The organism is Aureimonas sp. SA4125 (genome assembly GCF_019973775.1).
Classification (GTDB): domain Bacteria; phylum Pseudomonadota; class Alphaproteobacteria; order Rhizobiales; family Rhizobiaceae; genus Plantimonas.
In genome coordinates, this window is the sequence record NZ_AP025032.1 from 961,729 (window position 1) to 1,191,647 (window position 229,919).

At 65.2% G+C, this 229,919-nt stretch carries 198 protein-coding genes, 2 tRNA genes and 5 pseudogenes (2 of these 205 only partly in view); 101 read left to right on the forward strand and 104 right to left on the reverse strand.

The window, feature by feature from the left end:
- From Sa4125_RS04430 to Sa4125_RS04480, 11 genes are all read right to left on the reverse strand, one after another.
- Positions 1-246: the start of an FCD domain-containing protein gene (locus Sa4125_RS04430; RefSeq protein WP_224004086.1), read on the reverse strand. The gene continues 516 nt to the left of window position 1, outside the view; the window shows 246 of its 762 coding nt (coding positions 1-246); it begins with the start codon at positions 244-246; its stop codon lies beyond the left edge, outside the window.
- A 127-nt stretch (positions 247-373) separates the two neighbouring features.
- Positions 374-2,092, reverse strand: a complete 1,719-nt coding sequence (locus tag Sa4125_RS04435; protein WP_224004088.1) for an iron ABC transporter permease — start codon at positions 2,090-2,092, stop codon at positions 374-376.
- Between the two features lie 21 nt (positions 2,093-2,113).
- On the reverse strand, positions 2,114-3,160 hold the full coding sequence (locus Sa4125_RS04440) for an extracellular solute-binding protein (RefSeq protein WP_224004090.1): 1,047 nt from the start codon (positions 3,158-3,160) through the stop codon (positions 2,114-2,116).
- A 15-nt stretch (positions 3,161-3,175) separates the two neighbouring features.
- Positions 3,176-4,240 carry an ABC transporter ATP-binding protein gene (locus Sa4125_RS04445; RefSeq protein ID WP_224004092.1) on the reverse strand — a complete coding sequence of 355 codons (1,065 nt, stop codon included), beginning with the start codon at positions 4,238-4,240 and terminating at the stop codon, positions 3,176-3,178.
- A gap of 114 nt (positions 4,241-4,354) precedes the next feature.
- Positions 4,355-5,452 (reverse strand): AbrB family transcriptional regulator, encoded by a 1,098-nt coding sequence (locus Sa4125_RS04450; RefSeq protein ID WP_224004094.1) that lies wholly within the window; start codon positions 5,450-5,452, stop codon positions 4,355-4,357.
- Between the two features lie 4 nt (positions 5,453-5,456).
- Positions 5,457-6,203, reverse strand: coding sequence for an SDR family oxidoreductase (locus Sa4125_RS04455; RefSeq protein ID WP_224004095.1), 747 nt, complete (start codon positions 6,201-6,203; stop codon positions 5,457-5,459).
- Positions 6,200-7,612 (reverse strand): MmgE/PrpD family protein, encoded by a 1,413-nt coding sequence (locus Sa4125_RS04460; RefSeq protein WP_224004097.1) that lies wholly within the window; start codon positions 7,610-7,612, stop codon positions 6,200-6,202. The genes Sa4125_RS04455 and Sa4125_RS04460 overlap by 4 nt, the downstream gene beginning before the upstream one ends.
- A gap of 3 nt (positions 7,613-7,615) precedes the next feature.
- Positions 7,616-9,124, reverse strand: coding sequence for a tripartite tricarboxylate transporter permease (locus Sa4125_RS04465; protein WP_224004099.1), 1,509 nt, complete (start codon positions 9,122-9,124; stop codon positions 7,616-7,618).
- A 118-nt stretch (positions 9,125-9,242) separates the two neighbouring features.
- Positions 9,243-9,725: a tripartite tricarboxylate transporter TctB family protein gene (locus Sa4125_RS04470; RefSeq protein WP_224004101.1), complete on the reverse strand. Its 483-nt coding sequence runs from the start codon at positions 9,723-9,725 to the stop codon at positions 9,243-9,245.
- 34 nt (positions 9,726-9,759) lie between these two features.
- Positions 9,760-10,725 carry a tripartite tricarboxylate transporter substrate binding protein gene (locus Sa4125_RS04475; RefSeq protein WP_224004102.1) on the reverse strand — a complete coding sequence of 322 codons (966 nt, stop codon included), beginning with the start codon at positions 10,723-10,725 and terminating at the stop codon, positions 9,760-9,762.
- A 63-nt stretch (positions 10,726-10,788) separates the two neighbouring features.
- A complete protein-coding gene (locus Sa4125_RS04480) occupies positions 10,789-11,502 on the reverse strand; it encodes an FCD domain-containing protein (protein ID WP_224004103.1) in 714 nt (237 codons plus the stop codon).
- A 236-nt stretch (positions 11,503-11,738) separates the two neighbouring features.
- Here Sa4125_RS04480 and Sa4125_RS04485 point away from each other — a divergent pair, with 236 nt between their 5' ends.
- Positions 11,739-12,566, forward strand: coding sequence for a metallophosphoesterase (locus tag Sa4125_RS04485; protein ID WP_224004105.1), 828 nt, complete (start codon positions 11,739-11,741; stop codon positions 12,564-12,566).
- A gap of 235 nt (positions 12,567-12,801) precedes the next feature.
- Here the strand turns inward: Sa4125_RS04485 and Sa4125_RS04490 are convergent, their stop codons facing one another.
- Positions 12,802-15,783 carry a family 16 glycosylhydrolase gene (locus Sa4125_RS04490; RefSeq protein ID WP_224004107.1) on the reverse strand — a complete coding sequence of 994 codons (2,982 nt, stop codon included), beginning with the start codon at positions 15,781-15,783 and terminating at the stop codon, positions 12,802-12,804.
- A gap of 28 nt (positions 15,784-15,811) precedes the next feature.
- Positions 15,812-16,123 carry a hypothetical protein gene (locus tag Sa4125_RS04495; RefSeq protein ID WP_224004109.1) on the reverse strand — a complete coding sequence of 104 codons (312 nt, stop codon included), beginning with the start codon at positions 16,121-16,123 and terminating at the stop codon, positions 15,812-15,814.
- A gap of 216 nt (positions 16,124-16,339) precedes the next feature.
- Here Sa4125_RS04495 and Sa4125_RS04500 point away from each other — a divergent pair, with 216 nt between their 5' ends.
- Entirely contained in the window at positions 16,340-19,435 is a 3,096-nt protein-coding gene (locus tag Sa4125_RS04500; protein ID WP_224004110.1) for a hypothetical protein, read from the forward strand.
- A 115-nt stretch (positions 19,436-19,550) separates the two neighbouring features.
- Here Sa4125_RS04500 and Sa4125_RS04505 read toward each other — a convergent pair whose 3' ends face one another.
- Entirely contained in the window at positions 19,551-20,168 is a 618-nt protein-coding gene (locus tag Sa4125_RS04505) for a hypothetical protein (RefSeq protein WP_224004112.1), read from the reverse strand.
- 240 nt (positions 20,169-20,408) lie between these two features.
- Between Sa4125_RS04505 and Sa4125_RS04510 the strand changes: the two are divergent.
- Positions 20,409-21,311 (forward strand): annotated as a pseudogene (locus Sa4125_RS04510) (IS1595 family transposase); the annotation flags it as partial.
- A 509-nt stretch (positions 21,312-21,820) separates the two neighbouring features.
- Here the strand turns inward: Sa4125_RS04510 and Sa4125_RS04515 are convergent.
- Entirely contained in the window at positions 21,821-22,204 is a 384-nt protein-coding gene (locus Sa4125_RS04515; RefSeq protein WP_224004114.1) for an acyltransferase, read from the reverse strand.
- A 37-nt stretch (positions 22,205-22,241) separates the two neighbouring features.
- On the reverse strand, positions 22,242-23,450 hold the full coding sequence (locus Sa4125_RS04520) for an IS256 family transposase (protein WP_223998301.1): 1,209 nt from the start codon (positions 23,448-23,450) through the stop codon (positions 22,242-22,244).
- 781 nt (positions 23,451-24,231) lie between these two features.
- Here Sa4125_RS04520 and Sa4125_RS04525 point away from each other — a divergent pair.
- From Sa4125_RS04525 to Sa4125_RS04535, 3 genes are all read left to right on the forward strand, one after another.
- On the forward strand, positions 24,232-25,923 hold the full coding sequence (locus Sa4125_RS04525; RefSeq protein ID WP_224004116.1) for a type I secretion system permease/ATPase: 1,692 nt from the start codon (positions 24,232-24,234) through the stop codon (positions 25,921-25,923).
- Between the two features lie 30 nt (positions 25,924-25,953).
- On the forward strand, positions 25,954-27,366 hold the full coding sequence (locus Sa4125_RS04530) for an HlyD family type I secretion periplasmic adaptor subunit (protein WP_224004118.1): 1,413 nt from the start codon (positions 25,954-25,956) through the stop codon (positions 27,364-27,366).
- A 312-nt stretch (positions 27,367-27,678) separates the two neighbouring features.
- Entirely contained in the window at positions 27,679-27,978 is a 300-nt protein-coding gene (locus Sa4125_RS04535; RefSeq protein WP_224004120.1) for a hypothetical protein, read from the forward strand.
- Positions 27,979-28,333: 355 nt separating this feature from the next.
- Here Sa4125_RS04535 and Sa4125_RS04540 read toward each other — a convergent pair whose 3' ends face one another.
- The 4 genes from Sa4125_RS04540 to Sa4125_RS04555 all read right to left on the reverse strand — a co-directional run bounded on the left by Sa4125_RS04540 (position 28,334) and on the right by Sa4125_RS04555 (position 33,534).
- Positions 28,334-28,867: a calcium-binding protein gene (locus Sa4125_RS04540; RefSeq protein WP_224004122.1), complete on the reverse strand. Its 534-nt coding sequence runs from the start codon at positions 28,865-28,867 to the stop codon at positions 28,334-28,336.
- Positions 28,868-29,838: 971 nt separating this feature from the next.
- Positions 29,839-30,429, reverse strand: a complete 591-nt coding sequence (locus Sa4125_RS04545) for a transglutaminase-like cysteine peptidase (RefSeq protein WP_224004124.1) — start codon at positions 30,427-30,429, stop codon at positions 29,839-29,841.
- A 712-nt stretch (positions 30,430-31,141) separates the two neighbouring features.
- Entirely contained in the window at positions 31,142-31,687 is a 546-nt protein-coding gene (locus Sa4125_RS04550) for a PilZ domain-containing protein (protein ID WP_224004126.1), read from the reverse strand.
- A 638-nt stretch (positions 31,688-32,325) separates the two neighbouring features.
- Positions 32,326-33,534, reverse strand: coding sequence for an IS256 family transposase (locus tag Sa4125_RS04555; RefSeq protein ID WP_223998301.1), 1,209 nt, complete (start codon positions 33,532-33,534; stop codon positions 32,326-32,328).
- 859 nt (positions 33,535-34,393) lie between these two features.
- On the opposite strand from Sa4125_RS04555, the gene Sa4125_RS04560 reads away from it, so the two are divergent.
- From Sa4125_RS04560 to Sa4125_RS04595, 8 genes are all read left to right on the forward strand, one after another.
- Positions 34,394-35,227, forward strand: coding sequence for an IS5 family transposase (locus Sa4125_RS04560; RefSeq protein ID WP_223999936.1), 834 nt, complete (start codon positions 34,394-34,396; stop codon positions 35,225-35,227).
- A gap of 881 nt (positions 35,228-36,108) precedes the next feature.
- Positions 36,109-37,284, forward strand: coding sequence for a polysaccharide biosynthesis/export family protein (locus Sa4125_RS04565; protein ID WP_224004128.1), 1,176 nt, complete (start codon positions 36,109-36,111; stop codon positions 37,282-37,284).
- Between the two features lie 182 nt (positions 37,285-37,466).
- Positions 37,467-38,294 carry a hypothetical protein gene (locus Sa4125_RS04570; protein WP_224004130.1) on the forward strand — a complete coding sequence of 276 codons (828 nt, stop codon included), beginning with the start codon at positions 37,467-37,469 and terminating at the stop codon, positions 38,292-38,294.
- A 216-nt stretch (positions 38,295-38,510) separates the two neighbouring features.
- Positions 38,511-40,817: a polysaccharide biosynthesis tyrosine autokinase gene (locus tag Sa4125_RS04575; RefSeq protein WP_224004132.1), complete on the forward strand. Its 2,307-nt coding sequence runs from the start codon at positions 38,511-38,513 to the stop codon at positions 40,815-40,817.
- Positions 40,818-40,923: 106 nt separating this feature from the next.
- Positions 40,924-41,607 (forward strand): hypothetical protein, encoded by a 684-nt coding sequence (locus Sa4125_RS04580; RefSeq protein WP_224004134.1) that lies wholly within the window; start codon positions 40,924-40,926, stop codon positions 41,605-41,607.
- Positions 41,608-41,819: 212 nt separating this feature from the next.
- Positions 41,820-42,254 (forward strand): transposase, encoded by a 435-nt coding sequence (locus Sa4125_RS04585; protein WP_224000735.1) that lies wholly within the window; start codon positions 41,820-41,822, stop codon positions 42,252-42,254.
- Positions 42,251-42,607, forward strand: a complete 357-nt coding sequence (gene tnpB, locus Sa4125_RS04590) for an IS66 family insertion sequence element accessory protein TnpB (protein WP_224000737.1) — start codon at positions 42,251-42,253, stop codon at positions 42,605-42,607. Before Sa4125_RS04585 ends, tnpB begins: the two co-directional genes overlap by 4 nt.
- 57 nt (positions 42,608-42,664) lie before the next feature.
- Positions 42,665-44,197 carry an IS66 family transposase gene (locus Sa4125_RS04595; RefSeq protein ID WP_224000747.1) on the forward strand — a complete coding sequence of 511 codons (1,533 nt, stop codon included), beginning with the start codon at positions 42,665-42,667 and terminating at the stop codon, positions 44,195-44,197.
- A gap of 151 nt (positions 44,198-44,348) precedes the next feature.
- On the opposite strand, the gene Sa4125_RS04600 is transcribed toward Sa4125_RS04595, so the two are convergent.
- The 4 genes from Sa4125_RS04600 to Sa4125_RS04615 form a co-directional block, all read right to left on the reverse strand.
- Positions 44,349-45,221 (reverse strand): polysaccharide pyruvyl transferase family protein, encoded by an 873-nt coding sequence (locus Sa4125_RS04600; protein WP_224004136.1) that lies wholly within the window; start codon positions 45,219-45,221, stop codon positions 44,349-44,351.
- Between the two features lie 212 nt (positions 45,222-45,433).
- Positions 45,434-46,726 (reverse strand): glycosyltransferase family 2 protein, encoded by a 1,293-nt coding sequence (locus tag Sa4125_RS04605; protein ID WP_224004138.1) that lies wholly within the window; start codon positions 46,724-46,726, stop codon positions 45,434-45,436.
- A gap of 66 nt (positions 46,727-46,792) precedes the next feature.
- Entirely contained in the window at positions 46,793-47,785 is a 993-nt protein-coding gene (locus Sa4125_RS04610; protein ID WP_224004140.1) for a glycosyltransferase, read from the reverse strand.
- 90 nt (positions 47,786-47,875) lie between these two features.
- Entirely contained in the window at positions 47,876-49,303 is a 1,428-nt protein-coding gene (locus Sa4125_RS04615; protein WP_224004142.1) for a lipopolysaccharide biosynthesis protein, read from the reverse strand.
- Between the two features lie 1,028 nt (positions 49,304-50,331).
- Here Sa4125_RS04615 and Sa4125_RS04620 point away from each other — a divergent pair.
- Both Sa4125_RS04620 and Sa4125_RS04625 read left to right on the forward strand, forming a co-directional pair.
- The gene (locus Sa4125_RS04620; protein WP_224004144.1) at positions 50,332-51,078 is read left to right on the forward strand and encodes a sugar transferase; all 747 of its coding nucleotides are present in this window, start codon (positions 50,332-50,334) and stop codon (positions 51,076-51,078) included.
- A gap of 145 nt (positions 51,079-51,223) precedes the next feature.
- Positions 51,224-51,814 (forward strand): L,D-transpeptidase, encoded by a 591-nt coding sequence (locus Sa4125_RS04625; protein WP_224004146.1) that lies wholly within the window; start codon positions 51,224-51,226, stop codon positions 51,812-51,814.
- 308 nt (positions 51,815-52,122) lie between these two features.
- Here the strand turns inward: Sa4125_RS04625 and Sa4125_RS04630 are convergent, their stop codons facing one another.
- Complete coding sequence (locus Sa4125_RS04630; protein WP_224004154.1) at positions 52,123-52,854, reverse strand: DUF6030 family protein; 732 nt, start codon at positions 52,852-52,854, stop codon at positions 52,123-52,125.
- 431 nt (positions 52,855-53,285) lie between these two features.
- Between Sa4125_RS04630 and Sa4125_RS04635 the strand changes: the two genes are divergently transcribed.
- From Sa4125_RS04635 to Sa4125_RS04665, 7 genes are all read left to right on the forward strand, one after another.
- Positions 53,286-54,722: an O-antigen ligase family protein gene (locus tag Sa4125_RS04635; RefSeq protein WP_224004156.1), complete on the forward strand. Its 1,437-nt coding sequence runs from the start codon at positions 53,286-53,288 to the stop codon at positions 54,720-54,722.
- Positions 54,723-54,968: 246 nt separating this feature from the next.
- Positions 54,969-56,138, forward strand: coding sequence for a glycosyltransferase (locus Sa4125_RS04640; RefSeq protein WP_224007528.1), 1,170 nt, complete (start codon positions 54,969-54,971; stop codon positions 56,136-56,138).
- A 5-nt stretch (positions 56,139-56,143) separates the two neighbouring features.
- Positions 56,144-57,145 carry a glycosyltransferase family 2 protein gene (locus Sa4125_RS04645; protein ID WP_224007532.1) on the forward strand — a complete coding sequence of 334 codons (1,002 nt, stop codon included), beginning with the start codon at positions 56,144-56,146 and terminating at the stop codon, positions 57,143-57,145.
- Positions 57,142-58,068: a glycosyltransferase family 2 protein gene (locus Sa4125_RS04650; protein ID WP_224004158.1), complete on the forward strand. Its 927-nt coding sequence runs from the start codon at positions 57,142-57,144 to the stop codon at positions 58,066-58,068. The genes Sa4125_RS04645 and Sa4125_RS04650 overlap by 4 nt, the downstream gene beginning before the upstream one ends.
- Before the next feature lie 462 nt (positions 58,069-58,530).
- The gene (locus Sa4125_RS04655; protein ID WP_224004161.1) at positions 58,531-59,769 is read left to right on the forward strand and encodes an O-antigen ligase family protein; all 1,239 of its coding nucleotides are present in this window, start codon (positions 58,531-58,533) and stop codon (positions 59,767-59,769) included.
- 169 nt (positions 59,770-59,938) lie between these two features.
- Positions 59,939-60,184 (forward strand): hypothetical protein, encoded by a 246-nt coding sequence (locus Sa4125_RS04660; RefSeq protein ID WP_224004163.1) that lies wholly within the window; start codon positions 59,939-59,941, stop codon positions 60,182-60,184.
- A gap of 132 nt (positions 60,185-60,316) precedes the next feature.
- Positions 60,317-61,516 (forward strand): IS256 family transposase, encoded by a 1,200-nt coding sequence (locus Sa4125_RS04665; RefSeq protein ID WP_224001988.1) that lies wholly within the window; start codon positions 60,317-60,319, stop codon positions 61,514-61,516.
- A gap of 112 nt (positions 61,517-61,628) precedes the next feature.
- Here the strand turns inward: Sa4125_RS04665 and Sa4125_RS04670 are convergent.
- A pseudogene (locus Sa4125_RS04670) lies at positions 61,629-61,736 on the reverse strand (IS5/IS1182 family transposase); the annotation flags it as partial.
- A 148-nt stretch (positions 61,737-61,884) separates the two neighbouring features.
- Between Sa4125_RS04670 and Sa4125_RS04675 the strand changes: the two are divergent.
- The 7 genes from Sa4125_RS04675 to Sa4125_RS04705 all read left to right on the forward strand — a co-directional run bounded on the left by Sa4125_RS04675 (position 61,885) and on the right by Sa4125_RS04705 (position 69,271).
- Positions 61,885-63,168 (forward strand): IS66 family transposase, encoded by a 1,284-nt coding sequence (locus tag Sa4125_RS04675; RefSeq protein ID WP_223998294.1) that lies wholly within the window; start codon positions 61,885-61,887, stop codon positions 63,166-63,168.
- A gap of 11 nt (positions 63,169-63,179) precedes the next feature.
- Positions 63,180-63,866, forward strand: a complete 687-nt coding sequence (locus Sa4125_RS04680; protein ID WP_224004165.1) for a hypothetical protein — start codon at positions 63,180-63,182, stop codon at positions 63,864-63,866.
- A gap of 47 nt (positions 63,867-63,913) precedes the next feature.
- Entirely contained in the window at positions 63,914-65,122 is a 1,209-nt protein-coding gene (locus Sa4125_RS04685) for an IS256 family transposase (protein WP_223998301.1), read from the forward strand.
- A 37-nt stretch (positions 65,123-65,159) separates the two neighbouring features.
- A complete protein-coding gene (locus Sa4125_RS04690) occupies positions 65,160-66,032 on the forward strand; it encodes a GAF domain-containing protein (protein WP_224004167.1) in 873 nt (290 codons plus the stop codon).
- 109 nt (positions 66,033-66,141) lie between these two features.
- Positions 66,142-67,350, forward strand: coding sequence for an IS256 family transposase (locus tag Sa4125_RS04695; RefSeq protein ID WP_223998301.1), 1,209 nt, complete (start codon positions 66,142-66,144; stop codon positions 67,348-67,350).
- Between the two features lie 72 nt (positions 67,351-67,422).
- Positions 67,423-67,989 carry a GGDEF domain-containing protein gene (locus tag Sa4125_RS04700; protein ID WP_224004169.1) on the forward strand — a complete coding sequence of 189 codons (567 nt, stop codon included), beginning with the start codon at positions 67,423-67,425 and terminating at the stop codon, positions 67,987-67,989.
- Between the two features lie 524 nt (positions 67,990-68,513).
- A protein-coding gene (locus tag Sa4125_RS04705; protein ID WP_267461356.1) for an IS5 family transposase occupies positions 68,514-69,271 on the forward strand; the annotation gives its coding sequence in 2 pieces (ribosomal slippage) (positions 68,514-68,835 and positions 68,835-69,271; 759 coding nt in all).
- A 32-nt stretch (positions 69,272-69,303) separates the two neighbouring features.
- Here Sa4125_RS04705 and Sa4125_RS04710 read toward each other — a convergent pair.
- Both Sa4125_RS04710 and Sa4125_RS04715 read right to left on the reverse strand, forming a co-directional pair.
- Positions 69,304-69,379: transfer RNA gene (locus tag Sa4125_RS04710), tRNA-Thr, on the reverse strand.
- A gap of 232 nt (positions 69,380-69,611) precedes the next feature.
- Positions 69,612-70,565, reverse strand: coding sequence for a nitronate monooxygenase family protein (locus Sa4125_RS04715; protein WP_224004173.1), 954 nt, complete (start codon positions 70,563-70,565; stop codon positions 69,612-69,614).
- A 241-nt stretch (positions 70,566-70,806) separates the two neighbouring features.
- Between Sa4125_RS04715 and Sa4125_RS04720 the strand changes: the two genes are divergently transcribed.
- On the forward strand, positions 70,807-72,087 hold the full coding sequence (locus tag Sa4125_RS04720) for a hypothetical protein (protein WP_224004175.1): 1,281 nt from the start codon (positions 70,807-70,809) through the stop codon (positions 72,085-72,087).
- A 103-nt stretch (positions 72,088-72,190) separates the two neighbouring features.
- The gene (locus Sa4125_RS04725) at positions 72,191-72,997 is read left to right on the forward strand and encodes an exonuclease domain-containing protein (protein WP_224004177.1); all 807 of its coding nucleotides are present in this window, start codon (positions 72,191-72,193) and stop codon (positions 72,995-72,997) included.
- A gap of 206 nt (positions 72,998-73,203) precedes the next feature.
- Here the strand turns inward: Sa4125_RS04725 and Sa4125_RS04730 are convergent, their stop codons facing one another.
- The gene (locus tag Sa4125_RS04730; protein ID WP_224004179.1) at positions 73,204-73,578 is read right to left on the reverse strand and encodes a tudor domain-containing protein; all 375 of its coding nucleotides are present in this window, start codon (positions 73,576-73,578) and stop codon (positions 73,204-73,206) included.
- A 480-nt stretch (positions 73,579-74,058) separates the two neighbouring features.
- Between Sa4125_RS04730 and Sa4125_RS04735 the strand changes: the two genes are divergently transcribed.
- Together Sa4125_RS04735 and Sa4125_RS04740 are read left to right on the forward strand one after the other, a co-directional pair.
- Positions 74,059-75,711, forward strand: coding sequence for a cisplatin damage response ATP-dependent DNA ligase (locus Sa4125_RS04735; RefSeq protein WP_224004181.1), 1,653 nt, complete (start codon positions 74,059-74,061; stop codon positions 75,709-75,711).
- Positions 75,712-75,800: 89 nt separating this feature from the next.
- Positions 75,801-76,070, forward strand: coding sequence for a DUF6460 domain-containing protein (locus Sa4125_RS04740; RefSeq protein ID WP_224004183.1), 270 nt, complete (start codon positions 75,801-75,803; stop codon positions 76,068-76,070).
- A 1-nt stretch (position 76,071) separates the two neighbouring features.
- Here the strand turns inward: Sa4125_RS04740 and Sa4125_RS04745 are convergent, their stop codons facing one another.
- Complete coding sequence (locus Sa4125_RS04745; RefSeq protein WP_224004185.1) at positions 76,072-76,815, reverse strand: hypothetical protein; 744 nt, start codon at positions 76,813-76,815, stop codon at positions 76,072-76,074.
- A gap of 121 nt (positions 76,816-76,936) precedes the next feature.
- Positions 76,937-77,839, reverse strand: coding sequence for a histone deacetylase (locus Sa4125_RS04750; protein WP_224004187.1), 903 nt, complete (start codon positions 77,837-77,839; stop codon positions 76,937-76,939).
- Positions 77,840-77,994: 155 nt separating this feature from the next.
- Between Sa4125_RS04750 and Sa4125_RS04755 the strand changes: the two genes are divergently transcribed.
- The gene (locus tag Sa4125_RS04755; protein WP_224004189.1) at positions 77,995-79,368 is read left to right on the forward strand and encodes an MATE family efflux transporter; all 1,374 of its coding nucleotides are present in this window, start codon (positions 77,995-77,997) and stop codon (positions 79,366-79,368) included.
- A gap of 2 nt (positions 79,369-79,370) precedes the next feature.
- Here Sa4125_RS04755 and Sa4125_RS04760 read toward each other — a convergent pair whose 3' ends face one another.
- Both Sa4125_RS04760 and Sa4125_RS04765 read right to left on the reverse strand, forming a co-directional pair.
- Positions 79,371-80,471 carry a quinone-dependent dihydroorotate dehydrogenase gene (locus tag Sa4125_RS04760; protein WP_224004191.1) on the reverse strand — a complete coding sequence of 367 codons (1,101 nt, stop codon included), beginning with the start codon at positions 80,469-80,471 and terminating at the stop codon, positions 79,371-79,373.
- On the reverse strand, positions 80,468-80,815 hold the full coding sequence (locus Sa4125_RS04765) for a DUF952 domain-containing protein (RefSeq protein WP_224007535.1): 348 nt from the start codon (positions 80,813-80,815) through the stop codon (positions 80,468-80,470). Before Sa4125_RS04765 ends, Sa4125_RS04760 begins: the two co-directional genes overlap by 4 nt.
- A gap of 151 nt (positions 80,816-80,966) precedes the next feature.
- Here Sa4125_RS04765 and Sa4125_RS04770 point away from each other — a divergent pair, with 151 nt between their 5' ends.
- Positions 80,967-81,395 carry a hypothetical protein gene (locus tag Sa4125_RS04770; protein WP_224004193.1) on the forward strand — a complete coding sequence of 143 codons (429 nt, stop codon included), beginning with the start codon at positions 80,967-80,969 and terminating at the stop codon, positions 81,393-81,395.
- A gap of 109 nt (positions 81,396-81,504) precedes the next feature.
- Here Sa4125_RS04770 and Sa4125_RS04775 read toward each other — a convergent pair whose 3' ends face one another.
- Positions 81,505-82,515, reverse strand: a complete 1,011-nt coding sequence (locus Sa4125_RS04775; protein ID WP_224004195.1) for an alpha/beta hydrolase — start codon at positions 82,513-82,515, stop codon at positions 81,505-81,507.
- Between the two features lie 209 nt (positions 82,516-82,724).
- On the opposite strand from Sa4125_RS04775, the gene Sa4125_RS04780 reads away from it, so the two are divergent.
- Complete coding sequence (locus Sa4125_RS04780) at positions 82,725-83,186, forward strand: secondary thiamine-phosphate synthase enzyme YjbQ (RefSeq protein ID WP_224004215.1); 462 nt, start codon at positions 82,725-82,727, stop codon at positions 83,184-83,186.
- A gap of 174 nt (positions 83,187-83,360) precedes the next feature.
- On the forward strand, positions 83,361-84,020 hold the full coding sequence (locus Sa4125_RS04785) for a response regulator transcription factor (RefSeq protein ID WP_224007538.1): 660 nt from the start codon (positions 83,361-83,363) through the stop codon (positions 84,018-84,020).
- Positions 84,021-84,037: 17 nt separating this feature from the next.
- Here the strand turns inward: Sa4125_RS04785 and Sa4125_RS04790 are convergent.
- The 3 genes and pseudogenes from Sa4125_RS04790 to Sa4125_RS04800 all read right to left on the reverse strand — a co-directional run.
- Positions 84,038-84,166 (reverse strand): annotated as a pseudogene (locus tag Sa4125_RS04790) (esterase); the annotation flags it as partial.
- A 296-nt stretch (positions 84,167-84,462) separates the two neighbouring features.
- Positions 84,463-85,224, reverse strand: coding sequence for an SDR family oxidoreductase (locus Sa4125_RS04795; protein ID WP_224004217.1), 762 nt, complete (start codon positions 85,222-85,224; stop codon positions 84,463-84,465).
- Positions 85,225-85,403: 179 nt separating this feature from the next.
- A complete protein-coding gene (locus Sa4125_RS04800; RefSeq protein ID WP_224004219.1) occupies positions 85,404-88,883 on the reverse strand; it encodes a PAS domain-containing hybrid sensor histidine kinase/response regulator in 3,480 nt (1,159 codons plus the stop codon).
- Positions 88,884-89,073: 190 nt separating this feature from the next.
- Here Sa4125_RS04800 and mscL point away from each other — a divergent pair, with 190 nt between their 5' ends.
- The 3 genes from mscL to Sa4125_RS04815 all read left to right on the forward strand — a co-directional run bounded on the left by mscL (position 89,074) and on the right by Sa4125_RS04815 (position 91,870).
- On the forward strand, positions 89,074-89,544 hold the full coding sequence (gene mscL / locus Sa4125_RS04805; protein WP_224004222.1) for a large conductance mechanosensitive channel protein MscL: 471 nt from the start codon (positions 89,074-89,076) through the stop codon (positions 89,542-89,544).
- A 104-nt stretch (positions 89,545-89,648) separates the two neighbouring features.
- A complete protein-coding gene (locus tag Sa4125_RS04810) occupies positions 89,649-90,818 on the forward strand; it encodes a pyridoxal phosphate-dependent aminotransferase (protein WP_224004224.1) in 1,170 nt (389 codons plus the stop codon).
- 14 nt (positions 90,819-90,832) lie between these two features.
- Entirely contained in the window at positions 90,833-91,870 is a 1,038-nt protein-coding gene (locus Sa4125_RS04815) for an AbrB family transcriptional regulator (RefSeq protein ID WP_224004226.1), read from the forward strand.
- 104 nt (positions 91,871-91,974) lie between these two features.
- On the opposite strand, the gene hemA is transcribed toward Sa4125_RS04815, so the two are convergent.
- The gene (hemA, locus tag Sa4125_RS04820) at positions 91,975-93,252 is read right to left on the reverse strand and encodes a 5-aminolevulinate synthase (RefSeq protein WP_224007540.1); all 1,278 of its coding nucleotides are present in this window, start codon (positions 93,250-93,252) and stop codon (positions 91,975-91,977) included.
- A gap of 162 nt (positions 93,253-93,414) precedes the next feature.
- Here hemA and galE point away from each other — a divergent pair, with 162 nt between their 5' ends.
- The gene (gene galE, locus Sa4125_RS04825) at positions 93,415-94,404 is read left to right on the forward strand and encodes a UDP-glucose 4-epimerase GalE (protein ID WP_224004229.1); all 990 of its coding nucleotides are present in this window, start codon (positions 93,415-93,417) and stop codon (positions 94,402-94,404) included.
- Here galE and Sa4125_RS04830 read toward each other — a convergent pair whose 3' ends face one another.
- Both Sa4125_RS04830 and Sa4125_RS04835 read right to left on the reverse strand, forming a co-directional pair.
- On the reverse strand, positions 94,405-94,587 hold the full coding sequence (locus Sa4125_RS04830) for a hypothetical protein (protein ID WP_224004232.1): 183 nt from the start codon (positions 94,585-94,587) through the stop codon (positions 94,405-94,407).
- Entirely contained in the window at positions 94,584-95,519 is a 936-nt protein-coding gene (locus Sa4125_RS04835; protein WP_224004235.1) for an NAD-dependent epimerase/dehydratase family protein, read from the reverse strand. The genes Sa4125_RS04830 and Sa4125_RS04835 overlap by 4 nt, the downstream gene beginning before the upstream one ends.
- Before the next feature lie 191 nt (positions 95,520-95,710).
- Here Sa4125_RS04835 and Sa4125_RS04840 point away from each other — a divergent pair, with 191 nt between their 5' ends.
- Together Sa4125_RS04840 and Sa4125_RS04845 are read left to right on the forward strand one after the other, a co-directional pair.
- Complete coding sequence (locus Sa4125_RS04840; protein WP_224004238.1) at positions 95,711-96,265, forward strand: sugar transferase; 555 nt, start codon at positions 95,711-95,713, stop codon at positions 96,263-96,265.
- Positions 96,266-96,399: 134 nt separating this feature from the next.
- Positions 96,400-97,722 carry a homoserine dehydrogenase gene (locus Sa4125_RS04845; protein WP_224004241.1) on the forward strand — a complete coding sequence of 441 codons (1,323 nt, stop codon included), beginning with the start codon at positions 96,400-96,402 and terminating at the stop codon, positions 97,720-97,722.
- Between the two features lie 116 nt (positions 97,723-97,838).
- Here Sa4125_RS04845 and Sa4125_RS04850 read toward each other — a convergent pair whose 3' ends face one another.
- The 3 genes from Sa4125_RS04850 to Sa4125_RS04860 are packed head-to-tail and all read right to left on the reverse strand — an operon-like array spanning position 97,839 to position 100,980.
- A complete protein-coding gene (locus tag Sa4125_RS04850) occupies positions 97,839-98,228 on the reverse strand; it encodes a response regulator (RefSeq protein WP_224004244.1) in 390 nt (129 codons plus the stop codon).
- Positions 98,221-100,542, reverse strand: a complete 2,322-nt coding sequence (locus Sa4125_RS04855) for an ATP-binding protein (protein WP_224004247.1) — start codon at positions 100,540-100,542, stop codon at positions 98,221-98,223. Before Sa4125_RS04855 ends, Sa4125_RS04850 begins: the two co-directional genes overlap by 8 nt.
- Positions 100,543-100,545: 3 nt before the next feature.
- Positions 100,546-100,980: a MarR family transcriptional regulator gene (locus tag Sa4125_RS04860; RefSeq protein WP_224004250.1), complete on the reverse strand. Its 435-nt coding sequence runs from the start codon at positions 100,978-100,980 to the stop codon at positions 100,546-100,548.
- Positions 100,981-101,455: 475 nt separating this feature from the next.
- Here Sa4125_RS04860 and Sa4125_RS04865 point away from each other — a divergent pair, with 475 nt between their 5' ends.
- The 9 genes from Sa4125_RS04865 to Sa4125_RS04905 all read left to right on the forward strand — a co-directional run bounded on the left by Sa4125_RS04865 (position 101,456) and on the right by Sa4125_RS04905 (position 109,201).
- Complete coding sequence (locus tag Sa4125_RS04865) at positions 101,456-102,568, forward strand: ABC transporter substrate-binding protein (protein WP_224004253.1); 1,113 nt, start codon at positions 101,456-101,458, stop codon at positions 102,566-102,568.
- A gap of 83 nt (positions 102,569-102,651) precedes the next feature.
- Positions 102,652-103,569: an ABC transporter permease subunit gene (locus Sa4125_RS04870; protein ID WP_224004256.1), complete on the forward strand. Its 918-nt coding sequence runs from the start codon at positions 102,652-102,654 to the stop codon at positions 103,567-103,569.
- Positions 103,557-104,393, forward strand: coding sequence for an ABC transporter permease subunit (locus Sa4125_RS04875; protein WP_224004260.1), 837 nt, complete (start codon positions 103,557-103,559; stop codon positions 104,391-104,393). Before Sa4125_RS04870 ends, Sa4125_RS04875 begins: the two co-directional genes overlap by 13 nt.
- Positions 104,390-105,460: an ABC transporter ATP-binding protein gene (locus Sa4125_RS04880; RefSeq protein ID WP_224004263.1), complete on the forward strand. Its 1,071-nt coding sequence runs from the start codon at positions 104,390-104,392 to the stop codon at positions 105,458-105,460. The genes Sa4125_RS04875 and Sa4125_RS04880 overlap by 4 nt, the downstream gene beginning before the upstream one ends.
- Before the next feature lie 261 nt (positions 105,461-105,721).
- The gene (locus Sa4125_RS04885) at positions 105,722-106,090 is read left to right on the forward strand and encodes a DUF6481 family protein (RefSeq protein WP_224004266.1); all 369 of its coding nucleotides are present in this window, start codon (positions 105,722-105,724) and stop codon (positions 106,088-106,090) included.
- Positions 106,091-106,307: 217 nt separating this feature from the next.
- On the forward strand, positions 106,308-108,086 hold the full coding sequence (locus Sa4125_RS04890) for a DEAD/DEAH box helicase (RefSeq protein ID WP_224004269.1): 1,779 nt from the start codon (positions 106,308-106,310) through the stop codon (positions 108,084-108,086).
- A 67-nt stretch (positions 108,087-108,153) separates the two neighbouring features.
- Positions 108,154-108,384 (forward strand): hypothetical protein, encoded by a 231-nt coding sequence (locus Sa4125_RS04895; RefSeq protein ID WP_224004272.1) that lies wholly within the window; start codon positions 108,154-108,156, stop codon positions 108,382-108,384.
- Positions 108,362-108,652, forward strand: coding sequence for a type II toxin-antitoxin system PemK/MazF family toxin (locus Sa4125_RS04900; RefSeq protein ID WP_224004275.1), 291 nt, complete (start codon positions 108,362-108,364; stop codon positions 108,650-108,652). The genes Sa4125_RS04895 and Sa4125_RS04900 overlap by 23 nt, the downstream gene beginning before the upstream one ends.
- Before the next feature lie 78 nt (positions 108,653-108,730).
- A complete protein-coding gene (locus Sa4125_RS04905; RefSeq protein WP_224004278.1) occupies positions 108,731-109,201 on the forward strand; it encodes a hypothetical protein in 471 nt (156 codons plus the stop codon).
- A gap of 69 nt (positions 109,202-109,270) precedes the next feature.
- Here the strand turns inward: Sa4125_RS04905 and Sa4125_RS04910 are convergent, their stop codons facing one another.
- Positions 109,271-110,479: an IS256 family transposase gene (locus Sa4125_RS04910; protein ID WP_223998301.1), complete on the reverse strand. Its 1,209-nt coding sequence runs from the start codon at positions 110,477-110,479 to the stop codon at positions 109,271-109,273.
- Between the two features lie 203 nt (positions 110,480-110,682).
- Here Sa4125_RS04910 and Sa4125_RS04915 point away from each other — a divergent pair, with 203 nt between their 5' ends.
- The 4 genes from Sa4125_RS04915 (at position 110,683) to Sa4125_RS04930 (ending at position 113,141) form a co-directional block, all read left to right on the forward strand.
- Complete coding sequence (locus Sa4125_RS04915; RefSeq protein ID WP_224004281.1) at positions 110,683-110,928, forward strand: hypothetical protein; 246 nt, start codon at positions 110,683-110,685, stop codon at positions 110,926-110,928.
- A gap of 301 nt (positions 110,929-111,229) precedes the next feature.
- The gene (locus Sa4125_RS04920; RefSeq protein ID WP_223998294.1) at positions 111,230-112,513 is read left to right on the forward strand and encodes an IS66 family transposase; all 1,284 of its coding nucleotides are present in this window, start codon (positions 111,230-111,232) and stop codon (positions 112,511-112,513) included.
- A 92-nt stretch (positions 112,514-112,605) separates the two neighbouring features.
- A complete protein-coding gene (locus Sa4125_RS04925) occupies positions 112,606-112,767 on the forward strand; it encodes a hypothetical protein (RefSeq protein ID WP_224004284.1) in 162 nt (53 codons plus the stop codon).
- Between the two features lie 206 nt (positions 112,768-112,973).
- The gene (locus Sa4125_RS04930) at positions 112,974-113,141 is read left to right on the forward strand and encodes a hypothetical protein (RefSeq protein ID WP_224004287.1); all 168 of its coding nucleotides are present in this window, start codon (positions 112,974-112,976) and stop codon (positions 113,139-113,141) included.
- A gap of 496 nt (positions 113,142-113,637) precedes the next feature.
- On the opposite strand, the pseudogene Sa4125_RS04935 reads toward Sa4125_RS04930, so the two are convergent.
- Positions 113,638-114,540: pseudogene (locus Sa4125_RS04935) on the reverse strand (IS1595 family transposase); the annotation flags it as partial.
- A 186-nt stretch (positions 114,541-114,726) separates the two neighbouring features.
- Here Sa4125_RS04935 and Sa4125_RS04940 point away from each other — a divergent pair.
- Positions 114,727-115,740, forward strand: a complete 1,014-nt coding sequence (locus Sa4125_RS04940) for a calcium-binding protein (protein ID WP_224004290.1) — start codon at positions 114,727-114,729, stop codon at positions 115,738-115,740.
- A 285-nt stretch (positions 115,741-116,025) separates the two neighbouring features.
- The gene (locus tag Sa4125_RS04945) at positions 116,026-117,423 is read left to right on the forward strand and encodes an IS5 family transposase (RefSeq protein WP_224004293.1); all 1,398 of its coding nucleotides are present in this window, start codon (positions 116,026-116,028) and stop codon (positions 117,421-117,423) included.
- A gap of 145 nt (positions 117,424-117,568) precedes the next feature.
- Here the strand turns inward: Sa4125_RS04945 and Sa4125_RS04950 are convergent, their stop codons facing one another.
- From Sa4125_RS04950 to Sa4125_RS04975, 6 genes are all read right to left on the reverse strand, one after another.
- Positions 117,569-117,904 (reverse strand): hypothetical protein, encoded by a 336-nt coding sequence (locus Sa4125_RS04950; protein WP_224004295.1) that lies wholly within the window; start codon positions 117,902-117,904, stop codon positions 117,569-117,571.
- A gap of 11 nt (positions 117,905-117,915) precedes the next feature.
- Positions 117,916-119,514, reverse strand: a complete 1,599-nt coding sequence (locus Sa4125_RS04955) for a peptide chain release factor 3 (protein ID WP_224007542.1) — start codon at positions 119,512-119,514, stop codon at positions 117,916-117,918.
- Between the two features lie 216 nt (positions 119,515-119,730).
- Complete coding sequence (locus Sa4125_RS04960; RefSeq protein WP_224007544.1) at positions 119,731-120,657, reverse strand: phosphatidate cytidylyltransferase; 927 nt, start codon at positions 120,655-120,657, stop codon at positions 119,731-119,733.
- Positions 120,658-120,714: 57 nt separating this feature from the next.
- On the reverse strand, positions 120,715-121,338 hold the full coding sequence (locus Sa4125_RS04965) for a lysophospholipid acyltransferase family protein (protein ID WP_224004297.1): 624 nt from the start codon (positions 121,336-121,338) through the stop codon (positions 120,715-120,717).
- Positions 121,339-121,348: 10 nt separating this feature from the next.
- Positions 121,349-122,008 (reverse strand): CDP-alcohol phosphatidyltransferase family protein, encoded by a 660-nt coding sequence (locus Sa4125_RS04970; RefSeq protein WP_224004299.1) that lies wholly within the window; start codon positions 122,006-122,008, stop codon positions 121,349-121,351.
- A 261-nt stretch (positions 122,009-122,269) separates the two neighbouring features.
- Complete coding sequence (locus tag Sa4125_RS04975; protein ID WP_224004301.1) at positions 122,270-123,652, reverse strand: cytochrome P450; 1,383 nt, start codon at positions 123,650-123,652, stop codon at positions 122,270-122,272.
- Positions 123,653-123,754: 102 nt separating this feature from the next.
- Here Sa4125_RS04975 and Sa4125_RS04980 point away from each other — a divergent pair, with 102 nt between their 5' ends.
- Positions 123,755-124,420 (forward strand): TetR/AcrR family transcriptional regulator, encoded by a 666-nt coding sequence (locus Sa4125_RS04980; RefSeq protein WP_224004304.1) that lies wholly within the window; start codon positions 123,755-123,757, stop codon positions 124,418-124,420.
- Positions 124,421-124,522: 102 nt separating this feature from the next.
- Here Sa4125_RS04980 and speB read toward each other — a convergent pair whose 3' ends face one another.
- On the reverse strand, positions 124,523-125,596 hold the full coding sequence (gene speB / locus Sa4125_RS04985) for an agmatinase (protein ID WP_224004306.1): 1,074 nt from the start codon (positions 125,594-125,596) through the stop codon (positions 124,523-124,525).
- Positions 125,597-125,610: 14 nt separating this feature from the next.
- Positions 125,611-126,813: an aminotransferase gene (locus Sa4125_RS04990; protein WP_224004309.1), complete on the reverse strand. Its 1,203-nt coding sequence runs from the start codon at positions 126,811-126,813 to the stop codon at positions 125,611-125,613.
- A gap of 410 nt (positions 126,814-127,223) precedes the next feature.
- Between Sa4125_RS04990 and Sa4125_RS04995 the strand changes: the two genes are divergently transcribed.
- A complete protein-coding gene (locus Sa4125_RS04995; protein ID WP_224004312.1) occupies positions 127,224-127,889 on the forward strand; it encodes a MarC family protein in 666 nt (221 codons plus the stop codon).
- A gap of 99 nt (positions 127,890-127,988) precedes the next feature.
- Here Sa4125_RS04995 and Sa4125_RS05000 read toward each other — a convergent pair whose 3' ends face one another.
- Entirely contained in the window at positions 127,989-129,989 is a 2,001-nt protein-coding gene (locus Sa4125_RS05000; protein WP_224004315.1) for an EAL domain-containing protein, read from the reverse strand.
- A 259-nt stretch (positions 129,990-130,248) separates the two neighbouring features.
- Between Sa4125_RS05000 and Sa4125_RS05005 the strand changes: the two genes are divergently transcribed.
- Positions 130,249-131,295, forward strand: coding sequence for a class I SAM-dependent methyltransferase (locus Sa4125_RS05005; protein ID WP_224004318.1), 1,047 nt, complete (start codon positions 130,249-130,251; stop codon positions 131,293-131,295).
- Between the two features lie 283 nt (positions 131,296-131,578).
- On the opposite strand, the gene fghA is transcribed toward Sa4125_RS05005, so the two are convergent.
- The 7 genes from fghA to Sa4125_RS05040 form a co-directional block, all read right to left on the reverse strand.
- Positions 131,579-132,412, reverse strand: coding sequence for an S-formylglutathione hydrolase (gene fghA, locus Sa4125_RS05010; protein WP_224004320.1), 834 nt, complete (start codon positions 132,410-132,412; stop codon positions 131,579-131,581).
- Entirely contained in the window at positions 132,412-133,521 is a 1,110-nt protein-coding gene (locus Sa4125_RS05015; RefSeq protein ID WP_224004324.1) for an S-(hydroxymethyl)glutathione dehydrogenase/class III alcohol dehydrogenase, read from the reverse strand. The genes fghA and Sa4125_RS05015 overlap by 1 nt, the downstream gene beginning before the upstream one ends.
- 100 nt (positions 133,522-133,621) lie before the next feature.
- Positions 133,622-135,850 (reverse strand): adenylate/guanylate cyclase domain-containing protein, encoded by a 2,229-nt coding sequence (locus tag Sa4125_RS05020; protein WP_224004327.1) that lies wholly within the window; start codon positions 135,848-135,850, stop codon positions 133,622-133,624.
- A 224-nt stretch (positions 135,851-136,074) separates the two neighbouring features.
- Positions 136,075-138,846: a FecR domain-containing protein gene (locus Sa4125_RS05025; RefSeq protein WP_224004330.1), complete on the reverse strand. Its 2,772-nt coding sequence runs from the start codon at positions 138,844-138,846 to the stop codon at positions 136,075-136,077.
- 10 nt (positions 138,847-138,856) lie between these two features.
- Entirely contained in the window at positions 138,857-140,143 is a 1,287-nt protein-coding gene (locus Sa4125_RS05030) for a surface lipoprotein assembly modifier (protein ID WP_224004333.1), read from the reverse strand.
- 1,072 nt (positions 140,144-141,215) lie between these two features.
- Positions 141,216-141,863 (reverse strand): glutathione S-transferase family protein, encoded by a 648-nt coding sequence (locus Sa4125_RS05035; RefSeq protein WP_224004336.1) that lies wholly within the window; start codon positions 141,861-141,863, stop codon positions 141,216-141,218.
- A 143-nt stretch (positions 141,864-142,006) separates the two neighbouring features.
- On the reverse strand, positions 142,007-142,447 hold the full coding sequence (locus Sa4125_RS05040) for a MarR family winged helix-turn-helix transcriptional regulator (protein WP_224004339.1): 441 nt from the start codon (positions 142,445-142,447) through the stop codon (positions 142,007-142,009).
- Positions 142,448-142,559: 112 nt separating this feature from the next.
- Between Sa4125_RS05040 and Sa4125_RS05045 the strand changes: the two genes are divergently transcribed.
- Complete coding sequence (locus Sa4125_RS05045) at positions 142,560-143,306, forward strand: VOC family protein (RefSeq protein WP_224004342.1); 747 nt, start codon at positions 142,560-142,562, stop codon at positions 143,304-143,306.
- A gap of 9 nt (positions 143,307-143,315) precedes the next feature.
- On the opposite strand, the gene iolB is transcribed toward Sa4125_RS05045, so the two are convergent.
- The 4 genes from iolB to iolC all read right to left on the reverse strand — a co-directional run bounded on the left by iolB (position 143,316) and on the right by iolC (position 149,017).
- On the reverse strand, positions 143,316-144,134 hold the full coding sequence (gene iolB, locus Sa4125_RS05050; RefSeq protein WP_224004345.1) for a 5-deoxy-glucuronate isomerase: 819 nt from the start codon (positions 144,132-144,134) through the stop codon (positions 143,316-143,318).
- Between the two features lie 37 nt (positions 144,135-144,171).
- Positions 144,172-145,062: a myo-inosose-2 dehydratase gene (gene iolE, locus Sa4125_RS05055; RefSeq protein WP_224004348.1), complete on the reverse strand. Its 891-nt coding sequence runs from the start codon at positions 145,060-145,062 to the stop codon at positions 144,172-144,174.
- A 23-nt stretch (positions 145,063-145,085) separates the two neighbouring features.
- Entirely contained in the window at positions 145,086-146,930 is a 1,845-nt protein-coding gene (gene iolD / locus Sa4125_RS05060; RefSeq protein ID WP_224004351.1) for a 3D-(3,5/4)-trihydroxycyclohexane-1,2-dione acylhydrolase (decyclizing), read from the reverse strand.
- Between the two features lie 155 nt (positions 146,931-147,085).
- Positions 147,086-149,017 carry a 5-dehydro-2-deoxygluconokinase gene (gene iolC / locus Sa4125_RS05065; protein ID WP_224004354.1) on the reverse strand — a complete coding sequence of 644 codons (1,932 nt, stop codon included), beginning with the start codon at positions 149,015-149,017 and terminating at the stop codon, positions 147,086-147,088.
- A 137-nt stretch (positions 149,018-149,154) separates the two neighbouring features.
- Here iolC and iolG point away from each other — a divergent pair, with 137 nt between their 5' ends.
- The gene (gene iolG / locus Sa4125_RS05070; protein ID WP_224004357.1) at positions 149,155-150,147 is read left to right on the forward strand and encodes an inositol 2-dehydrogenase; all 993 of its coding nucleotides are present in this window, start codon (positions 149,155-149,157) and stop codon (positions 150,145-150,147) included.
- Positions 150,148-150,249: 102 nt separating this feature from the next.
- Here the strand turns inward: iolG and Sa4125_RS05075 are convergent, their stop codons facing one another.
- Together Sa4125_RS05075 and Sa4125_RS05080 are read right to left on the reverse strand one after the other, a co-directional pair.
- Positions 150,250-151,002: an isocitrate lyase/phosphoenolpyruvate mutase family protein gene (locus Sa4125_RS05075; RefSeq protein ID WP_224004360.1), complete on the reverse strand. Its 753-nt coding sequence runs from the start codon at positions 151,000-151,002 to the stop codon at positions 150,250-150,252.
- 180 nt (positions 151,003-151,182) lie between these two features.
- Positions 151,183-152,031, reverse strand: coding sequence for a MurR/RpiR family transcriptional regulator (locus Sa4125_RS05080; protein WP_224004363.1), 849 nt, complete (start codon positions 152,029-152,031; stop codon positions 151,183-151,185).
- A gap of 138 nt (positions 152,032-152,169) precedes the next feature.
- Between Sa4125_RS05080 and Sa4125_RS05085 the strand changes: the two genes are divergently transcribed.
- Positions 152,170-153,297, forward strand: a complete 1,128-nt coding sequence (locus tag Sa4125_RS05085) for a Gfo/Idh/MocA family oxidoreductase (RefSeq protein WP_224004366.1) — start codon at positions 152,170-152,172, stop codon at positions 153,295-153,297.
- 27 nt (positions 153,298-153,324) lie between these two features.
- Here the strand turns inward: Sa4125_RS05085 and Sa4125_RS05090 are convergent, their stop codons facing one another.
- Positions 153,325-153,543, reverse strand: coding sequence for a hypothetical protein (locus Sa4125_RS05090; RefSeq protein WP_224004369.1), 219 nt, complete (start codon positions 153,541-153,543; stop codon positions 153,325-153,327).
- Positions 153,544-153,661: 118 nt separating this feature from the next.
- Entirely contained in the window at positions 153,662-154,795 is a 1,134-nt protein-coding gene (locus Sa4125_RS05095; RefSeq protein WP_224004371.1) for an aminomethyltransferase family protein, read from the reverse strand.
- Between the two features lie 415 nt (positions 154,796-155,210).
- Between Sa4125_RS05095 and Sa4125_RS05100 the strand changes: the two genes are divergently transcribed.
- Both Sa4125_RS05100 and Sa4125_RS05105 read left to right on the forward strand, forming a co-directional pair.
- Complete coding sequence (locus Sa4125_RS05100; protein WP_224004374.1) at positions 155,211-156,566, forward strand: NAD(P)/FAD-dependent oxidoreductase; 1,356 nt, start codon at positions 155,211-155,213, stop codon at positions 156,564-156,566.
- A 294-nt stretch (positions 156,567-156,860) separates the two neighbouring features.
- Positions 156,861-159,272 (forward strand): aminomethyltransferase family protein, encoded by a 2,412-nt coding sequence (locus tag Sa4125_RS05105; RefSeq protein WP_224004377.1) that lies wholly within the window; start codon positions 156,861-156,863, stop codon positions 159,270-159,272.
- A gap of 225 nt (positions 159,273-159,497) precedes the next feature.
- On the opposite strand, the gene Sa4125_RS05110 is transcribed toward Sa4125_RS05105, so the two are convergent.
- Entirely contained in the window at positions 159,498-159,872 is a 375-nt protein-coding gene (locus tag Sa4125_RS05110) for a nuclear transport factor 2 family protein (protein WP_224004380.1), read from the reverse strand.
- Positions 159,873-159,985: 113 nt separating this feature from the next.
- Here Sa4125_RS05110 and Sa4125_RS05115 point away from each other — a divergent pair, with 113 nt between their 5' ends.
- Positions 159,986-160,450: a MarR family transcriptional regulator gene (locus Sa4125_RS05115; RefSeq protein ID WP_224004383.1), complete on the forward strand. Its 465-nt coding sequence runs from the start codon at positions 159,986-159,988 to the stop codon at positions 160,448-160,450.
- Between the two features lie 21 nt (positions 160,451-160,471).
- Here Sa4125_RS05115 and Sa4125_RS05120 read toward each other — a convergent pair whose 3' ends face one another.
- The 7 genes from Sa4125_RS05120 to Sa4125_RS05150 form a co-directional block, all read right to left on the reverse strand.
- The gene (locus Sa4125_RS05120) at positions 160,472-161,512 is read right to left on the reverse strand and encodes a DUF3445 domain-containing protein (protein ID WP_224004386.1); all 1,041 of its coding nucleotides are present in this window, start codon (positions 161,510-161,512) and stop codon (positions 160,472-160,474) included.
- 16 nt (positions 161,513-161,528) lie between these two features.
- Positions 161,529-162,491, reverse strand: coding sequence for a PDR/VanB family oxidoreductase (locus Sa4125_RS05125; protein WP_224004389.1), 963 nt, complete (start codon positions 162,489-162,491; stop codon positions 161,529-161,531).
- 54 nt (positions 162,492-162,545) lie between these two features.
- Positions 162,546-163,148, reverse strand: a complete 603-nt coding sequence (locus Sa4125_RS05130; RefSeq protein WP_224004392.1) for a dimethylamine monooxygenase subunit DmmA family protein — start codon at positions 163,146-163,148, stop codon at positions 162,546-162,548.
- Positions 163,149-163,565: 417 nt separating this feature from the next.
- Positions 163,566-163,757, reverse strand: coding sequence for a helix-turn-helix transcriptional regulator (locus Sa4125_RS05135; RefSeq protein WP_224004395.1), 192 nt, complete (start codon positions 163,755-163,757; stop codon positions 163,566-163,568).
- Between the two features lie 169 nt (positions 163,758-163,926).
- Entirely contained in the window at positions 163,927-164,727 is an 801-nt protein-coding gene (locus tag Sa4125_RS05140) for a PhnD/SsuA/transferrin family substrate-binding protein (RefSeq protein WP_224004398.1), read from the reverse strand.
- Positions 164,728-164,951: 224 nt separating this feature from the next.
- Positions 164,952-165,026, reverse strand: a tRNA-Val gene (locus Sa4125_RS05145).
- Between the two features lie 99 nt (positions 165,027-165,125).
- Positions 165,126-165,491: a response regulator gene (locus Sa4125_RS05150; RefSeq protein ID WP_224004401.1), complete on the reverse strand. Its 366-nt coding sequence runs from the start codon at positions 165,489-165,491 to the stop codon at positions 165,126-165,128.
- 236 nt (positions 165,492-165,727) lie between these two features.
- Between Sa4125_RS05150 and Sa4125_RS05155 the strand changes: the two genes are divergently transcribed.
- Together Sa4125_RS05155 and hisN are read left to right on the forward strand one after the other, a co-directional pair.
- Entirely contained in the window at positions 165,728-166,558 is an 831-nt protein-coding gene (locus Sa4125_RS05155) for an N-formylglutamate amidohydrolase (RefSeq protein ID WP_224004404.1), read from the forward strand.
- Between the two features lie 249 nt (positions 166,559-166,807).
- Complete coding sequence (gene hisN, locus Sa4125_RS05160; RefSeq protein WP_224004407.1) at positions 166,808-167,587, forward strand: histidinol-phosphatase; 780 nt, start codon at positions 166,808-166,810, stop codon at positions 167,585-167,587.
- 11 nt (positions 167,588-167,598) lie between these two features.
- On the opposite strand, the gene Sa4125_RS05165 is transcribed toward hisN, so the two are convergent.
- Both Sa4125_RS05165 and Sa4125_RS05170 read right to left on the reverse strand, forming a co-directional pair.
- Complete coding sequence (locus tag Sa4125_RS05165) at positions 167,599-168,558, reverse strand: alpha/beta hydrolase (RefSeq protein WP_224004408.1); 960 nt, start codon at positions 168,556-168,558, stop codon at positions 167,599-167,601.
- Between the two features lie 289 nt (positions 168,559-168,847).
- Positions 168,848-169,282, reverse strand: a complete 435-nt coding sequence (locus Sa4125_RS05170) for an antifreeze protein (protein WP_224004409.1) — start codon at positions 169,280-169,282, stop codon at positions 168,848-168,850.
- 321 nt (positions 169,283-169,603) lie between these two features.
- Here Sa4125_RS05170 and Sa4125_RS05175 point away from each other — a divergent pair, with 321 nt between their 5' ends.
- Complete coding sequence (locus tag Sa4125_RS05175) at positions 169,604-170,068, forward strand: Hsp20 family protein (protein ID WP_224004410.1); 465 nt, start codon at positions 169,604-169,606, stop codon at positions 170,066-170,068.
- Positions 170,069-170,355: 287 nt separating this feature from the next.
- Here Sa4125_RS05175 and Sa4125_RS05180 read toward each other — a convergent pair whose 3' ends face one another.
- Positions 170,356-171,009, reverse strand: coding sequence for a glutathione S-transferase family protein (locus Sa4125_RS05180; RefSeq protein WP_224004411.1), 654 nt, complete (start codon positions 171,007-171,009; stop codon positions 170,356-170,358).
- A gap of 181 nt (positions 171,010-171,190) precedes the next feature.
- Here Sa4125_RS05180 and Sa4125_RS05185 point away from each other — a divergent pair.
- Positions 171,191-171,508, forward strand: a pseudogene (locus Sa4125_RS05185) (EamA family transporter); the annotation flags it as partial.
- Positions 171,509-171,596: 88 nt separating this feature from the next.
- Complete coding sequence (locus Sa4125_RS05190) at positions 171,597-172,028, forward strand: DMT family transporter (RefSeq protein ID WP_224004412.1); 432 nt, start codon at positions 171,597-171,599, stop codon at positions 172,026-172,028.
- Positions 172,029-172,086: 58 nt separating this feature from the next.
- Here Sa4125_RS05190 and Sa4125_RS05195 read toward each other — a convergent pair whose 3' ends face one another.
- Positions 172,087-173,136, reverse strand: a complete 1,050-nt coding sequence (locus tag Sa4125_RS05195; protein WP_224004413.1) for a low specificity L-threonine aldolase — start codon at positions 173,134-173,136, stop codon at positions 172,087-172,089.
- 491 nt (positions 173,137-173,627) lie between these two features.
- Here Sa4125_RS05195 and gltB point away from each other — a divergent pair, with 491 nt between their 5' ends.
- The 3 genes from gltB to Sa4125_RS05210 all read left to right on the forward strand — a co-directional run bounded on the left by gltB (position 173,628) and on the right by Sa4125_RS05210 (position 180,336).
- Positions 173,628-178,346, forward strand: coding sequence for a glutamate synthase large subunit (gene gltB / locus Sa4125_RS05200; protein ID WP_224004414.1), 4,719 nt, complete (start codon positions 173,628-173,630; stop codon positions 178,344-178,346).
- A gap of 77 nt (positions 178,347-178,423) precedes the next feature.
- Entirely contained in the window at positions 178,424-178,759 is a 336-nt protein-coding gene (locus Sa4125_RS05205) for a hypothetical protein (protein WP_224004416.1), read from the forward strand.
- Between the two features lie 122 nt (positions 178,760-178,881).
- Entirely contained in the window at positions 178,882-180,336 is a 1,455-nt protein-coding gene (locus Sa4125_RS05210; protein WP_224004418.1) for a glutamate synthase subunit beta, read from the forward strand.
- A 5-nt stretch (positions 180,337-180,341) separates the two neighbouring features.
- On the opposite strand, the gene Sa4125_RS05215 is transcribed toward Sa4125_RS05210, so the two are convergent.
- Together Sa4125_RS05215 and Sa4125_RS05220 are read right to left on the reverse strand one after the other, a co-directional pair.
- Positions 180,342-181,838 carry an SGNH family hydrolase gene (locus tag Sa4125_RS05215; protein ID WP_224004420.1) on the reverse strand — a complete coding sequence of 499 codons (1,497 nt, stop codon included), beginning with the start codon at positions 181,836-181,838 and terminating at the stop codon, positions 180,342-180,344.
- A 5-nt stretch (positions 181,839-181,843) separates the two neighbouring features.
- Positions 181,844-183,067, reverse strand: coding sequence for a lytic murein transglycosylase (locus tag Sa4125_RS05220; RefSeq protein ID WP_224004422.1), 1,224 nt, complete (start codon positions 183,065-183,067; stop codon positions 181,844-181,846).
- 309 nt (positions 183,068-183,376) lie between these two features.
- Between Sa4125_RS05220 and galU the strand changes: the two genes are divergently transcribed.
- Positions 183,377-184,282 carry a UTP--glucose-1-phosphate uridylyltransferase GalU gene (gene galU / locus Sa4125_RS05225; RefSeq protein WP_224004424.1) on the forward strand — a complete coding sequence of 302 codons (906 nt, stop codon included), beginning with the start codon at positions 183,377-183,379 and terminating at the stop codon, positions 184,280-184,282.
- A 21-nt stretch (positions 184,283-184,303) separates the two neighbouring features.
- Here the strand turns inward: galU and Sa4125_RS05230 are convergent, their stop codons facing one another.
- From Sa4125_RS05230 to Sa4125_RS05245, 4 genes are all read right to left on the reverse strand, one after another.
- Entirely contained in the window at positions 184,304-186,076 is a 1,773-nt protein-coding gene (locus tag Sa4125_RS05230; RefSeq protein ID WP_224004426.1) for an outer membrane beta-barrel protein, read from the reverse strand.
- Positions 186,077-186,196: 120 nt separating this feature from the next.
- Entirely contained in the window at positions 186,197-186,661 is a 465-nt protein-coding gene (locus Sa4125_RS05235; protein ID WP_224004428.1) for an NfeD family protein, read from the reverse strand.
- Positions 186,658-187,704, reverse strand: coding sequence for an SPFH domain-containing protein (locus Sa4125_RS05240; protein WP_224004431.1), 1,047 nt, complete (start codon positions 187,702-187,704; stop codon positions 186,658-186,660). The genes Sa4125_RS05235 and Sa4125_RS05240 overlap by 4 nt, the downstream gene beginning before the upstream one ends.
- 133 nt (positions 187,705-187,837) lie before the next feature.
- The gene (locus tag Sa4125_RS05245; RefSeq protein WP_224004433.1) at positions 187,838-188,749 is read right to left on the reverse strand and encodes a DMT family transporter; all 912 of its coding nucleotides are present in this window, start codon (positions 188,747-188,749) and stop codon (positions 187,838-187,840) included.
- A gap of 183 nt (positions 188,750-188,932) precedes the next feature.
- Here Sa4125_RS05245 and Sa4125_RS05250 point away from each other — a divergent pair, with 183 nt between their 5' ends.
- Together Sa4125_RS05250 and Sa4125_RS05255 are read left to right on the forward strand one after the other, a co-directional pair.
- Entirely contained in the window at positions 188,933-189,235 is a 303-nt protein-coding gene (locus Sa4125_RS05250) for a DUF1244 domain-containing protein (protein WP_224004435.1), read from the forward strand.
- Positions 189,236-189,450: 215 nt separating this feature from the next.
- Positions 189,451-189,711, forward strand: a complete 261-nt coding sequence (locus Sa4125_RS05255; protein ID WP_224004438.1) for a DUF2312 domain-containing protein — start codon at positions 189,451-189,453, stop codon at positions 189,709-189,711.
- Positions 189,712-190,073: 362 nt separating this feature from the next.
- Here Sa4125_RS05255 and Sa4125_RS05260 read toward each other — a convergent pair whose 3' ends face one another.
- Positions 190,074-190,514 (reverse strand): MucR family transcriptional regulator, encoded by a 441-nt coding sequence (locus Sa4125_RS05260; RefSeq protein WP_224007546.1) that lies wholly within the window; start codon positions 190,512-190,514, stop codon positions 190,074-190,076.
- Positions 190,515-191,324: 810 nt separating this feature from the next.
- Complete coding sequence (locus Sa4125_RS05265) at positions 191,325-193,178, reverse strand: DUF882 domain-containing protein (RefSeq protein WP_224004441.1); 1,854 nt, start codon at positions 193,176-193,178, stop codon at positions 191,325-191,327.
- Positions 193,179-193,647: 469 nt separating this feature from the next.
- Here Sa4125_RS05265 and Sa4125_RS05270 point away from each other — a divergent pair, with 469 nt between their 5' ends.
- The 7 genes from Sa4125_RS05270 (at position 193,648) to pyk (ending at position 201,496) form a co-directional block, all read left to right on the forward strand.
- Entirely contained in the window at positions 193,648-195,483 is a 1,836-nt protein-coding gene (locus tag Sa4125_RS05270) for a M3 family oligoendopeptidase (RefSeq protein WP_224004444.1), read from the forward strand.
- Between the two features lie 273 nt (positions 195,484-195,756).
- A complete protein-coding gene (locus Sa4125_RS05275) occupies positions 195,757-197,202 on the forward strand; it encodes a homospermidine synthase (protein ID WP_224004447.1) in 1,446 nt (481 codons plus the stop codon).
- 112 nt (positions 197,203-197,314) lie between these two features.
- Positions 197,315-197,773, forward strand: coding sequence for a nuclear transport factor 2 family protein (locus Sa4125_RS05280; RefSeq protein ID WP_224004450.1), 459 nt, complete (start codon positions 197,315-197,317; stop codon positions 197,771-197,773).
- A 93-nt stretch (positions 197,774-197,866) separates the two neighbouring features.
- Positions 197,867-198,247, forward strand: a complete 381-nt coding sequence (locus tag Sa4125_RS05285) for a hypothetical protein (protein WP_224004453.1) — start codon at positions 197,867-197,869, stop codon at positions 198,245-198,247.
- Between the two features lie 155 nt (positions 198,248-198,402).
- Entirely contained in the window at positions 198,403-199,461 is a 1,059-nt protein-coding gene (gene hemH / locus Sa4125_RS05290) for a ferrochelatase (protein WP_224004456.1), read from the forward strand.
- Between the two features lie 164 nt (positions 199,462-199,625).
- A complete protein-coding gene (locus Sa4125_RS05295) occupies positions 199,626-200,060 on the forward strand; it encodes a DUF1036 domain-containing protein (RefSeq protein WP_224007548.1) in 435 nt (144 codons plus the stop codon).
- On the forward strand, positions 200,057-201,496 hold the full coding sequence (pyk, locus tag Sa4125_RS05300; protein ID WP_224004459.1) for a pyruvate kinase: 1,440 nt from the start codon (positions 200,057-200,059) through the stop codon (positions 201,494-201,496). Before Sa4125_RS05295 ends, pyk begins: the two co-directional genes overlap by 4 nt.
- A gap of 116 nt (positions 201,497-201,612) precedes the next feature.
- Here the strand turns inward: pyk and Sa4125_RS05305 are convergent, their stop codons facing one another.
- The 5 genes from Sa4125_RS05305 to Sa4125_RS05325 form a co-directional block, all read right to left on the reverse strand.
- Positions 201,613-202,317: a hypothetical protein gene (locus Sa4125_RS05305; RefSeq protein WP_224004462.1), complete on the reverse strand. Its 705-nt coding sequence runs from the start codon at positions 202,315-202,317 to the stop codon at positions 201,613-201,615.
- A gap of 96 nt (positions 202,318-202,413) precedes the next feature.
- On the reverse strand, positions 202,414-202,539 hold the full coding sequence (gene ykgO, locus Sa4125_RS05310) for a type B 50S ribosomal protein L36 (protein ID WP_224004466.1): 126 nt from the start codon (positions 202,537-202,539) through the stop codon (positions 202,414-202,416).
- A gap of 160 nt (positions 202,540-202,699) precedes the next feature.
- Positions 202,700-203,785, reverse strand: coding sequence for a 5-(carboxyamino)imidazole ribonucleotide synthase (locus tag Sa4125_RS05315; protein WP_224004469.1), 1,086 nt, complete (start codon positions 203,783-203,785; stop codon positions 202,700-202,702).
- Entirely contained in the window at positions 203,785-204,249 is a 465-nt protein-coding gene (gene purE / locus Sa4125_RS05320; protein WP_224007550.1) for a 5-(carboxyamino)imidazole ribonucleotide mutase, read from the reverse strand. Before purE ends, Sa4125_RS05315 begins: the two co-directional genes overlap by 1 nt.
- Positions 204,250-204,278: 29 nt before the next feature.
- Positions 204,279-204,482, reverse strand: a complete 204-nt coding sequence (locus Sa4125_RS05325; protein ID WP_224004472.1) for a YdcH family protein — start codon at positions 204,480-204,482, stop codon at positions 204,279-204,281.
- 214 nt (positions 204,483-204,696) lie between these two features.
- Between Sa4125_RS05325 and Sa4125_RS05330 the strand changes: the two genes are divergently transcribed.
- Positions 204,697-204,864: a DUF465 domain-containing protein gene (locus Sa4125_RS05330; RefSeq protein ID WP_224004474.1), complete on the forward strand. Its 168-nt coding sequence runs from the start codon at positions 204,697-204,699 to the stop codon at positions 204,862-204,864.
- Positions 204,865-205,179: 315 nt separating this feature from the next.
- Here Sa4125_RS05330 and Sa4125_RS05335 read toward each other — a convergent pair whose 3' ends face one another.
- The gene (locus Sa4125_RS05335) at positions 205,180-205,941 is read right to left on the reverse strand and encodes a sulfite exporter TauE/SafE family protein (RefSeq protein WP_224004477.1); all 762 of its coding nucleotides are present in this window, start codon (positions 205,939-205,941) and stop codon (positions 205,180-205,182) included.
- Between the two features lie 258 nt (positions 205,942-206,199).
- Between Sa4125_RS05335 and Sa4125_RS05340 the strand changes: the two genes are divergently transcribed.
- The 6 genes from Sa4125_RS05340 to Sa4125_RS05365 all read left to right on the forward strand — a co-directional run bounded on the left by Sa4125_RS05340 (position 206,200) and on the right by Sa4125_RS05365 (position 211,698).
- Complete coding sequence (locus Sa4125_RS05340; protein ID WP_224004480.1) at positions 206,200-206,856, forward strand: thiamine phosphate synthase; 657 nt, start codon at positions 206,200-206,202, stop codon at positions 206,854-206,856.
- Complete coding sequence (locus Sa4125_RS05345; protein WP_224004483.1) at positions 206,853-207,845, forward strand: tetratricopeptide repeat protein; 993 nt, start codon at positions 206,853-206,855, stop codon at positions 207,843-207,845. The genes Sa4125_RS05340 and Sa4125_RS05345 overlap by 4 nt, the downstream gene beginning before the upstream one ends.
- Positions 207,846-207,939: 94 nt before the next feature.
- Positions 207,940-208,503, forward strand: coding sequence for an elongation factor P (gene efp, locus Sa4125_RS05350; RefSeq protein WP_224004486.1), 564 nt, complete (start codon positions 207,940-207,942; stop codon positions 208,501-208,503).
- 146 nt (positions 208,504-208,649) lie between these two features.
- Positions 208,650-209,465, forward strand: coding sequence for an inositol monophosphatase family protein (locus Sa4125_RS05355; RefSeq protein ID WP_224004489.1), 816 nt, complete (start codon positions 208,650-208,652; stop codon positions 209,463-209,465).
- A 152-nt stretch (positions 209,466-209,617) separates the two neighbouring features.
- Positions 209,618-210,664, forward strand: a complete 1,047-nt coding sequence (locus Sa4125_RS05360) for a flagellar motor protein MotA (protein ID WP_345944314.1) — start codon at positions 209,618-209,620, stop codon at positions 210,662-210,664.
- Positions 210,665-210,666: 2 nt separating this feature from the next.
- Complete coding sequence (locus Sa4125_RS05365; protein WP_224004492.1) at positions 210,667-211,698, forward strand: peptidoglycan -binding protein; 1,032 nt, start codon at positions 210,667-210,669, stop codon at positions 211,696-211,698.
- Between the two features lie 83 nt (positions 211,699-211,781).
- On the opposite strand, the gene Sa4125_RS05370 is transcribed toward Sa4125_RS05365, so the two are convergent.
- Positions 211,782-213,587: an ABC transporter transmembrane domain-containing protein gene (locus Sa4125_RS05370; protein WP_224004495.1), complete on the reverse strand. Its 1,806-nt coding sequence runs from the start codon at positions 213,585-213,587 to the stop codon at positions 211,782-211,784.
- 250 nt (positions 213,588-213,837) lie between these two features.
- Here Sa4125_RS05370 and rpmE point away from each other — a divergent pair, with 250 nt between their 5' ends.
- Positions 213,838-214,059 carry a 50S ribosomal protein L31 gene (gene rpmE / locus Sa4125_RS05375; RefSeq protein WP_224004499.1) on the forward strand — a complete coding sequence of 74 codons (222 nt, stop codon included), beginning with the start codon at positions 213,838-213,840 and terminating at the stop codon, positions 214,057-214,059.
- Between the two features lie 235 nt (positions 214,060-214,294).
- On the opposite strand, the gene Sa4125_RS05380 is transcribed toward rpmE, so the two are convergent.
- The 6 genes from Sa4125_RS05380 to Sa4125_RS05405 form a co-directional block, all read right to left on the reverse strand.
- A complete protein-coding gene (locus Sa4125_RS05380) occupies positions 214,295-216,265 on the reverse strand; it encodes a nucleoside-diphosphate sugar epimerase/dehydratase (protein WP_224004502.1) in 1,971 nt (656 codons plus the stop codon).
- Positions 216,266-216,397: 132 nt separating this feature from the next.
- Positions 216,398-218,218, reverse strand: a complete 1,821-nt coding sequence (gene edd, locus Sa4125_RS05385; RefSeq protein WP_224004505.1) for a phosphogluconate dehydratase — start codon at positions 218,216-218,218, stop codon at positions 216,398-216,400.
- Between the two features lie 65 nt (positions 218,219-218,283).
- Positions 218,284-219,009: a 6-phosphogluconolactonase gene (pgl, locus tag Sa4125_RS05390; RefSeq protein WP_224004508.1), complete on the reverse strand. Its 726-nt coding sequence runs from the start codon at positions 219,007-219,009 to the stop codon at positions 218,284-218,286.
- A gap of 85 nt (positions 219,010-219,094) precedes the next feature.
- A complete protein-coding gene (gene zwf / locus Sa4125_RS05395) occupies positions 219,095-220,573 on the reverse strand; it encodes a glucose-6-phosphate dehydrogenase (RefSeq protein ID WP_224004511.1) in 1,479 nt (492 codons plus the stop codon).
- 144 nt (positions 220,574-220,717) lie between these two features.
- Positions 220,718-221,998, reverse strand: coding sequence for an FAD-binding oxidoreductase (locus Sa4125_RS05400; protein ID WP_224004514.1), 1,281 nt, complete (start codon positions 221,996-221,998; stop codon positions 220,718-220,720).
- Positions 221,998-223,410: a glutamine synthetase family protein gene (locus tag Sa4125_RS05405; RefSeq protein WP_224004518.1), complete on the reverse strand. Its 1,413-nt coding sequence runs from the start codon at positions 223,408-223,410 to the stop codon at positions 221,998-222,000. Before Sa4125_RS05405 ends, Sa4125_RS05400 begins: the two co-directional genes overlap by 1 nt.
- A 265-nt stretch (positions 223,411-223,675) precedes the next feature.
- Here Sa4125_RS05405 and Sa4125_RS05410 point away from each other — a divergent pair, with 265 nt between their 5' ends.
- Both Sa4125_RS05410 and Sa4125_RS05415 read left to right on the forward strand, forming a co-directional pair.
- Entirely contained in the window at positions 223,676-223,948 is a 273-nt protein-coding gene (locus Sa4125_RS05410; RefSeq protein WP_224004521.1) for a BrnT family toxin, read from the forward strand.
- A gap of 19 nt (positions 223,949-223,967) precedes the next feature.
- On the forward strand, positions 223,968-224,168 hold the full coding sequence (locus Sa4125_RS05415; protein ID WP_267461357.1) for a BrnA antitoxin family protein: 201 nt from the start codon (positions 223,968-223,970) through the stop codon (positions 224,166-224,168).
- A gap of 183 nt (positions 224,169-224,351) precedes the next feature.
- On the opposite strand, the gene Sa4125_RS05420 is transcribed toward Sa4125_RS05415, so the two are convergent.
- Entirely contained in the window at positions 224,352-224,612 is a 261-nt protein-coding gene (locus Sa4125_RS05420) for a hypothetical protein (RefSeq protein WP_224004527.1), read from the reverse strand.
- A gap of 48 nt (positions 224,613-224,660) precedes the next feature.
- On the reverse strand, positions 224,661-225,962 hold the full coding sequence (gene aceA, locus Sa4125_RS05425) for an isocitrate lyase (protein WP_224004530.1): 1,302 nt from the start codon (positions 225,960-225,962) through the stop codon (positions 224,661-224,663).
- Between the two features lie 363 nt (positions 225,963-226,325).
- On the opposite strand from aceA, the gene Sa4125_RS05430 reads away from it, so the two are divergent.
- From Sa4125_RS05430 to Sa4125_RS05450, 5 genes are all read left to right on the forward strand, one after another.
- Entirely contained in the window at positions 226,326-226,469 is a 144-nt protein-coding gene (locus Sa4125_RS05430; RefSeq protein ID WP_224004533.1) for a hypothetical protein, read from the forward strand.
- 34 nt (positions 226,470-226,503) lie between these two features.
- Positions 226,504-227,925: an XRE family transcriptional regulator gene (locus Sa4125_RS05435; protein WP_224004536.1), complete on the forward strand. Its 1,422-nt coding sequence runs from the start codon at positions 226,504-226,506 to the stop codon at positions 227,923-227,925.
- Positions 227,926-228,083: 158 nt separating this feature from the next.
- The gene (locus tag Sa4125_RS05440; protein ID WP_224007552.1) at positions 228,084-228,824 is read left to right on the forward strand and encodes an aspartyl/asparaginyl beta-hydroxylase domain-containing protein; all 741 of its coding nucleotides are present in this window, start codon (positions 228,084-228,086) and stop codon (positions 228,822-228,824) included.
- 50 nt (positions 228,825-228,874) lie between these two features.
- The gene (locus Sa4125_RS05445; protein WP_224004539.1) at positions 228,875-229,387 is read left to right on the forward strand and encodes a GNAT family N-acetyltransferase; all 513 of its coding nucleotides are present in this window, start codon (positions 228,875-228,877) and stop codon (positions 229,385-229,387) included.
- A 105-nt stretch (positions 229,388-229,492) separates the two neighbouring features.
- Positions 229,493-229,919, forward strand: the beginning of a protein-coding gene (locus tag Sa4125_RS05450) for a polyamine ABC transporter substrate-binding protein (RefSeq protein WP_224007555.1). Its footprint extends 668 nt past the window's final position; 427 of the gene's 1,095 nt are visible here — the first part of the coding sequence; its start codon is at positions 229,493-229,495; its stop codon lies off the right edge, out of view.

The following is a 229,919-nucleotide window of genomic DNA, read 5'->3' on the forward strand; positions in this document are numbered from 1 at the left end:
GAAGCCGCGGTTCGGAATGATCTCGATCAGCCCCATCGCCGCCAGCGCGCTGCAGGCCTCGCGGATCGGCCCGCGGCTGACGCCGAGGCGCTGCGACAGACCGTTCTCGTTGACACGCTCGTTCGGCGTCAGTTCGCCGTCGATGATCATCCGTTCGATCTCGGCCTGCACGACATTGGCAAGCGAGCGGGTGCGCAGGAAGTCGATCGCGGAGAGATTTTGCGGCTGCGTCAGGCCGTCCGACATGCAAGGCCCATGGCTGAAATTCCGATACGAATGAAACGGCACCAGGACGGCGGGCCAGAGCTCCGCCGTCCTGAATCACGTCTACCAACAAACGGCGCCATTGGCGATGCACGCCGTCCGGCCGAGGTCATCCGCGCGCGTTCATCTGCGAGCCACCCAGCACCGGCACCCGGTTGGCGACGAAGACCACGGCGAAGGAGGCGGCAAGGAGGATAATGCCGAGGACGCAGATCGCCCCGAGATCGCCGCTCTCGTTAAGGTCGTAGATGATCACCGAGACCAGCTTGGTGTTGGCGGTGGTCAGGAGGATCGTCGCCGAGAGTTCGCGGATCGTGCCGACGAAGACGAAGCACCAGGCAGCGACGACGCTGGTGCGCAGCAGCGGCGCGGTGATGTCCCAAAGCGTGCGCAGCCGCGACGCGCCCATGATCCGCCCGGCTTCCTCGAGCTCGGGATGGACGCCCGAAAAGGCCGAGGACATCTGCTGGTAGCCGGCCGGCATCTCGATGGTCATGAAGGCGATAAGAAGGATCCACAGCGTGCCGTAGAGCTGGAAGGTCGGATTGGCATAGCTGAGGAACAGGCCGACGCCGAGAACGATGCCGGGGATCGCCACCGGAGCGGTGGCCAACACCCCGAGGAAGCCCGAGCCCGGCACCGAGCGGCGCGTCACCAGATAGGAGACGATGACCGCGATGGCGGTGACGATGGTCGCTGTCAGGAAACCGAGCAGGAACGTGTTGCGCAGCGCGAGCTGGGTCGCGGAAAACTCGAACAGGACGAAGTTCCAGTGCCGCAGCGTCAGGTTCTCGAAGGTCAGCGAATCGCCGACCGTGGTGGTGAAGGCCGTCTTGATGATCGCGGCATAGGGAAAGATGAAGGTCAGCGACAGCACGGCGAAGACGAAGGCGATCGCCGGCCATTTCCACGGCCCGAGCGCCACGATGCGCGGCGTGCCGCTCTTGCCGCCGAGGACGGTGTAGCCCTTGCGGCCGAGGATCTGCTTCTGGGTCCGCAGCAGGATCACGGTGATGATCAGCAGCGGCAGGGCGGCGGCGGCGGCAAGGCCCAGCCGCGGCGGAAACTGGAAGAGGCTCCAGATCTTGGTGGTGATGACGTGGAATCCGGCCGGCAGCGCGAGGATGGCCGGCGAGCCGAACATGGTCAGCGCCTGCAGGATGGCGATCAGGGTTCCCGCCAGCATCGCCGGCAGGACCAGCGGGATCGTCACCTTGCGCAGGGTGGTCATCGCCTTGCCGCCGAGGATCGACGAGGCGTCCTCGAGATCGGAGGGCACGCGGTCGAGCGCATTGGCGACAAGGGTGAAGACGTAGGGAAAGGTGAAGCAGGCGATGGCGAAGACGAGGCCCGTGAAGGTGTAGATGTTGACGAGGTAGGCGCCGCGCTCCAGCCCGAAGATCGAGCGGTAGATGACGTTGACGATGCCGCTGTTGGGTGCGGCGATGATCTCGTAGGCGATGGCGCCGAGGAAGGGCGGCGTGACGAAGGAGGCCGTCACCATGATGCGGATCAGGCGGCGGCCCGGAAGGTCGGTGCGCGAGACCAGCCAGGCCATCGGCGTGGCGACGACGCAGGCGAGGATGCCCACCCCGAGAGACATGCCGATGGCCAGGCCATAGGCCCTGAGAAGGGTCGGGTCGGCGACGAGGGCGACGAAGTTGTCGAAAGTGAAGCCGCCCCCGGCATCGTTGCGAAAGCTGTAATAGACGAGCCAGAACAGTGGCAGAATGACCAGGACGCCCAAGACCAGGCTCAAGAGAGCAAAGGTCGGCCAGGAGAGATCGATACCGCGGCGTAAACCGAGGGCGGGAGCGTTGCTGGTCATGACAGGTTTATCCCGATTGCCTTACGTGCCGAAATACTGCTCGTAGTTGGTCTTGATGGTCTGGATCTCAGGCTCGAGCTTGGCCGGGTCGGAATGCAGCAGCTTGATGTCGGCGATCGGGGTGCGGTTTGCCTTCTCTTTGACGTCCGGATGGAAGGAGCGCAGACCCCCGAAATCGCTGTTCAGCTGCTGGGCCTCCTGCGAGAACAGGAAGGCGTAGAACAGCTTGGCGGCGTTGGGGCTCGGCGCCTGCTTCAGCACCGCGGCATTGCCGACGGCGAGTGGCGTGCCTTCGGCGGGATAGACGATCTTGATCGGCACGCCCTCTTCCTGGAGGCGGAAGACGTTGTATTCGTTGCCGTCGACCTGCAACGAGCGTTCGCCCTGGGCGAGCTTCTTCGGGGGTTCGGTCGACGACTGCACCTGCATGACGCCCTGGCCGCCGAGCTTCTCGAAGAACTCCCAGCCGAGTAGCTCGCTGAGAACGAAGGTCGACGTCATCACCGTGCCGCTGTAGCCGGGATGGGCCTTGACCATCCTGTCCTTGTATTTCGGGTCGAGAAGGTCGGTCCAGGTCTTCGGCGCGTCGGCTTCCGGCAGCAGGTCGGAGCGATAGGCGAGGACCGAGAGATGGGCGCGGTAGGCGGCGAAGTTGCCGTCCGGATCCTTCTCGTCCGCCGGCCACTTGTCGGCGACTTCCTGCGGCACCATCGGCTCCAGCCAGCCCTCGCGCTTGAAGTACTGGAAGTGCACGGCGTCCGAGGTCTCGATCACGTCGGCACCGTAGATGCCGGACGAATATTCCTGGCCGATACGCTGGAAAACGCGCTCGGAGCCGGCCCGCTCCACCTGGACGGCGATCTCGGGATATTTCGACTTGAAGAGCTCGGCGAGCTTCTCGGCGACGGTGACGTCCGTCGCGGTGTAGAAGATCACCTTGCCCTCAGCCTTGGCCGCAGCCTCGAGTTCGGGGGTGATCTGGTAAGGCGCGGGGGCCTCGGCCATGGCGAGCGAGGAGGCCGACAGGCCTGCCGCCAGAATCGCTGCGCCGAATGTTTTCGTCCACATGCTTTCATTCCTCCCTTATTGCGCGAGCGCCCGGCAGTGTTGTGGTGGAAAGTGCAGCCAGACATCCTGGCCGACCGGGATCGCGACGTTGACCGGTGCGACGGTGCGCACCGTTTCTCCACCCTTGAGGGCGACGAGATAGTCCCGGTGCGAGCCGAGATAGATCTGCCGCGTGACCGTGCCGATGGCGCAGTTGGTTGTATCGGCGGGCTTGTTCGGGGACAGCGCGACATCGTGATGGCGCACCGAGACGGCGGCTCTCCCGGATGCCGGAACGGTGCCGCTGCTGCATCGCAGCACAAGCCCGCCCTCGCAGACGACCGTGTCGACGTCGCCGCGCGTGCCCGTCAGAATGTTGGTGCCGCCGATGAAGCGGGCGACGAACTCGGTTTCCGGCCGCTCGTAGATGTCCTCGGGCGATCCGGCCTGCTCGATCCGCCCATCGTTCATCACGACGATGATGTCGGCGGTGGTCATCGCCTCGACCTGGTCATGGGTGACGTAGACGGTGGTGTAGCGGAACTCGTCGTGCAGCCGGCGGATTTCGAAGCGCATCTCCTCGCGAAGATTGGCGTCGAGGTTGGAGAGCGGCTCGTCGAGAAGGAGGATTTCCGGCTTGATCACGAGGGCCCGCGCCAGCGAGACGCGCTGCTGCTGGCCGCCGGAGAGTTCGCCGGGATAGCGCGCCTCCAGCGCCGAGAGCTGCGTCGCGGCCAGGATCTCGCGCACCCTTGCGGCAATGTCTGCCTGCGCAAGGCGCCGCAGCTTGAGGCCATAGGCGACGTTCTCGAACACCGTCATGTGAGGCCAGAGCGCGTAGCTCTGGAAGATCATCGACATGTTGCGGCCCTCGGGCGGCACGGTTGCCGAGGCCGAGGAGACCGTCACGCCGCCGACCCGGATCTCACCGCCATTGGCCGCGACGAAGCCAGCGATCAGGCGCAGCGTCGTCGTCTTGCCGCAACCGGAAGGGCCAAGCAGACAGACCAGCTTTCCCTTCTCGACCGTCAGATTCACGCCTTTGACCACGGTCAGAGCGCCGTAGCTCTTGGTCAGGCCGTCCAGTTCGAGGAACGCCATGCCGTCTCCCAACAATGCTCCGCGCGCGGTCTCTTTATTTCGCCGCTGTTCCGCATCTCCTGGACCCTATGAACGAAATTGAAGACTGTCAACAGATTACCGTTTGGCGAAAGGTCATGCGGAAGGACGGCCCCGGACCGCCCAGCGGATGATTGGCGGCAGGCAGAGATTGGTCAGGATCGACCGGGTCAGCTGAAACCCCGCGACCGCTGCGGCCAGGAGGCCGAGCGTCGCCGCCGAGGCGATCATCTCGCCGAGCCCGCCGGGCGCGACCGCGAGGATCGCCGAGACATGGTCGAGGTCGCCGAAGCGCTCGACGACGGCCGTGAAGCCGACGAAGGCGGTGCCGATGAGGACGATGCCGCTGAGACAGCCGCCGAGCGCCAGCCGCGGCATGCGCCGCAGCCGGTCGAGCCGGAAGCGCAGGCCGAGCGAGGTGCCGATGGCGAGCTGGGCGGCAAACAGGACGAGCGGCGGAACCGGCGGCAGCGGGTGCCCGGCGCCGACGACGGCGACGCAGAGGAGCATGGGCGCGATGATGTAGGCGTTGACGATCCTCAGCCGCGTCGCTGCGGCGGCCAGCGCGGCGGCGACCGTGGCGAGCACCAGGATCTCGCCGAGGCCGGCCATGCCGAACAGCGGTTGCGGCGCCTGGCCGGTGCCGGCGACCAGCCCGAGCCAGAGCGGGATCAGTACCAGCACGAGGACCACCCTCAGCGTATGGACCAGGGCGACAGCCTGCTCGTCGGCCTCCAGCTCCTGCGCCAGCGTCGCCATTTCCGCCATGCCGGCCGGGAGCGAGCAGAGCACGGCCGTCAGCCGGTCGATGCCGGCGATCTTGGCGAGGGGAAAGGCGAGGAGGAGACCGGCAAGGTTCGACAGGACGGCGACGGCCAGCATCACCGGCATGAGTGCTCCGAGGGCGCTCAGAATGTCGGGAGACAGCACCGCCCCGACCGACGCGCCGACGAAGAGCTGGCCGCCGCGCCTGAGGGTACGGCCGCCGGGGACCGTGCCGACGACGTTGGCGACGATGGCCGCGCCGCAGAGCGAGCCGAGGATCGCGGCCAGCGGCAGGTGCAGGGCCCGGAACAGGAGAGCCCCGGCGAGGGCAGCGCCGAGGGTCAGGCTCCAGAGGCCGGCGGCCCGCAGCACACCCCGTCGCCGGGTGTGGCGGCGCTCCGGCGGGCCGGGTGGAAGCGATCCCGCCAAGCCGTCAGACCATCAGCGCGCCGCCGTTGACGTGCAACGTCTGTCCGGTGACGTAGCGCATCGACGGGCCGGCCAGGAGGCGCACTGCGGCGGCGACCTCTTGGGGTGTGCCGCGCCGGCCGAGAACATTGGTTCGGGTCGCGTGGTGCCTGGGCTCCTCGCCGTCGCGCTTGGTTTCGATCAGGCCGGGGGCGACGCAGTTGACCGTGATCGCGGCGGGACCCAGATCGTGGGCGAGCGCCTTGGTGAGCCCGGCGAGCGCCGCCTTGGCGGTGATGACGTGGACGCGCCCGGCCGCGCCGCTGTGGCCGGTCAGGCCGCCGATCGAGATGATCGCCGCCTGGTCGCTGGCCTTCAACGAGGGGAGCGCCGCCTTGGTCAGCAGGAAGACGCTGTCGAGGCAGAGCGCCATGACGGCGCGCCAGTCGGCGTAGGAGAGGTCCTCGATCGTCGCCTCGGGCCGGATCGCGGCATTGGCGACGAGGATGTCGAGCCGGCCGAAGGCGGCGAGCGCGGCCTCGACGATCTTGGCGGGCACTTCGGGATCGGCAAGGTCGCCGAGCGCCACCGCGGCGCGGCCGCCGGCCGCCTCCACGAGCCGCGCCGTCTCCGCGGCGCCAACCGCGTCGCGGTGCGCGTGGACGAGGACGGACGCGCCGTCGGTGCCGAGCGCCACGGCGATCGCCCGGCCGATATTGCGCGACGCGCCGGTGACGAGGGCGACGCGGCCGCCAAGTTCGCTGGTGGTCATGTCTGGGTCTCCAGGTCGGGGGAGGCGCTCAGCCCGGCGATGGCGGATGTCGCCTCGGGGGCGGCGAACAGCTGGCCGCAACGGGCCAGCATGGCCTCGGGATCGGCGACGCCGCCGTAGCGGGCATTGGCGAGAAACTTGGCATCGAGCTCGTCGCGGCCGAGCGGCGCGTCGACGCCGCCGCGCATGTGGTCCTGGCGCGCCTCGTGCACGCTGCCGTCGACGAGCGTGATCCGGACATGGCCGGTGAAACGGGCGGGATAGGGATCGGCGGGATCGACGACATAGCTGACGCGCTGGCTCAGCGCGAGCAGCGCGGGGTCCGTGATCGCGGCGTCCGAAAAGTCGGAGAGCCCGGCCGTGCCGCGCGCAAGGCCGAGCGCCACGCCGAAGGGAATGCTGAACTTGGCGGCATAGGCGGTGGGCGGCGTCTGCTTCATCGCCAGCGGCTCCCACAGCCGGTGGACATAGCCGTCCGAGGTGAAGCAGGTGATCGACTGGATTTTCGACAGCGGCACGCCCTCGTCCCGTAGCCGCTTGGCGCAGTCGATATAGGGCTGCACCATGGTGCCGCAGGGATAGGGCTTGAAGGTGATGGTCTCGGCGATCCAGCGGTCGCCGAGGCCGCCGAAGAGGAGGTCGAAGCGCGGCGCCAGGGAGGGCGCGAAGGCGCGGAAGAAGCCGTGCTCACCCTCCAGCACGGCGCGCGGCCCGACGAAGCCGGCGCGCCCCATCAGGGCCGCGCGCATGCCGGACTGCGCAGCCCAGCCGGCATGCATGCGCTTGGTCGAGGAGCCGTCGCCCAGATATTCGATGATGCCGGATGCGGTCGAGCCGGCGATGCCGAGCGCGTTCTTCAGCGCCTTGGCGTCGGCGCCGGTCGCCACGCCGACGGCGAAGGCCGAGGCGAGGGCGCCGAGGACGGCGGTCGGATGGAAGCCGGCCTTGTGGATCGCCTTGGGCGTGACGAGGCCGAGCCGGCAGAGCAGCTCGATCCCGGCGGCGATGCCGAGCATGGTCTGCACGCCCGAGAGGTTCTCGCGCTCGGCCGCGGCCAGCACCGCGGGCACGACGACGGCGCCCGAATGCACCGGGCCGCCCTCGAACGTGTCGTCGAAATCCTCGCCATGCGCCGCGGTGCCGTTGATCAGCGCCGCGTCCGCCGCCGAGTAGCGCCTGGCGTGGCCGATGGCGACGTGGCGACCCGGCTCGGCGGCAGTGATGATGCTCGCGACGTAGTCGGTGTGCCGGGCGGCGAGGCACAGGCCGACGACGTCGGTGAGGATCGCCTCGGCCTTGGCCGCCATCGCCGCGGGAATGCTGGCGGGCGTCAGCCCGGCGCCCCAGGCGGCCAGCTGCTCCGACAAAGTCGGCTCGGGGGCATCGTCGTGTCGGGGGGCTGCAGCCATGGGTCAGGATACCTTGTCGATGGGAGTCCCCGCCGAGCCACGCCGGGAGTGGAACTCCTGGACGAGGGAAATCGCGAGGAAGAGGAAGGAGAGGACGAGGAAGACGACGGCGATCGGATCCTCGAGGAAGATCCTGTGGTCGCCGCCGGCGATGACGAGCGAGCGGCGGTAGTTCGACTCGATCATGAAGCCGAGCACGAGGCCGAGCACGACGGGCAGCATGGGCAGGCCGAAATAGCGCATGCCGAGGCCAAGGACGCCTGCCGCCATGACGATGCCGAGGTCGAAGATGCTGCCGTTCACCGAATAGGCGCCGGCGAGGACGAGCGCGAGGATGAAGGCGCGCAGGTAGTATTTCGGCTGGTTCACCAGCCAGACGCAGCCGCCAAGGGTCAGGAAGGCGGCGGGAATGAGGGCAAAGGAAGCCACGACGAGGCCGGTGAACAGGCCGTAGAGGATGGTCGGATCGCGGTCGAACAGGACCGGGCCGGGAACGAGGCCGTGGATCAGGAAGCCGCCGAGGAGGATGGCGGTCGAGTTCGAGGCCGGGATGCCGAAGGACAGGAGCGGAATGAGGCCGACGCCGGCATCGGCATTGTTGGCCGCCTCCGGGGCGGCGACGCCTTCGGGCGAACCCTTGCCGAACTCGCCTGGCGTCCTGGAGAAGCGGCGCGCCTCGTTATAGGCCATGAAGGAGGCGACCGTGCCGCCGGCGCCCGGCATGATGCCGCAGAAGACGCCGATGCCCGAGCCGATGAGATTGGAGCGCCACAGCTTCTTCTGCATCGCCATGGCGGGCCATTTCAGCCGCGTAATGGCCCCTTTGGCGTTGCCGCTCTCGCTGCGGGTCGCCATCTGCTCGAGAACCTCGCTGACGGCGAACAGGCCGACCATCATCAGGATGATCGGCACGCCCGACAGAAGATTGGGATTGCCGTAGGTGAAGCGGGCGACGCCGCTGACCGGATCGGTGCCGATGGTCGCGATCATCAGCCCGATCAGCGCCGCCAGCACCCCCTTGGTGAGCAGCCCTTCGGAAACGGTGGCGATGACGCTGAGACCCAGCACGCCGAGGGCGAAATAGGTGGTCGGACGGAACTGCAGAGCGAGCTCGGCGAGCGGCGCCGTGAACAGGATGAGGCAGAAGATACCGGCGAAATTGCCGATCGAGGAGGCGTAGAGCGAGATGCCGAGCGCTTCGCCCGCCTTGCCCTGCTTGTTCATCTCGTAGCCGTCGATGAGGGTCGCGGCGGCGGCGTTGGTGCCGGGCGTTCGGATCAGGATGGCCGGCACCGAGCCGCCATATTCCGCCCCGACATAGGTCGCCGCCAGGAGCACGATCGCCGGGATCGGGTCCATCGTGTAGGTGAAGGGCAGCAGCAGCGCCATGGTGATCGAGGGCGAGAGCCCCGGCATGGCACCGCCGAAGATGCCGAAGATCATGCCGATGATCGCCATCGGAACGACGAGCGTCGTCGTCAGGAGGTCCAGGCTTTGCAGGATCGCGTCCATGGGGACAGACTCCGGGGTGGCGGGAAAGCGCCCGGCCGCCGCGGCGGGCCGGGCGGTCGCGGGTGCGTCCCGTCTGAAGGAATACCGGCGGGGGCGCCGAAGCCGTGTCCCCCGGGCCTTAGAACAGCCGGCCGAGGATGCCGGTGGGCAGGTTGAGGCCGAGCAGGGTGTCGAAGAGGAGAAACAGCACGACCGCGCCCAGCACCGGCACCATCAAAAGGCGGCGCGACGGGCCTACCCCCTGATAGGCCAGCATGCCGGCGAGGAAGAGGGCCGTCGACGGGATGTAGCCGAGCCAGTGCAGCGCCGCGATGTAGACCGCTGCCATCGCGACCACGCCGGCCGCGACGGCGAAGGTGCGACCGGGGGTCTCGAAGGCCTCCGAGACCTTGGCGGGCAGGAACGTGCCCGTCCGCTTCAGCCAGAGCTGGTGCAGGATGATCACGGTGGCCGTCGCCGCCATGACCCCGCCGAGGATCATCGGCACGCCGCCGGCACCGACGCTGTCGCCGAGCGCGCTGGTGCGGATCCGCGACGCCTCGATGAGGTAGATCACCGAGAAGGCGAGGGCGACGATGCCGAGCCCAAGGTCCTTGGTCATGGGGACGTTTCCTGCTGTCTCGACCGCGTTTCGGCTACTGGATGACGCCCGCTTCCGTCAGAAACGTCTTCTGCTCGGTCGCAAACGTCGCCATGAAGGGCGCGTATTCGGCGTGCGGGATGAAGGTGCCGATGAGATTCGAGGCGCCATAGGCCGCCTTGTATTCGGGGTTTTCCAGAAGGATCGGGATCGCCTTCTCCCAGACCGCGATGGCCTCGGGCGAGATGCCCTTGGGGCCGGCGAGGCCGCGGAACTTGCGCACGACGAGGTCGATGCCGGCCTCCTTGACGGTCGGAACGTCGGCAAGGATCGGCAGCCGCTCGTCGGTGGCGACGGCGAGGATGCGGATCTGCTTGGCCTCGAGCTGCGAGCGCAGTTCCTGGACCTCGCCGATGGCGATGTCGAGCGTGCCGTTGAGGACGTTGATCATCGTCTCGCCGCCGCCCTCGCTGGTGACGATGGCCGCATCAACGCCGGCTTTCTTCTTCAGGTCTTCCAGCGAAATGCGCTCGAGCGAGCCGGGATTGGCGGCACCCCAGGCGCTGCGGTTGTCCTTGGCATGGGCGATGACGTCGGTGAGCGTCTTGAACGGGGCGTCGGCGCGCGTGTAGATCACCGCGGGATCGTAGAAGACGTTGACCACAGGCTCGAGATTTTCGTAGTCGGCCGACAACTGGCTCATCAGCGACGTGAAGATATAGGTCGGCGTGGTGGCGTAGAGGACGCTGCCGTCTGTCGCTGCCTGGGCCATGTGGGCCATGGCGTTGGCGCCGCTTCCGCCGGAAACGTTCTCGACGACGAAATCGGCATCGATGATGTCGCGCAGGTAGCGCGCCATGTCGCGCAGAAAGACGTCGCTGCCGCCGCCGGGGCTGGAGTGCGTGACGAGGGTCACGACGTCGGTCGGATAGGGCAGGGGCTCGGCCGATGCCGGGTGGATCAGGAAGGTGGCGGCGGCGGCGCCGGCGAGAAGGCCGGCAAGACGTGTGACGAACGACATGTTTCTCTCCCATGGAAATGATGGCCCCCCGCTTCTGACGAGCGGATCGCGAGCCGGTTGAACTCAGGCGGACTTGGTCTCCTCGACCGAAGCAGCGGCCGAACTCTCGTCGGTGGACTGCGCGATCACGCGCTGCCGGCCCATCTCGACATGGTCGAAGCAGGCACGGTAGGCGCCCGGCCCATCGCGGGCCACGACCGCATCGACGATCGTCTGGTGCTCGCGATGGGAGACGGCCAGGGTATCGCCGGACATCAGGTTGCGGGCGCGAAACAGCCGCAACTGCTTCACCAGCGCGCGGTACTGGGCGGCGAGGACCGTGTTGCCGCTGGCGGCGACGATGAAATCGTGAAAATCGAAATTCAGCGGCAGATAGGCCTCGAAGCGATGGGCGGCGGCGGCCTCGCCCATGGCGGCATGGCGGGACAGCAGCTCGGCATGGTCATCGGCACTGCCGTCGGTTGCCAGAAGCTGGCCCGCATAGCCGAACAGCGCGGCGCGCACACCATAGACCTCGAGGGCAAAGGCCTTGTCGACGCGGCGGATGAAGATGCCGCGGTTGGGCACGGCCTCGACGAGGCCCGCCGCCTCCAGCGCCCGAAGCGCCTCGCGCACCGGGCTCCGGCTGGTGCCGAACGTCTCGGCCAGCTGCAACTCGTTGATCCGCTCCCCGACGGGCATGGCGCCTCGCAGGATCATGGCCTCGATCTCCCGCTCCAGCACGCTGGTCAGCGAGTGTTTCTGCAGGAGGACAAGCTTGGCGGCTGCGGTCATCATGGGTCAAGGATTAAGCTGTCGACAAAACATTGTCAACAATACGCAACGTCGAAACGACGAAGGTTTCCTCGATGGTGGAGGAGCATCAGCGGCCGGGCGCACCGCGGTTGCGGCAAGACCCTGGCCGAGATCGTTCGAGGATGGACCCCAGCTCGGGGGGGGGGGGGGGGGCGCTTGCCAGCGGGTGTGACACGCCGTACATCACCGCCAGGCCTTCACGCCAAACGAGGATACACTTGGGACTGCAGGTGCTCGCAAGGCTGGTGCAATCTTTCGCCAGCCGCTGGACAAGCGGCACGGGCCAAGCGACCAAGGGGGCGGCCCATCCGCCCCGTCGACGGCTGCAACTCCCCGTTGACCCCAGCGTGACCTATGCCGTCGGCGACGTTCACGGCTGCATTGATCATTTGCGAGCTCTGGAAGAAGTGCTGATCGAGGACGCACGCGACCGGGCGGGGGTGAAGCTGATCATCATGCTCGGCGACTACGTTGATCGCGGACCCAACAGCGCAGCAGTCATCGAGCACCTGCTTGCCGAACCGCCACCCGGCTTCTTTCGCGTCTGTCTCAGCGGCAATCATGAAGAAGTCATGCTGGACACCGTCCGCGGGCGAAGCAGTCTCGACCGCTGGCTGGATTTCGGCGGGGAGGCAACCCTCCTCTCCTATGGTCTCGACGTGCGCTATATGCGCGAGGAGATCGGCCTCGACAACGTCCGGATCCTCGATGAGATGCGGCGCAGCATCCCGGCTCGCCATATATCTTTCCTTGAAAGTCTAGCCTCGTCGCTGGCCACGCCGAGTTTCTTGTTTGCCCATGCCGGGGCCCGGCCGGGAGTGGCGTTGAGCGATCAGGTCGATCACGACTTGATGTGGATCCGGTCGGACTTTCTCGACTCCACGGCCATCGGATTCGACAAGACGGTGGTGCACGGCCATTCGATCACCGCCGAGCCCTTTCTCTCGCCATTGCGCATTGGAGTCGACACGGGGGCTTATCTCGGCGGAGGATTGACAGCCTCCCGCCTGGCCGACGGTCAGGTGAACTTCCTCCGGTCGTATTGACAGTCGGCATCCGGAATCCCGCCGTGCGGATGAAAGGACGACGCTCGCCGACTTGAAAGGGACGCCCCGTCGGCCTGTTCTCGGTGGGCGAGGCCCCGCAGGGGCGTCGCAACGGCGGTGCGGGTGGATCGCAGCGGCCGTTGCGACAAATAGCTGTCATCCAGCCCGATAACTGCGTTCCATCGCCTCCGTCCATCGCCTCCGCAAAAGCGCCGCGCTTTCCGGGATCCCGCTCTCACGCTGACATGAGGCCAGCGTAGACATCCTGGAGCGAGGTGTGGGTGATGGTCAGAACGTTGTTGTTGCCGAAATCCAGGATCGCATCGCCATTGGCGGCCTGGCGCGCGACAAAGCTGCCTGCATTGTCGAGGAGGATGTGATCGACGCCGACCTCGAAATCCATGATGCGGTCGAAGCCCATGCCGGGCCCCGCGACGAACACGTCGCTGCCCGTTCCGCCGGTCAGGAAATCGTTGCCGCGGCCCCCGTTGAGGGTGTCGTTTCCGGCAAACCCGAAGAGATTGTCGTTGCCATCGAGGCCCATCAGCACGTTTGCCGAGGAGTTGCCGATGATCCTGTTGTCCAGAGCATTGCCGGTGGCATTCCAGGCGCCGCCTTCCTCGAGCGACAGGTTCTCCACATTCGCGCCGAGGGTATAGGACGAGCTTGCTTTGACGGAGTCGATGCCCTCACCGGCCCGCTCGATCACCAGATCGCCGAGACCGCTCACCACATAGGTGTCGTTGCCGGTGCCACCTTCCATCCGATCGCCGCCGCCGCCGCCGATCAGCGTGTCGTTGCCCCCCAAGCCAAGCAGGACGTTGCTGCTGGAATTGCCGATAATCCTGTTGTCGGCATTGTTGCCTGTGGCGTTCCAGGCTCCTCCTTCTTCCAAGCCCAGGTTCTCGACATGGGCGGTCAGGGTGTAGGAAAGGCTGGCACGAACGGAGTCGATGCCATTGCCCGCGGTTTCGATCACCCGGTCGCCGGCGACGTCGACGTAGTAGGTATCGTTGCCGACCCCACCCTCCATCCGGTCGGCTCCCTTGCCGCCAATCAGCGTGTCGTTACCACCGAGACCGATGAGGATATTGGCGCCGTCGTTGCCAGAGATGCGGTTGTCGAGTTCGTTGCCCGTCCCGGAGACGGCCGTGCCGTCCAGGTTGAGGACTTCGACATTGGCGGAAAGCGCGTAGGATACGGTGGAACGCACAACATCGTATCCTGCTTTCACGCCCTCCGACACCACGTCACCGGCATTGTCGACGTAGTAATTGTCGTCGCCGAGCCCGCCTTCCATCCGGTCGGCCCCGGCACCCCCGTCCAGGGTATCGTTGCCGCCGAGGCCGAGCAGGGTATTGGATGCTCCATTGCCGACCAACTTGTTGGCAAGAGCGTTGCCGGTGCCGTTAATGGCCAGGAGGCCGTCCATCGTGAGATTTTCGAGATTTTCGCCGAGGACGTAGCTTGCAGTCGACTTGACGGTATCGACGCCGCCATTGACCGTCTCGACGATCTGATCGCCGCTGGTGCTGACGACGTGGGTATCGTTGCCGCGGGTACCCTGCAGCACTCTCGGGGCCGACTCGACGGCCGCCCCCTGTGACGGGCTCACCGCATACTGGTAGGCCTTGATGTAGTCGATCTGCATCTGCGCCTGAAAATCTTCACCCGGCGCCACCGATCCACCCCAGCTGCCGCCGAGGGCGAGATTGGCGACGATGTACATCGGCTTGTGCATGTCATCGGGCGTAGCGGCCTTCCCGACTTGCTGGCCGTCGATGTACCAGGTGATGTAGTCGGCTTGCCAGTCGACGGCGTAGGTATGAAAGCCGAGGGAGAGGTCGCCGACATAGGACCGGGCGCCCGCCGAGGTCTGCGTCCCCGTCTCCGCGGAGTGGACCGTCGTGTAGACCATGCTGGTATTGTTGCCCAGCACTTCCATGACGTCGAGCTCCGGCGGCCACGAGCCGTCGGTCGGCAGAAGCCAGAATGCCGGCCAGGCGCCCTGCACGGCAGGAATCTGGGCGCTCATCTCGAAATAGCCGTAGGTCTGCGAAAAAGTGAACTTCGAGGAGAGCATCCCGGACGTGTATTGATAGTTCCAGATATCATCCTGGATCTCTGTCGGGGCATTGTCGCCGGTAATCGTCAGGACGCCGTCATCGATGGAAAACGGATTGATGCCGAGGTCCTTGAACGAGGGGTCGATGTAGATCTGTTGTTCTTTGTTGTTGACCAGGGTCCGGCTGGTCCGGCTATCGGCGTCGTTCGAAAATACGGTGCGCCAAGTTCCAGTATTGCTTGTATTGTCATATAGGCTCAACGAGTTGAATTCGTCGGAAAAGGTCTCGACCAGATTGCTCTTGTCGACCTGAAGATGAAAATTGTCCTCGACGAAGGCGCCGATCGTGGTATTCTTGAAGCCGAGAATTTCCGTGTCGGAGAGCTTCAGAACGACATCGTTTCCAACCTGCGTCATGTTGGCGGTCACCTGCTGCAGCGTGGTGAAGCCATAGTTGTTAAGGCGGACGTGATCGCCGTTCGAACCGGTCTCGAAATCCGTGATCAGATCGTTGCCATTGCCTTTGCTGACCATGAAAACGTCCCGGCCGGTACCGCCCGTGAGGATGTCATTGCCGGCGCCGCCGTCGATCGACTGTGTTCCGGCGCGGCCGCTGATATTGTTGTCCAGCGCGTTGCCGATGCCGGCCATGCCCTTGCCGGAATCGCCAACGAGCATCACCAGGTTCTCGACGTTGTCAGCGAGCTTGGTGACGGTGGCGCTTGAGTGGACCGTGTCGATGCCTGCCCCTGCCTGCTCGACGATGCGGTCGTTGCTGGAGTAGACGAAATAGGTGTCATCGCCGCCAAGGCCGATCATGGTGTCGCCGCCGCCGCTGCCCCTGATGCCATCGTTGGTTTGCGTGCCCGTCATGGTTTCTGCGGCGGTCGTCCCCACGAAGCCCTGCTTGTAGCTGCCGGACAGTGGCAGGACCGCTTTGAGAAGATCGCTCGCACTAATAGAAGTCATGGTCACGGCGCTCCATTGCGTCAGATGTGCCGTAGCTTTGCGCGGGACCCCTTGTACTTTTTGGCTCGGATTTGAGACAAGTTTACGCACCCGCCGGAATTCTGCTGCAGCGGGAGCAGAAATCGCCGCCCGCGACCGAAGGCGCGGATTTTCCCTCCGAAAGAGAAGGAGCACGCGCCGCATTGCCGGCGTTTCGCCCCGCTATCTGTCTCTACGCTCGGGCTTCGTCCCGTCCGCGGGAATTTGAGGAGTGCACATGGATTTCGACGTCAGCCGCAGAGGCTTTCTCAGCCTTGCTGCCAACGGCCTGGCCTTCGGCTTGCAGCGTCCCCAGCAACTTGAACTCTCGCATACGCAGTTTCGAAAGGGATCGGCGACAGGCGACGTTCTGGCGCGCTTCAGTCCGCCGGGACAGGAGTGGGTCGGTCACTTGTTGGATGATTTCGGAGGGCGGGTCGTCGTGGACGGATTGGTTCTCCGGGCGGCCGAACCATTGTCGAGCGAGGCGGTCGGGCGAATTCATGCGCGTTTTTCCAGCCCTGGAGGACATGAAACGGTCCAAGGTCGCTTCGACGTCTCGGTAACGGCGCTCGAGGGTACCAAGGAGGTCCATCGGCCGCCTACCGCGATCGTGGTGTCCGGGATTAACGGTCAGGCCGAAGACGGCCAGTCGGTCGAAACCTGGCGAGGGCGGGAAGTCCTCCTGGCCAGCGCCGATGCACCTGGCTGCAGAATTCGGGTGACCGAGGGTCCCTATCGCGCCCAAGGAGCGCAAGGGGCGCCGCATGTGGTGACCGCCATGGGGCTGACGGTGGGCGCGATCGGAAGCACGCGCCGACTGGTGCTTACGGCGACCAACGCCGCTGGCTCGGTGTCCCGCACTTTCACGATGACGACCCGTCCCTTCGCCATGAACAAGGACCGGTACTTGGCCTTCTTCGACTATACCGATCCCGCGACGATGACCCTCGGCGAGGGTGGCCGCATCATGAAGGTGGTCGACAAGCTCCATGGACGAGCCCGCGTCGCGCCGGATGACAACGAGAGCACGCCGGTCTTCGACCGCGCGAGCAAGCGAATGACCCTCAGAAGCGATCGCCGGCAGCACTTGCGCATGGCGGAGGGCGCGACGAACGATGATTGGCGATCGCTCCTGGCCACGGAACGCCACCGGCTGACCCATATCGTTTTCTTCGAGACCGATGATTTCGAGGCTCCGCAGCCTCTTTTCAGCTATCTTGACGGCTCATCAGTGGTTCTGGCGGTGAGGATCAATTCTGACCGCGGGGTCGAGATGCGCCGTCCGGCAGGGCTTTTCTCGCAACTCCGTCCGCAGCCGCTGTTCTCGGCGGCAACGACGCCGTCCGGCCTCGTCCCCGGTGTTCCGGCCTATATCGGGGCAGTCAGCAATGGCGTGAAGCTGTGGGGTCTCACAGACAATCGCGTGACACAGCGGACGCGGAACGATGAGGGCAATGTCGCGACCGACGTGACCGGCTGCGACCTCGGCCGCGAAGGGCGCGCCTACTTCAACGGTCGCATTCTCGGCGAGATTGTCGCGTCCGATGACCTCTGTGCCTCGGAGGTGCGCGGCCTCTACGACACCATGCAGGATGCCTGGGGACTGCCGCAAAGGACCGAGCCGGAGGCCTTCGATTGGGAGCAAGTGGAAGACTCGGCCTTCTACGACACCGGCGACGAAGGGATTGGCATCAATCCGCAGATCGAAACGGACTTTACACGGCCGCTGGGCTGGATACCCCAGATCGGCGATCGCACCAACAGGATGGGCGTCGAGGCCTCGAACAGTACGGAGAAGGCGTTCCATCTGGATCCACGCTATCCCGGAAATGCAGCGGCTGAGACCACCGAGCTCACATCCGACGGCAAGCGTCACATGCGCTTTCGGCCGATCGACGGGGCCGGCCTGAAGCCGGCGGTCAAGGATTACATCGCCAGCTTGAAGACGGAGTATGGCTTCGTCGGGTCGGCCCTATCGACCCGGCGTTTTGTCGCGCCGGGCCCTTCGCACGCCTTGGAGCTGATGCTTCGCAACCCGCCGGCGATCGCCGGCAATTTCGCCTGTTTCGGCTGGACGCTCGCAGAATCCGGCGGCCATCCGCCCGAAACCGACTGGAACGAGCAATCGGGATCGGCCAACGAGATTTCGCAGGGCCTGCATATGGCGCCGCGCTGGCCTTTGATGGGGCGGCGCCTGGCCACCGGCGGCACTGGCTTTGGCATGGCGCGGTCGCATACCGACCGCGAGCAGCACTCCTACCAGTTTCTCATCGATGCAGCGACGGATACGATTAAATACTACCAGGACGGCTATCTGTTCTCGGTCCAGAAACCCCAGCGAGGGCTCCGCCTTTCGAGCGTCAAGGCATTCAAGGCAGGTCTGATTGCAGGCCAGGGCGGCGGCACCGGCATCCTGGCGGACAACGGGACACCGACGGGAACGCTGAAGGTGCTGGTGGGCGGCGGGGGGCTCAGCGACGCCAACAGCCGGCGCGGCGCACGCTTTGGCCTGAAGATCGTCGGCGGCCGGGCTGTCGACCTCTACTGGGACGCGGCGAAGGACGACAGCGGCGCGATGATGGCGTTTGTGCCCGGAAGCTACGAGGCCTCGGAGACGGTGTCGCCGCTCCGCCTGCTTTCGGCTTCCGGCTCGGCCGTGCGGGCGCGTGCGCTGCCCGACATGACGCCGCTTCAGGTCGGTATCGACGATCCTGTCGTGCCAGAGGATTTCCATACGGCGATGTACCTCATCGTCAACAACGCCGCCGGCGGCTTCACCGGCACGCCGGCGGTGGATCAAACCTCCGATGGCTTTCTTTCGCGCGTGACCTTCCACCATGTCAGGCGCGCGGCCGTCATCGCATCCGCCGACGTTGCGACGCGGGCGCGCGAACACTGCGCGGGTCTGTTCGGCGCGCTCGCCGCCCGTGGGACCATCCCGTCAGACAACGACCGAGGGCTGATCTACGACTTCATATCCATGGCGATGGCGACGGACATGATGTGGGGACGGCCGATGGATGGCGCCGACCCCGTGATGGACTATGCCCGGCATCGAACGCTGTGGGACAGCATCGGCATGCTGGGGATATTCTTCGGCCCGTATGACGGTCTCGTCGACTGGAAGGATCCGGCCAACAGCTTCATCATGAAGAAGCGCGTGAACCGCCGGCCTGACCTTGGCTTCTCCTTCACCGGTCAGCGCGGCGGCGGTCAGATCATCGATACGATGAAGCCGATGGCGGCGCTCCACCCGTTCGGTCCCTGGGCCAACGGCATGACGACACTCTTGACCGCCGCGGTCGCCAATCCTCGCCATCCGAAACGCCCGCTTCTGGGAGCCGGCCGAACCGTCGCCCTGTATCTCGCAGGCGGGGGCTCCCAGTCCAAGCGGCGGCTGGACGATGGTGCGACCCGGGGTGAGATCGCCGTTCCCGACTGCTTTGCCTATCGGCTGGGCGTCGATCTCCAGATTGCCAGCCAAAGCGCCAGCATGCCCATGGACGTCGGCATCTACACCGCGGTTCGGCGCGAGCAACGCCTAAACGTGTGGAAAAACGGCGATCGGACGGTGCCGTTTTACGCCGGATTGATCCCGACGCGGGACTACCAGACGGGGCACTCTCCGAGTGTCGTTCCAGCAACCAGCCTGAAGATTGGCAGCTTCGATGCCGTCACCCAAGGCGCCGCGGCCTCGCTCGGAGGCTTCTGCCTGCACCGCTGGTGGAACGACGAGGAACATGCCCGCTTTGTGGCATTGCTGGCACCGCTTGCGCGCAAATATGCGGTGCCACTCGGCCTCGATCGCGGGTGATCGCGAAGTCGATGAAAGGCGAAAAGCGCTTCATCAATGGGCAACGGCAGCATCATCGACTACGTCTGCGCCCCTGTGGGCCGGCAAGTCTGTGATGTTGCGGCACTGCTATCGTTTACGCAGCAGACCCGATCGGTTTATGCAAAAGGCGACTGGCAGTTTTGAGAACAATTGCCTGTGCTGGTTTTTCGATCATTCGGAATATCAATATAGATATCGCCAGCGCTATTGCCACTGATGCAAAGGCAGCAGCGGCAGTCAGCTCAATCGGAAATTTTGTGCCAAGTAATTTGATCGGAATTTGGATAATGTATGGATGCGCAAGATAGAGAGCATAGGAGGCATCTCCCAGCAAGACGCCAATCGCGACAGCACTCGTGTTCGGAAGGTTCAGCTTGAGAAAGCCTGCAACGATCAATAGCGCAGGAACGCCATGTCCAAGAAAGCGTGGAATCTCCGGCGACAACCACAGCAGGCAGCTTCCAAGCGCCACAAGAAGCGCCGAATGGACATTATTGCGCCCTTGCATCCATGAAAAACGCTGGTACGCCAGGCAAAGAAGAATGCCAAAAGTAAATTCCAATATTATTGAATTCGTAAAAAATGTCCATAATACGCCACCAGCTGGCAGCGTTGCTCCCAGAAGGGCAATAAGAGTCAAAATTATGCACGAACAGAGCGCAGCCGAAAATTTTGCAGCCAGCGAAATTGCAAATATAGCATAAAAAAACATCTCATAACATAAGGTCCAGCCAAGAAAAAGAATGGGCTGAACTTGGCCATTTTCTTTTACAAATGGAATGAAAAAGAATGACTTTATAACAGTTATTGCTTATCCCCTTCGCTCAGGCGGTAACCATACCTAGCGAAGCCGCGTGACGGCGGGGGCCCTGTCCCCTATCTCGTCTGGATGTCCGAGGCCCTGTTCCCCACGCGCTGGAAGAAAGACAAGCCGCCGTCGCTCGAGCGGTTTATGGCCACGTTCCCAGACGACTACGCTTGCGCCGACCACCTTGCCCGAAAGCGTTGGCCGAACGGGTTCCGGTGCCCGCATTGTGCCTCGCAGAAGGGATGGAAGTTGGAATCCCGCCCCTGGGTCTTCCAATGCTCAGGAAAGGGCGAGAACCCCGGCTGTCGCAAGCAGACTTCGGTAATCGCCAAGACGGTGATGCACGGCACGCACCTGCCGCTGCGCACATGGTTCATCGCGGCCTACCTCGTGGCAACCCACTCCAACTCGATCTCCGCCCTCCAGCTCCAGCCCAAGATCGGGGTCGGGTCGTACAAGACCGCCTGGCTACTGCTCCATAAGCTCCGACGCGCAATGGTCGACCCCGGTCGGTCGCCGCTCGAGGGCAAGGTCGAGATCGACGAAACGAGCTTTCCCCATCGCAAGAGGACGGAGAGCCCGGACGGCGGGCAGGGAAAAAGCACGGTCGGCAAGGTCTTCGTCATCGGTGCGGTCGAGCATCGCGATGGCAGGAAGTCCGGACGGCTGCGGCTCGCCAAGATCGCCGAGGACCGGCGCGAGTTCATGGTTCCCTTCGTGCTGGCGAACACGGCGAAGGGATGCACGATGGTCACCGACGGAAGCAGTTCCTACGTCGGCATTCCGGATCGCGGGCATATCTTGAAAAACCTGAGCAAGGACAATGCACCGCCTGGCCATATCGCCATGGAGCGCATCCACCGCGCCTTCTCCAATTTGAAACGCTGGTCGCTGGGCACGTTCCACGGCTTCCGGGAGAAGCACGTCGACGCTTACCTCAACGAGTTCGTATTCCGCTGGAACCGACGTCGCTCGTTCCAGACCACGATGGAGCGCATCCTCGGTATCGGCCAGGCGCTGCCACGCACCACCTACCGGGACATCGTGGGCGATACCTCGGAATGGCGAAGGCAGCATCAAGCCCAGATCTTCAAGATGACCTCTCCCCTTCGGATGAAGATGGCGAGGGAACTGGCACGCGAAATGCGCATCCCCATCATCGAGGCACTCGCGCAGATCCGCACCGAGACCGATAAGCGATACGAGCGTCGCCAACCGAAACGGCCAGCCCTTGCCCTGCGCCGGGAGGGTGATGCGCGCCTGTCCGGCCGTTATCGATATGTCGCCCGGCCAACAGTGGCCGCGATCGAGGCGCGCTATCCAAAAGTGGTGCCTGAGCCGAAAGTCGCGGCCCACTGACCGAGGCACGGGCTCGGGTTCCGACATCCAGCGACATGAATCCGAGCAGTTTCTGTGGACCGCAGGCCGGGAAGCGGATCTGTGCGCGACGCGCCGTCGCCGATGGTCTCTCCTACTCCAGCAGCTCGATCGATTCCCTTCCGCGGAGGCCTCCGGCCCCGCCATCGGCTAGCCTAGGCTTCAGCTATATCTGGTGGTCACCTGAGCAAAGGGGATAAGCAATTAACAGTTTCTGTAGTTATTGATGTTGAGTTGAGGAGGGATGGGGTGACGATTGCAAGGACGATAACTGCTGACGTCAAAAACCAGTAGAGTGGCACAACGCGGGCCACCCGCCGCACGATAAAATCTAACACGCCTTGGCCCGGTCTTGACGTATACGTGATAATAAAACCGCTCAGCACAAAGAAAATATCAACGCCACTGTAACCCAGGGAAAATTGATGAATGCGGGTTTGGTATTCTGCGGAGAGCCCACTTCCTACGTGGTATAGCACCACCATCATCGCGGCGATAATTCGCAGTATCTGCAACGCATGCAAGCGGGCGCCGGGCATACGGGATGAGGTCGTGTCCGTCAACGTGGTGGAAATTGAGTGTAGCTGAAGCGGCTCCGTTTCAGGCGACTTCGGTGGAAATCTGTTCGGGTTTTGCAGTGTTGCCCATGGCCATGAGGTCGGCCATGGGTTCGGTCTGCATGTAGCGGTTCTGGATCTGCCATTCGTCGTTGGCCTCGAGAAGGACGGCGCCGATGAGCCGGATGATGGATCCCTCGTTCGGGAAGATTCCGACGACGTCGGCACGCCGCTTCACCTCCTTGTTCAGGCGCTCCAGGGAATTCGTCGAATGGATCCGGGTCCGGTGCTGACTGGGAAAATCCATGTGCGCCAGCACGTCGGTCTCGCTGTTGTCGATGAAGGCCCCGAGCTTTGGACACTTTCCCCGAAGCTGGTCGGCGACGTGGCGCAGCGCCTGGCTGGCGCTAGCACGATCGGGCTGGGCGAAGGCTTGGCGCAGCGCGGCCGCCGCCATGCTCTGCTGCGCCTTCGGGACATACGACAGGGCGTTGCGCATCCAATGCACCCGGCAGCGCTGCCAGGAGGCGCTGAACACCCGGCGAATGGCGGCTTTCAGCCCTTCGTGAGCATCCGAGATCACGAGCTTCACGCCGGACAGGCCGCGGCGCACGAGGCTCTTGAGGAAGCTCGACCAAAACGTCTCCGCTTCCGAGGGGCCGATGTGAAGGCCGACGATCTCGCGCTTGCCGTCCGTGTTCACGGCCACGGCGATTATGGCGGCGACCGAAACGATGCGTCCACCCTCGCGCTGCTTCAGGTAGGTCGCATCCAGCCAGAGGTAGGGCCAGTCGCCAGTGAGAGGACGGTCGAGGAAGCCGCCGACGCGTTCGTCGATGTCTTTGCACAGCTTCGATACGGTGCTCTTGCCGATCCCCGACAGCCCCATGGCCTGTACCAGATCGTCGACCCGCCGGGTGGAAACGCCGCTGATCCAAGCTTCCTGAATGACGGCAACCAAGGCCTTCTCCGAGAGCTTTCTCGGCTCCAGGAACGGCGGGAAGTAGCTGCCCTGCCGAAGCTTGGGTATCCGAAGCTGCAACGAGCCGAGCCGCGTGTCGAGCGAGCGGTCGCGGTAGCCATTGCGATAAGTCGCCCGTTCCTGCGTCCGTTCGTGGCGCCCGGCGCCGATCATGCCTTCAACGTCGACCTCCATAAGGAGCTGCATCACGCTCTCGGCTATCGTTCTCAGGAAATCGCCGTCCCCGGCTTTCGCAAAAAGCTCGGCAAGCGGTAGTCTGTCCTCGGTCATCGGGTTCTCCGGTCAGGTTGAAGTCTCGCAACTCCACCTTAGCCGCCCTATCCGGTGACCGCCTCAGCCACACCTTTCAATGTCGGAATTTCCACCACGAGCGCGGACACTACCCGGGATGAATTCACGAATTCAGGAGTCATGCACCACCAGTGCTTCGGCAGAGATAGACGCCGGTCGTTGGCCTGCATAACAGATATACCTATCGGCCAGCAATCCCGCCCGGTCCCCTCTCTTTCGCAACTGCACTCGCGCTATTTGATCCGCTGTCGGCTGCTTTTGCCCACGCCCCGGCTATCCCGGCGGCAGCAGGAGCGGCATCGGAACGAAGACGCGGCATTCGAACCAAGACGGTGTCGCAATGCGGCGAGCTACCGCTGGGATTTCGCCCTCCTGGCCAGGCCGACAGAACGAGCAGCAAACGCCGCTACCTCCGCGGTCGGTTAGGCGTACTCTCTGACACATTCTTCGGCCGATGATCCGCAATCGTGAACGCCGGGCCTGCGTCAATATCAACGCCGTGCCCCATCCACCTTGCGCTCAGCGAGCACCATGCTATCTGTTACGACATTCGACCAGAGCCGTGGGGCGGCAGCGCGAGACTTGTCTGGTGTCCGGCCGGATCGGATCGTGGCTTTCCGAGCCAGGGAGTCAAGCCAAGCGGGGCCGCCTTGCGTCGAAGCGAGGGCCCGATCAACACTTGAGTCGCTTATTGCTGCTAAGACGTCAATCGACATGTCGAGACGACAGCTGGTGAGCTGAGCTTAGCGGAAATTGAAGCATGCAGTCAGAACTCAGCCAGTGCCTCGCAAAATGCCGCGGCGCTCTTCTATCGGTCGGCATTCTCAGCGGGGTCGCCAATATCCTCGCCTTGACGGGCTCGATATTCATGCTGGTCGTGTATGATCGCGTGATCCCCAGCGGCAGCGTGCCCACGCTGGTTTCCCTCGGACTGATCGCGCTCGCCATCTACGGCTTCCAGGCGTATGTCGATATCACCCGCTCCCGGATGCTGACCAGGATTGGTCTCGTCATCAAGGAATCGTTCAGCGCCCGAATCTACAGCATGATCGTCCGCAATGCGGCGAGCGGCCGCAGCAACTCTTCAGGTGTCGTGCGCGATCTGGACCAGATTCACAATTACTTGTCGTCCATGGGGCCGACCGCGCTGTTCGATCTGCCCTGGATCCCGATCTATCTGGGGATCTGCTTTGCATTCAACTTCTACATCGGAATCAGCGTTCTCTGCGGTGCCCTCGTGCTTGTCGGCATCACGATCATCAGCGACATTCGCACAAAGGGGCCGTCGCGCACGCTCAATGAGGCGATGAACAAACGCAGCACCATGATGCAGGCGAGCCAGAACAATGCGGAGACCCTGCAGTCCATGGGCATGACGCTGGCAATGGCGGCCTCCTGGAACAACATTGGCAGTTCCATCAGCAAGATCAGCCGCGAGATGGCCGACACCACGTCGACGCTCGGCACCCTGTCGCGCATTTCCCGCCTGGCACTGCAATCGTTCGTGCTCGGCGTCGGCGCTTATCTCGTCATCAACCAGGAGGCCACCGGCGGGATCATGATCGCCAGTTCCATCCTCGCAGCTCGGGCCTTGGCGCCGATCGAGATGACGATCGGTCACTGGAAAAACCTGGTCTCTGCCCGACAGAGTTGGAAGCGGCTGGACGAACTGTTCTCCCGGAACCCGCCCGAGACGGTTCGTTTTGCGCTCCCCGCCCCAGAGAAGACATTCTCCTGCGAGGGCATCACGCTTGCCCCACCGAACGTCCACCGGATCATCGTGCGCGACGTGTCCTTCCGCTTGCGCGCCGGAGAGGGGTTGGGGATTATCGGCGCGACCGGTTCGGGCAAGTCCACTTTAGTGCGTGCGCTCGTCGGTCTCTGGCCGGCCGTGGCTGGCGTGGTGCGACTGGATGGCGTTGCGCTGTCACAGTGGTCGTCGACCGAGCGCGGCCGGTTCATCGGCTATCTGCCGCAAAACGTCTCGCTGTTTGAAGGGACCATCGCGCAGAACATTTCCCGGTTCGATCCCAATGCCGACGCCGGAATGATCGCCAATGTCGCCCGCGAGGCGGGTGTGCACGACATGATCACGCGCCTTCCCGAAGGCTACGACACGATGATCGGGGAGAACGGCGGCGGGCTCTCCGGCGGCCAGAGCCAGCGCATCGGGCTTGCCCGCGCGCTCTATGGAGATCCGTTTCTGATCATCCTGGACGAACCCAATTCCAATCTCGACAGCGATGGCGAAGCGGCACTGGTTCAGGGCATGGAAGCGGCACGGGCCCGAGGCGCTGTCTTGGTGATTGTCGCCCATCGTCCGAGCGTGCTTTCCGCGGTCAACTACGTCATGATCATGAGCGAAGGGCGAATGCAGCGCTATGGACCCCGCGATGAAATCCTCGAACTGCTCAGTCCCAAACATCCCCCCGCAGTCGTGAACGCAGCTTAGTGAATGGCAATCTTAGGACGCGGACGAAAGATGAACCAGCAATCGGTAGCCACGGTCAGCCCGGCAGCGCTGACGCCCGCCCGAAGGCTTGACGTGGGCCGGTCGCATCCGCCGGCGCCCCTGTTGACGCTGGAAATGGTGCCGGCCGATCAGACCGAAAGCTTTCGTCATCTGCGTCGCACCATGGCGGTCGGCACGCTGGTTGTCTTCGGCACGACGCTCGCCATCGGCCTGTTCATCGCCAAGACCGTGATAGCGGGTGCGGTCGTCGGACAAGGCACGCTGGTGGTCGAAACAGGGCCCAAAAAGGTGCAGCATCAGACCGGCGGCATCGTCAAGCAGTTGCTTGTCGCCGATGGCGATCAGGTAACGGCCGGGCAGCCGCTTGTGGTTCTCGATCAGGTCGTTACGGATGCACAGTTAAATGCTGTCAGCAGCAGTCTGGTGCAACAGAGCGCACGTCTCGACCGGCTGGTCGCCGAGCGCGACGGCCTGGCAGACCTCATCTTTCCCAGCATTTCCCAGGCAGTCCTGCTGCGGAACCCCGAATATGAGAGCTTTCTCGATATCGAGCGGCGGCAGTTCGCCCTCCGGCGCGAAGGTCGCGACGGCCAGCGCCAGCAGCTTTCCGAGCGGGTACGGCAGACGGAAGAGCAGGTCCGCGGCGACGAAGCGCAGCGCGATGCGAAAATATCAGAGGCAAACGTCGTGAGAGACGAGCTGACGGGCCTGCGCAGCCTGTTCAAGAAGAAACTCGTGCCCTATGCGCGACTTTCGGAGATGGAGCGGGCGCTGTCGCAGCTCGAAGGCGACAAGGGCGCGCTGACCTCTTCCATCGCGAGCGGCAAGGGCAGAATGGCCGAGCTCGAGCTCCAGATCCTGCAGGTCGATCAGAACTTCCGGTCTGACCTGACGGACCAGATTTCGGCGACCCAGCAACAGGTTTCGGATCTTTCGGAGCGACAGATCATTGCCGAGGATGCGCGCATGCGCAGCGTCATCACGGCGCCGCAGGACGGTACGGTCAACCAGCTGGCGATCCACACGGTCGGCGGGGTGATCCAACCGGCCGAAACCTTGATGGTCGTCGTGCCGAAGAACGATCAGCTGATCGGCGAGATCAAGGTGCGGCCCAGCGACATCGACCAGATCTATCCCGGCTTGCCCTCGGAGATCCATTTCTCGGCATTCGATCGGGGAACGACACCCGCCATCAACGGGGTTGTCTCGTCGGTCTCAGCTGATCTGCTGGAGGACAAGCAAAGCGGCGCCAAGTATTACCTGGCAAAAATACGCTCTGACGACGCCGAGCTGCAAAAGCTCGATCACCTGAAGCTCGTGCCGGGCATGCCTCTGGAAGTTTTCATCCATACTAGCGACAGAACCATCGCTTCCTACTTGGTCAAGCCGTTGACTGACCAGATGAACCGGGCATTTCGCTAGAGCATGACCCCGAAAGGCGGTTCCAGCTTTCGGAAAAGATCATGCGAGGACAAGGACCTAAAGCGGATCGGCGATGCAAGGAAAAGTCATCCCGCTTTAGGGCTGGGTTGCAGCCCCGACTCGTTACCGTGAGCCCCGACGACCAAGGCATGCAGTCGGGCCCGATGGTTGACGCCGTCGTGCCGCCTGTCCGGTGAAAACGGGTGGGCTCCAGCTGCGACGTTTGGCTCGGCAAACGCTAAAGCAAGACGGGTCGATTGCTTCGGCTCAAATCGAGCCTATGTAAAAAGCCCAAGAGTTGAAGGAAATGAGATGACCGCTGAATATAGGCTGGCCGCCGTGGCCATAGTCTCCGTCTTGCTCGCGACACCAGTTTATGCGCAGACCCCGGATCGCACGGTCGATACCACTCGACGCAATCAGGCAAACTATCTCATTGAACAGCGGGGAACGCGCGAAATTCAGCCGGAGGCACGGCAGTTCGACCGTGCCCTTCGCCTTCAGCAACGGCTGGATGCGCGTCGTCCCCTGGGCCTTGAACCGAATGCCGGACAAACGTCGCGGCCCGCCAATGCGTCCGATCCGAGGAGCGATGTCGTCAAAACCCAGTGACGGGTGCGACCCGCGGGTCTGCTGATGGGGCGGGCGCGACGGGCCGGTGCTGAGAACGCCGGGTTCTACCCTTGGGCCGAGCGGAATCCGCCGAGAGCATGATCCCGAAAAGTGGCTTCCGGCTTTCGGAAAGAGATCCTGCGGAAACAAAGACCTAAGGCGGGACGGCGATTCGAAGAAAAGCCATTCCGCTTGAGAGCATGGGCTGGCGGATCGCTGGATGCGGTCCGACGGGGCGGCCGAAGCCTGTCTGTACCGCTCAAGAAAAAGAGCCGGGCCTGGTGAGGCTCGGCTCTTTATATGCGAGACTACGATTATACGCGAGACTGCGATTGGAGTCGCAGTCGCAGGCAGGTCAGCTGAACGTGTAGTCGCCTGCGCTCAGTGTCAGGCCATTGGCCGACTTGATCGCCAAGATGAAGCTGTCGCCGGCATCGTTGGTGATCTGATAGTAGTCGACATTGCCATGCGCTGGGTTTCGCGCGTGGGCGGTGTCGGTCATCAGTTCGAAAGTGGCGCCCTCGCCAAAGCCCGTAAGGCGCAGCGTGTCCGTGCCGGTGGCAGACCATGTGTTGGCGTTGCCGCCGTTGGCGCCTTCGAAGTCCCAAACATAATCCTGCGGAGCGCCGGCCGAACCGTCGAAATCGTGGATGTTGAAGGCGAAAGTGTCGTTGCCGGTTCCGCCATAGAGACGGTCGACGCCCTTGCCGCCAATGATCGTGTCGTTGCCAGCGCCGCCATCGATGTTGTCGGACCCAAGGCCGCCATACAACCGGTCGTTGCCAGAGTTTCCATAGATCGTATCATTACCCTTGCCAGAGTCGATGATATCGTTCGCCGAGTTGTTGGCGTCAGCATTGGAAAAGCCGAAGCCCGAAATTACTGCCATAGGTGCCCCTGTGAAAATCCGAGCTATGAAACGGTCTGCTCAGTGGCGATATAAATCGCTTCCTTAACATTGAGTCAACCGCAATCGTGGAGAATTTTTTAACTGTATCGATAAATTTTTACGAAATATTAATTTTAACAAGTGCCTTATTGGTGCTGGATTTGGATGTAAGAATCTAGATTTTTGGTAGATGTCATGGGCCCGGATGTCCCTGGCTATGATGTAATTTGCTAGGATTTTGCGATCGGTTTTCAAAAATAGTCGGAGAAATAGTCTGGCGCCGAGTCATGGCAAGGGCCAGCTGGCTGAAAGGCTGCCACGGGCAGCAAAGCGCCGTTGCGTCATCGCGTGATCGAATCCCATCGGCAATCAATGAGCGGCTCACGACAGACGAAAGTTGTCAGTATCCCAAAGCGTCGGCAGACGGGCTTCAGAGTTCCAGGCATCCGGACGCGGGACGGGGCAGCCACAGCGGATTGAGATCAGTCGACTGTCCGCGCGGCCGCCGCACGGTCGTCATGGCTAGAAACGCGAGAGGCAATTCGATCATTAAACCGCTCGACTGAGCGAGTATAATCCCGCTCGATCTTGGCCTGAGAAAATGATGCGGCCGAAAATCGTCGATGCCCGGCGTCTGTGATGCCGGATATCGGGGCCGCCGTGATCGTCGTCTTGGCAAGACCGCGGTGGCCGCCGGCCCAGTGAGGAGTGTGGGCGTCTAATCGTCAAGACACCGGTCAGGTTGATGGCCATGCCTGCAACGAGCCGAGCCCGACGAACAGGCACTCCTTTGCCTGGCCGCGGCCAGTGTCCCGCCGTCAAACCTTCGGCAAAGCGCCGACCGCAGGTGAGCCGATCCTGGGCGCAGGCCATCGGCCACCACGCGCCCGGCTTCGCCTCGACAGGCATCCGAAATCACACGCTGTCGAAATCGTTGGGCACCTTTCGCCCAGCGTCTTCTGTTTCAGATCTCAGAAGACGCTGTGCCAGATTCGCGGGTTTTCACGCGAGGCGATCTTTTCCCAGGTCAGATCGGTCTTGCGCCATGAGCGCAGGCTGTTGTTGCGGTTGTCGAGGACTATGTCGCCGTCATTGGTGCTGACCAGGAGAACCGCGTGGCCTTCGCCGGACGGAGTGTGAGCAACCGCCAAACGCAGGGCCGAACTCGGAACACCCTGGGCCAGGAGCTTCCGGCGCTTGGTCAAGGCGAAATCTTCGCAGTCGCCTGAGGCCGCATCGGCTTGCCAGACGTCTTTGGCTTCCCTTTTCGGACGGATGCTGCGGTTCACGCGCCGGTTTGTCTCCGCGACCATCTCCCGGTTCTCTTTCGTCCACTTGAGGACGGCCGGGGTGCTCGATCGGCAGTCGTCCGGGTTGTTGACGCAGAACTGGATGTAGGAAAACGGGGCGAGGGCGGGGCGCCCCTGTCCGATCCATTTCGTCACGGCATACGGGGCGCTCTGGTGCGCCAGACCGACGATTCCGCCAGCCTGTGCTGTGTTCATCGGCGCAGCGGCCAAAGCCAGTGCGGACAAGCGGATGCCCAGTTTCTTGATGGTCATAGCTAGACGCTCCATGATTTCTCCTGAGGCAAGGAAAACATGGATCGGCCTGCGATCCGGTTCAGTAATTTCATCAAATTTGAACGAAGTTGCAGGGAACAAGCGCTGTTTTGGCCGGACAGTTGGGCAGGGGCTTTTAGTGCGGATTGAGTTTAGTTTCGCCATGGTCTGAATTGGCGAAGTTTTTGCATTCGGCTGGTGGGACATTGACGATGATGTTTTAGATGGCTTCGCGGAGATCGTCTCGGTTGGAGCGACGTCGTCCGCTACACTACGGACGTCAGGCGGCCGGTGGGCATCAGCCATGCCTTGCGCGCCAGGACCCCTCGCGCGACGACCATCAGTCTCGGCGTCCATGTCTGCTCGAGCGGGTCACGATCAGTTCGAGACGTCCGGCCGAACATCTTCTCGAGTGGGGATTCATCTCCTTCGCCACAGGCGCGGCTTCGCCTGCCTCGTCGAGCAGAATGTGCTGGACTCTGCGCTGAGGTAATCGACATCGCCGCCCGGTGCATTCTTCGGCTCGCGGGTGTCTCGCTCAGATTGAGCGCGGGGTGAAAAAGTGGGAACCGGTTTTTCGCAGTATCCGGCGCGGCAACTTGAAAGCCAGCGTTTCGCGCGATCCCGGAAAATCACCCGAAACGCTAGGTCGGGCTTCGCCCTGGGGGCAGCCCGATCTTAGTCGAGAAGCGCCGATTGCCTCGGCCCCATATCAGCTGGATGCGTAGATCAATAGTGCGGTCCAGAAAACAGCGCAGACGCCGAGGGCGGCAGTCCGGACGAACTTGCCGGAGTTTCCGGACGTAGCGCTGAGGGCGGTCGTCTGTTCGTCGTCTGCCTGCAGGCCTCCCAGTCCTCCTGTCACTTCCGGGGCTGGGGATTGTGCGGGCACCGTGGCCAGTCCGACGGGCACTGAGGGTTGGTTCTCGAAGGGCGCCCGCAGGAAAACCGCGCTGACGGTTGCCTTCGACATCTCCTCCGCAAACTTGCATCCGAACAGGCCATCGCTGGCCCAGGCCACCTGTGCAGACCGGAGCCCTAGGTCCGGAATTTCGACATGCAACCATTCGCCGAGCGCCAAATCCGCCTTTGTTTCGACTAGAAGGCCGGACTCGGAAAGGTTGTGGATGATCGCCTGAGTTTGGCCGCTGACCTCAATCGCTGCATTGACCGGCAGATATAGCGTCCGTCGCGGCTTTCCCCGAAAATCCGACGTTTCGAAGAATGCCTCTTGAGCTAGCAGCGCCATGAAATCCATGCCTTTATTTGAGAGCGGGACGTCTTTCGATCCCGCCCCTTGTTGCAGTATCCGGCACCCCTCGGGGATAATCGGGGCCCGCCGTCGCTCGTGTCCTGTTCGGCGCCGTGCCGACAATTCGTTCAAATGACAGCCATCAGACGAGCCTGAAGACGGCGCCGAGATCGCCAATGAGTGCCAGTCGCGCGGCTGCTCCGCCACATCACAACCCTGTATCCAATTTTTGCCTGAGAATGCTTTTAGGAAACCGTTAGAATGAAACGCATTTGCACGTTTTCGACCGTGTATTGAGTGTCCTGATGCCGCTCAACTTGTTCCGATGGACGCCCTGACGGGGCGTAGCCGCATCTTGTGCGCGCTGCAGCCGCCCTTGTGCTTCCTTACGGCGATGAGGATTCATTTGGGAACGGGGTCGGGGAGGCGCGGCGCCTCGAGGATATTGATGATCGCCGAGAGATGGCGGACATGTCGGGCTGAAAGGACGCCTGCGAGACCTTTTATTTCCACGCCGCGGCCTTGATGGCAGGCAGGCGCAGGCGATCATAGAGGTGGCTCGGTCTGTCTGCACAGGCTCGCCGGCTCGCCAGGTCGTGTCCGTCAACGTGGTGGAAATTGAGTGTAGCTGAAGCGGCTCCGTTTCAGGCGACTTCGGTGGAAATCTGTTCGGGTTTTGCAGTGTTGCCCATGGCCATGAGGTCGGCCATGGGTTCGGTCTGCATGTAGCGGTTCTGGATCTGCCATTCGTCGTTGGCCTCGAGAAGGACGGCGCCGATGAGCCGGATGATGGATCCCTCGTTCGGGAAGATTCCGACGACGTCGGCACGCCGCTTCACCTCCTTGTTCAGGCGCTCCAGGGAATTCGTCGAATGGATCCGGGTCCGGTGCTGACTGGGAAAATCCATGTGCGCCAGCACGTCGGTCTCGCTGTTGTCGATGAAGGCCCCGAGCTTTGGACACTTTCCCCGAAGCTGGTCGGCGACGTGGCGCAGCGCCTGGCTGGCGCTAGCACGATCGGGCTGGGCGAAGGCTTGGCGCAGCGCGGCCGCCGCCATGCTCTGCTGCGCCTTCGGGACATACGACAGGGCGTTGCGCATCCAATGCACCCGGCAGCGCTGCCAGGAGGCGCTGAACACCCGGCGAATGGCGGCTTTCAGCCCTTCGTGAGCATCCGAGATCACGAGCTTCACGCCGGACAGGCCGCGGCGCACGAGGCTCTTGAGGAAGCTCGACCAAAACGTCTCCGCTTCCGAGGGGCCGATGTGAAGGCCGACGATCTCGCGCTTGCCGTCCGTGTTCACGGCCACGGCGATTATGGCGGCGACCGAAACGATGCGTCCACCCTCGCGCTGCTTCAGGTAGGTCGCATCCAGCCAGAGGTAGGGCCAGTCGCCAGTGAGAGGACGGTCGAGGAAGCCGCCGACGCGTTCGTCGATGTCTTTGCACAGCTTCGATACGGTGCTCTTGCCGATCCCCGACAGCCCCATGGCCTGTACCAGATCGTCGACCCGCCGGGTGGAAACGCCGCTGATCCAAGCTTCCTGAATGACGGCAACCAAGGCCTTCTCCGAGAGCTTTCTCGGCTCCAGGAACGGCGGGAAGTAGCTGCCCTGCCGAAGCTTGGGTATCCGAAGCTGCAACGAGCCGAGCCGCGTGTCGAGCGAGCGGTCGCGGTAGCCATTGCGATAAGTCGCCCGTTCCTGCGTCCGTTCGTGGCGCCCGGCGCCGATCATGCCTTCAACGTCGACCTCCATAAGGAGCTGCATCACGCTCTCGGCTATCGTTCTCAGGAAATCGCCGTCCCCGGCTTTCGCAAAAAGCTCGGCAAGCGGTAGTCTGTCCTCGGTCATCGGGTTCTCCGGTCAGGTTGAAGTCTCGCAACTCCACCTTAGCCGCCCTATCCGGTGACCGCCTCAGCCACACCTTTCAATGTCGGAATTTCCACCACGAGCGCGGACACTACCGGCTCGCCAAGTGGATTGTCTGCTGAGCCTATGCCGCCGCGGGATGCGGCAGGTTGAGGCAAGCGTGGTCAGGGGGCTTCCGGTCCAGGCTCACGTGCGGGAGTCTGCCGTTCTAGAAGGCCTCTATGACACTCGACGCGCCACCGCAGAATGGACGCAGAACATCAACACTGCGAGACCGGATAGCTGTTTCGATACCAGACCAGCCGGTCTTCGCCCAAATCCTCACCGCAACCGGATCGGACGCTTCGCTCGGTTTGGGCTTCGCGTCTCCGTCGGTTGCTCAACCCGCACCCTGCGACGTAGCAGAAACGGTCGAGGATCATTGCCGCTCAATGACAATTCAGTGCAGGTCACCGACGCACTCATCATCAATGGCCCACCGAAATATACAAGGTGTAAATCATTATCCAAATCGTCAGGCACACTAAAATGGCCACTAGTCTTATCGACGATCCACGCACGAAGAATCCTCATGCCCAACACAAATTTCAAATAGTAATATTTATATAAAGTGAAAAAAATCAAAATCAAAATCACAAATGATGTCGTTTCGGCGGGGTAGTAGTTAGTGATGAACCCAATTCGAAATACCCAAGCAATTCCAGCAGATTGTGGTTCCTTCAATGGCGGGGCAGGAAGGGGCCGACAATGCCTTGAAGCTCTTAGAGCCCGATCCGAAAGTTGTTGAGCAATACCAGTATGTTGTGATTCAGGCCGTCTTTGCGAGGAGATGGAGTGAACGATGGCATGGTCTGGTATTGCCCGGCGCGAGCATAGCCGGGAGGGGTTGCGGTATCCAAGCGATATGACGGATCGGGAGTGGATGGTGACGGCTCCGTTTATCCCAGCCGCGAAACGCGGAGGGCGGCGCCGCTCGGCGGACATGCGCGAAGTTGTGAACGCCTTGCTCTACATCGCATCGAGCGGATGTGCATGGCGGCTGTTGCCCAAATGCTTTCCGCCGGTTTCGACGGTGCGGCGCTATTTTTACGCGTGGCGCGATGCCGGTCTGTTCGATGCGATCAACATGGCGCTGGTCATGAGCCTGCGCGAAATCGAAGGACGCGAAGCCTCGCCCAGTGCCGGTGTCATCGATAGCCAGTCGGTCAAAACCACGGAAAGCGGCGGGATTTGCGGCTATGACGCCGGCAAGAAGATCAAGGGCCGCAAGCGCCATATCCTCACCGACACCTGCGGCTTCCTGGTCATGATTCTCGTGCATGCCGCCGATATTCAAGACCGGGACGGCGCCGTCGATGTGCTCAAGGCGATACGCCGGCGTTTCCCGTGGCTGCGCCATGTCTTCGCCGATGGCGGTTACGCCGGGCAGAAACTGCGCGACGCGATCGCCCGCCATGGCGACTGGACCATCGAGATCATCAAGCGATCAGATGTCGCCAAAGGCTTCGAGATCCTGCCTCGACGGTGGGTCGTCGAGCGCACTTTCGCGTGGCTCGGACGATGCCGCCGCCTCGCAAAAGACTGGGAAACTTCCGTCTCCTCTTCAACCGCATGGGCGCTGATCGCCTCCATCCGCATGCTTACCCGGCGAACCGCAAGATATTGCTACGCTTGAGAAACTTCTGAATCGGGCTCTTAGGCGTGCTGGTCTGCGCCGGCTTGTGGACGAGGTTCGAGCGTCTCAAGAAGCGTCGACCAGCCGAGCCTGTCTGCCCTCAAGGTCGACCCGGTCGCCCTACACCTAACGATCCCGACGCAGCGATTAGGCCTTCCTCGTGAAGCGTATTCAAGAGATTGCCGAGGCGCGGGTACGCTGAATTTCCCCGCTTCCGCGGATAGATAGAGGGTTGGCATTCTGCCGGGCGGCAATCGCGGCGATTTCTGGCATTCGGCCGGTGGTTCGTCGCCGAGGGCCGAATGTCTGCGTCCGAGATTGTACCAAGCCTTCGATGGAGCTGAAGACGGCCATGCGGGCGGCGGTCTGGGTGGGCGAACTTGCGGCAATCGAGCCGCTCGCAATCGCGCGACGATCCGCTCAGGAAGCTCGGCCGGATGGGGATCTCGTTCTCGGCATTTAGACACGTCCCTTCGATCGTCGGATCGTGTCCCCGAAACCGGGGGAACTCCACCCGGATCGGACCCAGTACACCGGGGGCGACATTCGCGGGCGGGCGGCGCCCCCAAGGCTCGGCATCAAAAAGACCAAATTTCGCGCCCAAGACGTTAACCATGGAGGATTGGTCAGTAGTCCCCATCATCATGAATCTAAATGAAAATTTGCTCAATGTGTTGCGCTGCAGCATCACTTATCCCGTAACGAAGCTTTTCGGCTAAGAGAGAGTGCATTTCAGCAGACAATTAAATTCAAACCCTGATACCAATCGGCCGCCAGCGAACGAGCTTCTGTTGGAATGGGTCAAATGGGCGCGATCTCGGCATCGACAAAAGGGACTGCAATTTATGGGTCATGCTGGATGGATGCTGACATCGGGAGCGATGGCTGCGTTTGTGGGCCTTTCCGGTTGCACGGCGCTGCCTCGGTCGGGGCCGGATGACACGCTCATCCGAAAGCAGGCGACACTTTATTTCGCGGCTGCGGCCGACCAGAAACCACTCCTCAACTATGCTCTCGTCGACCTGACGCCAACCGTGCTGACCTACTTTCCGACGAGCAAGGTCGAGTCGTTCAGCAGGGGATTTGGGGCCACGAAGCGCAAGCCGCCGGAACTGCCGCTCGGAAGTGGCGATGTGGTCGCGGTGACAATTTTCGAGTCGTCGGCAGGTGGCTTGTTCATTCCGGCAGAGTCGGGAACCCGCCCTGGAAACTATGTGACCTTGCCGCAGCAGCGGGTCGACACGCGGGGAATGATCAGCGTTCCCTATGCTGGCGAAGTGCCGGCCGCAGGTCGGCTTCCAGCGGCCGTCGAGGCAGACATTCGGTCCCGCCTGGCCGATCGGGCGATCGAGCCTCAGGTGGTCATCAATGTGGTGACCAGCACGTCGAGCCAGGCTGCGGTTCTGGGTGACGTCAATGGGGCGGCCCGGTTCGAGGTGACTGCTGGCGGCGAGCGCGTGCTCGACCTCATTTCGCGGGCCGGCGGCATCAGCTCTCCGAGCCGGGAAACCACGGTGACGCTGCAGCGCAACGGAACGACGGCAACGGTTCCGTTCGACCTGCTGCTGGAAAAGCCGGAAGAGAACATCTTCGTTTATCCCGGCGACACGATCTACGCCAACCGAGACCGGCGAACCTTCCTGGCGTTCGGCGCTTCCGGGCTAAACGGCCGGATCGATTTCGAGGAGTCCAATCTCACTTTGGCCGAGGCGGTCGGCAAGGCGGGTGGCCTTCTGGATGCGCGCGCCGATCCGGGTCAGGTATTCCTCTACCGCCTCGTCTCGCCGGAAGTCCTTGCCAAGATCGGGATGCCGGTCGCGGCGAAGGCGACGGGTGGATTCCCGGTGATCTTCCGCGTCGACATGCGCGATCCGTCGACGTATTTCCTTGCGCAGCAGTTTGCGATGCAGGACAAGGACATCCTCTACGTGTCCAACTCTGACTCGACCGAGGTCGTTAAGTTCCTGAGCGTAATAAACTCGGTGTCGTCAGGCGTTGCCGGGCCTGCCGTCGACATCGCTTCGGGGCGGACCGCCGTCAACATCATCCGGAATTGAGCGGGGCGCCGGTGGCGGCGCTCCCCTTTCCCCGCTACGCCTCGGAAGGTACGTCGCAGTCAGCGGGTCGCCTTTGCTAACCAAATGGTAAGTTCTGCCAACCGTCCTTTGCGCTTGTGTTGGAAGTCTGCAATATAGTTTGAGTGCGGCTGTCCGCACGAGGCACACCAGTGGAAATTAAGATGTCAAACCGCATGCAGAAAGCCCTTTGGGCAAGCGCCGCGAGTGTCGGCCTCCTGTTGTCCGGTGGCGCGACGGCGCAGAGCGTTTCGCCGGAAAACCTGCCAGTGGTCGATCCGATGGCTCAGCCATCCGCCCCGGCTCCGCAGGATGCTGCCGAACCCGTTGCCGCCGCTGGGGTCGCGCCTGCTTCGGGAGATGTCGCGTCGCTGGAAGCCCCTGTCCCGGGCTCCGTCATGCCCTCGGCTTACCTCTCCGGCTCGGCACGTGTGTCGGACGATATAATTTCCGGTTGGCTGGCCAACCCGCAGAGCATGATCGTCGCCAATCCTAATGCCGGGCTACCGATGTCGAGCTACGTTACCTCCCTGACCGGATCCGACAATCGGTCGGTCGCGGTATTGCTGACAATCGGCAGGGATGGCATCGCCAGTCCTGCGCAGCAGGCCGCAATCGGCGCTGGAATGGCCCGTGCAGTCCTGACCGCGCAGACCGTAGCGCCGGAATATGCGGCCTTTGTCCTGGACGCGGTCGCCCAAAGTGGGTCGCCGCGCGTGATTGCGGCTTTCCAGGCTGCTCTTTCGCAGACGGCCACCGCGGCTCTGGGCAATGCGGGCGCCGGTGCTGCCGGCGGCGCGGGTGCCGGCGGCGGACCCGGGTCGGTTTCTGGCGGCGGAGCCCAGGGCGCCTCGGGTGTTGCGGGTACGACAAGCACGGTTGCGACCTCGGACGGTTCATTCTCCGTCGGAGGCTCGGGTAGCCCTTCCTTTAGCACGACGACGACGCTGACCGATGGTGCCGCCACCGGGATCGCCAGCCCCGCCGGCTAGGTCGATTTCGGTGGAGTGACAGGAAGCGCCTTCCCTCCTGTCTTCATCTCCGATGGATTTCCGCACGTTGGCTTTGCCGGCGAGCTGGGGGTGATTGTCGACCCCCAGCGCTTATCGAAGGTGTCAGGCCACAAAAATCACTTATTCTGAAGATGGTGAGTGTGGTTTGTACTCAGGGTGGGGTGGCTTGGATCCTGCATCTAGATAGGCTCTTTAATGATCCATTTTTCGGAGTCGCAAGTTCCCCCCGTTGCAGCGGAATCAAGCGCTGATGGGGACGGCGGCTATTTTATTGATCTAGACCGGTTGCTGGCAGCCGTCAGGCGACAGATCTGGGTGATCATCGCAGGCGGCATCGTGGGGTTGGTGCTGGGCCTCGCCTATTTGATCACCGCGGTTCCGCTATATACGGCCTCGACCAATATTCTGATCGATCGCAGCAGATCGAAGGTGGTGACCGAACTCACGGGCCCCGCCACGACCGCCAACCAAGACGCCGACATGGACAGTCAGGTGGAATTGCTGAAGTCCAAGGAGATGGCAAAAGCCGTCGTCGTGGCGCTCAAGCTGAATGAAAATGATGATTTCCTCGCCGGTGCTCCGTCCGTTCTTGGCTCTGCCGTCGGCAGTGTCCGGTCCGTCGTCAGCTCGCTGAGCGATTTTTTGTTTCCCGCCCAGATACTTGATGACAGCGATGAAAACGTCGCCGATGCCAAGTTCGGCGCGGCGGTCGGCACACTCATGCGGGATATCGTCGTGTCGCGCGTCGGTACGACCTACGTACTCTCCGTCTCTTACACCTCGGCCATTCCCTATCTCGCCGCCAATATCGCCAATGCCTATGGTGAAGCCTATCTGGACGATCAGTTGCAGGCGAAATTCGACGCGACCAAGCGGGCGAGTGTCTGGCTTCAGGACCGTATCGCCGAGCTGAAACAGCAGTCGTTTGAGGCCGACCTGAAGGTACAGCAGTTCCGACGGGACAACGGGCTCATCACCGCGGGGGGGCAGCTCGTTTCCGAACAGCAGCTGTCGGAGATCAACACTCAGCTGGTGACGGCACAGGCGGCGACTGCGGAAAGCAAGGCACAGTTCGACCAGATCGAGAACTTGATCAAGAGCGGACGGACCGATGCGGTGGTCAACGATGCGCTCGCCAGCTCAACCATCAATTCCCTGCGTGGCAAGTATCTCGATGTTTCCAAGCGCGAGTCCGAAATCCGCGCCAAGCTTGGGCCAACCCATGTCCAGGTCATTCGCCTTCAGGCGGAGGTCCGGAAGTATGAAGCGCAGATATTCGAAGAGATGCGCCGCATAGCGGAAAGCTATTTAAGCACTTATAAAGTTGCCGCCAGTCGGGAAGAGTCTCTGCGCAATAGTTTGGCCGAGATCGTCGGCGTGAACGCAAACGAAAATACATCGCAGGTTAAGCTGCGCGAACTGGAGCGTGAGGCGGACACTTTCCGGTCACTGTACGACAACTTCCTGCAGCGGTACCAGGAAACCGTGCAGCAGCAGTCATTCCCGATCACCGAAGCGCGCGTCATCACGCAGGCAGCCGAACCGGCGCGCCCGAGTTCGCCGAAGAAGCCGCTGATCCTGGCGTTGTTCGCGGTGCTGGGCGTTGCTGCCGCCACCTGTGTCGGTGGGTTTCGAGAATATCGCGATCGCTTCTTCCGGATAGGCAATCAGATCAGGCGCGAGTTGAATGTCGAGTTTCTCGGCTACATGCCGATCGTGTCGAATGGACCGCTTCGCGACGAGCAGATCAGTGCTGCCAAGATGGAAGCGGGCGGGGACATCTGGCGGCCGGAGTCGATGGCGACGCATGTGCGCTTCCACCCTATGTCGCCGTTCGCCGAAACCCTGCGCAACATCAAGGTCGCAGCCGACATGGGAATGCCGGAGCTCTCATCGAAAGTGATCGGCGTTGTCTCCTGTCTCCCCTCGGAAGGCAAATCGACGATTTCGGCCAATCTGGGAATTCTCCTGGCCATGCAGGGCGCAAAGGTGTTGCTGGTCGATGGCGACATGCGAAACCCCGGCCTGACGCGAAGCCTTCAATCCATCCCGGAGAACGGGCTGATCGAGACCATTGTCGGCGCTTCGGAGTTTGAGGAAACGCTGCGGTGGGATTCCTCCGGACGCCTTGCTGTTCTGCCCACCGTCCTCAAGCGGCGCGTATCGCATACCGCTGAGCTTCTGGCCTCACCGAGCATGGCCAAGATGCTCGACAGCAACAAGAGCAAGTTCGACTATGTCATTGTCGACTTGCCGCCGATCGGCCCCGTCGTGGATGCCAAAGCCTTTGCGCATCGCGTCGATGCCTTCGTCTTCGTCGTCGAATGGGGGGAGACATCGCGCTACATCGTTCGCAGCATGCTGAGCCATAACCCGGCTATCGCTGCAAAGACCCTTGGCGTCGTGTTGAACAAGTCGGACGCGAGCAAGATGAAGCTCTATCGCTCTTACGGCGCGGTCGAGTATTATTCGTCGCAGTACAAAGGCTATTACCATAGTTGAGCATGTCTGGCCGAAGCGGCTCGGGATCCTCCTTCGCCTTGGCTTCTGCTGTGCGTTCGTCGGTTTCGCCGGGCGGGCGTTGGTAGAGCAGGTTTCGGCGTATCGGTTGGACCAACTGGCCAGCACGCTGAAGGTCATGCGTGAGGAGCCGCTTGCCTCGCCCGAGCGACAGGACCAGATTGGCGCGCTCCTGGAGCGAAATCGCAGCTGCAGCGGCAAGATGGCCAGCAGTCGCGTGACGGCCGCCTTGTTTCTCTTGAAGCGAAGCATGCTGGATTCTGTCCCGGTCGAGCAGCGGACTGAGCGCTTCGTCGGTGCGCAGGACGCAGTCGCGTTCGCGCTCAGATGCAATCCATTGGACGGCGGACTCTGGCTCGTCGCCGCCACGCTCGATCGGCTGGCCGTGTACGAGCCCGAGCGCTTCCTGCAATTCGTGGCCATGTCCATCCGGACTGCGCCTTACGAAGAGTCGGTACTTCAGCGGCGCTGGACCCTGTTGGCGCCGCTTCTGGGCGACAAGGTGGTGCCGATCTACAATCGCGTACTGGCCGATGATCTCCACGCTGCCTTGCGACTGGGAGCAGTCGCTACCGCTGTCGCAACAACGGCCGCGCTTCGCCAGAGCGGTGCCGGCGGCATCGCTGACGAGGCGTTGGCGCGACTTTTGCCGGAGCGTCGTTTGGCGCTACAAACCGTGAGCGATGGCAAGCAAGAACGGCAGAGCCGGGCTGCGCGGTTCCGTGTTTTCGATCTGGCGCCTCTCGGTTTCGGACAATCGAGCAGCCGCTGAGGCCGAGCGTTGTCACGCGGCGCGTGACCATCGCCGAGGGCCTCGCCGATGTTCGTTTCTCCCAAGGAAGACGGCTGCTTTGTTGCAGGGCCCGCCCCATGCCGGTCAGTTGTGAGTGTCGATCGCGGGGATTTGAGTAAGCGTCATCCCGGCTCCACCTTTCGCGCTGTGGCCTGACAGGCGAGTCTGACGATCTTGAAGAGGATCGTTCTGTGTCTGGATTTGACATTACGCTTAAGCCGATGCGCCGGGTCGAGGTGATCAACGGGGCTGGGGGACGGCGTCGCTGGTCGGCGGACGACAAGGCACGGATCCTGGAGGAGACCTTGGTGTCAGGCGCGGCGGTTTCGGAAGTGGCCCGTCGGCACGGGCTATTGCCGCAGCAGATTTTTGGGTGGCGGCGTGAGGCACGCCGTGTGTTCGATGCGGGCTCGGCGGCCTCGCCGGCTTTCGTGCCCGTCATCGTCGAACCGCCCTCGAGTGTCGTGCCGCACAATTCGCCGAAGCCGCCGCGCCGCAAGCGGGCTGCGGCTCGAAGCGGCGGCGGGATCGAACTGGAGCTCTGTGGCGTCGTTGTTCGCATTGGCCCCGACGCGAGCCCAACGACGATAGCGGCGGTGATCTCGGCGCTGAAGTGTGGTTCGTGATCGGGCCGACGGGCGCGGTCCGGGTGATGGTGGCAACCAAGCCCGTCGACTTCCGCAAGGGCGCGGAAGGACTGGCGGCGCTGGTGCGCGAGACGATGGGCGCCGATCCATTCTCGGGCACGGTCTACGTCTTCCGGGCCAAGCGGGCCGACCGGATCAAGCTGGTATTCTGGGACGGCACCGGCGTGGTGCTGGTCGCCAAGCGGCTGGAGGACGGCCAGTTCCGCTGGCCGAAGGCCCAGGACAGCGTCATGCACCTGACCGCGGCGCAGCTATCGGCGCTGCTCGAAGGCCTCGACTGGCGCCGAGTCCACGAGGTCCAGACCAGCCGCGTCCCGTCGTCATCAGGCTGACCTCTGGGGACACAAAAGCCTGTTGCCGCAGGCGTTGGGAGGTGATTCACTTCTGGCATGACACCCGCTGCCGACACGCTTCCCGACGATCCCGGCACGCTCAAGGCGATGCTGATCACCGAGCGTCTGCGGGCTGAACGTCTCGAGCAAATCATCAAGGAATTGCAGCGCCACCGCTTCGGACGCCGGGCCGAGACGCTGCCGGAAGATCAGCTTCTGCTGGGCCTCGAAGAGGTCGAGCAGGCCGCAGCCGATGACGAGGCGGCCGCAGAGGCCGCGGCTCCGGACGTTCGGACAGAGCGCGCCGCCAAGCGCCGGGCAAATCGAGGCTCGCTGCCTGCCCACCTGCCTCGGATCGAGATGGTCGTCGACATCGAGGACAAGGCCTGCCCGTGCTGCCGCCATGCCCTGCATGTCATCGGCGAGGACGTCGCCGAGCGGCTCGACATCGTGCCGGCCCAGTTCCGGGTGCTCGTCACCCGTCGGCCCCGCTATGGCTGCCGGGCCTGCGAGGGCGTTGTCGTCCAGGCGCCGGCGCCGGCACGGCTGATCGAGGGCGGCATGCCCACCGAGGCTACCGTCGCCCACGTCCTCGTCTCCAAATTTGCCGACCATCTGCCGCTCTATCGCCAGGCGCAGATTTACGCCCGCCAGGGCGTCCATCTCGACCGCTCGACGCTCGCCGACTGGGTCGGTCGAGCTGCCTTCCTGCTGCGTCCCATCCACGAGCGGCTGTTGGGCCACCTCAAGGCATCATCGAAATTATTTGCTGACGAGACCACGGCGCCGGTGCTCGATCCCGGTCGCGGCCGGACAAAGACCGGGCAGCTCTTCGCCTATGCCCGGGACGATCGGCCATGGCAGGGCGGCGACCCGCCCGCCGTTGCCTATGTCTATGCGCCCGACCGCAAGGCCGAGCGGCCCATCGCCCATCTCAAGGGGTTTGCCGGCATCCTCCAGGTCGACGGCTATGGCGGCTACAAGGTGCTGGCCGAGAAAGGGGATGTCCGGCTCGCCTTCTGTTGGGCGCATGTCCGCCGACGGTTCTACGAACTCGCCGCCGCCGGCCCCGCACCGATCGCGGCCGAGATGCTGGAGCGCATCGCTGCGCTCTACCGGATCGAGACCGAGATCCGGGGACGACCGGCCGAGGTCCGCCGTCACGCACGCCAGGAAAGAACGAGGCCCGTCCTCGACGCGATCGAGCTATTCCTGCGCGAGAAGCTCGCGCTCATCAGCCAGAAGACCAAGCTCGCCGAGGCGATCCGCTACACGCTCTCACGTTGGGAAGGCCTTTGCCTCTTTACAGGCGACGGCCGTGTGGAAATCGACAACAACACCGTCGAGCGCTCGATCCGCCCGCTGGCCCTGACCCGTAAGAACGCCCTGTTCGCAGGCTCCGACGGCGGGGCCGGCCACTGGGCCGTCATCGCTTCGCTGATCGAAACCTGCAAGCTCAACGGCGTCGATCCACAGGCCTACATGACCGCCGTCATCACGCTGATCGTAAAGGGCCATCCCAACAGCGGCATCGATGATCTCATGCCATGGCAGTTTAGGCCCACGGACGCGCTCGCCGACGTGGCTTGAGGACGACGCTTACGGATTTGAAGCACCACCTGAATCTGCGCGTGCGGCCAACAAGCCGCGGTGGCCGTGATGCGGGCCGCCAGCGGCCTGACGGCCGTTTCTCTCGACGCGGATCCGCTGGAAAACCGGTGCGGTTCAGCCGAGAGCAGGCTTACAGTTTGGGTTCGACACCCTGTGTTCGACAAAGATCCAGCAATCGGCCCAGCATGCGCTCGGTGAGCTCAGCGCGGCGTTCTGCGGTGCTGAGGCTCGGTGTCTCCGTCTTAGCGAGATCGGTCAGCTGCTGTGCTGTCATTTCCGCGCCAATCCCCATCAGGCGGGCGGTAACCTGGTTGCCGAGAACGAACTTTTTCGCCTGCTGCTTGAGCGCTGCGGCGACGCCGCCTTTGGGTGGCGGAGCGACGGCCGCGTGGCGAGGCGCGACGCGCTGGGTGATCTCGTTCGTCAACTGCGCCTGCGTGGGCTCGACGGCCTGACCCCATCGCCCGAGCGTCGGCATTCCCATGCGCAACAGGACTTCGCCGGACGGAGGCGCAATCACGCGCAGCTTCAGCGGCAACCCGACCGAGCGGGTCCAGTCCGTCCATTTGAAGACCGAGAAGCTCTTGTTGGTGGTGAAGGCAATCCATGGGATGCCGTAAGTGTCGGCGATGATCGCTCCGTGCAGCGACTCGGTGAGAACCAGCTTGGCCGAGGCGATCTTCGGAATAACGTCGCTGACCGCCCCCATGGGATCGATGAGCGTCATTCCGGCATTGCGACAGACCGAGTCCCAGTCGTTGTGAAGCAGAGTCTCCCAATGCGGGATGACGACGGTCCCGAGGGATGTTGACGGTTTGGGGTACAGTCTCGGCGACAGGATCGCTCCGTCGGTCAACGCCTTGTCGGCGTCGATCCCGAGTTGCTCGGCCGAGAGCGGCCCGCGCACGCACCACACCTGTCGGTTGCTGTCATGACGATCAACGGGGAGATAGCCGACGCCGCTGGAGAAGACGTGGAGCCGCTCGATCTCGGGAAACTGCATGCCGATGATCGTGCCGATACCGAGAAAGCCCTGACGGTTGTCGTCTTCAAAAAGTTCGGGCACGAGATGGGGCCAGAGAAAGCCGTTCAAGTCGTCCCCGAAATTCGGGATCTTGGTCTTAAAGTAAAGCAGACGCATGGACGGATCCTTTGGATTGTCGGCCGAGAAGGGGCGCTGGCGGCTCCCGTCCCGGAAGGATTGGGGCAGCAGGATTATCGGGGTAGAGGCCGCTCGCCGTGGCGTACGACCGTGGTCGTTCGGGTCTGCGGGGCATCGCTCGTTTGGTCAGACCATTTTCGGATTCCCGACTGCTCGCAGCCCTTGGCAAAGACAGCGTAGTCCTCAAGTCCGGGATCGACGCAGTCAATGGCCGTCGCCGTCCGTCCAAGAGCGACGGCGAGCGCCGCTGCCGTTGCCCGCTCGGCCAGGGAGGTTCCCACAGCAAGGTTGACGGTGCTGCCCTGCTTGACGCTCGAGGTCTTGCCGTCCGCGCTGTCCCGGATGCTCAGCGAGTAGTCGCAATCGACTTTCTCGTCGGCTGGATTTCGCTGGACGCGCCTGCGGACGGCTTCCGTCAGGGACCGGGCAAGAGGCGCCATGCTTCCTGGATGTTTCAGGATGCCCGCAGCGACGGCGCGCAAGTCGCCGGCCTTGAGGCTTGCAATGAGGTCGACGGACCGGGCGTAATTGCCGAGGCGACGACCGCGTTCCCGAACGATTTCGCTGGTCGGCGAGCCGGCCGGAAGAGCGCTGAGGATGGCGTCATTGGCTGCCAGCATCTGGCGGACCTGAGACGCGTCGATCCGGTGCGAAACCGACGTGGAGCGCCGACGGTAGAGATAGTATGGTTCCGGCACATAGACTACCTTTTCCCCGCCAAGGATGAACTGAGCGAGAAAGTCGAAGTCCTCACCAATCATCAGGTGCTCGCGGTAGTGGGCCCCGGAGCGACGGAGCGCCCGGACGTCTATGAGCGGCTTCATGTAGCCGAAGCTGCTCGCCTTGCCGGCCGTGTTCAAGCCGAACAATTCCTCCGCCGTCACGGGGATGACCGGGCCTTCGGACTGCCGGCCGATGAACAGCCAGGCGGTGCGTTTGCCGCCTGTGTCGCTAAAGGCGATCAGCTCGTCACCGACGATTGCGGCGCCCGTGTCTCTGGCCCAAAGCAACATGCGCTCGATCCGGCGCGGATGCATCACGTCGTCGGCATCACAGACCAGTAGCCAGTCGCCCCGGGCTTCGGCGATGGCCCGATTGCGAGCCGCGGCGGGGCCGCCGAATTTGCCGGAAATGCAGCGAACACGGGGGTCGACCTGGGCGTGCTGCGACACGCGCTCGACGGTTCCGTCGGTCGATCCGTCGTCAATGATCAGGACCTCGAGATTGCCGTGGGTCTGCGCCCGTGCGGAGGCGATGGCTTCGTCGATCAGATCCTCGACATTGTGTGCGGCCATCACAATGGAGACCAGCGTCCCGGTCTCCTCGAAGCGCGGATTGTCCATCATTATGGCCTCTCGGTCTGGCAAGGCGAAAGAGATCCCGCGCTGGATCCGCTCCCTCGGCTATCTGGATCAGTGCTGACGGCTGCGGGAGACAACAAATTCTGAGAATGTCGGGGTGTTGCGCCCGAGCAATCGGATGGCTGCCCCGCGCCCCGCCAGACGAAGTGTTTCGCGAAGGCCAAGGAGACGCTGGGCGCCGACCGGGATCAAGGCTTTCGACAAGACCCGCGCGCGTACCTCCGCCGACGAAGCCAGCCGCTCGTTCGTCAGGAAGGCTTTCTGCTGGGCCCGGCTCATGCCTTTCCAGACGTTGCGCTGCAGGCACTGTACCGCACGTTTTAGATCCAGCTCCCGCTTCAGGTAGGAAGCCGTACCGCCGCTGTCCCGGGTCGTCTGCTCGCCGTTCTCAGCCCAGACACCCAGGGGCTCCATGGCCACATAGATGTCCTCGGCAATTGAAAAAGTGCGCATGTATTCCTGAAGCGTGGCGTTGCAGGGATAGCCGATCTCCAGCTCCGTCTTCGCCGCGCTCGACCAGAACAGGCCGCCATTCGATACGCCGATCCCCGACAGCAGCGACGAGCGGAAGGTCGCGGCGTCGTAAAGTCCCTCCCGGAAGAGATCGTCGAGGACGCCACTCTCTCCCAGATAGGCGTCGGGCGAGCCGCTCAGATGTTCCACGACCTGATTGCGAAGAAGCAGCGCGACCCCGTAGGTTCGCATCAACTCGATGTTCTGCTCGATGAACGTCGGAAGCACGAGATTGTCGTCCTCCAACACAAAAAAGTAGCTGGCGCCGTGCGGGTTCTCCCGTGAAAAACACTGGTCTATGTTCTTGGAGGCGTAGCGTCGCGGCGCGTTCCGGTGATGGCGGATCCGAGGGTCGCCGATCTCCGAACAGACAAGTTCGCCCGCTGCATCCGGGTCATCGTCGTAGACGTCGCAGACCCAGTTCTGCCAGGTCTGATCCCGGAGTCCCTCAAGCGCTCGCCGCAGTGCCGCTGGCCGCTTGTAGGTCGGCGTGCGGATATGAACTAAGGCGCCGTCGTCTTGTGTCAGCATAATGTTTTCCACGAACTCGCCGATGAATTGCGCTTGAATTTCGCCGCCAATCCGACCTGTCGGCGGAGGAAAGGCCGTTCCAGTTCTACTTCAGGCGACGCTTAACTTCTGCCGCCGCGCCCTGACCAGAGCGACCAGCGGCTTGAGCCGGTGCCGCGAGGCTATCGCGACGATGACAAGGTAGACCAGGCCGCCCGCGAAGACCTCGATGGCCAGGCGCAGCAGCTGCTCTTCATCGCTCAAAAAGTGCCGAAGGCCAAGGACGACAGCCGCCATGGCGAGCGCGGCGCCTGCCGGAGCGAGAAACTGCTTGAGGTAGGTGGCTTGGCTGATGCCGACAAGACGGGACGCCATGCCCACGCTTGCAGGCCAGAAGAGGTAGGTCTTTACCGCGATCGCGATCACAACCGCGTCGACGCCGTACGAGTACCCGAAAGCAACGATGAGAATGGTGGCCACTTGCGAAATCAACTGATAGTAGAACCACCAGGCTTCCCTGTTCTGGCTCTTGAACAGGGAAGCCTGAATGACGCCGATGCAGCTGAGCAGTCCGATGGCGCAGAAGCCCTGCAAAGGCAGGACAGCCGGGATCCATTTGGGATCGAAGATCAGGGGAACCACATCGTCCGCCACGATTGCGAGGCCGGCAAAGGCCGGGAAGGAAATCAAGGCGGATCCGTACGTTGCCAGCAGGAACGCCTCCCGCACCTTGCGCTGGTCGTTCTGCAGCGAGGAAAGCAGCGTGTGAGACACATTCCCGAGCGCACCGGCGATCACATCGTTCAGCATGAGAAACACGCGCCGGGCAAAGTTGAAAATGCCGAGCGCGGCCGGACCCGCCAGCGAGCCGAAGGCGATCTGGTCGAGGCTCATCATCTGCATGAAACGGTTGCCGGATGCAAAAATTCCGTAGTGGGCGATCTGGCGGAGCGACTGGAGACTAAAGGCAAAGCGCGGTCTCCACTCGACACTCAGGAAAGACGCCACGCATGCAATCACCGACACGGTCACCTGCGAGACCGCCAGCGCCCAGAGACCGAAGCCAAAAAGCAGCAGTCCGATGCACAGAATGCCCGAAACGATGGCCGCGACAGTCGTGCGCAGGGCAAACAGGTTGAATCTCATCGATCGGATGATCAGCGCGTTCGGGACTGCCGCCGCCAGATCGAACAGGACTCGCGATCCCAGCACGGGTAGCAGCGCCGCCATGAGCGGCGCGCCCGTCAGACGGGCGATCGGCTCGGAAAGGGCGATGAGCAGGGCGTACAAGACCAGGGAAGAACCGAAACACAGCCAAAAGATCGTATCGAGATGGCTCCGGCTGATCTGAGAGCGCTGCACCAACGCTTCGGCGAAGGCGGCAGGCGCGATGGCACTGACGAAAGAGCCAATGCTCGCGGCAAGCGCGACCAGTCCGAAATCGACCGGTGACAGGTAGCGCGAACTGATGATGAAAACCGCGCTGCTGGTCAGCGTTGGAACGATCACGGTCACGCTGGACCAGATGACGCCACGCATGGCCGCCTTCTGCCGGCCCGTGGTCGGAGCGGCATATTCGTCAGGCAAAACGGGGATGCCGTTTGTCGGGTCGTCTCGCGATCGTCCGCTCTCGCTCAATGGCGATGGTCCTCTTCGGCCGTGCACGATTGTGTTTGGGTCCGGTTCCCAATGACGACCAAGGCATATTTCAAACGCTGTCAGTCTGCAATGGGCTATGCTCCAGGTCTGCCAGTCCGAAGCATCGATATCCTAGTCGCTCGCACGATATGGCAAGTAATATGCGGCATGAATATCTAGTGAGAGTGTCGAGACCCATCGAAGGTGAGGTTCGACTGCATGCGTACATTTGCTGACATCGAGGGTCGTCTTGCATGGCTGCTTCGATCTGGCCTCATTCCGCGCTTCCGGAGAACAACGAGGAGAGGGCGTAAAGCCCGCGGGAAACCGCATGGATCAACGATGGGCAGGGTTGCCGGAACGGGTTGGCCCGCAGATGGCGGTTTCGCCGGAGCGATCCTGGCCGACTGGCGCCGTTGCGCGGGGGGCGAGTTCGATACAGAACTGCCTCCCGACTCCCGCGTCTGAGCGCCCCAGACGCTGATTTTTCGGCTGCTAATCGGCTGCTAATTTCGCTCTCAGTTTATGACCTGTTGCTCCATACGGCAACACCCGCACTCCATGAGCGCCAAAAATTGCGTCCTCCTCGGCGCATGGCTGCCATGCAATGAGACGATGTCTCTGGTTAACAGCCCATATCGCTTGGAGTCGGCCCTGCTCATCTAGCGGTATACATCAGCAATATTGATCAAAAATATCTAGGAAAAACAGAGTCTTGAAGGGGTCTGTACGAAAAGTTGGCAATTTCTCGCCGGTCCAAAGATGGTGTCACGGCACGTCGTCTTGCCATGATTATGGCAGGACGGTCTAATTTGCATGAATTCGTTGCAAATATTCCTGTTGCACCGCAGCGAGGCATGGACTAACCCTTCCAAGGCCAGGGTAATAGACTGTTTACCTTACTGTGGTCTGAAAAAATGGATGATGCAATGAGTATAGATGACGCATCCTCGGGTCGATATCAGGTATCACGCGGATTACTGCCATCATATTGGAAATTTTCCTCTAACCGAAATCCAGTTGATGGCCAGCGCGTGCGCGGTCCTGACGAAAGTTCTTTTTATGTCCGATTTGGCTTAAAGAGAGCGCTTGACATCATCGTCGCCTCATTGGTGATTATTTTTCTGGCTCCGATCCTGCTGATCATTTCTGTTGCGGTGGCGGTGCAGGGCGGAGTGCCTATTCTGTTCCGGCATCGCCGGATCGGCGTCGGCGAAAGAACCTTCGATTGTCTCAAGTTCCGCTCGATGGTGCGTGACTCCGAGGCGCAGCTGCAGAATCTCTTGCAGACATGCCCGGCCAGCCGGAAGGAGTGGGAGGAGACGCAGAAGCTGCGTCGCGATCCGCGCGTCCATACGGTCGGCAACATTTTGCGCAAGTCGAGCCTCGATGAATTGCCGCAGCTGATCAATGTGCTGCGAGGCGAAATGAGCCTTGTCGGTCCGCGGCCGATCGTTGCTGCTGAGATCCCGCGGTACGGCGACAAGTACGAGATCTACACGTCCGTTCGTCCGGGACTGACCGGCCTGTGGCAGGTCAGTGGCCGCAGCGACGTGGGCTATGGGGAGCGCGTCGCTCTCGACGTGCAGTATACGCAGTCGATCGGCCTCTGGAGCGACCTTCGCATTCTTGCCAAGACGGCGTGGGTCGTGGTTGCCGGACGCGGCAGTTGCTGAGATAACTGCGACCTCAATCGCGCATCTTCGGCGACGATCTGACCGGCAGGTATCGAATTTGCATTTTCCATTGAGAAGCTATGAGTCCACAGGTCTCTCGCGGCGGTCGCGAGGGACCTTTTTTACTTCGAGCGACGCGATCGCGATGCTGCTTCTCGTTGCCCTGCTGGTTCTGTCAGGGTGCCAGCTCTCTTCGTCGTCCGCATCGTATGCGGCAATCAACGACGGCGGTTTTTCCGTTGCCCAGGTCCCGATCGACAGGGTGCCGGCGCGGTATCGGCGTCAGACGGTGGCCTATGCCTCGCCATACGCTCCAGGGACGATCGTCATCGATCCTTCCAAAAACTTCTTGTACCTGATCGAGCCCGGCGGGCGCGCCTTGCGCTATGGCGTCAGCACGGGTGACGGCGCCTTTTCCTGGGCAGGCTCGGCTCAAATTGGGCGGAAGGCGCATTGGCCATCATGGTCGCCGACGCCTGAAATGATTGCGCGTTCCGCGGGGACGGGCACGAAGCCGAAGGGGAGGGCGCCGGGGGCTCTCAATCCTCTGGGAGCGCGGGCATTGTATCTTTTTCAGGACGGTCGCGACACGCTCTACAGGGTACACGGCACATCCGAGTGGTGGTCCATCGGGCGGACGGCCTCGTTGGGCTGCATTCGCTTGCTCAATCAGGACGTGATCGATCTCTTCGACCGGGTGCCGCTCCATGCCACGGTGATCGTACTGCCTCGGTAGGCGCCCTTTCCTGGCGGCGCTGCGAACTTCCTCGCCGAGGGACAAGGATGGCGACGCCTTGGTATCCGATGACGAAAAGGGCCGCCGGACCCAGATCAACGCGCAGAGCCGGGCGCACCTGCCTGATGAGCCAGATCGCATGTTCGGATTTCTCGCTTGAATCAGAGAGGGACGACAGCGTTTTCGGTGCGACGACCATGCTCCTATCCCGCGACACCATCGAAATTGACGCCGCAGTCGCCCACTCCCCAGCCCCCGCAACGGATCCCCGATCAAGCCGGATGGCCAGCCTGCGACCCGCGCGACCTTCACGGGGGCGTCGGTGCATCCAGCGCGAAAGTCCGATAGCCGTTGTTGGGCCTGGGAAGGTCAATGGTGAGATTGAAGCGCCAGTCGTCGCTCACCTCTTTGGAAAAACGGATGCGGACGCCGTCCTGGGTAAGGTTGAACGGCTTGAGACGCGATATGTTCAATTTCGCTGTCTGCGGCATATCCAGATGCATGGCCGCATAGAGCTTCGCCATTCGCTCATTCAGTTCGACGGTGCCCGTTAGGGCGGCACTCGCCGTGGGCGCCACCAGCTTAAAACGCAGGAAGCCGACCCGCGTCTCGTCTTCGCCTCGCGCCATCGCGAAGATGCTGGAGGATTGTGGGTTATTGGTCGCTGCCAGCTTCCCGCTCGCCAGGCATTCCCACTCGTCGGGATACACCACGCTTTTCGACCAGTGGGCAAGGGCGTCGTCAGTCGACATCGCCTTGCACAGTGAGAGCGGCTCTATCACGATTTGACGCTGGAAAGTTAACCCGGATCGAAGGGGCGCTGGCCGCGATGCAAAAAGTCGCGGATTGATTTCGGTCAGCACAGCGTCGCCATCCGATGCGATCGGCTGCGGCGCTTCCTTTGCCGCCGGACCGTCGTGGTGAACCACGGCCGGCACACTGCGATCGCCGGTTGCGACATCCTGAACGCCCGAACGCCAATAAACCGCAACGGCGGCACAACCACAGATCGCGCCAACCAAAAGCAGCCTCATCACCATCAGGGCGATGCTGTGGTCCGACAGCGACGACGTTAAGCGGTGCCCTCTTGGACCACCCAGGTCTGTCGCTGGAAACGATGGGGGCCTGTCAGCACCGACCATACCGATCCTATTTCGAGCCTCTGCGCGGGCAAAGCCTGCCTACCCTCATCGGCGCAGATTGCAGCCGAACCGCCAGTGGACCTGCCTTCTACGATACCTTATAAGGCCGCGTAACATCAAGGCGCGACATCCAAATCACAGATCATCTCTGCATGCACACGGGCCAAATCTAGAAATCGGCATGACCCCATTATCAATTTCTCCCTTTTTCCTTCTTCCTGTTTCTGCGTTTCATGAACCAGACTTCGACGGGCCGGGATGCGCGGGAAGAAGCATGAACAGCAACTATGCCGGTTGCCTCGCTCGCGTGTCGCAAAGGTAATTCAACCGTGGAAAGTCGGAGCGTTGGGCTTCCCCTTGCCCTTGAAGGGCCCTCGCGCCTGAAACTCATCGGCCGCGGGCTCGTCTATCTCGGCCTATTGGCGGCTGTTTTGCCGAAAGGGTCGCCAAACGCGATCGCGCTCCTCGCCTGCGGCCTGCCCATCGGTCTGGCTGCTCTCCTGGCAAGCATGGTCCCCAGTCGCAATCCGGCGATCGCTGCCACTGTGCACTACAGCATGGCGCTGATCATCGGGCTGGTCATCTACATTCTGCTGCAGTCGTGGCAGTTTCCAGGCAATCCTTTTGCACATGCGATATGGACTGAGATGGGACCGTTGATCGAACCCGCCGGTGGAGCGGTTTCGGTGGAGCCCTCGGCGACACGCCTTGCCTTGTTCAATCTGGTCCCGCCCTTTCTGCTCTATGCTGCCATCCTGGCGTTATTCGACAGCGACCGGGCCGCCTTCCGCCTTATTGCCTTCTTAGCCGTGCTGGGCGGTTGCTTTGCTCTGTTCGGAGTGGTGCAGATTGTTTGGGCGCCGCACAGTCTGATGTTTTTCCCCAAGCAATTCTACATCGGCTCGCTGACAAGCGTCTTCGTCAATCCGAACACCGCCGGAACGTTTCTTGGGCTCGCCAGTCTTGTTGCTCTTTCTTGGCTCCTGCGGACGCTCGGCGACACCGGCGTCGCCGAGCCGCTCAAAAATCTCTTCAGCGATGAGACACTCAGGCCGTGGCGCGGCAGAATCTGCGCGATTTGCTTGATGTTCGGGCTGGTGCTTCTGGCGTTTTTTCTCACCAAGTCGCGGGGCGCGATGCTGGCGACGCTGGCGAGTTACATGGTCGTCATGCCTCTGCTGACGTCAGGCTCCAGATCCTCGCTGCGGCGGGGGCTTTTCAAGGGCGCACTGGCGGATTTGACCCATTCCCGGGCGGCTGGGATCGCGATCGCGCTTGGCGGGGTCGTGCTGGTGTCCGTCCTGTTCGGGACTCAGGCCCTGTATCGCCTGGAGCGTCAGGGTGTAGATGTCGCACGCTTCTGCGTCTATGCCGCGTCCTGGCATGCCTTTGCAGACAACTGGCTGCTGGGCACCGGTTTCGGCACGTTTCAGAGCATTTTCCCAAGCTATCGGCTGCCCGACTGCGATATCTCCCGTGTTTTCGAACGCGCCCACAATTTCTATCTTGAGGGCATGCTCGGTCTCGGGATCGGGTTCATTCCGATCGCAATTTTAACCTATTGGCATGTGATATCGAACCTGCTTGTCGGACTTCGAACCCGGCGGAAATACCGCTTCGTTGCAATTGCCGGGCTGGGCGGTGTGCTGCTTGTCACCCTGCATGGATTGGTCGATTTTTCGCTCCAGATTCCTGGCATGGCGGCCTACTTCGCCAGTTTTCTTGCGGCGTCGACTGTCATCGCGCTGCGACGAGCGCCAAGGTAGACGACCTTGAGTCACATCGATCCGGTGCGCGGATCGGGCGTCCGGTTGCCGCGCAAGCGTTAGTTTTCCGCGGCCACAAGTTCACGTCGGACAGAGATTCTGGCGGAGGCCAAAGCCCTGCAGCGTTGAATTTGGCGGAGCGCGGCGCATCGGTGCTCTTAGGCATAATCGCGACCTGTCGGGGCCCTCATGTTGCAGGGCACAATAATTTGGCCTATTTTCGCGCCACGAGGGCCAGGAGACGGCATGCTACACATACTGTACCTGGTGCACGACCTTGATGACCCTGCCGTCCGACGCCGTGTGATGATGCTGGTTTTCGGTGGGGCCGAGGTCACCCTAGCCGGCTTTCGACGCAGCAACCTTCCCGTGCGAGAGATTGCCGGAATTCAGCCGATCGACCTCGGCAGCACCGCCGACGGAAAGTTCGTGCAACGCCTCATGGCCATTTCCGCGGCGGGGTTGCAGCTTGGCCGTCGCCTCGCCTCGGTGCGGGCGCCGGATATCATTATCGCCCGCAATCTTGAAATGCTGGCTTTGGCCAACCGGGCCCGGAGTCTTTTCGGCGGCAGCGCGCCGATCGTCTACGAGTGTCTCGACATCCATCGTCTTCTGCTGCGCGACGACGCCGTCGGCCGCAGCATGCGGAGCGTCGAGCGGAGGCTGCTGCGCAATGCCAGCCTTCTGATAACGAGTTCCCCTGCCTTCCTGCGCGAGTATTTCGCGCAGCGACAGGAGGCCAACCTGCCGACATTTCTTTTGGAGAACAAGGTGCTCTCGCTGGGCGAGGGGGACGCGCCCGCGGGGTCGACGGCTGCAGACTTCGATGCGCCGATGCGAATCGGCTGGTTCGGCGCGCTTCGTTGCCGGAAATCGCTGGCGCTCCTGTCGGACTTCACCCGCCAGATGCGCGGGCGCTGCGAGGTGACGCTGCGCGGACGGCCGGCCCGCTCCGAATTTGCGGATTTCGAGGCGCAGGTTGCCGCAGAGCCGTATCTTGCCTTCCAGGGGCCATACCGTAATCCGGAGGATCTGGCGGCGATCTATGCCGCGGTTCATTTCGTCTGGGCGATCGATTTCTTCGAGGCCGGACTCAACTCAGACTGGCTTCTGCCCAATCGCCTGTACGAGGGATGCGGCCATGGCGTCGTACCCATCGCGATGGCCGGCACCGAGACGGCCCGCTTTCTTGCCGAGCATGAAATGGGGCTGATCCTCGATGAGGCGACTCCCGAAGCCCTGGTCCGACTCATGTCGTCAATCGATGCCGCACGCTACCACGCCGAGCGCGAGCGCGTTGCCGCCTGGCCACCGCAGCGCTGGATTGCAGACAAAGCCGACTGCCAGTCTTTGGTGGCGCGGCTGCGCGAACTGGTCGCTGCCGAGGGCAGACCTGTATGGGAGAGCGCCGCGTGACTGAACTGAGTCGGCTGGACGCTTCGCCCAGCTCTGGGCTGATCGTCATTCCCTGTCTGAACGAAGCGGCCAATATCGAGGGTCTCGTGGCCGACATGCACGCGGCAGCCGAGCGGCAGGACCTGACGCTCGTCGTCGCCGACGGTGGCAGCACCGATGGCACTTTGCAGATCCTCGACAAGATCGCCCCGCGTTTTCCGCGGCTCATCGTCGTTGCCAATCCGCGCCGGCTTCAAAGTGCGGCGCTGAATTTAGTCGCCGAGCGTTTCGGTGAATCGGCCGAGTTTCTCATTCGCGTCGATGCCCATGGCGAGTACCCCTCCAATTACTGTGACCAGTTGATTGAAGAAATGCGCGCCACGAACGCCGATTCCGTCGTCGTGGGGATGGTCACGCAGGGCGCGGCCGGCTTTCAAAGGGCGGCGGCCGCCGCGCAGAACTCCAAGCTCGGCAATGGCGGTTCGAAGCACCGGAGCGGTGCCCGCGGCCACTGGATCGACCACGGGCATCATGCCCTGATGCGGCTCGAGGCATTTCGCGCCGTTGGCGGCTACGACGAAAGCTTCAGCCACAACGAGGATGCAGAACTCGATACCCGGCTGGGAGCCGCAGGCTACCGCATCTGGATGACGGATCGGACGCACATGCGCTACTTCCCGCGCTCGACCATTTCGGGCTTGTTCAAACAGTATCTCGGCTATGGCGGCGGAAGGGCAAGGAACCTCCTGAAGCACGGCAACCGACCCAAGCCCAGGCAATCGATCCTGCTGCTGGTCGCGCCCTTCGTCGTCCTCAGTCTTCTGGGGCCGATCTGGTGGTGGGCGGCGTTGCCGGCGGCTGCCTGGGCGGTCGCTTGCCTTGGGTATGGTGCGGTGGTGGCCGCGAGAACCGGGGCGGGTCCAATGGTCGGAGTGGCTGCGATGGTGATGCACTTCGCCTGGTCGACCGGGTTCTGGCTGCATCTGTTGACCCCGCGGACCCGGCCGGCGCCGAGCTTGGCAGCATGAGCCTCTCCCGCCGACCCCTCGCCGTCGATATATGCGTCTGCACTTTCCGCCGGCCGATCTTGGGCGAGACGATCAGGTCTCTGGCTGCTCTGGAGATACCGGACGGCATCGAGATCAAGGTGATCGTCGCCGACAACGATGTGGTGCCGAGTGCCGAGGAACTTGTCGCACGCCTGGCGACGGAGATCCCGTTTCCAATCCTGTACCTTCACGCGCCGGCCTGCAACATATCGGTGGCCCGCAATGCCTGTCTCGACGCAGCAACGGGCGACTTCGCCGCCTTCATCGATGACGACGAGACCGTAACGCCTGGATGGCTGGCCGCTCTTCTCGCTGTCGTCGAGGCAGAGGCGGCCGATGTCGTGCTGGGACCCGCCCGGGCCGTCTATGCCGCAAAGGCCCCGGACTGGATGAAGGCGGGCGACTTCCACTCGACACTGCCGGTCTGGGTGAATGGCAAGATTTGCAGTGGCTACACCTGCAATGTGCTGCTTCGACGGGCGTCTCCCTTCGTCGCAGGACTGCGCTTCAAACCGGAACTCGGCCAAAGCGGGGGCGAGGACACCGACTTTTTCACCAGGCTGACGCGCGCCGGCGGCCGCATTGCCTATGCCGAGAAGGCGGTTGTCGACGATCCGGTGCCGGCGGACCGGGCAAGCTTTGCTTGGCTCGTCAAGCGTCGCTTTCGCATGGGCCAGACCCATGGCAGGGTGGTCATCGGCGAGTTGCGCAGGCGGGCGCGGGCCGGCCAGGTGGGCCTGGCGGCGGGCAAGGCAGGACTGTGTTTCATCGCCGCCGCCGCCCATTTTCCCTTCGCGGCCCGGCGAAATCGCTTCGCGCTCCGCGGGGCCATGCATGTCGGCGTCGTCAGCGCTCTTCTCGGCATGACGGAAATCCGCCCATATGGCGATATACAGCCATAACTGAAGGGCCCGTGAAGCCTCTCTTCGGCAGCCCGGTGGTGCGTCGAAACAAATCAAATGCACAAGGGGCCGCAGACGTCCGGGGCTAGGTTACAAAATGGCACGGGGGCGTTGATTTCAAATGTCCTCGGGCTGTTGCCGGTATTCGATCACCAAGCCATCCGCTCCTGGCTATGAAGCGGATCGGAAGCATGCGCCGAACTCGTCCAGGACGCAGACATCTCCGCAAGCGATTGTTATTCTGACAGATGCGATCGGATGGCCATCCGGCTTCGGCGCCGGCGAGGAAAAGTTCGTCCGACGGGCCAATATTGGATCAGTCTTGAGTTTCTGCCGTCACGAAACGCGTGATGTTTGCTTCTGCAGTCAGCAGAATCAGGGTGAGGGGTGCGAATGAGCGAAGCAATCAAAAGTGACTTGCGACCCCTCGCGCCTTCGAGGTCCAAATCGAAGCGGTTCGGCTTGTATGCCAATCTCGTTTGGTTGTCGGCGATGCTCGCGATCGCCCCCCTCTTCATCAATGACTGGATTGGGGCAGTTTCACCGCTGCTCTTTTTGTTCTTTGGCGGCGTGATTGTTTTGAACAATACGCCGAAGGCGGCGTCGATCATAATACAGAATAAATTTCTTCTCATATTTCCGCTTCTGGCTTTCGTATCAATTATTTGGTCTAATTATCCAATGCTCAGTCTGCGCCACTCGGTGCAGCTTTTGATGACATTCACCGTGGCAATAATAGTTCTTGAACGAATAGATGCACGCGGTTTCATGCGCGTGCTGTTCACGGCGGCGGCGGCGGGCGCCATCATGAGCCTGCTGTTCGGCAAAGTCCGTGGTGACGGTATCGCAATTGGCGTCTTTGGGAGCAAAAACGCGTACGCTGCGGTACTGGCCATTGGCGTTATCAGCTCATATGCCGTGACATTTGATCCCAGAAGGGGCGCGCTATGGCGCGCTTCTGGGCCCATCTTGTTTCTCATTTCCTTTAAGGGAATGCTGAGTGCGCAGTCTGCCGGCACCATCTTGACCTTGGTTCCGGCACTGGCGCTTTTTTCCGGTCTCGCCGTTGTCGGAAAGCTCTCCAGGAGTGCGCGCGGTGCCACGCTGCTCCTGGGCATTGGCGTCGTCCTGACGGCAGTCCTCTTCTACATCGGCTGGGGGGACGCGCTGCTCGGAGAGGTGCTCGCGGCAGCGGGAAAGGATGCGACGCTCACCGGACGCACTGACCTGTGGATCGTCGCCAAGCAGTTCATCGCGACCAATCCCGTCCTCGGCGTCGGATATCAGGCGTTCTGGGTGCAGGGTTTTCCTCCCGCCGAAAGAATCTGGGATTATTTCCTGATCCGGAGCCGAAGCGGGTTCAATTTCCACAACACCTACTACGAAATCAGCGTCCAGCTGGGTCTCATCGGTGGGATCCTGGCGTTCGCGACAATGACGTTCGCGCTGTGTCTGTCGCTTTTCACCGCCCTGCGCTATCCGTCCCCGCCCCAGTTCTTCATCGCATCGCTGATGGCCTTCATGTATCTCAAGAGTTTTGGCGAAGTCGGCGTCTTCTTCGAATTTCGTGGCTGGACCATCATCCTGATCGCGACCATCATCTATTCGCTTCGTCCGCTAAAAGGCGATGGTGTTAGGCCCAAGGCAATTCCTCCCTCCCGAAGGCATGACATCGAACCCTCACGGTTTCGTCCATCATAATGCCCCCCGATCATGGTTCGCCCCTGAAAAGGGGCCCTCCGGGAATGGCGCTGCGTTTTGACGGCGGAGGGCAGGCCCAGGGCGACAGATGACGTGCCACCGGGAATTCGGACCGTTTTGAGCTGGAATTTTCCAATAATGATCCCGAGATCGGGACGAGGAGAATTCCATGAGGAAGCCGACGCTCACCGAGGCGCAGATCGCGTCTGTTCTGAAGCATCGCGATGAAGGCCCGGCGGTGGTGGAGGCGTGCCGCAAGGCCGGCTTCGGACGCTACCTTCAACAACTGATGCAAGCGGGATGGCGGCATGATGCCATCGGAGGCGAAGAATCTGCGCCTGCTCGAAGAGGAGAAGGGCAAGCTGAAGCGGCCTGTCGCGGCGTTCTCCCGGTCGTGTCCCCGCCCGTGGTGTAGCTCGACGGTAGCGTCGCCGATCTCGCCCGCGCCTTTGATTGCGCTGTAGGACGGGATTGGCGACGCGGTGGTCACCAGCGGTTTCCGGTTAGGCTTGGGTTGCGAGACCTAACCGCAACCGGAGATCCCCTGATGACCGACGACATGATGAGCCTGCGCAGCCTTCTGGAGAAGACCCCGGACGCCGATCTGTTGCGCGAGATGATCGGCTTTGCCGCCGAGCGGCTGATGGAACTGGAGGTCGGCAATGCGACCGGCGCCGGCTATGGCGAGAAGAGCGCCGAGCGCCTCGCCCAGCGCAACGGCTATCGCGACAGGGACTGGCATACCCGTGCCGGCACCGTCGAGCTGCGCATTCCCAGGCTGCGCAAGGGCAGCTACTTTCCCGGCTTCCTCGAGCCGCGGCGCATGGCCGAGAAGGCCCTGACGGCCGTGATCCAGGAAGCCTATGTCCAGGGCATCTCGACCCGTTCGGTCGACGACCTGGTCAAGGCGATGGGCATGGACGGCATCTCCAAGAGCCAGGTGTCGAGGCTTTGCGAAGAGATCGACGGCAAGGTGAAGGTCTTCCTCGAACGGCCGATCGAGGGCGACTGGCCCTATCTCTGGATCGACGCGACCTACCTGAAGGTCCGCCGCGGCGGGCGCATCGTCTCGGTCGCCGTGATCATCGCCGTCGGCGTCAACGCCGATGGCCGGCGCGAGGTGCTCGGCATGGAGGTCGGCACCTCGGAAGCCGAGCCGATCTGGACCGAATTCCTGCGCAAGCTGACCCGGCGCGGCCTGCGCGGCGTGAAGCTCGTCGTGTCCGATGCGCACGAGGGCATCAAGGCGGCCGTCACCAAGGTCCTGACGGCGACATGGCAGCGATGCCGGGTGCACTTCATGCGCAACGTGCTGGCCCATGCCGGCAAGAGCGGACGCCGGGTGGTGTCGGCCTTCATCGCCACCGCCTTCGCCCAGGAGACGCCCGAGGCCGCAAGCCTGCAATGGCGCTCCGTCGCCGACCAGATCCGGCCGAAGGTGCCCAAGCTCGCCGCCATCCTCGACGGCGCCGAAGAGGATGTCTTGGCCTACATGACCTTCCCCAGGGAGCATCGCGCCAAGCTGCACAGCATCAACCCCATCGAGCGGCTGAACGGGGAGATCAAGCGGCGCACCGACGTCGTCGGCATCTTTCCGAACGACGAGGCCATCCTGCGTCTCGTCGGCGCTCTGCTGCTCGAGCAGAATGACGAGTGGGCCGTGCAGCGGGCGAGGTACATGACGCTGGAATCCGTTGCACCCTTGAGCGATGATCCTCTCGTCAGCCTGCCAGCAATGACGCGCTGATCAACCCGGCCTGGCCGGAACCGACGTGTGACGCCGTCAGCTACACCACGCTAGGGGACACGATCCGTTCTCCCTCACCAAGCGGATTTTAACCTCTGGGCCGGATCGACATTCATCTCAACCATATCATGGCGCCGGCGAGGTGTACGAAGCCTGCGAAGTGGACGGTCCGCGGGTCATAGCGTGTGGCGAAACGGCGGAAGTGCTTGAGCTTGCCCCACTAGCGGCTTACAAGACAACGGTTTAGGCTGGGGTGATGGAGTCTGTATGCCTGCACGAAGAGGACTTGGCGAAGTTGAAGGAGGGCTGTGATCAGGGTAATTACCCACCCCCTTGTCACGGGCCGAATTCCCTGAATCCATGGACGGATGGATCGCGGTGATTTGCAGCGTCTGACGAAGGAAGAGTTGATCGATCTGGTGCTGAAGATTCAGCGTCCGGAGAAGACGTCACGCACATCCTCGAAGCCTCCGTCTAGTGACCGCAAGGAGCGCCGTGAGCAGGCAAGACCTGGCGGCGCCAAGCCCGGTCACGAAGGCCACAGCCGAGCGATGGGTGAGGATTTCGATCGGCTCGTCGATCACCGTCCCGAGCAATGCTCCTGCTGCCAGGCAGCCCTGGCCGATAGCCTTCCCGCGGAGATCGGCGGCACGTACGAGACGGTCGATCTGCCGGAGATCAAGCCGTTCGTGACGCGTCATCGCCGGCTTTCGGTTTGTTGTCCTTCCTGCGGCACGCTTGTCTCAGCGGGATTGCCCGATGCGGCAAGGGGGACGCCGTTCGGGCCGCGGCTGCATGCGGTGGCGACCTATCTTAAGACCTTCCAGGCCCTGTCCTATGAACGGCTTCAGAAAGCTCTGGCCGATCTCTTCGGCTTGCAGATCAGCCAGGGCGGGCTGATGAACATGCTGCGCCGGGCGCAGGGCACCTTCGTCGCCGACCGCGATCTCGCCATTGCCGCCCTGCGCCGCTCCAAGGTGGTGGCCTCGGACGAGACCGGCGTTCGCATCGAAGGCAGCAACGCCTTCCAATGGGTGTTTCGCTGCGATGACGCAGTCGTCCATCGTGCCGCTCCGACCCGTGGTGCCATCGTGGTCAGGACCCTGATGGACGGGCACCGGCCAAAGGTCTGGTGTTCCGATCGCTACTCTGCCCAGCAGGGACATGCCGACGCCCATCAGACCTGTCTGGCTCATCTGGCCCGCGACGTCGCCTACGCCGAACAGGCGGGCGAGGATCTGCTGCCGTCGCGGCTGCGGATCTGGCTGTCCAAGGCTTTCGCTTTGGCCAGCGGCATCACGACCTTCGCCGCATCGACCATCGTCGCCAAGCGCCGTGCACTGGAGCGAAGTCTTTCCGAGATCCTCGCCGCACCGACCTCCTGCCCTTTCGCTCGAGTGGTCCAGCACAAGTTCAGGCGAGCGCGCGACCAGCTCCTGACCTTCACTCTCTGGACCGGGATGGTCGAGGCCACCAACAACGGCTGCGAGCGCGCCCTGCGACCGGCCGTGATCCAGCGCAAGGTCACCAACGGCTATCGATCCATGTGGGCCGCCGAAGGCGAAGCTGACATCCGAACCGTCGTCGATACCGCCCGGCTGCGCCAAGGGGGCAACGTCTTCAACACAATTCTCGAGACGGTAGGCGCCTGACATTCTACGGAATGCGGGGGTGGGTAATTACTGATCAGGAGCCCGTTCATATTCCCGGATCCGTACAGCCGCACGGCGTGCTGCTGGTGCTCGATCAGGACGATGAACTGGTCCTTCAGACCGCTGGAGACGTGGGATCTATCCTCGGGTTCGCCGGGCAAGTGCAGGGGCGAGCGCTCCGGGAGGTCGTTGGACATTCCCTTTCAGATTTAATTGGGAAATCGCGGGCGACGCTTCGGCACGAACCGGCGTTTATCGGTATGATTGACGGTCCGGCCGGTGCCGCCCCGCTGGCCGTGACTGCACATCTCGTCAACGGGGTAGCCGTAGTCGAGCTGGAACAGGCCGGAGAGACGAGGATGGCGTCCTCGCTGCTCGCGAGCATCAGGTCGATCACGGAGCGGATCGGAGATGCCTCCAGCTTGCTCCAAGCCGCTAACATCGCCGCGGACGAAGTACGCGTAATCACCGGCTACGACCGGGTGATGGTTTACCAGTTCCTCGCGGATGGATCAGGAACGGTGATTGCAGAAGCGAAGGCTGATGATCTGTCGCCGTTCCTGCACCACAGGTTCCCAGCTTCGGATATCCCAACCCAGGCGCGTGAACTCTATCTCCGCAGCCCCATACGGGTAGTGTCCGCGCTCGTGGTGGAAATTCCGACATTGAAAGGTGTGGCTGAGGCGGTCACCGGATAGGGCGGCTAAGGTGGAGTTGCGAGACTTCAACCTGACCGGAGAACCCGATGACCGAGGACAGACTACCGCTTGCCGAGCTTTTTGCGAAAGCCGGGGACGGCGATTTCCTGAGAACGATAGCCGAGAGCGTGATGCAGCTCCTTATGGAGGTCGACGTTGAAGGCATGATCGGCGCCGGGCGCCACGAACGGACGCAGGAACGGGCGACTTATCGCAATGGCTACCGCGACCGCTCGCTCGACACGCGGCTCGGCTCGTTGCAGCTTCGGATACCCAAGCTTCGGCAGGGCAGCTACTTCCCGCCGTTCCTGGAGCCGAGAAAGCTCTCGGAGAAGGCCTTGGTTGCCGTCATTCAGGAAGCTTGGATCAGCGGCGTTTCCACCCGGCGGGTCGACGATCTGGTACAGGCCATGGGGCTGTCGGGGATCGGCAAGAGCACCGTATCGAAGCTGTGCAAAGACATCGACGAACGCGTCGGCGGCTTCCTCGACCGTCCTCTCACTGGCGACTGGCCCTACCTCTGGCTGGATGCGACCTACCTGAAGCAGCGCGAGGGTGGACGCATCGTTTCGGTCGCCGCCATAATCGCCGTGGCCGTGAACACGGACGGCAAGCGCGAGATCGTCGGCCTTCACATCGGCCCCTCGGAAGCGGAGACGTTTTGGTCGAGCTTCCTCAAGAGCCTCGTGCGCCGCGGCCTGTCCGGCGTGAAGCTCGTGATCTCGGATGCTCACGAAGGGCTGAAAGCCGCCATTCGCCGGGTGTTCAGCGCCTCCTGGCAGCGCTGCCGGGTGCATTGGATGCGCAACGCCCTGTCGTATGTCCCGAAGGCGCAGCAGAGCATGGCGGCGGCCGCGCTGCGCCAAGCCTTCGCCCAGCCCGATCGTGCTAGCGCCAGCCAGGCGCTGCGCCACGTCGCCGACCAGCTTCGGGGAAAGTGTCCAAAGCTCGGGGCCTTCATCGACAACAGCGAGACCGACGTGCTGGCGCACATGGATTTTCCCAGTCAGCACCGGACCCGGATCCATTCGACGAATTCCCTGGAGCGCCTGAACAAGGAGGTGAAGCGGCGTGCCGACGTCGTCGGAATCTTCCCGAACGAGGGATCCATCATCCGGCTCATCGGCGCCGTCCTTCTCGAGGCCAACGACGAATGGCAGATCCAGAACCGCTACATGCAGACCGAACCCATGGCCGACCTCATGGCCATGGGCAACACTGCAAAACCCGAACAGATTTCCACCGAAGTCGCCTGAAACGGAGCCGCTTCAGCTACACTCAATTTCCACCACGTTGACGGACACGACCCCCATACGGGTGATCCCGGATGTCGGTTATGTCGCCGCGCCCCTGGTGCCCGAAACGATTCCCGGTGCCGACATCCCTCTGGACATGAGCCACTGCGCGCTGCGCAGCGTGTCGCCGGTACACATCAAGTACCTCCGCAATATGGGCGTCGGCGCGTCGATGTCGGTTTCGCTTTTGGGGCAGGGTGAGCTGTGGGGGCTGATCGCCTGTCATAATGCGACGCCGTTGCCCGTGCACTATGAGGCTCGGGAATTGTGCAAGCATGTCGCACAGATCCTTGCCCAGAAGACTAAGGCGCTGTCCGATGCTGATTTGCACCGCCTGACACGCGATCTTGGCTCTGCGGCGGATCGGTTGTTGCGGGAGCTCATGGACACGGACGATCCTGCCTCTGTCCTGCTCGCCCGATGTTCCGCCTTGGTGGAGGTGGTTCGTTCGGGTGGTGTCGCGATAGTCTGGAAAGGATCTGTGGCAACGGCCGGCCGGGTACCGCCGGAGCCCGAGGTCAGAGAGCTCGCTGATTGGCTGACACCTCGTCTACTTGGCGGCGACACGTTCGTCAGCGATCGGCTCTCGGAGCAATATTCGCAGGCGGCACGGTTTGAGCGTGAAGGGAGTGGCATTCTCTCGCTTCTCTTGCAGGGAGACGATCCGCCGCTACTGATCTGGTTTCGCGCTGAACAGGTCGAAGAGATCAACTGGGCAGGAAATCCGCACGAGCCGCTGGATCCGAACTCCCGGCATGGTGCGCTGACCCCCCGAAGATCTTTCGCGAGTTGGATGGAAACCGTCAAGGGACGCTCCGGACCATGGCGGACTGTGGAGGTCGACACTGTGCGCAGCTTCGGCCGACGGTAGTGTCCGCGCTCGTGGTGGAAATTCCGACATTGAAAGGTGTGGCTGAGGCGGTCACCGGATAGGGCGGCTAAGGTGGAGTTGCGAGACTTCAACCTGACCGGAGAACCCGATGACCGAGGACAGACTACCGCTTGCCGAGCTTTTTGCGAAAGCCGGGGACGGCGATTTCCTGAGAACGATAGCCGAGAGCGTGATGCAGCTCCTTATGGAGGTCGACGTTGAAGGCATGATCGGCGCCGGGCGCCACGAACGGACGCAGGAACGGGCGACTTATCGCAATGGCTACCGCGACCGCTCGCTCGACACGCGGCTCGGCTCGTTGCAGCTTCGGATACCCAAGCTTCGGCAGGGCAGCTACTTCCCGCCGTTCCTGGAGCCGAGAAAGCTCTCGGAGAAGGCCTTGGTTGCCGTCATTCAGGAAGCTTGGATCAGCGGCGTTTCCACCCGGCGGGTCGACGATCTGGTACAGGCCATGGGGCTGTCGGGGATCGGCAAGAGCACCGTATCGAAGCTGTGCAAAGACATCGACGAACGCGTCGGCGGCTTCCTCGACCGTCCTCTCACTGGCGACTGGCCCTACCTCTGGCTGGATGCGACCTACCTGAAGCAGCGCGAGGGTGGACGCATCGTTTCGGTCGCCGCCATAATCGCCGTGGCCGTGAACACGGACGGCAAGCGCGAGATCGTCGGCCTTCACATCGGCCCCTCGGAAGCGGAGACGTTTTGGTCGAGCTTCCTCAAGAGCCTCGTGCGCCGCGGCCTGTCCGGCGTGAAGCTCGTGATCTCGGATGCTCACGAAGGGCTGAAAGCCGCCATTCGCCGGGTGTTCAGCGCCTCCTGGCAGCGCTGCCGGGTGCATTGGATGCGCAACGCCCTGTCGTATGTCCCGAAGGCGCAGCAGAGCATGGCGGCGGCCGCGCTGCGCCAAGCCTTCGCCCAGCCCGATCGTGCTAGCGCCAGCCAGGCGCTGCGCCACGTCGCCGACCAGCTTCGGGGAAAGTGTCCAAAGCTCGGGGCCTTCATCGACAACAGCGAGACCGACGTGCTGGCGCACATGGATTTTCCCAGTCAGCACCGGACCCGGATCCATTCGACGAATTCCCTGGAGCGCCTGAACAAGGAGGTGAAGCGGCGTGCCGACGTCGTCGGAATCTTCCCGAACGAGGGATCCATCATCCGGCTCATCGGCGCCGTCCTTCTCGAGGCCAACGACGAATGGCAGATCCAGAACCGCTACATGCAGACCGAACCCATGGCCGACCTCATGGCCATGGGCAACACTGCAAAACCCGAACAGATTTCCACCGAAGTCGCCTGAAACGGAGCCGCTTCAGCTACACTCAATTTCCACCACGTTGACGGACACGACCTCGGCCGACGGCTTGCTCCAGTGTTGCAACAACAGCGGGTTCGGGAACTCAACCTACTGCTCCGCCAAGCGAATGAGCAACTGGCAGTGCTGGCGGGTACCGATGGACTGACGGGCTTGGCTAACCGCCGCACGTTCGACGAACGTCTCCAAAATGAATGGGCGCGTGCCCGGCGCCGCGGCTCACCGCTGGCACTCATCACTCTCGACCTCGACTTCTTCAAACAATTCAACGATCATTTCGGGCATCCTGAAGGAGACACCTGCCTTAGACGCGTCAGCCAAGTCATCGCAGATGAGCGCCGGTCCACGGACCTGCCAGCGCGGGTCGGGGGCGAGGAGTTCTCGATCCTGCTTCCAGAAACGGAGCTAGAGGGAGCCTTGCTTATTGCGGAGAAGATTCGCTCTCGGGTCCAGGCGCTACAGCTTGGCCATCCAAAGAGCCCGTTTGGAGTGGTAACAACGAGCTGCGGTGTGGCGGTTCAGGTTCCCGCCGCCACCTTCACGTTGGAAGACCTGGTCCGCGCCGCAGACCTAGCTCTCTACGCAGCCAAGGCCGCTGGCCGGAACCGCATTGTGAGCGCCTAAGGCCCGCGTTTCGACTTTCGGTTGAGGCCCGTACGGCAGAATCGACGTAGAGCCTGGAGTGATCGCCGCGCTCAAAACAACGTCTACTTCCCGGGCTTCGATGAACGGGACCGGGAACAAGGCGCACCGATCATCGCCGTTAACGTTCGTTCGTCCGCATGGGAGCGGCATGCGTTGTTATTTCCTAAAATCCACGTACAGTGCAGCTCAGTAAGCTTACTTTATTTTGACCGTCCGTAAACGCCATGACGATCTTTCTTATTTGAACCTTCGTAATTCAGCTTACTGCTTATCACGGCCACGGCCACGGCCACGGCAGCGCGCTGGGACCTGAACCACAGAACTGGCGCCTCAATGAGTAGCTCGACCGTTGAGGAGCGCCGACTCAGCGTCTTGAACGCCCTAAACATCATCTCCGGATCTCGGAGTCGGATCGACATCGGCTAGCCGAAATCGACATTCAGGATTCCCAACCGATGTGATCGCTGATTCGTAGGGTTCCGTGTTGAGACGCGGAGCTTTTGATGGCGGCCAAGCGGTACGAACTTAAGGCGGAGCAGTGGGCGCGGATCGCGCTGCTTTTGCCCGGCAAGGCTGGCGATCCGGGCCGGACGGCCTTTGACAACCTGTTGTTTGTTAACGGATGTCTATGGGTGCTGCGCTCGGGCGCGCACTGGTGCGATCTACCGGAGCGCTATGGCAAGTGGAAGACGGTGCATCGCCGCTTCAGCCGCTGGTGCCATGCTGGCGTCTGGGAAAGGGTGTTCGAGGCGCTTACCGCCGATCGCGACAACGAATACTTGATGATCGATAGCACCATCGTTCGAGCCCACCAGCAGGCAGCCTGCGGAAAAGGGGGGCCCAGGATCAGGCGCTGGGGCGTTCCCGAGGGGGACTGACGACCAAGATTCACATGCTCGCCGACGCGCTCGGCCGGCCGCTGCGCTTCATCATCACCGCCGGCCAGGCCGGCGACTGTCCGCAGGCGGCAGCGCTCCTCGACGGCCAGCCGGGGCAAGCCGTCCTCGCCGACAAAGCCTATGACAGCGGCGCCCTGCGCGCAGCGATTGCCGGGATGAACGCTACTGCCGTCATTCCCTCGAACCGATGCCGCAAGATCGTCATTCCTCACGACGTCGAGGCCTACAAGCATCGCAACCGGATCGAGAGGTGCTTCTCCAAGCTCAAGCACTTCCGCCGTTTCGCCACACGCTATGACCGAAGAAGGATCCACTTCACAGGCTTCGTACACTTGGCCGGTGCCATGATCTGGCTCAACTGAATGTCGATCCGCCCTAGTACTGTTGTGCAGTTTGGTGCCGCTTAGGTGACTCGAACACCTGACCCCGTCATTACGAATGACGTGCTCTACCAACTGAGCTAAAGCGGCAAATCCTGGCCGGAGGTTGGTGCTTCCGCGGACGGCGATGAGATAGCTGCAAATGGCGCCGGGTTCAAGCGCCAATCCGTGGTGCCGGCGCAGGAATTGCCGGCGCACCCGTCTGGCGCCAGTCCCACGCAAGTTCGCGCCTCATCGCGGCGCGGCGCGGCGCGAAGGCGGGGCGGTGTTGCAGGCGTGGCGACGGGGTTTCCCGGCGAGGGTGCCGCGCCGAGGCGGGGCGTCAGAGCGACAGACGGGCCCGCGCGGCGCGGTATTCGGCGTCCAGCCGGTCGACGAGAGCGGCGGTCGGCACAACCGCCTTGACCGCGCCGATGCCCTGGCCCGAGCCCCAGATGTCCTTCCAGGCCTTGGCGGCGCCCTTGGCGAAATCCATCGCCGACGGGTCGCTGTCGGGGAGGGCATCGGGATCGAGGCCGGCGGCGGCGATCGAGGCCTTCAGATAGTTGCCGTGAATGCCGGTGAAGAGATTGGTGTAGACGATGTCGGCGGCCGCGCCGGCGACGATGCCCTCCTTGTAGGCTTCGCTGGCGCGCGCCTCTTCGGTGGCGATGAAGGCGGAGCCGATATAGGCGCCGTCCGCACCGATGGCCTCGGCCGCCAGCACGGCGTCACCCGTGGCGATCGAACCGGAGAGGAACAACGGCCCGTCGAACCATTGCCGGATCTCGCCGACGAGGGCGAAGGGCGAGAGCGTGCCGGCGTGACCGCCGGCGCCGGCCGCCACCGCGATCAGCCCGTCGGCGCCCTTGCGGATGGCGCTGTGGGCATGGCGGTCGTTGATGATGTCGTGCAGCGTGGTGCCGCCATAGGAATGCACCGCCGCATTCACCTCGGGCACGGCGCCGAGCGAGGTGATCACCAGCGGCACCTTGTGCTTCACGCACATCGCCAGATCCGCCTCGAGCCGGTCGTTGGAGCGGTGGACGATCTGGTTCACGGCGAACGGCGCCGAGGGGCTCTCCGGATGCGCCGCGTCGTGGGCGGCGAGCGCTTCCCGGATCTCCGCCAGCCATTCGTCGAGCTGTGCCGCCGGCCGCGCGTTCAGCGCGGGAAAACTGCCGACGATGCCGGCCTTGCACTGGGCGATGACGAGCGCTGGATGCGAGATGATGAACAGCGGCGCCGCGATGACCGGGAGTCGCAGGCGATCCTTCAGCAGCAAGGGGAGGGTCATCGGCGGGCCTTCTCATATTGACGTAAACGTAAGACGATTAGCAGATCGGCCGGCCCGCACAACCCGTAGCGGCATCCGGAACCGTCGTTGGGCCAGCGTGGCGCCGGCTGGGCTTCAGGCCGGCCTGTCGATCCGCCTCCCACCCTGGCCCCGACCTGCCTCAATGAATCCCCTTTTTGCGAGCAGAGGTGCAAGATTGGCCGGACGGGGCCGATCCATCGACCGCCAGGAGAATAGCTGTATGCCGTCCCGATTCCGCCTGATCGCCGCCGCCGGCACCGCCTTGGCGCTGCTCGCACCGCTGCCTGCTTCCGCCGCCAGTCCCGATGCCTGGAAGGATTTCCGGCGTGACGTCGAGGCTGCCTGCCTCGTGGCCGCGCAGCCACTGTTGCGCGAGCCGCAGATCACCGTCGACCCCTTCGGATCGCCGAGCTACGGCCTGGCCTTCCTGCGCGGGCTTGCCGCCGAGGACGGGGCGGCCCGCTCGCTCGTCTGCATCTACCACAAGACCACCCGCACCGCCGAGATCGGTGGCACGATGGCGCTGGAGACGGCCGTGCCGGCTTTGGCCGCGGCGAACTTGCCTGCCTCGGCCGGTGTCGCGCCGGCCGCCGGTTCTGTCGCCGCACCCTCCGCGGTGTCGGCTGCCGGGCGCGCTGCCCCGCCGACCGTCGCCGCCGCCGGTCTGCCCGGTGCCCCGCCGGCAGCAGGCCAGGCCCCCGCGAGCCTGTCATCGAGCCCGCTCCCTTCCAGCCAGCCGGCGGCGGGACGGTCTCCGGAAATGCGGTCGCAGGCGGCGGTGGCGCTCGAGCAGCGGTTCCTGTCCTCCGCATCCCCACAGCCTTTGGCCGCTCCCGTTCAACCAATGGCCGTCGCAGCCTTTGCGCCGACGGGCGAGGGCGCGGCAAAGGCCTTTGCCGGTCAATGCGATGCTACCTGCGCGGTGACGCTGGCGGCACTGGCAGAGCCCGATCGCACGGCGCTGGTCGATCTCGCCGCGGAAGTCGACCGGACGCTCGCCGCCCATCCCGGCGCCAAGCTTGCGGCAGGACCTGAAGCTGCGCGCGCCGCCGTGGCGGCCCTGGCCGGCAGCGCCGCCGGGCAGAAGACAGGTGCCGTCGCGCGGCCCTCGGCGACGCTTGCCGGCGAGCGCTCCTGCGTCCTCTATTATTTCGGCTACGAGAACCAGGCGGCCCGCAGCGTCGCCCGCCATCGCTGCCGCGTGACGGCCGACGAGGCGGGCGGTCTCGTCGTCGACAAGACGTCGGGAGAGCGACTCCATGCCGAGCTCCGGCCGCTGACCGACGAATTTTCCGCCTTCGTCGGGCGGACCTTCGAGGCCGGACAGGATGAGACGACCTACGACCCGGCAAAACCCGTGAGCAGCGCCGACAAGGAACTCGGCAACACCGTCGGCCTTGCCGCGGCCGTCGAGGGGCGCCTTGTCCTCGTCTCCTCGCAGCGCCGGCGGTTTGCCGACCAGGGCGATTTCTTCTGGGTTTTGGCGCTCGATCCCGCCTGACGGCATTCCCGCGGCGCAAAGGCGGGGAAAAGCCCCGACATCGCCTGTTTCGCCGCGCCTTCGACTTGCATCGCGCGGCCCCAGTGACGATCTTCGGCAGACGATGCAGAACCTCTTTCCCGCCGTTCCAAGAACCCTGTCGCTGTTTGCCGAGCCCGTGCGGACCGTCGTGCGCGTCATCGACACCGAGACGGCCGGTCAGCGTTTCGAGGAGGATGCGGTGCTGGAGATCGGCTCGGTCGATCTCGACGTCGCCACCGGCGCGATCTTCAACCCGATGCAGACGCTGGTCGATCCCGCCGGCGTCGCCATCAACCCCCATGCCCGGCGAATCCACCAGATTTCCGACGAGATGCTTCTGGGCGCCCCCGGCTTTGCCGAAGCGGTCGCGCCCTTTGCCGGCGCCGCCTTCTACGCCGCGCAGCGCGCCGAGTTCGACCGCCCACGTCTGCGCCTCACCGGCCGCTGGCTCTGCACCCACAAGCTCGCTCTGCGCGCCTTCCCGAGCGTCCAGGCGCACGGGCTGCAGTCGCTGGTGAAATACGTGCCGCTCGATCTCACCGAGGTTCGCCCGCTCTTCGAGGGCCTGCACCCGCACCGCGCGCTCTACGATGCCTTATGCACCGCCGTCCTCCTGCGCAGCATCGCTGCGGCCCTGATGCCGCGCTGCCAGGACGTCGCCGATTTTCTCGATCGCGCCGAGCAGGTGTCGAACCAGCCGGCGCTCCTGGCCAAACTGCGCTTTGGCAAGCACAAGGGCGTGCCGCTCCGGGACGTGCCGCCCGACTATCTGGAATGGCTGATCCGTGAGCCCGGCATGGATGCCGACGCGATCTACTCCGCCCGCCATCACCTGGCGCGCGCGACGGTGCGCGGCGCGAGGGCCGATCGGACCGGTTCGGCGGGATAGGGAAGGGCGAAACTCGGGGCCCGGCAGAGCCGGGGGGCTGGCCGAGGCTCATGAGCGTCGACGGGTAGGTCGCGCCTTCATGTTGTCGCGATAGGGCTCGCCGATGGCTCCAATCGTGACCGTGCTCGGCTGGACCGCGCGCGCCGGCTCCCGATGGTCTCACCTCTCGAGGCCGGGGCAGGACTTTCGTCCAGCCCCGGGTCGCATCAGTTGGAGCGGCAGCGGCCGGTCTTGGTGGTTTCCTTGTCGCCGTCGTCGTAGGCAATGCCGATCTTCTCGCCGGCAAGGGACGCGATCTTGCCGGGATACCAGGTGCCCTGGCCCTTGTAGTTGCACTCGACCTTCATGCCGATCATCCAGTCATAGGCGCGGACGTCTGAGATATCGACCGTCTCGCGGTCGCCGTCGTCGTATCGGATGGTGATGTTGCCACCATCGAGCTTCTCAACGACGCCCGGGAACCAGTAACCCGCGCCCTTGTAGTTGCCGAGAACCCAATCGCCCTTGGTCTGCGCGACGGCCTGAAGGCCTCCCATCGCCAGCAGCGCGACCGTCAGGGCGGAGATCATCTTTACACGCAAAGTTGCTTCCTCTCAGAAACTTGCCTGCATGACCGGTCCACCAAGGACGACGGCTGGCAAGGCCTTGAAGGCGTATTCGCTTTCCCCAAGGACAGCAATACTTCCTTCAGTGGATTTTTTCTTGAGGCGCCGGTAAAGATCGGAATAGACGGCGGATAAGCGCCTGTTTATGTTGATGTTTTATTCGGTTAAGTAAGTATAGCATCCGCTACGTCCGGCGGGCTGTGCGCTCGTGGGCGGGATTTGCCCGTCTCCGGCGCGCGGGGTGAGCGCGCAAGGCCCGTATGCGCCAGTGAAACGGCCGCTCGGGCTGACCGTCGCCCGGGTCGTCGTCGCTTGCGAAGGCGCTGCGCGCCCGACCGCAGCATCGCCGCGACCTGTCCGCATGCGAAGTCGGCCGCGCGCTTTCCCCGAAACCGGAGTCCTCCTTTCCCGCGCCCGCCCTAAGTGCCGTCGCACCCTCCTTCTTCGCCGGGCCGCATGAAACGTTTTGCCGATCTCCTCGACCGTCTCGTCCTTACCCCCTCCCGCAACGGCAAGCTGCGGCTGATGGTGGACTTCTTCCACGAGGCGCCCGATCCCGAGCGGGGCTACGGCCTCGCGGCGATTACCGGCGGGCTGGACATTCCCGGCGTCAAGCCGGCGATGCTGCGCGCGCTGATCGCGACGCGGATGGACGAGGTGCTGTTCGGCTATTCCTACGATTATGTCGGCGATCTCGCCGAGACCATCGCGCTCGCCTGGCCGGAACCCGCGTCCGACCCGGCAGAGGGTGCCGGCGCTGCCCGGGACCAGGAAGCGGCGGAGGCGGGCGAACCCTCGCTGACCGAGATCGTCGAGACGCTGTCGCATGTCTCGCGCGCCGAGGGGCCGAAGCGGGTGGAGGCCTGGCTCGACCGGCTGGATGCATCCGGCCGCTACGCGCTGTTGAAGCTGGTCACCGGCGGCATGCGCATCGGCGTCTCGGCCCGGCTGGCCAAGCAGGCGCTGGCCGATTTCGGGACCAAGGATATCGCCGAGATCGAGGAACTCTGGCATGGCCTCGCGCCGCCCTATGTGACGCTCTTCGCCTGGCTGGAGGATCGTGCGGAAAAGCCCGTCTCGGCGGCCTTGGCGCCCTTCCGCCCGGTGATGCTGTCGCAGCCGCTGGAGGCGCAGGATTTCCCGCGCATCGTGCCGGAAGACTACGCCGCCGAGTGGAAATGGGACGGCATCCGCATCCAGGCGACGCGCGACGGCGGCGTCTGCCGGCTCTATTCGCGCACCGGCGACGACATTTCGGGTGCCTTTCCCGATCTCGTCGAGGCGATGGATTTCGACGGCACCCTGGATGGCGAGCTCCTGGTCGCGCGTCCCTCGAGAGAGCCGGGCATCGTCGTCGGCACCTTTTCCGACCTGCAGCAGCGGCTGAACCGCAAGGCGGTCTCGGCCGCGGTGATGAAGAAGCACCCGGTCTTCCTGCGCGCCTATGATCTGCTGCAGGACGGGCCGGATAACCTGCGCGGGCTCGCCTTCGCCGAGCGGCGCGAGAGGCTGGCGCGCTTTGCCAAGGCCCTCGATCCCGGCCGCTTCGACCTCTCGCCGATCGTCGAGTTCAAGGCCTTCGAGGATCTGGCCGAAAAACGCGTCAACCCGCCGCATCCGGTCATCGAGGGGTTGATGCTGAAGCGCTGGGACTCGGTCTATGTGCCGGGCCGGCCGAAGGGTCCCTGGTTCAAGTGGAAGAAGGATCCGCATCTCGTCGATGCCGTGCTGATGTATGCCCAGCGCGGCCACGGCAAGCGCTCAAGCTTCTATTCCGACTACACTTTCGGGGTTTGGACCGGGCCGGAAGACGCGCTGGAGCTCGTCCCGGTCGGCAAGGCCTATTTCGGCTTCACCGACGAGGAGCTGAAGCAGCTCGACAAATATGTCCGCGACAACACCATCGAGCGCTTCGGCCCGGTACGCTCGGTGCGGGCCGAACCCGATCATGGTCTCGTCCTCGAAGTCGCCTTCGAGGGCCTCGCTCGCTCCCCCCGCCACAAGTCGGGCGTCGCCATGCGCTTTCCCCGCGTGTCGCGTCTGCGCTGGGACAAGCCGGCCTTCGAGGCCGACCGGCTGGAAACGCTGCAGGCCATGCTGCCGGAGTGAGGGGACATCCGGTCGCCCTGCCGCGCCCGTCTTGCCCTCGCCGGTTTCTACGCTTACCTCCGGTGCAGCAGAAGCACTGGGAAACCCACATGTCCGATCGCGTCTCGAATTTTCTCGGCGGCTCGCCGCTCTCCGTGATCGTCAAGCTGGTGCTCCTGTCGATCGTCGTCGGACTGCTGCTGTCCTGGCTGGACTGGAGCCCGCGGGACATTCTCGACTGGATCACCGACTTCTTCTACTGGCTCTGGTACACGCTGTTCGGCTCGCTCGACCGCGCTCTGGACTATTTCATCCTCGGCGCCGTGATCGTCATCCCGCTGTTCCTGCTCTCGCGGCTGATGCGGACGGGGCGGCGCTGATCTAAAGCGGTTGCGCTTCGGGATCGAAGTCGAGGCCGTTTCCGACCGCCTCGACAGTCAGCCGCCGGGCCGGAAAGTCCCGGGTTGTCAACGTCATCTCGTCGCTGTCGGCCTTGCCCGTCGCGATCTCCATCCGACCCGTCGCGTAGTTGGCGCTGACCTGGCGGATCTCGCCGCTGTTGCGCATAATGCTGTTGCGGTCGAAGCCGATCAGCTCGAAGCGGTCCTTGCGCCAGCGAAACGTTGCCTTCGAGTGATGCATCTCCCAGCTTCCCGCCGAGGCGAAGAAGGAGAGCGACACGCTGAAGGCGCCGCGGGCCAAGGCCAGGCCGTCGTCAAAGGCGTCGTCGATGTTCCACTGCTCGCGGCGGGGGATCAGCGTGTGGTTGTCGAGAACCAGGCGGTAGCCGCCCTCGGGGTTTGCGAGGGCGGCGGCGAGGATGCGGGGATTGCTGTCCATCGGTTCCGACGACCACCCTGCCTCGACGATCTTGGCAGGGTCCGTCCCGTGCAGAACGAAGACGACGTCGCTGCGCCCGTCCTTGTCGAGGTCACCATGTGCCTCGGATTCGAGCCTCCAGCCGCCCGGCACGAAGCCGGCGACGGTTTGGGCGGAGCTGACGAGCTCTGGATAGTGGGCCGGCGGGACGTCGCCATCCTCCGCCATCACCGGCGGCAGCGCGGCCAGGGGCGCCAGTCCGGCAAGAGCGAAGGCGACGAGGCGCGAGGGGAGGCACGGGGTCATCGAGGGCTCCTGCCGATACTGGCGTCGCGGGCTTGCTGGATCGAGGCGAGAATTGCAGGTCGCGTCGTGGCGGTCGAGCCCGATGACCGGGGTTCGGCGCGATCGCCGTCGGCGCGACCCGTCAGACGAACTCGCTCGCCACCCGGTGGAGGATCGTGTGCCGCCGGGCAAGGCTCTCGATATCGCGCGAATAGCCACCGCCGATGACGCCGGCCAGCGGGATGCCGCGGTCGCGGAAGAAGCCGATGACGCGGCGGTCGCGCTCGGCAAGGCCGGCATCGGTCAGAGAAAGGCGGCCGAGGCGGTCGTCGCCATGCGGGTCGACGCCGGCATTGTAGAAGACGATGTCGGGACTGGCGTCGTGCAGTGCCGTTTCCAGCGCGAAGGGCAGGACGGCGAGATAGCCATCGTCCTGGGTCTTGTCCGGCAGCGAAGTATCGAGGTCCGACGGCGGCTTCACCGCGGGATAGTTGTTCTCGGCGTGGATCGACAGGGTGAAGACATTGGGCACGCCGGCGAAGATCAGCGCCGTGCCGTCGCCCTGGTGGACGTCGCAGTCGAAGACGAGAATGCGCCGGACGAGACCCTCGGCGAGAAGCACCTGGGCCGCCACCGCCACATCGTTGAACACGGAAAAGCCCGCGCCCCCGTCCGACGCCGCATGGTGGCTGCCGCCGGCCGTGTTGCAGGCGAGCCCGCGCTCCAGCGCAAGGCGGGCGGCGAGCACCGTCCCGCCCGTCGCGCAGCGCGAGCGCAGGGCGACGGCGGCGTCGACGGGAAAACCGATCGCCTTCTCCGTCGCCGCCGCCACGGTCTGCGTGAGCACGGCGTCGACATAGCCGGGCGAATGGGCCCGTCGCAGCCAGTCCGGCGCGGCGGGCTCGGGCACATGGTAGCCGCCGGGCGCGACGAGACCGTCCTCGACGAGGATTTCCGCCAGGCGCGAGAATTTCGACATGGGGAAACGGTGCCTGGGGTCGAAGCGGGCGTCGAAGGCGGGATGGTGGACGATGGCAAGGCTCATCGCGCGGCAGATAAGGCGCCGCGCCGGCGTGTCATCACCTGTCGGCCTCCGCAGCGTTCTGACCACGTCTCCCGCGTCTGGAATGCACGGCAGCTTGTAGCGGACGCGGGAAAATGGCACGCCACCGTCTCTGGCGACGGCAGGGGAATTGGGCGATGACGGCTGGCGAGAGGGCCGACGCGGTGGCGCAGGCGCGGGTATCGCGTCCTTTTGCCGTGACCCATCGCGACGTCTTGCGCATCACGCTGCCGATGACGCTCGCCTTCCTGACGACGCCGCTCCTCGGCCTGACCGACATCGCGGTCGCCGGCCGGCTCGGCGAGCCCGCCGCGCTCGCCGGTCTCGTCGTCGGCGCGCTGATCTTCGATTTCGCCTTCTCCACCTTCAATTTCATCCGCTCCGGCACCACGGGCCTGACGGCGCAGGCCTTCGGTGCGGAGGACGGCATGGAGATGCAGGCGGTGTTCTGGCGGGCGGTCATCCTGGCGCTTGGCATCGGTGCCGCGCTGATCCTGCTCGAACCGGTCATTTCGGTGCTCGGCCTTCTCGCCATCGCCCCGGATGCCGAGGTCGCCGCGGCGACGCGGACCTATCTCTTCTGGCGGATGTTCTCCGCGCCCTTCGCGCTCCTCAATTATGCGCTGCTCGGCTATGTCCTCGGGCGCGGGCAGGGATCGCTCGGCCTGGTGCTGCAACTCGTCATCAACGGCGTCAACATCGGCCTGTCCATCCTCTTCGGCTATGTCCTCGGCGGCGGCATCGCCGGCATCGCGCTCGGCACCGTTTCGGGCGAGGCGATCGGGGCGGCGATCGGGCTTGTCGTCGTGATGCGCGGCTTTCCCGCGGGCGAGCGCCCGGGCCGGCGCCGCATCCTCGACCGGGCGGGCTTTCTGAGGATGATCGCGCTGAACCGCGACATCATGATCCGCTCCTTCTGCCTCCTCGGCGGCTACATGCTGTTCACCCGCCTCGGCGCCTCGCTCGGCGCGCTGACGCTGGCCGTCAACGGTGTCCTCCTCAACCTCTTCATGATCGGCGGCTATTTCCTCGACGGCGTGGCGACGGCGTCCGAACAGCTGGTCGGCCGCGCCGTCGGCGCCTTCTGGCGGCCGGCTTTCGATCGCGCGGTGAAGCTGACGACGCTCTGGGCGCTCGGCCTGTCCGGCCTGCTGACGCTCGTCTTTCTTCTGGGCGGCAATGGTTTCGTCGACCTCCTGACGACGGATGCGGCCATCCGCGAAACGGCGCGGCCCTATGTCGGCTGGGCCGCCGTCTCGGTGCTCGCCGGCGCGCTCGCCTTCGTCATGGACGGGATCTATATCGGCGCGACGTGGTCGCGGGCGATGCGCGACATGATGATCCTCTCGGTCGTGCTCTTCGCCGTCCTCGCCTATGCCCTCGTGCCGGTTCTCGGCAATCACGGCCTGTGGCTGGCTTTCAACCTCTTCCTGTCGCTGCGCGGCGCGACGCTCCTCGCCGCCCTGCCGTCGCGGCGTCGACGCACCTTTGGGTGCTTCGGCGCCGCCTGACCTCAGTCGCCGGGGCCGGCGGCGAGCACTTCCTCGACGCAGCGATCACGCACCTCGTTGATGTGGCCGATGCCGTTGAGGTCCATGAAATGGCTCATGCCCTTCAGGATCTTCGTCGGCAGGCGAGGGCCGCCATAGACGAGGCCGGTATAGAGCTGGACGAGATCGGCACCCGCCTCGATCTTGGCGATCGCGCTCTTGGCGCTGTCGACGCCGCCGACCCCGATCAGGGCCATATCCGGGCCGAGCGCGCGGCGGAAGGCGGCGAGCACATAGGTCGAGCGCTGCCACAGCGGCCGGCCCGACAGGCCGCCGGCCTCGTTGCGATGCTCGACGGTGGTGGCGAGCCCGGGGCGGGACAAAGTGGTGTTGGAGACGATCAGGCCGTCGATGGCGTGACGCGCGGCGGCGCGGGCGATCTCGGCGATGTCCTCGCGCTGCAGGTCTGGCGCGACCTTGAGAAAGACCGGCGTGCGCGGCCTCGCCGTCAGCGCGGCAAGGCCGTTGCGCGCGGCGACGACCGAATCGAGCAGCCGGTCGAGGTCCTCGCCGGTCTGGAGCAGCCTGAGGCCCGGCGTGTTCGGCGAGGAGATGTTGACGGTGAGATAGCCCGCCACGGGCTCGAAGCGGTTGATGCCGTCGACATAGTCCTTGATCCGGTCGGGCGAATCCTTGTTGGCGCCGATGTTGACGCCGACGATGCCGGCCTTGCGCGACCGCGCCTGCAGCCGCTCGAACGTATCGGCATGGCCGTCATTGTTGAAGCCGAGACGGTTGATGACGCCGCCCGCCTTCGGCAACCGGAAGATCCGCGGCTTCTCGTTGCCGGCCTGCGGCAGGGGCGTGACGGTGCCGACCTCGACGAAGCCGAAGCCGAGCCTCAGCATCGCATCCGGCACCTCGCCATTCTTGTCATAGCCGGCGGCGAGGCCGAGCGGATTAGGGAAGGGGATCCCCGCCACCTTGACGCGCAGCCTTGCGTCCACCGGGATATCGACGCGCGGGATGACGCCGTTGCGCAGCGCCGCGATCGACAGGCCATGCGCCTTCTCGGCGTCGAGCCTGAACAAAAGCGGGCGCGTCAGCCCGTAGAGGCTTGTCATCGAATGCTGGCCGGAAAGACATGATAGCCGGCTGCATCCACCGGCAGCGCCTCGACGAAGAGCACCGCATCCATCGGCAGCGGCCCGTAGAGATGCGGGAACAGCTGGCCGCCGCGCGAGGGCTCCCACTTCAGCGCGTCGCCGAGGCGGTCCGGATCGATGCCGATCAACAACAGGTCGGTCTGGCCGCCGAAATGCCGGCTCGCGGTCTCGCGCACCTGCTTTGCCGTGGAAAAGTGGATGTAGCCGTCGGCAAGGTCGATAGGTGCGCCGTCGAACCGGCCTGCCGCCTCGGCCTCTTTCCACAGCGCCCGCGGCGCGATCTTGTAGATGGGATCTGTCATGGCTGTTTCGGTGCCCGAGCGGGATGAAAAGGTCAATCGCGGCATTGTCGCCGAAATTCCATCATAAGGGGATAGTTTCGGAGCGACAGTCACATCCCCTTGCAGTCGCCCGCCAAAGAAGCCGATCCTCGATTCCGACGGAGATAGCCCGATGAAGATCACGATGCTCGCATTCGCCGTCATGGCCTCTTCCGCCGCCTACGGCCCGGCCATGGCGCAGAGCCTGATGCCGTCGACTTCCACCGGGCGCTACGAGATGCAGCCGATCGAGGGCGGCGTCGCCCGGCTGGATACGCAGACCGGCGAGGTCAGCCTCTGCCAGGTCGAGGCCGGCACGATGCGATGCCAGCCGAGCGAGGAGGATCGCGCCCGGCTCGAGGCCCGCATCCGCGAATTGTCCGACGGCCGCGCCGACCCGGAGCGGCAGGCCGCCACCGCACCCCCGCCGTCCGCGGAGGAGGATGTCGAGGTCGACAAGGCGATCAACCAGATGAAGAAGTTCTTTCGCGCCTTCCGCGACATCACGCGCGAATTCGACGAGACGCCCCCCGGTCCGGCCCCATCGCCCGACCGGACGTGAGGCCGCCAGGCTGAAACCGCTTTCGGTCAGGCCTCACGAGACGATGGCATCCCGGTAGGTCGTTTCGGCGCCCGCTCCAAGTCTTGCGGTGCGGCGCGGCGTGATTGCTTCATCGCCGCTGGAGCGCCGGACCCTCTGCCATCTTCCGGCGCAAAAAATCCTCCATCTCGCCCGTCGAGCGGGTGCCGGTCGCCGAGGGAAATGCCTGGAACACATGGCAGCCGCCGGCGTGCAGCGAAAGCTCGGCTTCATTGCCCGCGGCGAGCCAGCGGCTGGCGAGAAACAGGGTGTCGTCGATGAGGAGATCGCGTGTGCCGCAGGTGAAGAAGGCCGGCGGCAGGCCGTGCAGCGCGGCGTGGAGCGGCGAGATTTCGGGAGAACGGGGATCGAGGCCGGGGGGAACGAAGTGGCGCACGAAGGTCGCGACGTCCTCGCTGTTCAGAACGAGCCTTTCCGCGCCGAAGGACCGGACGCTCGGCGTCATCGACAGGTCGTAGCAGCCGGCGTTGAGATTGGCGGCATGGAACGGCGTCAGGCCGTGCCGGTCGCGCAGGCGCAGCAGCGTCAGGACGGCGAGATGGGCGCCCGCCGACTCGCCGCCGATGGCGAGAAACCCTTGCGGCAGTGCGCCGTCGGCATCGACCAGCCGATCGTGGATCAGCGCCAGCGCCGCGTCCTCACCGTCGTCGGGGCCTGTCGGATAGGGATGCTCGGGCGCCAGGCGGTAGTCCACCGAGACCACCGCAAGACCCGTCCGATCGGCCAGCTGGCGCAGGAACGGGTCGCCCTCGGCGGCTTCGCCGAACACCCAGCCGCCGCCGTGAAAATGCAGGAAGGTGCCTGCCGCTTCCCGTCCTGTGGGGCGGAACACCCTCAGCGGAATGGCGTGACGATCGCGCGCCTCGATCCAGATCCGGCTCGCCAGCCGATCGGGCTGGACCGGCGGAAAGATCCCGCGGCCCTCGCGCCGCGCCTGCCTGACCGCCTCCAGGGGGAGCGACCAGGGGCTCGGCCTCGCCTTCTGCAAGGCGATGATGTCGGCATTGATCGCCACGAGTTCCGGTTCGGCATTGGCGGGATCGAAAACGGCGGAGTCGATCACGAGGGGCTTGGCGACCATGCTGAGGACATCCTATTGCGGGCCAGGACGGCCCCTCCGTGCCCTTGGACGGCAGGGCTGAAGTCGGACCATGGAAGCATGATGGGGCAGCTTTGCCCATATCCTGACCCCTATCCCGGCGCCGCACCTGCCTTGGAACGGCCACGGGGCGGGCCGAGAACCGCCACCGGCATTGCCGCCGGGTCGAGAAACGAAAGGAACGGCGCCTGATGGAGCCGATGCAGTTCATCGAGACCCTGGCCGTGCGGACCCGGCCGCGGGCGATGCACGACCTGTCGCCGACGGTCCAGGAGCGCCTGAAGAGCCTCGGCGCCGGCGACGGTCTTCTCACGGCCTTCGTCCGCCACACCTCCGCCTCGCTCACCATCCAGGAAAACGCCGATCCGGACGTGAAGGCCGATCTCCTCGACGCGCTCGACCGGCTGGCCCCTTCCGCGCCGATCTACCGACACGCCGTCGAGGGGCCGGACGACATGCCGGCGCACATCAAGACCGTTCTGACGGCGACGAGCCTTGCCGTGCCGGTCCTGCGCGGCCGGCTGATGCTCGGCACCTGGCAGGCGCTCTATCTCGTCGAGCATCGCGCCCAGCCGCATGCGCGCGAGGTCGTCCTGCATTACGCCGGAACGCGTCTGCCCGCGGAGGGGCGGGCCGCCGCGCCGCGCCGCTGATCGGCGCGTCGGACGGGCGCGCCCGGTTGCGCCCGGTGCCCACGGGACGGCCGGCATCGTCGGGGCGGCGGCGGCATGGCCCTTGATCGCAATCGCCGAACCCTGTTGATAGGGGTCATGCGGGGCGCAATCGGTGCGTGTCGTCCCGAACACCGATCCACCCTGCCGGAGCCGATCGTGAACCGCATCTTCATCGTGGCCGACGACCATCCACTGTTTCGCGGTGCGCTGAAGGAAATCCTCGGCTCGCTGCCGGGCGAGCATCGCGTCGTCGAGGCCGCCGATTTCGATGGCGCGGCGATGGCGCTCGCCGCCCATCCCGATGCCGACCTGATGCTGCTCGATCTCAACATGCCCGGCGCCGACGGGTTTGCCGGCCTTGCCGTGATGCGGGCCGAGCATGCGGGCGTGCCGATCGCCATCGTCTCGGGCAGCGCCGACGCCAAGCTGATCCGGCGGGCACTCGATCTCGGCGCCTCCGGCTATATCCCGAAATCCTCCGGCTTCGACGAAATCCGCGACGCCATATCGGCGCTTCTGGCCGGCGACGTCTATCTTCCGGCCAATGTCGATCTCGAGGTCGAGCCCGATCCGGAAGTCGCGCAGCTGATCGAACGCATGCGCAGCCTGACGCCGCAGCAGACGCGCGTCCTCACCATGCTGGGGCGCGGCCTTCTCAACAAGCAGATCGCCTACGAGCTCGGCATCTCCGAGGCGACGATCAAGGCGCATGTCTCGGCCGTCCTGCAGAAGCTCGGCGTCGACAGCCGCACCCAGGCCGTCATCCGCCTCGCCAAGCTCGATCCCGGCCGCGAGCCCGGCGGGGCGCTCTGAGGCGGGCTTGCGCGCGCTCAGACGGAGAGCGGCGCCATATCGCGCCGGGCTTTTTCCCGATGCGCCCGGCCATCCCAGACTTGCAGGTCGTGCGCCACCCCCTTGTCGCCGAGGAGGCGGTGGCGGTTGTTGTCGATGAAGGGGTCGCCGCCCCTCGGGCGCCCCCACCGCCATCAGGGCGTCGGGCGACAGGCCGTGGGAGGGATCGACGGGAAAGGAGTGGGACGCGAGAAGGGCCATGGAATCGGCCTTTCGAGCGGCCAAGCCTAGCTTGCGGAAAAGCGTTTGCAGCGTCCGTCGGTGGGACGCCATTCAGCGAATGGTTGCGGAAAGCACAAAAGCAAGCGGCGGGTTTCGATCCAAGAAAGTCATTCTGTGCATTGCCGCAATGTCTTGAGAGCAGACATTGCGGCAACTGCTGTGCAACCTGGGACGCTTGGCCTCAGGCGAGGCGCACGGAAATTCCGCCATCCGCCAGCATTGGACTTCCCGTCACGAAGGAGGATCGGTCGGACAGGAGGAACAACGCCGCTTGCGCGATTTCCCGGGCATCGGCCATTCGCTTCATCGGATGAAGGTTGGCGACGAAGTCGAGGACGGGCGCGTTGCCCTCGCCGCCGGCTGGTGTGATTGTGCCGCCGGGCAACAGGGCATTGATGCGGATGCCATCGGCGGCGTGCTCGGCAGCAAGAGCCCGCATCAGACCGATCTGCCCCGCCTTCGAAGCCGCATAGGCACTCATCCCGGCCAAGCCGCCATTGCTGTAGCCAACGAACGACGATGTGAAGACGATCGACCCGGAGCGCTGTTTCCTCATGGCAGGAATTTGAGCCTTTGCGGCGAGGAACGCGCTCGTCAGATTGACGGCGATGATCTCGTTCCAGTCGGCCAAAGGCATGTCGGCGGCAGGCACCATTTCGCCAACAATCCCAGCATTGTTGAAGGCACCGTCCAGAGTGCCGAATCGATCGAGCGCCAGGTCGACCAGCGCTTGCGCATACGCCTCGTCCTTGACGTCGCCAGGCAGAAAAATGGCTGCTCCCACTCCGTCCAGGGCAATCTTGGCCGTTAGCTCTTCCAACTCGGTGCTGCGGCGCGCTCCCAGAACCAAGTTAGCGCCTTCGGCAGCGAAGAGACGTGCCGCAGCGGCTCCAATCCCGCTGCTTGCCCCGGTCACGATGATCGTCTTGCCGTGTAGTTCCATGATGTGCCCCTACGAGCCCTATCGGCCCAAGGAACCAATTCTCCATCTCGGCCCCGGCAGCCACCCGATTTCCGAGCACCTTCCCTTCCGAAGCCTACGGCTGGGGCCGGTCTTACTTGGTCCGTCGATTTCCGCTGTGTCCCATCATTCGCCGGAAGCGGACCGGCAGCAATCCAACTCTACTCCGCCGCCTCCCGCCTTCCCCTGTGCTGCGCCATCGCCGCCCGCAGCGAGGCCGGTTTCAGCGGCTTCGTCAGGATGTCGACGCCGAGGCTGGCGGCGTGGTCGCGCACTTCCGGCGAGCGTTCGGCGGTGATGAGGATGGCGGGCAGGCCCGGATCGATGCGCCAGCGCAGGAGCGCGATGGCGTCGAGGCCGTCGCCTTCGTCGAGATGGTAGTCGACGAGGGCGATGTCGGGCACGCGGGCCGACAGCTGCGGCAGGGCTTCCTGCAGCGAGCCGGCGAGCACCACCGAGCAGCCCCAGCCGGTCAGGAGTTCCGACATGGCGCTGCGGATGGCCGCGTCGTTGTCGATGACGAGGACGCGCATGCCGTCGAGCTGCAGCGCCCGGTGCACCCGAACCGGCGGCGCCACGGTGAGCACCGGGCCGATGTCGCGGCGCACCGGCACGGTGACGCGGAAGCGCGTTCCGTGCCCGTGGACCGAGCGCACCGCGACGGGATGGTCGAGCACATGGGCGATGCGTTCGACGATCGAAAGGCCGAGGCCGAGGCCCTGCGCGGTGCGCGTGCCCTCGTCGAGCCGGGTGAATTCCTGAAAGATCGTCTTCAGCTGGTGCTCGGGAATGCCGATGCCGGAATCGATGATCTCGATGTCGATCTTGCGGCCCTTGCCATGGCGGACGCCGACGACGACCTTGCCCGCCCGCGTGTATTTCACCGCGTTGGAGACGAGGTTCTGCAGGAGCCGCCGCAGGAGGTTGCGGTCCGAGCGGACGGTGGCGGAGGTGGCAACGAAGCGCAGGCTGACGCCCTTTTCCTCGGCCAGCGGCGCCAGATCCGTGTGGATCTGCTGCAGCAGGGGCTCCAGCGCGAAATCGTCGAGCTTGGAGATCATGCCGCCGGCATCGAGCCTCGAGATGTCGAGCACGGCGCCGAGGATCGCCTCGACCGATTCCAGCGAGGAGTTGATGTTGGCGGCGAGCGCCGTGCCGGGCAGGTGGGCATGGCGCTCCTGCAGCGCCGCGGCATAGAGTTTGGCGGCATTCAGCGGCTGCAGGATGTCGTGGCCGGCGGCGGCGAGGAAGCGCGTCTTGCCGATATTGGCCGCGTCCGCGACCTGCCGCGCCTCGGCGAGCGCGGCATTGGCGGAAACGAGCTCGCTGGTGCGCCGGCGCACCCGCTCCTCCAGCGTCTCGTTCATCTCGTGGAGGGTGGCGGCGTGCTTCACCCTCTCGGTCATGTCCGACACGGTCAGCACGAGCCCGCCCTCGGGCATCGGATGCGTCCGGATCTCGACGATCCGTCCCGAGCGCTGCAGCGTGATCTGGCGCAGCGCCGGCGACTGCGTCAGGACGTCGAAGCTGCGGCTGTGCTCGTCGTCGTCGATCTCGCCCGACAGGCGCATCTGGTCGAGGACGGCCGTCAGCGGCGTGCCGACCTGGCCGACCTGCGGCGGCAGGTCGAGGAGATCACGCAGCTGCCGGTTCCAGAAGGTCAGGCAGAAATCCTGGTCGAAGACGGCAAGGCCCTGGTCGACCTGGTCGAGCGCCAGCCTCAGGATGTCGCGGTTGTACTGCAGCGCCTCGGAGGCGTCGTCGAGGAGGCGCAGCGCCGACCGGCTCGATCCCTTGTGCCGCTGCAGGAGCAGCGACAGGACGAGGCGCGACGATGCAGAGCCGATCGCCGAGCCGAGAAGCTGCTCGGAAAAGCCGATCACCCGCGCATCCGCCTCGGTCGCGTCCGCCATCGGGTGCTGCTCGCTGGCGGCAAAGCTGGCGAAGGAGCGCTCGGTGCGCTCGGACCCGAGATAGCGGGCGACCGTCGCCTTCACCTCGCCGATCGAGACGCCCGCCCGCGTCCGGCGAAAGCCGGCGGTCGCGCCGACGTCCTGGCGCACGAAGATCGAGGCCTGGATGCGCTCGCGCGCGCTCGGCTGGCGCGACAGCGAGAAGCCGACGAGGCAGGCGGTGTTGACGCCGAGACTGAGGAAGACTCCGTGCAGCAGGGGATCGAGGTCGAGGCCGAACAGCGACTGCGGCCGCAGCGCCGCGAGGTGGAACAGCCCGTCGCGGACCACCGCCGCATCGGGCAGGACGGCCGGCATCAGCAGCGTATAGGCCCAGATCAGCGTTCCCGCGATCATGCCGGCCTTGGCGCCGCGCGCGTTCGCGCCGCGCCAGGCGAGCCCGAGGAAGAAGGCGGGTGCGAACTGCGCGATCGCCGCGAAGGACAGGAGCCCGATCGAGGCGAGCGCCGTTCCCCCGCCGGCGAGGCGATAATAGACGTAGCCGCAGAGGACGATGCCGAGGATGGCCGAGCGCCGGATGGCGAGGAGCAACCGTGTCGCGTCGCGATCGCCCATGATGATGCGATCGCGCCGCTTCAGGAGGATCGGCAGGACGAGGTCGTTCGACACCATGATCGACAGAGCGACGGAGGCGACGATCAGCATGGCGGTGGCGGCCGAGAGGCTGCCGAGGAAGGCGACGACGGCGAGCGTGTCGTTGCCGTGGGCGAGCGGCAGCGAGAGCACGTAGAGGTCGCTGTCGACCCCGCCGCCGAGCCTGAGGATGCCGGCGGCCGCGATCGGCGCGACGAAGAGGTTGATGCCGAGGAGATAAAGCGGAAACAGCCAGCGCGCTCGCCGCACCTCCTCGCGCGTCCGGTTCTCGACCACCGTCATGTGGAACTGGCGCGGCAGGAGGAGGATGGCGAAGCCGCTGAGCAGGAGCGCGGCGAAGAAATTGCCGCCGACACCGTGCGAGAAGGCCTCGGTGATATCGGGGCTGGTCGTCGCGGCGCGGTAGAGCTCGGCCGGGCTGAACAGGCCGAAACAGACCCAGAGGCCGACCGCGACGAAGGCGGCGAGCTTCACGATCGATTCCATCGCGACGGCCAGCACCAGCCCGTCCTGGTGCTCCGTCGCATCGGCGTGGCGCGTGCCGAACAGGATCGCGAAGAGCCCGAGCAGGAGCGCGATGAAAAGCGCGCTGTCGGCGAAGAAGGGCGGCAGGGTCTGGCTCGGTCGGTAGTAGGAGAGGAGCGTGGCGACCGAGGTCGAGACCGCCTTCAGCTGCAGCGCGATGTAGGGCACGGCGGCGATCAGCGCGATCACCGTGGCCAGCGCCGCGACCGGCGTGCTCTTGCCGTAGCGGGCGCCGAGGAAGTCGGCGATGGTCGTGATCTTCTCCGCCTTGGCGAGCTGGATCACGCGCTCCACCAGCCGCGGCATGAAGAGGAAGACGATGACGGGCCCGATGTAGATGGCCAGGAACGAGAAGCCGTCGCGCGCTGCGACGCCGACCGAGCCGAGAAAGGTCCACGACGTGCAGTAGACGGCCAGGCTCAGGGCATAGACCCCCGGGCGGCTGCTCCGCGTCCGTCCGTCGGCCGAACGGCGGTCGCCGATATGGGCGACAGCGAACAGGACCAAGAGGTAGACGATCGCCGCGATGACGATGATCCAGCTTTGCACGCGTGACGCCCTCCCTTGCGCTCACCGTTTCTAGCGCGGACCACGCTGGAAGTGCGAGCGGATTCGCCCTTTGGTATGGCTTGGGCCAGGACGTTCCGTCCGACTCGAGAATGCCCAGCTTGGCTTGGCTGGGCGCGGTGGCTAAATGGATCGGCGGCGGTTCCGCCGGATCTGTGGGGAGTCGAAACGCGTGCTGAAGGAATTCAAGGAATTCGCCCTGAAGGGCAACATGGTGGATCTGGCCATCGGCATCATCATCGGCGCGGCCTTTTCCGGCCTGGTGCAGTCGATGGTCAAGGATCTCATCATGCCGGTGGTCGGCGTTCTCACCGGCGGCGTCGACTTCAGCAACAAGTTCTTCGCGCTCAGCGGCAGCGTGACCTCTCCGAGCCTCGAGGCGGCGCGCGAGCAGGGGGCGGTCATCGCCTATGGCAGCTTTTTCACCCTTCTCATCAATTTCACCATCGTCGCCTTCGTCCTGTTCATGATCGTCAAGGGCATGAACCGGCTGAAGCGCAAGGAGGAGGAAAAGCCCGCCGCGCTCGCCGAAGTGCCAGCCGAGCAGGCGCTGCTCGCCGAGATCCGCGACCTCCTCGCCGCCCAGCGCGCCGACGCAAGGCGTGAGCCGACGCGCTTCGGCTCCTTCGGCGACGGTCTCTGAGCCACGCCGTGCCGGCGCGGAATCGGTGCAGGCTTGACGACGGTGACGGAAAAGCCGATCGGCTGAGCACCACCGCACCCAACCGATCCTGCAAGGCCTCTTCCATGAATCCCCTCGACCGCCTGCGCCCCGCCGCGCTTGCAGCGCCCGAAAGCGGCATCGTCGCCGTGATGAACTACGGCCGCACGCTGGACGGTGTCATCCCGCTCTGGACGGGCGAGGGCGACGTGCCGACGCCTTCCTTCATCGCCGACGCCGCGGCGCGTTCGCTGGCCGCCGGCGAGACCTTCTACACCTGGCAACGCGGCATTCCCGAGCTGCGCCGGTCGATCGCGAACTATATCGGGCGGACCTACGACCGGCCGACGGACCATGAGCGCATCGTCGTCACCGGCTCGGGCATGCACGCGATCCAGACTGTCATCGCCTGCTTCGCCGGCGAGGGGGAGGAGGTCGCCTATATCGGTCCGACCTGGCCGAACTTCGCCGCTGCGGTGGGCGTTGCCGGCGGCTACGCGCGCGAGGTCGCGCTGGACTGGACCGAGACGGGCTGGACCCTCGACCTCGACAAGCTGCGCGATGCGATCGGGCCGAAGACGCGGGCGCTCTTCGTCAACACGCCGGGCAATCCGACCGGCTGGACGGCCGACCTCCCGACGCTGCAGGCGATCCTCGAGATCGTCCGCGAGACCGGCATCACGCTCATCGCCGACGAGATTTATGGGCGCTTCCACTATGCCGGCGGGCGGGCACCCTCCTTCCACGACATCATGGAGGAGGACGAACCTATCTTCTTCGTCAATTCCTTTTCCAAGAACTGGGCGATGACCGGCTGGCGCATCGGCTGGATCGAGGCGCCCGCGGCTTTTGGCACGGTCCTCGAAAACCTCATCCAGTATTCCATCTCCGGCGTCGCCGCCTTCATGCAGCGCGGTGCCGTCGCCGCCCTCGACGAGGGCGAAGCCTTCATCGACCTGCAGGTGGAACGCGCTCACAAGGCGCGCGACATCTTCACCGACGCGCTGCTCTCGACCAACCGCGTCGCGGTCGTGCGGCCGGCGGGCGCCTTCTATTCCTTCTTCAGGATCGACGGCATCGACGATACCCGCGCCGCCGCCTTCACCATTCTCGAGGAGACCCGCATCGGCCTCGCGCCGGGAACGGCCTTCGGACCCGCCGCGACGACATTCATGCGCGCCTGTTTCCACCGCCGCCTCGACGAGATCGAGACCGCCGCCGATCGTCTGCAGGACTGGATCCGACGCCAGAAGTGACGGGCGAAAAGCCCGTGACCCGGTCTCGCCGCGCTCTTGCGCTGGCGTCGACGCTGGCGCTGGCCGCCGGCGGCGGCGCCGTCTTTGCCGCGCTGGGCCTGCCGGTCGGCTGGCTGCTCGGCTCGGCGCTAGCGGTTTCGGTGGCCAGCCTTCTCGGCCACGACACGCGCCTGCCGAACTGGCTGCGTGACGCCGTCTTCATCGTCCTCGGCACGCAGGCGGGCGCCGGCGTCACGCCTGCGGTCGTCGGGCAACTGGCGCTCTGGCCGCTCTCCTTCGCCATTCAGATGGCGGGTGTCGTCGCCGTCATCGCCGTCACCTACACCTTCCTGCGAAAAGGGTTCGGCTGGGACAAGGAGACCGCGCTGTTTGCCGCTCTACCCGGCGCCATGTCCTTCGTCATCGCCGCGGCGTCGCAGACGCGGGCCGACATGACGCGGATCACCGTGGTGCAAAGCGTGCGGCTGCTGCTGCTCATCGGCGCGCTGACGCCGACCTTGGCCTGGCTCGAAGGCGGGGAGGGCATTCGAGCAGCCGATAGAGGCGATGCCGGATCGCCGGCGGAATACGCGATCCTCGTCGTCGCCTGCCTCGCCGGTGCCTTCCTCGGCCACGTCTCGCGCCTGCCCGGCGGCATCCTGCTCGGTGCGCTGGCCGCCAGTGCCGTGCTGCATGTCACCGAGATCGCGCCGGTGGCGATGCCGTCCGCGATCTCCGTCGCCGGCCTCCTTGTCCTCGGCGCGCTGATCGGCAGCCGGCTGAAGGGCGAGAACCGCAGGGCACTGGTCGAACTGCTGCCGGCCTCGCTCGGCGCCTTCGTCATCGGTCTCGCAATATCCGCGGCTGCGGGCCTTGCCGCCTTCTGGTGGCTCGGCATCGGCTTCGGCAAGATCGCGCTCGCCTATGCGCCGGGCGCGCTGGAGGCGCTGACCGTCCTCGCCTACCAGTTCGATCTGGATCCCGCCTATGTCGCCGCGCACCATGTGGTGCGCTTCGTCTGCATCGCGCTTCTGGTGCCGATCCTGGCCCGGCGGCTGCCGAAAGCCGGCTGATGGCCCGGCCACCAGCGGGCGGCCATGCTTCACTCCCGTCAGAAGCCGACCATGCCAACCCGAGTCCGGCCGCCGGCGTTGCGGCCGGCGGCCTCGCGCCTCGTTCAGCCGCCTGCCTGGCTGACCACCAGCGGGGTGATCTTGGCCGTCCGCTCGGCCTGCGCCGGGCGGTCGGCGGCGAAGGGGATGCCGAGGGCGTTCCAGGTCTCCACCAGCGCGTCGCGCAGCGTGTCGATCAGGGCGTCGTCGTGCAGCGGTGTCGGCGTGATGCGCAGCCGCTCGGTGCCGCGCGGCACCGTCGGATAGTTGATCGGCTGGATGTAGATGCCGTGCGTCTCCAGCAGCCGGTCGCTGGCGCGCTTGCAGAGGTCGGGATCGCCGACATGGAGCGGCACGATGTGCGTCGCCGAGGGCATCACCGGCAGGTTCGCCGCGGCAAACACCGCTTTGGCGCGGGCCGCCTGCCGCTGCTGGCCGTCGCGCTCGGCCTGCGATGCCTTGAGGTGGCGGATCGAGGCCGTCGCGGCGGCGGCGAGCGCCGGGGGCAGGGCGGTGGTGAAGATGAAGCCCAGCGCATAGGAGCGTACCGAATCGATCACGGCCTTCGACCCGGTGATGTAGCCGCCGAGCACGCCGAACGCCTTCGCGAGTGTCCCCTCGATCACGTCGATGCGGTGGGCGACGCCGTCGCGCTCGGAAATGCCGCCGCCGCGCGGACCGTACATGCCGACGGCGTGCACCTCGTCGATATAGGTCATGGCGTTGTAGCGCTCGGCGAGCGAGACGATGGCATCGATCGGCGCGATGTCGCCGTCCATCGAATAGACGCTCTCGAACACGATCAGCTTCGGCCGTCCCTTCTCGGCGGCCTTCAGCAGTTCCTCCAGATGCTGGACGTCGTTGTGGCGGAACACCTGCTTCTTGCAGCCCGCCTTGCGCACGCCCTCGATCATCGAGGCATGGTTCAGCTCGTCGGACAGAATCAGGCAGTCCGGCAGGAGCTTTGCGATGGTCGAGATCGACGCCTCGTTGGAGACGAAGCCCGAGGTGAAGACGAGCGCGGCCTCCTTGCCGTGGAGATCGGCGAGCTCGCGCTCGAGTTCGACCAGCGGATGGGTATTGCCCGAGATGTTGCGCGTGCCGCCGGCACCCGAACCCATGGTGGCGATGGTCGACTGCATGGCGGAGACGACGTCGGCGTGCTGTCCCATGCCGAGATAGTCGTTCGAGCACCAGACGGTGATCTCGCGCGCCTTGTCGTCATGACGCCAGATCGCGGCGGGAAATCGGCCGGCGATCCTTTCGAGGTCGGCAAAGACGCGGTAACGCTTTTCCGCGTGCAGCGCCTCGATCGCGGCGTCGAAATGGCCCTTGTAGTCGATCATCTTGAAACACCCTTTCGAGAGGGGTTCTAAGATGATGGACCGGCGAAGTCCACTTTCACCCTTGTGCCAAACCGCCGCGTCGGTGGCATTCCGTGTGACAACATGAGCGGAGAATGAAAACATGACGAAGACAGGTCACAGGCAGGCGGTCGTTCGGCAATGAGCGTCCTCGTCACCGGCGGGGCCGGCTATATCGGCAGCCACATGGTCCTCGGGCTTGCCGATCGTGGCGAGGCGGTCGTCGTCCTCGACAATCTCGTCACCGGGTTCGACTGGCTGGTATCGCCGCGGGCGACGCTGGCAGAGGGCGACATTGCCAATCAGGCCCTGGTCTGCCGGCTGATCGCCGAACATGGGATCGAGACCATCGTGCATTTCGCCGGCTCGGTCGTGGTGCCCGATTCCGTCGCCGATCCGCTCGGCTACTATCTCAACAACACGGTGAGGACGCGCGACCTCATCGCCGCCGCCGTCGCCAGCGGCGTGAAGCACTTCATCTTCTCGTCCACGGCCGCCGTCTACGGCATGGCGGGTCTGGAACCGGTGTCGGAGGACAGCCGGCTGCAGCCGCAGTCGCCCTATGGCCGCTCCAAGCTGATGAGCGAGATGATGCTGGAGGATACGGCGAGGGCCCATCCGCTGCGCTATGCGGCGCTGCGCTACTTCAACGTCGCCGGCGGCGATCCGTCCGGACGCTCGGGCCAGGCGACGAAGGGCGCGACGCACCTCATCAAGGTCGCGGTCGAGACCGCGCTCGGTCGGCGCGCGGCGATCGACATCTTCGGCGACGACTATCCGACGCCGGACGGCACGGCGGTGCGCGACTACATCCACGTCACCGATCTCATCTCGGCCCATCTCGCCGCGCTCGATCATCTGAGAGGCGGCGGCGAGAGCCTCGTCGCCAATGTGGGCTATGGTCGGGGCTATTCGGTCCGCGAGGTTTTGGATGTCGTGCGCGAGGTGCATGGCGCCGACTTCACCATCCGCCAGGGCGGCCGCCGGCCAGGGGATCCCGCCAGCATCGTCGCCAATGCCGACCGCGCGCGAACGACGCTGGGCTGGACGCCGTCCCACGATGATCTCAGGGAAATCGTCGCCCACGCCATCGCCTGGGAGAAGCACCTCATGCGCCGCAACGCCGGCTGATCAGCCGTGGCCGCCCGTGTCGGATCCGTCGCCGCCGCCCGCCGCCGCGGGCGGGGAACGGCGGGCCCGCGACTGATCCTTGCGGCGCTTGAGGTTTTCCCGAAGCATTTCCTCCTGCCGGGCGCGGCGCTTCTCCGCGGCGATCTCCGACGCCTTTTTCGGGGCTTCCGGTGCGTCCGTCATGCTTGTCTCCCATTCTCCGCCAGCCGGTCGCGCAGGGCCGCACGGCGAAAGCCCTCCTGGCTGGACAAGGGCGGATGCCAGGAGAGGCAGGCGCCGATATGGCCGATGTCGACGACGAAGGAGCCGAACAGCCGGTCGAAGGCCTTGCGTCTGCCGAAAAGCCCGGCGACGGCGCGAAGCGGCGTTTCGGGAAGCGGCAACAGCCGAGGAGGGCGGCCGAGTCCCTGGCGGATCGCGGCGATCATGGCGCCGAGCGACAGCGGCTCCCGGTCCGCCACGAGAAATGTTTCGCCGCCCGCCCGGGGATGGGTGAGGGCCGCGAGGATGGCGTCGAGGCAATTGTCGAGCGCCAGCACGCTGCGCTGCGCCGACGTCTGGGCGAGCGGAAGCGGCAGGCCGGTCCGCGCCAACTGCACGAGGCGGGCGACCATGCCGCGACCGCCCGGGCCGTAGACCGGCACCGGCCGCAGGATGCACAGATCCATGGACGAGCCGGCCGCCACCTCCCGCAAGGCCGTCTCGGCGGCGAGCTTGGAGGCGGCATAGGCGCTCTGCGGATCGAGTTCGTCCGTCTCGCGCACCGGCGTTTTTCCCTTCGGCCGATGGACGTTCGCGGTGGACAGGAAGACGAAGCGGCCGACGCCCTCGGTGGCGGCGCGTTCTCCCAGAGCGCGGCTGCCCTCGACATTGACGTGGTGAAGGGCGGGACTGTCGCGCGACGCGGGCTCGCGCCGGGACGGGTTCAGCGCGCCCAGATGCACGACGGCGTCGATGCCGGCCGGCCAGTCATTCCAGTCGCCGATGGCGGCAAGATCGGTCGGGGCCCCGTTCGGCCCGCGGATCAGCGGGACGACGTCGTGGCCATGGGCGCGCATGAGGGTAATGAGGCGGCGACCGATGAAGCCACTGGAGCCGCTGACGAGAATTCGCAATGCGCAAAGTGTCCTTGCCCGGCGGCCAGGCTGCCGCGAAGATTGACCGGGCCCGCCCGGCGCGTCATAGAAACCGCCGCAGCGGCCGGCGTAAAGGCCTCGCCGCCGCTTTGTCGGGGAATGCGCGGCATCGGCGCGTGGCGCCTGTTGCCACATACGACCGAGACCCCCGGCCGGCGACTAAGGATACCATGAAACGCCTGTTCGACGTCACCGTCAGCCTCGTCGCCCTCATCCTCCTGGGATGGGCGATCGTCGTCCTGGCCGTGCTGGTGCGGGCAAGCTCGCCGGGCCCGGGGATCTTCGCCCAGACCCGGGTCGGTCGCGGCGAAACACCCTTCCGCTGCTACAAGCTGCGCACCATGCAGCTCGGCACCGTCGAGGCCGCCTCGCACGATACGCCGGCCGCCGCGGTGACGCCGCTCGGCCAGAAGCTTCGCCGATGGAAGCTCGACGAACTGCCGCAACTGGTCAATGTCCTGAGGGGCGAGATGAGCTTCGTCGGACCACGGCCCTGTCTGCCGGTGCAGGCCGTCCTGATCGCGGAGCGCCGCCAGAAGGGCGTCTATGCGGTGCGCCCCGGTATCACCGGGCTGGCCCAGGTCCAGGGCATCGACATGTCCGACCCCGTCCGTCTCGCCGCGATCGACGCGGACTACGTCCGGAACCAGAGCTTCCCCGGCGATCTCGGGCTGATCCTGAAGACGGTCGTCGGCGGCGGCCAGGGCGATCGCGTCCGACACTGAACGCGGACCGGCATCGAACGGGAACCGAGATTGCGTCGGGCGCGGTCACGTGATGAAAGAGAGGGCAGGATTCCCGGTCGACACCGGCTCCCATCCAAGGACGTCGGGCTGAGGCCCCACTGCGAAAGCCCGTGATGACTGCCATCGACCGCATCGGCTTTGCCGCCGAACTCGACGCCTACGCCCGCGCCAACCGTCCCATCACCATCGGCCTTGCCGGCGCCGGCCAGATGGGTACCGACATCGTCGTGCAGGTGGCCCTGATGGCCGGCATCCGCGTCGGCGCCATCGCCACCCGCAGTCCGGCGCGCCCGCTTGCGGCCATCGCGCTCGCCGGTCACGAGTCCGGCCATGGCCGCGCGGCGGCGACCCCCGAAGCCATCGACCGCGTCATCGACGCCGGCGGCATCGCGCTCACCGACGATCTCGCCGCGCTCTGCGCCGCCGGACGGATCGACGTCGTCGTCGACGCCACGGGCAGCCCGGACCTCGGCACCTTCCTGGCACTGGAGGCGATCCGCAACGGCAAGCATATCGTGATGCTGAACGTCGAGGCCGACATCACCGTCGGCCGCCACCTCGCCGCCGAGGCCAAGCGCGCTGGCGTGGTCTATACCGGCTCGGCCGGCGACGAGCCGGCGGCGACGCTGGAACTCATCGCCTTCGCCCAAAGCCTCGGCATGGACGTCGTCGCTGCCGGAAAGGGCAAGAACAATCCGCTGCGCATCGACGCAGTCCCCTCCGAATACGAGGAAGAGGCCCTCGCCCGCGACATGAACGCCCGCATGCTGGTCGAATTCATCGACGGCTCGAAAACCATGGTCGAGATGACCGCCATCGCCAATTGCACCGGCCTCGTTCCGGACATCGCCGGCATGCACGGCCCCGCGGCGACCGTCGACAATCTCGCTCAGGTGCTCTGCACCACCGCCGACGGCGGCATCCTCTCGGGCCCCGGCCGTGTCGACTATACGATCGGCAAGGGCGTGGCGCCCGGCGTGTTCTGCATCGCCCGACCGCGCCACGACCGTGCGATCGAGCGGATGGCCGACCTCAAGGTCGGGCCCGGCCCCTGCTTCGCCCTCGTCCGGCCTTTCCACCTGACCAGCCTCGAGACGCCGCTGTCTGCGGCCCGTGCTGTGATGTATCGGCGCGCGGACATGGTGCCGCTGGACCGGCCGGTCGCCGAATGCGGCGCCGTCGCCAAGCGCGACCTGAAGCCGGGCGAGGTTCTCGGGCGCATCGGCGAGAGCGACTATCGCGGTTTCGCCATGACCTGGGCCGATGGCCGCGCCAGCCGCGCTTTGCCGCTCGGGCTGGCGGAGAAGGCGCGCGTGTCCCAGCCGATCAAATCCGGCGAGCGCCTGACGCACGACAACTGCACGGCCGATGACAGCCTGCTCGTCACCCGCATCCGGCGCGAGCTCGACGCCGCCGACGCCCGCTTTCTCGGCTGATCACCTCTGGGTGGGGTGAAGCCCGCGTAGGGAAAGGGGCGGTCTCCGTATCGCGCCCCGCGTCTTTCGGTCTCCGCGGACCGGCAAGAAAATGCCGGCGGCTCGGCAACCGGTCTTCACTCGGCGCGGGGCGTCATGACGGCGTCGACCAGTTCGTCGTCGTCGAAGGGCTTCAGGAACACCTTTTCCGCGCCCCATATTTCGGCGAGCGACGTCATTGCCTCGATCGTCAGGCGCGGTCCACCACCGGTGACGCCGAAGATGCGCATGGCCGGCTTGCGGCCACGGATCTCCTTGAGGAGGCGCAGACCGTCCATTTCCGGCATCCACATGTCGGTGACGAGCACGTCGAAATCGGTATCTGCCAGGCATTCCAGGGCTTCCTTGCCGTTGGCGGCGGCGGTTACCTCGAAACCGGCGCTGGCGAGCGCCATGACCAGCGACTCGCGCACGGCCATGACGTCGTCCACCACGAGCGCGCTCCGCCGCGTGTCGTCTCTACTCATTGTCGTCCTTTCGCTGCGGGAAGAAGATCGTCACCGCCGTGCCGTTGCCGGGCGACGATTCGATGCTGATGAAGCCATCATAGTCGCGAACGATCCGTTGCACGATGTAGAGGCCGACGCCCGTACCCTCGCCGTCGATCTTGGTGGAGAAAAAGGGCTGCATCGCCTTGAGGCGCACCGATTCCTCCATGCCTGCCCCATTGTCGGCGACGACGAGTTTCGCGCCGCCCTCGGCGACCGCCAGGGTGACGACCACCGTACCGGCTCCCTGCACCGCGTGAACGGCGTTCGACAGGAGGTTGCCGACGATCTGCAGGATGTCGCCGATCTTGACCGTCACGCTCTCGCAGTTCTCGACGATGCAATCGATCCGCATGCTGGAGGGCAGCGCCGGACGGATCGCCTCGACGCTGTGCTCGACGGCGAGGCTGATCGGCCGGCTCGTATCCTTCCAGCGTTCGCCGCGCGTTGACTGCAGGAGTTCCGACACGACCGTCGCGGCCTGCTTGCTGGAGATGTCGATGAGCTCCATCATCCGGCTGCTCGCCGGGTCGATGGTATCGCGCAGATGCAGACGCAACCGCTTGGTGAGGTTGATGATCGGGTGGATCAGATTGTTGATCTCGTGGGCGACGCTGCCGGCGAGCTGCCCCAGCGCAAACATCTGCTGCTCCAACTGGCGCCGATTCTCGCGCTCGACCTCCTCGGTGACGTCGCGGATGAGCCCACGATAGACCGACCGGCCGACGCCCCGGAAGACGACGCCGGGCTTCGGAGGCGGGATGGCACGTCCGCTGATGCTGATCCAGAGATCGCCGTCCCCGTCCTCGATCCGCAACCGCCGGCTGTCGCAGGGCAGGCCGCTCTCGATCAGTTCCCGGAGCGGTTTCAGCATTTCGGCCGAGGTGGTGACGGCGAGCCTGTCGAACAGCTTCTCGCCAAGCGCCAGGTGCGTCCTGCCCACCTGCCGCCCGGTGACGAAGCTGATCGCGCCGTCGCGGTCCATTTCCCAGAAGAGATCGGTGCCGATCTCGGCAAAGGCGCGAAACCGGTCGGCATTGTGCAGGATCTCGCTTCTGAGGCGCGTCTCGCGCTTCTGGATGTCGAGCGAGGCGGCCCCGGTGAAGGCGACGAGGGAGGCGACCATGGCGATCAGCAGGCCGTTTTCGATCGGACCGGCGCCCATCTGCGGCTGGATATCGGCAAGGAGGCGGAAGCCTCCGGCAACCAGCGACGGCGCCCAGGCGAGCATGAAGGTCAGCGACCTCGCGGGCTGCCGGCGCCCCGCTACCATGAGAGCGATCAGGGTGAAGACGATCACCGCAAAACCGAGATAGGGCGCGATCGATCGGGCGATGCCGACACCGAGCGACAGGTCCAGGATGGCGAGAACTGCGGCCGCAGCCAGAAACACCGTCAGCCCGTCCGCGATCCGGGAGATCCTTGGGGCGACGCGTTTCAGACCGAGGAAGCTCGTCACGAATCCGACGAAGCTGCAGAAGATAAGCAGCACGGAAATCAGGGCGACTTCCCGCGCCCGCATGGCAAGGCCTGGAAGGACGAGATTCTGCAGGAGGGCGTTGGACGACACGAAGTAGGCGAGACTGCTTGCGGTGCAGGCGGCCAGCCAGAGATTGGTCTGGTTCCTCAACGACGCGCCGAGGGCGAAAATGTAGATCAGCATCGCGCCCATGACCCCGATCAGCACCGACAGGCGCGTCGTGCTGGCGTCGTACGCGGCATAGAAGCTCTGGAAATCCGAGAACCAGACCTCGCTCTGAAGGGCAGGCAGCCGCTCCAACCGAAGGAAGAGCTTCGCGCCGGCAATTTGCTCCGGCTCGAGAATGAAGCTCGGATAGCGGAACGACTCGGTACTGTAGGGTCGCCCGTCGCGTGGATCCCAGGTCGTCTGACGGATGCCGCCCGACCCTGCGACGAAGAGATCAGCCCGTTCCAGCCGTGGTTCCCGGATCGAGATGATGAAGGGCGGTGTCCAGCCCGGACGGGTGGAGACGTCGTCCGGCAATGTCAGCGACAGCCACAGACGTTGAGGACCTCCCGCTGCAAGCCGGGGTCTGGCGGCCGCCGCGTCGCGCCGGAACTGGTCGGGCGCAAAGCCGACAATTTCTTCGATCGTGAGCGTGCCCGTCACGTCCACGAAACCCGACATGGCATCGCCGACCGAAATGGCCGGCCGAATCGACATCGGTTGGCACGAGACCAGGGCGAAGAGGGCTGCAATGGTCCAGAGAGCCGCGAACCAGCGCCAGAAGCCGGGGGCCATCAGTGTCGAGCCGCGGCTTTCGACCCGCAAGCTTCATGCCTCGTCGGTGTCGGGCATCGTTGATCGAATGGCGATTTCGAGGCCGTTGGCGAGCGATTCCCGCTCGGTTGGGCTGAGAATCTCGAGCGCCTTGGCGATGCTCTGCAACGGATCGTCTGCCAGGATCGATCGGCCGAGATCGGTGAGGTTCAGCTGTTCGGCCCGGCCCCGCCCGATGGTGCCGGCCTTCACCAGAAGTCCCTTGGTGATCAGTGTTCGCACGGTCCGCGCGACGGCACCGGAAGCCAGCCCCTGAAACCGTGCCAGGTCGATGGCGGTGCGCAGCTGCGGCGGAGCGCTGTCGAGATAGCGGAGCGCCGACCACTGCGCCGGAAAGAGGTCTGCGGCATAGCCTTGGCTATGGATGCGCCGCGCAACCTGCTCCAGCAGGCTGGCGAGGGCTGGAGCTGAAATTGCCTCTGTCGTCAATATGCGCTCCTGGGCCAGCACTTCACAATTGGATGAACACGAAATCAGTATGAAAGCGATCGAAGAATGACAACCCTTGGCGTTCGACGACGGGGCGGTCAGGTCTGGCGTCCGGGCACGAGATCCCGGCAAGCCGGTACATTCGGGCCGATGACGCGCGTCCGCCACCGGTCCGGCATCGCAACACCTGGTTAAGAAAGGGTTGCGCCTCGACCTCCATGCGCGGCCCTTCGCAGTGGGACGCCCGTGCGAGGCAGGGACGGGACTGACGAAAGATTCGGAGCCATTCGGGCCCGAGAGCAGCCCTCGACGCCCTGTCCGCACGGCGCGCCGCAGGCACTGCAATGCCTGTGATCGCAGGGCTGCCAAGCGACATCGGACTGTCATGCGCCGGTGCTATCGGAGCGCTGAACGGCAGTTTGCCGGGACTTTTGCACGGGTCCGTTGGCCCGGGCGATATTGGGGAGAGACGTCCATGAAAACTCATCTGACGCGGGCCGCGTCGGCGCTCGCCATCGTTGCCATGTCTTCCGGGCTGGCGCACGCCCAGGCGGCCGCTGCCGTGTCCATGGACGAGCTCGTCGCGGCTGCCAAGGCCGAGGGACAGCTGACCACGATCGCGCTCCCGCACGACTGGTGCGGCTATGGCGACGTCATCGCCGGGTTCAAGGCGAAGTACCCCTTCCTCACCATCAACGAGCTGAACCCCAATGCCGGTTCGGGCGACGAGATCGAGGCGATCAAGGCCAACAAGGGCAATACCGGCCCGCAGGCTCCCGACGTCATCGACGTCGGCCTGTCCTTCGGCCCCGCCGCCAAGGCCGAGGGGCTGCTGATGCCCTACAAGGTCTCGACCTGGGACTCGATCCCCGACACGGCCAAGGATGCAGACGGCTACTGGTATGGCGACTATTACGGCGTTCTCGCCCTTGCCGTGAACACCGACATCATCAAGGAATCGCCGAAGAGCTTCGCCGACCTGAAGGATCCGAAATACGCCAATTCGGTCGCCATTCCCGGTGATCCGCGCACCGGCAATTCGACGATGATGACCGTCTACGGCGCCGGTATCGCGACGGGCGCCAAGGCCGGTGCCGATGCCGCCAAGGCCGGAACGGCCTTCTTCAAGGAGCTGAAGGAGAACGGCAACTTCGTGCCGGTGAACGGCACGGCGCAGAACATGGCGCAGGGCACGACGCCGATCCTGTTCGACTGGGACTACAACGTCCTCGCGATGCGCGACAAGCTCGCCGGCAACCCGCCGATGGACGTCATCGTTCCCTCGGACGCCGTCATCGCCGGCGTCTACGTCCAGGCGATCTCGGCCTTCGCGCCGCATCCGAACGCCGCCAAGCTCTGGATGGAATACCTCTATTCGGACGAGGGGCAGCTCGGCTGGCTGAAGGGCTACTGCCATCCGATCCGCTTCAACGATCTGGCCGCCAACGACAAGATCCCCGCCGATCTTCTCGCCAAGATGCCGGCGCCGGAGAGCTACGAGAAGGCCGTGTTCCCGACCCTCGACGAGCAGTCGGCCGCCAAGGCGGTCGTCGCCGAGGATTGGGCCAAGGAAATGGGTGCGCAGTAAGTCTGCGGCCAAGCTATGATGACACCGATGCCGGCATCCGCCGGCATCGGTTCCGGTGAGGCGCGGGAGCGGATCGACAGCCCATGACGACAGCGCCGACAGCCCATGAAGCGACCGACCACTCCGCCTCTCGAAGCCTCGTTCCGGGCTTTGCCAGCGGGCTGAGGGGCAACTGGATCGGGCTCGTGCCGTTCTTCGGCTTCAGCCTCCTGTTTCTCGTCCTGCCGATCCTCTACCTCGTCACCGGCGCTTTCCAGAACGCCGAGGGCTCGTTCACCCTCGACAACTTCGCGCAGCTGGCGACGCCCAACATCATGGCGGCCTATTCGCTGTCGATCCGGCTCAGCCTGTTCTCCGCGCTGCTGGGGACCGCGACCGGCGTTCTCCTCGGCTATGCCGTCATCCTCGGCGGGCTTCCGAGCTGGGTCCGGCCCGTCTTCATGACCTTCTCGGGCGTCGCGTCGAACTTCGCCGGCATTCCGCTGGCCTTCGCCTTCATCGCCACCCTCGGCCGCATCGGCCTCGTCACCGTGGTGCTGCGCGACGTCTTCGGCTTCAACCTCTACGGCGCCGGCTTCAACCTGTTTTCATTCTGGGGCGTCGCCCTGACCTATCTCTACTTCCAGATGCCGCTGATGCTTCTGATCGTCGCGCCGGCGCTCGACGGGCTGAAGAACGAATGGCGCGAGGCGGCGGAGATCCTCGGCGCCAACCGCCGGCAGTACTGGCGGATGGTGGCCCTTCCGGTGCTGACGCCCTCGATCCTCGGCTGCTTCCTCCTGCTCTTTGCCAATGCCTTCGGCACGCTGGCCACGGTCTACGCCCTGACAGGCTCGCGCTTCGCGGTCGTGCCGATCGTCCTTTTCCAGCAGATCCAGGGCAACGTTCTCTACAATCCCAACCTCGGCTACGCTCTGGCCGTCGGCATGGTTGTGATCATGGCGGTCTCGAACACCATCTATCTCGTGCTCCGCACGCGGGCCGAACGGTGGCAGAAGTGAAGAAGACCTTTCCGATCGTCTCGACCCTCATCGTCGTTCTCACGGCGTCCTTTTTCCTGATCCCGCTCTATGCGACCTTCCAGTTCTCGCTGCAGATGGTGCGCGGAGAGTGGAGCTTTGCGTCCTACCGTTCGGTGATCCAGAGCGACGTGTTCCTGGCGACGATCCAGTTCTCGACGATCGCCTCGCTCGCGGCCATCCTCCTCGGCGCGGCGGTGGTCGTGCCGACGGCCTACTGGGTGCGGCTGAAGCTGCCGAGATTGCGACCGGTCGTCGAATTCGTCAGCCTGATGCCGCTGATCATCCCGCCCGTGGTGCTGGTCTTCGGCTATATCCGCCTCTACGGTTCGGACTCGTTCCTGCCGCTCACCATGACCAGCCAGGGCACCAACGTCCTCCTCGTCGCCGGCTATGTCGTGCTGTCGCTTCCCTATATGTACCGGTCGGTGGACAACGGCATGGCGGCGATCGACATCAAGACGCTGACCGAGGCCGCCGAGAGCCTCGGTGCCTCCCGCCTTCGCACCATCACGGGCGTGATCTTTCCGAATGTCCGCTCGGCGATCGTTTCCGGCGCCTTTCTCACCTTCTCCATCTCGTTCGGCGAGTTCGTCCTGGCGAGCCTTCTCAACCGTCCCGCCTTCGGTCCCTATCTCGTCCAGATCGGCCAGGACCGGGCCTATGAGCCGGCGGCGCTCGCCATCATGTCCTTCGCGCTCATCTGGGCCTGCATGGTGCTGATGCAGGTCTTCGCCAGCCGAAAGCCCGGACGAAAGCTCGTTCCCCGTCTCGTCCCGAAGTCTGCAAGGATCGTCACTCCATGAGCTTTCTGAGGATCGATGCCGTCAGCAAGAGCTTCGGCACCAATACGGTGGTGCAGAAGTTCGACCTGACGATCGCCAAGGGCGAATTCGTCTCGCTGCTCGGCCCCTCCGGTTGCGGCAAGACGACGGTTCTGAGGATGATCGCGGGGTTCGAGACGCCGTCGTCCGGCTCGATCGTCATCGACGGCCAGGACGTCACCAACCAGCCGCCGAACCGACGCCGGATCGGCATGGTCTTCCAGGCCTATGCGCTGTTTCCGAACATGAACGTCTTCGGCAATGTCGCTTTCGGCCTGAAGATCGCGGGCATGCCGAAGGCGCAGATCGAGTCCCGCGTGGCCGAGATGCTGAAGCTGATCGGCCTCGAGCATCTTGCCGACCGCTATCCCTACCAGATGTCGGGCGGCCAGCAGCAGCGCGTGGCGCTCGCCCGTGCCCTCGCGCCGAAACCCCAGGTGCTGTTGCTCGACGAGCCGCTCTCCGCGCTCGACGCCAAGATCCGGACCTCGCTGCGCGAGGAAATCCGCCAGATCCAGCAGCAGCTCGGGATCACCACGATCTTCGTGACGCACGACCAGGAGGAGGCGCTGTCGATCTCCGATCGCATCGTCGTCATGAACGGCGGGCGCGCCGACCAGATCGGGACGCCCTTCGAGATCTACAACCGCCCGGCTTCGCGCTTCGTCGCCTCCTTCATCGGCACGCTGAGCCTTCTCGAAGGCCATGCGATCGGCGAAGGCCAGGTCGATGTCGCGGGCCAGGGGATCGCAGTGCCCGGCCATGGCGGCGCGCCGGGAACGCCGGTGACCGTGGCCTTGCGCCCCGAGGCGCTGTCGCTCGTTCCGACGCAGGAGAGGACCAACGTCCTGCGCGGCGAGATCGACTCCGTCCAGTTTCTCGGATCCGTCGTGCGCATGCGCGTGCGGCTCGGCGACAATGTGCTGTTGCTGGACGCCTTCAACAGCCCGGCAGCGCCGCCGCCGGTCCGGGGCGAAACCGTCAGCATGCATTTTGCGCCGGGCGACGGACAGATCCTCGACCAGCCCCAGGCGATCGCGGCCGAATAGCTCTGCCTCTGTCCGCAGGCCGGGCGGACGCTGTCGGCCCAGCGAACGGCATGGGCAAAGGTTGGCCGATGCGCGTGTTCGTCGGCTGATGAGCCGTGCGCTGGGCTGCCCCGGACTCAGCTTTTCGGCGCCGCGCGCTTGACCTTCGGACGCCATCGGACTAATCGAAGCCATCAACGAGCTTGAGGGCAATTGCCCCGCACCGCTGGTCCCCGGACGACACCGCCGTCCCATCCTCTTCAAATTCGGTAAATTTCAGCATTGAGCACGCCCAAGGATAACGACTTCGCCGAGCGCCGCAGCGCTGCCCTGCTGGCCAAGCAGGCGCTTCTGGAGAAGTTCAAGGCCAAGCCCGACGAGAACGACCCGGCGGTACAGGCGAAGATCGCCGAACGCGCCGCGCGCGCCGAGGCGCGCGAATTGCGTGCCGAAGAGAAGCGCGCCGAACTCGCCCGCAAGAAGGAGGAGGAGGCTGCGCGCCTCGCCGCCATCGAAGCGGAAAATGCCGCCGAGGAACTGGCCCGCAAGGCCGTCGCCGACGAGCGCGTCAACCGGGTCGTGGCCGACGAGGCCGAGCGCAAGGCCGCGCGCGACGCGAGATACGCCGCGCGCAAGCAGCGCAAGAAATAAGGTGGCGCCCGGCAGCGGGCGCGACACGGACTGACGGAATGGCCGGGATGCGTCGAGCGGGGAGCTCCGCGTCTCGGCCGATTTCGTTTTCGCGGCGGACCCCGTCGCCTCATCTGCCCTTCCGCTCCGACGAACGGTCAGGCCCCCTTGGACCGCCTTGCGGTCCCGCCCAGCCGGATCGCCGAAGAGCGTTCCGCTCCCTCGAAGGATTGACCCCGTGCCGTTCCGCCCGACCAGCCTGCCCCTCGAACGCGCTCTCGCCGAGCACGACTACACCGAACCGACACCGGTCCAGGACGCCGTCCTCGAGCCGGAAACCGCAGGCCGCGACCTGCTCGTCTCGGCTCAGACCGGATCCGGCAAGACGGTCGCCTACGGTCTCGCCATCGCCTCGACGCTGCTCGGCGATGCCGAGCGCCTCGGCCCCGCCGACCAGCCGCTCGCCCTCGTCGTCGCCCCGACGCGCGAACTGGCGCTGCAGGTGCACCGCGAACTCGAATGGCTCTACGCCCATGCCGGTGCGACGATCGTCACCTGCGTCGGCGGCATGGACCCGCGCGCCGAGCAGAAGAAGCTGAACGCCGGTGCCCATATCGTCGTCGGCACCCCCGGCCGCCTGCGTGACCATCTGGAGCGCGGCCGCCTGCGCATCGGCAACCTCAAGGCCGTCATCCTCGACGAGGCCGACGAGATGCTCGACCTCGGCTTCCGCGAGGACCTCGAATTCATCCTCGAGGCGACCCCGAAGGAGCGCCGCACGCTCCTCTTCTCGGCGACGCTGCCGAAGGCGATCACCGCGCTCGCCAAGCGCTACCAGCGCGACGCCATGCGCATCGAGGCCTCGCGCGGCGTCACCGGTCACGTCGATATCGAATACCGGGCCGTGCGCATAGCCCCGAACGAGGTCGAGCACGCCGTCGTCAACCTTCTGCGCTCGGCCGAATCGCCCAGCGCCATCGTCTTCTGCAACACCCGCGAAGCCGTCCGGCACCTTCATTCGGGCCTGCTCGAGCGCGGATTTTCGGCCGTCGCTCTGTCGGGCGAGCTCGGCCAGAACGAGCGTAACGCCGCCATGCAGGCGCTGCGCGACGGCCGCGCCCGCGTCTGCATCGCCACCGATGTCGCCTCGCGCGGCATCGACCTGCCCAATCTCGGCCTCGTCATCCATGCCGAATTGCCGAACGACGCGGAATCGCTGCAGCACCGGAGCGGGCGCACCGGCCGCGCCGGCCGCAAGGGCGTGTCCGTCCTGCTGGTTCCGATCTCGCGCCGCCGCAAGGCCGAGCGCCTGCTCGCCGAGGCCAACATCCATCCGACCTGGGGCGGCGCGCCGACCGCCGACGAGATCCGCAAGCTCGACGAGGAGCGACTGCTCTCCGACCCGATCCTGACGCAGGAATCGACCGAGGAGGACCAGGCTGTCGCCGCCGCGCTTCTCGCCAGGCACAGCGCCGAGGACCTTGCCGCCGCGCTCGCGCGCATCTACCGCTCGCGCCTGCCGGCGCCCGAGGATGTCTACGACCCCGGCTTTGCCCGCGACACCAAGCCGGCGAAGAACTATGCCGAGACCGGCGAACGCGGCACGCGGCGCGAGCGCGATGCGGTCGTGCGCGGCGCCGGCGGCGCCACCGTCTGGTTCCACATGGACATCGGCCGGCGCAACAATGCCGATCCGAAATGGCTGCTGCCGCTGATCTGCCGCCGCGGTTCGGTGACGCGCGACGACATCGGTGCCATCCGCATCTTCGACCGCGAGACCAAGTTCGAGATCGCCGAGGCGATGGCGGCGAAATTCTCGGCGAGCGCGCAGGGGATCGATGCCGACGACATCACCATCTCGCGCATGGCCGAAGGCGCCGACACGAGGCCCGCGCCCCGCACCGACTCCCCGCGCCCCCGCAAGCCCTACGCCGGCAAGTCCGGCTCGACCGAGAGCGCCGCGCGCCCCGGCGGCGACAAGGCCTATGCCAAGCCGCGCCGGCCGAAGAAGCCGTAACGGAGCGCGTTGCCCGGCAGGCCTTTCCATTCTAGCATGCCGAAATGGCATCGAGCGGGAGCCTGCCGTGCAGACGCGCGTGACGATCAGCATCGACTCCAAAGTCTATGACGGCCTGGTTCGGACCGTCGGTCTCGAGAGGATCGGGCAGTTCCTGGAGGATTTGGCCCGTCCGTTGGTGGTCGATGAGACGCTGGAGGGTGCCTATGCCGCGATGGCGGCCGATGCAGATCGAGAGCAACAGGCGCTCGTCTTTGCCGAGGCGCTGATCGCCGATGGCATCGAAGCGCCGCGGTGAAGTCTGGTGGGTAGACTTCGAAAATTCTGTCGGCGGCGAAATCCGAAAGACACGGCCTGCGGTGATCGTCAGCAATGATGCTGCCAATGGGGCGCTGAACCGCCTTCAGGTGATTCCTCTCACAAGCAATACCGGCCGCCTCTATCCAAGCGATGCCATCGATTCGATCGAGGGGCGCCAGAGCAAGGCTATGGCCGACCAGATCGCGACCGCGTCCATTGAAGTTGTTAGTAAAGGTGCTCTTCAGCTGAAGATGCTGGGTGCGTAGAACCGCTGAAGTGTGACGGGGGCAATGGTGCGGACTCGCGAACATAGGCGTCGTGTTGAGCGCTTCTTCGAAGGAGACGTGCGCCATCAGGATGTGGCCAAACTCTTTGCCTGGCTGCGGGAACGATCATTTGGCATCTCTTCAATCCGAGATATTGGCGATTTTTACGGACACTCCGAAGAAAAAGACAAGGGGATGGTAACCGAGGATATTCGCAACTTCCTGCAAACTTTGCGTTTCTGGTGCCAATTTCAGCTCACGCAAAGGCCTACCGATTTGCAGAATGCTCCACCGGATTTTCCAAAACTAGCGATGATCGGTCTTCGGCGGGTGAGCGATGACGTGATCCGGCGCGAAACTGGAAAGAAACGCAAGGTTGCGGAGCAGATCCTGAAGGACACCATCGCACAATTTGAACAAAACCCGGACGGCCGCCTGCGTCTGAGCGGTGGGCTTTTCCAGATCAAGAGCGCGTTTTGGTTTGCGCAATATCTCACATCACAACAAAACCAATCTTTAATGACGAAACTTTACACCGCGACTTTTTAACAGTTCTTGTAAAGAACGGTCGTGTCCGTCAACGTGGTGGAAATTGAGTGTAGCTGAAGCGGCTCCGTTTCAGGCGACTTCGGTGGAAATCTGTTCGGGTTTTGCAGTGTTGCCCATGGCCATGAGGTCGGCCATGGGTTCGGTCTGCATGTAGCGGTTCTGGATCTGCCATTCGTCGTTGGCCTCGAGAAGGACGGCGCCGATGAGCCGGATGATGGATCCCTCGTTCGGGAAGATTCCGACGACGTCGGCACGCCGCTTCACCTCCTTGTTCAGGCGCTCCAGGGAATTCGTCGAATGGATCCGGGTCCGGTGCTGACTGGGAAAATCCATGTGCGCCAGCACGTCGGTCTCGCTGTTGTCGATGAAGGCCCCGAGCTTTGGACACTTTCCCCGAAGCTGGTCGGCGACGTGGCGCAGCGCCTGGCTGGCGCTAGCACGATCGGGCTGGGCGAAGGCTTGGCGCAGCGCGGCCGCCGCCATGCTCTGCTGCGCCTTCGGGACATACGACAGGGCGTTGCGCATCCAATGCACCCGGCAGCGCTGCCAGGAGGCGCTGAACACCCGGCGAATGGCGGCTTTCAGCCCTTCGTGAGCATCCGAGATCACGAGCTTCACGCCGGACAGGCCGCGGCGCACGAGGCTCTTGAGGAAGCTCGACCAAAACGTCTCCGCTTCCGAGGGGCCGATGTGAAGGCCGACGATCTCGCGCTTGCCGTCCGTGTTCACGGCCACGGCGATTATGGCGGCGACCGAAACGATGCGTCCACCCTCGCGCTGCTTCAGGTAGGTCGCATCCAGCCAGAGGTAGGGCCAGTCGCCAGTGAGAGGACGGTCGAGGAAGCCGCCGACGCGTTCGTCGATGTCTTTGCACAGCTTCGATACGGTGCTCTTGCCGATCCCCGACAGCCCCATGGCCTGTACCAGATCGTCGACCCGCCGGGTGGAAACGCCGCTGATCCAAGCTTCCTGAATGACGGCAACCAAGGCCTTCTCCGAGAGCTTTCTCGGCTCCAGGAACGGCGGGAAGTAGCTGCCCTGCCGAAGCTTGGGTATCCGAAGCTGCAACGAGCCGAGCCGCGTGTCGAGCGAGCGGTCGCGGTAGCCATTGCGATAAGTCGCCCGTTCCTGCGTCCGTTCGTGGCGCCCGGCGCCGATCATGCCTTCAACGTCGACCTCCATAAGGAGCTGCATCACGCTCTCGGCTATCGTTCTCAGGAAATCGCCGTCCCCGGCTTTCGCAAAAAGCTCGGCAAGCGGTAGTCTGTCCTCGGTCATCGGGTTCTCCGGTCAGGTTGAAGTCTCGCAACTCCACCTTAGCCGCCCTATCCGGTGACCGCCTCAGCCACACCTTTCAATGTCGGAATTTCCACCACGAGCGCGGACACTACCTAAAGAACGATCTGGCGACGCGGGAAGAATGCAAGCGGCTGACGCCTATCAGAAATGCACTCGCACTATTTGCTATCGAGTGCATGCATATGACCACGATTGCGCTTGAAGATGGATGGTCCGCTCAGTTACGAGGCGGCATAGAGCATGATGGCATGCTCACCGTCAGAGCTTCTGCGCCAGTGGTAGATACATCTTCTGGAAAATCCATAATATTTGACTACCAAATAATGACTACTGCAATGCGTGCGGAGCAGTGGGCACCTGAAATATCCTCAAGTGACTGGGATTTTCCTATCGAGTTTATTGATGGCCCCAAACTGGCCCGCCTGTAGTTGAAAGTAAAATCTCCATATGCTCGGCCGCTCTAATCGCCGCCGACGACAGGTCTTGGCTTGAGCGTGGAAGCGAGATGGATGCGACAATCGAAGAGGCACTGACGATCAGTGGCGGCGATCCTCGGGCTGCCAACAAGACCCTGCTGGTGTTGACCGAGTTCTTGGAAGCAGAAAGCTGAGGGGAAGGCATGAAGCTAACGGGCATTTGGAAATGGATGGCAGTCGTCGCTCTCCTGGCGATCTTCGGGTAATTACCCACCCCCTTGTCACGGGCCGAATTCCCTGAATCCATGGACGGATGGATCGCGGTGATTTGCAGCGTCTGACGAAGGAAGAGTTGATCGATCTGGTGCTGAAGATTCAGCGTCCGGAGAAGACGTCACGCACATCCTCGAAGCCTCCGTCTAGTGACCGCAAGGAGCGCCGTGAGCAGGCAAGACCTGGCGGCGCCAAGCCCGGTCACGAAGGCCACAGCCGAGCGATGGGTGAGGATTTCGATCGGCTCGTCGATCACCGTCCCGAGCAATGCTCCTGCTGCCAGGCAGCCCTGGCCGATAGCCTTCCCGCGGAGATCGGCGGCACGTACGAGACGGTCGATCTGCCGGAGATCAAGCCGTTCGTGACGCGTCATCGCCGGCTTTCGGTTTGTTGTCCTTCCTGCGGCACGCTTGTCTCAGCGGGATTGCCCGATGCGGCAAGGGGGACGCCGTTCGGGCCGCGGCTGCATGCGGTGGCGACCTATCTTAAGACCTTCCAGGCCCTGTCCTATGAACGGCTTCAGAAAGCTCTGGCCGATCTCTTCGGCTTGCAGATCAGCCAGGGCGGGCTGATGAACATGCTGCGCCGGGCGCAGGGCACCTTCGTCGCCGACCGCGATCTCGCCATTGCCGCCCTGCGCCGCTCCAAGGTGGTGGCCTCGGACGAGACCGGCGTTCGCATCGAAGGCAGCAACGCCTTCCAATGGGTGTTTCGCTGCGATGACGCAGTCGTCCATCGTGCCGCTCCGACCCGTGGTGCCATCGTGGTCAGGACCCTGATGGACGGGCACCGGCCAAAGGTCTGGTGTTCCGATCGCTACTCTGCCCAGCAGGGACATGCCGACGCCCATCAGACCTGTCTGGCTCATCTGGCCCGCGACGTCGCCTACGCCGAACAGGCGGGCGAGGATCTGCTGCCGTCGCGGCTGCGGATCTGGCTGTCCAAGGCTTTCGCTTTGGCCAGCGGCATCACGACCTTCGCCGCATCGACCATCGTCGCCAAGCGCCGTGCACTGGAGCGAAGTCTTTCCGAGATCCTCGCCGCACCGACCTCCTGCCCTTTCGCTCGAGTGGTCCAGCACAAGTTCAGGCGAGCGCGCGACCAGCTCCTGACCTTCACTCTCTGGACCGGGATGGTCGAGGCCACCAACAACGGCTGCGAGCGCGCCCTGCGACCGGCCGTGATCCAGCGCAAGGTCACCAACGGCTATCGATCCATGTGGGCCGCCGAAGGCGAAGCTGACATCCGAACCGTCGTCGATACCGCCCGGCTGCGCCAAGGGGGCAACGTCTTCAACACAATTCTCGAGACGGTAGGCGCCTGACATTCTACGGAATGCGGGGGTGGGTAATTACATCTTCGGCCCATACATTCTTCAGCAGTTGGACTTCAACGGCCTCGGCGGCGCGATCTGAAGTGGATCGCATCGCCCGGCAGATTATTCGCACACCGGCGAAGACCCTTGTAGGGATGCTGGTCGAGCTTCGCGTCAACACCGCAACGGCGGTGAAAGCCGATCACATGATCGACGTTCTCGCGAAGGATCTCAGGGCGATGAGACGGAGGGGTATCGCATGAGCGTTCCCCACTCCTGCCGCGGGTCGGACTGCTCCCCATCAAACCCGCCAAGGCTCGTCTGACGGTCGGGCTTCGGCGCCAAGCGCCTTGAAACGCGTTACGTTGACAAGCCTATTTGGCTGGTCCACCTTCCCTTATGTAAGGCGATCACAATTGCCGTTCAATCATCATATCAAGCAAATCAAAACCAATAAAGGAGTACAATTGTGGCATTCTACGGTAACGATGACCCCAACAATCTTTTTAATCTTGCAGATTTCACAGTCTATAGTGGAAACGGTGATGATGCAATTGGAAGAAATAATGGAAATTTAGAAGCATACGGAGGAAATGGAATTGCTTATCCCCTTTGCTCAGGTGACCACCAGATATAGCTGAAGCCTAGGCTAGCCGATGGCGGGGCCGGAGGCCTCCGCGGAAGGGAATCGATCGAGCTGCTGGAGTAGGAGAGACCATCGGCGACGGCGCGTCGCGCACAGATCCGCTTCCCGGCCTGCGGTCCACAGAAACTGCTCGGATTCATGTCGCTGGATGTCGGAACCCGAGCCCGTGCCTCGGTCAGTGGGCCGCGACTTTCGGCTCAGGCACCACTTTTGGATAGCGCGCCTCGATCGCGGCCACTGTTGGCCGGGCGACATATCGATAACGGCCGGACAGGCGCGCATCACCCTCCCGGCGCAGGGCAAGGGCTGGCCGTTTCGGTTGGCGACGCTCGTATCGCTTATCGGTCTCGGTGCGGATCTGCGCGAGTGCCTCGATGATGGGGATGCGCATTTCGCGTGCCAGTTCCCTCGCCATCTTCATCCGAAGGGGAGAGGTCATCTTGAAGATCTGGGCTTGATGCTGCCTTCGCCATTCCGAGGTATCGCCCACGATGTCCCGGTAGGTGGTGCGTGGCAGCGCCTGGCCGATACCGAGGATGCGCTCCATCGTGGTCTGGAACGAGCGACGTCGGTTCCAGCGGAATACGAACTCGTTGAGGTAAGCGTCGACGTGCTTCTCCCGGAAGCCGTGGAACGTGCCCAGCGACCAGCGTTTCAAATTGGAGAAGGCGCGGTGGATGCGCTCCATGGCGATATGGCCAGGCGGTGCATTGTCCTTGCTCAGGTTTTTCAAGATATGCCCGCGATCCGGAATGCCGACGTAGGAACTGCTTCCGTCGGTGACCATCGTGCATCCCTTCGCCGTGTTCGCCAGCACGAAGGGAACCATGAACTCGCGCCGGTCCTCGGCGATCTTGGCGAGCCGCAGCCGTCCGGACTTCCTGCCATCGCGATGCTCGACCGCACCGATGACGAAGACCTTGCCGACCGTGCTTTTTCCCTGCCCGCCGTCCGGGCTCTCCGTCCTCTTGCGATGGGGAAAGCTCGTTTCGTCGATCTCGACCTTGCCCTCGAGCGGCGACCGACCGGGGTCGACCATTGCGCGTCGGAGCTTATGGAGCAGTAGCCAGGCGGTCTTGTACGACCCGACCCCGATCTTGGGCTGGAGCTGGAGGGCGGAGATCGAGTTGGAGTGGGTTGCCACGAGGTAGGCCGCGATGAACCATGTGCGCAGCGGCAGGTGCGTGCCGTGCATCACCGTCTTGGCGATTACCGAAGTCTGCTTGCGACAGCCGGGGTTCTCGCCCTTTCCTGAGCATTGGAAGACCCAGGGGCGGGATTCCAACTTCCATCCCTTCTGCGAGGCACAATGCGGGCACCGGAACCCGTTCGGCCAACGCTTTCGGGCAAGGTGGTCGGCGCAAGCGTAGTCGTCTGGGAACGTGGCCATAAACCGCTCGAGCGACGGCGGCTTGTCTTTCTTCCAGCGCGTGGGGAACAGGGCCTCGGACATCCAGACGAGATAGGGGACAGGGCCCCCGCCGTCACGCGGCTTCGCTAGGTATGGTTACCGCCTGAGCGAAGGGGATAAGCAATAAATGGAAATGATACTCTATTTCTTTACAACAATTTTTATATGGATGCCTGGGGAGGCAATGGCAACGATTGGATTTTCGTATCAGGAAGCTCGGCTTCTAACTTTTTATATGGAGAACAAGGCAACGATGTTATTTCTGGAGGGGCCGGATCTGACTACATTGAGGGTGGGCAAGGTTCAGACTCACTAGATGGTGGCGGTGGTAATGACACCATTTACGGTGGCGATGGCAATGACACTAACAGCGTCACCATCAACGCTGGAGGTTTTTATCTTACCTCATCGACCGGCGGTCTGCGCGGTGGTGCTGGCGACGACTATCTCGATGGCGGGCGTGGCAACGACCTCTTGGACGGCGGGGCCGACAACGACGTTCTCCTTGGCGGCGAGGGCGACGACTCGATTTTTGGTGGCTCAGGAAACGATTTCGCCGATGGTGGCCGCGGCAACGACTACTTCGTCCTCGGCGCCGGCAATGATGCGGCAACGGGTGGCGAGGGCAATGACCAGATATCCGGCAACGAAGGGAACGACACCATCAAGGCTGGAGATGGCAATGACGCCGTCACGGGCGGGCTGAACAACGACGTTCTCTCCGGCGAGGAAGGCAACGACACCATCTATGGCGACGACGGCAATCCCGGCGTCGGCGGGAACGACGCGATCGACGGAGGCCATGGCGACGACGTCCTTCTCGGCAATGGTGGCGACGATGTCATGTACGGGGGTACGGGCAACGACTATCTCCAGGGTGACGACGGCAGCGATACGCTGAAGGCCGAATCCGGCTACGACTACATGATGGGCGGCGCCGGTGCCGACTCCTTCCTCTTCGACACGACCGGGTTCCAACAGGACGCCATCTACGACTTCACGAATGGCGTCGATCGCCTGGTCATCTCGCGCGGTGTCTTTGCGACCTTTGCCGATGTTCAGGCCGGGACAAGCCAGCAGGGTGCGAACACCTTCATCAATGCTGGCAACGGCGATATCATCGTGCTCGCCAACTTCAGCGCAGCCAATATCGATGCGTCCGACTTCATTCTGTTCTAGACGAAGAGCACAACTTAAGTGCATCGGGGTGAAAATAGATTTCGCACATTAAAGGCATCGGGCGAAATATATTTTCGCCCGATGCCTTGCCGCTTATAGATATGATGTATTTAGTCGTCCGTGAACGATCTCTGACTGTTTGATCCCCCCACGGTTTTTCGTATTCGGCAAGTATCCGATTTTGCAAGAAAGCTGGGGTTTGAGCCTGGATTTCTTGCGATTTCGGATTCCCTTTTTCGGCGGTTCATGGTCCGATTCTCCAGGCGATCAGCGGAGGCAGGGACGATGTCCAAACCGCGGGATGGGCGTCATCGGGACCTGTTCCTGCCGGCGCTGTGCGAGATCATCGACATGGGGCACCCGCTGGTGCGGCTTGCCCAGGAGATCGACTGGTCCTTTGTCGAGAGGCGCTTTGGCGCGGTGCATCATGCCGGCGTCGGCCAGCCGCCGCTGCCGGTCCGGCTGATGGCAGGGCTTTTGATCCTCAAGCACATGCACTCTTTGTCCGACGAGGCGCTGTGCGCGCGCTGGGTGGAAAACCCGTACTTCCAGTTCTTCTGCGGCGAGGAGACCTTCCGCCACAGGCTGAGCTTTGATCGCTCGTCGCTGACGCACTGGCGTCAGCGGCTCGGCGAGGAGCGGCTTTCGGCACTCTTGCAGGAGAGCCTGTCGGTCGCCCACCGCAGCGGGGCGATCGAGGGCAAGGATCTCGAGCGCGTCGTCGTCGACACGACCGTGCAGGAAAAGGCGATCGCCCATCCGACCGATGCCAGGCTGCTGCACCGGGCGATCGTCAAGCTGGGGGCGCTGGCCCGAAAGAACGGCCTTGCCCTGCGCCAGAGCTATGTCCGGCTTGCCAAGCGGGCGGCGATCATGGTCGGGCGCTATCGTCATGCCAAGCAGTTCAAGCGGGCCAACCGGCAGCTCAAATTCCTGCGCACACGGCTCGGCCGCCTGATGCGCGACATCCGCCGCAAAACCGCCGGAAACGCCGGCCTGGAAGAGCGCTTCGCCGGGCTCTTGTCGCTGTCGATGCGGCTCCTGCACCAGAAGCACCGCCAGCGCGGGCCGAAGGTCTATTCGCTGCATGCGCCCGAGGTCGAATGCATCGGCAAGGGCAAGGCGCACAAGCCCTACGAGTTCGGCTGCAAGGTCTCCGTCGCCACCCCGGCCACCAAGCCCAGGGGCGGCCAGTTCGTCCTCCATGCCAAGGCCCTGCACGGCAATCCGTTCGACGGCCACACCCTCGGCCCTGTCGTCGCCGAGATGGAGAGCATCACCGGCGTCGAGGTCAAGCGCATCCATGTCGACCGCGGCTATCGCGGCCACAATCACCCCAACCGCCTGCGCATCTTCGTCACCGGCCAGGTCCGCCACACCACAAGGGCGATCAAGCGCGAGATGCAGCGCCGCGCCGCCGTCGAGCCCGTCATCGGCCATCTCAAGGCCGACCATCGAATGGACCGCAACCCCCTCAAAGGCACCGAAGGCGACCGGAGCAACGCCGTCCTCGCCGCCGCCGGCTACAACTTCCACCTTCTCCTGCGCTGGTTCGCAGCCATTTGGCGTGCCTTCATCCAGACGCTCTTCATCGGCCCCGCCATACCCGCCGCGGATAAAGAAAAACCCCGATTGCGATTGCAAACGGGCATCGCCCACGATGATGCTCAGATGAATGGGTAGTCAAACTTCACGGGCGACCGCGTCCAAGCTGCGATTGAGGTCCCGGCTTGGACTCCTGACCGATACCGACATGACAGCGATCGAAACGGCGCTGAGGGTACAACTGGGGCTACGATCGTAGCGTCGAACTGATGGCAGCCGGTCGCTACCGGTTCCTGCGTCGCTGAACTCGCTCCGAAATCAGAACATAGGCCCATGCAGCCGAGGCAATCGAGATCGGCAGGATAACGAAGGCAAACAGCTCGGTCGGTGTCATGGGACCAGTCCTCAGCAACCGTCTCGCACTCCAATGTAGTGCAATCGCCGCGCCAAGCCAAATCGATGTGCCGATGACGAGCGTTGAAAGGCCGACGCTACTGTTGCCCACATTGTAGAACGTGGCTGCAACAGGCGCGATGACGCCGACGGTCAGGCACGCGGTCGACGCCCGGTCGAATGCCTGAGCCGTCAGCTTCGTCTGCTCGTTGCGAACCAGCGTCATTTACCCTCCGTTTAAGCCCGCTCCTTCGTCGTCGAGAACACCACATTCGGATAGTTCTTCTGCGCGTAGGAGAGCTCCCAGGAATTGCGCGCCAGAAACACCGGACGGTCGCCGCGGTCCTTGGCGAGGTCGCCCTGGTTGGCCTTGACGAAGCGGTCGAGCTCGGCGGGATCCTCGGCGTCGACCCAGCGGGCGGTATCGAAGGCCGACATTTCCAGCGCCACCTCGACACCGTATTCGCTCTGGAGGCGCGAGACCAGCACTTCGAGCTGCAGCGCCCCGACGACGCCGACGAGCCAGGCCGCGCCGATCACCGGCCGGAAGACCTGCACGACGCCTTCCTCGGCCAGATCGTTCAGCGCCTTGGCGAGCTGCTTGGTCTTCATCGAATCGGGCAGGCGCACGCGGCGGATGAGCTCGGGCGCAAAGCTCGGAATGCCGGTGACCGTGTAGCTGGACCCCTCCGTCAGCGTGTCGCCGACCGACAGTGTGCCGTGATTGGGGATGCCGACGATGTCGCCGGCCACCGCCTCGTCGGCGATCGCCCGGTCCCGGGCGAAGAAGAACATCGGGCTCGTCACCTTCATGTCCTTGGCGGTGCGCACGTTGCGGAGCTTCATCCCGCGCTTGAAAACGCCGGAGGTGAGACGCACGAAGGCGATGCGGTCGCGGTGGTTGGGGTCCATGTTGGCCTGGACCTTCAGCACGAAGCCGGTGACCTCCGGCATGGCCGGGGCGATCGGTGCCGGCAGCGCCGGCTGCGGCAGCGGCGAGGGGGCGAAGCGGCAGATCGCCTCCAGGAGATCGCGCACGCCGACCTCGCGCATCGCCGAGCCGAAGATGACCGGCGTCATATGGCCCTCGCGATAGGAGTCGAGGTCGAAGGCCGGCAGCGACATGCGGGCGATCTCGAGCCCCTCGATCGACGGGCCGAAGACGGGATCGGCGCGCAGGCCCGCATCGTCGATGAAGGCCTGCAGACCCGGATGCTCCGAGCGCGCCTTGGTGTTGCGCGTCAGCGTCACCGGCCCGTCCTCGTTCAGCGTGACGATGCCGCGGAAATCCGTGCCCATGCCCATCGGCCAGGTGATCGGCGCGACGTCCAGCGCCAGCGCCGACATGATCTCGTCGAGGATCTCCAGGGGGTCGCGCCCCTCGCGGTCGATCTTGTTGACGAAGGTGATGATCGGGATGTCGCGGAGACGGCAGACCTCGAACAGTTTTCGCGTCTGCGCCTCGATGCCCTTGGCCGCGTCGATCACCATGATCGCCGAATCGACCGCGGTCAGCGTGCGGTAGGTATCCTCGGAAAAGTCGGCATGGCCGGGCGTGTCGAGGAGGTTGAGGACCAGGCCGTCATATTCGAAGGTCATCACCGAGGAGGTGATGGAGATGCCGCGCTTCTGCTCGATGTCCATCCAGTCCGAACGGGTGCGCCGGCGCTCGCCGCGCTCCTTCACCTGGCCGGCGAGGCGGATCGCGCCGCTCTCGAACAGGAGCTTTTCCGTCAGCGTCGTCTTGCCGGCGTCGGGATGCGAGATGATCGCGAAGGTGCGCCGGCGGGTATGGCCGGAATCGATGTCGAACAGGCCGTCGTCGATCCGGTCCATCTCGCCGGACGGGGCTGCAGTCTCGGGGCGCGTGTCCATGGTCGTTTCCGTTTGTTCGCTGCCGGTCCGCTGGCGGCCTCCGCGAGGGGCGCTGCTGCGGGGAAGGGCGGCCGACGATCGGCAGCCCCCGCGGGCGGCCCCCTTATCGGGAACATGGCGGCGAAGCGCAACAGGCGGCAGGGTTTTCCTTGAGGGCAGCGCAAGCGGGCGACAGCCCTAGGGCGTGAAAAAATAGTTCGTCAGGTGGAAGAAGATCGGCGCGGCGTAGCTGACCGAGTCCATCCGGTCGAGCGCGCCGCCATGGCCCTCGATCATCGTGCCCCAGTCCTTGGCGCCCATCGAGCGCTTGATCGCCGAGAGGACAAGGCCGCCGCAGAAGCCGGCGACGACGATGGCCAGCGCCATGCCGCCTGCCTGCAGCGGCGAGAAGGGCGTGATCCAGAACAGCGCCGCGCCGATCAGCGTGGCCGAGAGGCCGCCGCCGACGAGGCCCTCCCAGGTCTTCGACGGGCTGACGATGGGCGCGACCTTCGTCTTCCCGAAGAGTTTTCCGAAGACGTATTGCAGGACGTCGGAGAGCTGGACCACGGTGATAAGGAAGAACAGGAGGAGAAAGTTCTGCCCCTCGAAGCCGGGGATGCGCAGCATCAGCAGCGCCGGGGCGTGGCTGATGCAGTAGACCGTCAGCATCAATGCCCACTGGATCTTCGCCGTGCGCTGCAGGAAATTCTGCGTCTCGCCGCGCAGCACGGAAAGGACCGGCAGGAGGAGGAAGGCGTAGACCGGGATCGCCATCGAGAACAGCGAGATCCAGTCGATATAGACCAGCCAGTATTGCAGCGGGATGAAGAGGTAGAAGGCGACGGCGACGGCGCGGTGGTCGGCTGGCCGCGTCGGCGTGAGGGTGACGAACTCGCGCAGGCAGTAGAAGGAGGTCAGCGCGAAGAGGACGATCGTCACCGGCTTGCCGAAGGCGAAGGCCAGCGCGAAGATCGCCACCATGCCCCACCAGGCCTTGGTGCGGGCGTTGAGATTGTCGACGGTCGCCCGCCCGCTCTCGCTTGTCACGCGCCGCTTCAGGACGGCGCCGGTGATCGAGCCGGCGAGGAGGATCGCGACGACGCCGCCGAAGAGGATCAGCATGGTCCTATCCACGGGATGCCCTCCGTCTGCCCGGCATGCGCATATCGGTCGAAACGCTCATGCGGCAGGCCCCGCGAGGGCGGCGACGGCGCCCCGCGCGCGTTCGAGAAAAACCGCCTTGTCCTCGTCCGCCTCGATCCGGATCGGCGCGCCGAAGCGCACATTGCAGCTGATCGGCGCCGGCAGATAGGCGCCCTTCGGGAAGGCGCGCGAGAGGTTGTCGAGATAGACCGGCACGAGCTCGACCTGGGGGAAGGCGAGGCCGAGATGGTAGAGTCCGGCCTTGAAGGGCCCGGGCAGCGGCTCGTCGCCGCGGGTGCCTTCGGGAAAGATGATGATCGACTGCCCCTCACTGAGGACGCCGACGACCGGCGCCAGCGGGTCGGCATCGGGAGCCGCGCGCTTGCGGTCGATGAGGACGCAGTTGAGGAGGGTCAGCGCGATGTGGCGGCGCAGCGCCGTCTTGCCCCAGTAGTCGGCGGCGGCAACGGGATGCGTCTCGGCGCGCAGGCGCGGCGGCAGGGCGGCCCAGAGCACGATCGTGTCGAGATGGCTGCCATGATTGGCGAAATAGATGCGCTGCGCCAGCGTCGGCGCGCAGCCCGTCCAGCGCGCATGGCCGCCGATGACGAAGCGGGTGAGGGCGGTGAGGCCCGCCCGGAGCAGCGAGCGCTGCATCATCGCCGCGTCCTCATGGCCGGCGCTTCATGAGGCTCGCGATCCGGCCGAGACGCCGGACGCCGGTGATCGCCGCGCCGAGCACCACGACGGCCAGCACGACTTGCAGCGAATAGAGCGTGCCGTTGACGAGGATTTCCACGAGCCCCAGCCCGCAGCCGATGGTCAGCGCCGCCATGCGCTGCGGCTTGGCCATCGGCCCGCGAAAATCCTGGGCAAACCCGTGCGAGGCGCCGACGGCGCGCACATACGCGGTGAAGACGGCGAGGATCGCCGCGGTGAAGCCGAGCCAAGGGAGCCCCGCGGCAGTGCCGAAGCCGATCAGCAGCACCGAATCCTCCAGCCGGTCCGGCACCTCGTTGTAGAGCGCCCCCGTCGCCGACCCGCGCCCACCCTCGACGGCCACGAGCCCGTCCATCAGGTTGCAGATGAGCCGCAGCTGGATGCAGAGCGCGGCGACGACGAACAGCGCCGGCCAGCGCGGGGCAGTGACGAGCGATGCAGCGCCGACGAGGGCGAAGACGATGCCGATGACGGAGATCTGGTTGGCGGTGACGGGCGTGCGCAGAAGCATCCGCAGCGTCGCAGCCGCCCAGCGCGATTGGCGCGAGGCCAAGGGCCGGCGGTCGCCTGCCGGCGCGGCAGCGTTTGCCGGCCCGTCGATGTCGATCATGGTGCCATTCCCCGCATCCCAGGGGACCTTACGGTTGGCATGGGCGATTTGTCGATATCGGAAACACGGTTGCATCAGGGCGGCACTGCTCCGAAACCTCTTGTACCTAAGAGCGGAGTTGTTGGTCCGTGATGGGTGCTGAGCCGTCAGCCGGCTTTCCGTCGGGTTGGGAAGAAGCAGACATGCCGGGAGCTCGCGTCGTTACAATACGAGATTCCCTGCCGACTGGCGCTGCCTGAAAAGGTCAGGGTCTCACCCGCCCTATCCGGGAACACGCCGTTCCTCGACCTTCATCAGAAGGCTCTGTTTCGGACGCAGCGTGACCCTCATGATCGGCTGAGGAGGAGTCGCCGATGCGGCGGCAACCCTGAACGCCGGGAGAAGCACCGCCAGCACGGCGACCGCCTCCATCACCGCGAAGGCGTTGCCGATGCAGACGCGTGGTCCGGCACCGAACGGCATGTAGGCGTAGCGGTGCCGGGCCTTGCTGGCCTCCGGTGCGAAGCGATCAGGGTCGAATGCTTCCGGGTTGTCCCATAGGGTGGAGTGGTGGTGCACCGCATGGATCGGGACATAGACAACTGTCCCCTTGGCGATCGCCTGATCACCGACGACGAACTCGCGTATCGCCGTGCGAGTGATGATGGGTGCCGGGGGATAGAGGCGCATGGCCTCGGAGAACACCTGGCGCGTGAAGGCCAGCTTGGCGATGTGGTCCGACGCGATCGGCTGGCCTTGCGTCACGGTGGCGATCTCATCAAGAACCCTCGCCTCGATGGCCGGGTGGCACGACAGGAGATGGAGGGTCCACGCCAGCCCGAGTGCCGTGGTCTCGTGTCCTGCCGTGATGAAGGTCATCAGGTTGTCGATGATCTCCCCTTCGGTCATTGTCCGGCCTGTTTCCGGATCCGCTGCCGCAAGCAGCATGGCAACAAGGTCCTGTCTCTGGCTGTCGCCGCCGCGCCGTTCGGCGATGACGGCTTGCAAGCTGGAGCGCAGGAACGTGACCGCTGCGTTTGCCTTCTGCTGACCAGGGTAGGGGATACAGTCGGGGGCGCCCATGATGCTGAGGGCGAACGTCCATCCGCTCGGCTTCAGATAATCGGTGATGCCCTGCTCGACTCTTGCCACGTCGATGCCTGCGCCACCCGACATCATGGTCTCCACAATGATGTCGAAGGTCGTGCGCATCATCTCGTGTGCGATGTCGACGGCTCCCGGACCCTGCGACCTCCAACGGGCTCCTGTCGCCTCGGCCGCCGCGATCATCGCCGGCTGAAGCGCCAGCAGCTTGTCGTGCCGGAACGCCTGCGCGACGGACTGACGCTGCCATTTCCAGTGAGCCCCGTCAGCCGTCAGCAGGCCCTTTCCGAGGGCGGGCCCGAGGGCGCGCCGCACGTCTTCGCCCTTGTCGAGGGCATCGGCGCTCTTGACCAGCGCCTCATGGACGAGGACCGGATCTGCAAGATAAATCCGCGGTTTCCCGGCAATCTGCGAGATGACGAATGGCTCACGGTAGATTTCCGGGGGAAGGGCTTCCAGCGGGTTCCGGATGATGGCCGATAGGGTGCGCACTGTTTTTGAAGCAGCCTCCAGCGGGCCGAGGAAGGGAAGGTGGCGTCGATAAAGCGCGGTCGATGACATTGTGGTCCCTGTTTGCAAGCGAGGCTCGAACATGAGACATAAGGTAGTTACCTTAATTCGGCGGAAATAAGGTCAACACCTTAGGAAGTGGAGTGATGGCGGATGACGACGGGGAAATCCGAGCCGAACGGGTCTCGACCGCGCGGCGGAACGCGCGGTCGAGTGCTCGACGCGACGCTCGAACTCTTCAACGGGCGGGGACCGGATCGGGTCACGACGGCTGAGATTGCCCGGACGGTCGGGATCAACGAGGGCAATCTCTACTATCACTTCCGCACGAAGGAGAGCCTCGTCCTTGCCCTCTTCGCCCGGTTCGAGGGCGACGCGGAGGCCTTTGCCGTCCAGGCTCTGGGTGACCGATCGAGTGAGGCAGGAAGCTACGGCGACCTCCTCAGCGACTGGTTTCGGCTGGTATGGACTTACCGCTTCCTATTCCGCGACCTTCTCGCGCTGGCCGGGACGATGCCGGCGCTGGCCGCCCCGATCAGAGAGATGAGCGCGCGTATGCGGGATGTCGTCGACTTGCTTGTGCGGCGCATGATCGCGGACGGGATTATCGTGGTTTCCGCCGACGACGTTGATCCGCTGCTCGCCAACGTCTGGATCGTCTCGACCTACTGGGCGGTCTACCTCAACCTACAGGAGGGCATCGACGAACTGGATGCCAGGCATCTGGACTGGGGACTGAACCAGGTCTCCCACCTGTTCCTGCCATACGTCAGCCCGTCTGCGCGGGACGGCCTCTTTCCCCTGTCAGCGAGACGATAGGTCCGCCTTAGTCTGCTTCCGGAACAACTCTGAAGAACGACCGCGTTGGGTCGAACCTGGCCAAAAGGCCAGTTCCCTCTGCCACGTTTCAGCCAATCGCCCTCACCGGCTCTCCGCGATCACCCCACCTCTCCCCGCAAACCGCGGCGCGAACGGCACGAGGCTCAGAATCTCGAACAGCATCTGCGCGCCGGCGTGCGCCGTGTTGGTCGTCGCGTCGTATTGCGGGGCGACTTCGACGAGGTCGCCGCCGACGATGTCGATGCCGGCAAGGCCGCGCAGGAGCGCCTGAGCTTCGCGGGTGGTGAGGCCGCCGATTTCGGGCGTGCCGGTGCCGGGGGCGAAGGCCGGGTCGAGGCTGTCGATGTCGAAGGAGACGTAGACCGGGCCGTCGCCGACGACGCGGCGGGCCTTTGCGATGACGGCGGGAAGGCCCATGGCGGGCATTTCCTCGGCGTGGATCACCGTCATGCCGGAGTCTTTCGAGAACTCCCAGAGATATTCCGAGGAGCCGCGGATGCCGATCTGGATGGTGCGCTCGGGGTCGAGCACGCCGTCGAGAACGGCCTGGCGGAACGGGCCGCCATGGTGGAATTTCGTGCCGTCGAAGGGGCCGCCGGTGTCGCAATGAGCGTCGATGTGGATCATGCCGACGGGCCGGTCGCGGCCGAGGGCGCGCAGGATCGGCAGCGAGATCGAGTGGTCGCCGCCGACGGAGAGCGGGATGACGCCGGCGGCCATGATCGCGGCGATCGTCTGCTCGATGTCCGCATGCGAGCCGGCGAGGTCGTATCGGCTGCGGAAGGGGACGTCGCCGATGTCGGCAAGGCGCAGCTCGGCGCCCGGCATGGTCTTCAGGACATGGTTGTAGGGGCCGATGCGCTCGATCGTGCGCAGGGCACGCGGGCCAAAACGGCTGCCATTGCGGTTGGAGACGGCGAGATCCATCGGCACGCCGAGAAGCGCGACGTCGAGGCCGGAAAGATCCGGCGAGGGCCACGCGACCGGCCTGTGCGGCGCGTCGAGCAGCGTCGGCATGCCGGCGAAGGGCGCGACGCGGGTGCCGCTCTCGTTGATCATCCTGCCGGCGACGGCGGCAAAATGCCGGTCGTGGATCACCGCCTCGTTGCTGCCGGAATAGCGCGCCCTGAGGGCGGCGAGCTTTGGGTCGTCCATGGCGCCTCCGCGATTCAGGCGAGAGCGGGGATCGGCGCGGGATCTTCCGCGCCCGCAAGGAAAACCTCGGCCCGAGCGAGGCGTTCGCCGAGACCGGCGATCCGCTCGGCCGAGACATTGGCGAAGGCGATGCGCAGATGGTCTTCCTGGCCGGGTCCGAAGAAGCTGCCGGGGAGCGTCACCACGCCGAACCGGCGCGCGAGGATTTCGGCGACGTCGGTGCGGCCGGGGAAGGGGTGGCGGACATAGGCGAAATAGGCGCCCATCTGCTCGATCCGCCAGTCGGGATGGGGCGCCAACGTCTCCCGGAAGATTTCCGCGCGCGAGAGGATTTCCGCGGTCATCTCGGCGCGCCATTCGGCGAGCGCGGGAATCGCCCATTCCACCGCCGCCTGCGGCGGGCGCGGCGCGCAGATCTGCACGCAGTCGAGCACCTTCTCGGCCTGTGCCAGAAAGGCCTCGCTGGCGATCATCGCCCCGAGGCGGTGCCCGGGAATGGCGTAGGATTTGGAAAAACTGTAGAGGCCGACCAGCGTCTCCTGCCAACCGGGAACGGCGAAGAGCCCGTGCGGCGCGCCGTTGCCGGGGGGCAGGAAGTCACGATAGGTCTCGTCGAGGATGAGGGCGACGCCGCGGCGCTGGCAGAGCGCGAAGACCGCGGCGAGAAGCGCCGGCGGGTAGATCGCGCCGGTCGGATTGTTCGGCGAGACGAGCGCCACGGCCTTCACCCTGTCGTCGATCAGCCGCTCGATGGCCGCGACCTCCGGCACGAAGCCGCTAGCGGCCGTCGTCTCGACCAGACGCGCCTCGATGCCCAGCATCTGCAGCGTCATCGTGTGGTTGAAATAGGCCGGCCCCGGCAGGATGACGGCGTCGCCGGTCCGAGCCAGCGTCATCAGCGCCGCGAAGAAGGCCTGGTTGCAGCCGGCGGTGATCGCGACCTCGGCCGATGCGATGCCGGCGCCGTAGAGGCTGGAGACGTGGTCGGCATAGGCGGCGCGCAGGGCCGTGTCGCCGAGCACGGGGCCATAGCGCGCGGCAGCGGCCATTCCGGCCGCCGCCGAGAGGCGCTCGGCCAGTTCCGCGGGCGGCGCATGGCCGGGAACGGCCTGGCTGAGATTGATCAGCGGGCCGTGGGCCCCGTCATAGGCCGCGGCCCAGACGGCGGCCTGCCCGATCGGCGGGGCGGCGACGCGGGAAAGAAGGGGATTGGTCATGGTCTGCTGGCCCTTATGCGACCTTGTGCGAGAGCGGCGCGCCGCCCGGCTGCTGCCCTTGGATGGAGGCAAAAGCGCCGCTCCGTCAATGGCGAAAGAGCAGGCGACCGGGAAGGCGCACGGTCCGCGGAGCACGGGACAGATGTCTCGCGCGCCTGAGCCGGCGTGTCGCTTCAACTCCGGCTCCATGTCGGCTCGCCACCCCGACCTGTTCCCCGCGCGCTATTACCGTGTCACCATCGCTTCGATCGAGCCGGGAGTCTCGCGTCGCCGGCGGAGGCCTTATCTGGCGCATCCGGACGATCGGGCGTCGTCCAGGAGGGAAAGGCCATGCGATTAGACGATCACGAACCGGTCAGCGGCGGCCAGCTGAAGTTCCGCGCCTCCCGCCCGCAGGGTGCACACTGATCATGGCCGTGCTCGATACCGTCCAGGCCTTCCTGCTCGCTTTCTCCGCCCTGTTCTCGATCGTCAATCCGATCGGCACCGCCTTCATCTTCAGCCAGGTCACGGCCGAGCGCTCGCATCAGGAACGCGCCGCGCTGGCGGGCCGGATCGGTCTCTACGCGGCGCTGGTGATGCTGGGGGCGCTATGGGGCGGCACCTACATCATGAACTTCTTCGGCGTCAGCCTCGCGGCACTGCGCATCGCCGGTGGCCTCGTCGTCGCCGCCTGGGCCTGGGAGCTCCTGTCGGCGCCCGAGGCGCGCGACGAGCGCAAGCAGCGCCAGGCCGGCGAGGCGGTGGGGTCGGCCGACGTCGCCTTCTTCCCGCTGACCATGCCGCTGACGACGGGGCCCGGCACGATCTCGGTCGCCATCGCCCTCGGCGCCAACCGTCCGCGCGGCGGTGAGTTTCTGGCCTTCTTCGTCGGCAGTTCGGCCGCGGCGGTGGCGATTGCCGTCATCGTCTGGCTCGCCTATCGCTGGGCCGACGGCATCACCGATCTCCTCGGCGAGACGCGCGTCCAGATCGTCACCCGCCTCGCCGCCTTTTTGCTTCTGTGCGTCGGTGTCCAGATCATGCTCAGCGGCATTCTGGGTGCGCTCGCGACGGCCGGGATCGGCACGCCCTGAGGGGCGGACCGCGCCTGTCTCGGTAACGCCGGTTGGGATGGCCCGACGGCGTTGGCGCTTTCTCGGGCGCCGGCGAGAACGCGTGGCCGCATCGCCGTATCAGCGGCGGCCTCGCGAGGACCGGGGGAAGTTGGCGCCCTCGGCGCCGCTGTATCGGCGCAGGCTGTCCGACGACATCGGCCGCCCCACATGATAGCCCTGAATGCAGTCGATGCCGGAACTGCGCATCAGGCCGAGCTGCCGCTCGGTCTCGACGCCCTCGACGATGATCCCGAGACCGCGATTGCCGACGAGCGTGATGATGTCCTGAAGGAGGCGCGCGCCGCGGGGGCTCGGCGTGTCGTGAAGGAAAGAACGGTCGATCTTCACCGTGTCGAACTCGACGGCGCGAAGACAGGAAAGGCCGGCAAAGCCGGTGCCGAAATCATCGAGCCAGAGTTTCAGGCCGAGCTGCTTCAGTTCGCCGATCGCGCGAAGGACATCGGGGTGGGTCTCGATCTCGCGTCCCTCGGTGATCTCGAAAGCCAGGCGCTGCGGGGAGATGCCGGTCTCCGCCAGGATGCTGGCGACGGAAATCGAAAATCCTGGCGCCTTGAGCTGCACGGCCGAGATGTTGACGCTGAGGACGGGGATCCATTCCTCTTCCTGGAGGACGCGGCAAGCGCTGCGGATCGCCCAGCGTCCGAGCTCCATGATGGCGCCGGTCCGCTCGGCCACGGGGATGAAGACCATCGGCGAGATTATCTTGCCGTCGGGCATCTTCAGGCGCATCAGCGCTTCGGCCGCCTCCATCCGCCCGGTAGCGATGTTCCGGATCGGCTGGTAGACGAGGGAGATGAGGTTTTCGGCGATTGCCACCTTGAGGACAGCGGCGATGTCTTCGCCGTTCTCGTCGCCCAGGGGCTCATTGGGATCGAACACCCAGATGCAGTTCCGACCGCTCGCCTTGGCCCGATAGAGCGCGCGATCGGCCTCGGTGATCAGGCGCTCCAGCTTTTCGCTGGTCTGGTTGCCGGAATACGAGGCGCCGACACTGACCGTAATGATGCGATCGCCATCCGGCCGCTGCTCGTGATGCAACTGCAGGTCCTCGACGGCGCGTCGGATGGCTTCGGCCAGCGGCGCGATGCTCTCCCCGTCCGGCACCTGGGCGAGGACGATGAATTCTTCGCCGCCGTATCGACCGACGCTGCCGCCATGCTGCTCGACAAGATCCGCCAGCGCCTTGGCGACGAGGATCAGGCACCGATCGCCCTCCTGATGGCCGTAATGGTCGTTGAAGTTCTTGAAGAAATCGATGTCGATCAGGAGCGCGGCAAAGCCTCGTCTTTCGGTCTGCCAATGCGTCCAGAGGTCGCGCAGCCTCTCGTCGATGGCGCGGCGGTTCTTCAGGCCGGTGAGGGCGTCGGTATTGGAAAGCCGCAGCAACGCCTCGCCGCGCTGGACCACTTCGGCCTGCCGGCTTTCCGCCTGGAGGGCGTTCAGAAAGACGTTGTAGCGCTCGGCGTTCAGCTTCCAGTTGACGTAGAGCGTGGTCGAGAAACAGGAGGTGTAGAAGGCCGTGAAGGCGATGCGATAGGCCGTGGAGGTATCCGCAGGCACGAAGGTCGATACGATACAGACGGACAGGATCGCCAGTGACGACGTCGCCGCGGTGACGAAGGAGAAATTGAAGAAGAGGTTCGATATCATCATGAACATCGCGCCGAAGATCAGATAGTACGACAGCGCGTTGGTGTCCGAACTGGCGCTCGCCGGAGCCAGCCAGCCGACATAGCAGGCGAAGATCACCGCGCCGCAGATCGCGTCGAAACGCTCGGCTGAAAGCTTTCCCGCGGTCATCATCTCGACAACGAAAATCGCTGCGACAGCCAGGAGGATGCGCGACATCGTCGTCTCCACGACGACGTCCGGGATCATCAGAAGATCCAAGCCGGCGAACATGACGTAGATCCCGGCGGCCACCCACATCATGATGCGGGTGTTCTGCTTCCTTTGCAGTTCGCGCCATGTGTCGTAACGCCGATACAGCTCGGCCGAATGCTTTTCGTACCAGCTCCTGGAAAGCTCGGACGCAACTAGTTCATTCAGATCTGGCATCGTCAACGGTCCGCCTGGATATGAAGTGTCACCACGTCGCTCAGATTGGGAACGGCAATGCCACACACGCTTGTCCGAAAATCGGACCCAGGAACAGACGTTACCCCGGCCTTAGAGAAATTTTAGTTAAGGAGGCACGCTCGATCTTAAGCTTCAAGCATTCAGTGAGTAGTAAACATTTTAACCAAATTTTCACTATTGTGCCGACACTGGCAGTCATCCCTGCTACAGTAAGGAATGCTTAACGAGGACAGCTTGAATGAGCCAGGTTTTATTTAACTTTGACGGCGAGACCCTCATTACGCCGGAGATGATTGCCGCCGAATCGGCGGCGCACCTGCGTGATGACGCGCAGGACGACGTCTTCGCCACGGCAAGGATCCAGTTGGCGCTGGCTCTGAACATTTCCCAGCAGCGCCTGGAAAAAGGCGAGGCGCCGACCACAGTCGTGGGCTTTCTCTTCGGCGCCCTTCACGACATGCGTCGCCAGCTTGATCCCGCCGTCTGGCAGGACCTGGTGCCGATCGCGCAGGCCCACCCGATCTCTGTCCTGATCCATCAGGATCCCTTCACACAACGCTCCTTCGAAAAGCCGCGCGGCTATTCGGGAGATGCTGGGCTTTTGGACTTCATCTACCGGCACCCCGATGCCGAGGCTGCAGTCGCGGCCAGCTCCGATCTCGGGCGTGCGATTTATGAGTACACGAGTGCCGCTCCGGCGGCCTCGGCCGTGCGCGAGCGACGTGATCTGCTTGCCGCCCATGTCGATGCCATTGCAGAAACGCGCGGCGAAGACTCGGAGATACTGACGATCGCGGCAGGCCATTTGCGCGAAGCGGAACGGTCCTCCGCCTTCCGTGAAGGGCGGATCAAGCGCTGGGTTGCGCTTGATCAGGATCCGATGAGCGTCGGCCTCATCTCGCGTGATTTTGCCGGAACCTGCGTCGACGCGATGGACGGTTCGGTCAAAGGACTCCTGACCAACAGCTACGATCTCGGCCGATTCGACTTCGTCTATGCCGCGGGTCTCTACGACTACCTGCCCGAAAATGCCGCCGTCCGGCTGACGCGCAAATGTCTCGACATGCTGAAGCCAAATGGCGTGTTTCTCTTCGCCAACTTCCACGACGACATCGTCGACGATGGCTACATGGAAACCCTGATGAACTGGACGCTGATCCTGCGATCGGAAGACGACATGTGGAACATCATCCGCGCGAGCGTCGACATGAATACGGTGGATACGCGTGTCGAATTCGGCGCCAACCGCAATATCATCTATGGCCTGATTACCAGGCGCGACTGAGTCTTTCGCGGCTCGGCGGTGCCCTTCTGGAGCCGGCGCGAGGTGGGATATCTCCACCTGCGACTGCAGCAATTTCTGCACGACCTTTGACACGTCGTCATCCCGGCCTTGAGCCGGGATCCATGCCAGATCGCGGGAGATAGCCGGAGACGGTGAATGTTCCGTATGTTTGAGCCGGTTTGGCTGCGTCCACCACGGCATCGATCCCGGCTCAGGGCCGGGATCGAATGACTGAGCGCCAAGCGCCCGGACCGTCACCGAGCTCCTTTTCACCCGGCCTTCGTCAGAGCCGGGCGGCGTGCCAGCGCAGATGGTCTTCCATGAAGGTCGAGATGAAGTAGTAGCTGTGGTCGTAGCCGGGCTGGCGGCGGAGCGTCAGCTGGATGCCGGCCTTGGCGCAGGCGGCGTCCAGGCGTTCGGGTTGCAGCTGCTGGGTCAGGAACTGGTCCGCCTCGCCCTGGTCGACGAGAAGCTCCGGGACAGTCGCGCCATCCTCGATCAGCGCGACGGCATCGTGCCGGCGCCAGGCGGCCCGGTCGTCGCCGAGATAGAGACCGAGCGCCTTCTGGCCCCAGGGCACGTCCGACGGCGCGACGATCGGCGCAAAGGCCGAGACCGCCTTGTAGCGGCCGGGACGGGCGAGGCCGATGGTCAGGGCGCCGTGTCCGCCCATGGAGTGGCCCATGATCGACTGGCGCGCCTGATCAGCCGGGAAGTTCGCAACGACGAACGCCGGCAGCTCCTCCGTGACGTAGCTCCACATCCGGTAATGCGCAGCGAAGGGCTCCTCGGTGGCATCGACGTAGAAGCCGGCGCCGAGGCCGAAATCATAGGCGCCGGCGGCATCGTCCGGCACGCCCTCGCCGCGCGGCGAGGTGTCGGGCGCAACGAAGATTAGGCCGAGCTCGGCGCAGAGGCGCCGGTACTCGCCCTTGTCGGTGACATTGGCATGCGTGCAGGTGAGGCCGGAGAGATACCAGACCACCGGCAGTTTCGCGCCCGGGGCATGGTCCGGGACGAAGACCGAGAACACCATGTCGGTGCCGGTTTCCTTCGAGGCGTGGCGGTAGACGCCCTGGGTGCCACCATGCGCCCTGTTGGTCGAGACGGTTTCCATCAGAACACCACGACCGAGCGGATCGACTTCCCGGCATGCATGAGGTCGAAACCCTTGTTGATCTCCTCCAGCGTCAGCGTGTGGGTGATCATCGGGTCGATCTCGATCTTGCCGTTCATGTACCAGTCGACGATCTTCGGCGTGTCGGTGCGGCCGCGCGCGCCGCCGAAGGCCGAGCCCTTCCAGACGCGGCCGGTGACGAGCTGGAACGGGCGGGTGGAGATCTCCTTGCCCGATTCCGCCACGCCGATGACCACCGAGACGCCCCAGCCGCGATGGCAGGCTTCCACGGCCTGGCGCATGACCATGGTGTTGCCGGTGCAGTCGAAGGTGTAGTCGGCGCCGCCGTCGGTGAGCGCGACGAGGTGGGCGACGATGTCGCCGTCGATCTCTTTCGGATTGACGAAGTGCGTCATGCCGAAGCGTGTCCCCCACTCCTTCTTGTCGTTGTTGATGTCGACGCCGATGATCTTGTCGGCGCCGACGAGGCGGGCGCCCTGGATGACGTTGAGGCCGATGCCGCCGAGGCCGAAGACGACGACATTGGAGCCGGGCGTGACCTTGGCGGTGTTGACCACGGCGCCGACGCCGGTGGTGACGCCGCAGCCGCAATAGCAGGCGGACTTGAACGGCGCGTCCTGGCGGATTTTCGCGACCGCGATCTCCGGCACGACGGTGAAGTTCGAGAAGGTCGAGCAGCCCATATAATGGTGGATCGCCTGGCCCTTGTAGCTGAAGCGCGTGGTGCCGTCGGGCATCAGGCCCTTGCCCTGCGTGGCGCGGATGGCGGTGCAGAGATTGGTCTTGCCGGAGAGGCAGGATTTGCACTGCCGGCATTCCGGCGTGTAGAGCGGAATGACGTGATCGCCCTCTTTGACGCTGGTGACGCCCGCGCCGACCTCACGCACGATGCCCGCGCCCTCATGGCCGAGCACGGAGGGAAACAGCCCTTCCGAATCGAAGCCGTCGAGCGTGTAGGCGTCGGTGTGGCAGATGCCGGTGGCGATGATCTCGATCAGGACCTCCCCGGCCTTCGGGCCTTCGAGGTCGAGTTCGACGATCTCGAGCGGCTTCTTGGCTTCGAATGCGACGGCGGCGCGGGTCTTCATCGGGCGTTCCTCCAGGACATGGTGGGCCGACTGCTAGCCGTTTCCGCACGGGATGCAAATCCTGCTGCCGACAATTTGCCGCCGGATGCGCTTCAAACGCTCACTTGGTGCGCGCCGTGAACACCCCCGCCCATCCCTCGGGAGCCCCCTGCACGAGGAGCACGTCGAGACGCTTGGCGTAGGCCTCGTATAGCAGCTGCAGGGACTGCGGCGCCGTTTGCTGAAGAGCCGAAAGGCGGGCCTGCGCCTCCGCGAAATCGCCGGCCCGATAGGCCGCGATCATGTCGCCATGGTCCGCGGCAAGATTGCGAAACGCCGGCTCCGCCGCATGGGCCGCGTCGCCGAGGAGGGCGAAGACCGGGAGCGGCTCGGCGCGGCCGACGACGCGCACCAGGTCGACCGCAAGGAAGGCCAGATCCTCGGCCCCGGCACGGACGTTCTCGGTCACGAGGATCGCGACGCCGTAGGCTTTCGTCAGGCCCTCGACGCGCGAGGCGACGTTGACGCCGTCGCCGATGGCCGAATAGCTGAAGCGCTGCGCCGAGCCGAGATTGCCGACGCAGCACGGCCCGGCATTCAGGCCGATGCCGACTTTCAGCGCGCCGGGTTCGCCACCGCCGACGCTGAGCGTGCGCAGCACGCGGGTCATCTCCAGCGCGGCGAGGCAGGCTCTGCGGCGATGGTCCGGCAGGTCGAGCGGGGCGTTCCAGAACGCCATGATCGCGTCGCCCATATACTTGTCGATCGTCGCTTCCGTGCGCAGCAGCACGTCGGTCATGGGGGTGAGAAACCCGTTGAGGAGCGCCGTCAGCGCCTGCGGGTCGAGCTTTTCCGACATCGAGGTGAAGCCGCGGATGTCGGAGAAGAGGACCGTGATGTCCCGCAGGTCGCCGCCGAGCCTCAATGCCGAGGGATCGTCGGCGAGCCGCTCGACGACGGTCGGCGAGAGATAGCGCGCGAAGGCCTGGCGCACGAAGCGCTTTTCCCGATTGGTGAGAAGGAGGAGCACCGGCATGGTCACGGCGAAAACCGTGCCCACCGACACGGCCGGCAGGATCGGATCGATGAGCAGGCGGAGCTGGCTGAAGGCGATCCAGGAAAGGGCGAGCGACGCCCCGATGAAGGAGACCGTTCCGACGGCACAGACGAGGGCGCCGACGCGCGGGAGGATGAGGATCAGCAACAAGCCGAAGGAGAGGGCGGCGAGCGTCTCGGCGCCCTTGGCCCAGTCCGGCCGCGACAGGTAGGTGTTGCCGAGGATCTGGTCGATGATCTCGGCATGGACGCGCATGCCCGGCATGCTGGCCGCCACCGGCGTCGCGACGAGATCGCGCAACCCGACGGCGCTCGTGCCGATGATCACGATCCGGCCGGAGATGGCGCTTTCGAGAGCGTCGCGGCGGGCGGGGTCGAGGAGGCCCGCCGCGGAGACCGTCGGCATCGAGGCGAGACCCGAGAAGTAGATCCAGAACGTTCCCTTCGGGCCGGTCGGAACCTCGAGATCGCCGACCTTCAAGGCGGTGATCGCCGGCAGGCCGGTATCGGCCTCGCCGCTGGCCCCGGTGCTGCGCAGGATGACCGATCCGGCCTCCTGTGCCACGCGCAGCGCCTCAATCGCCAACGCAGGATAGAGATGGCCGTGCGTGCTGGCGACCAGCGGGATCTCCCGAACGATTCCGTCGGGACTGGGCGGAAACGAGAAAAAGCCGAGACCGGTCGCCGAATCGCCGAGGATCTTCAGATTGCCGACGCCGCCGCGAAAGCGCTCAATGATCTCCCGCGGATCGGTCCCGCCATAGGAAAAGCCGGCCTTCGGCAGCGACAGCTGGCCGTCGGTCTCGTTGGAGATCGCCATCCCGGCGACCACCCTGTTGCCGACAAAGGCGCTGGCGAGGATCGCGTCGTTGTCGATCGCGTCGCCGGACGGGGGCAGATCGATGGTGACGCCGACGCGCCTCAGCTCGGCGGCCACCTGTCGGAGCGAGGTGCGGTCCGGCTCGGGGAAAACCATGTCGAAGGCGATGGCGGCCGCGCCGAGTTGACCGAGCGTGTTGACGAGGGTCGCAAGGGCGGTTCGCGGCCACGGCCACTGGCCGATCTCGGCAATCGATGCCTCGTCGATATCGACCAGCACCACCGGCGCCGCCGTCTCGGCCCGCGGCTGCACGCGCTGGTAGGAATCGAAGACGAGGACCGTCAGCCGGTCGAGGACCGTCTGTCCGAGGGTCGCGACGGCGAGCCCGATGATGAGCGTCGTCAGCCCGTAGAGCCGCACGATCAGCGCCTCGCGCCGCTCGCGCCGGCCAAACAGCCAGCGGGCGAGGGTCATGGCGAAACGGCAGGCGCAGTGGGCCTGGAGCGCGGGGCGAAAAAGCGGGATCCGGTTTGTCGCGATATCCGGCGCGGCAAATCAAAACCTCGCGCATCGGGCGAATTCAATAAACCGCCGCTAACGCTAGCTGGATCTCGCCGCCGAGAGCGCGCAAACCGTTCCGGCAGGACTATTCTCGTCTTCCCGCCGTCGCGGCCTGCGCTATCGACATGGCGCACCCTCTATTGTCCGGGGCTGCGCGCACCGCCGAACACTCCGCTCGCTTCCCAGAACTCTCCGCTCTGACTACGCAGGTCGAAATTGCCGATCACGCCGGCGGCCACTGCAGCGCCGTCATTGACGAAGGCGCCATGGGTGGACCCGATGACATCGCCAGCATTTTCGGACAGCGTGCCGGAAAAGAGTGCGTCACCCAGCCCGCTGCCGCCCACAGCGCCGCTGAAGTCGCGCCCGTCGAAGTCGTTGATCGAGAGCGCGCCGCTGCGCGCGCCGAAATCGTAGCTCATATTCATGCTGCCGCTGGCGACAAAGTCGGCAAGGCCGTTCTCAACCGACTTGGAGACGCTGCCGACGGCGCTGCCCTGATACGTCGCGGTGGTTCCCGCCAGCGCGGAAAGTTCGGCCTCGGTCGCGATATTGCCGCCGACCCAGGCACCCAGATGCACGGCGGACCGGATCGTTCCAGCGGATTCGCTGTCGGGACGGGATGGGTCGGCGGAGGCCCTGATCTGCGTTCCCCACCAGCCCCATTCGAGAAATTTGCAGTCGCATAGCCGGCCCTGCGGCAGCAGCGCCGTCTGGGGGTTGGCGTCTCCCGACACGAGATAGGTCCGTGCACTGACGTCGCTGATCTGTTGGTAGCGTGTCCCGTCCCGGACGAAATAGCTTCGCGCCACGTTGCCATTGTTGGCGGCAGCGAAAAGATCGTCGTCGATATAGGCCGACCGCCCCCCCGACGAGTTCTGACCGGTGCCGGTGCCGAAGGCGACACTTGTGGCGAGCGTGCCGTCCCGCGATACGATCTGGACCTCGCCGCCGAGAGTGTCCCGTTCTGCCTGGAAGTCGATGGTGAAGGCATTCGGGTCGAAGCCGCTCGTCCCCAGTTCCTGGATGTATCCGTTGTCGGCGCCGTAGCTTTCGATCAGGCCGGCGGCAAAGCCGCGGATCTGGCCGAGGCTGCGGGTGGCGCCGCGATCGGCCGAAAACTGCGCGCGCGGCACCTCCTCCTCCAGATTGAGGACATGAAAGGTGGAAAAGGTCGACGCCGGGCCGCCGAAAACCTCGACATCCCGGAAATAGTCGTTGTCTTCGCTGTCTCCCGCCAGAACGATGTTTTCACCGTTTCGGCCGAAAATCTCGCTGCCGCCGGTCGCAAGTCCAAGCGACGTGATCGTCCCCGACATATGCGAGGAGAAGCCCAGAGGGTCGCCACGAAAACTTCCCCGACGGCCGAAGTCGACATTGAGACTACCGTCGCCGGCCGTCTGGATGCTGCCTGCGCTGACGCCGACGGCGCTCCTCTGCAGTGGACCCTCGCCCGTGATGAGCAGCCAGGACTGCAGGAAAGTCGAGGATGGATTGCTGCCGGGCCTCTCCAGGAGGTAGAAATCGCTGATCGAGGCGCCGGAAAATTCGGTGCCGATGGACGCGGCGCTGAAGAAGGGCACCGGCAGTCGCTGGATGATGTCCGGGGTAAAGGAATAGGTTCGAATGTCGCCGTCCCGCAGGACGGCGGGATCGGCGAGCGGCGTGCCGGCGAGGGCATAGAAGGGCCGGCTCGGATCTCCTGCGATGGCCAGCGTGTAGGCGGCAAAGCCGTCGACGCCGGAATAGCCGATTCCTACCAGCGGAATTCCCCCGAGCGAAGCGCCGTCGGCCGGCAGGATGGGGTTTGGCCTGAATTGGGTGCTGCCGTAGACCGGCAGGATCAACGGCCCGCGGTTGGTGGAGCCGGTGCCCGTGCGCGACGACGCCGGAACGGTCAGGTCGACGCGGCGATCCTCTTCGCTGGAGCCGCCGACCAGACCGTAGGCTCCGGGATATCCGATCGTCTCGCCGCCGTTCGTGACATAGGTCGATCCCGCTGTCAGCACGCGCAGGGGGATTGTGGTCGGACCGTGATCGTCGCCATCTCCGACCTCGGTGATGACCTCCTGGCGACCGACGTCCACCTGTGCCTCTTGGATCAATCCGCCGTCGAGCACTTCCGAAGGGTTCCGGTCGGGACGCGCCAGCGGGATCGGCGGGTTGTTGACGGCCGGCGTGCGGTCGGAATTCTCGTCCGCTACGCGGCTGGCGACGACGGTCTCGTCGCTCGGACGGTTGGGCGAGCCGCCGCTGGTGCCGGGCGCGCCCGAGAGCGTCTGCTGGATGGCGCTGCTGAAGCCCGGCGGCGTCTTCTGTACCGTTTGGGTCTGCGTTCCGCCCGCACTTGTGCCGATCACGATGGAATAGCCCGGCTCGTAGATCCGGCTGGTCTGCCCGTCCGGCGCCATCAGCGTAACGTCATTGCCGAAGATCATGTCGATATGCGTCGGCTGCCCGCCGCTCTGTTCGGCAAGGCTGATGTCGACCACGGCGCCGCGGATGCCGATGGTGCCGACGGGCGTTCCGAGCGATACCCCGCCCGGCGTCTTCGACGTCTTGCCGCCGATGAAGCGGAACACGCCCTTCGTCAGCGTCGCGGCGATCTGCGCCGTGCCAGCCTGGGGGTCGTAGACGAAGCGGTCGATGGACAGCGCCGAGTTCGGGCCGACGGTGAAGGTGGTGCCGTCGGCCAGGAGGATCTGCAGGAGGCCGACCCTGTCGGTCTCGATCCGCTCGTTGTGGATGACGTCGTCGCCCAGCGCGATGGTGCGGATCGGCGCGTTGGGAAGGATGCTGCGCGCCGACTGGTTGACGGCCGCCGTGACGCCGACGGTCTGGCCGGTCGCGGGCACGACCAGGGCGGGCAGGAGGCAGAGGCCCAGGGCAAGCCGCGGTTGGATGCGCATGCCGTTCTCCTTAGAAGCGCTTCACGACGCCGACGGACGTGCTCACATTGTCGTAGTTGTGCAGATCGTAGTTCGACGTCACGTCGCGGTAGCCGACGGTGGCAAGCAGCGCCCATTCGTCGCGCAACGGCACGGTCAGCGAACTTTCGACGAAATACTCCTCGTCCTCCTGGGCGTCGGAGAGGCTGAAGATCGGGTCGGGCTCGTCATAGTGACGATCGAGATAGCCGACCGCGACACCCAGCGTCCACGGATCGCTCTGGGACGGAAGGGGCGAGCGGAAATTCAGGGTCGCGCCGACATTGATGCCGAATTCGGAAAAGCTGAGATAGTCCCTGTCGGCCTCGCGGCTCTCACCGCCGATATTGCCGAACAGGAGGACCTGGCCGTTCAGCTGGTGCTGGAGGCCGAGCTGCCCGCGCCAGCGGTCGCCGTCGCGTTGCGACGCCGTCGGGCGAAGATCGGAATCCTCGAAGGCTTCGAGCCGATATTCCCCGCGCATCGTCAGCCGCGTGGTCGGGGTCAGCAGCTTGGCCAGGGACAGGCCGATGCCGCCGGAAAGGAGATAGGGATCCTCCTTCAGCGTCACCCCGCCCAGGATTCCGTAGACCCCGAAACTGGCGTCGGAAATCTCGAAGCGCTCCAGATTGAAGGTCGGGCCGAAAGTCAGTTCGGCAAAGCCGGTGTTGATCTCGTCGTGCTCGGCATAGAGCGCGCCGTAGGTCTGGAGACTTGCCTCGAACCGGTCTCCCTGTCCGGCCATCTCCCGGGAATAACGAAAATTGCCGGCGACGAAGCCGTTGACGTCGTCGTCGCCGAGCGCGGATGGATCGAGCAGCAGCGGATCGGCGAGGAGCGTCGTGCGGACGAAGCGCGAGTCCGTCGCGGCATTGGCGTTCGACTGCCAGCGCACGCCGCTCGTCACCGTTCCCGAGAAGCGGTCGATGGCACTCCTCTCGCCGATGGCGACAAGGTAGGGCGCGACCTTCAGACGGACTTCCTCCGGCACATCCGAGCCGGACAATGCCTGGTCAAAATAGGTCTGGGCGGTCTCGTAGGCGCCGAGGCGGTAGTAGAGAACGCCGAGTTCCAGCTGCAGGCGCGCAAGGCCGGGCGCAAAGATCAGCATGCGTTCGAGGGTGGCGATGGCGGCCTCGAGATCACCGGCCCGCGACGAGAGCTCGGCATAGCGGAAGGCGATGTCGAGATTGGAGGGATCGCGCATCATCTCGGCGAAGACGCGCTCCCTTGTCGCCTCGAGCTCCGGCAGTTGCGCGGCATCGACACGGGGCGGCACGTTCGGCGCCGTCGTGACCTGCGCGCCAGCCACACCGGGCAGAAGGCTGGCTGCGAAAGCCAGGATCGCCGACAGGAGAGACGGTGACGGAAGAGGCCACGCCCGTCGCCCGTTGCAGCAGGGCGAAGAGGATCGAGCTTCGCGGATCTTCAAGCTGGATGTATCGCGCTTGTTGCGAAGACCAGCACTTCGTCTGGCAGAGAAAGCATGCACCATGCGAGGCTTTCATTGGCTGCTGGCCACAGACTGACATAGCGTCATCGCTGTGGGGTTGCATATACAGTTGTGAAATCGATGATGACGGAACTACAGGTTCACGCAAGCCTCTTCGAATTCCGAGGACTGCATTGCGATATGATGGGAGAATAACCGTCGGATCAGCGTCAACGTGTTGAAAATTATATAGCAGACTCTGATTCCGCTGCGGCAGGCGATGATATTCCGGTGCTTCCGGGCTGAAAAGAAAATCGAACGGACAGTCGATCGCGGGGGATCTGTGTCGGTTCTGCATCGGTGCTGGTCATTGGCGCCGTCTGGTCTGCAGCGACGGCAGGGGCCGCGCTTGCCGGAGGAGCCCGCCTGTCCGGGCGGCGGTCGCCCCTTGCGCGCCTGTCGCCCGGTGGCCGGGCTGGTGCGGCAAGGCGCGCTCGAAGCGGGCCTGCAGCGTCGTTGACTTAAGCGGTCCGCGGGCGTCTCACTGGCGTCAGTCCGGCCCCTGCGCCGGGTCGCGGATCGGCGCGCAATCGTACATCAGAGGGAGTGAAGGCCATGAAAGAGAGCAAGGGAAAATCCAAGAAGGAACAGCCGCCCAAGCCGAACGCCGCCCAGCCGAGCCAGAAGGGCAGCTTGGCGACGCCACCCAAGCCGAAGAAGTAGCGGACGCAGAACGGACGCCTGCGAGGCGGGTCGGGCCGTGCCCCATGGGACCGGCCCGACCCGGCGCTTCCTTGCAGGATGGGAGCGCGGTGACTTCGCCCACTGCGCCTCTCGCTCTCGTCGCTGCGGAAGATGGAGCGAGATGAAAGCGGCCCCGCAATGTCTGCGGGCCTGGCGCTCCTGCCCGGCATCCGGCTCAGGCGAGCGCCGGCTCCTCGAAGTCGGCAAGGTGCGCGGCCATGGCGCGCGCAAAGGCCGGCCGGGCCTCGCAGCGGCGGCAGTAGTCGGCAAGACCCGGATGGGCGGCGAGGCGGTCGGTGTGGCCGAGCATGCGCAGCACCGTCGTCATCAGGAGGTCCGCGGCGGTGAAGCGATCCTCGAGGTAGTCGCGCCCCTCCAGCCATCGCGAGAGCGCCGCCAGCCGGAGGTCGACTTCCTGCAGTACGGCGGGCCGCCGCGCCCGTCGCACCGCCTCGTCTTCGGTGAAGAAGTCGACTTCAGCAAGCTTTGCCACCGGCGGCTCGACCGAGTTGAGGGCGGCGAACATCCACGCCGTCATCCGCAGGCGCCCGACCTCGTCCGGCGGCATCAGCGCCTCCGATCGCGAAGCGATGTGGAGGACGATGGCGCCGGACTCGAAGAGCGCGGTGCCGTCCTCGGCAAAGGCCGGGACCTGGCCGAAAGGCTGCCAGGCCCGATAGGTTTCGGACGTCTGGTCCGCCGGACCGATCAGCTTCGAGCGATAGGGCAGGCCGGCCTCCTCCAGCGCCCAACGGACGCGGAAGTCGCGGACGTGACCGCGGGCGAAGGGCGGAACCCAGCGAAAGGCACTGACCTCGATCATTTGCTTCTCCTCCCAGATCGGCGTGATTGCCGACACATCCCGTCTTCCATTGCGGCGCGCTCATTCGATCGTCCTGCCGCCATTTCGCGCGCCGTTCGGCACGCTGCCGGTCTTCCGACGGTCCGGGCCCGCCTGCCGGTGCCTCAGCCGAGCGTGCCGAGGGCGGAGCGGAGGCTGTCGCCATCGAACGCGCCGAGCCCTGCCTCGATGGCCGCGTGTGTCTCGCGCCAGATCGGGAGAGCCTCGGCCAGAAGCGCTTGGCCTTCCGCCGTCAGCGCCAGAAGGTGGCCGCGGCGGTCGCTCGGGTCGACGCCGATCGCCACGAGTCCGCGCCGCGCCAGCGGCTTCAAAGCTGCGGTCAGCGTCGTCCGGTCCATGCCGAGAAGACGCGCCACGGCGCCTTGTGGTGCCGGCGCAGGCCGGTTCAGCGACATCAACAGCGAGAACTGCCCGTTCGTCAGCGATACCGGCCGAAACGCCTCGTCGAAGCGGCGCGCCAGAATTCGGGCGGCGCGCTGCGTGTGAAGGCAAAGGCAAGTGTCCCGGACAAGGACGGTCGTCTCGAAAGGAATCATCTTTGACATGTCCAAACTAAGTTGATATCAACTGAATTGTCAAGGCGACCGGCTTCCGCAAGGCGAGAGGGCATTCGGCCGCCAGCAAAGGGCGGTCGATCGCCGAGGGGAGGGAAGGGGCATGACGGGCAGTTTCTGTTGGTACGAACTGGTGACGAGCGACGCGGCAGCGGCCGAAGCCTTCTATGCGAAGGTGACGGGCTGGACGATGCGCGACTCCGGCCAGGCAACGCCGCGCTACACGCTGGCGAGTGCGGCCGGGTCGGATGTCGCCGGGATCATGGCGCGCCCCTGCGAGGATGTCCCGCCGATGTGGCTCGGCTACGTCGCCGTCCCCGACGTCGATGCTTCGGCAGCGTCCTTCGTGTCCGCCGGCGGGGCGATCGAAAAGCCGCCTGCCGACATCCCCGGTATCGGCCGGTTTGCCGTCGTCACCGACCCGGAGGGCGTCAGGGTGACCGTCTTCGCCACGCGGCAGGACCCACCGGCGCCCGTGGCGCCGGGAACGCCGGGTCATTTCGCCTGGCACGAACTGAATGCCCGCGACGGCACCGCTGCCTTCGACTTTTACAACCGCCAATTCGGCTGGCAGAAGAGCATGGCCATGGATATGGGCCCGATGGGCGTCTACCAGCTCGTCTCCGACGGCGAGAAGGACATCGGCGCCATGATGACGAACGCTGCAGCACCGGCGCCGTTCTGGCTCTACTACATCCAGGTCGAGAGCATCGAGGCGGCGTCCTTGCGGCTGACGGAGGCCGGCGGCACCATCGCCAACGGTCCGCACGAAGTGCCGGGCGACAACTGGATCGTCCAGGCGATCGACCCGCAGGGCGCCATGTTCGCGATGGTGGGGCCGCGGCAGTAGGATATGCCGCTACCGCTTCACGAGCCAGGCATGCGCCGGCTCGTTGTGGAACTTCCACGTCCTGGTCGGCCCGGCCATGACATTGAGGTAGTAGAGGTCGTAGCCGTGGATCGCGGCGCAGGGGTGGTAGCCGCGGGGGACGAGCGTCACGTCGCCGTCCTCGATCACCATGGCCTCGTCGATCTCGCGGCTGCCGTCGGCCCTCGCATCGGTGTAGACGCGCTGGAAACCGAAGCCCTGGGGCGGGTTCAGGCGGTGGTAGTAGGTTTCCTCGAGGGCGGACTCTTTCGGAAGGTTGTCCGTGTCGTGCTTGTGGGGCGGATAGGACGAGGTATGGCCGCCCGGCGTGATCACCTCGACGACGAGGAGCGAATCCGCGCCCGTATCGGTCTCCGGCAGGATGTTGGTGACGTGGCGCACATTCGTGCCCACCCCGCGCGTCTCCTGGCCGAGCGAGTCCGGTGCGATCAGCCGCGGCTGATGCGCGCCCGGCCGGCCGGCGGCCGAGCACACGGCAAGCTCGACCTCGGTCTCGGCGGTCACCTGCCAGCGGTCGTCGGCCGGCACGTAGACCGACCACGGCTTTCCCTCGAACGGGCTCATCCGCTCGCCGATCAGGCCGAAATCCTCTCCGTCGCTCGCTACCGCGGCACGGCCGGTGACGAGGACGAGGCAGACCTCGCGGTCGCCGGTGCGCTCGGCGACGCTCTGGCCGGGCGACAGCCGGTAGAGATCGAAGCCGACATGGGTCCAGCCGGCGCTCTCCGGCGTCACGTGGTGCACGCGGTCATGGTCGCGTTTCGGCCTGATGCGGAGGGGAGAGGTCATGGCTATGCCTTTGCTGGTCGGTGCGATGCGTCGGCGGTCAGGCTGCGCGGCGCAGGCCCGCTTCATCGAGGAAGCGGACGAGATTGGCGTAGCCGAGCGTCACATACTGCTTGGGATTGGCCTTTTCCGGATCCTGCTCGGCCTCGATGACGACCCAGCCGGCATAATCGGGGAGGGCGCGGAACACGGAGGGATAGTCGACCGCGCCGTCGCCGGGAACGGTATAGACGCCTGCCAGCACCGAATCGAGGAACGACCAGTCACCCTCGGCGGCTTGGACGGCGACGCCGGCGCGGACGTCCTTGGTGTGGACATGGCCGATGCGCCGGGCATAGCGGGCCGCAAGGTCCACCGGATCGGCGCCCGCCCAGGTGGCATGGCCGGTGTCGAGGAGAAGCTTCACCGCGTCCTCCGTGCCGGCCATGAAGCGGTCGATCTCGGCGCCGGTCTGCACCACCGTGCCCATGTGGTGGTGGTAGACGAGCTGCAGCCCGGCCTCCCGCACGAGTTCGGCAAAGCGCGTCATCCTTGGCAGGAACAGCGCCCATTCCGCCTCGGTCATGACGGGGCGCGAGGACAGCGGCGCAGACTTCGTGCCGTGCACCGTCCGCGTGCATTCGCAGACGATCAGCACCTCGGCGCCGGCGCCCTTGCGCAGCGCGATCGCCTCGCGGGCCGCCTCGAATTCCGCCTCGGCGTCGCGCTCGAGGAGGAAGGTCGAGTACCAGCCGGAGATGAAGGCGAGGCCGAATTCGGCGAGCTTTCCCTTCAGCGCCTCGGCCGTCGTCGGAAACTTATTGCCGAGTTCCATGCCCTCGATGCCGATCGCCTTGGCCTCGGCAAGGCACTGCTCCAGCGGGATATCGCCGCCGATTTCGATCATGTCGTCGTTCGACCAGCAGATGGGGTTGGCGCCGATGCGGATCATGCGTGTCTCCGGGAGATCAAGGGTCAGTCGGCGCGCTGCAGGAGGCGCTCTTTTTCGTAGGCTGCCCGCGCTTCGTTGACGGCGCGGCGCGTCGAGACTTCCGGCACGGCGACGTCCCACCAGGTGCCGCCCGCCTCGGTGACGGCATAGGCATCGGTGTCGATGACGACGACGGTGGTGCGGTCGTTGTCGCGCGCCGCGGAAAGCGCGGCTTCCAGATCCGCGATCGAGCCGACTTTCGAGGCGATGGCGCCGAGCGCGCGGGCATGGCCGGCGAAGTCGATGTCGGGGAGAGCCAGGTGATGGGCGTCGTCGAGGAGGTTGTTGAAGCCCTCCGCCCCCGTCGAGCGCTGGAGCCGGTTGATGCAGCCATAGCCGCGATTGTCGAGGACGACGATGACGAGCTTCAGCCCGAGCATCACCGAGGTCGCGATCTCGGAATTCATCATGAGATAGGACCCGTCCCCGACCATCACGACGACGTCGTCATCGGGCCGTGCCAGCTTCACGCCGAGCCCGCCGGCGATTTCGTAGCCCATGCAGGAGAAGCCGTATTCCAGGTGATAGCCGCCGGGAACGGCCGCGTTCCACAGCTTGTGCAATTCTCCCGGCAAGCCGCCGGCGGCGCAGACCACGCAAGCGGCATGGCCGAAGACGCGCTCGACCGCGCCGATGACGGCCGCGTCCGACGGCTCGGCGGCATTTGTCGGTGCCTTGGCGGCGGAGGCGGCGATGTCCCACTCCGCCTTGCCGTCCTCGGCCGATTGGCGCCAGCCCGAGGGCGCGCACCAGTCGCCGAGCGCGTCCGAGAGATCGATGAGGCCCGTCCGCGCGTCCGCGACGAGACCGTGCGTCGCATGCTTCAGCGCGTCGAAGGGCTGGATATTGAGGCCGACGATCTGGCGCGCAGGGTTCTTGAACAGTGTCCAGGAACCCGTGGTGAAGTCCTGCAGCCGTGTGCCGACGGCAAGGATCACGTCCGCCTCTTCGGCCAGCCGGTTAGAGACCGCCGTGCCGGTGACGCCGACCGCGCCCATGGCGAGCGGATCGTCATGCGGCATCGCCGACTTGCCGGCCTGCGTTTCCAGCACCGGCACGTCGTGGGCGTGGGCGAAGGCAAGAAGGTCGGCGCTCGCCTCGGAATAGAGGACACCGCCGCCGGCGATGATCACTGGCTTGTGGGCGTTGCGCAGGCAGATCGCTGCGGTCTGGATCTCCGTCTCGTCCGCCCGCGGCCTTCGTGTTGCCCAGACCCGCTCGGCAAAGAAGCTCTGGGGATAATCATAGGCCTCGGCCTGCACGTCCTGGCAGAGCCCGAGCGTGACCGGGCCGCATTCGGCCGGATCGGTGAGGACGGCCATCGCCCGGTGCAGCGCCGGCATCAGCTGTTCGGGCCGGGTGATCCGGTCGAAATAGCGCGAGACCGGGCGGAAGCAGTCATTGGCCGAGAGCGTGGCGTCACCGAAATCCTCGATCTGCTGCAGCACCGGATCCGGCCGGCGCGAGGCGAAGACGTCGCCCGGCAGCAGCAGCAGCGGCAACCGGTTGACATGCGCGACGGCGGCGGCGGTGACCATATTGGTGGCGCCGGGGCCGATCGAGGTCGTGCAGGCCATGAAGCGGCGGCGGAAGCTGGCCTTGGCGAAGGCGGTGGCGGCATGCGCCATCGCCTGCTCGTTATGGGCGCGGTAGGTCGGGAGTTCATCCCGGACGCCGTGGAGCGCCTCGCCCATGCCGGCGACATTGCCGTGGCCGAAGATCGCCCAGATGCCGGCAATGATCGGCAGCTTCTCGCCGTCCACGACCGTCATCTGCCGGGTGAGAAAGCGCGCCAGGGCCTGCGCCATGGTCAGTCGCACGGTGGTCATCGTCTCTCTCCCATCATCCCGCCGCCACCATCCTGAACAATGGGATGGTGTCCGGCCCCGGGAAGCGACACGGATATCATCACCGCATCGATCCGGGCGGTTTACACCGGCTTGTCGCCGAAATCATTTCCGTTCGGGCGATCTGCGTTGTCCGGTCAACCCGCATTCGTCGATCTGGTGCGGTCCCAGGCCCCGACCAGAGCGCTGAATCGCGCCGCCATCGCATCGACGGCGGCGGCATCGTCGATCTTGCCGCCGAGCCACTGCTGCGCCGTTTCGGAAAAGATCGTCCGGCCGACGGCAAATCCCTTCACCAGGGTTATGCCGGCGGTTGCGGCGAAGGCCGCTTCCAGCTCCTCAGCCGGCGCGTCGAGGCCGAGCAGCACGATGCCGCGGCACCAGGGGTCGTTCTTCTCGATCACCCCGGAAATGTTCGCCCAGGCCGTTGCCGATCCCTGCGGCTCGAGCTTCCACCAGTCCGGCCTGATCCCCAGAGCATAGAGCTCGGCGACGGCCCGCGCCACCGTGTCGTTGTCGAGCGATCCGTGCTTTCCGGCGATGATCTCGACCAGCAGCTCGCGCCCGACCCGCCGCGCCGCCTCGTGCAGCCGAAGCAGCGTCGCGCCCTGTTCGGCTTTCAGCCCCGGCGGATCGTCCGGGTGGTAGAAGCAGAGGCACTTGATGGTGTGGTCGACAGGCCATTCCACCAGAAGAGAGCCGATGTCTTGTCCATGCTCGAAGCGCAGCGGGCGCGAGCCCGGCCTTTCGACAGGGCGGCCGACCCAGAGTCCCGCCTTCGCGGCGGCGTCGAAGGCGGCACGGCCATAGGTCTCGTCGAGGAGCGTGCCGAAGCCGTCGCGGCCGGCGGCGACGCGTGCCGCCGCGGCAATCGCCAGCGGCTTGAAGCGCGCGATCGCGGCGCGATCGGCTCCCGCTTCCGCGGCGATCTCCTCCAGTTGCGAGCGATGGTCGATCGCCAGCGCGACGAGGCTCGGCATGTCGCGGCGCCGCGTCGTCACCCGGTGGATGTGGTTCAGCGTCTCGTCCTTGCGCAGCGCCCGCTCGGGCGAGCCGTGCTCCAGGAAATGCTGCAGCTCGGGATAAGTCGGGCTTTCCGGAGAGCAGAGGAGCCGCGACACGGCGAAGGCGCCGCAGGCATTGGCCCAGGTCGCCGCCGTCGCCAGCGTCTCGCCGCCGAGAAACCCGCGCAGGAAGCCCGACATAAAGGCGTCGCCGGCGCCCAGCACATTGTAGACCTCGATCGGAAAGCCCTTGCCGACAATGCCGGCCTCCAGATCGTCGGCGATGGCGCCGTCATAGACGATGCAGCCCATCGGCCCGCGCTTCAGGACGATCACGGCGGCCGACAGCGCGCGGATCGCCTTCAGGCTCTTGAGGACATCGCTCTCGCCCGCGGCGATCATGATCTCCTCCTCGGTGCCGACGATCAGGTCGCAATCGGCCAGCACGGGGCGCAGGCGCTGCGAGACGGCGTCGGAGGCGATGTAGCGGCTGTCGCCGGCGCCGTGGCCGGCAAGTCCCCAGAGGTTCGGCCTGTAGTCGATGTCGAAGCAGATTTTTGCCCCGTTCGCCCGGGCAAGCGCCATCGCCTTGCGCTGCGCCGCAGCGGTGTTTTCGCGCGAGAAATGCGTGCCGGTGACGACGATCGCGCGGGCCCGGGCAATGAAGGCTTCGTCCACGTCGCTTTCGCTGAGCGCCATGTCGGCGCAGTTCTCGCGGTAGAAGATGAGGGGGAAGCTGTGCTCGTTCTCGACCGAGAGGAGGACGAGGGCGGTGAGACGCTCTGCATCGGTCGCGATGCCCTCGGTCGCGACGCCCTCGCGCACCATCTGCTCGCGGATGTAGCGGCCCATCTGCTCGTCGCCGACGCGGGTGATGACGCCGCTTTTCAGGCCGAGCCGGGCCGTGCCGATGGCGATGTTGGAGGGGCAGCCGCCGACCGATTTGGCAAAGCTCGCGATGTCTTCCAGCCGCGAGCCGATCTGCTGGCCGTAGAGGTCGACCGATGAGCGTCCAATCGTGATCACGTCGAGAGCGCCAGGCGCAGCCTTCGTCGATTCCGGCATCGTCGCCTCCCCCAGCCTTTTCGACGGCCTGTTCCATTTTCCGTCAAAATGAAACGCAAATTTCGTCTCATTGTCAATGCGGATTGAATGTTCCAAAAAACTCCGTTAGCCCTGAGCCCGTCATTCGGGAGGAAGCCATGATGCGTTTTGGACTGCTCGGCGCCGGGCGGATCGGACAGATCCACGGCCGCAACATCGCCGCCAACAGCCATGCCGAACTCGTCGCCGTCGCCGATGCCTTTCCGCAGGCGGCCGCGGTGCTGGCCGAGGTGACGGGCGCCGCCTTCGTCTCGGCCGAGGCGCTCCTCGCCGATCCCTCGATCGACGCCGTGGTGATCTGCACGCCGACGACGACGCATGCCGAGTTCATCGAAAAGGCGGCAGCGGCGGGCAAGGCGATCTTCTGCGAAAAGCCGGTGGATCTGAACTCCGACCGCATCCGCGCGACGCTCGGAAAAATCGGCGACGTGCCGCTGATGATCGGTTTCAACCGCCGATTCGATCCCAATTTCGCCAGTCTCCGCCACCGCGTCAGCGAAGGCGTGATCGGCGATGTCGAGCTGGTGACGATCCTGTCGCGCGATCCGGGGCCGCCGCCGGTGTCCTACATCGCGACGTCGGGCGGCCTCTTTCGCGACATGATGATCCATGATTTCGACATGGCCCGTTTCCTCCTCGGCGAAGAGATCACGCAAGTGCACGCCTTCGGCTCCTGCCTCGTCGATCCCGGCATCGGCGAGGCAGGCGATGTCGACACCGCCGCGGTGCAGCTGAAGACGGCGACCGGCAAGATCTGCCAGATCTCCAATTCGCGCCGCGCCACCTATGGCTACGACCAGCGCATCGAGGTGCACGGCGCCAAGGGCCTCATCCGCGCCGAGAACGTGCCGACGACGACAGTCGTTCTGGCCACGGGCGACGGCGTCCTCGCCGACCCCGTGCAGAACTTCTTCCTCGAGCGCTATGCCCGCGCCTACGAGCACGAGCTCGCTTACTTCATCGACTGCATCGAACGCGGCATCGCACCCGCGCCATCGGGCCAGGATGGACTGAAGGCGGGACTGCTCGCGGATGCCGCGACGCTCAGCCACCGCGAGGGCCGCATGGTGATGATGAGCGAACTGGGATAGGTCGGCGCCGGATTCTCACCCACTCCGGCCGTTGAGGGGTGAGAAAGACGGGCAAGCGGCAGTCTTCGCGGGGGGGCCGCCTTGATCCGGACGGTCGGCCGCTCAGGGCAGCCGCCCCTCGGTCCACAGGCGTTCCACCAATCCATCGACATGGGCATAGCTCGCTTTGGCCAGCGCCCCGCCGACGCTGACCCGGCGCACGCCGATCCCGGCCATGTCGGCGACCGACAGTCCCGTGCCCGTCAGATTGGCGTTCACCGGCCTGTCCACGGAGCGGACGATCTCGGCGATGGCGCCGAGGTCCTTCAGGCCCGGCGCGTACAGGCAATCGGCGCCTGCTGCGCTGTAGGTTTGAAGCCGCGAGACGACCTCGCCGAGATCGATCGGATCCATGAAATAGGCTTCGCAGCGACCGACGAGGACCACGTCCGCGCCGGAGCGGTCGATCGCCGCGCGCGCCGCCTTAACGCGCTCGGCGGCGACCGCGACCGGGTAGAGCACGCCGCGGTGGGCGTCCTCGATGGAGAGGCCGGCGACCCCCGTGTCGATGCAGCGCGCGACATTGTCCGCGACGCCGTCGGCCGAGTCGGCAAAGCCCGCCTCGAAGTCGGCATTCACCGGAAGTTCGGTGACGGCACACAGGAAGCGGAGGTGGTCCAGCACTTCCTCCAGCGTCAACTCGCCGTCTTCCTTGCCGATCGCCCAGGCGGCACCCGCGCTCGTCGACGCCAGCGCCTTGAACCCGGCCTTGGCAAAGCGCACGGCGCTGCCACCGTCCCAGGGATTGGGAAGGGCGAAACAGCCGGCGCGATGGAGATCGCGAAAGGCCGCGCGTCGTTCCGAAGTCGTCGTCATGCACATCTCCCATGGCGCCGCCGCCGGGCCCTGCGCCTGCAAGCGGCCGAGGCGCGGCCGCGACGCCGGCCAGAATTGGCGACGGTTCCGGTGCTGTCAATCGCCGGCCACAGCGCCGCTCTCGAACGTCGGCGCCTTCGGCTGCGGCGATGGTTTTCGCTCGCGCAGGACCCGCGAATCTCAGCCGGGGGGCATGTCGCCGCGGCCAAATCGTTCCGCGGCGCTGGCAACCGCCAGCGAAGCCGCCAGCGCCATGGTCGCCGACAGCGAGCGGAAACCCTCGAAGTCGGCCTCGACGACTTCCAGCCAGGCCGAGGACAGGCTGGCGACGGGGGAGAACAGGCTGTCGCTGATGCCGACGATGGGCACGCCGTTCGCCGCAAGCGTGCGGGTCCAGGCGATGGTGTTTGCGGCATAGGGCGTGAACGAGATCGACACGGCGACGTCTCCCGGCCCCGCCAGCGCCAGGATGTCGTCCTCGGTGCCAAAACTGCCGCCGACGACGACCGACCGCATCTTCAGCCGGCCGAAGAGATAGCCGAGATAGGTGGCGGGCGCTGCCGATCGGCGCTGGCCGAGAACATAGATCGTCTCTCCCGCGGCGATCAGCGACGCCGCCAGGCCGACGCGCGCGGCGTCGAGGTCGCGCTCGGCCCGCTCGACCGATTGCGCCGCCGACCGCAGCATCCCCCGCGCGATCGGCGCGGTGCCCGGCCCATCGGCGCGCGCTTGCGACAGCCTCTCGTCATAGCTGGTGGTTTTGGCGCGCAGCCGATGCCGGAAGATCGCCTGCAGCTCGGAAAATCCCTGGTATCCCAGACTCTGGGCGAGGCGGACGAGGGTCGAGGGCTGCACCTCGGCGGCGGCGGCAATGCTGGCGGCTGTGCCGAAGGCGATCTCGTCGGGATTTTCCACCGCGAAGCGTGCGACCTGCGCCAGGCGCTTGGGCAGGGTTTCGTGCCGCGACAGGATCAAGGCGCGCAACTCGTCATAGTCCTCCGGCAAGGCGGGTGGCAGAGGCGCGGTCATTTCCAGGGCTTTCCTGCGCAAGACATCTCGTCAAGTGATGGAACAGATGTTTTACTTCTGTCCAGCCCCGGATGCTTCATTTCGTAACGACGGATCAACCGTCGGCGGATGCCCGGTGGTACTGGCGGGAGGAAGGCAATGCGCGGCATCGGCGTCGGACTGATCGGAACCGGCTATATGGGCAAGTGCCACGCGCTGGCGTGGAATGCCGTCGCCGCCACATTCGGCGATGTCGCCCGCCCGCGCCTGGTGATGCTTGCCGAGACCAGCCAGGCCTTGGCCACGGCACGCGCCGCCATCCTTGGCTTCGACCGCGGGACCGACGACTGGCGGCGACTGGTCGCCGATCCGGAGGTGGACATCGTGTCGATCGCCGCGCCCAATCCCTTCCACCGCGACATGGCGGTCACCGCCCTCGAGGCAGGCAAGCATGTCTGGTGCGAGAAGCCGATGGCGACGTCGCTGGCGGACGCCGAGGCGATGCGGGATGCGGCGCGAGCGAGCGGCAGGGTCGCCGTGCTCGGCTACAACTACATCCAGAATCCGGCCATCCGGCTGATCGGGAAGCTGATCGCCGAGGGACGCCTCGGCCGGCTGCAGCATCTGCGCGTCGAGATGGACGAGGATTTCATGGCCGATCCGGCAACACCCTTCGGCTTTCGCGACCAGAGCCTGTCCGGGATCGGCGCGCTCGACGATTTCGGCGTGCACGCCCTCTCGCTCCTGTCGGTGCTGGCGCCCCCCGTCGAACGGGTGGTCTGTGACATGAGCCGGCCGATTCCGCAGCGCGAGGGCGACGACGGGATGCGCGCGGTCGAGACGCATGACAGCGCCACGGTGCTCCTGCGCTTTGCCGGGGGGGCGACAGGCCAGCTGGCGCTCAACCGCGCGGCCTGGGGCCGTAAGGGGCGGATCGCCCTGCAGATTTTTGGCAATGCGGGCTCCGTCACCTACGATCAGGAGCGGCTCAATGAGGTTCAGTACTTCGATTCCCGCGATCCCGCCGACCGGCAGGGCTTTCGCACCCTTCTCGCCGGTCCGGCGCATCCGCCTTTCGCGAACTTCGTTCCCGCGCCGGGCCATAGCCTGGGGTTCAACGACCTGAAGGTGATCGAAGCCCGCGAGGTCCTCAATGCGGTCGCAGGCAAGCCGGCGAGACTCATCGATTTCGAGGCCGGCCTGGACATCGAGACCTGCGTCGCCGCCATGGCTCGCTCGCATGCCAATGGCGTCTGGGTCGACATCGCGGACCGCCGCCGCGCGTGACGCGGCGGCGCTGCTGCTGCAGGGGTCTCAGACGCCTGGCGTGATCCGGTCGAACGCGCGGTCCGGCAGGTCGTCCGCCGCGGGATCGGGGCGCTGCAGCGCCTCTTGCTCGAGGCGCTCGACATCGCGCTGCTCTTCGGCCTCGATATTCTCGGCCTCTTCGGGGATCGTCGCCGTCACCTCGGCGTCGTCGCCATCATGCAGCCGCGCGGGCGATGTGTCGGCATGGTCTGGTGTGTCGGACATCACGAATTCCTCCGGGTGGGACCGGAGAGAAAGCTGCAAGCCCCTGCGACGGTTCCCCGTACCGGCAGGCGCAGGACACTTCATCCGGCCACCGCCACCGGCAGGACCATGCCGCGCCTCAGCCCTTGGCGGTGCGCTTCAGCTTCTTCGGATCGTCGAACGGCAGGCTGTGTGCCGTGGCCCTGATCGGGCCGGTCGCATTGCGCACTTCCAGCGGCGTGCCGGGGACCGCGCAGTCGACGTCGAGCCGGGCGATCGCCATCGAACGCCGGGCGAGCACGGAATACATGCCGCAGGTGGCGATGCCGACCTGCCTGCCGTCCCTGAAGATCGGCGCGCCCTCGTCGGACGGCGCCTCGCCCTCCAGAAGCACGCCGAAGATCTTGAAGCGCTCCCGGCCCTTCAGCCGGTAGTGCTCCTCGGCGCCGCGAAATCCGGTTTTCCCGGGGCTGACGGTGAAGTCGAGACCGAGTTCCCACAGCGTGTCGCCCGGCCCTTCCTCGGCGAAGGGATATTTCTGCGAATTGTCGTAGGGGTAGAAGAGGAGGTAGCTCTCGACCCGGAGCATGTCGAGCGTGGTGAAGCGGCAGGGGATGATGCCGAGCCCGGCACCTTCCTCCAGGATACGATCCCAGATCGCCGGGGCATCCTGGCCGCGGCAGAAGATCTCGTAGCCGCGCTCGCCGGTATAGCCGGTGCGCGAGATCATCACCGGCAGACCGAACAGCCGCGTCTGCATGTGGTGGAAGTAGGGGAGGTCGCGGATGCCGGGAACGTGGTCGGCGAGGTAGTCGACGGCAAGCGGCCCCTGCAAGGAGAGGTCGTGCAGGTCGTCGTCGAAGCGGATCGAGACGTCGCGGCCCATCGCCGCCTTCGTCAGTTCCTCGTGTCCGGTGCCCGAGCCGTGCACCACCATCCAGGCGTTCGGACCGGTGCGGTAGAGGAGGCAGTCGTCGGTGAACTTGCCCGCCTCGTTCAGCATGCAGGCATAGGCCGACTTGCCGGGATAGATCTTGTCGACGTCCCGGGTCGTGGCGAGGTCGATGAGGTGGGAGGCATGCGGGCCGGTGACATGCACCTTCTTCAGGCCCGATACGTCCATCAGCCCGGCCTTGGTCCGGATCGCCACATATTCCGCATCGGCGTCCCCGTCATAGCTCCAGGCGGTGCCCATCCCGCTCCAGTCCTCGAGCTTCGAGCCGAGCGCGCGGTGCCGATCGGCAAGCGCGGAAAATCTCCAGGATGCGGTCATCGTTTCGGTCTCCGTCGAGGGGCGAGGGGATGCGAGAGAGGCGATGCCGCTCGCCGATAACCGGCCGTCCCTCCCAGCGACCCCTGAGGAACGCGTCGGGTGGCCAGCTTCGAGCATAACGACGATAAAAAACTTTCCTGAGAAGAGAACTTCGTAATCGATAGGAATATGCGCCGGACGCGAAACGGTCAACGCCTGGCCGCCAGATTGCGGCCTCCCGGCTGGCGTTGAGCGGCAAACTCTTCCCCGGCCTGACGTCGAGACTACCGGGCTTTCGCCGCAGGAAAGAAAATTGACAAGCAATGCGCCGTCTGGTCTGGTTTCCCCTGCGTCGGTAGGGAAGGCGCCATCGGCGCTTTCCGGGCCTCTGGCGGCTTGCTGGCCAGCGTGTTCATTCCAGTCGGGAGGCTTGCGTATGACCAAACGTGTCGCCGTCATCGGAGCCGGCCCGAGCGGTCTTGCCGCCTTGCGCGCCTTCGAAACCGCCAAGCGCGCCGGCGCCGATGTGCCGGAAGTCGTCTGCTTCGAGAAGCAGTCGAACTGGGGCGGTCTGTGGAATTACACCTGGCGCACGGGGCTCGACGAGTTCGGCGAGCCGGTTCATGGCTCCATGTACCGCTATCTCTGGTCGAACGGGCCGAAGGAGTGCCTGGAATTCGCCGACTACTCCTTCGAGGAGCATTTCGGCCGGCCGATCCCGTCCTACCCGCCGCGGGCCGTGCTGCACGACTACATCGCCGGCCGCGTCGAGAAGAGCGGCGTGCGTCCCTATATCCGCTTCTGCACGCCGGTCCGCTGGGTGTCTTTCGATGAGGCGACGAGGAAGTTCTCCGTCACCGTGAAGGATCTTTCATCCGACACGCACGAGACATCGCAGTTCGACCACGTCATCGTCGCCAACGGCCACTTCTCCGTGCCGAACGTGCCGCATTTCCAGGGCATCGACAGCTTTCCCGGCCGCGTGATGCATGCCCATGACTTCCGCGCCGCCGACGAGTTCGCCGGCAAGGACGTGCTCCTCGTCGGCGCCAGCTACTCGGCCGAGGACATCGGCATCCAGTGCTTCAAATACGGCGCGAAATCGATCACCTACAGCTACCGCACGAAGCCCATGGGCTTTGCCTGGCCCGAAGGCTTCGAGGAGCGGCCGCTTTTGCAGAAACTCGTCGGCAAGGTGGCGCATTTCAAGGACGGAACGTCGAAGGAAATCGACGCCATCGTTCTGTGCACCGGCTACCAGCACTGCTTTCCCTTCCTGCCCGATGATCTCCGGCTCAAGACCAACAACCGGCTCTATCCGCTCGGCCTCTACAAGGGCGTCGTCTGGCAGGACAACCCGCAGCTGATGTATATCGGCATGCAGGATCAGTACTATACCTTCAACATGTTCGACGCGCAGGCCTGGTTCGTGCGCGACGTCATCCTCGGCCGGATCGCGCTGCCCCCGGCCGGGGAACAGGACGCCGACATCAGGCAATGGCGGGCCCGCGAGGAGGAGCTGACGAATCCCTTCGAGGCCATCGACTTCCAGACCGACTATGTCCGCGACCTCCTGTCGGCGACCGACTATCCCTTCCTCGACGTCGACCGCGTCGCCGCGCTGTTCAAGGAATGGGAGCACCACAAGGAGGCGGGCATCCTCACCTACCGCGACCGCTCCTACCCCTCGACCCTCACCGGCACCCTCGCGCCCGTCCACCACACGCCGTGGATCGAGGCCCTGGACGATTCGCTGGCGACGTTCCTGGCGGTGAAGGAGGCGGCGGAGTAGGATTGGCTCTCAAGGCGAGCGACCTGGCAAGGAGGGTCGGGAGCCCAAATTGCCGATCTGAGGGAAGGGCACTCACGCCAAAGCTTCGTCATCCCGGACCTGATCCGGGATCCATGCCGAGACGCAGGACGCTGCCAGCTCGTTCCAGGACGGCGCCCGCGGTCCACTGTTATCGGCCTTGTTCGACGACTTGGCATGGATCCCGGCTCAGGGCCGGGATGACGAAACTGACGCGTGGGTGCCGCGAGTGAACGGCAACGCCGCAGTGGGTGCGACGACAAAGGAGCCACGCCAATGATGAACGTCTGGGTGGGGAAGGGCAGCATCGCTGGCGTGCCCGTCTCCGTGTCGCGGGCGACGTCTTCGGTGGTTCGCGGCGGCGAGGGGCGGTTGCTGCAGCTTGCGGCCGGCGACCGGATGACGGTGCTCGACGCCGAGGGGCTTCAGCCGGCGTTGCTCTACGTCCTCGGTGAAGGGCAAAACGCGCTGCGCGGGCTTCCGGATAGGCAGGCCCCCGCGCTTGCCCAGGCGCTCCTCGTCTGCGCAAACGCCAAAGCCCTCCGCGGCGCCGTGGTGCCCAGTGACCTCTCAGCGCCCGGCGTCTCGCTCTTCCCGTCCAACGCCCCAGCCGGCGCCACGCTGACCCTCGAGGCGCTGGCGCCCGTTCTCTGCCTGCTGGTCGCACCGGGCAGGGCCATGTCCCCCGAAGCGCAGGACACGCCGACCGACCTTCGCGTCTGCGTCGTCCCGGCCGAGCCGCGCGCCGGCGACGTGCCGCCGCCGCTTGCCGATGCCATGCTCCTCGACCACCGCATCACGGCCGCGACGGCTTCCGCCTATACGGTCAAGGCCGGCGACTACATCCAGATCATCGACGTCGACGGCCGCCAGTGCTCGGATTTTCTCGCCTTCGACGCGAACGCGCTGGCACGGGGCGAGGAGTACGACCTCGATCCGACGACGACCCGCACGCTGATGGGATCGAGTTTTTCCGGTCCGGGTCTCCACTCCAAATACTTCGACTCGCGCATGCAGCCTTTGGTCGAGGTGATCCAGGACACGGTCGGCCGGCATGATACCTTTCTCCTCGCCTGCACTGCGAAATACTACGAGGACATGGGCTATCCCGGCCATTCTAACTGCACCGAGAATTTCAACAGGGTGCTGGCAAAGCACGGCGTCGCCGAGCGCAAGGGCTGGCCGGCGATCAACTTCTTCTACAACACCATCGTCGGCGCCGATGACCGTATCTCGATGGACGAGCCCTGGTCGCGTCCCGGCGACTACGTGCTGCTCCGGGCGCTGACCGACCTCGTCTGCGCCTCGTCCTCCTGCGCCGACGACATCGATCCGGCCAATGCCTGGGTGCCGACCGACATCCATGTCCGCGTCTATGACGGCGCGCTTTGCCAGTTCCCGAAAGGAAGCGCCCACCGCATGACCTGGGATGCCGAACCGCGCCTCAGCCGCGAGAGCGGCTTTCACCCGCGCACCGCCGCGCTCACCCGCAAGTTCACCGACTATCGCGGCTTCTGGCTGGCCGATTGCTACGCCAATGCCGGGCCGATCGAGGAATACTGGGCCTGCCGCGAACGTGCGGTGGTCGTCGACCTCTCCGCCTTGCGCAAGTTCGAGGTCACCGGCCCCGATGCCGAGGACCTCCTGCAGCGCGCCGTCCCGCGCAACATCCGGAAGCTTGCGGAAGGGCAGGTCGTCTACACCCCCTTCTGCTACGAGCATGGCGGCATGATCGACGACGGCACGATCTTCCGGATCGCGCCGCACAACTTCCGGGTCGTCTGCGGCGACGACTATACCGGCGTCTGGCTGCGCGAGCTTGCCGCGACGCACGGGCTGAAGGCCTGGGTGAGGAATTCCAGCGACCAGCTGCACAATCTCGCCGTCCAGGGCCCGCGCTCGCGCGAGATCCTCGCCGGCATCGTCGTGACGCCGCCGGTCCTGTCGACGCTTGCCGAGCTGAAATGGTTTCGCTTCACCATCGGTCGCATCGCCGGCCTGCCCGTTGTGGTCTCGCGCACCGGCTATACCGGCGAACTCGGCTACGAGGTCTGGTGTCATCCGAACGATGCGCCCGGCGTCTGGGACGCGATCATGGCGGCCGGCGAACCGCACGGCCTGATCCCGATGGGGCTTCTCGCGCTCGACATGGTCCGGATCGAGGCCGGCCTGGTCTTTGCCGGCTACGACTTTTCCGACGACACCGATCCTTTCGAAGCCGGCATCGGCTTCACCGTGCCGAAGGAAAAGCCCGACCCCTATGTCGGCGATGCCGCGATCGCCCGGCGACGCGCCAATCCGCACCGCCAGCTTGTCGGCCTCGACATCGCCGGCAACGAGCCGATCGGCCACGGCGACGGCGTCCATGTCGGGCGGGCGCAGGTGGGCGTCGTCACCTCGGCGACGAAATCGCCGATCCTCGGCAAGACCATCGCGCTGGCCCGCCTCGACGTCTCTGCCGCGGCGGTCGGCACGCGGGTGGAGATCGGCAAGCTCGACGGCCAGCAAAAGCGCATCGCCGCCACCGTGGTGCGGTTCCCGCACTACGATCCGGACAAGACGCGGGTTCGGACGGAGGCGGCGGTGCAGGCCGGCGGCGGCGTCGCACCGGCGGGTGTGGCTCCCGCATTCGATGCTGCATCCGTCGTGGCGGACGATCCGCGGGGCGGGGCAAACCGCTCGGGCTAGGACACCGGCTGGACCAGCTGGCATCGTCGCAAGGCACGGGAACGCGCCGTTCAGCCTCGCTGAAGACCCTTGTCTCCGTCGACCTCGTGACTCCCTCTACAAGGTTGCGTGGGTTCATACGCCATGTTCACCCTTGGCCCTGATGGAGCCGGTGCCCGACGCCGCCAACGGGGGCACCCGCATCCAGTTCGGTCCCTCCATGTGCAGCCATGCCGGGCAGGCCGATCACCTTCCGTCGCCGATATCGAAGCGCGCGACCTTGCCCTTCTGGAAATGGAAGACGTGAGCGACCATTCTGTCCTTCAAGCCGTGCGTCTGGCCTTCGAGCGGATTGCCGTCGAGGTCGCGGATGGACTGAAGGACATCGACGACGATCGAGCCGTCGGTCCCCCTGGCGATCTCCTTCGGCTCGACATGCGGGCTGACCAACGCCCACTGCCGCGTCCAATATTCCCTCAGCGCCGCGTGGCCGTGGACGTGTCCGCCGTCCATGCCGTTGGACCAGGCGACGTCGTCGCAAAGCGCGGCGAGAACGCCGTCGATGTCTCGCGCGTTGAATCGCTCGTAGATGTGGCTCACGAGCGCGATGTCGCCCTCCATTTTTCGTCGTCCTTCCGCACGTTGTCTGGATTGGAGCAATGGCGTTGCCGCTGCCAGCCATCCAATATATCGTCACCTATGTATAAATATAGGTCCCTATGCAAGGATGCAAGATGGAACATGACGTGCTGTCGACGCCGGGTCATTTGATCAGTCTGGCCTCCCGCAGTTTCGCGCGGCTGAGCGAGATGAGGCTGAAGCCGCTCGGCTTCGGCGTCGGCTACCTGCCGGCGCTGATGGCGCTGAGGGACGGCTTGGCAACGTCGCAGCGGGACCTTGCCCGCGTCGTCCGGATCGAGCAGCCGTCGATGGCGCAGATGATGGTGCGAATGGAAAGGGACGGGCTGATCCGACGCGACCCCGATCCCGCAGACGGCCGCAGCAGCCGCATCGCGCTGACGCAGACGGCGCTCGCTCGACTGCCCGATGCCTGCGACGCGCTCTTTCAGGGCAACCGCGAGGCCCTGAAAGGATTCTCGGATGAGGAAGCCGAGCATTTCATCGCCATGCTGAAGCGCGTGATCGCCAATCTCGACGGATTGGGTGCGGGCGCGGCGGTGTCGCAGGAACCCCGATAGCGCCGGCAGCGCCGTCCTCCCTCAGTCCGGCCCGAATCCCGGTGAGGTCTCCGCGCCATCGTCGTGCCGGGCCAGCCAGTCGATCGTCGTCTCCCGAAAACGGGAAAGGCCCTTGTAGCCCGCGATCTCCGGCGGAAGGTCGCGCAGCACCCGGTGGAAGCGCCGGGCCCATTTCTTCTGGGTGACCAGCTCGTCCATCTTGATGAGATAGCATCGGATCGAAAAGACGATGGCGTTGGAGCGCGGCAGACGCCAGAGTGCCTGCAGCTCGACGCGCAGATGCACCTTGTCGCCGACGTTTTCGGGCGTGACACTGGCCTTGTCGACGCCCCAGAGGTGATAGTTCTCGGGGCTCGTGTCGAGCCGCGGATTGATCGTCATCGTCCAGTTGAGGCGACGGACGGGACGGCCCTGCTGCAGGTTCATGAGGAATTTCAGCGCCCGGTCGAAGACGCCGAGGTCGTGTGCCAGCGGCACCGGCCCGTGCCATTCGATGAAGTTCATGCCGAGGTCGAAGTCGAGCGACCAGTCGGCCTGGGTGGTGACGATGCCGGCATCCATCCAGAGATTGTCGTCGCGCTGGTCGAGCAGGCAGAAATCGCCCTGGCACTGGCGCGTGACGTATTCCATCGGCGGCAGCGGCAGGGTCGCCGCTTCCCCAAAGGTGAATTCCTGGTCGATCCCGAGCGGCCGGTTCACCCAATGCCAGCGGTCGCCGTCGCACGTCAGGGTGAAGTGGTCTGGATAATGCCGCGCCATCGACGTCATCAAGAGCTCGAGGAGGTCCCATTCAGCCGTGATCATGTGCGGCAGGGACTGGCAGCGCAGCGGGTCGGCCTTCAGCACCAGCGCCCGGTCTTCCATTTCCGCGACATAGTGCTCGTCGATGTCGATCGGAAACTCCGTCGTCGTCTGCACCCGGCCGGGCACGTGCTGCTCGATGTTGACCGAATACATGTAGGCGTCGCGGTCGAACGGGAACGGAAACCGCCGGATCGCCGCCGGGCTGTTGGAAAAGGTGAAATCGCCGCGAAAGGTCTCGGTCCTGAACGGGATGGTCATCGCGCTCTCCTTCGGTTCAGAGGTCGAGGACGAGTTCGCGGCCCTCGAGCCGCGACACGCAGATCATGATCTTGTCGCCCGCGGCCTTTTCGGCGTCGGAGAGGAAATGATCGTGATGCCGGAGGGAACCGTCGGCTGCCACCACGGTGGTCTCGCACTGTCCGCAGGCGCCGCCTCGGCAGAGATAGGGCGCATCGACGCCGGCCGCCTCGATCGCCTCCAGAAGGCTCTGATGCTCGCCGACGGTTGCCATGAGCCCCGAGCGCGCCAGCCTGACGGCGAAAGGCTCGCCCCCGGCCGGCGCCAGAAAACGCTCGGCGTGGAGACTGTCCTCGGGCCAGCCCGCGGCGCGGGCATCGCCGAGCACGGCCTCGATCATCCGCTCGGGGCCGCAGACATAGAGATGCGTGCCGAGCGGCTGGTGCTGCAGGATCTCGCGCACGGCAAGGCGCTCCTGCCGCCGGCTGACATAGAGCCTGAGCTTTGCGCCGTGGCGCAGCGCGAGATCGCCGGCAAAGGCGCCGAGCGCCTCGTCCCGGACGGCATAGTGCAGTTCGAATGGCGCGTTCATGGCGGAGAGTTCGGCGGCCATCGCGGCGATCGGAGTGATGCCGATGCCGCCGGCAACGAGAACGTGGCGGCGCGCCAGGTGATGCACGGGAAAGAGATTCACCGGCGTCGACAGCGTCAGCTCCGTGCCGACGCCGACGGCGGCGTGGATGAAGGCCGAGCCGCCGCGCGATGCTTCGGTCCGCAGCACCGCGATCTCGTAGGCGCCGCCGGAGAGCGTCGACCCCAGGAGCGAATAGGCGTTGCGCAGTTTCGGCCCGCCGGTCTCCAGCGTCAGCACGGTATGGGCGCCGGCAGCATAGGGTGGCAGCGCGCCGCCATCGCAGCGGAGCATGCGCAGCCGCCTGATGGTCGGCGTGACATTTTCGGCTTCCACCACTCGGACGCGAAAATCCTCGCCGCCGCTCATGCCTATGCTCTCATCATTTGGGAAAAGCTTCTCCTCATGGCCGCCAAAGCGCTGTCACGCATGAAACGCCTCGGGCGCCGGAATGTCGCCGGGCGCTTCGGCATCGATGCACACGCCCATGAAGGCGCCGAGACGGCGGGAATAATGGTCCCGCACGAGGAGCATCAGGCCGCAATGGCCGCAGGCGACGGGACTTTCGGTGACGCCGCCGGTAAACCCCTTGCAGTGCACGCACTGCACCCGGCGCGCCAGCGAGCCGCTGTGCTCGGTCGCGATGGACCGGTGACCGATGCCGTGCGCCATGCCGACGGCGACGGCCTGGCCGATGAAATTCTCGCTGCCGGTCACCGAAAGCTCCGTTCCCATGGTCGCCGTCGCAAGGAGTCCCGCCAGGCGGACCAGGAGCGTTTCGACGGAGGGGGAGACGTGAAGCGCATCGACGCCGAGCGCCTCGAGACGGCCGAGCGTATCGGGCGGCATGTCGGGCGAGGGGGTGAAGACGACCGTCGTCCGGCCCAACAGAGCTGCTTTTCCGGCGAAGGCCGCTTCGAACGCCTTGATGCCTGCACCCTCGATGGCGACGATATGGCGGGTGGCGAGCGGCGAGGGGGAAAGGCTTCCGTAGGTCGGCCGGCTCTTGATCTCGGAAAGAAGCATGATGTCCCTACCAGCCTATTCCTGCCACCACCGACCTTGCTGTCGTCGCCTTTGCCGTACCGTCGAGCGCCGCCGACGTGTCATGCACCCGCATCCGTTCGCAGATGAGATCGGACGGACAACTGCTTGATGCTCGCCATTATGCGAGGCCCGTATCCACCGGTGCGCGGCGACTGTTCTGGTCAATTCTGTCGTGGGTCAGTATTCCGGTAAGAATGGGGGCGAGAACGACACAAATTGACCCGGCAGTGCTTGTTGCCCGCGATCATGGACTGGCACCAAACGCTTGTCAAAAAAAATTCCTCGGAAGAAACACGAAATCCGGACATGCCATCAAGAGAGGCATGTCGGCAGTGTCCCCGCTTCGGACAGGCTAGGGCTTTGCTTGCCGACGTCGTACCGCGCCTGTGGCGGGCATCAGGCTTCCAGGGTGTCGACACTGACGCCGAAATGCCGGGCGAGGGCGCGCACGGCCCGGTGCGCGGAGACGATCCGGCCGCTTTCGAGGCCGGCGATCACCGTCGGCGGCAGGCGCGTCGCGGTCGCGACCTGCTCGATGGTCTGGCCATCGGTGATCCGCAACCGCGTCAGATTGTCCGCAAGGCTCACGGGCACCCTCTCCCTGTCAGTATGCCGGCACCGGCCGGACTGGCGGCACCGCTAGCGCCGTGCTGCCGCCGAAGTTCCGCCGCCGCACTGTCCCGTCACCGGAGCGGCCGCCGGAGACCGGAAAGCCGGAGACCGGCAACAAGCCGGCACGGTCACTGGCGATCGGCGCTCAGGCGAGGTCGGGATAGCCGGCATAGATGGCGTCGTTCTCCATATCGAGAATTGTCCGATAGGCCGCAAGGGGCAGAACCTCGAAGCCGGAAAGCCGCATGCCCGCGCGATGGGCTGACAGCGCGGGGTCGGCGCAGGCAGCCGAGAAGGCCCGCCGCAATCGCGCCACCGTCTGCGGCGGGGCGTCGGCGGCCGTGATCAGCGGCAGGCCCGGTGCCGACGACGAGACGCCGAGGATGCGCAGGCCGGCGGTCGAGCCGGCATCGCTCGCCAGGGCAAAGCTGACGCAGTCGATCGCGGCGAGATCGGCGACGTCGTCCCGGACGAGGTCCATCGAACGCCGGTGAGCGCCGCTCTCGATCGCTGCGGCGAAGAACGGCGTTCCTTCCGCCAGCGGCGCGACGGCGCGCCGCAGGCTGTTGTAGCCCGACTGCGAATCGCGGCTGTTGAACGCCACGCGCCGGCCGCGGCAGTCGGCCAGCGTTTCGGCCGGATCGCCCTCGCGCACGACGAAGGCGCTGGAATAAAGCGGTCCCTCGCAGCCGGGAGCGTCGTAACAGGGTGTCCCGACGATCTGCACGCGGCCTTCGAGCCCATGGGTGAGGGGATAGCCGCAGGTCTGGCTGAGCAGAAGGTTCGGCGCCGTCCAGTGCGACGGCAGATCCTCCGGCAGGGTCAGATCCGCATCGACGTCCGTCAGCCCCGCCGCGGCCAGGTGCCGTCGCAGACCCCGCCAGAAGCCGTCGATCGCGCCGGGCGCTGCGCAATACATGGGATAGGAGACGAGGGTCTTCGGCAAGGCTGAGTTTCCCGGCAAGCGCGAGATTGGCCTTTATGGACCTTTGCCGCCAGGCGCCAGAGCCGATGGCCGGGCCGAGACTCTCCTCGGCGGTGAGAAAAGTGTCACCGGAGGACCGGCCGGCGCATCACGGCGGGAAGCGGCGACGGCAGCCACCGAGACGGTGCCGCTCTGGAGTCACGAAAAAGGGCCCGGCGATCGCTCGCCGAGCCCTTTGAACTGGATGGTGGGCGTGACAGGGATTGAACCTGTGACCCCTTCGATGTCAACGAAGTGCTCTCCCACTGAGCTACACGCCCATCCGACAAGGGGGCATAGATCACAGGAGCCGCGGGGGCGTCAAGGGAGTGTTTTTGCCTCCCACGACTTTCCGCACCCGCCCCCGGATGGCCCGTGTGTCAGGCCGCATCCTCGAGCATCTTGCCGACTTCGTCGACGAGTTCGCGCAGGTGGAAGGGCTTGGACAGGATCTTCGCGTTCTTCGGCGCCTTCGAATCGGGATTGAGCGCGACGGCGGCAAAACCGGTGATGAACATCACCTTGAGGTCCGGATCGAGCTCGGTGGCGCGACGGGCGAGTTCGATGCCGTCCATCTCGGGCATCACGATGTCGGTCAGAAGCAGCGAGAACGGCTCCTCGCGCAGCCGCTCGTAGGCGCTGCTGCCGTTGTCGTAGGCCGTGACCTCGTACCCGGCCTTTTCCAGGGCCTTGGCCAGGAAACGGCGCATGTCGTTGTCATCTTCGGCAAGAAGGATCTTGACCATTCATCTCGTCCATATCCGCGGCGGAGCATCGCGCCGCACTGCCTCGTTTTTGTCTTCATCCGTCTTTTAACAGATTGCCGAAAGAATGCCCAAGTCGAATGGATGGCAATCTCGCGCCGGAGCCATATTTCTGGGTCAAGGATTAACCGGAACCGATCGCAGTGTCAGACCAGCAGCCCCCGACCCTTCAGACAGCCGCGGGGCCGTGCCCGGCCTTCGAACTTCTGAGCCCGCCGATGCAGCAGACGCCGCTGGTGTTCTGCTCCCCGCACAGCGGCCGGGTCTACCCCTCCGCCTTCATCGAGGCATCAAGGCTGTCGAGCGAGGCGATCCGGCGTTCCGAGGACCTTTTCGTCGACCAGCTCTTTGATTTCGTGCCCTCGATCGGCGCACCGCTGCTCCTCGCCCGCTTTCCGCGCGCCTTTCTCGACGTCAACCGCGAGCCCTACGAGCTCGACCCGCAGATGTTCGATGCGGCGCTGCCGAGCTTTGCCAATGCCGCGTCGATCCGGGTCGCCGGCGGCCTCGGCACGATTCCGCGGATCGTCGCCGAGCGCGAGGAGATCTACCGCGACAAGGTGTCGCTGGCCGAAGGGCTCGACCGTATCGAGACGATCTACCGCCCTTTCCACGCCAGTCTCGCCGGCGTTCTCCAGGAAACCCGCGACCGGTTCGGCAGCGCCATCCTGATCGATTGCCACTCCATGCCGTCGACGGTCCGCACCATGCCCGGCGGCCGCCAGCCGGACATCGTCGTCGGCGATCGATTCGGCACCAGCGCCTCGCACCGCATCGTCGCTCTGGTGTCGAACGGCCTGTCGGCACTCGGTTACGACGTCATGCGCAACAAGCCCTATGCGGGCGGCTTCATCACCGAGCGCTACGGCCGGCCGGGAACGGGCATCCATGCCCTGCAGATCGAGATCAACCGCGGGCTCTATGCCGACGAGCGACGCTTCGTGCCGAACGCGAATTTCGCCCGCATGCGGGCCGATCTCATCACGTTCGTCACCGAACTGGCCGCCGAGATCGACCTCGGCAGCACACAGTCCGCCGCCGCGGAATAACGATGGCGCCGGCAGGGACGGATCAAAAAAAACCGCACTGCCCGAAAGCAGCGCGGCCAAGTCTAGGGAGGAAACGCCCATTTCTGAGCCGCAGCCCGAAGGCTGCAGGTGGAAGGTAGAAATCCGTTCCAGATAAGTCAATATTATTGACCAAAACTTGTGTGTGGACCAACGACCACGTGCCCGTCTGCGCCAGCATCCATTACGGCATCCGCCGTCCGCCCCTCCTCCTCTGATCACGGATGACCGATGACCGAGCTTCCCAGCCGCGACTTCCTGTTTGCCCTGGCCGACGCCGCCGCCCGCGAAAGCCTGCCGCGGTTCCGCCGGGAGGGGGCCATCGACAACAAGCTGGTCGACGCCTTCGACCCCGTGACGGAAGCCGATCGTGCCGCCGAGCGGGCGATCCGCGCGTTGATCGAGGCGACCTATCCGGACCATGCCGTGCTCGGCGAGGAATACGGCACGAGCGGCAGCGGACGCCATCTCTGGGTCATCGATCCGATCGACGGCACGCGCGCCTTCATCTCGGGCGTGCCGGTCTGGGGCACGCTGATCGGCCTTTGCGTCGACGGCGTCGCCCGCGTCGGCATCATGCACCAGCCCTTCACGACCGAGCGGTTCTGGGCCGACGGCGAGGCCGCCTTCTACGACGGCCCTGGTGGGCCGCGCCGGCTGGCCGTCCGCGCGACGCGCGACATCGCGGCGGCGACCCTCTTCACCACCTCGCCGCGGCTTTTCACCGGCGGCAAGGCGACGGGATTCGAAGCTCTGGAAGCTGCGGCCCGGCTCACGCGGTTCGGAACGGACTGCTATGCCTTCGCCATGCTGGCCGCCGGCCATGCCGACCTCGTGGTCGAGGCAGGGCTGAAGCCCTACGACATCGTCGCGCTGATCCCGATCATCGAGCAGGCCGGGGGTGTGATCACCACCTATGAGGGCGGTCGGGCCGAGAACGGCGGTGACGTCGTCGCGGCGGCAACGCCCGAACTGCATGCGGCAGCGCTGGAAATCCTGAACCGGAACTGAGGCCTGGCTCCCTACAGCGGCAGGGCGCCGCCGATAAAACTGTCGGCGGCGGCGATGAACGGCGCGCGGTAGCGGTCGGCCTCCTGCAGCAGCTCGTGCCGGGCGCCGGGAATCGAGATGGCATGGCCCGAGCGCATGCGCCAGGCGAGGCGCTCGGCGGCCGCGCTCGAGACGACCTGGTCGGCGCCGGCCGTCACGATCAGCGTCGGCACGTGCAGCTTGGCGATGACGTCGGAATCGTCGAGCTGGCGCATCGCCGTCGAGGCGGCCGCCACCCAGGAGGCCGTGGGTCCGCCGACGAAGAGCTGCGGCGCCGCCTCGCGCAGTTCACGGTTGCGCTGGAAGCGGGCCGGGTCGCTCGTCAGCGGATTGCGCTCCGCCGTCCATTTTCGAATGTGCTCGGCGCTGCGCATCGGCAGGCGCCCGAGCCCGATCATCCGCATCGCCGTCATCGACCAGTGCAGGCTGCTGCCCTGCCCGCCGGGCAGGGCGATCATCGGCGTGCTGGCGACGATCCGCTCGACCCGGTTGACCAGCCGCGGCGCCGAGGCGATCGCGATGGCGCCGCCCATGGAATGGGCAAGGACGGCGTAGGGGCCATGACAGTCCGGCAGCACCACTTCCCGAAAAATGGTTTCGAGGTCGATCGAATAGGCCTGGAAGCCGGAGACATGTCCGGTCCGGGCGCTGCCGCGCTGGCGCTGCGAGGCGCCCTGGCCGCGCCAGTCGAAGGTCGCGACCATGTAGCCGAGACGGGTGAAGTCGCCGATCGTCTCGAAATATTTTTCGATCGTCTCGTTGCGCCCCTGCAGGAGGAGGATCGTGCCGCGGGTCTTGCCGGTGGCGCTGGGCGCGACGGCAAAGCGCAGGCGCACCCTGTCGGGTGTCGACAAGGTCCCGCAGGCGATCCCGGGCGGCAGCGGGTTGCCGGGGGTCTCGACAAGACTGGCGGGCGTTGAGACGTCCTGCATGGGGCTTCCGTTTCGCGCGTGAAGGGGCGCTGCGGCATCTAAAGCACGGGGCAGGGCGGTGAAGTCAATCGCGCACGTGGCGCGTTCAGGCAAAGACGCAAAAAGGGGCCGGAGAGCCTCCTTTCGGAGGCCCCCCGGTCCCGCACGACCACAACGGAAGGGACGGAACGTTGCAGCCGCTTCTCTGTCCGGCGAACCGGAAGCTCGAGGTTCAAGGCTCGGGCGCTTGCGCGCCCGGCAAATGCTGTCGGGGACTACTGCACTCCCGGGGCGCGGCCCCGGAACGAGGTCAGCGCCGGTAGATTCCGAGCGAGGGACCGCCGAGGTCGAACTCGATGCGATCGCGATCGCGGCCGGGGTGGCGCGGTCCGCCGTCGCGCGACCAGCCGATCCGCTCGCGTGACAGGATGTCGCCGTCATAGGCATCGACCGAGAGACGGACGAGGGCGCCGTTCGGACGAACCGCCTCGACGATGTAGCGGCCCCGGCGCAACCGGATGTCGTCGACCGACACGAAGCCCTGCCGCGACAGCATGCGGATGATCCGCCGCTCCGGGATGACATCGTCGTAGCCGCCGCGGCGCTCGTCGCGCCGGTATTCACGCCCATGGTCGCGGCCCTGAACCTCGACGAAGCCGTCCTCGGGATACCAGCGCTGCCCGGCTTCTGCAGCCGTGGCACCGAGGATGAGAAGCGCGGCAAGGGCTGCAATGGTGGTCTTCATCTTCGTCTCCGCTTGGCCCGTGTTGCGAACCGTGGGGAAAGGTATCGCACCCGTCGCCTGAACGCATACGGAAGAAGATGTTCATCACCTGTTCATTCGCGCGGCCCTGTCGGAGATGATGTTGTGCCGGCGGTTGATGGAAGGAAAGCCGGGCGGAAAGGCCGGCAAAAAATCTTGCAGGGGCGGCTTGAACGGCAAAAATCCTCGCCCCATCTCCAATCCGTGGCCGCCGCAAGGGGCCACTGGCCGGAAGGTTCGCCGCAAGGGGACCGGAGCTCCGGACCAGATCGCAAACCAGTTGCTTCCTATGGAGAACTCACCATGCGTACCATCGACTTTGCTCCCCTCTACCGCTCCACCGTCGGCTTTGATCGCCTGTTCGCCAAGCTCGACACGCTGGCACAGCCGGGGAGCGCCGAGACCTATCCTCCCTACAACATCGAGCGCACCGGCGAGAACGCCTATCGCGTGACGCTTGCCGTCGCCGGCTTCGGCGATCGCGATCTCCAGATCGAGCTGCGCGAGGGCGTGCTGACGGTGACGGGCGAAAAGGCCGAGGACCGGGATGCCGGAAGCAGCGAAGTGCTTTATCGCGGCATTGCCGGACGCTCCTTCGAGCGCCGCTTCCAGCTCGCCGACCATGTCGAGGTGCAGGGCGCGAGCCTGAAGAACGGTCTCCTCCATGTCGACCTCGTCCGCGTCATCCCCGAGGCCCTGAAGCCCCGCAAGATCGACATCGCGGTGGTCGGCAACGAAAACAAGCAGATCGAGGCCAACGCGGCCTGATCGCGGCACGGCACAATAAAGCGGGATGGCTCTTCTTCGAATCGCCGTCCCGCTCTGGCTCTTTGCTTTCGCATGATCTCCTTCCGAAAGCCGGAAGCCACCTTTCGGGATCATGCTCTAGCACAACGGCCTGGCAGCGCCCTTCGGGGCGCTGCTTTCGTTTGGGGGCATGATGGCCAGAGGCGGGGCTATGCTTTCCAATGACCGCGGGCGGAAACGAAGTGCGGGCAGGGCGGCCGGAAAAAGCCCTGCCGCTGGAAGGCTTTCCTGGCTCTGTCCGCCGCCGGTCAGTCGCGGTCCGGCGCGCCTAGCGGAAAGTAGGCGCGATAGGGGCGGCCCTCCTCGACGGCCCGCGCGAAGGAAGGCCTTTCCAGCAGGCGCGAGCGATAGGCACGCAGGCGGGGAAAGCGGGGCGCGATCGCATGCACCCAGTCGGCATAGAACAGCGACGGCGCCGCCGCGCAGTCGGCCAGGCTGAATCCGTCGCCTGCGGCAAACTCGCGGCCGGACAGCCGTTCCTCCAGCCAGGCATAGGCCGTGTCCAGCGCCCTGGCCGCTTCCGCCCTCGCTTCGTCCAGGCGATCGGCATGGGAGCGCAGGGCTTCGGCCACCGGCCTCTGCATCGGCGTCATGACGTACTGGTCGAAGAACCGGTCCATGAAGCGGACCTCCAGCGCCGCTCGGGGGTCGTCCGGTATCAGGCGGACGGGCCCGGGGTGATGCAGTCCCAGATGCTCGATGATGACGCTGGATTCCACCACGGTCCGGCCGGCATCGACCAGCGCCGGGAAACGCCCGAGCGGCCACAGCGCCGCCAGGTCGTCGGCCGCGCCCGCCGCCTCCAGATGCCGATAGTCGAAGGGGATATGATTCTCCCACAAGGCGACCAGCACCTTCTGGCAATAGGACGAGAAGGGATGAGAAAAGAGGATCAACGACATCGACAATCTCCTGTCATCGCTGACGGCAGGATGCCCTGCTTTTCGCCGAACCGCCACTAAAATGTTCTTGTTTTGTCCGAAATCCTGAGATAGTTTTGCCGCCATTGGGAACGGAGGGCGGCATCCCGTGATCGAGCTGAGTGACCGCGCCTACGGCATCGTCCTCGTCACGTTTGCCGCCGTGCTCTGGAGCACCGCCGGCCTGTTTGTCCGGCTGCTCGATCTGGATGTCTGGACAATCCTCGGCTGGCGCTCGATCTTCGGCGGTGCGGCCCTCGCGCTCATCGCCATGGCGCGGGTCTCGGCGCGGCGCCTTTCGCCGGCGCCGGGCACGCCGAGGCGCTTCGGTGGGCTGTGGCTGGCTGCAGTCTTCCTCTCGGCCCTGTCGATGCTGAGCTACATCGCGGCGCTGAAACTGACGACGGTCGCCAATGTTCTGGCGATCTACGCCACCGTGCCCTTCCTGGCAGCCGGCATTGCTCTGCTCTGGCTCGGCGAGCGGGTCGGCCCGCGCGTGCTGACGGCAAGCACCGCGGCCTTCGTCGGCGTCTTGATCGTCGCGGGCTTTGCCCCTGACGCCCGAAGACATGGCCGGCAATGCGCTGGCCTTCGTGATGACGGTCTGTTTTGCCGCGCTGGTCGTGATGTCGCGCCGCCATCCCGGCATGGGCATGGCGGAGATCAGCGCCTATGCCTCGCTCGCCTGCGTCATCGTCTGCTGGCCGCTGATGTCGCCCGTCATTCCGAGCGCCTACGAGCTCTGCGTTCTCGCCGGCTTCGGCATCACCAGCACGGCGATCGGCTACCTCCTCTTCCTCGTCGGCGGCCGCTACATCCCCTCGGGCGAGGCGGGGCTGATTGCACTTCTCGACGTGGTGCTCGGCCCGCTCTGGGTCTGGCTTGCCTTTGGCGAGGATCCCGGCCTGGCGACGCTCGTCGGCGGGGCGATGATCCTTGGGGCCGTCGGATGGTACCTCTGGAGCAGCTACCGCGACCGCTCCGCCGCCGTACCGGCGTGAAACGGCGGCGCCTTCGCGCTGCCGGCTCAGCATCCACCGTGCATGGCGACGGGCGGCCTCAGGCGATGAGGGCGGCGAACTCGGCGACGTCGGCATCCGTCGTCGACCAGCTGGTGACAAGGCGCGCCAGCATCTCGCCCTCGCCGACGAGGTCGTGCGAGGAGTGCGGCGGGTTCCAGTCGTAGAACACCGCTCCCTTGTCGCGCAGCGCTGCCGCCGTGGCCTTTTCGAAGATGGCGAAGACCTCGTTGCTGTGCGTCGGCCAGGCCTGGTGGGCGTGCGGGCTCGCTTCCAGCGCCGCGCGCAGGCCGTCGGCCATGACATTGGCCTGGGCGGCATTCTTCAGCCACAGCTCGTCCTCGAAATAGGCCATGAACTGCGCCGCGACGAAGCGCGTCTTGGAAAAGAGCTGCGCGCCGCGCTTGCGGATGTAAGGGAACTGCCTGGCCTTCTCCGGATCGAAGAAGACCACGGCCTCGGCGCACCAGCAGCCGTTCTTCGTCGCCCCGAAGGACAGGATGTCGACGCCGCGCTTCCAGGTCATCTCGGCAGGAGACAGGCCCGTCGCGACCAGCGCATTGGCAAAGCGCGCGCCGTCCATGTGCAGCGACAGATTGTGCTCGTGCGCGATGGCCGCGATCCGGTCGAGGGTCTCGGTCGGATAGATCGTGCCGGCCTCGCCGGGCTGGCTGACGGTGACGGCCATCGGCTGTCCCGCATGGACGAAGTCGGGGTTGAACCGCATCAGCTCGCGCTTGAGGTTCACCGGGTCGATCAGGCCGTCCGCCCCGTCGATCGGCGCCATGCGCGCGCCATGGGTGAAGAATTCCGGCGCGCCGCACTCGTCCTCGACGACATGCGCTTCGCGGTGGCACATGACGACGCCGCCCGGCCGGTTGACGGCAGCAAAGGCGAGCGAATTTGCCGCAGTGCCGGTGCCGACGAAGAAGACGGCGACGTCGCGCTCGAAGATCTCGTTGAAGCGCTGTTCCACCGCCTTGTCGAGCGGGCTCGAACCATAGGCGGCGGCCATTCCGGTGCCATGTTCGGCGATCGATGCGTTGATGGCCGGATGGGCCCCGGACCAGTTGTCGGAAGCGAAGATCATGATAGGCCCTGGTTTGGTTGGGTGTCGCAGAGGCTGGCGCCATGCCCGGCCTCGGCTCACAAATCCGTTTCGCGCCGGACTGCGGCGCGTTGCGGTTATCCCAAACACAGGCCGGCGGCGACGCCAAGAGCGCGGTGGCGCTTTTCGCCGCCTTCAACCCCTGCCGCGACGTCGGGCGGCACGGCAAAATGATCTCGGCCCCCATCTTGCAGCGGCGGGCGTCTTCTGGCATGTTCGGTCGGATAGGACAGTATTGCTGCCATATCTATCTCCGAGGAGATGGAGCGGTAGCCGGAAGTGTGTGCCGGACCCCCAAGGGGGAGCGGACCTATCGCTCCGAGTCTCGCCATGCCAGAAACGCGGGCGACACGGTCTAAAGACGCAGGATGCCGTTCGGCTGCGGGAGACTCCCCGCATCCCGGAGCATGAGCGAAGCGACCCCGGCCACTGCCAAGGGCGGTGAAACGAGGGTCCTGAAGGGAGAAGACGCGATGACGACAGAAACCGGGATCACGGCCGTCGGCCAGCGGATCAAAGAGCTTTCCGCGGTCACCCCTGCCGTCAAGCCGCGTACCCTGCCGGAAAAGATCGGTCTCTACGATCCCCGGAACGAGCACGATGCCTGCGGCGTCGGCTTCATCGCGCACATGAAAAACCACAAGTCCCACTCGATCGTCGAGAAGGGCCTGCAGATCCTGGCCAACCTCACCCATCGCGGCGCCGTCGGCGCCGATCCGCTGATGGGCGACGGCGCCGGCATGCTGGTGCAGATTCCGCACGTCTTCTTTGCCGCCGAGCTTGCCACCGCGGGCGTCACGCTGCCGGAGGGCGGCCATTACGGCGTCGGGCACGTCTTCATGCCGCGCGACGCCGAGCTGCGGGCGCATCTGGAAGCCATGTTCGAGGCGATCGTCGTCGAGGAGGGGCAGACCGTCCTCGGCTGGCGCGACGTCCCGGTCGACAACGCGTCGCTGTCGAAGGCGCCGGAGATCGCCGCGACCGAGCCGGTGCACCGACAGATCTTCATCGGCAGGGCCGCCGCTCTCGCCAGCGACGACGAGTTCGAGCGCAAGCTCTACATCATTCGCAAGGTCGTCTCGAATCGCGCCTATGCGGAAGGCCATGGCAAGGATGTCGGCTTCTACGTCGTCTCGCTGTCGGCGCGCACCGTCGTCTACAAGGGCATGTTCCTCGCCTACCAGCTTGGCGCCTACTACAAGGACCTCACGGACCCGCGGTTCGAGAGCGCGCTCGCGCTCGTCCACCAGCGCTTTTCGACGAACACCTTCCCGTCCTGGCGGCTCGCCCACCCCTACCGCATGGTCGCCCACAACGGCGAGATCAACACCCTGCGCGGCAACGTCAACTGGATGGCGGCGCGCCAGGCCTCGGTCGATTCCGAACTCTTCGGCAACGACATTTCCAAGCTCTGGCCGATCTCCTACGAGGGCCAGTCGGACACCGCCTGCTTCGACAACGCGCTCGAGTTCCTGACCGAGGGCGGCTATCCGCTCGCCCACGCCATGATGATGCTGATCCCCGAGGCCTGGTCCGGCAACAAGCAGATGCCGTCGGCGCAGAAGGCGTTCTACGAGTATCATGCGGCGCTGATGGAGCCCTGGGACGGGCCGGCAGCCGTCGCCTTCACGGACGGTCGCCAGATCGGCGCCACGCTCGACCGCAACGGCCTGCGCCCGGCGCGCTACGTCGTCACCGACGACGACCTGATCATCATGGCCTCGGAAGCCGGCACGCTGGAAATCCCCGAGGAGCGGATCGTCAAGAAGTGGCGGCTGCAGCCGGGCCGCATGCTTTTGATCGATCTCGAAAAGGGCCGCATCGTCTCCGACGACGAGATCAAGCGCGAAGTCGCGACCGGCCATCCCTACAAGGAGTGGCTGCGCCATACCCAGCTGATCCTCGAAGACCTGAAGCCCGTGGCGCCGCGCGCCTCGCGCGCCGACGTGTCGCTGCTCGACCGCCAGCAGACCTTCGGCTACTCGATCGAGGACACGCGAACGCTGATGGCGCCGATGGCGACCACCGGCCAGGAGGCGATCGGCTCGATGGGCACGGACACGCCGATCTCGGCGATGTCGTCGCGCTCGAAGATGCTCTACACCTACTTCAAGCAGAACTTCGCGCAGGTGACGAACCCGGCGATCGACCCGATCCGCGAGGAGCTGGTGATGAGCCTCGTCTCCTTCATCGGTCCGCGGCCCAACATCTTCGATCTGGAAGGCTCCTCGCGCCGCAAGCGGCTGGAGGTGCGCCAGCCGATCCTGACCAATGGCGATCTGGAAAAGATCCGCACCATCGGCCATACCGAGGATCGTTTCGACACCAAGACGATCGACACGACCTATCCGGCCGAACAGGGGGCTGCGGGCATGCTCGGCGCCGTCGATCGCCTGTGCGAACGGGCCGAGGCCGCCGTCGTCGGCGGCTACAACATCATCGTCCTGTCGGATCGCCAGGTCGGGCCCGACCGCATCCCCATCCCGGCGCTGCTCGCCTGCGCCGCCGTGCACCATCACCTGATCCGCAAGGGCCTGCGGACCGCGTCCGGACTCGTCATCGAGTCGGGCGAGCCGCGCGAAGTGCATCACTTCGCCTGTCTGGCCGGCTACGGCGCCGAGGCGATCAACCCCTATCTCGCCTTCGACACGCTGCTCGACATGCACCGCCGCAAGGAATTTCCGCCGGAGGTGGAGGAAGACGAACTCGTCTCGCGCTACATCAAGTCGGTCGGCAAGGGCCTGTTGAAGGTCATGTCGAAGATGGGCATTTCGACCTACCAGTCCTATTGCGGCGCGCAGATCTTCGACGCCGTCGGCCTGAAGTCGGATTTTGTCGCGCGCTACTTCACCGGCACGGCGACGACCATCGAGGGTGTCGGCCTGGAAGAGATCGCGCGCGAGACCTATGAGCGCCATTTGCTGGCCTTCTCCGACGATCCGGTGCTCGCCCGCTCGCTCGCCGTCGGCGGCGAATATGTCTACCGCATGCGCGGCGAGGCGCACATGTGGTCGCCCGATGCCGTGGCGACGCTGCAGCACGCCGTTCGCGGCAACTCCTGGGAGAAGTTCCAGGAATATTCCAAGCTCGTCGACGAAAGCGCCGTGGATGCCTCGGCGATCCGCGGTCTCTTCACCATCAGCATGGCCGAGGACGTCGGTCTTGCGCCGGTGCCGCTCGACGAGGTCGAGCCGGCAGCCGACATCGTCAAGCGCTTCTGCACGGGCGCGATGAGCTTTGGTTCGATCTCGCGCGAGGCGCATACCACTCTCGCCATCGCCATGAACCAGATCGGCGGCAAGTCGAACACCGGCGAGGGCGGCGAGGAGCCCGACCGCTTCCAGAAGCTGCCGGACGGCTCGGCCAACCCGGAACGCTCGGCGATCAAGCAGGTCGCCTCCGGTCGCTTCGGTGTGACGACGGAATATCTCGTCAATGCCGACATGCTGCAGATCAAGGTTTCGCAGGGCGCCAAGCCCGGCGAGGGCGGGCAGTTGCCCGGCCACAAGGTCGACGCGACCATCGCCAAGACCCGCTTCTCGACGCCCGGCGTCGGCCTGATCTCGCCGCCGCCGCATCACGACATCTATTCGATCGAGGATCTGGCGCAGCTCATCTACGATCTGAAGAACGTCAACCCGGAAGCCGACATCTCGGTCAAGCTGGTGTCGGAGGTCGGCGTCGGCACGGTCGCGGCGGGCGTCGCGAAGGCGCGGGCCGACCACATCATCGTCGCCGGCTATGACGGCGGCACCGGCGCCTCGCCGCTCACCTCGATCAAGCATGCCGGCTCCCCCTGGGAGATGGGTCTGGCCGAGACGCAGCAGACGCTGGTGATGAACGGCTTGCGCTCCAGAGTCTGCCTGCAGGTCGACGGCGGCCTGAAGACCGGCCGCGACGTCATCATCGGCGCACTGCTCGGCGCCGACGAGTTCGGCTTCTCGACGGCGCCGCTCATCGCGGCCGGCTGCATCATGATGCGCAAGTGCCACCTCAACACCTGCCCGGTCGGCGTCGCGACGCAGGACCCGGTCCTGCGCAAGCGCTTCAAGGGCCAGCCCGAGCACGTCATCAACTTCTTCTTCTACGTCGCGGAAGAGGTGCGCGTGCTGATGGCGGCCATGGGCGTCAGGCACCTGTCGGAGTTGATCGGTCAGTCCGACCGCCTGGACAAGCGCGGCCTCATCGACCACTGGAAGGCGAAGGGTCTCGACTTCTCCAACATCTTCCACAAGCCGGAAGGTGCGGAGGAAGAGCTGCGCTGGACCGAGCGCCAGAAGCACCCAATCGACGACGTGCTCGACCGCAAGCTCATCGCTGAGGCGATGCCGGCGCTGGAGTCGCGCCAGAAGGTCGTCATCGAGACCGGCATCACGAATGTCGATCGTTCCGCCGGCGCCATGCTGTCGGGCGAGGTCGCCAAGCGTTTCGGGCTGAAAGGCCTGCCGGACGACACGATCAGCGTGAAGCTCACCGGCACCGCCGGCCAGAGCTTTGGCGCCTTCCTGGCCCGCGGCATCTCCTTCGATCTCGTCGGCGACGGCAACGACTATGTCGGCAAGGGCCTGTCGGGCGGGCGTATCGTCGTGCGGCCGCGTGAGAACACGCGCATCGTGCCGGAGGAGTCGATCATCATCGGCAACACCGTGCTCTACGGCGCCATCTCCGGCGAGTGCTATTTCCGCGGCGTCGCTGGCGAACGCTTCGCCGTACGCAACTCCGGCGCGATCGCGGTGGTCGAGGGCGTCGGCGATCACGGCTGCGAATACATGACCGGCGGCGTCGTCGTCATTCTCGGCCATACCGGGCGGAACTTCGCGGCCGGCATGTCCGGCGGCATCGCCTATGTCTTCGACGAGGACGGCAATTTCGCCGAGCGCTGCAACATGGCCATGGTCGAGCTCGAGCCGGTGCCGGAGGAGGACGATCTCCTGGAAAAGCTGCACCATCACGGCGGCGACCTGCAGCACATGGGCCGCGTCAACGTCTCCTCCGACATGACCGGGCACGACGACGAGCGGCTCTACCAGCTGATCCTGAACCACCATCACTACACCGGTTCGGGACGGGCGAAGCGCATGCTCGACGAGTGGGAGACTTTCCGGCCGAAGTTCGTGAAAGTGATGCCGGTCGAGTATCGGCGTGCGCTGCAGGACATGGAGCGCATGCGCATGGGCATCGCGGCGGAGTAGTTTCTCAGGGTGGGGGCGGCTGCTTGTCGCCCTCGGACTCCCGGGACTATGCTGCGGCAGAAGCCGGGGAGGGTTCGGTGCAAGCCAAGGAAAGAACGGCAAAGGTTCGCACGGATGACGCCGGTCGCTCCATCCGCATTCCGGCCGACGTCGTGCTGGAAGGCGATGAGGCGATGATCAGACAGGACACGGACGGTGCCATCATTATCGAGCCGACGGCGCCGCTCGATCTGCTGGAATGGCTTCTATGGGAAACTGCGGTCGACACTGAAGTCCGAGGTCCAATTGATCGGGCCGAACGACCTGTTCATCGCAGCCCATGCTCTGGCGCCGAGGGCGACCCGGTCACCGCCAAAGTTCGTGAATTCACGCGCGTGCCGGATCTCATCGTCGAGAACTGGTTGCGGCACTAGAGCACTTCTAACAAACGCAAAAAGCCGTAGTCTGTGCTGCAACGCGGCAGGGCGGATACGAAAAAGACATGCGCGCCTGCCGGGGAGTTCCCGCGGGTCGACGAACACAGAGTGGGATGAACATGGGCAAGGTGACGGGTTTTCTCGAGATCGACCGGCAGACGCAGAAATACCAGCCGGCCTCCGACCGCATCCGGCATTTCCGCGAGTTCACGCTGCCGATGTCCGAGGAGGAGGTCGGCAAGCAGGCGGCGCGCTGCATGGACTGCGGCATCCCCTATTGCCACGGCCCGACCGGCTGTCCGGTGCACAACCAGATCCCGGACTGGAATGACCTCGTCTATTCCGGCGACTGGGAAGGAGCGATCCGCAACCTCCACTCGACGAACAATTTTCCCGAGTTCACCGGGCGCATCTGCCCCGCGCCCTGCGAGGAAGCCTGCACGCTGAACCTTGAGGACGCCCCGGTCACGATCAAGACGATCGAGCAGGCGATCGCCGACAAGGCCTACAAGCTCGGCCTCGTCCGCCCGCAGCCGGCGAGCGCGAAGTCCGGCAAGACGGTCGCGATCATCGGCTCGGGCCCCGCCGGCATGGCGGCGGCGCAGCAACTCGGCCGCGCCGGTCACGACGTGCATGTCTTCGAGCGCGAATCGCGCCCGGGCGGCCTGCTGCGCTATGGCATTCCCGACTTCAAGATGGAGAAGCACTGGATCGACAAGCGCATCGAGCAGATGAAGGGGGAGGGCGTCACCTTCCATTGCGGCGTCGACGTCGGCGCCGGCATGCCGCTGTCCGAGCTACTGGCGTCACACGACGCCGTGCTCTACTGCGGCGGTGCCGAACGGCCGCGCGATGCCGGCATTCCGCACGGCGGCCTCTCCGGCGTCTACGATGCCATGCCCTATCTCGTGCAGCAGAACCGCCGCGTCGGCGGCGAGGCGATCGACAGCGTCGGCTGGAGCTCGCAGGAGATCTGGGCCGGCGGCAAGCATGTCGTGGTCGTCGGCGGCGGCGATACGGCGTCCGATTGCGTCGGCACCGCTTTCCGCCAGGGAGCCGTGAAGGTCACGCAGCTCGACATCCGGCCGCAGCCGCCGAAGACCGAGAACAAGCTCGAGGTCTGGCCCTATTGGGCGACGAAGATGCGCACCTCCTCCAGCCAGGCCGAAGGCGCGATCCGCGAGTTCCAGGTGGCGACGCTCGAATTCACCGGCGAGGACGGGCATCTGATCGGCGTGAAATGCGCCGAGGTCGATGCCGCCCGCAAGCCCATTGCGGGCAGCGAGTTCGTGATCAAGGCCGATCTCGCCTTCATCGCCATCGGTTTTGCCGGGCCGATGGAGCGGGGTCTGATGGCGGAACTCGGGACAAGCCTTGCGACCACGAAGGACCGTCGCGGCAATGTCGCCGTCACGGCAGACGAGACGTCCTACCGCACCTCGGTGGACAAGCTCTATGCCGCAGGCGACGTGCGCCGCGGCCAGTCGCTGGTGGTCTGGGCGATCCGCGAGGGTCGGCAGGCGGCGCGGGCGATCGATCTCGACCTGATGGGCGCAACGACCCTGCCGAGCTGACGGCGCTACCGTGCCGGTCCGCCGGCCGGCGCCGCCGGCGCAGTCGGCTGGGTGATTGCCGGCGCGACCGCGCTCGCCGCGCCGGCGACGGTGGGTTCCCTGGGGCCAGCCTCCGGCACGGCATCGGGCTGCGCCGAGGGCGCGCTGTCCTTGCCCTTGGCCCAATCCTCGATGATCGCATCGGCGAGAGTCGGCATGGGCGATAGCGGCACGAGGGGCTTCGGCCCCATCACCGAACCGAGGTCGACCGAGCCGCGAAAGAGCACGGGATCGGCTGTCTTGATGGGTGCCACGGCCGGACTTTTCGGATTCCAGGCGAAATCGTCGGCTCGTCCGGGTGTCTTGGCGCCGGGCAGCCCCGCGGTCACAAGCCGGTCACGCGGCGAGGCGACGGTGGCACGGTCCGCCGTGGGAACGCCACCGAGGAGCACGTCCCCACCGTCGAGCGAGGGATCCGTCAGGGCGAGGAGGGGCGCGGACGTCGCGGTCGCCGGATTGGCGACCGCGACGGGGCGTGACGGTGCCTCGGACACGGCCGGGGCCGAACCATCGGTTCCGAGAATGCGCTGGACCGGATTCTCGGCGAAGAAGGCGAGTTTGTCGCGGCCGGCATCGGTCATGGTGATCCCGTCCTCGTTGCGCAGGCGCGCTTGCTGCCCGGCAATGTCGGGACCGGAATAGCTGAACGCGCCATCGGCATCGACGAAACCGTCCCAGATGTCGACGAACTCGCCACTGACGGACGTCGCCGCCTTGCGATAGACCTCGTTCAGAAAAGCCATGTCCGCCGTCATGTTGTTCAACCGGAAAGCCGGCATGCCGACCCAGAGCAGCGGGACCTCCTTCGAACCGACTGCCGACGCGAGCGCCAGGGCGCGCTGTTCGTAGCTCGCTGCCCATTCCGGCGACCGCACGGCCAGTGTCATGCTGCCGCTCTCGATCGGCTGGCGATCGTTGGATCCCAGCATGACCACGACCATGGCCGGCTTTTCCTTGTCGATCAGCGAGGGCAGGCTTCCCGGCCAGTCGTAGTGATCGGCGCGCACGAGCCCGGAGGAGCCCTTGCTGGCGTCGATGACCTTGAGATCCGGCCTTTTCGCCAGGGCCTTTTCGAGGCCGGCGGCCAGCGTTCCCGCCAGGAAGTCACCGACGACGAGGACGGAGCGCGCCGTCTCGCTTTTCGCGACGACCGCGGGCGCGGCGGCCGGAGCGGAAGCGGTGGTCCGCGCTTTAGTCTTGCCGGACTTGCGTGTGCTGGTGGACTTCTGCCGCCGTGGTGCGGGCTCGCGGCGGATGCGGCGGGGCGGCGGTTCCGCACGCTGGGGTTGCCGGACCGCCGGACCGCCGAACAGCATGTCGAGAATGCTGCGCGGCCGCTCCTGCGCACGAACTTCGCCGACGCCGGGCAGGCCGGTGACGATGACCGCCACGGCCAGAAGCACGATCGTGACCGACCGCGCCAAAGCGCGCAGCCAGATCGTCTCTTCGTGGCGTGGCGTCATCCCGTCTATTTCCTGCGCATGATATCGAGCAGCGCCTTCGAGGCATTGCCGTCGGCATCGACCCCGACGCTGCGCTGATACGACATGATCGCGCCCTTCGACCCGGAGCCGATCTTGCCGTCGATCTTGCCGTCATAGAGGCCATGCCGCGTCAGATGCTCCTGGAGCTCGGCACGCTCCACCATCGAGAGCGGGACATAGCCGCGCGGCCAGTCCTGTACCAGCGGACCGGTGCCGCCGATCTGGTCGCCGAGATGGCCGACGGCGAGCGCGTACTTGTCGGCGTTGTTGTAGGCCTTGAGGACGAAGAAGTTCTTGGTCATCAGGAAGGCGGGACCATTGGGCCCTGCCGGCATCATCAGATTGGCGCGTTCCGAACCGGACGGGAAATCCCTGCCATTGGCGCGGCGCACGCCGAGCTTGGCCCACTCCGCTATGGTCTTCGAACCCTTCAGGCTGGCGAGCTTGGCGGGCGCGGCGACCTCGTAACCCCAGGTCTTGCCGGTCTGCCAGCCATTCTTGCGCAAGAGGTTGGCGGCCGTGGCCAGGGCGTCCGGAACCGCTGTCCAGATGTCGGCATGGCCGTTGCCGTCCATGTCGGCGGCATAGGCGAGGTAGCTCGTCGGGATGAACTGGGTGTGGCCCATGGCGCCGGCCCAGGAGCCGGTCAGCCCCTTGATGGAAACGTCACCCTTCTGGACGATCTTCAGCGCGGCGATCAGCTGGGACCGGGCGAACTTCGCGCGTTTCTTGTCGAGATAGGCAAGCGTTGCCAACGACCGCGGCAGCGGCTTCACGACGTCCTCGCGGGAAAGGATCCTGCCGTAGTTCGTCTCCATGGACCAGATGGCGAGAAGGATGTCGCGGTCGACGCCGAAGCGCTTTTCGATCCGGTCAAGCCACGGCTTCAGCTGCACCCGCTGCGCCTGGCCCTCGGCGACGCTCTCCTCGTTGACGCGGTTGTCGAGATAGTCCCAGACCGTGTCGCGGAATTCCGGCTGGAAGCGCGCCTTGTCGATCACCACCGGGTCGGGTTCGTCGACGCCGGCGAAGGCGGCACGGTAGACCTGCCGGCTGACGCCGCTCTTGACGGCCGTCGCCTCGAACTCCTCGATCCAGCGGCGAAAGCCCGCATCGGCAGCGGCCGAGGGGATCGAGCCGAGGCCAAGCACGGCGGCCAAAGCGAGGCCGGCGAGACGGGCGAAGGGGGGCTTGGTCGCTGCGGTCATGATAAACTCCGTGATCGGGCGTGTCTGGTCGGTCGGCGCCTTCGCGCTCACCGGCGATCCGGCGCGGGCGCCTTCGGCTACCACCTCGAGCCCCGTGCCTCGGCCATCATAGAAGCAGGTCGTTAAGGGATGCTTTACCACGAAAAATACGCGCCCCGGGGAGTTTGGGTTTGTCGTTTACCTCTCTGCCGCTATTTCACGGCAAAAGCACGGCATACCCCGTGCTTGCGCGGCAAGGTTGGCCGCTGCCGCACGGATTTCCTGCGGTCAAAAGACGTCATCAACGCCGACAGGCGTAGGAGTTCTTCAATGCGCAAAATCCGCAAGGCAGTTTTTCCGGTGGCGGGTCTCGGCACCCGTTTTCTGCCGGCCACGAAGTCGATCCCCAAGGAGATGCTGACGGTCGTCGACCGGCCGGTGATCCAGTATGTCGTCGACGAGGCGCGGCAGGCCGGCATCGAGCACCTGATCTTCGTCACCGGCCGCAACAAGGGCGTCATCGAGGACTATTTCGACATCCAGGTCGAGCTCGTCGGCACGCTGACCGAGCGCGGCAAGCAGGCCGAACTGGATCTGCTGGAGTCGCTGCAGCCGCGCCCGGGCGCTTCGAGCTTCACCCGCCAGCAGGCGCCGCTCGGCCTTGGCCATGCCGTCTGGTGCGCCCGCGAACTGGTCGGATCCGAGCCTTTCGCGCTGCTTCTTCCGGATATGATCATGCAGGCCGAGCGCGGCTGCCTCGCACGGATGGTCGAGCTCTACGAGGAGACCGGCGGCAACGTCATCTCGGTCGAAGAGTGCCAGCCGTCCGAGACCAACAAGTATGGCATCGTCGGCCGTGGCCCGGACGTCGGCACCGGCTTTCGGGTCGAGGGCATGGTCGAGAAGCCGGCCCCGGCCGACGCGCCGTCGAACTTCTACATCTCGGGCCGCTACATCCTGCAGCCGGAGATCTTCGACATCCTGGCCACACAGGAGAAGGGCGCCGGCAACGAGATCCAGCTCACCGACGGCATGCTGAAGCTGGCGCAGATGCAGGACTTCTTCGGCTATCACTTCACGGGGCGGACCTTCGACTGCGGCTCGAAGGAGGGCTTCATCGAAGCCAACGTCGCCTTCGCCCTGTGGCGGTCCGATATCCGCGACAAGGTCATGGGCAATCTGCAGGAACTCCTCGACACCGTCGAGCCGGCAGGACGGCATAGGGCCGCGGAATAGCTGTCCTGTCGTCCGGATCGGTCAGCGCTGCAGGCGCAGGCCGATCCGGACGGACTGGGCCGTGTAGTCGCCGCCTGGCTGGCGACTGTCCAATTCTTCGTGGCGGACGAGGCCGGTGAAGGCGAGCGTCCGGTTCATCCAATAGGTGAACCCGGCCTCGGCCGCGTAGCTCGTCTCGACTTCGCTGTCGATCTCGCTGTCGCGGTAGGCGGCCGAGAGCGTCGACGTCAGGTCGGCGCGGTGCGTCAGACGGTGGCGCAGCGCCAGCGAACTTTCGTAGAGCGTCGAATTACCGGTGCTGTCCGTATCCGGATCGAAGCTGGTCGCCGCGGTGAGGACGACGTCCGTTCCGCGCTGCGGCGACCAGGCGAGCCTGGCGTCGAAAGTCGGCGATCCGTCGGTCGGCACGGCCTCGTCGTCGGGGACGTTCCAAGCATAGCCGGTCGCGACTTCGCCCAGGAACTTTTCTCCCAGATCGAAGGCGAGGCCGGCCCGGAGCGAAGGGATGGCGGAATTGCGCTCGCGGCCGTCGGCGGTGCGATCCTCGTCGAAGATGCGATAGCCGAGCCCGCTCTCGACGAAGGGCTTCAGCGCCGGGGAAATCTCGTAGCCCGTGCGCAGCGCCGCCGTCACCGTCGTATAGCTCTCGTCGGGTGCGGTGATGCCCTCTGCCTGCGTCTTGGTCTGCCGGATGACCGACGTGTCGATGCCGGCCGTGATCCGGCCGAACTGGCGCTCGAGGTCGGCGCCGGCCGAATAGGTGAGGATGTCCGGCCGCTCGCTGATCGAATCACCGGCATCGAGGTCGATCGGGTCTTCCTGGCGATACTCGATGGCACCGCGCAGAGTCGCCGTCGTCAGTTTGTCGATGTCCAGGCGGTAACGCCCGTCAAGCGACAGACGCGGCTCGGATTCGAGTTCGCCGGCGAAGTTGCGGCGATAGGAGGCGAGGGCATTCAGCTCGGCCTCGTTCTCGGACCAGTCCGACAGGAGCCGCGCCGAGGCGGTCGTCTCGCTGAACACGCCGCTCTCGCCGCCCGGGCTAAGCGACAGATTGGTGGAGGCACCGATGCCCTGATCCAGCGTGGAGTACAGAACGAAGGTGCCCGCGCGGATGCCGACGGGCGCAAACGGGTCGTCTTCCGCAATCGGGATGGTGCCGCGCAGCGGAGTGATGGCGAGGTTCTGCCGGCCGAGAATCGTATCGCCGCGCGACGACCGCACGGCCGTGGCCGCCTGGGCGAGGTCGGCGGCGGGAAGCCCGCCGGCACGCGCTGCCAGCAGGGGGTCGAGGGGACGCCCATCGGCGTCCCGCAGGGGCGCTGTCCGGTCGGTGCGGCCAGCCGTCGTCGATCCGGCACGGGTGTTGTCGGCCGCATTGGCCGCAGCTGGCGCGGCAGCACGGTTCAGCGGGCCGCTGGCCTGCTCGGCCGGATCGAACAGATTGAATCGCGGCCTCCGCGGTGCTGTCGTCGCCGGGTCCTCGTCGCCGGGAAGTGTCTCGTCATCGTCGGGTCGGTCGGCCCTGTCCTCCGATCCACGGCTGAAGGGCTCGTACTGCTGATCGCCGCCGCCGTCGGCGAGCGGTGCCTCGGTCGGTACTTGCCTCAGACGCAGGTCGCTTGGAGCGTCGTCGCCACCGCTCGGCCTGAGGTCTGGTCCACGCAGTGTCGGCCGCGCGTCGGTGGCCTGCGCCATGGCGGACTCAGCGCGCAGGACCGAGCAGCCGGTCAGAAGCGCGACCATTCCAAGCCGGCCTACCAGCCGCCACGCCTTGCTGTGCTCGTCGATCACTGCCCCACCGGCCGTTCGCAAATTGCAGACTTATTGCCGATTGGTAAACGCGAATGGTTAACCGAACCTTAACCGCCCTTCGCTGGCCGGGCGACGGACGGGCGTCCGTCGATGGGCGCTCTATGCTCCCGGCGGGTCCAGCGGCTCGACCATGAGCACCGCGCCGCGTGCTCCGGTGATTCTGACTCGGGCGTTCTGGGGAAGGTCTGGCCCTTCGACGATCCACCAGCCGTCCTCGATGGCGACCTTGCCGCGATGGCCGACGATCGCTTCCGACAGGGTCGCGGTCGTGCCGACCAACCTGTCGGCCCGGTTGCTCTGGCCGAGCGGCTCTGCCCGGACCGTCTTGGCGCCGTACCACCGCCGGCCGACGAGGACAGCCGCCAGCGACACGACGACGAAGGCGATGACCTGCTGCTGCCAGCCGAAACTGTCGCCGAGGAGCAGCGCATTCGTGCCGACGACGAGAGCCGCGAGGCCGGGAAACAGGAGATAGACTCCGGGAACGACGATTTCGAGGACGAGAAGCGCCATTCCGGCAATCCACCAGCCATAGGCGCCGACGTCCGCGAGCACCGCGCTCATTCGCCGGAATTCTCGCGGGGTGGCACACCCCGCGACGGCGCCATGAAGCCCGTTCCGCCGCCGGCGGCGCCTTGTGTGTTCGGAACACGCGTCCGGGAAGCCGCCGATGCTGCAGACCCCGCACCGGTCGCGTCCGGGAAGGAGGCGCGGGCGAGTTCCGCGATCCCGCCGATCGAGCCGATCAGCGAGGCCGCCTCGAGCGGCATCAGGATCACGCGCTGATTGTTGGCCGAGGCGAGCTTGCCGAGCGCCTCGGTGTATTTCTGCGCCACGAAGTAGTTCAGCGCCTGGACGCTTCCGGCAGCGATCGCCTCGGAGACGACCCGCGTTGCCGTTGCCTCCGCCTCGGCGAGGCGCTCGCGGGCCTCGGCCTCGCGGAACGCGGCTTCACGCAGGCCCTCGGCCTGGAGGATCTGCGCCTGCTTGTCGCCCTCGGCGCGCAGGATCTTGGCGTTTCGCTGGCCCTCTGCCTCCAGTACCTCGGCCCGCTTCTCGCGCTCGGCCTTCATCTGCCGGGCCATGGAGTCGACCAGATCGCGCGGCGGGTTGATGTCCTTGATCTCGATCCGGGTAATCTTGATGCCCCAGGAATTGGCTGCCTGGTCGGCGACGCGCAGGATCTTCTCCGAGATCGCGTCGCGGTTCGACAGCAGATCGTCGAGATCCATTGAACCCATGACGGAGCGCAGATTGGTCATCACGAGGTTCAGGATGGCGTTTTCGAGCCCGCTGACCTCGTAAGCGGCGGCGGCGGCGTCCAGCACCTGGTAGAAGGCGACGCCGTCGGCGGCGACCGACGCATTGTCGCGGGTGATGACTTCCTGCGTCGGAATGTCGAGCACCTGCTCCATCATGTTCAGCTTGCGACCGATGCGCTCGACGAAGGGGATGAGGATGTTGAGGCCGGGCGTCAGCGTGCGGGTGTAGCGGCCAAAACTCTCCACCGTCCAGGCGTAACCCTGCGGCACGGTCTTCACCATCGCGAGGAGAACGATGAGGCCGAAGACGAGGAGGGCGATGACGAGAATGCCGAAGCCGGTCATCGCACCGGTCCCAATCGCGAAATGATCATGCGTCTCTCCCTTTGTCGCGCCATTTGTCCATTAGGCGCACCAGCCCCGTCGCGACGCAAGATGCCGAGGAACCGATCACCCGGCGGCGTCGATCCGGTGCGCGTCACTCTTCGGGCACGGGCCGGGGCCGGGCGATCCAGACGCCGAAGAGGATGAGCAAGCCGCCGATCACCTGCAGGGGCACGAGTGCCTCGCCTGCGAAGAGCCAGCCGAACAGGGCCGCGGCGACGGCCTCGACGAAGATGACGAGCGAGGAGAAGGAGGCCGACAATACGCCGAGCGCGATGGTCAAAAGGCCCTGTCCGCCGGCATGGCTGATGACGCCGAGCGCGAGCAGGTTCGTGGCCCCGCTGGCGCTGTCGGGCGCGAACCCGCCGCCGGCGATCATCGCTGCCGCCAGGAGAATGATCGCCGTGACGAGGGTCGACAGAAAAGTCGTCGGCCCCGCGCCGAGATCCTTGCGGGCCGTGCGTATGGTCAGGAAATAAATCCCAAAGAAGAAGGAGGTGAGGACGCCATAGAGGTCGCCGAGCCATTGGCCCGAGCCGGCCGAATGCAGAATCAGGAGCGCGGCGCCGGGAACGCAGATGCACAGCCCGATTACCGTGTGCCGCGATACCGCCTCGCCGATGGTGAGACGCGACAGGAGTGCGACCCAGAGCGGCGCGAGGCAGGCCAGAAAGGTGGCATTGGCGATCGTCGTGTGCGCGATGGCGAGATGCCAGAAGATGAGGTCGCCGGAAAAGAACAGGCCGGAAAGAAGGATCGGCGGACGGCGCAGGCCCGCCCACAGCGGCTCGACGGCGGTCTTGCGTCCCGCCCGCGCCCAGACGAGGAGCAGCGGCAGGGCCAGCGCGACGCGCCAGAAGGCACTGGCGAACGAGCTGACCTCGGAGTTCCGCACGAAGACCGGCGAAATCCCCATCGCCATCGCGCCGAGAACGAGGAGAGCCAGCGCCGCGGCGACGGACAGGCCGACGGCCGCGGCAGGCGGGGCAGGGGAGCGGACGGTCATGGCAGGCTCGTCATATTCGGGGCGGCATGTGGCACGGGCCCGGATAGGCGGCGACTGTCTGCCGAAGTCAACCCGCCCGGCCTGCGACGGCACGCATCCGGCCGGAGAGCACGGACTTTGCTTGAACCGGCGGACGCTTCACATGATATGAGACCGGGAACGACGCTTGAGGAGACGCATGCCATGGCCGACAACGAACAGGCGCAGATCGAGTTCGAGGCGGCGGCCTTTCGCCGGTTGCGCGATCACCTGCGCGAGCGCAGCGACGTGCAGAACATCGACCTGATGAATCTGGCAGGCTTCTGCCGCAATTGCCTGTCGAACTGGTATGCGGAGGCTGCCGCGGCAGCCGGTGCTCCGATCGGCAAGGAAGCGGCACGAGAGATCGTCTACGGCATGCCCTACGACGCGTGGCGCGCGCGCCACCAGCGCGATGCCTCGCCGGAGGCCGCCGCCTCCTTTGCCGCCCGCACCCAGGCGGAATAGCGTCCCACAGCAAACATCGCGGTGGATGTTGCGCTGCGACGCATTCAAACCGCGGCGTCTTTCTGCTAGGTGGCGCGTTCGAGACGTCGACTCGCCTGTTCACCGGATCCGGATGCGCGCATCGACGGGGTGGCCATGGCTGCCGAACGATATCCAGCAGTCGAAGCGGTCGCGGAAACGTTCCTGCCCGCGACAAAGCTTTAGAGGAATGCGCGATGAGCGAAGCCCAACCCGCTGCCGACACGAATGTCGCCGCCGATGAACTGCGTGCCTTCATCGAGAGGATCGAGCGGCTCGAAGAGGAAAAGAAGACGATCAGCGACGATGTGAAGGACGTGTACGGCGAGGCCAAATCGCGCGGCTACGACACCAAGGTCCTGCGCAAGATCGTGTCGATCCGCAAGCAGGATCAGAACGAGCGGCAGGAGCAGGACGCGATCCTCGAACTGTACATGCAGGCGCTCGGCATGGCCTGAGCCGGGAATGCCGGTCTTGGAGCGAAGGTTCGGACACGAACTTTCGACATCGTCAGTCTGCCGGTCGGCCTGATCGACAGGCGCATGCTGGAGAAGTCGCGCCGAGGCCCGAGGGTTGACGTTGGCAGGCAGTTGATCGAGGCCACGGGCCCGCTGAGCAATGCGACCCCCGCGAAACGCCTGTCGCCCTTGCCGGCAGATCTTCGGCCGACCTCAGGGTAGTGAGGCAGCCATTTGCGGCCTGGCCCGGCCGCAAAGTTCCCGTCACGGCGCGCGACGTCTCGATGCCTGCGCTGTCACGGGCCGCCCGCCGCATGGCGAGTGGCCGGATGGCAAGCCGGCAGCGGCGTGCCATTCAGACGTCAGGCGGCGGCGCGACCGGCCGTGCGGCGACGCTTGTGACCGAGACCCATCTGTTTGGCCAGACGCGACCGGGCGGCGGCGTAGTTCGGCGCGACCATCGGATAGTCGCCCGCCAGGTCCCATTTCTCCCGATACTCTTCGGGCGAGAGGGAGTAGTGGGTCATCAGGTGGCGCTTCAGCGACTTGAACTTCTTGCCGTCCTCCAGGCAGATGATGTAGTCGTCCGTCACAGATTTCTTGATCGGAACGGCCGGTTTCGGCTTTTCGGCCTCGGGCTCCGCCAACTTGGTCTTGGTATTGCCCAATGCGCCGTACACGTCCGCGATCAGGGCAGGCAAGTCGCCTACGGGGAGAGAGTTGTTGCTGACATAGGCGGCGACGACCTCAGCCGTCATCTCCATCAGCATTTCATTGCTGTCCATCGTCTCGAATTCGTCCATAGCCTCACCCAATCGTGTGGTCGATTTGTCCATGGGGTGATGTCCCCCTATGCTTGCCGGCCGGACGGCTATGGCGAAAAACTCTGTAGTCCGTCGCAACCGTCTGACACCGACATGCCGTTGTTAGTCTTGTATTGATATTGTGTTACTTAATGTCAAGGCACAATTATGCATCGGCAAGCTGTGAACAGACGACTTCCTTCGATACAAACTGCAAGAATTCGGCGGAGCGACTGCATCAAAGGGGTTTCCGGCAAAGTGCGCAGTGATTCGACATGATTTGCTGACGAAATTTAGGATTAAACTTTGTTCAGCAAATGAACTTTACGCGCCAGGCGCGTCGCCTGATGGCCGACACTGGACTCACCTTTCGGCGGCGCATCGGTGATTCGGGCCAGCAAGAATTGCGTACTCGACCGCCATGCGGCGTAGCCGGTGGTCGAGTCGGCGCCTGAGCGTGTGAAACGAGCGACGCTTGAGGGGATTATTCGACCAGATCACGCACAGGGAGAAGCGGCACCAATGCCAATCGCCCGGCCATCCGGACTGCCGACCTTGCGCTGGCGGATGGCCGGGGCGTGGACGATTCGCAATCAGCGGCGTGAGCGATGGAGCCGGGCGGGGTCGGCGGGGAAGCGGGCGACACTCAGGAAAGGCGGGGGCCGTTCCGTGCCTGGCCTCATCGCCATACGGCCGACGGCACAACCCACTTTGTATCGATGTTCGCCACTCCGGCATTCCGCCGAGAGGACCAGCCCTACGGCTGATCCCGCCCCGCCCGGAACCGGGCGGCAGCTGCATTGTCAGGGATCAGCGAAACTTCGCCACCGGCAGGAAGTTCACGGCCGAGCCGACGAACTGTTTGTCGTCCTTTGCCAGCGGCTTGGATGTGAAGCCGGCGGTGAAGACCGACGTCGGGACGTCGCGCACGAGAACGTCGGCATTGGGCTTGCGCGTCACGGCAACCGCCGCCCGCGTCGCCGGGTCGGCGACGATGGACGCCACCTCGATGCGGGACTGGATGCTGACGGCGGCGAGCTTCGGCCGGGCGGCTGCCTCAGGCTGACTTGCGGCCCGGGCGAGGCGGGAGAAGCGACCGGTCTTTCCGGCCGGCACTTCCAGCCGGGCGATGGCCGCGGCTGCCGGCGAAGGCCTGGGGGTCTCGAAGGCCGCCAGAAGCAGGGGCGAGATCGCCTTGTCATCGGCGGCATCGGTCTTGGCCACCGGCTTCGGCTTCTGCGCCATCGCCGCACGCATGGCGGTGGACGATTCGACGATGCGCTTGACGGCATCGAGGCTGGCGACCTTGACGGGCTCCGCGGCGGCCTCGGCAGCGGGCTTGGACGATGCAACCGACAAGGGAGCGGGGGTCGCCCCCTTCAGGATGCTGTCGAAGCGGGGCCTCTCGCGGGGTGTCGGGACCGCATAGGCGAGCTGCGACGGCGCGCCGGCCACGACCCCTGGGGTAACCGGCGTGTCTTCCAACTCGGCGACAAGCGTCGAGATCTCATCGGCAGCAGAGGCTTCGGCAGGGGCGGCAGCCACAAGCGAGGTCGGCCGCTCGCGGCCCGGCGCCGAATGCGGCAGCGGGATGCGGGACATGTCGAGCGCTGCGACCTCGGTCGCCGGCGCCTCTGTGGCGGGAACGGGCGCCTTGCCGACTTCCGCCGGCGGCGTCGGGGCATTGGTGTCGAAGGTATCGCGCATCGGCAGAGGAACGCCGGCGGCGAGAAGATTCGGACGGCTGCTTGGGACCATCGCGGCGACCGCGATTTCGGCAGCTGGCGTCGGCCGGGCCGGCGGCGCGACCGCACGGGCGGGCTGCGCGGCCGGACGCTCGACCTTGCGGGTCGCCGGCGTGTTCTGCGCGACCTCGGCGTCGGCGATATCGTCTTCCTCGTCAGCCCCGCCGCCGAAGAGAGCGGCGAAAAGGGTCTTGCCTCCGCCGCTGTTCTGCGTGGATGCGCTGGCATTGGCGACCTGGATCGCGCTGGAACCCTTGCGGGCCTTGTAGGAGGCGAGGGCGGCCGCGTAGCCTGGAAGCGGCTTGCCGTCGGTCGGCACGTGCACGGTGTTGCCATTCGGGAAGACGGCGGCGAGTTCCCGGCGGCTCATGCGCGGCCAGTGGCGGGCATTGCCGACGTCGAAATGCACAAAGGGCGAACCGGAGCGCGGATAATAGCCGACGCCGCCGACCTGCATCTTCAGGCCGATCTCGCGCATCTTCTTCAGCGGCACGTCGGGGATGAAGAAATCGAGGGCGCGGCCGGCGGTGTGCTGGCTTTCCTTGGCGACGCCCGAGGAACGCGAGCGCAGCATGCTGTTCGTCGCTGGCGAGCGATAGCCACAGATGACATTGATGTAGTCGCGCGAGCCGGACTGGCGATAGGCCTCCCAGATCAGGTCGAGAAGCCGCGTGTCCATATTGGTTGGCTTGGCCTTGCGCCAGTCGCGCAGGAACCAGTTGATCTTCTTCAGTCCCTCGGCGCTGTAGCGCCCGTTGACCTTGTAGGGGATCGACGCCTTTTCCTTGGTGTGGAGATTATAGAACTTCAACGTCCGGGTTTCAGCCCGTGTCGACACCGAGCCGGCAGCGAGCATGAGCGCGCAAAGGGCGGCGGTCGAGGCTACGCGAACTGCCGCGCGGCCGACAACGTCGGTCATTCCCCACATATGAAACCCGTCCCCTCAAAAGTCGACATCGCCTGCGATCCCTCAGACCCGGTGCCTGATCGCGCAGGATAATCAGCAATCGTCTCTTCAGCCGAGACTGCGGCGTGAAGATGACGCATATCGCATTTGACTCCAATTTCAAAAGAAAAGGGTTAACGGAATGTATCGCCGGGCAAAGTATCGACTGCCTGGCGCAAGGTTCGGGCGTTGCCGAACCTTGCAGGGCCGGCATGACGCGCTGTCGCCACATTCTCGCGCTGCCGAAAGAGGCGCCCGCCGCAGCGCATCGAGCAAGACCACGGACGCCGTGTCGGCATGATTGCGGAAACTGCCATGCTTATCGGTCGATTTGGTCGACACGTGCATGTCCGACACATACATGCACGTGAACCGACGCCGCCATTCGCCATGGCCTTTTCCCGTTCAACCAGGAATTTGGCCCGTACGACCAGGAATATGGATGACCGATATCTTCGCCAATCTCCCGCGCTCCGCCATCGCTTCGGCTGCATCCGGCAGCGACAGCCTGCCCGAGTGGGATCTCGACGATCTCTACAAAGGCATGGATGCGCCGGAGATCGAAGCCGATCTCCTCAAGGGGGCCGCCATGGCAACTGCGTTTCAGGCGCGCTGGCGCGGGATCCTTGCCGAGGAGGCGAACCAGCCCGGCGGCGGGGGGATCGCCGATGCCCTGAAGGCGCTGGAGGCGCTGGAAGAGATTCTCGGCCGGCTGGTCTCCTACGCCGGGCTGATCTATTCCGGCGATACCTCCGATCCCGCGCGCGCCAAGTTCTACGGCGACATCCAGTCGGAGATCACCGACATCTCGTCGAAACTCCTGTTCTTTCCGCTGGAGATGAACCGCCTGCCGGACGACGCGCTCGACGCGGCGATGGCCGCCAATCCGGCGCTGGCGCACTACCGCCCGTGGATCGTCGACCTGCGCAAGGACAAGCCCTTCCAGCTCGAAGACAGGGTCGAGGAACTTTTCCACGACAAGTCGGTGACCGGCCACGGGGCCTGGAACCGCCTGTTCGACGAGACGATGACGGCGCTGCGATTCGACGTCGACGGCGAGGACCTGGCGCTGGAGGAGACGCTGAACCTCCTGCAGGACGAGAGCCGCGACCGCCGCAAGGCAGCGGCCCTGGCACTGGCCAAGGTGTTCGGCGAGAATCTCAGGATTTTCACCCTCATCACCAACACGCTCGCCAAGGACAAGGAGATCTCCGATCGCTGGCGCGGCTTCAAGGATGTCGCCGAGAGCCGGCATCTGGCCAACCGGGTCGAGCCGGCGGTCGTCGATGCACTGGAGAGTGCCGTCGTCGCCAGCTATCCCGCCATCTCGCATCGCTACTACGCCCTGAAGGCGAAGTGGCTCGGCCTCCCGCAGCTGGAATACTGGGACCGCAACGCGCCGCTTCCGGACGGCGCACGCCGCAACATTTCCTGGGACGAGGCTCGCGAGACGGTGCTCGCCGCCTATTCCGGCTTCTCGCCCGACATGGCCGCCATCGCCGGAAAATTCTTCGATCGGCACTGGATCGATGCGGCGACCCGGCCCGGCAAGTCACCGGGCGCCTTCGCCCATCCGACGGTCCCCTCGGTCCACCCCTATGTCCTGCTGAATTACCTCGGCAAGCCGCGCGACGTGATGACCCTGGCGCACGAGCTGGGTCACGGCGTCCATCAGGTGCTGGCCGGCCCCCAGGGAGCCCTGATGGCGCCGACGCCGCTGACGCTGGCCGAAACCGCCTCCGTCTTCGGCGAGATGCTGACCTTCCGCTCCCTCCTCGACGGAGCGAAGACGCCACTGGAGCGAAAGACACTGCTCGCCTCCAAGGTCGAGGACATGATCAACACCGTTGTGCGCCAGATCGCCTTCTATCGCTTCGAGCGCGAATTGCATCAGGAGCGGCGCAAAGGCGAGCTGACCTCGGACCGGATCGGCGAGATCTGGGTGGCGGTGCAGAAGGAGAGCCTCGGGCCGTCGATCCATCTGGATGCCGGCTACGAGACCTTCTGGACCTATGTCCCGCACTTCATCCATTCGCCGTTCTACGTCTACGCCTATGCCTTCGGCGACTGTCTCGTGAACTCGCTCTACGCGGTCTACCAGAACTCCGAGGACGGCTTTCAGGAGAAATACTTCGCCATGCTGAAAGCCGGTGGAACGAGGCATCATTCCGAGCTTCTCGCACCCTTCGGCCTCGACGCCTCCGACCCGTCCTTCTGGTCGCGCGGACTCGCCGTCATCTCCGGATTCATCGACGAGTTGGAGACGCTCGGCGGCTGAAGGGCCCGATCCCTGCGGTCTTTCTGACGGCGCACCGAGCATCGTTGCCACAAACGTCGGCCGCGATAAGCTCAACCGGGTCACCGCGCTCTCGTTGCGTGCGGCCGAAAAAACATGTCAAAGGAAACACGCCGATAGGAAAGGCCACGCCCTGCATTAAATGCTGAGGCACCGCCGCGCGTCTTTCCTTTGGCTCCGATATGCTCTAGCCGCAGGCGAGCAGACACGGTGCGACCTTGAGGGCCGCACCGCTCTTCGAAAGGATTAGCCGCCATGGCGAATGATAAGCATCCGATCCACGGCAGCATCACCGGGCCGATCGTCATGATCGGCTTCGGGTCGATCGGTCGCGGAACGCTGCCGCTGATCGAGCGCCATTTTCACCACGACACGTCGCGCTTCACCGTCATCGACCCCCGCGACGACGATCGCAAGCTGCTCGACGACCGCGGCATCGCTTTCGTCCACCGGAAGCTGACGCGCAAGAATTACGAGGAGATCCTGACGCCGCTGCTTACCAAGGGCGAGGGGCAGGGTTTCTGCGTCAACCTTTCGATCGACACCGGCTCGCTCGACATCATGAGGCTCTGCCGCGAACTCGGCGTGCTCTATATCGACACCGTCATCGAGCCGTGGCTTGGCTTCTACTTCGACGACACGATCTCCAATGCCGAACGCACCAATTATGCGCTGCGCGAGACCTTGAAGAAGGAACAGCGCAAGAGCCCTGGCGGCACCACGGCCGTCTCCTGCTGCGGCGCCAATCCGGGCATGGTCTCCTGGTTCGTCAAGCAGGCGCTCCTCGATGTCGCCGCCGAGATCGGCAGCGACATCGAGGAGCCAGCCTACAACGACCGCGAGGGCTGGGCGAAGCTCATGAAGAAGGTCGGCGTGAAGGGGATCCATATCGCCGAGCGCGACACCCAGCGTGCCAAACGGCCAAAGCCGATCAACATGTTCTGGAACACCTGGTCTGTCGAGGGACTGATCTCGGAAGGCATGCAGCCGGCGGAGCTCGGCTGGGGCACGCACGAAAAGTGGATGCCGAAGAACGCCAAGACGCACAAGAAGGGCCATGGCGCCGGAATCTTCCTGGAGCAGCCTGGCGGCAACACCCGGGTTCGCAGCTGGTGCCCAACCCCAGGGCCGCAGTATGGCTTCCTCGTCACCCACAACGAGGCGATCTCGATATCGGACTATTTCACCGTCCGCGACAAGCATGACGAGGTCACCTACCGACCGACGTGCCATTATGCCTACCACCCCTGCAACGACGCGGTGCTGTCGCTGCACGAGCTCTTCGGCGCGGCGGGCCGGATCCAGCCGGCGCAGCACATCCTCACCGAGGACGAACTCGTCGACGGCATCGACGAACTCGGCGTGCTTCTCTTCGGCCACGCCAAGAACGCCTACTGGTACGGCTCGCAGCTCTCGCTGGCCGAGGCGCGCAAGCTCGCGCCCTATCAGAACGCGACCGGGATGCAGGTCACGTCGGCGGTTCTCGCCGGCATGGTGTGGGCGCTGGAGAATCCGCAGGCCGGCATCGTCGAGGCCGACGAGATGGACTACAAGCGGTGCCTCGAAGTCCAGCGACCCTATCTCGGACCCGTGCGCGGCTACTATACCGACTGGACGCCGCTGACCGATCGCCCCGGGCTCTTCCCCGAACATCTGGACGAGAGCGATCCCTGGCAGTTCAAGAATATTCTGGTTCGCTGACTTCAGGGTAAGGCACGAAAAACAAATGGTTTCTATCAGTTGGGACATCTGGTCATTTCGGCCGCCCGCTGTAGGATGATTCTTGGCGAACGTTGTGGTTGGGGGGGCATGGATGACCGACATCCATGACGATGCGGATGTGAGACGCGAAATTGTCAAGGACGTCATGGATGCCGTGATGTCCGGCAAGGTCGCCAGCATCGCGCGCCATCTCGCGCCGAGTGCCGTCTTTTCCAGCCGCAGCAATGCGGGGATCATCGATGCGCCATGGTTCGGCCGCATGGAGGGTGAGTTCCGGCTGACGGGCGAGGAGGAGGCGAAGGCCTTTCTCGGCGAGATGCTCCGGCGCGCCAGCTATATCTCCTACGAGGAGCGCGGCATCATCGTCGAGGACGACCAGGCCGCCTGCCTCTGCGACTGGACGCGCCGCGACGAACGCAACGGCTCGCTCGTCACCGGCACGACCATGTACTGGTTCGTCTTCAACAGCAGCCTGCAGATCCGCTCGATCGAGACGATCGGTTCGATTCACTCCGTCATTCCCGCGTTCAATCCCGAGCCGGCTGTCTGACGCGATCCGCCCGTCCGCCTGCCAGACCCGCTGGCGATGACAGCCCGTCCAATGTCTTGTAAACCTCATTCCATCGTCCTCCGGAGTTCCACCATGCGCCGCGCCCCGTTGATCGCCGTCATGTCCGCCCTCGTGATGCTGGGCGCCTGCCAGTCGCAGGGCGTGCGAAATGCCAGTCTTGCCCCCGCGCCGGTCCGGCCGCAGGGGATCGAGGGCAGTTGGGCGTCGGTCGGCGGCCCGGTCGCCTACAACGCCAATTTTTCCGGCGGCAATTTCACCTCGGCCGAGGCCGGCACGGGTGCCTTGCTGGCCTCGGGAAGCTACCGGTCGATCGGCCCCGGCCAGGTGACCATCGATTACACGTCGAAGCTGCGGGGCACGCGGGTCGCGGCGAACTGCAACCAGGTCGACGTCGATCGGCTGGCCTGCGCGTCCTCGAACGGCAGCCGGTTCGAGTTTACCCGCCGCGGTTGACGGCAAGACAGGCCGGCGCAGCGGGGCAGGGCTCCAGGCGCCGGCTGCGTGCGAAGATCGGTCGCGTACCGTTTCATCGAAGGCGCCGCTAGGGTCGCGCCGAAGTCGGTCGGCCTCTGGGGCGCGACGCACTGCATGATCGGGAAATCGCACGAATGAATGCTCACACGCTTGATACTGGACGCTCCATCGGTCCGCTGCCGGTCGGCCATCCTCCCGTCATGCCGAAGAAGGTCGGGGTGCTCCTCGTCAATCTCGGCACGCCGGATGGCACGACCTATCGGCCGATGCGGCGCTACCTCAAGGAGTTCCTGTCCGACAAGCGTGTCATCGAATGGCCGCGCCTGCTCTGGTATCCGATCCTTTACGGTATCGTCCTCAACACAAGGCCGACGAAATCGGGCAAGGCCTATGCCTCGATCTGGAACGAGGAGCTGAACGAGTCGCCGCTGCGCACCTTCACGCGGGCCCAGGGCGAGAAGCTCGCCATCCGCATGGCCGGCAGCACGACCGTCGTCGTCGACTGGGCCATGCGCTACGGCCAGCCCTCGATCGCCGAGCGTACCGATGCGTTGATGGCCGAGGGCTGCGAGCGCATTCTCGTCTATCCGCTCTACCCCCAGTACTCCGCCTCGACCACGGCGACCGTCAACGACAAGTTCTTCGAGCACATGATGACCAAGCGCTGGATGCCGGCGGTGCGCACGGTTCCGGCCTATCACGACGATCCGGTCTATATCGACGCGCTCGCCCGCTCGATCGAGAAGCACCTGGCGACGCTCGACTTCGAGCCCGAACGCGTGATCACCACCTATCACGGCATCCCGCAGAGCTATTTCCGCAAGGGGGATCCGTACCACTGCCACTGCCAGAAGACCTCGCGCCTGCTGGAGCAGCGCCTCGGCTGGCCGAAGGGCCGGCTGATGACGACCTTCCAGTCGCGGTTCGGACCTGAGGAATGGCTGCAGCCCTACACCGACAAGACGGTCGAGGCGCTGGCCAAGGAAGGCATCAAGAGCATCGCCATCCTCAATCCCGGTTTCGTTTCCGACTGCCTGGAGACGCTGGAAGAGATCGCGGTGGAAGCGGGCGAGATCTTTCTCCACAATGGCGGCGAGAAATTCAGCCACATCCCCTGTCTCAACGACAGCGAGGAAGGCATGGACGTGATCGAGTCGATGGTCCGGCGGGAACTTCTCGGCTGGGTCGGGTGAGCCGGTCGGAGCCGTGGCACCAGTAAGACTTCCGGCGGTCACGTCGTTGACAGGGTCGGATGCTAGGCTGAGACTCGCGCGATGAGATCCCTTCGCCCTTCCAGCCGCTCGTCATGCAAGGATCGTTCATGTTTCGCCAAGTTTTGAAAATCTGGCGCCCGATGATGGGAACCGCCGCGCCGGCGGTCGCTTTTCTTGCCCTCTTGTCGCCGCTGGCGGCGACGGAGGCGAAGGCCGATTTCCGCGTCTGCAACGGCACGCAGGAACTCGTCGGCGTTGCCATCGGCTATCGCGCCGAGGCCGGCTGGACGACCGAGGGCTGGTGGCGCATCCCGGCCACGTCCTGCAAGGTGATCATCGAGGGCACCTTGTCGTCGCGCTACTACTACCTCTACGCCGAGGATGCCGAGGGCAAGGGACGCTGGGCCGGGTCGGTCAATCTCTGCATCGCCGAAAACGAGTTCAAGATCACCGACGTGAAGGATTGTTTCGCGCGCGGCTATCAAAAGATGGGCTTCCGAGAGTATGACACGGGCGAACAGGGGAGCTGGATGGTTCAACTGACCGAAACGCCACGCGGGGGAACAGCAACGCCATGAGACGCAATCGCCGAGTTAAGATCCTTGCGACCCTCGGGCCGGCCTCCTCCGAGGAGGCGATGATCCGCAAGCTTCACGAGGCGGGCGCCGACGTCTTCCGCATCAATATGAGCCATACCGACCACGACACCATGCGCGAGCTGGTCCGCCGTATCCGCTCGGTCGAACTTGCTGTCGGCCGTCCGATCGGCATTCTCGCCGATCTGCAGGGGCCGAAACTGCGCGTCGGCAAATTCAAGGGCGGGACCGTGACGCTGGCGCTCGGCCAGCATTTCACCCTCGACGACAATCCCGAGGAAGGCGACGAGACGCGCGTCTTCCTGCCCCATCCGGAAATCCTGGAGGCCGTGCAGGTCGGTCACCGTCTCTTGATCGACGATGGCCGGTTGCAGCTTCTGGTGCTGGAGACCGACAACAAGCACATCCGTTGCAAGGTCGTCGCCGGCGACAAGATTTCCAACCGCAAGGGCGTCAGCCTTCCCGACACCCTCCTGTCGAGCGGCGCGCTGACGGAAAAGGATCGCAAGGATCTCGACGCGGTTCTCGCCGTCGGTGACGTCGACTGGGTCGCGCTCTCCTTCATCCAGCGTCCCGAGGATCTCGCCGAGGCCCGCAAGATCTCGCGGGGCCGCGTCGCGCTCATGTCGAAGATCGAGAAGCCGCAAGCCGTCGAACGGCTCGACGAGATCATCGAACTCTCGGACGCCATCATGGTGGCGCGCGGCGATCTCGGCGTCGAGCTGCCGCTGGAAATGGTGCCGTCGATCCAGAAGCGCATCACCCGCGCCGCCCGCAAGGCAGGCAAGCCGGTGGTCGTTGCCACGCAGATGCTGGAATCAATGATCACCGCGCCGGTGCCGACCCGCGCCGAAGTGTCGGACGTCTCGGTCGCCGTCTACGAAGGCGCCGACGCCATCATGCTCTCGGCCGAATCGGCGGCGGGCAACTATCCGGTCGAGGCGGTGGCGACGATGAACCGGATCGCCGAGCAGATCGAGCAGGATCCGCTCTATTCCGGCATCATCCTGGCTCAGCGCTCCGAGCCGGAAGCAACCGGTGCCGATGCCGTGTCGCTGGCGGCGCGGCAGATGGCCGAGACGCTGCACGTCGCGGTCATCGTCACCTATACCGCGACGGGCACGACGGGACTGCGCACCGCCCGCGAGCGGCCGATGACGCCCATCCTCGCGCTCTCGCCGGTGCTCTCCACCGCCCGCCGCCTGTCGCTCTGCTGGGGCCTGCACTGCGTCGTCACCGAGGACGCCTACGAACTGGACGCGATGATCGACACGGCCTGCCGTATCGCCGTCGAGGAAGGCTATGCCCGTGCCGGCGAGCGGGTGATCATCACCGCCGGCGTGCCGCTGCGCATTCCGGGCTCCACCAACATGCTGCGCATCGCGCATATCGGGTCGGACGGCCTTTCGGCGGTCTGATCGACGCGGATCGAGAGGGAGACGGCACGCTTCATGGCACGGTGCCGGCTCCTACTGCCTGGGCTGCGGCCCGCTTCAGCCGGCTGCCTGGCTTTCGCTTGCAAGGAGCGGTGGGCTCAGATGCGCTGCCCAGCGAGTTCCTCCGAGAGCCGGCCGACGGCATCCTGGGCGCCTTTCAGCGTCGGATAGATCTCGAGCACCCTGACATAGGCCTCCAGAGCCTGAGCCTTGCGGTCGGTCGCCTCGAGAATGGCGCCAAGCCCCATCAGCGCGCCGAAATGACGGGGTTCGAGCTGCAGCGTCCGCTCGATGTCGGCCAGCGACTTGCCGTAATCGCTGGCGATGTAGTTGAGGGTGGCACGCCGGTTCCACGCCTCGGCAAAATCCGGCTTCATCAAGATGGCCTGATCGAGGAAGTCGAAGGCGGCGCCATTGCGCTTGTCCGTCACCGCTTCGCCGGCCCAGATCAGCATCAGGTCGGCGGTCGCGCTGCCGCTGGCGGCCCATTCCGCCTGGATCTTGTCGACCGTTCTGTCCGCGGTGGCGCTGGTCGACGCTCGCTTCAGATCGGCAAACAACGCGTCCAGTCGCTCGACCCGGCTTGCCGGATCCTTGTCGGGCAACGGGCTGGACGATTCGGCCGAGGGGGCGGGGGAGGGCCTGGCTGCAGGCGGTGTCGGCCGTGGCGCGGGGCCTGGCGGCGCGTCGACGCCCGGCAGTTGTGCTGCCGAAGGTGGCCTCTCCGTGATCGCCGGATCGACGCCCTGCGCGGCAGCGGCAAAGGACAGACAGATGAAGGTCAGACAATAGAAAGGGCGCATGCGGAAGAACATATCCTCGCGCAGCGCGCCGTCAATGCAAAATTTCTGCAATCGCCCGTGATCGCCGCGTCGCCCCTGGCGACCCGGCGACGAGCCTCAGCCCTGACGGGCCTTGAAGCGCGGCGCGACCTTGTTGATGATGTAGACGCGACCCTTGCGACGAACCAGGCGGTTGGCGCGGTGGCGACCCTTCAGGGACTTCAGCGAGTTCTTGATCTTCATCGTCTTACCGTCGGTCGGTGTGCGGGGAGCGACCGGGTTTCCCCTGGCGGGCGCTCAATGAAAAGCGCGCTGTTGCCAGCGCGCCGTGGTTGGTTTGGGGAGTAGCCGCGTGTCACCGGATTGTCAACGAAGGACTGGTCCCCACGGCGTCTGAGGGCGCCTAATTCCGGTGATTGAGGCTGCCGAGCGGATGGACGCGGGTCAGGTGCCCCATCTTGCGCCCCTGCCGTGCCTCGCCCTTGCCGTAGACGTGCAGGAGCAGGTTCGGCTCGGCGGCGAGCGCGAGCGCGTCGGCGATCTCGCTGCCGACGAGATTGTCCATCACCGCGTCGAAGTGGCGGGCGGTCGCCCCGAGCGGCAGTCCGGCGACGGCGCGGATGTGCTGCTCGAACTGCGAGATCAGGCAGGCCGCCTCCGTCCAGTGCCCCGAATTGTGGACGCGCGGCGCGATCTCGTTGACGACGAGATCCCCGCCGCTGACGAAGAACTCGACGCCGATGACGCCGACATAGCCGAGCCGTTCGAGGATGGTGGCGGCGATCGCCTGAGCGGCGCGCGCGGTCTCCGGCGCGATGCGGCCGGGCACGGTGGAGCGTTTGAGAATGCCGAGCGAATGGACGTTCTCGGCCGGGTCGTAGGCGGTCACGGTGCCGTCCTGGCCGCGCGCCGCGATGACCGAGAGCTCGAAGTCGAACGCCACCTTGCGCTCGAGAATCGCCGGCACGCCGCCGAGACTGGCGAAGAGGTCGCCATGCGGGCTCTTCCTTCGGACCGTCGCCTGTCCCTTGCCGTCGTAGCCGAGGCGCCGGGTTTTCAGGATGCAGTCGCCGTCGAACTCGATGAGCGCGTGGTCGAGCTCCTGAGCATCGTCGATCGCCCGCCATTCGGCCGTCGAAACCCCAATGCCGTTGAGAAAGGCCTTTTCGACGACCCTGTCCTGCGCGACCTCGAGTGCGTCGATCGGGGGGAAGACCGGCACGACGCCTGAGAGCGCCCGGATCGGCGCCACCGGGACGTTTTCGAACTCGTAGGTGGCAACGCTGCAGCGCTCGGCGAGGCGCTTGAGAGCGCTCACATCGTCATAGGCCGCGGCGATGACCTCGCTGGCGGCTTGCGCGGCGCAGCAGGCGGGATCCGGGTCGAGAACCACGGTGCGAAAGCCGAGCCGCGCCGCCGCAAGGGCCAGCATGCGGCCGAGCTGGCCGCCGCCGATGATGCCGATGGTGGCGCCGAGTTCCTCCCGCATCAGCCGATCTCCGCCGGTTCGTCGGCGACGGCGGCCGTCTGGGCCGCCCGCCATGCGTCGAGCCGTCCGGCAAGCGCCCGATCGCCGAGTGCCAGGACGCTGGCCGCCAGCAGCGCCGCGTTGATCGCGCCAGAACGGCCGATGGCAAGCGTGCCGACCGGAATGCCGGCGGGCATCTGGACGATCGACAGGAGGCTGTCCTGGCCGGACAGCGCCTTGGATTCGATCGGCACGCCGAAGACGGGCAGCGGCGTCAGCGCGGCCGTCATGCCCGGCAGATGCGCCGCTCCGCCGGCACCGGCGATGATGATCTTGAAGCCGTTGTCGCGCGCCGTCCTGGCGAACTCGAAAAGCCGTTCCGGCGTGCGGTGGGCCGAGACGATGCGGGTGGAAAAAGAAATGCCGAGCGCTTCCAGCGTGTCGGCCGCATGCTTCATCGTCGGCCAGTCCGACTGGCTGCCCATGATCACGGCGACGTCGGCGAGGGCCGCCGTCACGCGCTGATGTCCGGAATGATCTGGTCTTCGACGTCCTGCAGGCGATCCTTCACGGCGAGCTTCTTCTTCTTCATCCGCTGGATCTGCAGGCGGTCGCAGCCGAGAATTTCCATGGCATTGATGGCCGCGTCGAAGTCGGCGTGCTCCTGTCGCAGGCGCGATGCCTGCAGCCGCAATGCCGCCTGTTCCTGATCCCCCATCGAAGGTCCCTTCGGTGCCTCTGTCGGTTCCGCGCTGGCGCCCCGACATTCCACGCTGTCTCGTCGACGTTCGATTAACAGCCCTCACGCTTTTGCGAAACAGGAAGCTTGCGCTGGTTCGACACTGCGAATGTTTTATGACAGAATCGCCGCTTCGGGACGCGATCCCGCGAGGGAAACGGGCCGAGACGGAAGCGAATCGAAAGGAGCGACTATGTCATTGCACGTGCATATTGCGACGTTGGAAAACCGACATTCTGCCCTCGAAAGCGAAATCGCCGCGGCGAAGACCAAGCCTGCGATGGATGACGCACAGATTCGCGAACTCAAGCGACGTAAACTGCAGCTGAAAGACGAGTTGGAGCGCCTGCGAAACAGCTGACCGCTGCTTTGCAGCCCGGACGCGGCTCCTGCCGCGCCCGGGATCGATAGGGCCGCCGCCGCCGCGCTTGACGCGAACCTGGCCGCCGCCGTCACGCCACGCAATCCCAAGACATCGCCCGCCTTTGATCCATCCGCGACCGGGCGATGGCTGCCACCCTGCATGCCGACGGGGTCGCTCGATTTTTGCGTGATGGCCCCGACCTTCATCGCGATTCGGCAATAATTTTCATCACGCTGGCCGCACAATCGCGCGATAAGGAAAGCTGGCTATCGTCGATGCCTGCCGGACATTTCGCCGTGTCGCCGGACGGATCTACGGCGCGGCCAGAGAGATGACGGCGTCGTAGACGAGCTTCAGGCCGACCGGAATGAGCAGCGCGTAGCTGATGAGATAAAAGCGCTCGGGCTTCGTGCGGCGGACGAGCCAGACGCCTGCGAGCGTGGCCAGGGGCGCCAGGGGCAGAAGGATCGCCGAGGTCGTCAGGTTGGCGGCGGAGAACTGGCCGAGCAGGAAGTAGGGAACGAGCTTCACGGCGTTCGTCACGGCAAAGAAGATCACGGTCGTGCCGGCATACACCGCCGGGACGAGCCGGAGCGGCATGACGTAGACCTGGAACGGTGGTCCGCCGGCATGGGTGGCGAAACTGGTGAAGCCCGAGACGACGCCCCAGAAGATGCCGCTCAGCCGGCCGGGCTTGCGCGCCTGCGTAAGGTGGCGGGCAAAGACGAACCAGTTCAGGCCGAAGGCGAGGCACAAGATCCCGATGAGAAGACGGGTGCCGTCGGCGGAGACCATCGTTGCCGTAAAGAAGCCGAGACCGACGCCGACGACCGAGGCCGGCAGGATCAGCCAGAGCACCCTCCTGTCGAAGCTGCCCCGCCAGGCCATGAGCCCGACGACATCCATGACGATGAGGATTGGCAGCATGATCCCGGCCGCCGTGACCGGCGAGATCGCCAGCGCCATCATCGGTACGCCGAGCAACGAGATCGAGCCGCCGAAACCGCCCTTGGAGAGCCCGACCAGAATGACGGCCGGCACGGCCAGGAGATAGAAGACGGGATCGGAAATCATGTGATGCGCAATCGGGGAGGGCGGCAGGGGATGCCGCGTTCTGGATTTCGCGATAGCCCTTGGCGCCATCGGCAGCAAGCACCGGGAGCCCGTGCGGGGCAGATCCGGAAGGGCAGAAACCCTGAAACCGGCCGTGTCCCGATCGGGAGACGTGATGCTTTGCACCCGTGCCTGCTTCCGGCCTATGATGGGGCGCGGTGCCGCGGCCGGGAAACTGGCCGCCGTCGCCTCCCACCCCATCATCGACCGGTCATGTCCATGCGCGCAGATTTCATTCGTCCCCGTCTCGTCCTCGTGACCACGCCGCTTCCCGACGGGGAGGCCGGCGTCGAGGCCCTGCGCGCGGCGCTGGGCGCCGGCGACGTCGCCTCCGTCATCCTCGCGGCGGCGGGGCGTGGCGCCGATGCCTTCCAGGATTTCGCCGAGCCGCTGGTGCCGATGATCCAGGACTATGGCGCCGCCGCCATCATCGCCGACGATACGCGCTGCGCCGGCCGTGTCAGGGCCGATGGGCTGCATGTCTCGGGCGGCGACGTCGAGACGTTGACGGAGACCATGGCGCGCTTTTCGCCCAAGCTCATCGTCGGCGCCTCCGGCTTCACGCTGCGCCACGAGGCGCTGGAGGCCGGCGAGCGCATGCCGGACTATCTCTTCTTCGGGCGCCTCGGCGGCGACGACGTGGATCTGGCGGACGCCGACGCGCTCGAAATGGCCGAATGGTGGGCCGAGATCGTCGAGATCCCCTGTATCGTCATGGGGGGGCGCGACATCGAATCGACGCGGCAGGCCGCCGAAACCGGCGCCGAATTCGTCGCGCTGTCGGCCGCCGTGCTGCAGGATCCGGGAACCGCTGCGGCGATGGTCGTGCGCGCCAACGCCATCATCGACGCCGTCGCAGAAAGCGTCGCGGCATGACCAGGGCGCGCTTTGGCATTGCCCTTGCCGTCACCGGCTGGGCCTTCCTCGCGGCCAGCCCCGCGTCGGCCCAGACGTCGGAGGCGCCGGTTCCCACGGCGAACCCGTCGGCCGCCGCCGCTCCCGCTGCAACGCCTGACACGGCGGCGCCTACCCCGGCCGGGACCAATCTGGCCTACGGTGCCTATCAGCGCGGGCTTTACCTGACGTCGCGGCGGCTTGCCGAACCGCTTGCCAATCTCGGCGATCCCGCCGCGCAGACGCTTCTGGGCGAGATCTATTCGCGCGGCCTCGGCGTGCCGCGGGACGAGAAGGCGGCAGCGCGCTGGTACGAGGCGGCGGCCCATTCGGGCAGTGCCGAAGGGCAATTCCGCTTTGCGCTGCTGCTTCTCGACGGCAAGAGCGTGCCGCAGGACCTCGCCAAGGCCCAGGACCTGATGAAGGCCGCCGCCGATGCCGGCATTCCGCTCGCGCAGTACAATTACGGCCAGATGCTGATCCAGGCCTCGCCGACATCCGGCTTCGCCGCCGCGCGGCCCTATTTCGAGAAGTCGGCCAAGGCCGGCATTGCCGACGCGCAGTACGCCATGGCGCAGATCCACATCTATGGCCGGGGCATGGCGGCGCCGGACCTCGATACCGCCCGGTCGTGGCTGCTGGCGGCCGCGATCAACGGCCAGGACACCGCCCAGATCGAGCTCGGCATCTGGCTGATCAACGGCAAGGGCGGACCGGCCAACCCCGCCGAGGGCGCCGGCTGGCTGCGCCGCGCGGCCGCCCACGGCAATCCGATCGCCATGAACCGTCTCGCCCATCTCTACAAGGACGGGATCGGCGTGGCGGCCGACAAGGCGGAGGCGGCGAAATGGTCTGTTCTCGCCAAGCGCGCCAACAACACCGACGCCGCGCTCGACACGTTTTTCCGCAATCTCGACGAGGCGATGCAGCGCGGCGCGCTCGATGCCGCCAACCGGTTCCGGGCGAGTTGAGCGGCCCGACGGCCGGGCGCGGACTTGAACGACCCGGATTTTTATGGTCTTCAGCCGCGAAGGCCCGGCAGGCCGCCATCATTCGAGTGCAAAGATGAAGATCAACGGCAACGAAATCCGTCCCGGCGACGTGGTCGAGCATGCCGGCGGCCTCTGGGCGGCCGTCCGGACCGCGCATGTGAAGCCGGGCAAGGGCGGCGCCTTCAACCAGGTCGAGCTGAAGAACCTCATCGACGGCACGAAGCTCAACGAGCGCTTTCGGGCCGCCGAGACGGTCGAGCGCATTCGCCTGGAGATGAAGGACTTCACCTTTCTCTATGCCGAGGGCGAGTCCCTCGTCTTCATGGACATCGAGAGCTACGAGCAGCTCGAGCTGCAGAAGGATTTCGTCGGCGACCGTGCCGCCTTCCTGCAGGACGGCATGAAGGTCACGGTGAAGATGCACGAGGAGCGCGCGATCGGCATCGCGCTGCCCGACCAGGTGACGCTGCTGATCACCGAGGCCGATCCGGTGGTCAAGGGTCAGTCGGCGAGTTCTTCCTACAAGCCGGCTGTGATGGAGAACGGCATCCGCGTGATGGTCCCGCCCTTCATCGATGCCGGCGAGCGGATCGTCGTCGACACCAACGAGATCACCTACGTCCGGCGCGCCGACTGAGGCGCCGGGGCACCGCGGGTCTGCGGTTGCCAGGCCCTGACAGGTGACGCTTCGAGGTGGCCCGCTCGCTGCGGTGCCGCCTTTCGGGATTTGTCTGGGCGGTCCGCGTGACGCGGTGCCGCCCTTGAAGATTTGAAGGTACGACCATGGCCCGTTCGCCGCTTCTCAACGTGATGACGCAGACCGCGATGAAGGCGGGCCGCTCGCTGACGCGCGATTTCGGCGAGGTGCAGAACCTTCAGGTCTCGATGAAGGGCCCGGCCGACTTCGTCTCCAACGCCGACCGCAATGCCGAGGAGATCGTCTTCCAGGAACTGTCGCGCGTCCGGCCCGACTGGGGCTTCCTGATGGAGGAGCGCGGCGCCATCGAGGGCAAGGACAGCCAGCACCGCTGGATCGTCGATCCGCTCGACGGCACCACCAACTTCCTGCACGGCGTCCCGATGTTCGCCGTCTCGATCGCGCTCGAGCGCGACGGCGAGATCGTCGCCGGCGTCGTCTTCAATCCCGCGAGCGACGAGCTCTATTCGGCCGAGAAGGGCGGCGGCGCCTTCCTCAACGATCGCCGCATCCGCGTCGCGGCCCGCCAGAAGCTGCCCGAGGCGCTGATCGGCGCCGGCGCGCCCTTCCTCGGCAAGGGCGACCACGCCCGCTTCCTGTACGAGATGCGCCACATGATGGCCGAGACCGCCGGCATCCGCCGCATGGGCGCGGCCTCGCTCGACCTCGCCTATGTCGCCGCGGGGCGCTTCGACGGATTCTGGGAGCGCGGCCTGTCGCCCTGGGACGTCGCGGCCGGCGCGATCCTCATCCGCGAGGCCGGCGGCTTCGTCACCGGCATCGACGGCGCGAAGTTCGACCATGTCTCGGGCGAGGTCGCCTGCGGCAACGAATACATGCACAAAGCCTTGGTGGCGCAGCTGAAGATCGCCGACACCGCCTATCGCGGCACGCGCACCTGACATAACCTGCGCAAGACTGAGACATTCGGTCCGCTGCTGGTTCGACGCAGTCGGGCCGACGCTAAGCTGAACATGCGACGTTTCCCATTGCGGCAATGTCCGCTAGGCTGCGGCCCAGGCGCCAGAGCCCTCTCAGGATAGTCGGAAGCGGAATGCAGGTCTTCAGTTCTCCCAAGGACACCACGCCGCAGACAGAAGGGATCGGTTCGGAGAACCTCGCCAGTCCCATGGTCTTCCTGTGGTCGATGCTGGTCTTCCTGGCGCTGGTCGGCTTCGTCGCGGCGATCCTGTCGCGCCAGGTCCAGGCGGCCTTCGTCACCAATCCCGGACTGAACGGGCTGATTCTCGGCGTTCTCGCCATCGGCATCCTGCTCTCGCTGATGCAGGTGATCCGGCTGGCGCGTGAAGTTCGCTGGGTGAACGCCTATCGCGACGGCTCGAGCGAGTTCGAGACGATGCCCTCGCCGGTGCTCCTCGCGCCGATGCGGGCGATGATCGGCCGCCGCCGCCAGCTTGCCCTCACCACCCAGTCGATGACGGCGGTGCTGGATTCGGTCGCCACGCGTCTCGACGAGACGCGGGACATCGCCCGCTACCTCATCGGCCTCCTCGTCTTCCTCGGCCTCCTCGGCACCTTCTGGGGCCTCCTCGGGACCATCGGCTCGATCGGCAACACCATCCAGACGCTGGACCCGGGCGGCGGCGACGCGGCGAGCGTCCTCGATTCGCTGAAAGCGGGCCTTGCCGCCCCTCTCCAGGGCATGGGCACCGCCTTCTCGTCCTCGCTCTTCGGCCTGTCCGGCTCGCTGGTCCTCGGTTTCCTCGATCTGCAGGTCGGCCGGGCACAGAACCGTTTCTACACCGAGTTCGAGAACTGGCTGTCGTCGGTGACAGATGTCGGCGCCGACATGCTGCTGCCGCCGTCCACGGGCTCGACGCTGATCGGCACCGGCGGCGAAGAGATCCGGCTTCTTTCGGACAAGCTCAACAAGCTGGTGCAGGACCAGACGGCGAGCCCGCGCACCACCGCGGCGATGGCAAGCCTTGCGGAAAGCATCCAGGGCCTCGTCCAGCACATGCGCTCCGAGCAGCAGATGCTGCGCGACTTCGTCGAGACTCAGGCCGGTGAGCAGCGCGAACTGCGCAACGTGCTCGACCGGCTGTCGAAGGCGATCGGAACCGGACGGGACGGGAAGTAGCCATGGCACTGTCGCGGGGCCGCCGGACGCAGCGCACGGTCGATTACTGGCCGGGCTTCGTCGACGCGCTGTCGACGCTGCTTCTGGCCATCATGTTCCTGCTGTCGGTCTTCGTCCTGGCGCAGTTCCTTCTCAGCCGCGAGATCTCCGGGCGCGACACCGTTCTCGACCGGCTGAACTCGCAGATCAACGAGCTGACGCAGCTCCTCTCGCTGGAGCGCACCACGGGCCAGGATTTCCAGGACCAGATCGCGTCCCTGCAGGCTTCGCTGCAATCTTCCGAGACCGAGCGGTCGCGCTTGCAGCAGACGCTGGCCGAGGGCGGGGGCGCTGCGGCCGAGGCCAATGCGCGGGCCGGCGGCCTCGAGACGGCGCTGTCCGACCAGCGACAGATCTCGCAGCGCGCGGTGGCGCAGGTCGAACTCCTGAACCAGCAGCTGACGGCCCTGCGCCAGCAGATCGCGGCGCTCGAGACCGCGCTCGACGCGTCGGAGAATCGCGACAGGGAGAGTCAGACCCGCATCGCCGATCTCGGCAGCCGCCTCAACGTGGCGCTCGCCCAGCGCGTCCAGGAACTGTCGCGCTATCGCTCGGACTTCTTTGGACGTCTGCGGGAGATCCTGTCCGACCGTGAGAACATCCGCATCGTCGGCGACCGATTCGTCTTCCAGTCCGAGGTCCTCTTTCCGTCCGGATCGGACGTGCTGCAGGCTGCGGGCGAGACCGAGATGAAAAAGCTTGCCGAGGCCATCATCGAGCTCGCGCGCGAAATTCCCTCGGACATCAACTGGATCATTCGCGTCGACGGCCATACCGACAACATCCCGCTCAGTGGCACGGGCCGGTTTGCCGACAACTGGCAGCTCTCGACAAGTCGCGCCGCCTCGGTCGTGAAGTATCTGGTCAGCCAGGGCGCCCCCGCCAACCGCATGGCGGCCGCCGGGTTCGGCGAATTCCAGCCGATCGACGCGGAGAACACGCAGCAAGCGCGGGACCGGAACCGCCGCATCGAGCTGAAGCTGACCGAGCGCTGATCGGCTGCCGCTTTGCTGTCGCCGCCGGCGACACAAGGGGTGCCGCGCGCGGGCCGCGAGCGGGCGCGAAGAAGCTGGGCGGCCTATTCCGCCGCGCGCATCAAGTCGCTTGTCTCGAATTGCAGGCGGGCCAGCCGGGCGTAGAGGCCACCCGCGGCGATCAGTGACCGGTGCGTTCCCTCCTCGACGATCCGTCCGCCATCGATCACGAGGATTCTGTCGGCCTTGAGGACGGTCGCGAGGCGATGGGCGATGACGAGTGTCGTGCGCCCGACCATCAGCCGGTCCAGCGCCTTCTGCACCAGCCCCTCGCTTTCCGCATCGAGCGCCGAGGTCGCCTCGTCGAGCAGAAGAATCGGCGCGTCGCGCAGGATCGCCCGGGCAATGGCGATGCGCTGGCGCTGGCCGCCCGACAGGGTGACCCCGCGCTCGCCGATCTGGCTGTCGAAGCCATCGGACATCTGGCCGATGAAGTCCTCGGCGAGAGCGTCCCGGGCCGCCAGCCGGATCGCCTCGATATCGGCCGAAGCCTCGCCGAAGGAGATGTTTTCGGCGACGGAGGCGGCGAAGACGGTGACATCCTGCGGCACGAGGGCGATGCGCGAGCGCAGGGCCTCGAGATCCACCTTGGCGATGTCGACGCCGTCGACGAGGATGCGGCCCTCGGTCGGATCGTAGAATCGCTCGATCAGCCCGAAGATGGTCGACTTGCCGGCACCGGACGGCCCGACGATCGCGACCGTCTCGCCCGGCCGGATGTCGAAGGACAGATCGTGCACCGTCGAGCGCTCGCTCTGTGTCGGATAGGCAAAGGTCACCTTCTCGAAGCGGACGGCGCCTTGCGCCGGGCGCGGCAGCAGGAGCGGCGTGACGGGGGAAGCGACCGCCGACTGTTCCGCCAGGAGCTCGCCGAGACGCTCGGCCGCGCCTGCAGCCTGCGACAGCTCGCCCCAGACCTCGGACAGCGAGCCGAGGGATCCGGCGGCGAACACCGCATACAGGAGAAACTGGCCGAGCGTGCCGCCGGTCATCGTCCCGTCGATGACGCGCTGGGCGCCGACCCAGAGCACGGCGACGATGGAAGCGGTGATCAGGAAGATGGCAAGGGCCGTCAGAAAGGACCGCGCCACCACCGAGGAGCGTGCCGCGTTGAAGGCGCTGTCGACCGCCGTACCGAAGCGGCGCGTGGCCGTGTCCTCGCTGGTGAAGGCCTGGACGGTGCGTACCGCGCTGATCGCCTCGCCGGCATAGGCGCTCGCGGCCGCCAGCATATCCTGCGCGAGGCGCGACCGCCGCCGCACGGACCGCCCGAAGGCCACGAGCGGGATGACGATCAGGGGAATGGCGCCGATCACGATCGTCGACAGGCTGGGACTCGTCACCGCCATCATCGCCACGGCGCCGACGAAGAGAATGAGGTTGCGCAGCGCGACCGAGGCGGTGGCGCCGACGGTCGACTTGATCTGCGTCGTGTCGGCCGTCAGCCGCGAGACGATCTCGCCCGACTGGTTGCGATCGTAGAATCCGGGCGAAAGGCGCACGACATGACGGAAGACGTCCTTGCGCAGATCAGCCACGACGCGCTCGCCGAGGGTGATGACGAAGTAGTAGCGGCCGGCACTGGCGAGCGCGAGAACGACCGCCAGGATCATGAGCATGCCGAAATACGTATCGATGAAGCCGCTGTCGGCAGCCGTGAACCCCTTGTCGATGACGCGGCGCACGGCGACCGGCAAGGACAGGGTCGTGGCGGCGGCGAGCACCAGGAACGACAGGGCGCAGGCGATCAGCCGCTTCTGACGTGTGAGATAGGGCAGGAGCTGCACCAGCGGCTGGAGATTGCCGCGCCGTCGTGCGTCGCTCGACGGGCGTGATGGTTCAGTCGTCACATGCAACTCCTGCAGTCTGGCGGGCGCGGTGGCGAACGTCCGTCGGACGATCTCACCGAAGCGGAGGGCCGGCATCCCACGAGGGGTAAAAACCGGCGGCCCTTGTGCCGTGCTGGGGCCTGATGTATAGGCCCACCATCGAATTTGAAAGCGATCCCGCGGTTTCTGGCCGCTTTTGTCACACTGGGCGCGACGATCGCCGGGACGCACCGAAGCGCCGAAGGCGCATGGGCAACAGGACGGAAGACCGATGAGAGAGAAGATTCATCCCGAATACCACGCGATCACGGTCGTGATGACGAACGGCACCGAGTACATGACCCGCTCGACCTGGGGCAAGGAAGGCGACCGGATGAACCTCGACATCGACCCGACCAGCCACCCTGCCTGGACCGGCGGCAACCAGCAGCTGATGGACCGTGGCGGCCGTGTCTCGCGCTTCAAGAAGCGGTACGAAGGCCTCGGCATCTGATTGCCAGCGTCCTTTTCGACATGAAGAAGCCCGGCGTCTCGTCGGGCTTTTTCATGTCTGCTGCATGCGGGTAGAAACGACGCCCCTCGCCCCTTGAATGCGGTGCGCTCGACGGTCGCGAGTCCCGTGCGGCGTTGGCGCGATAGCGATGGGCGGTCCTGCAGTTCGTCATGCCGCCGGCACGCCCGACACGGGGCCGGGCGCTATCCGATCGATCTTTGGATCGAAAGTGGGGTCAGCGGTCGCCCATCTCCGGCGCCGAGATCTGCAACGGCGAGATTGGCAGCGTGTCGCGCAAGGGCCGGCTGTATTCCGGGACGATGTGGCGCAACAATTCCACCGCTCGCTCCGCGTCGCCGTTCGCCGTGGCCACCGCGATCGCATCGAGATTGCGCCGCAGGAGTGCTGGATCGCTGACACGGGTCCGGGCCACCAGCAGTCCGGCCTTGCCGGTATCTTCGACGGCCTCGCCCGAACTGAAGAGTTCCTCGTAGAGCTTCTCGCCCTTGCGCAGGCCGACATACTCGATCTTGATGTCGACATGGGGCTGCAGCCCGGCCAACTGGATCAGTCGTTCGGCAAGTTCGGTGATGCGGATAGGCTCGCCCATGTCGAGAACGAAGATCTGCCCCTCGGCGGAACGATCCGAGACGCCATGACCCGCCGCGTGCAGAATGAGGCGGGAGGCTTCGGGGATGGTCATGAAATAGCGGGTGATATTGGGATGGGTGACCGTCAGCGGGCCGCCACGCGCGATCTGTGCCTGGAACAGGGGCACGACGGACCCCGTCGATCCCAGCACATTGCCAAACCGCACGGTGAGGAACCGCGTGCCGGAACGCGACAGATCGAGCGACTGGCAGTAGGCCTCCGCGGCGCGCTTCGTCGCGCCCATGATGTTCGTCGGACTGACGGCCTTGTCCGTCGACACCATGACCATGGCGACGGCCCCGACGTGAAGGGCCGCGTCGGCGACGTTGCGCGTGCCGATGAGGTTGGTCTCGATGCCCTCGAGCGGGTTTTCCTCGACGATCGGGACGTGCTTCAGCGCCGCTGCGTGGAAGATCACGTCGGGCTGGTAGCGTTCGAAGACCCGGCGCAAGCGATCGTTCTGCCGAACGTCGACGATTCGCGAGACCGTGGTGATGGACGGGGCGCATTCGGCGATCTGGCGCGTGATCGAGTAGAGGTTGAACTCGCTGTTGTCGATGAGGACCAGCGTTCTCGGCGCGAACTGGGCGATCTGGCGGACGAGCTCGCTGCCGATCGAGCCGCCGGCGCCGGTGACGAGAACGCATCTGTCGTTGATGAGCTTGGCCACATCGCGGATGTCGAGATTGATCTCTTTTCGTCCCAGAAGGTCGGCAAGCGACAGCGGCAGCGGCTCGATGGGAGCCCCGACGTCGACGGCACCGGTCTGCGCGATGTTGGGCAGGCGCTTGACCGAGATGCGCAAGGGGGCGGCGCGCTCGACAACCATCGCCAGATCCGCCGCAGACACATCGGACGCCGTCACGATGATCTGCGTGATCGGCGTCGCCGCCAGTACCGCCCGGTCGACGATCGTACCGAGGTCCCGCAGCGCGCCGAGGACGCTCGTCCCGTGCAACTGCCGCCGACGGTTCTTCGGCCGCTCGTCGATGATTCCGATGATGCGGTTGCGCAGGTGGCCGCGACGCTGGTTGCGGATGAAGAGGTCAGCCTGGTCGTTGAAGCCAAACAGGAGCACGTTGTCATAGTGGCCGCCGGCCGATTCCTCTCGGTCGTCGATGCGGAAGGTGCCTTTTTCCTTGTAGAGCCGATAGGCAAGGCGCGGTCCGCCGAGAGCGACGATCATCACGAACCATGCAATCACCATGGTCGACCGCGGCAGATACGCACCCCGGAACAGCAGGAAATTCCCGAGCAGGAAGATCACGCAGACGACCGTGACAGCCTTGACGATCGACAGCACGTCCAGCAGCGATGCGTAGCGCCAGGCGCCGCGGTTGAGGGAGAACAGGGGGAACAGCGCGGCGCTGAGGCAGGTGAAGGCAGCCGTCATCGCCCAGAGCTGCCACATCGTCAGCAACGGCTCGATGCCCCAGGCCAGGCCCAGAGCAAGCGTGAAGGAGAGGGCAACGGCGACGACGTCGTGAACGACACCCAGGGACCGCAGCGAGGTCCTTGGCACACGCGAAAGAAGCCGCAGCATTTGAACCAGCATCGGCTACCCTTACGTCAGAATCGGGCTTGCCCCACGGGGCCGTGAGCATGAATTCATATCACCATCAGCCTTTAGACGTAAGATGCGGGCGGGTTGCCGACTTTGCTCGGCCGGGTTGCCTTGCCTGGTGTCCTAGCCAAACACGCTCGCTCCGGAATTGGCAGCACCCACGGCGAGACGGAACGGCGCGAACAGCTCGCGGCCGATGCCGAACTCGTTGCCGCTGAGGTCGACTTCGGCGGTCTGGCGCATGGCGAGCTCGGCTGGGTCGACGAGGAGCTCCAGCGTGCCGGCATCGCCATCGAGGCGGATCATGTCGCCCTCGCGGATCTTGCCGATCATCCCGCCGGCCTTGGCCTCCGGCGTCACGTGAATGGCCGCCGGGACCTTGCCGGAGGCACCCGACATGCGCCCGTCGGTGACGAGGGCCACCTTCTGGCCGCGGTCAAGGAGAATGCCGAGGAAGGGCGTCAGGTTGTGCAGTTCGGGCATGCCGTTCGACTGCGGGCCCTGGAAGCGCACCACGGCGATGAAGTCTCCGGTCAGCGTGCCGGCCTGAAAGGCCGCCGAGAGCTCGCCCTGGGTGTGGAAGATTTTTGCCGGCGCCTCGACGAGGCGACGCTCCGGCTTGACGGCGGAAACCTTGATCACGGCGTGGCCGATATTGCCCTGGAGCATGCGCAGGCCGCCATTGGCTGAGAAGGGCTTGTCGCCGGTCGTCAGGACCATGGGATCGCCGCTCTCCGGCGGTGCCGGCTGGCGAATGACGGATTGGCCGTCCGCGGCGAGCTTCGCCTCGATCGCATAGGGCCTGAGGCCCGCGCCCCAGGCCGTGCGGACGTCGTCGTGGAGGAGGCCGCGGTCGAGCAGTTCGCGGATGAGGAAACCCATGCCGCCGGCAGCGTTGAAATGGTTCACGTCCGACAGCCCGTTGGGATAGACGCGGGCGAGCAGCGGCGTCGCGTCCGAGAGGTCGGAAATGTCCTGCCAGGTCAGCTGGATGCCGGCCGCCGCCGCCATCGCGAGGAGATGCAGCGTATGGTTGGTCGAGCCGCCGGTGGCGTGCAGGCCGACGACGCCGTTCACCACGGCGCGCTCGTCGACGACGAGGCCGGCCGGCGTGTACTCGTTGCCGAGGGCCGTGATCGCCAGCGCGCGCTTCGTCGCTTCCTTGGTCAGGGCGTCGCGCAGCGGCGTGTTCGGGTTGATGAAGGAGGAGCCCGGCGTGTGCAGGCCCATGATCTCCATCAGCATCTGGTTGGAATTGGCGGTGCCGTAGAACGTACAGGTGCCCGGCCCATGATAGGATTTGGATTCCGATTCCAGGAGCTCCGGACGGCCGACCTTCCCCTCTGCATAGAGCTGGCGGATCCGCGCCTTCTCGTCGTTCGGCAGGCCCGTGGTCATCGGTCCCGCCGGCACGAAGATCGCCGGCAGGTGGCCGAAGGTGAGGGCGGCGATGACGAGACCGGGCACGATCTTGTCGCAGACGCCGAGATATACGACGGAATCGAACATGTCGTGGCTGAGGCCGACGGCCGCCGACATGGCGATGACGTCGCGCGAAAACAGGCTGAGCTCCATGCCGGCCTGTCCCTGCGTGACGCCGTCGCACATCGCCGGAACGCCGCCGGCGACCTGCGCCGTGCCGCCGACCTCGCGCGCTGCCGCGCGGATGAGTTCGGGATAGCGCTCGAAGGGCTGATGGGCCGAGAGCATGTCGTTGTAGGCGGTGATGATGCCGAGATTGGGCGTCTGGGTGCCGGACAGGCGCTCCTTGTCGGTCGGTCCGCAGGCGGCAAATCCATGCGCGAGATTGCCGCAGGACAGCGTCGAGCGCTTCGGCCCGGCCGCGCCCTTGGCGCGGATGCGGCTGAGATAGAGGTCACGGGTCGGGCGCGAGCGCTCGCGAATCCGGTCGGTGATCTCGTCGATGCGACGGTCTACGGTCATTGGGTCATCCTTTGTCGGGTGAGAGGCGGTCCTGTCGGGAGAGGACCGTCTCGTCGTTCGAAGGCTCAGTCGGTCGCGACAGGGGCCGCATCGGTCGCGAGCGGGGCCCAGAAAATCTCCAGCGGCCGTTCGCGGGGCGCGCGCAACACGGCGCGAATCGGCAGGTCGAGTTCCGATCCCGGACTTTGCGCCGCCTCGAGCACGCCGAGTTTTTCCGCTCCCTCGACATGAAGCACCAGCAGGCGGGCATCGATGAGGCGCGACAGGGTCAGCGTCACCCGCGGCTCGCCGGCGCCGGGCGCGCGCATGATGGCGATAGACTTCGGATTGGTCGGATCGATGGCGGTGGCGAGCGTATCGCCCCCGGGAAAGAAGGAGGCGGTATGCCCATCGGTCCCCATGCCGAGGACGACGACGTCGAAGGGCCGTCCCAGCCCGCCCAGCCGCGCGCAGAGGGTCTCCTCGACATCCTCCGGGGCTTCCGCGGCTTCGTAGAGCGGTTCGAAATGCGCGGCGGCGGCCGGACCCTTCAGGAAATGCCGGCGCAGAAACCCGGCATTGGAGCGCGCGTGGTCTTCGCCGACCCACCGCTCGTCGACGAGCGTGACCGTGACGGCGGACCAGTCCAGATCGATCGCCGAGAGCTTCTGGAGAAAAAGCTCAGGCGTCGATCCACCCGAAACGGCAAGGCTTGCCGAGCCGTTGATGGCGATTCCTCCGGCCAGCACCGCAGCGACGCCGGTCGCCAGGGCTTCCGCCAGCGCCTCCCTCGACCCGTAGCGATGCAGCACGGCGCTCTCCTTCCAGTGTCGGGCCCGGCATGGTGCCGGGAATCTCTCTGCCAAGCACCTCCCGCGGGAGGGACCCGCGCGGTCGCTATTCCGGCTCGTGCCAGGTCCGCCCGTCGCGCTCGATGAGGGCGATCGACGAGGAGGGGCCCCAGGTGCCGGCGGTGTAGCCCTGCGGCTTCAATCCCTTGTCGGCCCAGGCGTTGAGGATGGGGTCGACCCATTCCCACGCCGCCTCGACCTCGTCGCGGCGCATGAACAGCGTCTGGTTGCCGCGGATCACGTCCATCAGGAGGCGCTCGTAGGCGTCGGGATTGCGGGTCTGGAAGGACGCGGCGAAGCTCATGTCGAGAGGCACGTGCCGGAGACGCATGCCGCCGGGGCCCGGATCCTTGATCATCAGCCACTGCTTGACACCCTCGTCCGGCTGCAGCCGCATCACCAGCTGGTTCTGCTGCACATTGCCGGCACTGGCGTCGAAGATCGAGTGGGGGATCGGCCGGAAGGTGACGATGATCTCCGACATGCGCTGCGACAGGCGCTTGCCGGTCCTGAGGTAGAAGGGCACGCCGGCCCAGCGCCAGTTCTCGATCTCGACCTTCAGCGCGACGAAGGTCTCGGTATCGCTGTCGCCGTCGTTCAGGTCGTCGATATAGCCCTTCACCGCCGCGCCTTTGGAGGCACCGGCCTTGTACTGGCCGCGTACCGTCCGCTGCTCGACGTTGCCGGTGCCGATCGGGCGAAGCGCGCGCAGAACCTTCAGCTTCTCGTCCCGCAAGGCGTCGGCATTCATCGCCGAGGGCGGCTCCAGCGCGACGAGGCAAAGCAGCTGCAGCATATGGTTCTGCACCATGTCGCGCAGCGCGCCGGCCTTGTCGTAGTAGCTGGTCCGTCCCTCCAGTCCGACCTCCTCGGCCACCGTGATCTGAACGTGGTCGATATATCCCGACTTCCACACCGGCTCGTACAGCATGTTGGCAAAGCGCAGCGCCATCAGGTTCTGCACGGTCTCCTTGCCGAGATAGTGGTCGATGCGGAAGACCTGCTCCTCGCGGAAATGCCGGCCGATCGTGTCGTTCAGCGCCCGCGCCGATTCCAGATCGCGCCCGACCGGCTTTTCGACGACGAGGCGGGTCTTCTCGTTGGCCAGACCCTTTTCCGCGATCTTGCTGGCGAGGTCGGCAAACAATGACGGGCCGACGGCGAGATAGAACGCGCGGATGCGGTTGGTGCCGACCTCGTCGAGCAGGCCCTTGAGAGCATCCCAGCCGGTGTCGGAACGGGCATCGACCTCGCGATAATGCAGACGCGAGAGAAAGCGGTCGACTGATTCGGAGTCGCGATCCTCCGGCTTCACATAGGCCTCGATCGCGTTCCGGGCGAAGGCGCGATAGTCCTCGTCGGAGATGTAGGTTCGGGAGGCGCCGATGATCCGCGACTCCGCCGGGATCTGCCCGTCATGGTCACGGTGATAGAGCGCCGGCAGGAGCTTGCGCTCGGCGAGGTCGCCGTTTCCACCGAAGACGATGTAGTCGAAAATCTCGACCGGAATGATCTGGCTGGACATCAAGGCCTTTCCCAGCGGCTTTCGCGCTGCGATATGCTAATCGAAACCGATTAGTCTAATCGATTGAAAAACTCCAGTGGATCGAACCTTCCGGAGCGTATCTCTTATGCATGGCAAGCCTCGCGCCAAGCTCTCCTGACGCCGTCACAGCCGATCCCGCAGGGAATACCAGGTCATGGCGAGGAACAGGAGCGGGTGGCGCAAAGACCTGCCGCCCGGAAAAGCCGGGATCTTCAGCGCTTCGAAGTCGGCGAGCCGGTCGCGGTTGCCGGTGATCCGGTCGGCATAGAGCCGGCCGGTAAAGTTCGCCAGCATCACCCCATGCCCGGAAAAGCCGCCGATGGCGGTGATGCCGGGCTCGACGACCCTGACATAGGGCATGCGCACCATGGTGATGCCGACCGATCCGCCCCAGGCATGGGTGATCGGCACGTCCCTCAGATGCGGGTAGATCTCGGCGATCTGGCGGCGGATGTGGTGTGACATGTCGCCGGCGGCCGTCGTGTAGGCCTCGCGGCCCCCGAACAGGAGACGCCCATCGCGAGACTTGCGGAAATAGCGCACGACGAAGCGCGAATCGTCGACGGACTCACCGCCCGGCAGCACGCGATCCGGCTCCTCGAGCGGCGCGGTGGCGCCGATGAAGGAGCGGATCGGCATGATATGGCGCGCCGCCTCGCGGTTGAGATCGCCGCCATGGGCATTGGTGGCGATCAGCGCCCGGTCGGCGCGGATGGTGCCGCGCGCCGTCGTGGCGATGACGCCGCCAACGCCCGTGAGCGAGACGACCGGCGTCTCCTCGAAGAGTTGCGCGCCGGCCTCGGCGGCGACGCGGGCGGTGCCGACGAGAAGCTTCAGGGGATGGATGTGCCCCGTGCCGGTGTCGCGCGTGCCGCCGAAATAGGCCGACGATCCAAGCCGCTCTTGCGTCTCGGCCCGGTCCATTAGCGTGATGTGGGGGTAGCCGTAGCGGGTGGCGAGTTCCTCGGCGTTTTCGGCATAGTCCTTCACCAGCCTCTGCCGGTGCGCGACGGAGAGCTGCCCCTCGGCATAGTCGATGTCGATGGCGTGGACGCTGGAGAATTCGAGGAGATGGGCTTTCGCCTCTTCGGCGAGATCGAACAGCGCCTTCGTCCGCTCGAATCCGTAGGTCGGTTCGAGATCCCCCGTCCACAGCCGATGCCCGGTGTTGAGCTGGCCGCCATTGCGCCCGGACGCCCCGTCGCCGAAGCGATGCCCTTCGAGCACCGCGACGCTGACGCCGCGTGCGGCAAGCTGGGCCGCCGCGGAAAGGCCGGTATAGCCGCCGCCGACGACGAGGACGTCGACCTTGAGGTCGCCGTCGAGCCGAGGATAACGCGGCCTCTCGACGGAATCCTCGTACCAGGAGCGGCCCGGCGAGATCGGCGACTGGTAGTCCGCCATCAGACGCTCAACAGCAGGAATTCGCGTTCCCAGGGGCTGATCACCTGCATGAAGGTCTCGAACTCGCCCCGCTTGATGCCGGCATAGGTGCCGACGAAATCGCGCGAGAAGACGTCATGGAAGGCCGGCTCGGCCTCGAACGCCGCGACCGCTTCGAGGAGGCCGCGCGGCAGCGAGATCACGCCGTCCTCGTTCACCGTCTTGTCGGTCGGCTGATCCGGCTCCAGGCCTTCGGCCATGCCGAGATAGCCGCAGGCGAGCGATGCGGCGAGCGCAAGATAGGGATTGGCGTCGGAGGAGGGCAGGCGGTTCTCGACCCGCCGCCCGGAAGCGTCCGAGGTCGGCACGCGAAACGCCGTGGTCCGGTTGTCGTAGCCCCAGGCGTTGTTGGTCGGTGCCGACATGCCATAGGTCAGCCGCCGGTAGGAGTTCACATAGGGCGCCATCATGATCAGCGCCGCGGGCACGTAGCGCTGCATCCCGCCGATGAAGTTGTAGAACAGCTTCGAGGGCGTGCCGTCGACTTCGGAAAAGATGTTCTGGCCGCTGCGCTGGTCGATCACCGACTGGTGGATGTGCATCGCCGAGCCCGGCTGGCCCTGGATGGGCTTGGCCATGAAGGTCGCGTAGATCCCGTGCTTCAGCGCCGCCTCGCGGATGGTCCGCTTGAACATGAAGACCTGGTCGGCAAGCTCGATCGGATTGCCGTGGCGCAGGTTGATCTCGAGCTGGGCGGCGCCGTCCTCGTGGATCAGCGTGTCGATCTCGAGCCCCTGCGCCTCCGAGAAATGGTAGATGTCGTCGATCAGCTCGTCGAATTCGTTGACCCCGCCGATCGAATAGGCCTGGCCGCTCTGAATCTGCCGCCCGGAACGCCCGGTCGGCGGGGTCAGCGGATAGTCCGGATCGACGTTCTTGGAGACGAGATAGAACTCGATCTCGGGCGCCACGATCGGCTGCCAACCCCGGTTCTCGTAGAGCGCCATCACGCGTTTCAAGACGTTGCGGGGAGTGTAGCCGACGGCGGCGCCCGTCGTGTCGACGAGGTCGCAGATGATCTGCGCCGTCGGATCGCTCTCCCAGGGCACAAGCGACAAGGTCGACAGGTCAGGCACCAGCTTCAGGTCGCCGTCGTTCGGCGAATAGCGGAACTCGCCGGTCTCTTCCGGGTACTCGCCGGAAATCGTGTGCATGAACAGCGCCGAGGGCAAAGCCAGCGAGGTGTTGCCGGTAAACTTCTTCGCCGGCATCATCTTGCCGCGGGCAACGCCGGCAAGGTCGGGCGTGATGCATTCGAGGTCGTCGATGCCGCGGACCGCAAGCCACTGCGCAGCCTCGGCCATCGACTGCACGCCGCGCGTGGAGTCGAGGAAGGTCGGGCGTGGTTCCTCGTTCAGGCGGAAACGGGTCATGTCCCGCTTCGAGGGTCCCTGCATCTGGAGGGACGACGCGCTGCCGTCACTCGACCCGCGCTTGGGCTTTTCGCGTTTGATCTTCGGCCGCGCACTCAAGGGCGGTCTCACGTTTCTGGGGCGGTCTGCCATGCAATCTTTCGGGCTACTCGATTGCCGGCCAGCATAGACGCTTGGCGTGAGGCGGGAAAGACGCCCCGACAAAGTGCGCTTCCCGGCCCACGGGCCGATTGACGTCCCGGATTAAACGTAGCTACATTAAATAATGAAGATCACCTTCGATCCGGCGAAGCGTGAAAAGGCTCTGCGCGAGCGCGGGCTGGATTTTCACCGCGCGTCGGAAGTCTTCGATGGTGCGTTCACGTCTGCCCCGGACGATCGCTTCGACTATGGTGAGACCCGCATCATTTCTGCAGGATTTCTCGACGGTCGCATGGTCGTGGTCGTGTGGACGCCACGGGGAGAAACCCGGCACATCATTTCGATGAGGTATTGTCATGCCAAGGAAGAAAAGCGCTGGCGAAAGCGATTGGATTGATCCCGACGACGCTCCGGAATTGACGGACGCGTATTTTGACCGGGCGGATCTCTACCACGGCGAGGTTCTGGTCCGGCGCGGCCGCCCGCCGCTCGATGCGCCGAAGCGGCAGGTCACGCTGCGGCTGAGCCCGGAGGTGATCGACCACTTCAAGGCCGGCGGGCCCGGCTGGCAGACCCGGATCGACGACGCTCTGCGACAGGTGATCGCCGCCAAATAGGCACAGCCGGAGGCCACCAGGTAAGCGCGGCCGGAGGCCAGGTAAGCGCGGCCGGAGGCCAGACAGGCGCGGCCGGAGGCCAGACAGGCGCGGCCGGAGGGGCGCGCGATCGAAGCGACGCGCGCCCCTCCGGATTTTGGCCCTTTCAGCCTTCGCCCAGAGGCGGGGCCGGAACGAAAACGGTCAGCCGTTCGTCTTGACGATCACCGGGATCAGCAGATCCCCCCAGTTGCCGTTGCCCGAATGATGCCGCGCCGAGCGCACCAGTTCGACCGAGACGCCGGCCTCGACCGCCTTCATCACCGACTGGTTCAGCCGGTGCAGGTCGTTGGCGAGCATCCGGATCGCCGTCTGCTGCGCCTCGTCCATGGCCGAGGACTGCTCCTCGGCGCGTTCCTTGACGCGGGTGCGGGGGCGGTTCGTTTCCAGCGAAATCGCGCTCATCGTTTCTCTCCTCGATTGTCTGTTGATGCGTGGGAGCGGGCCGGGCGCCTATTCCGCGGCCTGCAGCGAGGGCGGCGAGCGGAACTGCGCGCTCTCGGTCGATTCGCCCATCGCCGTGGTCGACGAGGTGCCACCGGAGATCGCCATCGACACGGCGTCGAAATAGCCGGTGCCGACCTCGCGCTGATGCTTCGTCGCGGTATAGCCGACGGCTTCCGCGTCGAATTCGGCTTGCTGCAGCTCGGAATAGGCCGCCATCTGCCGGTCCTTGTAGCCGCGGGCGAGCTCGAACATGCCGAAGTTCAGCTGGTGGAATCCGGCCAGCGTGATGAACTGGAACTTGTAGCCCATGGCGCCGAGCTCCCGCTGGAACTTGGCGATCGTCGCGTCGTCGAGATGCTTCTTCCAGTTGAAGGATGGCGAGCAGTTGTAGGCCAGCATCTGATGCGGATGCTCGCGTTTCACCGCCTCGGCGAAACGCCTGGCCTGGTCGAGGTCGGGCTTGGACGTCTCGCACCAGATGAGGTCGGCATAGGGCGCATAGGCGATGGCGCGGGCGATGCAGGGCTCGAGGCCGTTGCGGATGCGGTAGAACCCCTCCGCCGTGCGATCGCCGTCATAGTCGACAAAGGGCCGATCGCGCTCGTCGATGTCCGAGGTCAGGAGCTTTGCCGCCTCGGCGTCGGTGCGGGCGATGACCAGCGAGGGCACGCCCATGACGTCGGCGGCGAGGCGCGCGGCGGTGAGGTTGCGGATGTGCGCCTGCGTCGGGATCAGAACCTTGCCGCCGAGATGGCCGCATTTCTTTTCCGACGCCAGCTGATCCTCGTAGTGGACGCCTGCCGCGCCCGCCTCGATGAAGGCCTTCATGATCTCGAAGGCGTTCAGCGGACCGCCGAAACCGGCCTCGGCATCGGCGACGATCGGCGCGAACCAGGTGTCGACCGAGTGCTTGCCTTCCGCCTGCTCGATCTGGTCGGCGCGCTGCAGGGTCCGGTTGATCCGCCGGCAAAGCTCCGGCGCGGCATTGGCCGGATAGAGCGACTGGTCCGGATACATCGCGCCGGCGGTGTTGGAATCGGCGGCGACCTGCCAGCCCGAGAGGTAGATCGCCTTCAGTCCCGCGCGAACCTGCTGCATCGCCTGGTTGCCGGTCATGGCGCCCAGCGAATTGACGAAATCCTCCTCGTGCAGGAGCTGCCACAGCCGGTTGGCGCCGTTTTCCGCCAGCGTATGCTGGATCTGGACCGAACCGCGCAGGCGCTCCACGTCCGCCGCCGAATAGGCGCGGGTCACGTGATCGAAGCGGCCGGCAGGCGCTGTCGGAACAAGGTTGTAAAAATCGGTCATCGCGGCTCTTCTCCATCGGTCCGTTACGCAATGTGACACGGCGGTCTGTATCGCGTTCCATCACTGGATAGGCTGGTGCCGGCGCCGCAGACAGAAGATACTGCTTGATCTCGCGTGCTTTCGGGTCGGCTTGTCGGCGTTTGTGACAGCCGCGATTGTCATTTTGTAAAAGCCTGTCAGACTTCTGCAGCGACAATGCCGCGGGGCATGCGGTGTGGCGGGGCGACCACAACGCCGCGATTTCGGCGCAAGTTGATAGTTTTGCAGCATAATCGCGGAACCGCTTCATGAATTTAAACACATTTCGGCGATGCTTGCGCTTCACCCCGGCAGATGGCCGGATGTCGCGTGGAGTGAATGGCCATGGCCGTCGCAGTGCTTCGTATCGTCAAGGCCGTGAAGGCCGTCACTTCGGCGTTTGGTTCGGGCTACCGGCCGGAAGAGCATTACATGCGCGGACCCGGTCCCGCCTTCCGCAAGCGCTTCGGCACCGACACCCGCAGCTGAGTTCAGCCGGCGCCCAGAAGCGGCCGCCACGCTGATGGCCGAGAACAAGATCTTCGCCGGCCCGCAGATCCGCCGCATCCGCACCGGCCTCGGCCTGACGCAGACGGCGATGGCAGAGGCGCTCGGCATTTCGCCGTCCTATCTGAACCTCGTCGAGCGCAACCAGCGGCCGCTGACGGTCCAGCTGATCCTGAAACTGTCGCAGACCTACGACGCCGATCTGTCGGGCCTGCGGGGTGGCGACAAGGACGGGCAGGTCGCCGACCTTCGCGCCGTTTTCGCCGATCCGCTCTTGGCGGGGGAACTGCCGGGCGAGCAGGAACTCGTCGAGATTTCAGGCACGGCGCCGAACGTCGCCGCAGGGATCGCAAAGCTCTACCGCGCCTATCGCGAGCAGCACGGCCGCCTCAGCGACCTCGCGGACCTGCTCGCCGGCGAGGGCCGCGGTATCAGTCTGGCCGGCGCCCGCATGCCGATCGACGAGGTGCGCGACGTCTTCGAGAACCGGCCGAACCATTTCTCCGCGATCGAATCGGCCGCGGAGACCTTTCACCAGTTGCTCGCACCCGGCGACGACCTGATGGGCGCGCTGAAGGGCTGGCTGCGCCGCGAGCACGAGGTCTCGGTGCGCGTCCTTCCGGTCGATACCATGCCGAACTGGCGCCGACGCTTCGACCGTCATTCCCGGCGCCTCTTCCTGTCCGAGCGCCTCGGTGCCGCCGACCGGTTGCGCGAAGTGGCGATGGAGGCGGCGCTTCTTGCCTTCGGTCCGGTGATCGAGGCGGAGAATGCGACCTTCACCTTCGCCAGCGCCGAAGCCGTGCGGCTCGCGCGCTACGAACTCGTGCGCTATGCGGCCCTCGCTCTGATGATGCCCTACGCGCCCTTCCAGGCCGCCGCTCTTCGTGCCGCCTACGATATCGACGTGCTTTCCGGGCGCTTCCAGGTGTCGTTCGAGCAGGCCGCCAACCGCCTCACCACTCTGCAGCGGCAAAGCGCGCCGGGCGTCCCCTTCTTCATGCTGGAGGTGGACCATGCCGGCAACCGCTTCCGCCGCGCCGGCGCGCGCGGCTTTCCCCAGAAGCGTTTCGGCGGCGCCTGTCCGAAGCTGTCGCTGCACGACGCCTTCTCGCAGCCCGGCCGCGTTCTCGTCGATGTCGTCGAGATGCCCGGCGGCGATCAGTACCTCACCGTGTCGCGGACGCTGGAGGGACTGAACGCGGGTTATGCCGAGCGGCCGCGCCGCACCGCGCTGATGCTCGGCTGCGACATCGCCTTCGCCGGCGAGACTGTCTACGGCCGCACGCTTGGCGAACGTCCGGCTACGCTCGGCATCGGTCCGGCCTGTCGTCTGTGCGAGCGCCAGGCGTGCCTTGCCCGGGCCGAGCCGCCGCTGACCCGCCCGCTCGGTCTCGACGAGATGGTCACCGGTCTCGGCGCCTTCGATTTCCAGTAGCGCCGTTTGCCAGTTTCGCGCCGCGCCGCTATTTGGGCGTCATTGGATGATGCGACAGGCTCCGGGGGCCTTGCGGCTTTCGGGGTCAGGCAAAGGGTACGGCGGACATGGACCAGCGCGTGGAGCAGAAGGCCAAGACACAGGGCCTCGAAGATACGATGACGCGCGAGGGCTTCGTCGCCAAGGCCGTGCAGAAGATGGTCGACGGCGCCGAGAAGTTGAACCTGAAGCACTCGGCGGTCGGCAATCCGGCGGTCTACCCGACCGACGATTTTCCCTGGGCGCGCGAGGTCGAGGCCGAATGGCGCCTGATCCGCGCCGAGCTGGACAAGATCCTGGTGCGCAAGGGTGAGCTCCCGGCCTTCCACGAGATCTCTTCCGAGGTTCGCTCGATCTCGTCCGACCAGAACTGGAAAACCTTCTTCCTCTGCGGCTACGGCATCACCTCGGAAACGGCGATCGCGCAGTGTCCGGAGACCTGGCGCATCCTGCAGAAGATTCCCGGCATGAAGTCGGCGATGTTCTCCATCTTCGAGCCCGGCAAGCACCTGCCGCCGCACCGCGGCCCCTACAACGGCGTCCTGCGCTTCCATCTCGGCCTCGTCGTGCCGGACCAGCCCGACAAGATCGGCATCCGCGTCGACAAGGAAGTCTGCCACTGGAAGGAAGGCGAGGCGCTGATCTTCGACGACGCCTACGAGCACGAGGCCTGGAACCACTCCGACAGCGTGCGCGTGGTGCTGTTCGTCGACTTCGAGAAGCCGCTGAACTTTCCGGCCAACCTCACGAACAAGGCGGTCCTGAATCTCGCCATGTTCACGCCCTTCATCCGCGAGGGCTACAAGGCGCACAAGGCCTGGGAGAAGATCTTCTACGGCGCCGGCCAGAAGCACCGCTAGGCTGCGGGATGGCGGACTTACCTGCGGTCTCTCCTGACGGTTGGCGTTCGATGACGGCGGCCGATCTCGACGGCGTGAAGGCGCTGTCCGACCGCATCCATCCCGGTCTCGTGGAGCGGCGGGAGGTCTTTGAAGATCGGCTCGCGGTCTTTCCGGCCGGTTGCCTCGTCCTCGTCGCGGCTGGGGAGATCGCCGGCTACGGCATTTCGCATCCGGCGAAACTGCGTGAGCCGCCGCATCTCGACCGGCTGCTGGGCAGGCTGCGGCCGGACGCCGACAGCTATTACATCCACGACGTCGCCCTGGCGCCCGAGCAGCGCGGGACGGGTCGGGCGGTCGAGGGAGTAGCGAGGCTGCTGGCCGTCGCGGCGGCCTATCCCGCCGCGGCGCTCGTCTCCGTCTACGGTACCGCGCCCTTCTGGGCCCGGTTCGGCTTTGACGACACAACCGCGACGATGCCGCCCGGCCGCCTCGCGCCCTATGGCGACGACGCCCGCTACATGATCCGGAAGAATTCCGATTTTGCCGGTCGATCGCGCGACTTCGCACTGCGAAGGGACTAGGCAGGCGCTGGCAGATGCTGAATAGTAAGGCTCTTCAGCGTCCGTGCCCTGCGGCCCGGACACGCCGAGCGCGCCTTCCAACGTTCAGAACGAGGTCGACCCTTGATGAAGTCCCGTCTTGCCGCGGCCACCGCCGCCGCCGTGATCATCGCAGCCACATACTCTGCCTCGGCGCAGGAAAAGGTCGTGCGGATCTACAATTGGTCAGACTATATCGACGATTCGATCCTGAAGGATTTCACCGCCGAGACCGGTATCGAAGTCGTCTACGATACCTATGACTCCAATGAAATTCTGGAGACCAAGCTGCTGGCCGGCGGCACGGGCTATGATGTCGTCGTGCCCTCGGCCGAGTTTCTGTCGCGCCAGATCTCGGCCGGCGTGTTCCAGAAGCTCGACCCGGCAAAGCTGACCAATATGGGCGAGATGTGGGACGTCGTGCAGACGCGCGTCGCCGTCTACGATCCTGAGAATGCCTACTCGGTCAACTACATGTGGGGCACCACCGGCGTCGGCATCAACGACAAGAAGG

Bases quoted from the DNA above. Each gene is read 5' to 3' on its own strand.
- Sa4125_RS05335 (WP_224004477.1), bottom strand. From the start codon at position 205,941: ATGATTTCCGATCCCGTCTTCTATCTCCTGGCCGTGCCGGCCGTCATT.
- Sa4125_RS04920 (WP_223998294.1), top strand. From the start codon at position 111,230: ATGGATCGCGGTGATTTGCAGCGTCTGACGAAGGAAGAGTTGATCGAT.
- Sa4125_RS04600 (WP_224004136.1), bottom strand. From the start codon at position 45,221: ATGCAGTTTCCCGAGATCGAGCGGCTCCACGTCTTCTCCAGCGGCGTC.
- Sa4125_RS05410 (WP_224004521.1), top strand. From the start codon at position 223,676: ATGAAGATCACCTTCGATCCGGCGAAGCGTGAAAAGGCTCTGCGCGAG.
- Sa4125_RS04640 (WP_224007528.1), top strand. From the start codon at position 54,969: ATGCTACACATACTGTACCTGGTGCACGACCTTGATGACCCTGCCGTC.
- Sa4125_RS04880 (WP_224004263.1), top strand. From the start codon at position 104,390: ATGAGCTTTCTGAGGATCGATGCCGTCAGCAAGAGCTTCGGCACCAAT.
- Sa4125_RS04490 (WP_224004107.1), bottom strand. From the start codon at position 15,783: ATGCGGCGCGTGCTCCTTCTCTTTCGGAGGGAAAATCCGCGCCTTCGG.
- iolB (WP_224004345.1), bottom strand. From the start codon at position 144,134: ATGACCTCTCCCCTCCGCATCAGGCCGAAACGCGACCATGACCGCGTG.
- Sa4125_RS04460 (WP_224004097.1), bottom strand. From the start codon at position 7,612: ATGGCTGCAGCCCCCCGACACGACGATGCCCCCGAGCCGACTTTGTCG.
- Sa4125_RS05435 (WP_224004536.1), top strand. From the start codon at position 226,504: ATGGCCGAGAACAAGATCTTCGCCGGCCCGCAGATCCGCCGCATCCGC.
- Sa4125_RS04975 (WP_224004301.1), bottom strand. From the start codon at position 123,652: ATGTCATCGACCGCGCTTTATCGACGCCACCTTCCCTTCCTCGGCCCG.
- Sa4125_RS04990 (WP_224004309.1), bottom strand. From the start codon at position 126,813: ATGACCAATCCCCTTCTTTCCCGCGTCGCCGCCCCGCCGATCGGGCAG.
- Sa4125_RS05170 (WP_224004409.1), bottom strand. From the start codon at position 169,282: ATGAAGACCACCATTGCAGCCCTTGCCGCGCTTCTCATCCTCGGTGCC.
- Sa4125_RS04540 (WP_224004122.1), bottom strand. From the start codon at position 28,867: ATGGCAGTAATTTCGGGCTTCGGCTTTTCCAATGCTGACGCCAACAAC.
- Sa4125_RS04720 (WP_224004175.1), top strand. From the start codon at position 70,807: ATGCCGTCCCGATTCCGCCTGATCGCCGCCGCCGGCACCGCCTTGGCG.
- Sa4125_RS05365 (WP_224004492.1), top strand. From the start codon at position 210,667: ATGGCACTGTCGCGGGGCCGCCGGACGCAGCGCACGGTCGATTACTGG.
- hisN (WP_224004407.1), top strand. From the start codon at position 166,808: ATGACCGAGCTTCCCAGCCGCGACTTCCTGTTTGCCCTGGCCGACGCC.
- hemH (WP_224004456.1), top strand. From the start codon at position 198,403: ATGAATGCTCACACGCTTGATACTGGACGCTCCATCGGTCCGCTGCCG.
- Sa4125_RS04795 (WP_224004217.1), bottom strand. From the start codon at position 85,224: ATGGAACTACACGGCAAGACGATCATCGTGACCGGGGCAAGCAGCGGG.
- Sa4125_RS05165 (WP_224004408.1), bottom strand. From the start codon at position 168,558: ATGCAGGACGTCTCAACGCCCGCCAGTCTTGTCGAGACCCCCGGCAAC.
- Sa4125_RS04480 (WP_224004103.1), bottom strand. From the start codon at position 11,502: ATGATGACCGCAGCCGCCAAGCTTGTCCTCCTGCAGAAACACTCGCTG.
- iolG (WP_224004357.1), top strand. From the start codon at position 149,155: ATGATGCGTTTTGGACTGCTCGGCGCCGGGCGGATCGGACAGATCCAC.
- Sa4125_RS04955 (WP_224007542.1), bottom strand. From the start codon at position 119,514: ATGGACCGGATCGACGACGGCCTGTTCGACATCGATTCCGGCCATACC.
- Sa4125_RS04530 (WP_224004118.1), top strand. From the start codon at position 25,954: ATGAACCAGCAATCGGTAGCCACGGTCAGCCCGGCAGCGCTGACGCCC.
- Sa4125_RS05040 (WP_224004339.1), bottom strand. From the start codon at position 142,447: ATGTCAAAGATGATTCCTTTCGAGACGACCGTCCTTGTCCGGGACACT.
- Sa4125_RS05245 (WP_224004433.1), bottom strand. From the start codon at position 188,749: ATGACCGTCCGCTCCCCTGCCCCGCCTGCCGCGGCCGTCGGCCTGTCC.
- Sa4125_RS05090 (WP_224004369.1), bottom strand. From the start codon at position 153,543: ATGTCCGACACACCAGACCATGCCGACACATCGCCCGCGCGGCTGCAT.
- Sa4125_RS05340 (WP_224004480.1), top strand. From the start codon at position 206,200: ATGCGCGCAGATTTCATTCGTCCCCGTCTCGTCCTCGTGACCACGCCG.
- Sa4125_RS04870 (WP_224004256.1), top strand. From the start codon at position 102,652: ATGACGACAGCGCCGACAGCCCATGAAGCGACCGACCACTCCGCCTCT.
- Sa4125_RS05295 (WP_224007548.1), top strand. From the start codon at position 199,626: ATGGGAACCGCCGCGCCGGCGGTCGCTTTTCTTGCCCTCTTGTCGCCG.
- Sa4125_RS04680 (WP_224004165.1), top strand. From the start codon at position 63,180: ATGCGGGGGTGGGTAATTACTGATCAGGAGCCCGTTCATATTCCCGGA.
- Sa4125_RS05275 (WP_224004447.1), top strand. From the start codon at position 195,757: ATGGCGAATGATAAGCATCCGATCCACGGCAGCATCACCGGGCCGATC.
- Sa4125_RS05430 (WP_224004533.1), top strand. From the start codon at position 226,326: ATGGCCGTCGCAGTGCTTCGTATCGTCAAGGCCGTGAAGGCCGTCACT.
- Sa4125_RS04725 (WP_224004177.1), top strand. From the start codon at position 72,191: ATGCAGAACCTCTTTCCCGCCGTTCCAAGAACCCTGTCGCTGTTTGCC.
- Sa4125_RS05085 (WP_224004366.1), top strand. From the start codon at position 152,170: ATGCGCGGCATCGGCGTCGGACTGATCGGAACCGGCTATATGGGCAAG.
- Sa4125_RS04615 (WP_224004142.1), bottom strand. From the start codon at position 49,303: ATGCGTGGCGTCATCTGGTCCAGCGTGACCGTGATCGTTCCAACGCTG.
- Sa4125_RS04620 (WP_224004144.1), top strand. From the start codon at position 50,332: ATGAGTATAGATGACGCATCCTCGGGTCGATATCAGGTATCACGCGGA.
- Sa4125_RS04945 (WP_224004293.1), top strand. From the start codon at position 116,026: ATGTCCAAACCGCGGGATGGGCGTCATCGGGACCTGTTCCTGCCGGCG.
- iolD (WP_224004351.1), bottom strand. From the start codon at position 146,930: ATGACCACCGTGCGACTGACCATGGCGCAGGCCCTGGCGCGCTTTCTC.
- Sa4125_RS04570 (WP_224004130.1), top strand. From the start codon at position 37,467: ATGTCAAACCGCATGCAGAAAGCCCTTTGGGCAAGCGCCGCGAGTGTC.
- Sa4125_RS04535 (WP_224004120.1), top strand. From the start codon at position 27,679: ATGACCGCTGAATATAGGCTGGCCGCCGTGGCCATAGTCTCCGTCTTG.
- speB (WP_224004306.1), bottom strand. From the start codon at position 125,596: ATGGACGACCCAAAGCTCGCCGCCCTCAGGGCGCGCTATTCCGGCAGC.
- pyk (WP_224004459.1), top strand. From the start codon at position 200,057: ATGAGACGCAATCGCCGAGTTAAGATCCTTGCGACCCTCGGGCCGGCC.
- Sa4125_RS05210 (WP_224004418.1), top strand. From the start codon at position 178,882: ATGGGCAAGGTGACGGGTTTTCTCGAGATCGACCGGCAGACGCAGAAA.
- Sa4125_RS04845 (WP_224004241.1), top strand. From the start codon at position 96,400: ATGACTGCCATCGACCGCATCGGCTTTGCCGCCGAACTCGACGCCTAC.
- Sa4125_RS04650 (WP_224004158.1), top strand. From the start codon at position 57,142: ATGAGCCTCTCCCGCCGACCCCTCGCCGTCGATATATGCGTCTGCACT.
- Sa4125_RS05215 (WP_224004420.1), bottom strand. From the start codon at position 181,838: ATGACGCCACGCCACGAAGAGACGATCTGGCTGCGCGCTTTGGCGCGG.
- Sa4125_RS05420 (WP_224004527.1), bottom strand. From the start codon at position 224,612: ATGAGCGCGATTTCGCTGGAAACGAACCGCCCCCGCACCCGCGTCAAG.
- Sa4125_RS05125 (WP_224004389.1), bottom strand. From the start codon at position 162,491: ATGAGCGGCGGCGAGGATTTTCGCGTCCGAGTGGTGGAAGCCGAAAAT.
- Sa4125_RS04735 (WP_224004181.1), top strand. From the start codon at position 74,059: ATGAAACGTTTTGCCGATCTCCTCGACCGTCTCGTCCTTACCCCCTCC.
- Sa4125_RS05035 (WP_224004336.1), bottom strand. From the start codon at position 141,863: ATGATCGAGGTCAGTGCCTTTCGCTGGGTTCCGCCCTTCGCCCGCGGT.
- Sa4125_RS05285 (WP_224004453.1), top strand. From the start codon at position 197,867: ATGCGCCGCGCCCCGTTGATCGCCGTCATGTCCGCCCTCGTGATGCTG.
- Sa4125_RS04940 (WP_224004290.1), top strand. From the start codon at position 114,727: ATGGATGCCTGGGGAGGCAATGGCAACGATTGGATTTTCGTATCAGGA.
- Sa4125_RS04980 (WP_224004304.1), top strand. From the start codon at position 123,755: ATGACGACGGGGAAATCCGAGCCGAACGGGTCTCGACCGCGCGGCGGA.
- Sa4125_RS05240 (WP_224004431.1), bottom strand. From the start codon at position 187,704: ATGACCGGCTTCGGCATTCTCGTCATCGCCCTCCTCGTCTTCGGCCTC.
- Sa4125_RS04610 (WP_224004140.1), bottom strand. From the start codon at position 47,785: ATGCTGACACAAGACGACGGCGCCTTAGTTCATATCCGCACGCCGACC.
- Sa4125_RS04830 (WP_224004232.1), bottom strand. From the start codon at position 94,587: ATGACGGACGCACCGGAAGCCCCGAAAAAGGCGTCGGAGATCGCCGCG.
- Sa4125_RS04575 (WP_224004132.1), top strand. From the start codon at position 38,511: ATGATCCATTTTTCGGAGTCGCAAGTTCCCCCCGTTGCAGCGGAATCA.
- Sa4125_RS04995 (WP_224004312.1), top strand. From the start codon at position 127,224: ATGGCCGTGCTCGATACCGTCCAGGCCTTCCTGCTCGCTTTCTCCGCC.
- Sa4125_RS04595 (WP_224000747.1), top strand. From the start codon at position 42,665: ATGACACCCGCTGCCGACACGCTTCCCGACGATCCCGGCACGCTCAAG.
- Sa4125_RS05280 (WP_224004450.1), top strand. From the start codon at position 197,315: ATGACCGACATCCATGACGATGCGGATGTGAGACGCGAAATTGTCAAG.
- Sa4125_RS04560 (WP_223999936.1), top strand. From the start codon at position 34,394: ATGGCATGGTCTGGTATTGCCCGGCGCGAGCATAGCCGGGAGGGGTTG.
- Sa4125_RS05130 (WP_224004392.1), bottom strand. From the start codon at position 163,148: ATGCTTCTTTCCGAGATCAAGAGCCGGCCGACCTACGGAAGCCTTTCC.
- Sa4125_RS05000 (WP_224004315.1), bottom strand. From the start codon at position 129,989: ATGCCAGATCTGAATGAACTAGTTGCGTCCGAGCTTTCCAGGAGCTGG.
- Sa4125_RS04915 (WP_224004281.1), top strand. From the start codon at position 110,683: ATGACCACGATTGCGCTTGAAGATGGATGGTCCGCTCAGTTACGAGGC.
- Sa4125_RS05020 (WP_224004327.1), bottom strand. From the start codon at position 135,850: ATGACCCTCGCCCGCTGGCTGTTTGGCCGGCGCGAGCGGCGCGAGGCG.
- efp (WP_224004486.1), top strand. From the start codon at position 207,940: ATGAAGATCAACGGCAACGAAATCCGTCCCGGCGACGTGGTCGAGCAT.
- gltB (WP_224004414.1), top strand. From the start codon at position 173,628: ATGACGACAGAAACCGGGATCACGGCCGTCGGCCAGCGGATCAAAGAG.
- Sa4125_RS04505 (WP_224004112.1), bottom strand. From the start codon at position 20,168: ATGTTTTTTTATGCTATATTTGCAATTTCGCTGGCTGCAAAATTTTCG.
- Sa4125_RS04760 (WP_224004191.1), bottom strand. From the start codon at position 80,471: ATGACAAGCCTCTACGGGCTGACGCGCCCGCTTTTGTTCAGGCTCGAC.
- Sa4125_RS04630 (WP_224004154.1), bottom strand. From the start codon at position 52,854: ATGGTGATGAGGCTGCTTTTGGTTGGCGCGATCTGTGGTTGTGCCGCC.
- Sa4125_RS05175 (WP_224004410.1), top strand. From the start codon at position 169,604: ATGCGTACCATCGACTTTGCTCCCCTCTACCGCTCCACCGTCGGCTTT.
- Sa4125_RS04465 (WP_224004099.1), bottom strand. From the start codon at position 9,124: ATGGACGCGATCCTGCAAAGCCTGGACCTCCTGACGACGACGCTCGTC.
- Sa4125_RS05270 (WP_224004444.1), top strand. From the start codon at position 193,648: ATGACCGATATCTTCGCCAATCTCCCGCGCTCCGCCATCGCTTCGGCT.
- Sa4125_RS04660 (WP_224004163.1), top strand. From the start codon at position 59,939: ATGAGGAAGCCGACGCTCACCGAGGCGCAGATCGCGTCTGTTCTGAAG.
- Sa4125_RS05110 (WP_224004380.1), bottom strand. From the start codon at position 159,872: ATGGAGGGCGACATCGCGCTCGTGAGCCACATCTACGAGCGATTCAAC.
- Sa4125_RS05345 (WP_224004483.1), top strand. From the start codon at position 206,853: ATGACCAGGGCGCGCTTTGGCATTGCCCTTGCCGTCACCGGCTGGGCC.
- Sa4125_RS04685 (WP_223998301.1), top strand. From the start codon at position 63,914: ATGACCGAGGACAGACTACCGCTTGCCGAGCTTTTTGCGAAAGCCGGG.
- Sa4125_RS05220 (WP_224004422.1), bottom strand. From the start codon at position 183,067: ATGACCGCAGCGACCAAGCCCCCCTTCGCCCGTCTCGCCGGCCTCGCT.
- Sa4125_RS04775 (WP_224004195.1), bottom strand. From the start codon at position 82,515: ATGGTCGCCAAGCCCCTCGTGATCGACTCCGCCGTTTTCGATCCCGCC.
- Sa4125_RS04565 (WP_224004128.1), top strand. From the start codon at position 36,109: ATGGCTGCGTTTGTGGGCCTTTCCGGTTGCACGGCGCTGCCTCGGTCG.
- Sa4125_RS04525 (WP_224004116.1), top strand. From the start codon at position 24,232: ATGCAGTCAGAACTCAGCCAGTGCCTCGCAAAATGCCGCGGCGCTCTT.
- zwf (WP_224004511.1), bottom strand. From the start codon at position 220,573: ATGTCCAGCCAGATCATTCCGGTCGAGATTTTCGACTACATCGTCTTC.
- Sa4125_RS05025 (WP_224004330.1), bottom strand. From the start codon at position 138,846: ATGCGCATCCAACCGCGGCTTGCCCTGGGCCTCTGCCTCCTGCCCGCC.
- Sa4125_RS04675 (WP_223998294.1), top strand. From the start codon at position 61,885: ATGGATCGCGGTGATTTGCAGCGTCTGACGAAGGAAGAGTTGATCGAT.
- Sa4125_RS04695 (WP_223998301.1), top strand. From the start codon at position 66,142: ATGACCGAGGACAGACTACCGCTTGCCGAGCTTTTTGCGAAAGCCGGG.
- Sa4125_RS04910 (WP_223998301.1), bottom strand. From the start codon at position 110,479: ATGACCGAGGACAGACTACCGCTTGCCGAGCTTTTTGCGAAAGCCGGG.
- Sa4125_RS05400 (WP_224004514.1), bottom strand. From the start codon at position 221,998: ATGGCGGACTACCAGTCGCCGATCTCGCCGGGCCGCTCCTGGTACGAG.
- fghA (WP_224004320.1), bottom strand. From the start codon at position 132,412: ATGGAAACCGTCTCGACCAACAGGGCGCATGGTGGCACCCAGGGCGTC.
- Sa4125_RS05315 (WP_224004469.1), bottom strand. From the start codon at position 203,785: ATGCGGGAGGAACTCGGCGCCACCATCGGCATCATCGGCGGCGGCCAG.
- Sa4125_RS05095 (WP_224004371.1), bottom strand. From the start codon at position 154,795: ATGACCGCATCCTGGAGATTTTCCGCGCTTGCCGATCGGCACCGCGCG.
- purE (WP_224007550.1), bottom strand. From the start codon at position 204,249: ATGGGCAGCCAGTCGGACTGGCCGACGATGAAGCATGCGGCCGACACG.
- iolE (WP_224004348.1), bottom strand. From the start codon at position 145,062: ATGATCCGCATCGGCGCCAACCCCATCTGCTGGTCGAACGACGACATG.
- Sa4125_RS05260 (WP_224007546.1), bottom strand. From the start codon at position 190,514: ATGGACGAATTCGAGACGATGGACAGCAATGAAATGCTGATGGAGATG.
- Sa4125_RS05080 (WP_224004363.1), bottom strand. From the start codon at position 152,031: ATGACCGCGCCTCTGCCACCCGCCTTGCCGGAGGACTATGACGAGTTG.
- Sa4125_RS04495 (WP_224004109.1), bottom strand. From the start codon at position 16,123: ATGAATTCGCCCGACCGCCTCGCTCGACAATGGTTCGGCCGCCCGGAG.
- Sa4125_RS04440 (WP_224004090.1), bottom strand. From the start codon at position 3,160: ATGTGGACGAAAACATTCGGCGCAGCGATTCTGGCGGCAGGCCTGTCG.
- Sa4125_RS04625 (WP_224004146.1), top strand. From the start codon at position 51,224: ATGCTGCTTCTCGTTGCCCTGCTGGTTCTGTCAGGGTGCCAGCTCTCT.
- Sa4125_RS04965 (WP_224004297.1), bottom strand. From the start codon at position 121,338: ATGATGCAGCGCTCGCTGCTCCGGGCGGGCCTCACCGCCCTCACCCGC.
- Sa4125_RS05255 (WP_224004438.1), top strand. From the start codon at position 189,451: ATGAGCGAAGCCCAACCCGCTGCCGACACGAATGTCGCCGCCGATGAA.
- Sa4125_RS05180 (WP_224004411.1), bottom strand. From the start codon at position 171,009: ATGTCGTTGATCCTCTTTTCTCATCCCTTCTCGTCCTATTGCCAGAAG.
- Sa4125_RS05155 (WP_224004404.1), top strand. From the start codon at position 165,728: ATGCAGCAGACGCCGCTGGTGTTCTGCTCCCCGCACAGCGGCCGGGTC.
- Sa4125_RS04715 (WP_224004173.1), bottom strand. From the start codon at position 70,565: ATGACCCTCCCCTTGCTGCTGAAGGATCGCCTGCGACTCCCGGTCATC.
- galU (WP_224004424.1), top strand. From the start codon at position 183,377: ATGCGCAAAATCCGCAAGGCAGTTTTTCCGGTGGCGGGTCTCGGCACC.
- Sa4125_RS05190 (WP_224004412.1), top strand. From the start codon at position 171,597: ATGGCCGGCAATGCGCTGGCCTTCGTGATGACGGTCTGTTTTGCCGCG.
- Sa4125_RS04445 (WP_224004092.1), bottom strand. From the start codon at position 4,240: ATGGCGTTCCTCGAACTGGACGGCCTGACCAAGAGCTACGGCGCTCTG.
- Sa4125_RS05360 (WP_345944314.1), top strand. From the start codon at position 209,618: ATGCAGGTCTTCAGTTCTCCCAAGGACACCACGCCGCAGACAGAAGGG.
- iolC (WP_224004354.1), bottom strand. From the start codon at position 149,017: ATGCCGGAATCGACGAAGGCTGCGCCTGGCGCTCTCGACGTGATCACG.
- Sa4125_RS05325 (WP_224004472.1), bottom strand. From the start codon at position 204,482: ATGGGGGATCAGGAACAGGCGGCATTGCGGCTGCAGGCATCGCGCCTG.
- Sa4125_RS05005 (WP_224004318.1), top strand. From the start codon at position 130,249: ATGAGCCAGGTTTTATTTAACTTTGACGGCGAGACCCTCATTACGCCG.
- Sa4125_RS04550 (WP_224004126.1), bottom strand. From the start codon at position 31,687: ATGGATTTCATGGCGCTGCTAGCTCAAGAGGCATTCTTCGAAACGTCG.
- Sa4125_RS04455 (WP_224004095.1), bottom strand. From the start codon at position 6,203: ATGACCACCAGCGAACTTGGCGGCCGCGTCGCCCTCGTCACCGGCGCG.
- Sa4125_RS05100 (WP_224004374.1), top strand. From the start codon at position 155,211: ATGACCAAACGTGTCGCCGTCATCGGAGCCGGCCCGAGCGGTCTTGCC.
- Sa4125_RS04665 (WP_224001988.1), top strand. From the start codon at position 60,317: ATGACCGACGACATGATGAGCCTGCGCAGCCTTCTGGAGAAGACCCCG.
- Sa4125_RS04755 (WP_224004189.1), top strand. From the start codon at position 77,995: ATGACGGCTGGCGAGAGGGCCGACGCGGTGGCGCAGGCGCGGGTATCG.
- Sa4125_RS04770 (WP_224004193.1), top strand. From the start codon at position 80,967: ATGAAGATCACGATGCTCGCATTCGCCGTCATGGCCTCTTCCGCCGCC.
- Sa4125_RS05235 (WP_224004428.1), bottom strand. From the start codon at position 186,661: ATGAGCGCGGTGCTCGCGGACGTCGGCGCCTATGGCTGGTGGATTGCC.
- Sa4125_RS04960 (WP_224007544.1), bottom strand. From the start codon at position 120,657: ATGCTGATCCTCTTCGGCGGCGTCGTCGCGATCCTCCTCGCCGGCTCG.
- edd (WP_224004505.1), bottom strand. From the start codon at position 218,218: ATGACCGTAGACCGTCGCATCGACGAGATCACCGACCGGATTCGCGAG.
- Sa4125_RS05120 (WP_224004386.1), bottom strand. From the start codon at position 161,512: ATGACCATCCCGTTCAGGACCGAGACCTTTCGCGGCGATTTCACCTTT.
- Sa4125_RS05045 (WP_224004342.1), top strand. From the start codon at position 142,560: ATGACGGGCAGTTTCTGTTGGTACGAACTGGTGACGAGCGACGCGGCA.
- Sa4125_RS04970 (WP_224004299.1), bottom strand. From the start codon at position 122,008: ATGATCGACATCGACGGGCCGGCAAACGCTGCCGCGCCGGCAGGCGAC.
- Sa4125_RS05015 (WP_224004324.1), bottom strand. From the start codon at position 133,521: ATGAAGACCCGCGCCGCCGTCGCATTCGAAGCCAAGAAGCCGCTCGAG.
- Sa4125_RS05330 (WP_224004474.1), top strand. From the start codon at position 204,697: ATGTCATTGCACGTGCATATTGCGACGTTGGAAAACCGACATTCTGCC.
- Sa4125_RS05150 (WP_224004401.1), bottom strand. From the start codon at position 165,491: ATGGTCAAGATCCTTCTTGCCGAAGATGACAACGACATGCGCCGTTTC.
- Sa4125_RS05380 (WP_224004502.1), bottom strand. From the start codon at position 216,265: ATGCTGGTTCAAATGCTGCGGCTTCTTTCGCGTGTGCCAAGGACCTCG.
- Sa4125_RS05355 (WP_224004489.1), top strand. From the start codon at position 208,650: ATGGCCCGTTCGCCGCTTCTCAACGTGATGACGCAGACCGCGATGAAG.
- Sa4125_RS04765 (WP_224007535.1), bottom strand. From the start codon at position 80,815: ATGACAGATCCCATCTACAAGATCGCGCCGCGGGCGCTGTGGAAAGAG.
- Sa4125_RS04810 (WP_224004224.1), top strand. From the start codon at position 89,649: ATGAATCCCCTCGACCGCCTGCGCCCCGCCGCGCTTGCAGCGCCCGAA.
- Sa4125_RS05265 (WP_224004441.1), bottom strand. From the start codon at position 193,178: ATGACCGACGTTGTCGGCCGCGCGGCAGTTCGCGTAGCCTCGACCGCC.
- Sa4125_RS05445 (WP_224004539.1), top strand. From the start codon at position 228,875: ATGACGGCGGCCGATCTCGACGGCGTGAAGGCGCTGTCCGACCGCATC.
- Sa4125_RS04475 (WP_224004102.1), bottom strand. From the start codon at position 10,725: ATGTCGTTCGTCACACGTCTTGCCGGCCTTCTCGCCGGCGCCGCCGCC.
- Sa4125_RS04470 (WP_224004101.1), bottom strand. From the start codon at position 9,725: ATGACCAAGGACCTTGGGCTCGGCATCGTCGCCCTCGCCTTCTCGGTG.
- Sa4125_RS04520 (WP_223998301.1), bottom strand. From the start codon at position 23,450: ATGACCGAGGACAGACTACCGCTTGCCGAGCTTTTTGCGAAAGCCGGG.
- Sa4125_RS05105 (WP_224004377.1), top strand. From the start codon at position 156,861: ATGATGAACGTCTGGGTGGGGAAGGGCAGCATCGCTGGCGTGCCCGTC.
- Sa4125_RS05115 (WP_224004383.1), top strand. From the start codon at position 159,986: ATGGAACATGACGTGCTGTCGACGCCGGGTCATTTGATCAGTCTGGCC.
- Sa4125_RS05250 (WP_224004435.1), top strand. From the start codon at position 188,933: ATGGCCGACAACGAACAGGCGCAGATCGAGTTCGAGGCGGCGGCCTTT.
- Sa4125_RS05405 (WP_224004518.1), bottom strand. From the start codon at position 223,410: ATGACCCGTTTCCGCCTGAACGAGGAACCACGCCCGACCTTCCTCGAC.
- Sa4125_RS04545 (WP_224004124.1), bottom strand. From the start codon at position 30,429: ATGACCATCAAGAAACTGGGCATCCGCTTGTCCGCACTGGCTTTGGCC.
- Sa4125_RS04900 (WP_224004275.1), top strand. From the start codon at position 108,362: ATGGCATCGAAGCGCCGCGGTGAAGTCTGGTGGGTAGACTTCGAAAAT.
- Sa4125_RS04865 (WP_224004253.1), top strand. From the start codon at position 101,456: ATGAAAACTCATCTGACGCGGGCCGCGTCGGCGCTCGCCATCGTTGCC.
- Sa4125_RS05195 (WP_224004413.1), bottom strand. From the start codon at position 173,136: ATGATCTTCGCTTCCGACAACTGGTCCGGGGCCCATCCGGCCATCAAC.
- Sa4125_RS04435 (WP_224004088.1), bottom strand. From the start codon at position 2,092: ATGACCAGCAACGCTCCCGCCCTCGGTTTACGCCGCGGTATCGATCTC.
- rpmE (WP_224004499.1), top strand. From the start codon at position 213,838: ATGAGAGAGAAGATTCATCCCGAATACCACGCGATCACGGTCGTGATG.
- Sa4125_RS04950 (WP_224004295.1), bottom strand. From the start codon at position 117,904: ATGACGCTGGTTCGCAACGAGCAGACGAAGCTGACGGCTCAGGCATTC.
- Sa4125_RS05075 (WP_224004360.1), bottom strand. From the start codon at position 151,002: ATGACGACGACTTCGGAACGACGCGCGGCCTTTCGCGATCTCCATCGC.
- Sa4125_RS04740 (WP_224004183.1), top strand. From the start codon at position 75,801: ATGTCCGATCGCGTCTCGAATTTTCTCGGCGGCTCGCCGCTCTCCGTG.
- Sa4125_RS04750 (WP_224004187.1), bottom strand. From the start codon at position 77,839: ATGAGCCTTGCCATCGTCCACCATCCCGCCTTCGACGCCCGCTTCGAC.
- Sa4125_RS04850 (WP_224004244.1), bottom strand. From the start codon at position 98,228: ATGAGTAGAGACGACACGCGGCGGAGCGCGCTCGTGGTGGACGACGTC.
- Sa4125_RS04605 (WP_224004138.1), bottom strand. From the start codon at position 46,726: ATGATGGACAATCCGCGCTTCGAGGAGACCGGGACGCTGGTCTCCATT.
- aceA (WP_224004530.1), bottom strand. From the start codon at position 225,962: ATGACCGATTTTTACAACCTTGTTCCGACAGCGCCTGCCGGCCGCTTC.
- Sa4125_RS05305 (WP_224004462.1), bottom strand. From the start codon at position 202,317: ATGCGCCCTTTCTATTGTCTGACCTTCATCTGTCTGTCCTTTGCCGCT.
- ykgO (WP_224004466.1), bottom strand. From the start codon at position 202,539: ATGAAGATCAAGAACTCGCTGAAGTCCCTGAAGGGTCGCCACCGCGCC.
- Sa4125_RS05440 (WP_224007552.1), top strand. From the start codon at position 228,084: ATGACGCGCGAGGGCTTCGTCGCCAAGGCCGTGCAGAAGATGGTCGAC.
- galE (WP_224004229.1), top strand. From the start codon at position 93,415: ATGAGCGTCCTCGTCACCGGCGGGGCCGGCTATATCGGCAGCCACATG.
- Sa4125_RS04555 (WP_223998301.1), bottom strand. From the start codon at position 33,534: ATGACCGAGGACAGACTACCGCTTGCCGAGCTTTTTGCGAAAGCCGGG.
- Sa4125_RS04745 (WP_224004185.1), bottom strand. From the start codon at position 76,815: ATGACCCCGTGCCTCCCCTCGCGCCTCGTCGCCTTCGCTCTTGCCGGA.
- Sa4125_RS04840 (WP_224004238.1), top strand. From the start codon at position 95,711: ATGAAACGCCTGTTCGACGTCACCGTCAGCCTCGTCGCCCTCATCCTC.
- Sa4125_RS04780 (WP_224004215.1), top strand. From the start codon at position 82,725: ATGGAGCCGATGCAGTTCATCGAGACCCTGGCCGTGCGGACCCGGCCG.